This is a genomic window from Bacillus sp. 5mfcol3.1 (assembly GCF_900114335.1).
Lineage (GTDB): Bacteria > Bacillota > Bacilli > Bacillales > Bacillaceae_G > Bacillus_A > Bacillus_A thuringiensis_S.
Genome location: NZ_FOST01000002.1, coordinates 161,758 through 392,443, shown reverse-complemented (window position 1 = coordinate 392,443; position 230,686 = coordinate 161,758). Strand labels below are relative to the sequence as shown.

The following is a 230,686-nucleotide window of genomic DNA, read 5'->3' as shown; positions in this document are numbered from 1 at the left end:
GTAAGCAACCATTTTCCTTTAATTCATAATCAAATTCCTCAATTGATACATATAGCTCTTCAATTACTTTCACTCGATTTCTCGGAATTGATATTTCAAGCGGAAAGGAATGAACAAGTTCATTAACCCCATCTTCCCTTGTTTCTACATAATCAATTGACTTTGCTGGCGATAGTTCTCTTAATGAATACGCCGAATCATCTTTTCGTGCAACATACTCTCCCGTTAAATCTAATTGCCCTCTCACGATTACTTCATGATCAAGCTCTTCTATCTCAACGTCTGGATCTAACGAAATTGACAAAAGTTCATCGACTTCCTGTCCCTTTTGGAACCAAACAGATTCTTTTAATGAAAATCGTAACGAATGATCTGCAGCCACTTCTTTTCCCCCTCCCAAACTATATGTCATTACAGATTTATGTAGAGAAAGCTTACTTTATGAATAAAAAAAATCGCCCCCCTTATGGAGAGCGATTTTTCTCTAATACATTATTTTAATTTTGACATTGCAATTTCAGCTGCTGCAATCGTCGCCTCAATATCTGCGTCACTATGTGCTGTCGATAAGAATAAACCTTCGAATTGAGATGGCGGTAAGAATACACCTTGTTCTACCATTTCACGATAGTAAGCCGCAAAGAATTCTAAGTTTGAAGATTTTGCTGCATCGTAATTAATAACGGGCTCATCTGTAAAGAAAATACCAATCATAGAACCTGCACGGTTAATATGATGTGGAATGCCATGTTTTTCAGCTGCTTTACGTAATCCAGCTTCTAACATTTCAGCTTTACGCTCAAATTCTACATATGATTCTGGCGTTAACTGTACTAACGTTTCATAACCTGCTGCCATTGCAAGTGGATTACCTGATAAAGTACCAGCTTGGTAAATCGGTCCGCTTGGTGCAACTTGGCGCATAATTTCTGCTTTACCACCGTATGCTCCTACTGGTAAACCACCACCGATTACTTTACCTAAGCATGTTAAATCAGGTGTTACGCCATAATAACCTTGGCCACAATTATAAGCTACTCGGAACCCTGTCATTACTTCATCAAAAATAAGCAATGCACCGTTTTGTTCTGTTACTTCACGAAGACCTTCTAAAAATCCAGGCTGCGGAGGAACAACCCCCATATTTCCTGCTACTGGTTCTACAATTACACAAGCAATATCATCACCGAATTGTTCAAACGCGTATTTTACGCTTTCTAAATCGTTATAAGCTACTGTAATCGTATTTTTCGCTACACCTTCTGGTACACCAGGACTATCTGGTAAACCTAAAGTCGCCACACCAGAACCAGCTTTAATTAATAGCGAATCACCATGACCGTGGTAACAACCAATAAATTTCAAGATTTTATTACGACCTGTATAACCACGAGCTAAACGTAGTGCACTCATTGTTGCTTCCGTTCCAGAGTTAACCATACGCACAATCTCAATTGATGGCACGCGCTCAATAACAAGTTTTGCTAATTTATTTTCAATTTCTGTTGGTGCACCGAAGCTTGTACCTCTTTCAGCAACAGATTTTAACGCTTCTACAACACGATCATTTGCATGACCATGAATTAAAGGCCCCCATGATAATACGTAGTCGATGTATTCATTCCCATCAATATCATATACTTTAGAGCCTTTTCCACGCTCCATAAACAACGGATTCATCCCAACAGATTTAAAAGCACGAACCGGGCTATTTACGCCACCAGGCATTAAGTCTTGTGCCTCTTCAAACGCCGCAATCGATTTATCAAACTTTTTCATTATTTAGCGCCTCCTTCTTGTAACCATTTTGCTGCATCTTTCGCATGATACGTAATAATTAAGTCTGCTCCTGCACGTTTCATACTAATTAATTTTTCAAGAACAACTTCTTTTTCATTAATCCAGCCATTTTGCGCTGCCGCTTTAATCATCGAATATTCACCACTTACATTATAAGCGACAACTGGTAAATTAAAGTTATTTTTCACATCACGAACGATATCTAAGTAAGAAAGAGCTGGTTTTACGATTAAGAAATCTGCACCTTCCATTACATCTGATTCTGCTTCACGGAATGCTTCCATACGGTTTGCCGGATCCATTTGATATGTTTTACGGTCACCAAATTGCGGTGCACCGTGCGCAGCATCACGGAATGGTCCATAAAATGCTGATGAATATTTCACAGCGTACGACATAACTGGCACGTGTCCAAAACCATTTTCGTCTAATGCATGGCGAATTGCTGTTACGAAGCCGTCCATCATGTTTGATGGCGCAATAATGTCCGCTCCTGCTTTCGCTTGACTTACAGCCGTTTTCGCAAGAACTGCAAGAGACTCGTCATTTAAAATAATACCATCTTCAATTACACCGCAATGACCATGGCTTGTAAATTGACATAAACATGTGTCTGCGACTACTACTAGCTCAGGGAAATCACCTTTAATTTGCTGAATAGCACGTTGTACAATTCCATGATCACAATATGCTGATGATCCAACTTCATCCTTTTCAGCAGGTAAACCAAATACAATAACAGAACGAATACCTAAATCAACAACTTCTTGCATTTCAGCTTGCAATAAATCTAAAGAAATTTGATATACGCCTGGCATAGAAGGAACTTCATTACGAACATTTTCACCTTCTAATACAAAAATAGGGTAAATAAAATCTTCCGTATGTAAAAACGTTTCACGCACAAGCGCACGCATGCCCCCGCTTTGTCTTAAACGACGATGACGATTAAATTGTAAAGAGTTCATAGATTTCTATCCCCATTCTTTCATTTTATAGATTCACAAACACATTGTAGTAATGCTTCTACAGTGTACTCTTTCGGCACAATAACAGACGGAAAATAACGACTTGCCTCTTTTTCCGTAATAGGTCCTATACAAGCAATTGTACATTTTTTTGTCCATTCTCTCCAGTTTGCACCCTCAAGTAAACGAACAAAACTAGTAACAGTTGAAGGACTCGTAAATGTAATAATGTCTACTTCTCCTAACTTCAACGCTGCTATAAGCTCTTGCTTTTTTTCTACATTCACTTTCGTACCGTATACGATCAACTCATCTAGAGAAACACCAATTTCACGCAGTTTAACTGGTATTACATCTCTTGCTAAATTGCCTTTTGGAAATAAAATACGTTCGTTTCCATTTAATTCTTTTAGAAGCTCTTCGGCAAATGCTTCTGCAACAAATGAAGTCGGAACAAAATGAACTTGATAGCCCCTTTTTTCTAACTCTAATTTTGTTTTCACACCTACCGCAGCGATTTTAATGGTTAGTGGTAGTTTCTTTTTTAAACTATCTAGAAAAAAAGCTACACCATTTCTGCTCGTAAAAATAACCCAGTCGTATGAATGTAGCTGCTCTTCAATATGTTGAATTTGCCTATGAGACATACCTTCCATACGCAAAAGCGGAATTTCCAATGGAATTCCGCTCTTTTCTTTCACTGCTACACTCATTTGTTTCGCTTGATGCTGGGCACGTGTAATCAATACCGTTTTTCCAGCGAGAGCGTTCATATTTATTGTTGCTCCTTATTTGCAGCAAGAATGAGTTCTTTGGCGCCTTGTTTAATTAAACGGTCCGCGGCCTCTAATCCTACTTCTTCAGGATTAGTACCCACTACTGTCTCTTTTAATAAAACAGAGCCATCCATAGAGCCAACAAGAGCTGTTAATTCGATTGCATCGTTTTCTGTAAGGGTTGCATATCCAGCGATTGGAACTTGGCATCCACCTTCAAGTTTATGAAGAAATACTCGCTCCGCTGCCACTGTTCTTTCTGTTATCGCATCATTAATATGCGCTAACAATTGCAATAAATCCTTATCATCCTCACGACATTCAATCGCTAATGCACCTTGTCCTACAGCAGGTACACATAACGTTTCATCTAAATGTTCTGTAATAACTTCATCATCCCAGCCCATTCTTTGTAATCCAGCTGTCGCTAAAATAATCGCATCGTAATCTTCTTCTTTTAATTTACGTAAACGTGTATCGATATTCCCGCGAATCCACTTCACTTGTAAATCTGGTCTCGCAGCGAGTAGCTGTGCACTACGTCTCAAACTACTCGTACCTAAAATAGAACCTTCCGCTAACTCTTTAAACGATGCTCCATTTTTTGAGATAAAAGCATCCCGAGGGTCAACACGCTTTGGTGTACAGCCAATCATTAAACCTTCTGGAAGTACGGCCGGCATATCTTTCATACTATGTACAGCCATATCGATTTCTTTCGTAAGTAACGCATGCTCAATTTCTTTAACGAACAAGCCTTTTCCGCCTACTTTTGAAAGAGTAACATCTAAAATAACATCACCTTTTGTGACAATTTCTTTCACTTCAAATTCATATGGTAGACCTAGCGCTTTTAACTGATCAATAAACCAGTTTGTTTGCGTTAATGCTAGTTTACTCTTTCGTGACCCTACAATAATTTTGCGCATAATTCTCTCTCCTCATTATAAATACCAAAAGTGGAAATTGGATAAACTGCTTAATAGAAAAATGTTTACTAGCATTACGAGAAACGATCCGATATTCCACTGTACAATTTTCTTACCTTGCAACACATCTGCCGCTCGTAAATATAAACCTGTGCAATACACAAATAGAACGACAAAAGATCCGATTACTTTCGTATCATACCAATGGAAATTGTCCAATTTTGTATATCCCCATATACACCCCAATAAAATTGCTAGTAAGAAAAATGGAACAGAAAATAAATTTAATCCGTAAGACGTAGATTCAAGCTTCGGTAAATTCCCTAACCTTCTTAATCTCGCATTCCACTTTTTCTTTTTTAATAGGCGATATTGCAGTAAATACATAATAGAAAAAATAAACGATACCGTAAACGTTGCATAAGAAATAATCGCCATTCCAACATGCACGTATACAAGTTCTGAAACTAATTGCTCTGCAAGTACTGGCGACATCTTTCCGAGCGGTGTAAAAATAGAAAAAGCGCTTACGCCAAATGCAACAACATTTGTAAAGAAGACTAAAAAGTCAACGCGCATAAATCGATTTATGACTAACGACATCGTAATCAATAACCAAACATAAAAATAAATCCCTGATAATAAAGTTAAAATGGGATTCGTTTCTGAATCTGTCGCCCTAAGCAACATAAAAATAGACTGCAATACCCATACAATCGAAAGTAACCAAAAAGCAAATCGGTTCGCCTTTCGGTTACTTTGGAAATAATCTATAAAATATAAACTAATGCTACAAGCATATAAAATAATTGCAATATGATAAATAATACTGTTATTTAAAAAACTCATCCGATCATCCTTCCAAATTATAAAGATGGAACGGATGGTGTCCACACTCTTTTATGTTCTACTTCTTCCGCACAACTCTCTACTTCTTCCGTTTCTAAATCAAAAATCTTTGCAAATAACGCTAGTTTTTCGCTCGCTCCCTCTTCAGCAGCTATTTCTTTTGCTACTAAAATTGGGTCTTTTAATAATTGATTAATAATACTTTTCGTATGCTTACTAATAACTTTTTTCTCACGATCACTAAGGTTTGGTATTTTTCGCTCTAGGCTTACCATCGTTTCACTTTGGATTGCAAGTGCCTTATCACGAAGAGCTGATATTAATGGAACAACACCAAGTGTACTTAACCACGTTTTAAATAGAACAATTTCCTCTTCAATCATAAATTGAATTTTCTCTGCTTCTTTCAAACGCTCAGCACGGTTTGCCTCCACCACTCCTTGCAGATCATCAATGTCATACAAGAAAGAACCTTCTAGCTCATCAATCGCTGGATCAATATCACGTGGCACTGCAATGTCAACCATAAACAAAGGACGACCAGAGCGCATTTTCTCCACCTTTGTCATCATCTCTTTCGTAATGACATACTCAGATGCACCAGTTGAACTAATTAAAATATCTGCTTCTAATAATGCACATTGTAATTCGCTTAATGATTTTGCATGTCCCATATATTTCTCAGCCATTACTTCTGCTTTCGAAAGCGTCCTATTCATAACTGTTACTTTACGAGCACCACTTCCATATAAGTTTTGCAATGCAAGTTCGCCCATTTTACCAGCACCAAGAATAAGCACGTGACAATCCGTTAACTCGCCAAATATTTTCTTTCCAAGCTCAACAGCAGCATAACTAACAGACATCGCACTTTCACCAATTGTTGTTTCTGAGTGGGCACGTTTTGCTAATGTAATGACTTGCTTAAACAATTCATTAAAAATTGTGCCTGTTGCTTTAACTTGTTGTGCTTCTAAAAAGCTATCTTTTATTTGGCCTAAAATCTGTGTTTCTCCCACTACCATAGAATCTAAACCGCACGTTACGCGGAATAAATGGTCTATTGCACCATCTTGTTCAAAAATAGTTAAATATGGTGCGACTTCTTCTATTTCAAGCTGAAACCAATCAGCTAAAAATTTCTTAATATAATACCGTCCCGTGTGTAATTGATCGACAACAGCATAAATCTCAGTGCGATTACAAGTTGATACAATGACATTCTCTAACACGCTCTTTTGATTTTGTAATGTAGTCATCGCTCGCTCTAGCTCTGCTGCCTGAAATGTGAGTTTCTCACGAAATTCTACAGGGGCTGTTCGATAATTTACACTAACAACAAGAATATGCACGCAGCATGTCCCCCTTCACCCGTTTTATCACTTTATCTACTATCATAATACAACTTTCCTCTTATGAATCTGACAATCGTGTGAACAACCGATTATTTTTTAATTATTCTCCGTATGTAATAAAGGAGATTCAGCAAACTAATAAAAAAACTTCTACTTTATAATGATTATAAATTAATAACTCTATTTGTACGTTACCAAAAAAAGTCCTCATAATCAAGTGATGGAAACTATTCCATATAAATTATAACATCATCTTTCCTATCTTCTTTCATCATGAAGGAAAATATGTATGATTGTTCCAAAATGTAGCAAACACTTTCTCAATACAATGTATTTGACATTTTATTTCTTTTTCGTTATATTGATTTTACAAAATTAAATTGTGCACAACTTAATAAGAAGGGAGTTATGTATGACAGAGGACTCTTTGCATCTAGATAACCAACTTTGTTTTTCTATTTATGCCTGTTCTAGAGAGGTTACTCGTTTTTATCGACCTTATTTAGAAGAGATGGGTATTACGTATCCCCAGTACATTACTTTACTCGTACTATGGGAGCAAGATGGACTAACAGTAAAAGAAATTGGAGAACGTCTATTTTTAGATTCCGGTACGTTAACACCTATGTTAAAACGAATGGAATCATTAACACTTGTAAAACGTGTTCGTTCCAAAGAAGACGAGCGAAAAGTTTGTATTGAATTAACAGAACAAGGTAAAAATTTAAAGGAAAAGGCTTGTTCATTACCGACAACAATGGCTACAAACTTAGGAATTACAGAGCAAGAATATCGCTCTTTATTAATTCAACTAAATAAACTAATTGAAACAATGAAAACAATTAATGATGGAAAAGGGGAATAAATATGGATAAATTATATACTGCTTCAGTAACAGCAACAGGTGGAAGAAATGGGAAAGTAGTTTCAGATGATGGCATATTAAATCTTGATGTGAAAATGCCGAAAGCACTAGGTGGTGCAGGTGGAGAAGCAACAAATCCAGAACAACTATTTGCAGCTGGTTATGCAGCTTGTTTCGATAGTGCATTACAACTTGTCATTCGTACAAAACGTATGAAAGTAGAAAGTACAGAAGTAACCGCTCACGTTTCTATCGGAAAAGATACAGATGGTGGTTTTGGCCTATCTGCCGTGCTTGATGTACATGTCGCTGGCGTTTCACATAGCGAAGCACAAGAACTTGTAGAAGCGGCTCACGGTGTATGTCCTTACTCTAAAGCAACACGAGGTAATATTGAAGTTACATTAAACGTACGTTAACAGCTTATATAAAGAAAAAAACGCGCGACATTCGTCACGCGTTTTTTGTTTTTGTCATTTTATGAATTGCCTTCCACGCTTCTTCTTTTCCAAGTCCTGTTTCAGAAGAGAATAGAACGATTTCATCGCCAATTTCAACAGCAAGCGTTTCTTTTACAACTTTTAAATGCTTTTGCCATTTCCCTTTCGGGATTTTATCAGCTTTCGTCGCAATAATAATTGTTGGGATTTCATAATGCTTTAAGAAATCATACATCATCACGTCATCACTTGTCGGTTGGTGACGTAAATCAACTACTAATACAGCTGCGTCTAATTGCTTACGCGTTGTAAAGTACGTTTCAATCATTTTCCCCCATGCCGCGCGCTCCGATTTAGACACTTTCGCATATCCATAACCTGGAACGTCAACAAAATGCATCATCTCATTGATCAAGAAAAAGTTCAGCGTTTGCGTTTTTCCTGGTTTAGAAGAAATACGCACTAACTTTTTACGATTTAAAATTTTATTAATAAAGGAAGACTTCCCGACATTTGAACGACCTGCTAATGCAATTTCTGGTAAATCACTGTCTGGATATTGTTCTGGTTTAACAGCACTAATTACAATATCTGCTTTTGTTACTTTCATTGTTTCACTCCTACTAATGCGTGCTCCAATACTTCATCTAAATGAGATGCAAGCACAAACGTAAGGTTTTCTTTTACGCTCTCTGGAATATCATCTAAATCTTTCTCGTTTTCTGCTGGCAAAATAATTTTTGTTAAGCCTGCGCGGTGAGCACTTAATGTTTTTTCTTTTAAGCCACCAATTGGTAATACACGACCACGAAGTGTAATTTCACCTGTCATACCTACTTCTTTACTTACAGGAATACCTGTTAGTGCAGAAATAAGTGCCGTTGCCATCGTAATACCTGCTGACGGTCCATCTTTCGGAACTGCTCCTTCTGGAACATGAATATGAATATCATTTTTCTCATGGAAATTCGGATCAATCTGAAGCTCTTCTGCACGAGAACGTATATAACTAAACGCAGCTTGTGCGGATTCTTTCATAACATCCCCAAGTTTCCCTGTTAAAATTAGTTTCCCTTTTCCTGGCGCTACAGAAACTTCAATTGCAAGTGTATCGCCGCCTGCTGCTGTGTAAGCTAGACCTGTTGCCATACCAACTTGGTCTGTTTTTTCAGCTTGCCCATAACGGAATATGTGTTTACCAAGTAAATCAACAATCTTTTTCTCTGTCACAACGATACGTTTACGTTCTGCTGTAACGATAATTTTCGCTACTTTACGGCAAACTTTTGCAATTTGGCGTTCTAGCGTACGAACACCAGCCTCACGTGTATAATAACGAATAATTTCAAGAAGCGCTTCATCACGTACTTGTAAATTACCTTTTCGTAAGCCATGCTCTTTTAATTGTTTCGGCAATAAATGCTCACGAGCAATGTGTACTTTTTCAAGTTCTGTATAGCCAGCAATCGAAATGATTTCCATACGGTCAAGTAATGGACCTGGAATACTTGAAAGTGTATTAGCAGTTGCTACAAACATAACTTTCGATAGATCATATGGTTCTTCAATGTAATGATCACTGAAGTTATGGTTTTGTTCTGGATCTAATACTTCAAGTAATGCTGCTGATGGATCTCCACGGAAATCGTTAGACATTTTATCAATCTCATCTAATAAGAAGACTGGATTAACTGTTTTCGCCTTTTTCATACCTTGAATAATGCGTCCTGGCATTGCTCCAACATATGTACGGCGGTGACCACGAATTTCAGATTCATCACGCACACCACCAAGAGATACACGGACAAAGTTACGATTCAATGATGTTGCAATTGAACGCGCTAACGAAGTTTTTCCGACCCCAGGAGGGCCTACTAAACAAAGGATAGGTCCTTTTAATGAATTCGTTAACTTCTGTACAGCTAAATATTCAAGTACACGCTCTTTCACTTTTTCAAGACCGTAATGATCGTTATTTAAAATCTCTTCCGAATGAGCAAGATCAATTATATCTTCTGTTGCCTCTGTCCACGGAAGCGCTAATAACCAATCAATATAATTGCGAATAACACCACTCTCCGCAGAACTTGCTGGTAACTTTTCATAACGATCTAATTCTTTCAGCGCAGCCTTCATTGTTTCTTCAGGCATTCCTGACTGTTCAATTTTTTCACGAAGTTCTTCTACTTCTCCGCCCTTACCTTCTTTGTCGCCAAGTTCAGTTTGAATCGCCTTCATTTGCTCACGTAAGAAATATTCTTTTTGCGTGCGCTCCATTGAACGTTTCACTTGTTGCCCAATTTTCTTTTCTAGGCTAAGTAACTCTTGTTCATCTTGAATAATTGAAATAAGTGTATGTAATCGTTCTTTTACAGATACAATCTCTAGAATCTCTTGTTTCTGCTTCGTTTTAATCGGCAAGTGAGAAGCAATTAAATCAGCTAATCTCCCTGGTTCCTCTACATCAGCTACTGTTGCAAATGTTTCATTTGAAACTTTTTTCGAAACTTTAATATATTGTTCGAAATGCTCCAGTAACGTACGCATAAGAGCTTTCTCTTCTAAATCATCTTCTACTTCTTCAGTTACCGTTTTAATAGACACTTGTACTACATTTTCTTCTTCGATAAACTCTATTACTTCTGCTCTATGTAAACCTTCCACAAGGACACGAAGCGTACCGTTCGGCAATTTTAGCATTTGCTTTACTTTCGCCACTGTACCTACACTATATATGTCATCTTCTTTCGGATCATCGATATTCATTTCTTTTTGCATTGCTAAAAAGATGATATTTTCATCCATTGCCGCCTGCTCTAGTGCTTGTATCGATTTATCACGTCCTACATCAAGATGCAAAACCATCGTTGGATATACGAGAACGCCTCTTAATGGTAGGAGGGGCACGATTCTTTCGTTCGTATTCATACTAGACATAGCACCTCCATAATAAATTAAACTCCTGTTCAACTATTTTATATTACAATACACCTAGATGCAATTGCTGAGATTCCTCGCAATTGTAAATAGCTTGTTTTTCTACCTCACGAAAAGAAAAAAGACTCCGATTAAGCATACAAACTTAAACGAAGTCTGGCAAATTTTATTATTGTTTATTTTTACATAGATTGTGCATCTGTTTCGTCTACGTTAGTATGTACATCTAGCTCTCTATGCATATTTTCTTGCATAAACGTTAACTCAAATACTTCTTTTAATTTACGGACAGGAATAATTTCGATTCCCTTTATCGTATACAAAAATGGTTGCATATTTTCAGCAGGAATAATGACTTTCTTAGCTCCCGCTTTTTTCGCAGCTTTTATTTTTGCGTACACGCCACCAATAGGCTTTACTTCTCCGTGTATACTTATTTCACCTGTCATCGCTACTTCATTATTTACATATGTGCGATGCACCGCAGAATATACACCTGTTGCCATAGCGATTCCTGCAGAAGGTCCATCAATTGGGATACCACCTGGAAAATTAATATGTATATCGTATCCTTCTGGCAACACATCTAAAGAACGAAGTACTGTTAATACATTATCAACAGAGCCTTTTGCCATACTTTTACGGCGAATCGATTTCGTTTGACTACCAATACTTTCTTCTTCTACAATTCCGGTAACATTTACCGATCCTTTATCTTTCGCCGGAATTGCTGTTACTTCAATTTCTAATAACGCTCCTGTATTTGGTCCGTATACAGCAAGACCATTTACAAGACCAATCCTTGGAATCGGATAAATGTGCTTTTCGTATTTCGGCGTAAGCTGACTTGAGTGAACAACCCACTCTATATCTTCATCTTTAATGAAAGAACGTTCTTCATTTATCGCCATACCAGCAGAAATTTGTACGAGATTAATCGCCTCTCGTCCATTTCTTGCATACATCCCAATCATTTCAATACCATTTTCACCTATTTGCATTTCCACTTTTTCCGCGGCGTTTTTCGCTACTTTTTGAATCTCTTCCGTATCTAATTCACGGAAAAATACTTCTAAGCAACGTGACCGAATAGCAGGAGGAATTTCCTCTGGCGAACGTGTCGTTGCTCCAACTAAGCGAAAATCTGCCGGTAAGCCTTTTTGGAAAATATCATGTATATATGTTGGGATCATCGTATTTTCTTCACTATAGTACGCACTTTCTAAAAATACTTTTCGATCTTCTAACACCTTTAACATTTTGTTCATTTGAATCGGATGGAGTTCGCCAATCTCATCAATAAACAAAATACCACCATGCGCATCTGTTACAGCACCTTTTTTCGGTTGCGGAATACCTGCTTGCCCCATCGCCCCAGCACCTTGATAAATCGGATCATGCACCGAACCAATTAAAGGGTCTGCGATACCACGTTCATCAAACCGAGCTGTCGTCGCATCAAGTTCAATAAATGTTGCATTCGTACGAAATGGAGATTTAGGATTTCGTTTCGCTTCTTCTAATACAAGACGTGCTGCCGCTGTTTTCCCAACACCTGGCGGACCATATATGATTACATGTTGCGGATTCGGACCACAAAGAGCCGCTTTTAAGGACTTAATCCCGTCCTCTTGCCCTACAATATCTAAAAAGGTTGTAGGACGCACCTTTTCTGCTAGCGGCTCTGTTAAAGAAATCTCACGCATTTTACGAAGCTGTTCTAATTCTTTTTTCGATTCTCGATCAATTGAAACTTTTTGTGTTCGTTGATTTCGAAGTAAATGCCAGAAATATAATCCGACAATTACACCAAAAACAAGTTGAACAACTAAAAATATATTTGTCCAGCTCATTATTTATTTCCTCCCGCAATATTTTATCTCTTAGTATTTCCGCGGAGGAACGTAGCTAAACATAAAGAAAAACAGCAATTATAAAAATTGCTGTTTCCCTTTCGCATTATGCAGATGTTTTTGTATCAAGTACAGTACCGTCTTGTAACACCAATTTTGGCGGTTCATTATCAGCTACTGTTTCTTTTGTAAGAATACACTTCTCGATATCTTTACGAGATGGAAGTTCGAACATTACATCAAGCATTAAGCCTTCAATAATAGAACGAAGTCCACGAGCACCCGTTTTACGTTCAATTGCTTTTTTCGCAATTTCGATTAGTGCACCTTCTTCAAACTCTAACTCAACATCGTCAAGCTCCAATAGTTTTTGGAATTGCTTAACAAGTGCATTTTTCGGTTTCGTTAAAATATCAACAAGAGCATCTTCATCAAGTGGCTCTAGGTTCGCAATAACTGGAAGACGACCGATAAACTCTGGAATTAAACCAAATCTTAAAAGATCCTCTGGTAATACGTGAGATAAAACATGCTTCTCATTTACATCAGCATTTTTCTTCTCAGAACCAAATCCAATTACTTTCTCACCAAGGCGACGTTTAATAATCGGCTCAATGCCATCAAACGCTCCACCACAAATGAATAAGATGTTCGTTGTATCAATTTGAATAAACTCTTGGTGCGGATGCTTACGACCACCTTGAGGTGGAACGCTTGCTACAGTACCTTCTAAAATTTTCAGAAGTGCCTGCTGCACACCTTCACCAGATACATCACGTGTAATTGATGGATTTTCGGACTTACGTGCCACTTTATCAATCTCATCAATATAAATGATTCCTTTTTCCGCTTTCTCTACATCATAATCAGCTGCTTGAATTAATTTTAGTAAGATATTTTCTACATCTTCCCCAACATATCCAGCTTCTGTTAAAGATGTTGCGTCCGCGATTGCAAATGGAACATTTAGAATACGCGCTAACGTTTGTGCAAGTAATGTTTTACCACTACCTGTTGGCCCGATAAGTGCGATATTACTCTTCGCTAATTCTACATCATCAATTTTGCTGTTAGAATTAATGCGTTTGTAATGGTTATATACCGCTACCGCTAGTGCTTTTTTCGCGCTATCTTGCCCGATGACATACTCATCTAAGATTTCACGAATTTCTACCGGTTTCGGTACATCTTTGAATTCTACTTCTTCGTCCTTCGCAAGCTCCTCTTGTACAATTTCAGTACAAAGTTCGATACACTCGTCACAAATGTAAACACCTGGACCTGCTACTAACTTTCGAACTTGCGTTTGTGTTTTACCACAGAAAGAACATTTTAATTGCCCTTTTTCATCATTAAATTTAAACATATTTTCACACCCCTTACAAAGTGCTAACCTCTTGCCTTCGTATGTACACGATAAATGTATCGTATGTAAATACATATTATGTCACTACGTGGCGAGAAATACAAATAATATGACTAGTTATGTACAAATAAAAAAATTTTAAAACTTTTGAAATATGTATATTCGACTTGTAAAGGAACTTTTCCTTCTCCATCGAAAAGTTTTATAAATATATTTCTATATTTATAAAACAAGGCACGATTAAAATCGTGCCTTGTTATTTTATTATGCAGCGTTTTCTACTAAGAAGTCTACAGCTTTACGCACTTTAAGATCTTCAGCTAAAGCGTCTACGCTTCCAAGAGCTTGCTTGATAGCGTCTACTGGCATACCGTACATTTCAGCCATTTTTTCAACTTCTGCAGTTACTTCTTCTTCAGTAACTTCGATGTTTTCAGCTTCAATGATAGCTTCAAGAACAAGATTGATTCTTACACGTTTTTGTGCATCTTCTTTCATTTGCTCTTTTAATTTGTCAGCGTCAGTACCTGTGAATTGGTAGTAAAGCTCAAGGTTCATACCTTGTTGGCTTAAACGTTGCTCGAATTCACGAACCATACGATCTAACTCAGTGTTGATCATAGCTTCTGGAATTTCGATTTCAGCGTTAGCAGCAGCTAATTCTACTACTTCGTCACGTACTTTGTGCTCAGCTTCGTGCTTTTTGCCTTCTTCTAAGTTTGTGCGAAGTTTTGCTTTTAATTCATCAAGAGTTGCAACCGCTTCGTCTGCTTCTTTAGCGAACTCGTCGTTTAACTCAGGAAGTTCTTTTGTTTTGATTTCGTGAATTGTTACTTTGAATGTTGCTGGTTTGCCAGCTAATTCAGCAGCATGGTACTCTTCTGGGAATGATACTTCAACGTCTTTAGACTCACCAGATTTAAGACCGATTACTTGCTCTTCGAAACCTGGGATGAATGTACCAGAACCGATTGCTAGAGAGTAGTTTTCGCCTTTTCCGCCTTCAAATGCTTCGCCATCAACGAAACCTTCGAAGTCGATTACAGCTGTATCACCGTTTTCAACAGTTCCTTCTTCTTTAACAACTAGTTCAGCTTGACGCTCTTGTAAAGATTTTAATTCGTTCTCTACATCTTCGTCAGTTACAGTTGTTTCAACTTTTTCTACTGCTAAACCTTTGTACTCACCTAATTTAACTTCAGGTTTCACTGTAACTTTTGCAGTGAAGATAAGGTTAGCATTTTTTTCGAACTTCTCGATGTCGATTTCAGGATGATCAACTGGGAAGATACCAGCTTCTTCGATCGCTTCACCGTATGCTTTTGGTAAAATGATATCTAAAGCATCTTGGTATAAAGATTCAATACCAAAGCGTTGTTCGAATAATGGACGAGGCATTTTTCCTTTACGGAAACCTGGTACGTTAATTGTTTTTACTACTTTTTTGAACGCAGCGTCGATAGAGTTGTTTACTTCTTTAGCATCAACTTCGATTGTTAAAACGCCAACGTTACCTTCTAATTTTTCCCATTTTGTAGACATTTATTCTTTCCCTCCAACTATAATAATGTATGCACATACCTCTATAGATTAAGATCTTCATTATCTCTTTTTTGAAATAACAAATACACAAATAATCCTCTAGCAAAAGCTTTCAGATATAATGTTCCAATCTACTAATTGCCCAGAAGACAACTACGGTATATTTTGTTCGAGAATAATATGAAACATATTAAGTAAGAGAATTACACTTCTCTTCTCTTACAAACAGGCAGATTTCTGCCTTTTGCAACCCTTACATTATAACATAGAATATGCTCGTTTCAAGAACTGAACGATTCTTTTTCATAATTATACGGGCAAATATCCTTCTCTTTCAACACGTAATAACCATTGATAGGCAATATGAAACTCTTCCAATTCGATATTATATGCTGCCATAAGCTCTTCTTCATCTATAGCCAATCCGAAACGCTTTCTTCCAATTCTCTCTAAAACAGCTGACCAAATCTCTTCTTTATCCATTAATAGAGCGAATGGGAAAACGCTAATTTGCAACTCTTTCCAATATGTAACCATTGCTTCAAATATATCGGGATAATTTTGCTCTAATCGGCTTGATAATTTATGTATAATGTTATTGGATTGCTCCTCATTATGACCTGTAAATGCTGGAATCACCTTAATCGTATTTCCAAACTTTTCTACCTCTATTTCTTCTTCTACCTGACTTTCTATCATTTTATACAAAATAGAAGTTTTCAAATAGGGGTGCTGCTCTTCGTCTATTAAAAATTTCTTTAAAACAGGTAATGCAAGATCTAAGTCTTTTAACGAAAGTCGCTGAATCGCTCTTAGCTTCTGTCCAAAGTTTTCTCCAAAAATTTCATTAGTAAACTCATCCAATTCAAAATTTGAATCCACTAGCGATGCGTCTCCCTCATTTAGCATACCTTCTGCAAATAAAGCAAGCTGCGCTAATTTTTCCTTTTGATCAGGCATTATATCTTTCGTTTGTAAAACCTTTTCAACAGTTTCAATAACACCTTCATAATCATTTGTTTGAACTAAAATAGTTACGTACGTTTCAAGAATATCACCAAATAAGACAACTCCTGTTTTAAGCAACTGTTCACATTTGTCTTTCGCTTCTTCCATACGTTTTAATTCGAGTAAACAAATAACTGAAGCTAATTCCGTTTGTTCCGTTTCCGCATTATACTGACGTAATATTTCAAAGCAACGCAATGCATCTTCGAATTCCCGCTCTTTCAGCGCTAAAAAACCTTCATCAATATAGCGCTCTGATAGTTGTGGAAACAATACGACCGTATTTTCTTTTTTATCCATACGTCCGCCTCTTTTTCTTGATTTTAATTATGTTCAAAGTAAATATATCAAATGCGTAATGAGAACACAACATCCCTAAACTATTTGTTTGAAATATAAAAATATTTAATTTTTACATTCCAATACGAATAAATTTCTACTAAAAATTAAAATTGTACAAATAAAAATCCCCAGCAACAAGCGCAGAGGATTCATCATTAATGGAAAGCTTTTATAATTGTGGGGTATATTACAAGGGTAATAATTTGGAGAACAATAATTGCCATAACAATCATGCTAAAATAGAAGATTGGTTTACTTCGCTTCATTAAAAACATAATAATAAGCATCGTACAAGCAAACAAACTTAAGAAGAACAAACTTGTTGTCGAACTAAGTATACCACTTGGGACAAAGAACAATAACACTACACTACAAGTACCTATAATTCCAAATAACCATTCCATTCATTCACTCATTCCCTTTCCCTCTCATGGCTGTTTTCTCTAAGCGATCAAATGTTTCACAACATCAACTACATACGTTAATTTCTCATACGCTACAAATCCAAAAGCAACCGTTAAGCCCGTTACAACTAATCCTTTCATCATTTCTTCCTCCTTGTTTTATCGTTGTTATCTTCATTATAAAAGATTAGCAATTTCTTACCATCGAACTACCTTACAGTTACCTTACAGAATTGTAAGATTTCAAAAAGAGATTGAAAAACACCTCATATCGCTTGAGGTGCTTTCACGGAATTTCTCTATAATTACTTATAAAATCAACTTTTTTCTTTTAGTTATTTTTGAACGAATCGACTCTTAAATTAATAGATTTACTAAATAATTTAGAATCAAAATAATTATTCGTTACTTTTCTTAACTTACTTTCAGATATTTTCGTATTACAAGAAAACAACTGGTGAAAATCGTGTTAATATATTTTTGTACAATTAAGAATTTAATTTACAAGGGGGATTATATATGTTTAAAAAAATGGCGGCAGATGTATTAGGACTAAGCGATGTAGGTTCTGTCATTACACCTAAAGACTATGATAAGGTCGATGCTGATGATTATGTGATGCATGAAGATGGGGAGAAAATTTACTTTCTAATTAAATCCAAATCAGATGAATATTGCTTCACAAACAAAGGGTTAATTCACTTAGACGGTACAAGCGCAACAAGTAAAAAACGTACACTACGCCGCTTTAGTTATAGCAAATATCAAATTAAAAACGTAGCACTTGAAACTGCAGGAACGATTGATTTAGATGTAGAAATTAAGTTTCAAATGGGCGATGAACATTACTCAATTGATGTTCATAAAAAACATATTGAAGAATTAAAAGATTTATATAAGGCTTTACTTAAAATCGAAGAAATTTCATACGACAACGATATTACATTACAATATGCACATAAAAGTTTAGATATGGCATCTAATGCCTTTAGCCGTATTTCAAACGCACAAGTAAACTTAGCAGAGCAATTTAAAGAAATGAACGAGATTGCCTTTAACTGGCTTGTTGATACGAAGAAACAATATAATGTGAAAGATTATGGTTTTGTCTTTGACAAGTTTATTAACAACTAATTTTAAATACACAAAAAACCTTGTTATCAAAAGATAACAAGGTTTTCTTAGCGTCCCAGGAGAGATTCGAACTCCCGCTCCGCCCATTTCCGTACTATTTTATATATTTGGATCGCAGTCTTAATATATCTTCTCCTTCGCGAATGCCTGCCGATCCCTTCCTCACATTTTTTACAACAGTCCAATTCGGGTTAGTTTCATCACCGATGTTCTGTACTGTAAAATTGCCATCACCATATTTCCGGTGACCTTCTGCCAATTTCTCCGTTAAATCATTCTCATTTGATCTCGCCATCTTTGCGCCATCTCCCTTTTTTATACGACCTTCTTAAACCCTCTAACCAATCACAGGTCCAGTCAATTGGAGATTCTCGTTTTCCGCTTCTATTAATTGTAACACACTGCCGGGGATAAGTTCCGATAACTGCTGCTCAATCGTACTAGAATGGTAAAGAGTTTGATAATATTGTAAATAAACAATTAAGAGAATCTGGATATGGTTTTCAATACGTGCATAAACCATTTGATGAGCCTGAACAAACAAATAATATAACTGACTAGCAAAGAGCGTTTTTAAGCGCTCTTTTTAATGCACTTTAATCTGTTGCATATACTCATTATCATATATCCCGTTATAATATTTTTAAACCTCTTGCACATACATCAATTTATAGACAAACAAAAAACCTTGTTATCAAAAGATAACAAGGTTTTTTTAGCGTCCCAGGAGAGATTCGAACTCCCGACCGTACGCTTAGAAGGCGTATGCTCTATCCGGCTGAGCTACTGGGACATGGAGCGGGTGAAGAGAATCGAACTCTCGACCAGAGCTTGGAAGGCTCTTGTTTTACCACTAAACTACACCCGCATATGTTATTTTCTTTTCTTCGTTAGCGCCATTGCCCTATCGACAATATTTATTATATGTATAACCACACATAAAGTCAACACCTTTTTTAAAAGAGGATAAATTTTCTTATCCTCTTTTAAAAACTGCTTGTTCAACTAGTTGTCCGTCTAACGTTTCAAAACGAACTTCTATTTGATTTTCATCCATTTCTAATAAAGCAAATGTCTTTTCTACACGCTGACGTGGTAATAAAATACTGCCTGGATTAATAAATAAAACGCCCTCGATTAATTCCGCACCTAATACGTGAGAATGTCCGAAGCATGCAACTTGCGCTCCCACTTCTTCAGCATGGTACGCTAGTGTTTGTAATGTCATTTTCACATTATGGCGATGTCCATGCACTACTAAGAAGCGAATTCCATCTACATCAGTTACAATTTCATCTTGAAAGTTAGCATAATCACAGTTTCCTTTTACAACATGGAAACCTTGCAGTTCTTCATGAGCAGGCGTTAGCTCTGAATCACCGCAATGAATCATGATATCTACTTTCCCTTCATATTTCTCTTTCAACTGCTGTAATTCCTTCACAGAGCTATGACTATCGCTTACGATTAAAGCTTTCATCATTCTCTCTCCCTTATTCTCCTAAAAACCATTCCGGGATTTTTTCTTCTAACTTACGAAGAGCACGGCCACGATGGCTAATAGCATTTTTTTCATCTGAACTTAATTCCGCCATTGCTTTTTTGTATTCTTCCACATAAAAAATCGGATCGTATCCAAAGCCATTTTCTCCGCGGCGTTGTTCTAAGATAAATCCTTCACATGTCCCATTTACAATGACAGGCTTTTTATCACCTTCAGGGAAAGCAACTGCTAATGCACAATAGAAACGAGCTTTACGCTTTTCAAAGTCAACGCCATTTAATTCTTGTAACACTTTATCGATATTTGCTTGGTCATTTTTCGGTTCACCAGCAAAACGCGCTGAATACACTCCTGGTTTTCCATTTAAAGCATCTACAATAAGACCCGAATCATCCGCAATTACAATAGAATTCAACTGTCTACTCAAACTATCCGCTTTTAAGATCGCATTTTCTTCAAATGTTTCACCAGTTTCTTCGACTTCTTCAATATGAGGAAAATCGTGTAATGATTTCACTTCTAAATCAAATCGCTCAAATAACTCAGCAAACTCACGTACTTTTCCCATATTTTTTGTCGCTACAACAACTTGTTTCATACTTTCCACCTCTACTCTATATGAGATACGATGTCACCTAAAGCTTCTTTTTGTATATCAATCAGTTGGAAAATGCCTTTTTCCGCAGCATCAAGTAGTTCATTTAACTGCGCTCTACTAAACGTCGCTTCTTCTCCAGTTCCTTGCACTTCAACAAATTGGCCTTTTCCAGTCATAATTACGTTCATATCAACGTCTGCTTTAGAATCTTCTGCATAGTTTAAATCTAAAACAACACCTTGCTCTTCAACAATTCCTACTGACGTTGCTGCTAAATAATCTTTTACTGGAATTTTAGATACTTTTTCTGCTTGTAATAATTTCTCGAAAGCTAATACCATCGCTACATATGCACCTGTAATAGACGCTGTTCTCGTTCCACCATCTGCTTGGATAACATCACAGTCAATCCAAACTGTTCTCTCGCCAAGCGCTTCTAAATCAACTACCGCACGTAATGCTCGTCCAATTAGACGTTGAATTTCCATTGTACGTCCTGTTACTTTCCCTTTACTTGACTCCCTAATTGTACGTTGTTCTGTCGCACGTGGAATCATCGCATATTCAGCTGTTACCCAGCCCTTTCCTTCTCCACGCATAAATGGCGGGACACGCTCTTCAATTGTCGCTGAGCAAATCACCTTTGTATCCCCAACTTCAATTAATACAGATCCCTCTGGATGTTTTAAATAATTCGTATGAATATGTATATGGCGTAATTCTGTTTTCTCTCTACCATCTACTCGCATAAAAATAACCTCCTCTTAATTACTACTCGTTAGTATAGCCAAATTTAAATGTATGATATGTATACAATAAAAGAAGGAGAACCCAAAAAGCAATTCTCCTTTCTTACTTAAGTATATCAAATTATTCAAGATTAAAAACTACCTGTATTCACGTTTTCTGGACGATCTACAGGTTTTATTAACTTTCCGCCCTTTTCATCTATAAGATTTGCTTTTCCATTCACTTCAATAGAAATATTTTTCACACCTTTCTTTTCTGTTAAAGATAAAACTAACGACTTCAATACGTAATTTGAGATCATATTTTTATCTGGGTTTACAAATATATTTTCATTAAAGTTTAATGTAAGATTTCCGTCTTGTAATTTCGGATTCGTAATAAGCTTAACGCCTGGATTAAAATCATTCAGGAGCGATTGATGAATCGGACCTTTTACAAGTTCATCTATAATTGCTGCATAATCATTTTCTTTTCCTTCCGCAACGCGGCGTGTGACTGGTACGTAGTATTGCTGTTTATTATTATTTTGCGCCATAAAATACAGTGTGACTGGTTTTGTATTCGTTACATCTGCTACTTGTTCATCATCGAAGTTAATACCATTTGCACGGCTCACTCCTTCACCAAGCGGTGTACCAGCAACCGGCATCTTCGCCAATTTCTCACCATTTATTTGGAACTGCACTTGTTTTATCTCTGTAAATTGCGTCAACGTCCACGCTATAGATTCAATGATTTGACGCTCTTCTTCTTTCGCATAGTTTTTCATTTCTTTAGAGAAATCAATAACTGCCGTCCCGTCCTTTTTCAAATCTAAAGTCATCGTTGTATTCGCCGGAATGACTGCACGAAACCCATTCGGTAATAAATTCGTTACCGGTCCATCTTTCACAAGGTATTCTAACGTTTGCTTCACAGTCTCATTTGCTTTCGGAGTAGGTATAGCTAACGTTTGTGGTACAACATAACCATTTTTATCAACAAGGTATAGTTCTCTATTTACCATTTGCCCTTGCTTATCTTTTTTAGCTACTTCTTTCTTCCCACCCTCTGTATACGTAACTTGTTTTGGCGGATCAATTTGTTCAGTTGCTTTCTCCTGATTTATAAAGCCACACCCTGTTAGTAAAACAGCGCTCACAGTAGCACCAACAACCCATTTAAAAGTGGATTTAGGCATGCCATTCCCCCCTAAAATCTAAGTTTGTACTATTATGTATACGAGCCGTTTCACATTTTAGAACAAGCTGTGCCTCTTATAAAGTGAAACTTTAATCAGTGGAGAGTCTAACTGCCCAGCAAATAGCAAGATAAAACAAAAAGCTCCTGATTTCTCAGGAGCTCACCTATATGAATTCTACTATTATTCTTTTTCTAAATGAATATGCTTCACATTTTCAATCGGTTGACCGAACCATTTTGATGCAATTTCTTTAAACAAGCCTATTTTTCCCGTTGTTAAGAAGAGATGATCGCTTTGTTCTTCTCCTTCATTCAACATTTTACTATGATATAAGATTGTACTTACTTCACGTGCTGTTTCATCACCAGAACTAATTAGTTGTACTTTATTTCCCATTACTTTTTTAATAACAGGTCCTAAAATTGGATAGTGTGTACACCCTAATATAAGTGTATCAATATCGGTACTTTTCAGTGGTTGCAGCGTTTCTCTTACAACTTCATACGCCATTTCACTTTCGAAATTCCCACTCTCTACAAGTTCAACGAAAGGTGGACAAGCTAAACTTTCTACCATAACACGGTTATTAATAGACTTTAACGCCTCTTCGTATGCACCACTTTTCACCGTTCCAATCGTTCCAATAATCCCAACGTGATACGTGTTTGTCACTTTTAAAGCTGTACGTGATCCTGGGTGAATAACTCCTACTACTGGAATTGGTAATTGTTTTTGCATCTCTTCTAATACAACTGCAGTTGCTGTATTACACGCAATAACTAACATTTTAATATTTAAATCTAGTAAATGCTCCGTCATTTCCCACGTAAATTGACGTACTTCTTCTCGAGAACGTGGACCATAAGGACAACGTGCTGTATCTCCTAAATATATGATACGCTCTTTCGGCAACTGACGAATTAATTCCTTCGCTACTGTTAAACCGCCAACTCCTGAATCGATAACACCGATTGCTCTATTCAACTTCATCACCCGTTTTCTCATTCATCATCTTTTATGTTTATCATTATATTTTACACACTTTAAGTTCGCTCACTTCAAATGCTTCTGTATGAAAATTTTCATTTGCCCATGTATAGACTAGGACCTTTTTTATTTTGCTCCTTTTTTTCATAATTTGCAAGATAGAAAAATAACCGACCTTCTATAAGAAAGTCGGTTTCTTCTATATAAAGTGCATATTCATTGATCCATCTTTTTTTGAAAAGAAGACATTCCCATTAATAAGACGAAATGAACAGAAATTAAAATGACGATCAAAATAAAATTCAATCGATAACTATTTGTAGATTCCATAATTTTGCTTGCTACAGCTGGTCCGAATGCCATACCGAAAAAGTTAATTAAATTATATAAACCAAGGCCAACTCCAACTTTAGCTGGATTTAATGTTTTCGGAATAAATGTGTTTAATGATACTTGAATTGCCGAATAACTCATAAATGTTAAAATAACCGCAAATAAAATAAAGAGTAAGTTCCCGTCTGGAATAATCCCTAAAATTAAAAAGCCAATGATCATAACTACAGACGCTACATACATCATCCTCACATTCCCAAACGCAGGAATAATCTTTCCGGTAATAAAACTAGATACAATACCAAAGAGAGATGCAACAAACAATACAATTCCAATAACGAACGGAGACAATCCGTGCCCTCTTCCTAACAGTAATGGTAATAATAATAAACTAGCACATAACGCCACATTAATGATAAATCCGACCGCTATTAAACGCAGTAATGGTTTATTTGTAAACAACTCAATATCAATAAACGGCAACTCTGCTCTCTTCATATGAGCCTTGAATAAAAATAGGAAAGCAACAGATAACAAAAAAAGCCAACTATTAATATTCACTCCTAATAAAACGGTCGTAATCAATACAAATAATAAAACTGCTCCAATGAAATCAAAGTGAAACACTTCATCGGTATGTTGCACCTCTTCTGGCATAAATTTTACGAGCAAGAAAATACCAACCATTGAAATAACCATAAATAAAAATAAATACGGCCACCCTAACGTATTTGTAATTGCCCCACCAACTAAAGGTCCAATACCAACCGCTAATGCAATAGAAGAACTAATCATTGCTAACGCACCCGGTTTTTTAGTTGGAGCAACTAATTTCGCCACCGCAATCATACTAAGCGCAATAAACGCTGCTCCTCCGCTCGCCTGCACTAACCTTGCGAAAATGATAATCTCATAAGATTGATTCAAAAACCCAACAATAGAACCCGCTACAAATATGATAATAGAAATAATTAATAGCCTTTTTACACTGTAACGATCAGCCAGTTTTCCATATATCATCGAACCGATACCGACGACTAAAGAATACCCTACTACAACCCAACTTACTTTCAATTGACTAATTGATAAATCATTGGCAATATCCTCTAGCGCTACATTAAATAACACAGCGTTCATCGGTCCTAACAAAACAATAAAACATAATGTAAAAACAAACCATTTCGAATGGTTACTTATATCTTTCCCCATGTGTAACACTCTCCTGATTGCAATTTTAAAACTGTCAAACTATAGATAAAAAAATGAAGTTATTTAAATGTTGTATCACCACTAAACAACTTCATTAAATGTATAAATGGTGCTAATTTATCGCGCGATAAATTGAATTCGAAACGAAACACGTATATTGTTCGATATTCATGGAACTATCATAGTTTCAGCATTACAGTTTGTCAACGAAAAACATACAAAGTAAACTAATTTAGTCTTTTTAGTTTACTTTGTTCAAAAGTTATTATACACTAATTTCGAAGCTGATATAAGGAGGACTGGCATGATTATTCAAATTTGCATTTTTTAACTTAATAAAATGAAACGAACACAGAACTTTTATATAGAAGAGACATTATAGGAGGATTATGATGAAGAAAAAAATGTTAGTTGTATTAACAAGCGTAGAAAAATACCCAAATTTAAATAGGGCTACCGGACTTTGGCTCGGTGAAGCTGTACATTTCGTAAAAAAAGTAGAAGAAGCGGGTTACGAAGTTGATTACGTCAGTCCACAAGGCGGTTATACACCAATTGATCCACATAGTTTAGCAATGGCGGAGAGCATCGATTGGGAATGGTACCAAAAGAAAGAGTTTATGAATCGCCTCGGTTCTACAATGAAACCAAGTGAAGTGAATCCAGAAGACTACGCTGTTATTTATTACGCAGGTGGTCACGGGGTTATTTGGGACTTCCCAGAAAATAAAGAACTTCAAAATATTAGCCGCAATATTTATGAAAACGGCGGTATTGTTTCTTCCGTTTGTCATGGAGCAGCTGGTTTATTTCATATTACATTAAGTAATGGGGATCGTTTAATTAGCGGTAAGAAGGTAACAGGCTTTTCAAATGAAGAAGAAAAATTAGCTGAATTAGATCAATTCGTTCCATTTTTAACAGAAGATGAACTCATTAAAAATGGAGGACTTTACGAAAAAGCTGCACAGCCTTGGGAAGCTTTTGCTCTAGAAGATAATCGTGTTATCACTGGTCAAAACCCAGCTTCAGGTGGTTCAGTAGCCGAATTAGTATTAAAACAGTTGCAAAAATAATATGTACTAAAAAAGCAGATTCCCCTCTACTAAGGGAGATCTGCTTTTTTACGAAATCATTTGCAAAATAGCAATAACTTCTTTTTCAATTTCAGAATCATCAATTGCTTCTATATACTCTGGTTTAAAAAGTTGATACTTCTTTAATTGATAAAAATCAAATATCGCTTTCTTTAAAGTAATATCGTACTGAATACAAAAAGAATGATCTATAATACGTCGTAACATCACATCATCTTGTACCATAAATAATTGTGCATTCATTTTATTAAAATAACCTTGTTCCATACCCGCTTCAAAAAACATTTGCAAATTATGATTACGATTTTGTTGTGCAGCGACTAATTGATCTGACAAATGCGGATATGCTTCTTTCAAATCTTGCAAAAAAACATCCGAAATATATGTCACACATTTTAAAGAGTGGATAAACGTCTTTTGGAAACGTTCTGCAAAAGACATGCTTTCATCTTGATTGTCCGCATCACCTTCGAGTAGATAATTCATAAAATCCTCTACTACCGCCTCAATAATTTCATCTTTCGAAGAAAAACGTTTATATAAAGTAGCTTTACTAATATCCATATATTTCGCAATTTCATCTATTTTCAATTGGCTAAAACTCGTCTTTCTAATAACGGGCTTTATTTTATTAATATAAGTATTTGCACATGCGACTTTTCTCATTTAAAAGAGCCTCCCCTTTTGTCCATACAAAATAGTATAGCAAATTCACGAATGATTATAAATGAAGTTATTATACTCATTATGCTTTTTTAGTTTATTACATTTTCATATACTATACATAGAGAACTAGAATCCATTATCACCAACTGGACGGTTACAAACCAATTTTGAGGGGGAATTTTAGGATAAAAATACCCACTACCTTTGTTAGTAGCGGGTACTTTTTCTATAATTTATTTACAGCCCTTTTTATAGCCTTACCTATTTCCACGCTAGACTGTGGATTTTGCCCTGTAATTAAATGCCCATCTACTACCACATGCGGCGTAAAATTAGGCGCTACATAAAACAAAGCTCCTTCTTCTTTCAACTTACTTTCTAACAAAAACGGAACGCGCTTTTCTAAATGTACAGCTTTTTCTTCATCGTTTGTATAACCTGTTATACGCTTACCGGCAACAAAAAACGAGCCATCCTTATTTTTCACACCGACTAAGGAGCTTACTCCGTGACAAACAGCCGCTACAATCCGGTTATTCTTATACATATTCTCAATCAAATTTGCTACATATGGATTACCTGGAAAATCTACAATCGCCCCGTGCCCACCACCAAATAAAACCGCATCATAATCCGAAAAATGAACATTTGAAATCGGCCTTGTATTTTGCAATAAAGAAGCTACGTGCTTGAATTCACGAGGTATACCATTCGGAATAGACACTCTATCTATAGGTACTCTCCCGCCTTTTATTGACACAATATCAACATCAAACTTAGCCTTTTTAAATAAATGATAAGGAGCTGCGAGCTCTTCAAGCCACAAACCAGTCGGGTGTCCATTCATATCATGAGCACTTGTTGAAACTAACAGTATCCTTTTCAACATATCCCCTCCTTATTACCTATTTATGTATGGAGTGTTCTTATCATTCATATAGCAAGTGAAGCAAACAAAAAAATAGCCGACTCTTTGTATAAAAGTCGGCTGCTTTCTTATAGTTCGAGCTCTCCCATACGAAGAAGCTCCACAACTGCTTGTGAACGTCCTTTAACCCCTAGCTTTTGCATTGCGTTTGAGATGTGGTTGCGAACTGTCTTTTCACTTATAAAAAGTTCACCTGCAATTTCCTTCGTTGTTTTATCTTGAACCAGTAATTCAAATACTTCTCTTTCTCTCTTTGTGAGTAAAGGTTTAGATTGATACGCTTTTTCCTTCAACTGGTATAACCCTCCTTGCTTAAGCCAGAGCTGTGTATGTGTAAGTTGGGTGTTTATTTAGTCAAGATATTGTATGAACGAAATGTGCAGGTGGTGAATGAAAATGGGCTTTATTTCCTATGTTATTTTAGACTTTTATACAGTGCGTACACTCTTTTTATCCACTTACTTTCCAACGCGCCATATTTGTTCTAGCAATATACTTACAACCGTACCTACAAATAAACCATTACCGAATATATATTGCATAACAGACGGCAAGGATTGGAGTGCTCCAGACGGTAAAAACATAACGCCGCTGCCAAATAATACTGCAACGCCTAAAATCGTTACATTCCTTTCACTCATCGGCACTTGTTTTATATTATTAAATCCAATTCCAATTAACTGTACGAACGAAGCCATTAAAACAGCCGATGCGATAGCAGATGGTAAAGATGCTAAGTAACGAATAATACTTGGAAAAAGAGACATTACGACTAGTAACGCACATGCCATTAAGAACGATCGTATATACTTTTGTTTTGTTAAACGTATAAATCCTGCCGTTGCTGGTAACGGAACGACACCTACAGTTGAAAATACAGAAGAGATGATATGTGAAATCCCCCCAACCCATGTTCCATCTTTCAACTGTTTTTGTTCAATAGTCGCTTTATGAATAGTTGCTTGATTAATTGCTATAATAGCTGCCACCGTATTCGAAACTAAAATACATACCATAACGAAACTTGACACAGCCATACCTGTATTCCATTTCGGAAGTCCCCAAGCAAATATATGTGGAAGTTGCACAAAATGAGTTACTTGAGATGGGATTGTCACTTTTCCTGCAATGAGAAAAATAATCCACCCACTAATTAATCCTATTAAAACTGCATAACTTTTGACAAAGCCTTTTCCGAAATTAGATAGTATAATAACGAACAAAAATATACTAAACGCGATCATTGCTGTAAATCCGTCGATTTGAGAAATAGTAGCTGTAATTCCTAACATTCCTTTTAAAAATACACCACTTAATTGTAAACATAATAAAAGTAAAAACGTCCCTGTCACAAGCGGCGTAAATAAAAATAAAATACGTCCTATAAAACCAGTTACTCCTAATCCTATTAAAAGAACACCGGAGATTATCATTCCTAATTCTAAAATTTGCAGTGTACTATGTAATTGATCCTGTCCGGCCGTTGCATAAGCAAGTACGGTAAATACACCAACCCAAGATCCAGCCGGCCCATCCGCAATTGGCAGTCTATGCCCAAGCCAGCCTTGTAAAAAAGAAGATATACCAACTACAAAAAACGTACGCTGCATTAAATAAAATATTTCTTCCGTCGTAAGATGAAATAATCCGCCAACGACAATTGGTAGTGCGATTGAATTTGCTAATAAAAATATAAACCATTGCAAAGTTCCCATAATATGATTTTGGTTATGTTGATTGTCCAAAATTTTCATCCCTTCTAGCTTTCCTATAAAAAATATATTGTAAGAATAAAAAAGAAGAGTTCTAGACTTACCATTAGAACCCCCCTCAAAATATTTAAACGATTCTTCTACACAAGATTATTTAATTCCACCTCATTTAAACTTCCAACAACAATATTTCCTTTATACACGACTAAACGTTTTTCTGTTTGACGCGCTACTGCTTCAGCAGCGCATGTCGCATTTGTCAAAACAAAACTCGCTTCATCCCCTACATTCGGCCATACTCGCTTCCCTTCATTATTTAACGTTTCTTTTCCTCCTGTAATAAAGCGAAGTGCTTTTCCTAAAGACCTTTCGTCACTCCACCCAAAACGCTCTGCTAATCGATTCGCCTTTTGAAGCATATCACCTGTTCCAAACGGTGACCAATGATCTGTAATACTATCATTTCCTAATGAAACCTTAACACCTTTTTTATCTAATAACGGAATTGGGATTACTTGTTTACCAATTGGTACCGTTGAAGTAATATCAATATTTACATTTGCGAGTCTTTCTGCCACTTCTTCAGCCTCTTTATCAGTAACACCACCAAGTCCAAGTGCATGACTAATTGTTACACGACCTTGCCATCCTGCTTCTTCTGTTAAACTTGCCAATCTCTTCATCGTAAATGTTCCAAGATTATTCGCATCATGCAAATGAATATCAACATCCGCATTAAATTCTACTGCGATATCCATAATTGTATGTAATGATTTTTCAATGTCATTATCCACTGTAGCTGGATCTACGCCTCCGACTAGATGAGCACCCATACGCATCGCATCTTTCACGAGTTGCACAGAATTACTGCGCAATAATCCATGTTGCGGAAACGCAACAATTCTACTAGACACTCGATTTTTATATGTTTCTAATGCCGCTAACGTCGCCTCCAAATTACCAAGCCCAATAATTGGATCAACATTACAATGCGTTCTAATATTCGTTGCACCATTTTGCAGTAGTAACTCTAGCATATTTTCCGCTCTATTTTGGGCAGTCGCTAATTGCTTTGGTAAAATTTTTTCTTCTTCATTAAAACGTGTAAAAATACTTTCTGCTGGCATACAAGCTTTCCAAGGACCACTATAATATGTCTTATCAATGTGAATATGCATCTCTTCGAAAGCGGGCAAAATTAATAAACGATTAGCATCAAGAATGAGTACCCCTTCCTCTTGAACAGTCCCTGCTATAATTTTTTTAATTCGTCCCTCTTCAATAAGTAAACTACATAACTCTGTTTCTGTTTTTGAAATTCTCCCCTCTTCATATGTATACCCCGATTCAAGCGTTACATTAGTCAACCAATATACCGTCATCTCTATTTCCCCACCCTTTATTAAAAGTTACCTCTTACTATAATTTTAATGTCAACTGAAAATTAAGACAATTAATATGACTGTTCCCTAAAAAAATGTCATACAACCTCATAGTCTCCTCATAGATTTCCATATAGAATAGAAGTATAGAGTTTGCTATAAAAAGGAGTGTATTGGAAGATGTCAAAAAGATTATGTAAATCCGAAACTGATAAAATGCTATTTGGTATATGCGGTGGTTTAGGAGAATATTTTGATATTAGCTCTACTCTCATTCGCATACTTTGGGTCATTGCAGTTTTATGTTTTGGGACGGGGTTTTTAGTTTATTTTATTTGTTTATTACTTATGCCACGCTCTTACTAATAACATTCTTTCATATATTTGAGCATAGTGTATACAAAATCCCCTATAGATTTTTCTATAGGGGATTTTTTCATGAAGAATATTTCATCGTTAAATGTAATACCGCCACTTCTTCTTCGTCATTTTTATAAATATGCTTCTTATTCGCTTCAAATTGAATGGAATCAAACTCATTTAATTCATATACATCATTCTCCACTTGAATAGACACTTTCCCTTTCATTACCGTTACAAGCTCAATCGCACCTTCATGATGAGCTTCTGGTTCATATATACTATTTGATCGTAAACAAGCACGGTGCATTTCCATCCCTGTTCCTTTCGTATAACGGAACATCGTTTCTAAATGCCATGCTTGTCCTACATCTACTGCAAATCCTTCTCCACAGCGCGCAACGGCTACTGGTTCTCCAAAAACCATTAATCTAGATAAAGGAATTGATAACCCTTTCGTTATTTTCCAAATGACAGCTAGCGTCGGATTTGTTTCCCCTCTTTCGATCTTTCCTAATGTTAATTTACTAACTCCTGTTTTATGAGCTAATTCTTCTAAACTTAATTTCTGTTCATTTCGAATTTGTCTCAATAACTGTCCAACTTGTTGAATGACTTCTTTCGTTTGCATATCTTCATTTTCTTTCATATATAAAACCACCTCAAAGTATAAAATAGTTTACTTTTATTCAATTAAAGTATATCATAATATACATAATTATTTATTTTCGAAAGGAGTGCTATACTTCATGCGCGCAATTTTATTAGGTCTTTTATCATCGGCCTTTTTTTCTGCAACCTTTATTATTAATAGAGCAATGAATGTATCTGGAACGAGCTGGGCTTGGACAGCTTCCTTCCGTTTTTTATTTGCTCTCCCTATTTTATTCCTTATCGTTTTATTTCGCAAAAACTTTAGGGGATTATGGGAAGAGTTAAAAAAACATCCATTGGCGTGGATCGGATGGGGTTCTGTTGCCGGTATTGGTTTTTATTCTTTATTAAGTTTCGCAGCTGTCTTTTCTCCAGCTTGGCTCGTTGCTGGAACTTGGCAAGTTACGATTTTAGCTGGTTTACTACTATCACCACTATTTTTTGTGAAAATAGAAACAAAATCAGGTACGAAACTTGTACGTGGAAAAATTCCACTTCGTAGCTTATATGTTGCTTTATTTATTTTACTTGGTGTAATTTGTATGCAAGCAACTGCCGCAGGCCATATTACAATGACTCAGTTCATTTCAGGTTTTTTACCTGTCGTATTAGCCGCTTTCTTATATCCGTTCGGTAACCGAAAAATGATGGAGCTTGTTGGCGGACGCCTTGATACGTTCCAACGTGTATTAGGAATGGCAATTGGAAGTCTTCCTATAACAATTTTGCTTGGTGTATACGGATTTTCTACTACGGGTATTCCAACATCTAGCCAAATGCTTCAAGGATTTTTGTTAGCATTATGTTCCGGCGTTATTGCAACGATGACATTTTTCTTTGCTACTGACTTAGCAAAAGATAACCTGGCTTTACTTGGAGCTGTTGAAGCAACACAAGCTGGAACGATGGTCTTTACCGTACTTGGAGAAATTGTTTTCTTGAATGGTTCGTTTCCTGGCGGGCTTTCCCTACTTGGAATGATTATTATTATGTTAGGAATGGTTGCAAATAGTATTTTAAACCGATCTATTCCAGCCGTTAAACAGAAAAAACCAGCATAAAAAAAGAGTATGGTTCTATAGAGATGAACCATACTCTTTTTTATTGTCCCCCTATTTTGCCTTATCAGAATAGTATTTCATTGGCTGTTTATACTAAAACGTATGTTATAATACGTTTCATGCGCATTAATAGGAGGTAAATTATGTTAAAAAAAGCAATCGCTGAATTTATTGGTACCTTTGTACTTGTATTATTCGGAACTGGAGTAGCTGTCACTGGCGGCGGAATCGAAGGAATTGGAACATTAGGAATCGCTATGGCTTTCGGCTTATCTATTGTAGCTATGGCATATAGCATCGGAACAATTTCTGGATGTCACATTAACCCAGCAGTATCAGTAGCTATGTTCATCAACAAACGCATGAACGCTATGGAACTTTGTTATTATGTATTAGCTCAAATTTTAGGTGGTTTATTAGGAACTGCAACGTTAGTAACAATTTTAAAATCTGCTAAAACACCTTTAGATAATTTAGGACAAAATGGTTTCGGAACTCTTGGTTTATCTGGAGCATTTTTAGTTGAGTTCATTTTAACTTTCGTATTTATTTTAGTTATCGTCGCTGTAACAGGTAAAAAAGGAAGTTCTTCTTTAGCTGGACTAGTAATTGGTTTCACATTAGTTTTAATCCACTTATTAGGAATTCCGTTAACTGGAACATCTGTTAACCCAGCTCGTAGTATCGCACCAGCTTTATTTGTTGGTGGAGAAGCACTTTCTCAACTATGGGTATTCATCGTAGCACCAATTCTTGGTGGTATCTTCGCAGCTATCGTAGGTAAATTCATTTTAAATACTGAAAAATAGAATTTTCAATATTTCTGAATAAAAAAAAGCGAGCCCTCATTATGAGGAAGCTCGCTTTTTTATTCTTTCATTTTAGACTTTAAATTTGTAACTAATTGATCTACCGTTACATTTGCAAGCACGTTTTCCATCGCTTCTTGCGCTTGCATTAAAATAATTTCTAATACTGATTGAATATTAGCTCCTACTGGACATTCAATGTTGGGATTTTCATGGAAGGAAAATAGCTGTCCTTCTTCTACAACTTCCACTGCTTTATATACATCAAGTAATGTAATTTCTTCTAAATCTCGAGCAAGTGTCGTACCACCTTTACCAGCTTGTACATCAACAAGTCCTGCTCTCTTCAACATTCCTGTAATGCGACGAATCACAACTGGATTTGTATTCACACTACCGGCAATCCATTCAGAGGTACAGCGAGAGTTTCGATCTATCGCAAGTAATGTCAGCATATGAACACCTACTGTAAAACGACTACTAATCCCCATCTGCACACCCTCCTTTTTATTCATTCTATTAAAAGACGACTCTTATTATTATATACTATTTTTAATTTATACATAAAGAAAAAGCATGATTTCAATAGGAAATCATGCTTTTCTCTCATTATTGACGCTTTATAAATTTTGCTAAATCTTTAAATTTCACTTTATCTGAGTAATTCATTACGCCATTTACGTAAATGCGGCTTGTAACAGCATTTAATATCGCAATTGTCGCCAATAAGACTGCTAATGTTATCGTAATTTCTAGCATACCTGCTTCACCAGCTACAATACGTGAGAAGGTAACCATCGGTGTAAAAAATGGAACGTAAGAACTTACAACAACGATAGTACTATTCGGATCACTTAATGATTTAATACTAATGAAGAATGCAGCCATTATTAAAATCATTACCGGGAAAGATACAGCTTGTAAATCCTCCGTCTTAGACACGACAGCTCCAGCAGCAGCATACATCATTGCATAAAGTAAATATCCCGTAATGAAATAAACAAGAAACATGCTTACAACCTTTGCATCTAATTTCGTAAAGTCAATTGGAATACCAAATAGTGAGGCACTTTCTAAATCGACCCAACCTAACAAATATGGAATAAGATAACCACACGCCAATATGACAAGTTGCAATAAAGCCGTTGAAACAACCGCTAAAATTTTCGCATACATCATCGTAAGAGGTTTCACTTTCGGAAGCATTACTTCCATTACACGTGACGCCTTCTCAGATGCAATATTCATTGCGATTGTATTTCCAAACGCTACAATAAACATATATAAAGCAAATGTAAAGAAATAGGCAATTCCGAAAGAAGATGTACGATCTTTTATCGCTTCTTGCTTTACTTGAATTTCTGTTTGTAATTGCTGTGCAATTTCTGGTGAAACATTATTTTTGGCAATTGTCACCATCGTATATTGTTGCTTTAAATATCCTGCCATAATTGCAGAAGTTGCTTGGCTTGGAAATCCATTATACATATATGTAATCGATGGAGCCCCACCCTTTTCCGTCACATGGAATAGACCATCTAAATCGCCTTCTTCTACTTGCTTATGCAGTTTATCAAAATCATCCTTTGAACCAAGTGTTATTTTTGCTGATGGCAATAGCTTATTTAGCTCATCTTTTTGTACTTTATATGTGTAACTCTCTACTACAACTGCAATTTTATCTTTATCCTTATTTTTATCATCGCCTGAAGTAAAATGATTAAATGCAAAAATCCCAAACACAACTAAAAATAAAATGGCACTCGTAATTAATGATTTTTTAGATAAAAATGCTTCCCTAAAATAAAATGAAAATACGTGAGAAAATTTACGCATCGTTATTTCGCCCTCTCTACAAAGATTTCATTTAACGTCGGCTCTAACATTTTGAATTGTCGTAAGCTAACACCTTGCTCTTGCAACTGTTGCAAAATCTTGAGAGCTTCCGCATCGTCTTGTACTTTCACATAAAGAAGGCCTTGTTGTTTTTCATACGATACATGTATAGCCTCTAATCCCTTTTCATTCTCTACTGTATCTTCAATCGTTAAATTACGGAAACCGTATTCTTTCTTAATATCACTTAGCTGTCCTTTTACGACTGCTTCACCTTTTTTCAAAATACATACATGTTGGCAAAAAGCCTCTACTTGTTCCATACGATGACTTGATAAAATAATCGTCTTTCCGCTCTGTACTTGTTCTTCAATAATACTAGCTAACATCCCGGCGTTAACTGGATCAAGGCCGCTGAATGGTTCATCTAAAATGAGAAGTTCCGGATTATGAAGAAGAGCAGCAATTAATTGGATTTTTTGCTGATTCCCTTTTGAAAGCTCTCCAGCCGTTTTAAATTTATATTCTGGTATCGCTAAACGCTCTAACCAATGATCAATAGCTTGATCTACTTCTTTCTTCGACATTCCTTCTAATCTACCAAAATATCGCAACTGATCTATTACTCTACTTTTTGTATATAAACCTCTTTCTTCTGGTAAATACCCAATTGTTACGCCACTATCCCCAAATGCTTTTCCATCCCACGTAATCGTACCTTCATTAGGCGTTAATAATCCGAGAAGCATTTTGATTGTTGTTGTTTTCCCTGCACCATTTCGTCCAAGTAATCCTAGTACTTCACCTTTTGGTAACGAAATTTGCAAACCGTTAACTGCTTTTGATTCCCCAAATTGTTTCGTTAAGTTTTGAATTTGTAAACTCAAAGTATAAAGCCTCCCCTTTAGTATCATTCGTACTCTCTTTCAAAGACTATGTTTATTCAAGAAAAAATATAGCACTACACTTCATCCTCTTATATGTAAACACCGTCATTAATCCATCATTTGTTCTATTTAGTTAAAATTGTAAATAACAAAACCCTTTTTGTCAATTATAATTGTCATTACGACAATAAAACTTGTCAAAATAACTATTATTATTTTGCTCATCTTTCTAATATAGGACATACTACTATATATACAAAAGACAATATGCAAATGTTCATATAAAAATATTATATTTTAATATATAATATAAAATGATTTTCTAACATCAAGGAGGATACATATGAAGATGAAGAGGGGCATTACCACTCTATTATCTGTAGCGGTTCTATCTACATCACTTGTAGCATGTTCAGGAACACCAGAGAAAACAGTGGCGAAAGAAGAGAAAGTAAAATTAACAGAACAGCAATTAATGGCTGATTTATGGTATCAAACAGCTGGCGAAACGAAAGCACTTTACTACCAAGGGTACAATATCGGTCAATTAAAGCTTGATGCAGTTCTTGCAAAAGGGACAGAGAAAAAACCTGCTATCGTACTTGATTTAGACGAAACTGTTTTAGATAACAGTCCTCATCAAGCAATGAGCGTAAAAACAGGCAAAGGCTATCCTTACAAATGGGATGATTGGATTAATAAAGCTGAGGCTGAAGCCCTTCCAGGCGCAATTGATTTCTTAAAATATACAGAGTCTAAAGGTGTAGATATTTACTACATCTCAAATCGTAAAACGAACCAACTAGATGCAACAATTAAAAATCTTGAGCGTGTAGGTGCTCCTCAAGCAACGAAAGAACATATATTACTACAAGATCCGAAAGAAAAAGGAAAAGAAAAACGCCGTGAACTCGTTTCTCAAACCCATGATATTGTCTTATTCTTCGGTGATAACTTATCTGATTTCACAGGTTTTGATGGAAAATCTGTAAAAGATCGTAACCAAACAGTAGAAGATTCAAAAGCACAATTTGGTGAGAAATTCATTATTTTCCCGAATCCAATGTATGGCGATTGGGAAGGCGCTTTATATGATTATGATTTCAAAAAATCAGATGCAGAAAAAGATAAAATCCGTCGCGACAACTTAAAATCATTTGAAGTAAAATAAAAGAGGATGGCATTCGCCATCCTCTTTATTTTACTTTCTCTGTTAAAGGCAAGATAAACACTTCCACACGTCTATTCTTTGCCTTTCCTTCTTGTGTATCGTTTGGAGCAATTGAACGGTATTCTCCGTATCCAATCGCACTAAATTTTTCTGGTTGTAATTCTTTATTTTGCAGTAATACTTGCATAAAATTAACTGCCCGCTGCGTACTTAATTCCCAATTCGACGCAAACTGCGCATTGGCAATAGGGACATTATCCGTATGACCCGATACTGTAATTTCACGAGGTGACGCTGAAACAAGTAAGCTAGACATCTCTTTCGCAATCCCTAAAGATTCTAATTTCACATCTGCTTTCCCCGAATCAAACAGTATATTTTCTAATATTGTCACCATTAATCCCTTTTCAGTTAATTTAGTTTGAAAAGAAGAGGATAATTGTTTTTCATTAATATATTGATCAATCTTTTTTTGTAATGCTTTCAATTCATCCATCTCTTTTTTTTCTTTAGCTCTAGCTTCTTCTTGTTTTTTTGCTTGTTCTGCCTCAAGGCTACTTGCTGATAATTCTTTTTCCTCATTTGGCTTTTGATCACTTAAAAATTCTTTGTTACCTGTTCCCCCAGCTAATTCACTTCGAAAAGCAACTGCCATCTGTTTAAACTTCGCAGCATCTATACTACTCATTGCGAATAAAACGATAAACAATGCAAATAACAACGTTAACATATCAGAATATGGAATTAACCACGTTTCATCGATATGCTCATCATGTTTTTTCTTTTTGCCTCTTCTATTTTTCTTACTCCGCATTTTTTTCTGCTCCTTTTTCTAGCTTTTTACGCTCAGTTGCAGAAAGTGCACCTAAAATGCGGTTCTTCATAATAAACGGATATGTACCTTCTTGTAGCATTAATAAACAATCAATGATTAAACGTTTTTTCTCAATTTCAGCTGAAGATTTTTGCTTTAACTTATTTGCAAATGGATGCCATAATACATAACCTGAAAAAATACCAAAAATCGTTGCAATAAACGCACCCGAAATAGCATGACCTAACTTTTCAATATCAGTTAAGTTACCAAGCGCAGCTACAAGACCGATAACAGCACCTAAAACTCCTAATGTCGGTGCATACGTACCAGCTTGTGAAAAAATAGCAGCTCCCTTTGCATGTCTTTCTTCAATTGCCTCTAATTCAGATTCCAAAATCTGCTCTAAATCTTCTGCGGATACGCCATCAATCACAAATTTCATACCGCGCAAAAGAAATTCATCTTGAATTTTGTCTAATTGTTGCTCTAAAGACAAAATACCGTATTTTCTACTTTCAGATGTCCAATGAACAAATAATTCTAGCAACTGTTCATAACTTAAATCCTTTTTATTTGAACCAAAAAGAACTTTAAATAGTTTTGGAACCCTTTTTAGTTGATTCATCGGAAATGCAATACATACTGCAGCAAATGTACCGATAAAAATAATTAATGCTGCGGCAGGATTTAATAAGGCTGTTACGTCAGCGCCCTTGACGACCATCCCTACTACCACTGCTAAAAATCCTAAAACAAGTCCAATAATTGTTGCAAAATCCATTCCCATTCACTCCTAGTCTATACAAGAAGTTCTTTATTCTCGATAATCGCTACATCTTCTTATGTATATATATTACATAAAAAATGCAATTCATGAAAGATAAGAAATGAATTATATAAAAAAATACTACAAATTCACACATTTTCTGACATTTTCTTTGCATTTCTATTACGTTATGACTCTTATATTCCTTTTCCAACAAACTAGACTTATAATAAAAAAACGATACACATTTTATTAAGAAGGGACTGTGATTACAAGGCATTATGAAAAAGATAATAATTATTTCTGCCACTACTATTGTAATCGGTATCACATCTTTCACTTACTTTGGTTCTAAATCACCACTACATAATGAAGCGAAAGCTGTCGAAAGTCAAAAACATACTAACCACCCAAAAGAAGAGATTCCTGCTTTTCCAAAAGCTGATCATAATGCAAAGAAAATAGACAATAACTTTTCAGTTGTAACAAATCCAAAATCTAATCTTGTCTTAATTAATAAACATCGAAAACTACCAGATGGATACATTCCTGAAGACTTAACGAGACCAAACGTACCATTTGCTAGTCCAAAAGATAAAGAAAAAACATTGCTACGCAAAGATGCTGCAGAGGCACTTGAAAACATGTTCAAAGCTGCGAAAAAAGAAGGGCTTGATCTTACAGCTGTATCTGGTTATCGTTCATACAAACGCCAAAAATCGTTGCATGATACATACGTTAGGCGTCAAGGAAAAGCTGAGGCTAATTCAGTAAGCGCAATTCCTGGTACGAGTGAACACCAAACGGGTTTAGCAATGGATATTAGTTCAAAAACAGCTAAATTTCAATTAGAGCCTATTTTCGGGGAGACAGCAGAAGGAAAATGGGTCGCGGAACACGCTCATGAATTCGGCTTTGTCATTCGTTACTTAGAAGATAAAACAGATACAACAGAATATGCATATGAACCATGGCACTTACGCTACGTTGGTAATCCATACGCTACATACCTATATAAACATCACTTAACATTAGAAGAAGCGATGGAAGACAAAAAATAAGAGAGCAAATTGCTCTCTTATTTTTCTTTCACTCTATCATTGTAGTAATTTCTTCTTCCATTCTTCAGGCCATGGTTCGCCTCTTCCTGTTTTTTTCGACGCTTGAACCATCATTCCACGACCTACTAAACAAACCTCTCCTTCTGCATTCTTCACCATATAATGTAGATCTAAAGAAGAGTTCCCAACCGATCCTGCCTTTACATACACCTTCAACTGTTCATCAAAATATATTTGCTTAATAAAATTACATTGTAAATCCGCAACAACGATCATCGTTTCTGATGATGCATGTGTCCACTCTTGCATAAATCCAAGTTCTTTAAACAACGCGATACGAGCTTCTTCAAAATAAGTAAAAGCAACGACATTATTTACATGTCCAAACATATCTACTTCACCAAAACGAACCTTTACAGGATTGTAAAATGAAAAACCACTTTCCCATTTCTCGAAGTCTTCAATATAAGAAATTCTCTTCAACGCTATCTCCCCTTCCTGCCAAAAAAACAGAATAAACTGAAAAATGAAGTTATAAATATTGCCCCTTCAAGATGAAGAGGCAATATTTATTAATAGTTATTATCGCTACCAAAGAAATCTTTGAACGATTGAATTGTTGTATCACGGTTTAATGCCGCAATTGAAGTTGTTAAAGGAATACCCTTCGGACATGATTGCACACAGTTTTGAGAGTTACCACAGTTTGCTAGTCCTCCATCTCCCATAATTGCACGTAAGCGATCTGCTTTATGCATTTCACCCGTTGGATGTGAGTTGAATAAACGAGCTTGTGATAACGGCGCTGGTCCAATAAAGTCAGACTTACTGTTTACGTTTGGACATGATTCTAAGCAAACACCACATGTCATACATTTTGAAAGCTCATAAGCCCATTGACGCTTTTTCTCAGGCATTCTTGGTCCTGGACCTAAGTCATACGTACCATCAATTGGAATCCAAGCTTTAACGCGTTTTAGAGCATTAAACATGCGACTGCGATCAACTTGTAAATCACGTACAACTGGGAATGTCTTCATCGGCTTTAAGCGAATTGGCTGTTCTAATTGGTCAATAAGAGCCGTACATGATTGACGTGGCTTTCCGTTAATAACCATCGAACATGCACCGCATACTTCCTCTAAGCAGTTCATATCCCATGCGATCGGAGTTGTTTGGTTTCCTTTTGAATCAACAGGATTACGACGAATTTCCATAAGCGCCGAAATAATATTCATATTAGGACGATATGGAATTTCAAACTCTTGGTCAAACTCTTGTGCATCTGGTCCATCTTGTCTCGTAATGATGAGGCGGATTGTTTTCTCAGACATGTTGTTTATCCCCCTTCTCTTCACCCTTAGCAGCTACATCATGTTTTGAAGAATAATCACGTTTACGTGGTTTAATTAATGAAACATCAACGTCTTCGTAATGGAATGCTGGTGCATTTCCTTCTCCTTCAAATTTTGCCATAGTAGTTTTTAAGAAGTTTGCATCATCACGATTTGGGAATTCAGGTTTGTAATGCGCCCCGCGGCTCTCATTACGGTTATATGCGCCAATTGTAATAACACGTGCTAACTCAAACATATTTGCAAGTTGACGTGTAAATGAAGCACCTTGGTTACTCCATCTCGCTGTATCGTTAATGTTAATACGTTTGTAACGATCCATTAACTCTTCAATTTTCGCATCTGTTTCTAATAACTTTTTATTTTCACGAACTACTGTAACGTTATCTGTCATCCATTCTCCAAGCTCTTTATGAAGAACATATGCATTTTCATTACCATCCATCGTTAAAATATTGTTAAATTTCTCTGTTTCGATTAATTCATTTTGCTCATATACAGTAGATGAAACAGCATCTGATGATTTAGAAAGACCTTTCATATATTCAATTGCGTTTGGTCCTGCTACCATACCACCGTAAATTGCTGATAATAGTGAGTTTGCACCAAGGCGGTTACCACCGTGCATAGAATAATCACACTCACCTGCTGCAAATAAACCTGGAATACTAGTCATTTGCTTATAGTCAACCCATAGTCCACCCATTGAATAGTGAACAGCTGGGAAGATTTTCATTGGTAGTTTACGAGGATCATCCCCTGTAAATTTCTCATAGATTTCAATAATTCCACCAAGTTTAATATCTAGTTCTTTCGGATCTTTATGAGAAAGATCTAAGTACACCATGTTTTCACCGTTAATACCTAGTTTTTGCTCTACGCAAACATCAAAGATTTCACGCGTTGCGATATCACGAGGTACAAGGTTTCCGTAAGCCGGATATTTTTCTTCTAAGAAGTACCATGGTTTACCATCTTTATATGTCCAAACACGTCCACCTTCACCACGTGCAGATTCACTCATAAGACGTAATTTATCGTCTCCAGGAATTGCCGTTGGGTGAATTTGAATGAACTCACCATTTGCATAATATGCACCTTGTTGATATACAGCAGAAGCTGCTGTACCTGTATTAATAATGGAGTTTGTTGATTTTCCGAAAATGATACCAGGGCCCCCTGTTGCCATAATCACGGCATCAGCTCCGAAACTTTTAATCTCCATAGTTTGTAAGTCTTGTGCAACGATTCCTCGGCACACACCTTCATCATCAACAACAGCTCGTAAGAAATCCCAGCCTTCATATTTCGTTACAAGTCCTGCTACTTCGTGACGACGTACTTGCTCATCTAATGCGTAAAGTAATTGCTGTCCAGTTGTTGCACCAGCAAATGCTGTACGGTGATGTTGCGTTCCACCAAATCGACGGAAATCAAGAAGTCCTTCTTCCGTACGGTTGAACATAACACCCATACGGTCCATTAAATGAATGATACCAGGTGCTGCTTCACACATTGCTTTAACTGGTGGTTGGTTCGCTAAGAAGTCCCCACCATAAATTGTATCGTCAAAGTGGATCCATGGAGAATCCCCTTCACCTTTCGTATTTACGGCACCGTTAATTCCGCCCTGAGCACATACAGAATGTGAACGTTTTACTGGTACTAAAGAAAACAGTTCAACATTTACTCCTGCTTCTGCCGCTTTAATCGTTGCCATTAAGCCAGCCAAGCCACCGCCGACTACTATAAGTTTTCCTTTCATGCTCTCCCACTCCTTACTGATTTGCTAGCTGTGGATCGATGAACGCTAATAATGCACTCACACCTACATAAGATAGACCTAAGAAAATAGCTAATGTTACATAAGTAGAGATTCTTTGTGAACGTGGAGATACTGTAATTCCCCAGCTGATGCAGAATGTCCATAGTCCATTTGCAAAGTGGAAAATTGTTGAAACAACACCAACTAAGTAGAATGCAAACATAGCTGGATTGTTTAAAATATCTGCCATCATATCATAGTTTACCTCTTTACCTAACATTGCTTGAATACGAGTTTCCCAGACGTGCCAAGAAATGAAAATCAGCGTAACGATACCTGAAATTCTTTGGAAAACGAACATCCAGTTACGGAAATAACCGTAAGAAACCGCATTGTTCTTAGCTGTAAATGCAATATATAAGCCATATATAGCATGGTACAGTATCGGTAAAAAGATGATGAAAATTTCTAGCGCATACCGGAATGGAAGGAGCTCCATAAAGCCTGCAGCCTTGTTAAAAGCCTCTGCTCCTCTTGTTGCAAAGTTGTTTACAATTAGATGTTGCGTCAAAAAGACACCAACCGGGATGACCCCCATTAATGAGTGCCACTTACGAAACGTATACTCGCGGCCTTTCATGTCCCCATTACCCCCTTGAATGTTTGACTGCTGTTTTCAGATTAATTTATAACAATAATGTTTTTTCACTATTGGCATAAGAAAAACTGAAAAAATTATTCGAAATATTTCAGCATAATTTGATAACAAGTTCATTTTACCCCTATTTTTGTCGAAGCGTCAAGAAAACGTATACATAATTTGCATATAATTTGGCAATTCTTTTTTTCTTCTTAGATATTCAGATTTCCCTAAAGAAAAATCTGTTTTTATAAATGAAAAATGTTATATAATAATCCCTATAGAAAGAGGGGAATATTGTGAGTAAAAATACAATCGATATAACATCTTTAGAAGATGTTTCATTGAACGCCTTCGCTTATGAATTGCTACGTGAAGAATTACTACCTGATTTAATCGGCAACGATTTAGATGGTATTTTATACTGGTCTGGTAGAAACCTTGCAAGAAAATATCCGCTAGAAACAATTGAAGAAGTCATTCAGTTCTTTGAAAAAGCTGGCTGGGGCACTTTAAGCATTATTGAACATAAGCGTCGTGAAATGCAGTTCCAACTTAAAGGCACACTCATTGCAGAACGTCAAAAACAAAAACGACATTCTTCTTATCAACTAGAAGCTGGATTCATCGCTGAACAAATTCAAAAGCAACGGAACGTCGTTGCAGAGTCATACGAAGAAAAGAAAAAACGTTCTGACTCTATTACATTTCTTGTAAAATGGGATATAAAAGATCTCATTGAAGTGTAAGCATTACCTACAGTCAACTAGACATATCAGTTTAGTTGACTTTTTTGTATTTTCATTCAGATGCATTTATTTTAAATCTTCAGAAATTATACCAAAAAACAGAAGACGTTGTAAACTACAACGTCTTCTTATCTGTTAAATACGTATAAATCGTCTCCGCGACATTTTTCGGCATACCCGCTTCGACAAATTCCTCTATAGAAGCTTCTTTCATCTTCTTTAATGAACCAAAATGTTTTAACAATACCTTTTTCCGTTTATCACCTATTCCTGGAATGTCATCCAATGCTGATTGAATGACAGATTTCCCATGTAATTGACGATGGAATGTAATCGCAAATCGATGCACCTCATCTTGAATACGCTGCAATAAATAAAATTCTTGGCTATTTCTCTCAAGCATCACAGGTTCCGGTGGGTCCCCAATAATTAAATGGGAGGTTTTATGTTTATCATCTTTCACAAGACCTGCCATCGGAATATATAATCCGAGCTCATTCTCTAGAATATCACTTGCAGCCGCTAGATGGCCTTTTCCTCCATCAATAATAATCAAATCAGGTAAAGGTGAATTTTCTTTAAGGGCCCTTGTATAACGGCGCCTCACAACTTCTCTCATAGACTCATAATCGTCTGGTCCTTGAACCGTTTTAATTTTATATTTTCGATACTCTTTCTTCGCCGGTTTCCCATCGATAAAAGCAATCATTGCAGAAACAGGATTTGTTCCTTGAATATTTGAGTTATCAAACGCTTCAATACGATACGGCGTTTCAATCCCAAGCTGCTTCCCTAAATGATCTACTGCTTTAATCGTTCGTTCTTCATCACGTTCAATTAAGTAAAACTTCTCTTCAAGAGCAATTTTCGCGTTTTTATTTGCTAATTCTACAAGGTCTTTTTTCTTACCACGTTTCGGCTGTGTCGCTTCTACTTCTAAAAAGCGCTCTACTAATTCCGAGTCTATACTTCCTGGAACGACAATTTCCTTCGGCTTAAAATGACTACTGTTTTCATAAAATTGGCCGATAAACGTTAAAAAGCCCTCTTCTGGTTCATCGTAAATTGGAAACATAGAAACATCACGTTCAATTAGCTTTCCTTTTCGAACGAAGAAAACTTGAACACACATCCATCCTTTATCCACTGCATATCCAAACACATCACGATCCACTAAGTCACTCATAATCATCTTTTGTTTTTCCATAATCGCATCAATATGAGCAATTTGATCACGCAACTCTTTTGCACGTTCAAACTCTAGTTTCTCTGAGGCCTCATACATTTTTACTTCTAATTCTGAACGAACTTCTTTATGTCCACCATTTAAAAACTTAATAATTTCATCTACAATTTCTTTATTTTGTTCTTCCGTCACTTCTTTCACACACGGCGCTAAGCATTGACCCATATGATAATACAAACAAACTTTATCTGGCATATTCGTACATTTCCGAAGTGGATACATACGATCTAGTAGTTTTTTCGTTTCATGAGCAGATTGTGCATTTGGATAAGGACCAAAATACTTTCCTTTATCCTTTTTTACATTTCGAGTAATGAGTAAGCGCGGTTGCTTCTCCGCCGTAATTTTAATAAAAGGATATGTTTTATCATCTTTTAATTGAATATTATATTTCGGATCATATTTTTTAATTAGATTTAACTCTAAAATAAGTGCTTCTAAATTCGAAGAGGTTACGATATATTCAAAATCAACAATTTCTCCTACAAGCCGCAGTGTTTTCCCATCATGTGAACCAGTAAAGTACGAGCGCACACGATTTTTAAGCACTTTTGCCTTTCCAACATATATAACCGTTCCTTGCTTATCTTTCATCAAATAACAACCAGGTTGATCTGGTAAAATAGCCAACTTCTCTTTCAAATGTTCGTGCACTCGTCTCCCTCCATTTCTACATACTTAGCATTTTTATTTTCCCTTGAAAACATACTATGCTCAAACACCCAACATACGTTCTTTTATTGTAACGGAAAGACTGTAAAAAAGAAAATAAAAAAAGCTACCAACTGGTAGCTTTTTTATTTTAGAAATGTTTAGAAACTAATTCTACTAACGCTTCTTTCGGTTTGTAACCTAACGTTTGATCAACTACTTTACCGTCTTTTAATACGAAAAGAGCTGGAATGCTCATTACTTCGAATTGACGAGCAGTTTCTTGGTTCTCATCAACATCTACTTTTACTACTTTTACTTTTTCGCCTAGTTCTGCATCGATTTCCTCTAATACAGGAGCGATCATTTTACAAGGTCCACACCAAGGTGCCCAGAAATCTAATAATACAACACCTTCGCTAGTTTCAGCTGCGAAGCTTTGGTCATTTGCGTTTACAATTGCCATTTTATTTCCTCCTTCAAGTATATTCTACCAAGAGTATATCATTAACTTATATACGTGGCGAATAATATGTATCGTTATGTATTGTAACAAAAAAATGTTCCTTTATACTATATAAAAATATGGATTAAATACTAAAAAGATGAGAGACAGGGGATCTCTCACCTTTTTCTATATATAGGGGTACTTCACTTGGAACTCAAGGGTACTTAAATCATGAATGTACTTTTAACTTTTTAAACTCTTCTGTTAAAAGAGGTACAACTTCGAACAAGTCACCAACAATACCGTAGTCAGCTACTTTGAAGATACTTGCTTCTGGATCTTTATTAATCGCAACGATTATTTTTGAGTTAGACATACCTGCTAAATGCTGAATCGCACCAGAAATACCACATGCAATGTATAAGTCTGGCGTAACAACTTTACCAGTTTGACCAATTTGTAATGAGTACTCACAGTATTCAGCGTCACAAGCACCACGAGATGCCCCAACAGCGCCGCCTAGTACGTCAGCTAACTCTTTTAATGGTTTAAATCCTTCTTCACTCTTCACACCGCGTCCGCCAGCGATAATAACTTTCGCTTCAGAAAGATCCACACCTTCTGCTGTTTTACGGACAACATCTTGAATAATTGTACGTAAATCTTTCACATCAACTGTAATAGAAGATACGTCACCGCTGCGAGACTCATCTTTTTCCAGAGTTGCAATGTTATTTGGACGCACTGTTGCAAATAAGATGCCGTCTGTTACAATCTTCTTCTCGAATGCTTTACCAGAGTAAATTGGACGAGTGAAGATAACATTTCCACCTTCAACCTCTAAAGCAGTTACGTCAGAAACTAAACCAGCTTCAAGCTTCGCTGCTAATTTTGGTGATAAATCTTTACCAAGTGCCGTATGTCCAAAGACAATACCTTCTGGATTTTCTTCAGCATGTACAGCTAAAAACGCTTGTGCATAACCATCAGATGTATATGATTTTAATTTATCATTTTCAACTGTCACAACGCGATCTGCACCGTAATGAATCAATTCATTTGCAAAAGAGGCAACGCTGTCTCCAATTAGAAGACCTACTACTTCACCGCCTTCTGCAATTGTTTTTGCTGCTGCTACCGCTTCAAACGAAACGTTACGTAGCGATCCATCACGAACTTCACCCATTACTAATACTTTACGAGCCATAGATTTTCCCTCCTGCATATATAATTTCGTATTTTATTAGATTACTTTCGCTTCTGTATGGAGCAACGATACAAGTTCTTTTACTTGATCTTGCAGCTCGCCTTGTAACACTTTTCCTGCATCTTTCTTAGGAGGCAAATAGATTTCAATTGTTTTTGTCTTTGCTTCCACATCATCTTCTTCTAAATCTAAATCATCTAATTCTAATTCTTCTAGTGGCTTTTTCTTCGCTTTCATAATACCTGGAAGCGATGGGTAACGAGGTTCATTTAAACCTTGCTGTGCTGTTACTAAAACTGGTAATGAAGTTGCAATCACTTCTGTATCACCTTCAACATCACGCTCAATCTTCACATTTGTACCGTCAATTTCAAGTTTTGTAATTGTCGTTACATATGGAATATTTAACGCTTCAGCTACGCGTGGCCCTACTTGTCCAGATGCACCATCAATTGCAACGTTTCCGCCTAAAATTAAATCTGCATCTTTATCTTTTAAATACTCAGCAAGTACTTTTGCTGTCGTGAACTGGTCACCATTTTCTACATCATCTTCAATATTAATTAATACCGCTTTATCACAGCCCATTGCTAATGCAGTACGAAGTTCTTTCTCACTATCTTCGCCACCGACTGTTACAACTGTAACTTCTCCACCTTGTGCGTCTCTTACTTGAATTGCTTCTTCAATTGCATATTCATCGTAAGGGTTGATGATGAATTCCGCTTCGCCATCGTAAATTGCACCGTTTTTAATTACGATTTTTTCTTCTGTATCAAATGTTCGTTTCATGAGTACGTAGATGTTCATTCCATTTACCCCCTTGTTTTTCAGAAAGATTCTATCAATTTTAATTTTCCGTTAATTTATATTAAAAAAATAATTGAACTACCTGCCACTAAATGAAGGTTTACGCTTTTCTAAAAATGCGGCTACACCTTCTCTTCCATCTTCACTCGTAAATACTTCACCAAAAATTTGTGATTCACGTTGTACACCTTCATAGTAATGAGACGATTTTGTCGTTTGCAATAACTCTAGTACAGCACGAGTTGTTGCTGGACTTTTTCCAGCAATTTGTTTTGCAACTTTAAGCGTATCATCTAAAAATGATTCTTCAGAGAACAATCCGTTAACAAGTCCCCACTTTAATGCTTCTGCACCAGTAATTGGTGTACTTGTTAACATCATTTCACAAGCTTTCGCTTTCCCAACATAACGTGGTAAGCGCTGTGTACCTGCAAAGCCAGGAATTAATCCAAGTGTTAATTCAGGTAAACCAAGTTTTGCACTTTCAGTTGCAAAGCGCATGTGGCAAGACATAGCAAACTCAAGGCCGCCGCCCAGTGCCGCTCCATGAATTGCCGCAATAACTGGTTTTGAACATTTTTCAACACGCTCAAACGTAACTTGTCCAAGCTGTGCTAATTCTGTTGCTTGCTTCGCTTCAGTAACAGATGTAAATTCTTTAATATCTGCTCCTGCTGAGAAAAAACGTCCTTCACCGTGAATAACAACAACACGAATGTTATCATCCTTTTCCACTTGATCAATTAATTCAGTAACGTCATGCATAACTTGTGAAGACATCGCATTCGCTGGTGCGTGATTTAACGTCGCCACCGCGATATGATCTTCAACTCTTACAGATAGGAATTTCAACATGATCCCTCCCATTATTGACGATAACCACAAGCTGCAATAAGTAGCCCGTGTACCGTTTTTGAAAGTGCGACCAGATCATACTTATGATCGCTCATTACCCAATTGGTCACAACTTCATCTACTGTTCCAAAGATCATTTGTCTTGCCACGCGAACATTTAAATCTGCTTGAAATTCACCTTGTTTTATACCAGTCTCTAAAATCTCATCCATAACTTGTAAGTAGCCTTTTAATACTTCATTTATTTTAAGGCGCAAGTCTTGATTGGACTGCCTTAGCTCTAATTGCGTAACGATAGCAAGCGGATCATTTTGCGACAACAGCAAGAAGTGCGTTTCTACCAACATGAATAACTTCGATACAGCGCTTTCAATTCCTGCTGTTTTTTGACGAATTGTTTCGACAAATTCTCCCATCTTCTCTTGGAATAAGGATATTAATATATCTTCTTTATTTTTAAAATATAAATAAATCGTGCCATCAGCTACCCCAGCTTGCTTTGCGATTTTAGAAACTTGCGCTTGGTGGTACCCATTCTCCGCAATCACAATGACTGCCGCATCAATAATTTGATTGTATTTCGGTCTATTTTTCTTCACTTTACTGTCCCCTTCAAGAAGATGACTGAATGAATAGTCATTCATATTCTTATAATACTGACTATTTAGAAAAGTGTCAATCCTATTTTTTCAAAAAGAAAGGGCCTTAGCCCGTTTGCTCATCCTCATTCTTTCTCTTCTCTTCATCTATTAGAACACGGCGCAAAATTTTCCCTACTGTCGTTTTCGGCAATTCATCTCTAAACTCATATACTTTCGGAACTTTATAAGCCGCTAAATATTTACGTGCAAACTGATTTAATTCTTCCTCAGAGCATTCCGTACCTTCTTTTAACACAACAAATGCTTTAACTGTCTCTCCTCGGTACGGATCTGGAACTCCAATTGTCACTACTTCTTGCACTTTTTCATGCTCATATAATACTTCTTCAACTTCACGAGGATACACATTAAATCCACTCGCGACAATCATATCTTTCTTGCGATCTTTTACATAGAAGAACCCATCTTCATCCATGTAGCCAACATCACCTGTATGGAGCCAGCCATCTTGCAATACAGCCGCTGTTTCCTCTGGCTTATTCCAATATCCTTTCATAATTTGAGGGCCTTTCACTACAATTTCACCTATTTCTCCTGGCGGTAATGCCTCACCAGTTTCAAGCGACATAATAATTGCTTCTGTATCTGGCCACGGAACTCCGATGCTACCTGGCACTCGCTTTTCCCATAAAAAATTACTATGTGTAACCGGAGAGGATTCTGTTAAACCATATCCCTCTACTAGTTTACCACCTGTAACTTTTTCGAACTTTTCCTGTACTTCTACTGGCAGTGGTGCTGATCCACTAATACAAGCACGAATAGAAGAAATATCGTATTCTTTTAAAAGCGGACTATTTAAAAGAGCGATATAAATAGTTGGTGCCCCTGGAAACAATGTCACTTTATGCTTCTTAATCGCTTCAAAAACCATTTTCATATCAAACTTTGGAATAAGGACCATTTTGTATCCTTGCATAATACTTAAATTCATAACAGCTGTCATACCATAAACATGGAAAAATGGAAGAACCCCAAGAACGACTTCTTCTCCTTCTTTGCAATTATATAACCATTGAACTCCCATTAACGTGTTAGAGACGAGGTTTTTATGCGTTAACATAACTCCTTTCGGAAATCCGGTTGTTCCTCCTGTGTACTGTAAAAGAGCTAGATCATTTTCAGGATCACAAGGCACCTCAACATTCGTATTCACTTCTTTTTCTACTGAATTCCAAAGATGAATTGTTTCACTCTCTGATACTTTCACAACTAAATTCGACTGTTTTTTCTGCACAAATGGATACAATAGATTTTTAGGGAATGGTAAAAAGTCTGCAATACGAGTTACGATAATATGCTCAATTTTTGTAGCAGATTGAACATTCGTTACTCTTGGAAACACTAAATCGAGACAAAGAATTACTTTTGCTCCCGAGTCATGAAGCTGATATTCTAATTCCCTTTCTGTATACAGTGGATTGGTTTGTACTACGATACCTCCCGCAAGTAATGTACCGTAATAACCAATTACAGCTTGCGGACAATTCGGCAACATAATAGCAACTCGATCACCCTTTTCCACACCGAGTTTTTGAAGATAATTTGCAAACCGCTTCACCTTATCATGGAAGTCCGAAAACGTAATATCCTTCCCCAAAAAGTGAAGCGCTTTCTTTTCTGGGTAGCGAGAAGCCATCTGTTCTACATATCTATGAAGCGGCTGAATATCATAAGAAATCGTACTCGGAATTTCCTCTGGATAACTTTTCAACCATGATTTTTCCACCTTCATTCCCCCTTCAAATACATAAAAAATAAATGAATGTTCATTCATGATGGTTATTTTCATTATATTATAGTCACCATAGCGTTACAATCATAATATTCTGACTTTTGTATAACTATGCTTTACTTCATTAACTTCTTATTATATGTAGAAACTCTCTTAATCTTAAAAGAGTAAGAGAGTTTGTCATTAACTTAATCTTATAATTGTTAATACCGCTCCTGGGGTAGTTGTTGATAATGTTGCGACAGCTAACAAACCAAATAATTGCAAGCTAATAGCATCTCCTGCTGCAAGAGTTGTAATGATTGTTGCGCTAAATGATGTGGTCGCTACAGCAGGAGAATTGATTGTTCCGGCAAGTGGTGCTCCATTGATTGTAATCCGTGAACTAACTAATAATGAAGCCGTTATATTAATCGAATATGAAATATAGTAATTTCCAGCATTTGCAACCGTAAATACTGTATTTCCCCCGGAAACCGTAATACCTGGACCGATATTTTGATTATTCGGAAGCGGGACATTCGTTCCACCTAGAAGTACTGATATCGCTGTTCCTGACGTATTATTTGCAAATGCATATGTCGCCGTGATACTTGTACCTGTTGCTCCTGTTGGGCCTGTCACTCCCGTTGCTCCTGTTATTCCTGTCGCTCCCGTTGGACCTGTTGAACCCGTTGCTCCTGTTATTCCTGTCGCTCCCGTTGGACCTGTTGAACCCGTTGCTCCTGTTATTCCCGTCGCTCCCGTTGGACCTGTTGAACCTGTTGAACCCGTTGTTCCTGTTATTCCTGTCGCTCCTGTTGGACCCGTTGGACCCGTTGCTCCTGTCGCTCCCGTTGGACCCGTTGCTCCTGTTATTCCTGTCGCTCCTGTTGGACCCGTTGCTCCTGTTACTCCTGTTACTCCTGTCGCTCCCGTTGGACCCGTTGCCCCTGTATCGCCTGTTACTCCCGTCGCTCCCGTTGGGCCTATTGCTCCCGTTGCTCCCGTCGCTCCCGTTGGACCTGTGTCGCCTGTTACTCCTGTCGCCCCCGTTGGGCCTGTGCCACCTGTTGCCCCCGTCGGACCGGTTGGACCAAACTTAGGAACTGTCCCATCGCAACTAAAACAGCATGAATCAACATGTACACCATTTTGATTATTACACCCACAATATCCATTTACGTTATTGCTCCATGAAGACATGTTGATCACTTCCTTTACATTCGATCTTTTTAGCGCAATCACCGACTTAAAAAACACCTATCTAAATAACAAAGAAATACTTTGCCTAGTCGGGGATAAAACACAGATTTCCTCCATACATTCTAGTAATTATTACATGCGATTCACTCTCCTTTTGCTTGTACTTTCGCCTTATCTCCACAGACTATTCACAATACACATTACCCTATCGTACACAGCCACTTTCCCATTTAAACTTTCCACATTCGCCAATATTTTTAGTAAAGAGGCTTATTCTTCATAAATAGCGACTATAATATATAAAAATCCGTATAATTCGTTATTTTTCGTCAAAATTTTAAAAATATATTGACACTTAAAATACCCTCATAGTATGATTTGGGTGTTGTAATTGATAACCATTTTCACTTATGGTACTAGTTACAAAAAACACTTAATTTGGGGGCAGAAGATGAAGAAAATTCTCAGTATTTTCATAGTAGTTCTTCTATTCGCTGTTGGATGCGGACAGCAAAAAGAGGAAAAAAAAGAAACAAAAGCGGACAATAAAAATCAAGCTATAACAATTAAACACGCTGAAGGGGAAACGAAGTTAGATAAACCAGCGAAAAAAGTAGTTGTACTTGAGTGGGTATATTCAGAAGACTTATTAGCACTTGGTGTTCAGCCAGTAGGGATGGCAGACATTAAGAATTATAATAAATGGGTAAATACAAAAACAAAACCGAGTAAAGATGTTGTAGATGTAGGGACACGTCAACAACCAAACTTAGAAGAAATTAGCCGTTTAAAACCAGACTTAATTATTACAGCTTCATTCCGTGGTAAAGCAATTAAAAATGAATTAGAGCAAATTGCACCAACAGTTATGTTTGATCCATCAACAAGCAATAACGATCACTTTGCTGAAATGACAGAAACATTTAAACAAATTGCAAAAGCAGTTGGAAAAGAAGAAGAAGGTAAAAAAGTATTAGCTGATATGGATAAAGCATTCGCTGATGCAAAAGCAAAAATTGAGAAAGCAGACTTAAAAGATAAAAACATCGCAATGGCACAAGCATTTACTGCTAAAAACGTACCAACGTTCCGTATCTTAACTGACAATTCTTTAGCTTTACAAGTTACAAAAAAATTAGGTTTAACAAATACTTTTGAAGCAGGACAATCTGAGCCAGATGGTTTCAAACAAACAACTGTAGAATCATTACAAAGTGTACAAGATTCAAACTTCATTTACATTGTAGCGGATGAAGATAACATTTTTGACACGCAACTAAAAGGCAACCCTGCTTGGGAAGAATTAAAGTTCAAAAAAGAAAACAAAATGTATAAATTAAAAGGCGACACTTGGATTTTCGGTGGTCCTGAGTCTGCAACATCTTTAGCAACACAAGTAGCAGATGTAATGACAGCGAAGAAGTGATTACACGATGAATAGCTTACAACATACACTTCGAGCAAGTCTTGTATTCGGAGGAGGAGCAGCTCTCTTGCTCCTCCTTTTCTTTATTCATATCGGACAAGGTCAAGCAAACATTTCCTATAGTATGATTATTGATGCTCTTATCTCACCGAACCAATCGCTAGAACATCAAACTTTAATCATGCTTCGATTACCTAGAGCCGTAATTGCCATTTTAGCTGGAGGCGCTCTTGCTGCATCAGGGGTTATTTTACAAACGTTAACGAAAAATCCACTTGCTGAATCCAGTACAATGGGTATTCACTCTGGCGCATATTTCTTTCTAGTAGCGGCTACAATTTTCTTACCGAAAGGTTTACAAATTAATTCTCTTCTGTTCACATTTATCGGCGGTGCTATTACTGCTTTATTTGTATACCGTATTTCTGGTGGAAAAAAGGGAACCCCACTCAGAATGGCATTAGCTGGTATGGTCGTTACATTAATGCTCTCTGCCTTTACCGGAACGATGCAGCTTTTCTATGAAAATGAAACAGCTGGTTTATTTTTATGGGGAGCTGGATCTCTTATTCAAAATAACTGGGATGGCGTTCAATTTGCTTTTCCATTTATCATTATTTCTTTCCTAGTTTTACTATTTATATCTCGTAAACTCAACATTCTCTTACTTGGTGATGATGTTGCTGTTTCTCTTGGTGAAAAAACAGCAATAACACGTCTTATCGCCTTCATTGCTGCAATCTTTTTAACAGCAGTAATTGTTACTGTTGTTGGACCAATTGGATTTGTCGGCTTAGTTGCACCTCATTTAATGCGCCTTATCGGATACCGTCAACACTTTACTCTTCTTCTCTCTTCTTTCTTATGGGGGGCAGTATTATTGCTTGGAGCAGATGTTGTCGGTAGATTAATAGATCCAACCGGTGCAGAACTTCCTGTTGGGGCAGTCACAGCAATGATTGGATCTCCTTGGCTTATTTACTTAGTTTATCGAATGATGAAGTCGAAACAATATATGAATGATAACGGTGCGAATGCAGCTGGAGCTAGTTCCCGCTATTACTCTTATAAAAAGGTCATCATTATATCTATCACACTTTGTATTGTGACGATTGCTCTTGGTGTTACAATCGGTAGTAACGCTTATATCGAAAGCATTACTAATGTTATATCAGGTCAATTAACACAATTTGATAAAAATATGATGATGAATCTTCGTTTACCAAGAATGCTCGTTGCCGCTATTGCTGGTGCATGCCTTGCAATAAGTGGGCTTGTTTTCCAAGGTATATTACGAAACCCACTTGCCGATCCTTCTATTATTGGTATTTCATCGGGAGCTGGTGTCGGTGCTTTAACTGTTATGTATGTCTTTCCTGCACTTCCTGGTTTCTTCCTACCAATTGGTGCATTTATTGGTGGACTACTTGCAGTAGGAATTGTCCTCTTCTTCTCATGGAAATCAGGGTTTAGCCCCACAGCTCTTGCTTTAATAGGGATTGGTATTTCTGCACTTGGCTCAGCAATTATTCAAATCTTTATCGTTAGAGCCAATTTGAATGTTGCCGCTGCTTTAACATGGTTATCTGGCAGTACGTATGCAAGAGGGTGGAATCACTTAGAAAATATCATTCTATATCCATCTCTAATTCTTGTATTAATTATCTTTTTCTTAATAAAACAACTTGACGTTCTCGTACTGGGAGACGATTTAGCAACTGGACTTGGGCAACCAGTAAATAAAACACGTCTTGCTCTAATTGTGCTAGCGACACTACTTGCATCAGTAAATATCGCTGCTGTCGGTACAATTGCCTTTTTAGGCCTTGTCGCACCTCACTTAGCAAGAATTGTTGTTGGTATGAACCATCAAAGACTATTCGTTTGTTCAGCACTATTTGGAGCAATCCTTCTTTCTGTTGCTGACTTACTTGGACGTACAATCGCATATCCGAAAGAAATCCCTTCTGGCCTTGTCGTCGCTGTACTTGGAGCGCCTTATTTCTTATGGTTGATGAGGAAGAGTGGGAAGAAGGTTAATTAAAAGACGGCTTCATATATGTGAAGCCGTCTTTTCCTATTATGGCATAAAATTAGCATAGGCTTTGTACATAATATATATAACAAGTGAATACATGATTATATTGAACACACTTCGTTTTAAAGTTAACTTTCTCTTTAATTTCTTATCTTGTAATCTCAATTCTATTCCATTCGCTATTTTCAACCTACCTACTATTTGAAATAACTCTCTGTAATCATCAGCATTTCCCAATAATACGTATTCGTTATCATTTTTATACTTTATATGCAGAAACTCACTTCCACCTTTACGGTCTAATATTGTTTTCATATAAGCTACTTCATTCAATACACATACTTTTAAATCAACTTCATTATAATAACGATCCATAAAAAACACATACAACCGTTTATTTGTAACGATTAACACATTATTAATACCAAAGTTCATTGCAAGAACGCCTATCCCTAATGTCATGGCTGTGCCTGTCTGCCAATTTTTCACACGATGATTTTCGGCAAGCATACTATATAAAATCTCTTCGCTTCCCTGTAACTCTTCTTGTACAACCTCATAACAACGTTTCATTAAAATTGTTTTTGTTACAACTTCTTTTGTACGATCTATTTTCTTTTTATCTATTTTCTCATCATTTCTATAATCATCTACAAAATTATCGCTATACTGTAAGTTATTTAATTCCTGAAGTAACTTTTCTTTATTCATTCCTTTCCCCCCCCAGTAGCTTCTTCAATTTCTTTCTCCCTCTTGAAAGCCTACTATATACCGTATCTCGTGTCATACCGAATTCAAGCGCTATTTCTTGTACGCTATATTCATCTAAATACCTTTTTATAAAAATTTTCTTATCTTCTTCATTCAATTCTTTAATTAAAACGTAAAAATTATAATCTCGCTCTTCTTTTGTTAAATTGATATTTTTTCTATCTTCATATATTTCTTGCTGAAACTCTTGTAATTGATAAACCTTATTACTTTTTCGTTTATAATCAATGGCTTTAAACTTAGCGACAGATATAAGTCAGTTTCTAAACTTCCCACGATTTTCATCATAGCTACTAATGTTGTACCAAACGATTAATAAAATATCGTCAACACATTCATCCACTAACACCTTACTCTGTGCCGTATCTAAAACACTATGAACTACCTTATAAATTAAATCTCCATATCGATCAATTGCTGTATGTAATGCTAACATATCTTGTTTTCGAAGACCTTCTACTATTTCTATATCCTTCACCCTTATCACCACTCTTTATCCAATTCTTTATTCATTATATATACGAATGAGCACATTCGTTTCCTGACACTTTTACAAATATTTTCTAATTGTTTTCATATTGTAGCAATGCTTAAGTAATTATTTCTTATGGAACAGGGATTATACTATCTCTCACGAATTTAATCTATGAACAAAAATAGGAGGGATAACTATGTACCAAACAATTGAAGGCTTCTTGCAATCATGGACATACGAAGCAGAGTCTACTCAGAAAATGCTTGATTCATTAACCGATGCATCTTTATCACAAGAAATTGCACCTGGGCACTGGACGTTAGGTAGAGTTGCTTGGCACATCGTGACGGCAATTCCTGTTATACTATCTGGCACAGGGCTAAAGTTTGAAGGAGAATTGAAAGATTATCCTGTTCCAACTTCTGCAAAAACAATTGCAGATGAATACCGTAAAGTAAACGCGGCTTTTGTTGAAACACTTCAAAGTAAATGGACTGATAAAGACTTAGCTACTATTAATGACTTCTTTGGTCGCCCTATGCCGAATTCTATATTTCTAATGACACTCATTAATCATCAAAATCACCACCGCGGACAAATGACGGTTTTAATGCGACAAGCTGTCTTAACAGTTCCTGGCGTATATGGTCCCGCAAAAGAAGAATGGGCTGCGGCTGGAATGGAAGCTCCTAAAATGTAACGACAAAAAAGACAAGGTGTTTACATATCTTGTCTTTTTCTGTAACTTGTTTCATGTGAAACTATTTTTTAAAATGGTTGTTTTATGGAATATATAGGTTAAAATGAATACATATTACGAAGAGGAGTAACCAAATTGAATACAAAAAATAAAAAAATAGCTATGGGAACTATTTTACTAACTTCTCTTATTGGAGTTATTAGTGTATCTCTTTATTTCACCTATTATGGTACCCCTTGGGGAAAACAAGCAGCAATTACGGACTCAAAAGAGTATATTACAAAATATTTTAATCTAGATGCAGAAGTCAAAAATACTTCTTACGATGCTAAAATGAATAGCTATGCAATCTCCTTTGAAACAAGTACCGACGGCGAGTTTACTATCGAATATAAAAGTCCTAATAACTTTAACATTTCTCCAGACGTGCAAAAGTATTTAAGCACACACTCTAAATTTACAGAGTAGTAACGAAGCGTACATATACAAAAAAGAGTTGGTGTAACGCCAACTCTTTTTCACATATTCTTATCATACAGTTATATCTTCCTTCTCTATATTTTTAATGCCGTAATACGCAATCACAACTCCAATTGCCGCCAATACTAGTTGAAGGGGAAGTAAAGTTGCTGTAGGAAACTCTGGGTTGGTATTCATTGCAATTGAGACAACGATAAGAGATGAAACAATTGTAGTTGGTACTGAACGTTTACGCATTCCGAAATATAATGGGATTAAACTCATCCCCGCAGTTGCAATGGCTAAAGGAACTAGTTTTATTCCTTCTTGCACCAATTGATCTACTGTGAATGAATTAGGAAGAATTGAAAAACAACTATCTATCCCAAAGAAGATTCCTACTACTAAAATGTTAGATACAATAACTGTTATAAATGTTACTATCGCTGTAATAGCCAACTTACTAGCCATCATTTTCTTTCGGTTAATGGGATAAGAAAACATGAGTAGTATTGTTTTATTTTTATATTCGCCAATTATTAACCTTGCTATTAATACACTACCAAAAATAATAAATGTTGCTCTTACTACTGTACTAGCCATTAACAAAATCATCTGCGGATCTCTTATTTCTGGATCTCCTTCTATTTGTGCAATGAAACTAACAAAGATTAATAATGCCAGTATAATAATATTTGCAATAACTGCTCCCCTCACATACCATCCAAACTTAAATTTCTTCAATTCTAACTTCATAAGACGTAGCATGATATTCCTCCTTCCTCCTTGGACTTAATCAATATAAATGACTCCTGTTTCACTTAAAATCTTCGCTTCATTTTTTGCATCACCAATCGTTCCTACTTTTATTTTGTCTGTATTTTTATCTTTCTTAAGTCCTTTTAAATCCACTATTACGTCAGCCGAATTACTTTTAGCCATAAGCTTCAATGATGTAGGGACACCTTTATACCGTACGCCAATATCCCCTGATTCTGTTTCTACAAATAATGATTTTCCTTCTGTCATATCTTTCAGTAATACTTCCCCAGATGTTGAATTGATGTTCATATTTTTATTTTTTACATTTTTTACATAATTATCTCCAGTAGTGGAAGTTATATTTACTTCTTGTAATGAACTATCTTTTAACATTAAATCTCCGCTTTCGGATGTAAATTCACCCTTCTCTGCCGATAACCCTGTAATCATTCCATCTCCAGATTTTCCTTTTGTCACGATGCTTTTTACTACTATATCTCTTATTTTCACATCACCCGATTTATTATTTACTACAATTTTATCTATTTCTTTCTTCGGAATAGCTATAGATATACTATTTTTCTTCCTAAACGTGAAACCATTAAAAAATCTGTTCATCTTTTGTTTTTGTTTAATCATAATTTTATTTTCATCATTTTCTATTTTGACAGGATCTATCTCTTTATCTACTTGTTCACCTTGAGCGGAAATTACTATTTTATTAGCGTCTTTACTTTTAAATTCAAGATTCCAATTTTCATTGTCTACTTCTATTTCTTTTATATTATTGATTTCAAAAGACTTTTTTTTCTTAAAATCTTTCCCCTGAAACACCTTAAAACCAAAAACCGCACTAGCAATTGTAATGAATAATATTGCAATTACTATTATTTTTTTCACCATTCATACCCCAGTTCGTTTTTTGTTTTAAGCTTGCTTCACGCCACATCGATCTTGTCGATTTTACGAAACGATAGATAACTAATGAAAATTCCTAATAAACAGAGCACGATTGGGATAGCTATAAAATCAAACATACTTACTTGACCGTTTCCAGGTCCAAAGTTACCACTAATCAGCATACCAATTATTACTGCCGAAGTAATCGTTGTCGGTGTCGATTTCTTTCTCATTCCAAAAAACAAAGGAATTAAACTTATACCAGATATCATAAATGCACTTATAATAGTACCTGGAACGATAGCTATTATTTCACCTATCGTAGCTGGTCTTTCAATCAGTCCCATCATTGGACTCACAAAATAAACAAGCAAACTAATAATGAAAGTCGCGATAATGGTACTCACAAAACAAAAACAAAAAACAATTGTTAATTTCGCACTCATTAGCATTTTCCTTTGAAGCGGATACATAAATGATAGTTGTATCGTTTTATTCTTATACTCATCAATTACTAAACGTGATAAAATGACCGAACTAAAAATAATGAATGTTATCCTAATAAAAATATTTACTAAAGCCATATTCTGTGTGAAGTCAGAGAAGAGCATGTCTTCCTCGGCTTTCATTCCCAATGCCATAAGGCTTACTGCAGCGAAAATTGCTATAATACAAATTGCTACCCCTTTAAAGTAACTAGATAATTTATGTTTCTTCCATTCGAGCTTCATTAATCTAAGCATACAAACCACTCCTCCATTCTTTATATAACTGTCTTTATGCAGCTAACATTCTAATTCCAGCAGTAACGAAGCTTAACATTCCTATCACTAGTAGAATTAACAACCATTTCCGCTCTGGTTTTCTATAATATAAAATTCCACTTATTAGCATTACGATAAATCCACTTACCAGGTTCAGCCACAGTCCATTAAGCATGAATACCTTCTCCATCCATTACATTTAAGAAATATTCTTCTAAGGAACTATGTTTCTTATTAATACTTTCAATTTCCACATCGTTCATAATAAGTGCTTTTGAAATGGCCTGCTGAGACGCTGACGTATCATACACACGAATCATGGTTCCACTCATTATTTTGTAGTTTTTTATACCAAGTTTATCTTCTAAAATATAAGCTGCACGTTTCACATCAGGAACAGTGATTTCAATGTACTCTGTTTGCTTTCCGTTAATACTCTTCATTGAAACTTCTTTTATTAGTTTTCCATTTTGAATCACACCAATTGTATCGGCCATTAGTTCCATCTCACCTAAAATATGACTAGAAACTAATAATGTAATACCGTATTCTTTGCAGAGCATTTTAAATAATTCTCGTAACTCTTTAATACCAATTGGATCTAAACCGTTAATTGGTTCATCTAAAATGAGCAATTCTGGCTTTGTCACGATTGCCCTTGCAATACCGAGTCGTTGTTTCATTCCTAATGAAAAATCTTTTACTTTTTTATTATCTATCCCTTGTAGTTTCACTAAATGTAAAGCATGGTCAATTGCATTTTTATCGTAGTAGCCCATATATTCACAATGCAGGTCTAAGTTTTCTTTCGCCGTTAATTTATCATAAAAGATTGGGTATTCAATAATTGTCCCCATTCTTTTTAATACTTCATAAGATGTATCTGTTAATTTCTCACCGAAGATTTCAATATCACCACTCGTCGGTTTTATTAAATTTGTAATCATTTTCATAATCGTTGTTTTACCAGCACCGTTTGGTCCTAAAAAACCGTAAATTTCTCCTTTTTTCACATGCATGTTAACACCGGAAATAACTTCTTTCCCTTTAAACACTTTCGTTAACTGGTTTGTTTTTAATATATATGTCATGTTACTTTCCCCTTTCGCAATACTCTATATTTCTATAATAGACAACGGAAATCTCTTTTTTCTTACCCGTTTCTTACAAATTCCTTACGCTGAAAAAAAGCTTGTAGAATCTACTGCTCTACAAGCTAAAACTGCATCTTTGTTAATACAATTGTAAAAATTGTTTTTTCATACGGTTTACTAGAAAGGTGAATTTTTCCGTCCATCGCTTCCACAAGCCGTTTCGTAATCGTTAATCCTAGACCGCTTCCTTGGTACAATCTATTTCTTGAATCTTCAAGTGTGTACATACGCTCAAATACTTTATCAATATGAGATTCATCAATCCCTTTTCCTTTATCCCATACGTCTATATACACACTCGTTTCATCATCTCTTAACGTCATACCAAGTGCCTTTCCATCGTCTCCATATGTAATCGCATTTGATATTAAATTATTCAATACCCTACCTAATACTTCTACATTTCCAAGTGCGTATATATTTCTTTCTGGTACATCAATATGAACCTGAAAACCTTTCGTCGTCACTAAATCATAAAAAGATAAAATCTTCTCGCGGCAAACTTCATTCATATTTACTTTTGTCATTTCAATTGCTTTGTCACCAGATTCTAATTTTGCCAAGTCAAAAAACTTATGAATTAACTCCATCACTTCTAGTGTTTTCGTATGCACTTTTTCAAGTAATATTTGTTGTTCTTCTTTATTTATCGTTTTATCCTTATTTAACATTTCTGTATATCCAAGAATAACTGTTAGTGGTGTTTTCAAGTCATGCGAAATATTTGAAAGCATTTTTCTCATCGAAATTTCTACTTTTGCATGATCTGCATTCGTTTTCTGTTTTGCATCTAATAATTGATTAATTGCCACTAATAATTTTTGCAATTCTAGATCATCTGTCATAACGAGTAACGTCTCGCCTGTTTTGTCATTTACAATACTTTCTAACTTTTCATATGTGTATCGTAAATTTTTACTACTATTTTTTCTCATTCTATATTGCATATAAATAACACATAACAATATAAAAATAATACCTATTAACAAATTGACCATATTACATCACTTCCAACTTATAGCCGATGCCCCATAACGTTTTAATATATTCTGGATTAGATGGATCACTTTCGATTTTCTCACGCAATCTTCTCATATGAACATTAATAACGTTATCATCACCGTAATACTCTTCATTCCAAACTAACGTATATATTTGCGCTTTTGTAAATACACGATTTTGGTTCTTTACGAATAGCTTTAAAATCTCAAATTCTTTTAAAGTAAGTTTGAGAGGCTTCCCGTTTTTTTCAACTGTAAAATTAATTGGATCAATTGTTAAATCACCAATTTGAATCATTTTTTCTATTGTTTCTGTAGCCGAGTATTTCGTAGACCTCCGAATACCTGCTTTTACACGTGCAGCCAATTCAATCATAGAAAACGGCTTACAAATGTAATCATCTGCTCCAAGTCCTAATCCAACAGCTTTATCAACATCTGTATCTTTTGCCGACATCATTAAAATCGGAACTGCACTTTTTTCACGAATGATTCGTACAACCTCTAAGCCATCTAGCTTTGGCATCATAATGTCAAGGATAATCAAATCAAATGAACCTTTTAAATATGTGTTCACACCTTCTTCTCCATCAGACGCAATTGTTACTTGAAAGCCCTCTTTTATTAAATACTTTTCCACCATCTCTTGAATTGAGATATCATCTTCAACTAATAAAATATGATGTGACATATGTCTATCCCCTTTTTACAAACGTTAACAATCCAATTGTATCGTAACTACTACAGACTGGAAACAATTATATGAATTTTCAAACCAACTTCCCTTCCTTCCTTAACAATGATATGATGAAATTCACTACGATTGTTCATAATTAACTTTATATAAAGGAGACTTATCATGTCAGAGAATAAAAAAGTAAGCTTAGCTGATTTAATGCGCGAACAACTTGCTAAGAAAAAGCAAGGAAATGGAAATGGTCAAAATGCAAAAAATCAAAGCCAAGAAACGAAAAAATTACAAAACCAACAAACGAAGAAAACAAACAACCAACGTAGACGTACAGGTGTGTAAATGAACGGACAAAAACGTTCTAATATCGCGCCCGGTCTTGAAGTTGATATTGTATTAAAACAAGATCAACGAACAGGCAAATTAACACGTGGAATTGTAAAAGATATTTTAACAAAATCCCCTTCTCATCCGCATGGCATTAAAGTACGATTGCAGGACGGGCAAGTCGGTAGAGTACAAAATATCGTTCAATAAGAAAAGGAGCTCAAGTAAACTCGAGCTCCTTTTCTTTATTAACCTTTAATTTTCTCGATGAAAACTACTTTTAAGTAGTCTCCTTCTTTAAATTGATCAATGGTACGGAAATCTTCTGGTAAAGAATGTTCTTCTAATATTTTATATTTGCCATTCATTTCTTTAAAGGCTGTATCGATAAAGCCTTTAAACTTTTTCATATCGAATGCGCTACAATTTGTAGAAGCAACGATAATACCGTTATTTTCTGTAATAGCAATTGTTTCTTTTAATAAATTTTTATAATCTTTTGCTGCACTAAATGTATATTTTTTTGATCGGGCGAAGCTTGGAGGATCAAGTACGACCATATCAAATTTCATCTTTTTCTTCGCTGCATATTTGAAGTAAAGAAATACATCTTCTACAATAATATCTTGTGCTTCATAATCAACTTCATTGACACTAAACTGCTCAATTGTTTTACTTAAACTACGATTTGCAAGGTCAACACTCGTCGTTTTACTCGCTCCGCCCAGCGCTGCAAATACAGAGAAAGCACCTGTATAAGAGAACATATTTAACACTGTTCTTCCCTTTGCATATTTATCACGAATTTGTTTTCGCACGTTACGCTGATCTAAAAATACACCAACCATCGCTCCGTCATTTAAATATACAGCGAAGTTCACACCATTCTCTTTTACGATAAGCGGGAACTCACCGCGCTCTCCTGCTACGAAATCATCACCTTCAATGTATTTCCCTTTCGTATCAAAACGCTTTTTCTCATAAATGCCTTTAAAGTTTGCTACTTTTTGAAGAGCTGCTATAATCTCATCTCTGAAAGTGTAAATCCCTTCACTATACCAACTTACTACGTAGTAGCCGTCATAGTAATCAATAATTAATCCGCCAAGACCATCACCTTCACCATTCACCACACGGAATGCTGTCGTATCACTTGATTTATAAAATTGTTTTCGTTTATGTAAGGCAGATTTGATTTTACTTTCAAAGAAAGATTGATTAATTTGTTCACTCTCTTTTCTCGTTAAAATCCAGCCGTACCCTTTATTTTGTTTTCCATAATAACCTTTTCCGACAAAGTTGTTCTTCTCATCTACTACTTTGATGATTGTCCCTTCTTCACGAACATCGTTTAAATTTTGAATTGCATCTTTTAAAATAAGTGGGTATCCACTTTTAATTTCTTTTATAAATTTCGGTTTTATTTTTATAGTTACTTCTGATCGCATATAATAACTTCCTTTCCATTTGCATGCTTTCTCTATAGGAAGCATTTAAAAAACGAGCCTGAAAAAACAGCCTCGTTTCACTATACCATATTATTGCTTTGCTAGTACAACTCGCTCATTCTCGCACTTAACCGCCACATATTTACTACGTTTTGAAATGGAACTCTCACTGTCCAAAATAATAGAAAAAAATTATATATTTCACATTTACCATTGACATTGATAATGATTTTCATTATCATTTAATGTATATGAGTTCTTGAAAATATAGCTACATTTATAGGAGGAATAAACATGATTATTGTTACAAATACAGCTAAAATTACAAAGGGAAATGGACATAAATTAATTGAGCGTTTTAATAAAGTAGGTAAAGTTGAAACGATGCCAGGCTTTTTAGGTCTAGAAGTTCTTTTAACGCAAAATACCGTTGATTATGATGAAGTAACAATTAGCACTCGCTGGAATGCAAAAGAAGATTTCCAAGGTTGGACAAAGAGCGCCGCATTTAAAGATGCTCACTCACATCAAGGCGGGATGCCAGAATATATTCTTGATAATAAAATTGCTTACTATGATGTAAAAGTTGTACGTATGCCAATGGCTGCAGCACAGTAAATACAGTTCTTTTTTAAAGTATAGAATATGAGAAGCGTTATCTATCACTTCTCATATTCTATACTTTTTTCTTTAATTTCTTTTTACTAATTTTGCGTGTACAACTAGCCTTCCAGCCTCTGGATCAAGCGCATAGTCACAAGTAGAAAGTGTTACAATTTCATCATTAGCCGTCAATTCCGTATCCGTTTTGTACAGTGATTTTTCTTGAATTTCCTTTAAGAACGATGTATATGCTGCATCATTTTCAAAATCCGTTTCAATGTAATAAAAGTCCGTTGTTGTCGTGTATACTGAAAAAACTTCAACGTCGTATCCTTCAAATAATGTATCGTAATATAATTTACGATGGGACATGAAAAAGTCTTCGTCCAACATCTTTTTTAAACTACCAAACATAGAACCGTCTTTCATACGATGACCATATAAAATCGTATTGCGATTTCGAGATTTCACATCATTACGATGGTCCATAAAAATGCTGCCCGCTCTCATATCTTCACCTTTATAATTACGAAATAAATAGTACTCATTATCTTTTGCTTGAACGATTGGATAATTAATTTGTGTATCATCCATCGTAATCCATCCGACTATCTCTGGATTAATTTTCTGGAGATCCTGAAACTGTTTACGTACCTCTCCGTCTTCCGATTTTTCTTCCATTGGACTTCTTTTATAAATATGTTGTGCCTCAGCCATTACTTTACGATTTTCATAATAATCCATGAAAATCCCGCCCAACTCATACATTGAATAGAAAAAGATTCCTAAAAACGCAATTGTAAGTATGCGTTGAAAAAAAGAATTCTTTTTCCGTCCTTTCTTGCTATTCAAATTATCACCTCAAAACGGATTATGCTCAGCCTTTAGATTCCCATAGGTACCATGTACAATCCGGTATCTTCATCCTGCTTTACAATGACATCTACACCATATATTGCTTTAACCATTTCTTCTGTTATTACATCATTAGGATTACCTTTCGTAATGATCTCTCCATCTTTCATAACGATAATATGGTCGCTATAACGAATGGCTTGATTAATATCATGTAATACCATTACAATCGTTAGCCCATACACTTCATTTAACTCTTTCACTAACTCTAATATTTCTAGCTGATAGTAAATATCTAAATATGTTGTCGGTTCATCTAAGAAAAGCATTGGTGTATTTTGAGCTAATGTCATTGCGATCCAAACTCGCTGCCTCTCTCCACCAGATAAAGCATAGATTGGCTTATCACGCTTACTTTGTAAATTCGTACATACTAGTGCGCGCTCTATCGCTGCTCTATCTTCATCTGTTTGCGGAGAGAAAATATTTTTATATGGCATACGCCCAAAGCTTATTAGCTTTTCCACTGTAATATCTGCTGGAGCCTCATTTTGTTGATGGACAACTGCTAGCTTTCTAGCAAACTCTTTCGGTTTATATTCACTAATCGCTTTCCCATCAAGTATTACTTCTCCACTGCTAGGAACGTGATTTCTAGACATGACACTAAGTAATGTTGATTTCCCGCATCCATTCGGGCCAATAATTGTTGTAATTTTCCCAATTTCTATTTCACTACTAACAGACTTTAAACGATTTGTTACGTTATCGTATGAAAAGGTTACATTTTTAATTTCCATGAACTTTATCACTCTTTCTAAGCAAGAATATTAAGAATGGACCACCAATAACCGCCATAATTGTTGCTGCTGGAATTTCGTTAGGTGGCACAATTAACCTTCCAATCGTATCCGCTGTCAAAATTAATAACGCGCCTGCAAGAGCAGAAAATGGAATTAATACTTTATGGTCTGAACCGACTAATTGTCTTGAAATATGCGGAACTAGTAATCCTACAAAAGCAATAACACCTGCAATCGCTGTTGATACTGCCGCTAAGAGTACTGCAATGGCAGAAATAATAAGACGAACTCTCGTCACGTGCAAGCCTAAGTTTTTCGCAGTCTTATCTTGTAGCGATAATAAGTTACACCAAGCTCCTACGAACAGAGCAAGAATAAGACCAATCGTTCCATAAGTCACCATTATTTCTACATCGCCCCACGTCTTCATTGTTATGTTAGAAGTCGTCGTTTGCTTAATACTCTTAATAAAATACCCACAAATCGTAACGAATGATTCATTTAATCCAGTAAACATCGCATTAATGGCAATACCAATTAAAATAATGCGAAGCGGGCTTAACCCTGACTTCCATGAAAACGAATAAACGAGATAACACGCAAACGCACCACCTAAAAAGGCGAATACGGGTGTCCAGAAAAAGAATTGCGGGAACAATGTAATAATAACGAGTGTCATAAAACTAGCTCCTGAAGATATACCGATTACCCCAGCATCAGCGAGTGGATTCTTCATAACAGCTTGAAAAAGCACCCCTGAAACAGCAAGAGCCGCTCCAGTGAACAGCGCAATAATAATACGCGGGAAACGTAAATCTTTAATGACTTCAACATCTTCATTCCCACCTGTAAATATCCCTTGCACAAGTTCAACAATACCTACTTCTAAACTCCCTTTCATCGCTGACAATGATGTCATAACAATGAGCAATGCAGTAACAATGAGGAAACTCCAAGTTTTTTTATTCATTCTGCTCTTCCTTTATATTAAAATGCATCACGGATACATCATATTTTTCAATTCATCTAACGCTTCAATTGCTGCTAAATTGCCTGTCGTTCCAAATAAACGCTCTTCTAAATCGTAAACACGGTTATTTTTAACCGCAGCAAAGTGTTTCCAAATGTCATTTGTTTTAAATTCTTTATCAAACATTTTTACAACTTCATCAGGCATACCATGAGCTGCTCGTAAAATAATATCTGGATCAGCTTTCTTTAAATACTCTGTATTAGAAGCTAAATATTCTACTTGTTCACCTTGCACAATATTTTTACCACCTAGTTGTTTCACTAAATCTCCAATATAAGAATGCTCTGTTGCTACTAAATAACTGCCCGGCACACCTAATAAAATAAGCACTGTCGGTTCTTTCTTTCCTTTTACTTCCTTTTGAATGCTAGCAACCTTTTTATCTAACTTAGTTACTACTGCTTCAGCCTGCTTTTCACGTCCATATTTCTTACCTAAATCGCTAATAGAACTTTGCATATTTTTTAAACTCGTTAAATCTAAAAAGTTTGCTTTCATACCCACATCATCAAAAACTGGCTTTAATTCATATTCAAGTGTTGTCACAGATAACACTTCTGAAGGCTTTAATGACTTTACCTTTTCCATATCTGGACTCATTGGATTCCCAACTTCAGGTAAACCTTTATATCGCTTCGGTAAAGTTTTAGAACTTGTTGGAACGCCGACTAAATCTACTTCTAACGCATCCATAATTTCAGTAACAGCCACTGTTGTTGCAACAACGCGCTCCTTACTCTCACTCTTTACCTGCTTTGCTGTTTCTTTTTTTGGTGATGAGCACCCGGCTATACTCATTAACAAAATGATAGCCATTAGTACACTTACGATTTTCTTCACTCTCAATCACCACTCCCTTCCATACAATATGAAACAAGTCTTGATGCACGCGAACATGCATCAAGACTCCAAAAATTACAATCTACCTGCTCTATATTTACGAACTAGTAAAGCAAGTGAACCTAGCAGTAACACCATGTATAAACCAAGTTGTGCTGTATCTGCAGTTTTTGAGTTTTTCTCTTTTTTTGAATCATTTTTTGTATCTTCTTTTTTCTTCTGATCATCTGCATTTCGGTTAAAATCAGGAGTACCTACTGTTTTTACATTATCTACTTTCGGTGTAGTCACTGGATTTTTCGGTTCATTTTTCGGTTCCTCTTTAATAGTTCCTAACGCGCCGATATTATTTGTATCAAATTGAATTTGTACATCGTAGAAATGATGGTAGTTCATCTCATCGATATCTACCTTTACTTTTGCGTTTAATTTTTTAAATAGATCTTCTACTTCAAACTGTACTACTCGCGTATTTGCATTTTTATCTTCGCTTACTACTTTCGCATCAGCGAATAGTTCCTTGTTTTCCGTTTGGAATTTCGTAATCCACGCACTATTTTTCAGCGTCATCTCAATGTATTTTTTACCATCTTTTACGATTAATTTCGCTGGATTTACAACATAGTCATTCATCTTTGAAATCTCATCTGTTTTATCTTTTAATACTTTAAATGTAATATCATATTGGCCATCTACTAAATTTTTCGGATCAACTATTACTTTCGGGTTATTATTTCCACCTTGGTTGTCATTTCCACCTTGGTTTCCATTCCCGCCTTGGTTGTCGTTTCCTCCTTGGTTGTCGTTTCCACCTTGGTTCCCTAAAGCTTTAATACTGTCTTGATCAAATACAAATTGAACATCGTAGAAATGGTGATAATTCATTGAATCAATATCTACTTTTACTTTTGCATTTAATTTTTTAGACAAATCGTTTACTTCTACTTCTACTACTCTTGTATTTTGTTCTTTATTTTCACTTAACACTTTTGCATTAACGAAAGAACCATTCTTCTCAAATTCAAATTTCGTAATCCATGTACTATTTGTTAATGTAAACGATACGTATTTCTTACCATCTTTTACTTTTAATACACCTGGGCTTTTTGTGTATGTGTTCATCATTGAGATTTCATCTGTTTGATCTTTTAACACTTTAAAGCCAATGCTGTATTCACCATCTTTAAGAGCTTTTGGATCAATTGTTGTGTTATTATCTTGGTTGTCGTTTCCTCCTTGGTTGTTATTTCCGCCTTGGTTGTCGTTTCCTCCTTGGTTATCTAACGGCTTAATGCTACCTTTATCAAATGCAAATTGAATATCGTAAAAATGGTGATAATTCATTGAATCGATATCTACTTTTACTTTTGCATTTAACTTTTTCGATAAATCTGGTACTTCTACTTCCACTACGCGTGTATCAGCTTTTTTATCTTCACTTATTACTTTCGCATCAACAAACGAACCATTTTTCTCAAATTCAAATTTTGTAATCCAAGAACTGTTCGTTAACGTAAATGATACATACTTCTTACCATCTTTTACTTTTAGCACACCTGGACTTTTTGTATATGTGTTCATCATTGAAATTTCGTCTGTTTGATCTTTTAATGCTTTAAAATTGATGCTGTATTCACCATCTTTAATTGTTTCAGCATCTGGTTTTTTATTTTCATCTGGTTTTTCTGCTTCCGGTTTTTCTACTTCCGGTTTTTCTACTTCTGGTTTTTCTGCTTCTGGTTTTTCTACTTCCGGTTTTTCTACTTCTGGTTTTTCTACTTCCGGTTTTTCTACTTCTGGTTTTTCTACTTCCGGTTTTTCTACTTCTGGTTTTTCTACTTCCGGTTTTTCTACTTCTGGTTTTTCTACTTCTGGTTTTTCTACTTCCGGTTTTTCTACTTCTGGTTTTTCTACTTCCGGTTTTTCTACTTCTGGTTTTTCTACTTCCGGTTTTTCTACTTCTGGTTGTTTCTCTTCATTTTTAATTTGTTCAAGTTTATCTTGTTCAAATAAAAGTTGTACATCATGCGTTTGCTTATAATTTCTTGATGCCATTTCGATAAATACTTTTGTATTTAGTTTTTTAGATAAATCGTTTACTTCAAACTCTACTACTCTTGTATCTTTTTCCTTATCCTCACTCACTACTTTTGCATCAACAAATGCGCCATCTTTTTCCGTTTGGAAATTTTTAATTAATGAGCTACTTTTTAGTGTTACAATTGCTTTTTTCTTACCGTTTTCTACTTTTAATACTCCTGGATTTACCATGTAAGTATTCATCTTAGATTCTTCATCTGTTTGATCTTTTAATACTTTAAATGGAATGCTGTACGCACCATCTGTAATTGTGTTAGAATTTGGTTGTTGATCTGGGTCAAGCTTTTGGTCGGGCTTCTGACCTGGATCGGTAGTTTCATTTGGATCTGGCTTATTAGCTGGGTCCTCTTTTTCATTTGGTTTTTCTACATGAATTGGTGTAATGCTATTTTGATCAAATGCAATACGAACGTCGTACTCATGATGATAATTTAAAAAATCAATATCTACTTTTACTTTTGCATTTAATACCTTCTCTACATCTTCTACATCAAATTCTACTACTCTTGTGTCTTTTTCTTTATCTTCACTAATTACATTTGTCGCAACTAGCTTACCTGCTTTTTCTGTTTCAAACTTCGTAATCCATGAACTATTCGTTAATGTAAAGGATACTTTCTTTTTCCCATCCTTCACTTTTAAAGTTCCCGGGCTTACTGAATATTGATTCATCATCGATTCTTCATCTGATGTATCTTTTAAAACTTTGAAGCCAATTGAATATTCACCGTCAGCCAACTTGGTAGCTGCTTGAACTGCAAGTGGTTGTAATGTTGATACGAATGTAAATATCATTAAAAACATAGCAACAATAATTTTTGTATACCTGTTCAATGGAACGACTCTCCCTTTTGAAAATTATTTAATACTGTTCCCATCAAATACAAAGCGAATATCATACGAAGCATTATAATTAATAATTGGAATATTAATTTTCACCTTGCCATTTAGTTTTTTTGACAAGTCAGCAACTTCAAATTCTACAACTCTAGTATTATCTTTTTTGTTTTCACTTAACACGGTTGTTTCTACAAATTGACCATCTTTTTCTACTTGGAAACTTTTAATAGAAGCACTATCTTTCACTTTAAATGAAACATATTGTTTTCCATTTTTAACTGTTAATGTTGCTGGGCTTTCAAAATAACTATTCATTCTAGACGATTCATCTTTATCGCCTTTCCATACAGTAAAAGCAATATTATATTTTCCATCAGCTAGTTTTGTAGCAGCCTTTGCATCTTGTAAACCTAGTGTTGCGATAAACGTAAATAAAACAGCAAATACGGCAATAATCATTTTAAATTGTTTAAACATATATTCATCACCCTTCAAAAGATTTATTTACTCAATTTCACTTTACGAATTAAGAAAGCACCTGAAATAAGAATTAACGCTGTAAACAATCCAATACGTGCTTCATCGCCTGTTTTTGGGTTATCTGTTTTTTCAGCTTTTCCATTTTCATTTTTTGTTTCTTTGTTCGCTTCTTTAGCTGTTTCCTTACTCTCTACTTTTATTTTCTCTTCTTTTACTTGTGTATCTGTTTTCGCTTGATCATTATTTTTTGTTGTAGCAGCTACGCCGTTATCGCCACCTACAGCTTTTACATTTGCATCAAAAGCAAAACGAATTGTGTAGTGGTGGTCATAGTTTGCATTTGGTACAACAACATGAATTTTTACAGCTGCTGGTTTGGATAAATCATCTACTTTAAACTCTACTGTTCTTTTATCTGCCGATTCATCTTTACTAACAACTTTCGCATCAACAAAATTCCCGTTCTCTGGTGCTTTAAATTCTGTAATCCAAGCACTATGATTCATCGGAACTTGTACTCTCATCTCACCGTTTTTCACTATTAATTTTGCTGGCTTTTCAAAATAGTCATTTGCCATTGAAGCTGAATCATTTTCCGCTTTTTGAATTACGTAATTAATATCGTAAGTACCATCAGCTAGTTTTGCTGAAGCATTCCCGTATGGCATTACAAGAAAAGCTAGCATACATACGAACGTTATAATAAAAGCGGGTAATACAGAAACCTTTTTCATTTTTCTTGTTTCCTCCTTTGTTATCTTTCACTTCACTTTTTGAAAATGATAATTATTCTCAATTTATAAGAAAAAAAATAATCTCTTCTACCTATTATTTAATTAGCATTCTTTTATGTAATATAAGTATTATTGATTATCATTCTCATTGAATGTTAAAAATAATATCTCACCCTATTCCTTATATGAAGGCATAGAAACTGAGAAAAAATTTCAAAACTTATTTATTGATTATCATTCTCAATATAAATCAAAAAAAATAAACTATCTCTTCTCCTCTTCTTTCACCTCTTCCCCCTAACAACACTTTAGTTATAGAAAACCCTTTCCCTCACTTCCCTTCCAATATTTCCACAACTAAGTCAATCTTAGCCTACTCATAAATTTTTTGTCAACTATATTACGTATAAAATTTTTAATATCTGAATTTCTCTATATGTGGCTTTTTCTACAAAAAAAGAGACTTTCTATTATAGAAAGCCTCTTTTCTCTATTTTTCTACAGCAATTTCCTGTTTTTGAAACTTAGAAACTATATAACCAAATCCTATACCGATTATGCCTGGAACTAACCAACCAATTCCTACACTATATAATGGAATCTTATCTAAAATAGGTGCTAGCGCTGCAATTTGAAGGTTTGCATTGTGTAACCCATCAAAGAAACTTATTGCAAATGCTCCTACAATCCCGCCCACATACATCGCTAACGGAAGACGAACGTAGTTTTCAACAAGTGATAATACGATAAGTACGATTCCAATTGGATAAATGGCGATTAAGATTGGTAATGCTAATGCATTTAACTGAGTTAACCCAAGGTTTGCTACCATAAATGCTAATACACAGAAAATAAAAACGACTTTTTGATAAGAAAGCTTTGGTAATAAGGAAGAGAAGTAATCACCACAAGCTGCAACAATACCTACAGAAGTTGTTAAACATGCTGCTGTAATTGCGATCCCTAGTAATAAAGTTCCGTAGCTACCAAATAAATGATTCACGACATTTGTTAAAATAATTCCTCCGTTTGCGCCCATTCCAAGCGATACACTAGAAGCTCCAAGATACGCAAGCGCTAAATATACAAGTAGTAAACCAAGTGCTGCAATAAATCCTGCAAAGATTGTTACTTTTGCAATACTATTTTTATTTGTAATGCCTTTTTCTTTTAACGCATGAATTACAACATTTCCGAAAACAAGTGCTGCAAGTCCATCTAAAGTTAAATATCCATCAATAAATCCTTTGAAGAGAGGAGCACTATACGCTTCTGTCGGTGCACCAAATTCTCCAATTGGTGTAATAAGTGCTTTACCTACGATAATTGCAATAACTGCTAATAATATTGGAGTTAGTACTTTACCAATACGCCCCACTAATTTCGAAGGATTTAAAGCTAAATAGAAAGTGACTGCAAAGAAAATAAGTGTAAAGATAACAAGTGGATATGACTGACCAGCTATCTCACTTGGTAAAAACGGTGCAACACTCATCTCATAAGCTACTGTTCCTGTACGCGGCACACTTACGAATACGCCTAAACATAAATAAATTGCAGTGATAAAAACAAGTGCGAATATAGGATGTACACGTCCTGCTAGCTCATTAATATCTCCCTTTAAAGCTATAACAATTACTCCTAATAAAGGTAGTCCAACCCCTGTTACGATAAAACCAAACAGCGCGATCCATACGTCCGTTCCAGCACCTTGCCCTAACGCTGGTGGAAAAATCATATTGCCTGCACCAAAAAACAGTGCAAATAACATTAAACTTATTGCAAACATCTCTGAAAACTTTAAAGATGATTTCATTTCTACTAACCTCCTAAAATAATTAATTGACAAAATATTCTGATTTTTAATCCGTCACATATCCTCTTTCAAGCATACTTCCCCGTAAAAGAACGCAAAAAACACCCGTCCCTAACAAAGGGACGAGTGTTGAAATCGTGGTTCCACCCTTATTCTAATAAAATGAATTTATAGCAAAATAAGCTCATTTTATAGCTCGTGTAAATTGATAACGGTTTTATCCGTCAAGAATTACAATGCATCATGTATGCAGTTCACTCTTGAAGTTTAGAGGTGGTAAGCTTGTCTTTTCGTATTAGGAAGCTCACAGCCTAAGGCTCCCCTCTCTGAGAATCGTAAAATACAACTCATGTCCTCATCATTACTTTTATAAAATATCTTGTCGAAACTTGTTGTTTTTTATTATATGGGCTATTTTTTAAAAAATCAATAGTTTTATTTTTTCTGACAAAAAAATATAGGGAGAAAATTTTTCCTCCCTATAACTGCCCTCTTAATATCTCTAATTCCTCAGTTGCAATGTTCCGCCATTTTCCTACTCCAAGCTCATTTAGCTCTATATTCATAATGCGCACTCGCTTTAGCTTTATTACAGTAAATCCGAAAGCACGACTCATTCTACGAATTTGCCTGTTCATTCCTTGCGTTAAAACGATACGAAATGTTGATTGATCGACTCTCGTCACTTTGCACGGCTTCGTCATACCATCTTTAATCTTTACACCGCTGGACATCTCATCAATAAACCAGTCCGTAAAAGGTTTATCGACTGTGACAACATATTCTTTCTCGTGTTCGTGATCACCGTGTAAAATTTGATTGGCAATCGCGCCATCATTCGTTAATAAAATAAGTCCTTCTGATGCTTTATCTAATCGCCCAACTGGAAAGATTCGCTCTGGGTAATTGATATAATCAATAATATTATCTTCAATATGATCAGCTGCTGTACAAGTAATTCCGACTGGTTTATGGAATGCGATATACACCTTTTCTTTCTCTTCTTTCGCAATAACCTGTCCATCAATCGTTACAACATCACCATCGCTCACAAGTGCACCGTGCGTACATATTTCGCCATTAATAGCCACGCGTCCAGCTTTAATAAGGCGGTCTGTTTCACGTCTTGAGCATGATTTTGCTTCGCTTATGTATTGGTTGATTTTCATGTTTTATTCCTTTTCATATATAATAAAAACGTCAATCTATGGCAATATCATTATGCCACGATTGACGCTTTTTCACTTCGCAAAAACAACTAAATAAATAACCCCAATCACCAAAAATATTCCACAACAAGCTAACAATACTTTTGCAAGTTTGTCCATAAACATATAATGGTTTCCCCTTTGTTTCGTTGTTTGCTATTTTAATTCGACAACTGTTACGCCTAGGCCTCCCTCGCCCATGTCACCGTAACGGTAATTCTTCACGCCGCGATGCTTCTTCAAGTAATCTTGTACACCTTGGCGAAGCGCTCCTGTTCCTTTACCGTGAATGATTGATACACGAGGATAACTTGCAAGCTGGGCATCGTCTAAATATTTTTCAACGCGCATCATTGCATCTTCATAACGTTCACCGCGAAGATCAAGTTCCAATGAAACGTGGTAATCTCTACCCTTCACACTTGCGACTGCTTTTTTCTCTGTTTGCTTCGGTGTGTTAATGTATTCCATGTTAGATTCTTTTACTTTCATCTTCAGAATACCGATTTGTACGCTCCACTCTGTATCACTTACTTTTTCAAGTAATTGACCCTTTTGACCGAACGTTAATACTTTTACTTCATCACCTGCGCGTAACTGTTGTTTCGGCGCAGTGTTTTTCACGTTTACTTTTTGTTTCTTCACAAGCTCTGGCGCTGTTCCTTCTAGACGGCTCTTCGCTTCAATAAGCTCATGGTCTTTCACATTTACAAGCTGTGCTTTACGCAATTGACGAAGTTCTTGAATAATACCTTCTGCTTCTTTCTTCGCAGCTTCGACTTTTTCTTCCCCTTCTTTTTGCGCTTTTAATAATTTTTCATCACGCTCATCGTTAAACTCAATAATTTGACGTTGCAACTCACGATGAAGTTTCTCAGATTGTTTGCGAAGTGCCTCTGCTTCGTTCCAGTCACGCTCTGCGTTCTTCTGGCTTTCTTCTAACTTCGCAATCATATTTTCAATTTTATTTGTATCTGTACTAATGTGGTTACGTGCTTGGTCAATAACGCGATCAGATAATCCAAGGCGCTTCGAAATTTCAAAGGCGTTACTGCGACCTGGTACACCGATTAATAACTTATAAGTTGGACTTAATGTATTTACATCAAACTCAACACTCGCATTAATAACTTGCTCACGGTTATATCCGTACGCTTTTAATTCTGGGTAATGCGTCGTAGCAACAACGCGAGCACCGCGGTTACATACCTCATCTAAAATCGAAATTGCTAGTGCAGCACCTTCTTGCGGGTCTGTTCCAGCACCTAATTCATCAAATAAAACTAAGCTTTCAAAATCAGCTTTTTCTAAAATATCTACAATGTTCACCATATGTGAGGAGAACGTACTTAAGCTTTGTTCAATCGACTGCTCATCACCGATATCAGCAAAGATATTTTTAAATACACAAATCTCTGACTCATCCATTACTGGAATGTGAAGACCAGATTGCGCCATTAATACACAAATACCAACTGTTTTCAGCGTAACTGTTTTACCACCTGTATTCGGTCCTGTAATAACAATTGTTGTGAAATCTTTACCTAGCATAATGTTATTTGGCACAATAATTTCTGGATCGATTAGCGGATGACGAGCTTGTCTTAAATCCATATAACGCTCGTTATTTACAATTGGTTTCGTTGCTTTAATTCGTTTCGCATAAAAAGCTTTCGCAAAGATGAAATCAAGATTTGCAACTACTTCTACGTTTGATAAAACGATATCGGCTTCTACTGCCACTTCTTCTGTTAACATTAATAAGATGCGTTCAATTTCTTGTTTTTCTTTCACTCGTGCTTCTTGTAGTGCATTATTTAATTCTACAATTACTTGTGGTTCAATAAATAACGTTTGTCCAGAAGCAGATTGATCGTGAACAATACCGCCATATACGCCGCGGTATTCTTGCTTTACTGGGATTACGTAACGTTCGTTACGAATCGTTACAATCGAGTCAGACAGCATCTTTTGTGCGTTTGAAGAACGCGTCATATTTTCTAACTTTTCACGAATACGGCTTTCCGCAGTACGAATTTGAGTACGAATACCACGCAGTTTATCACTCGCGCTATCGACTACTTCACCGCCATCACCGATGCAATTTGTAATTTTCTTTTCTAAATCATATAAAGATACAATTTGAGCGACGTGAGTTTCTAAAATCGGAAGCTCGACACCGTTATCAGCCATATCTTCAATGAAACGTTTCATATTACGACTACCATACATCGTATTCGCAATATCAAGTAGTTCATTAGGGCTTAACATACTTCCAATCTTTGCACGCTTCACATTTGAGCGAATATCCGTAATGCCACCTAATGGTGCACTACCTTTTAAACGAATGACTTTCGCTGCTTCATCCGTTGTATCTTGCATTTCTACAATTTCTTCAAAATCAGTGCTCGGCACTAAATTCTTCACTTTATCACGGCCAAGTGAAGAGGCTGTATGTTCAAGTAATTGTTCTTTTACTTTATTGTATTCTAATACACGCAACGTTCTTTCTAACATGTTGCAGGTCCCCCTTGTGTTACTTATTACGTTTAATATAGTCTAATAAACGTTCAATATCCCATGTGTTAATCACGTTATCTTTTTGAATCCAACCTTTACGTGCTGCAGCTACACCTGTTTCCATATCTTCTAACATTTCAAGTGTATGAGCATCCGTATTAATCGCTACTTTTACACCAGCATCTTGTGCTTGTTTTAATAATTTCGCGCTTAAATCTAGACGGTTCGGATTCGCATTTAATTCTAAAACTGTATTTGTCTCTTTTGCGAGTTCAATTAATAAATCTGTATCTACATCATAACCCTCACGGCGCCCGAGAAGACGTCCTGTCGGATGGGCAATCATTGTGACATGTTTATTCTCAAGTGCAGTACGCAGACGTTTCATAATCGTTTCACGGTCTTGTGAGAAGCTAGAGTGAATCGCTCCAATGACATAGTCTAATTCTTCTAATACTTCATCATCAAAATCAAGCGAGGCATCTGGTAAAATGTCCATTTCAATTCCGCGTAAAATTGTAATGTCTGGATACTTTTCATTCATACGTTCAATTTCTTTCGCTTGCTCACGAAGACGCTCTTTCGTTAAACCATTCGCTACTTTCAAGTATTGCGAGTGATCAGTAATCGCCATAAACTTGTATCCACGAGCACGGCACGCTTGTACCATTTCTTCAATAGAAAAAGCACCGTCACTCCAAGTTGTATGCATATGTAAATCACCTTGTATATCGGAAAACTGAATTAAGTTTGGATACTCTTTAATTAATTCAATTTCTTTTCCATCTTCACGCACTTCTGGCGGAATAAATGGCAGACCGAAATGAGCGAAGAAGTCTTCTTCAGTCTCAAATGTTTTCACTTCACCTGTTTCCAAGTTCTCTACACCGTACTCACTAATTTTCTCGCCTTTATCTTTTGCGATTTGACGCATTTTTACGTTATGGTCCTTTGATCCTGTGAAATGGTGAAGAGTTGTAATAAACTCTTCTGGTTTTACTAAACGAAAATCAATTGAAATATCATATTCATATTGAAGACGGACAGAAACTTTCGTATCTCCACTCGCGATTACTTCAATCATGTTATCGAATTGTAGTAAATGCTCACGTACCGCTGCTGGTTCTGTCGTTGCAATGATAAAATCTAAATCTTTCACTGTCTCACGAACACGGCGTAAGCTACCAGCGCGAGAGAAACGAATTACTTCAGCAATATTCGACAATTTCTCCTCTATTTCCCCGGCAATAGGCAATACCATCGCAATTGGTAAACGCTCTGGACGAGAGCCTACTTGATCGATTGCTTCTAATATTTTCTCTTCTGTCTTCTTACCGAAACCTGCTAAAGCCTGTACTTTATTTTCCTCACAAACAGCTTTTAGCGATTCCATATCAACAACACCAAGTTCTTTATATAACTTAGCCACCTTTTTACCACCAAGTCCTGGTAGTTTTAATAACGGCAATAAGCTACTTGGTACTTCTTTCTCAAGTTCTTGCAATACTTCAGATGTTCCCGATTCTATATATTCTTGAATAACGGCTGCTGTTCCTTTTCCGATTCCTGGAATCTTTGTGAAATCTTCAATTTCAGAAAGACTACGATCGTCACTTTCTAATGCTGCTGCCGCTTTACGAAATGCAGATATTTTAAATGGATTCGCACCCTTTAGTTCCATAAAAAGCCCGATTGTCTCTAATAATTTGATAACTTGTTTTTTATTTACTTTCATCATTGCCCGCCTTTCTTTCATAGAAAAAAACTTCTCTTTCCGAAAAAAGAGAAGTTATACTCTGCTACCTGTCTGCCATAGTTCCTTCACCTTTTCAGATAGAATCGGTGTATCGTCTACAATTATTTTGCTAATTGATGATTTTTGTAATGGTGTTTGTACTTGTTCAATCGGAAGAATATTTCCAATGATAATTAAGACAAACAAAATAATATATACTTCTAAAAATCCGAGGATTGCCCCCGCAAACGCATTTACTTGCTTTAAAACCGGTATTTCTGCAAACATATTTAACAAATTACCAAGTAATGAAAGTGCAATTTTAGTGATAATAAACAATATGATAAACGCAAGCGCTTGATAAAATACTGTCTCAATATTATTTGCATCAATCCATTCTGGAACAGATACGTTTTTATCAAATGGATACGGAATAAATTTCGCAAGTGCTGGCGCTAAATCTTTACAGTACCAGTATGCAACAAGGTATGCGATAATAAAGCTTGTTAACTTTACAAGTTGCAGAATAAACCCTCTGCGTAAGCCGAGGAAAAATCCCATAACAAGCAGTAAAATGATAATAATATCAATCATGTTATTCCATTCCTTTTTTTGTCATACTTTCTTTCAATTTCTCATGTTCTTCTTTTAATTTTATGTAATCGTGTATGACGTTTACCGCCGTCAATACCGCTAGTCTACTCGTGTCAAGCGAAGGATTCTTGGCATTGAGTTCGCGCATTTTATCATCCACAATCGCTGCTACCATGCGGATATGACTTGTACTTTCATCGCCAACAACTGAATATTGCTGACCATAGATTTCTACATTAATTCGACTTTTCTTTCCCTTTTGTTGTGACAACTCACCGGCCTCCAATCACGTACAGAATCCTAAAGTTTATCATACCATGAACCTTCATAATATGGAAACAGAAAGAACAATCCGATATGATAAAAATAACAATATAAAAAAAGGGGCGACCATTATGTCAAATTCTATCGTAATTCAAACAAATTCTACAGTAATTGAAGACATGAAACAACAATATAAACATTCGCTTAGCCCAAAAATTCCACAAGGCGGAATCTTCATGGCAAAGGTACCATCTTGCACAATTACAGCGTATAAATCTGGAAAAGTAATGTTCCAAGGAGGCCGCGCTGAAGCAGAAGCTTCTCGTTGGCAAACTGTCTCTCAAACACCGAAAACAGCTGTAAAAAAATCTGTCGATTCCCATCTTTATGCGCCGCCCGCTTCCATCGGTACAATGTCTATTGTAGGGTCTGATGAAGTTGGTACGGGAGATTTCTTTGGACCGATGACAGTCGTTGCTGTATATGTGGATGCAAAGCAAATCCCACTGCTAAAAGAACTTGGTGTAAAAGACTCTAAAAACTTAAATGACGATCAAATTACTGCCATTGCGAAACAACTTCTACACGTTGTTCCTTACAGCTCTCTTGTCCTTCATAATGAAAAATATAACGAGCTATTTGATAAAGGAAACAATCAAGGTAAGTTAAAAGCTTTACTACACAATAAAGCTATTACAAACTTATTAGCTAAAATGGCACCTACAAAACCTGAAGGCGTCTTAATCGATCAATTCACACAACCTGATACATACTATAAATATTTAGCAAAACAAAAACAGGTACAGCGTGAAAATGTTTATTTCGCTACGAAAGGTGAAAGCGTCCATTTAGCAGTAGCCGCTGCTTCTATTTTAGCTCGCTACTCATTCGTAAAACAGTTTGACGAACTAAGTAAAAAAGCTGGTATGCCACTTCCAAAAGGTGCTGGTAAACAAGTTGATATCGCCGCTGCTAAATTAATTCAAAAGCTTGGTAAAGAACGATTACCTGAGTTTGTGAAACTGCATTTTGCTAATACAGAGAAGGCGTTTCGCTTATTAAAATAGTATCGACAAAAACAGGAGCCTACAAACTCCTGTTTTTTGTTTCACCCTACTATTGTCCTTGTAATTATGTCACAACATAATTATACATATTATTAAAATTAAAGAAGATAATTCCTATTACTATTTCTATAAATGATTCTAAACATCTTACTAGGTAATCCCATGAAAGACAATTCAAAATTAGGGAGAATATCCAACTATTAAGTGAGCAACAGGAGTTCCAAAATTTAATCGAAAGATATGGTAGATCATTCCTATTAAATTTTCGGATTCGAAAATTTATCGTGAAACACGATGCACAACAAGCTACAACACTTCTGTGAGGAATTTGAATTCATGATTAGAAGAAAAGGATTGTTTACATAAGGAGGGAATTCATATGGACGCTGTGAAAGTTAAAAAATTATTATATGTTTTCATACACCTCGTAGGTCCACTTTCTTACTTCATTATTTCTACTGTTTGGGGCACTTTCTTCACTACTAAATCCACATTCGAAAACATATCTGATAGCCTTAGCGTTATGGCCATCTATTACGTGTTCATGAGTTTACTGTGGTTTTTCTATTTCGATCGATTAGACAAAGATGTCGATAACATTACAAAAGAAATTAACGATAAGAAGATGTAATACATGAAAAAAGGAGAGTCGCCAAGACTCTCCTTTTTTATGTTAGCTTCGTTTCTGCTTCTTATTAGATGAAGGTACTTTATGAGAACCTGTTTCATATGTCGTCGTTCCTTGTCCTTCTACTTCTGGAGAACCTAGGCCCGATCTTGAATGATCTTTTTTTACTTTTTTACTCATTTATATTCACCCCTTCGCGTTACTTTTTGCTACAGGGTAATAAACTATGCAAAATAAAAAGCGAGAGGAAATCCTCTCGCTTTTTTCACATTTTAGAACTCAGAAGAACCTGGAGTTCTTGGGAATGGAATTACGTCACGGATGTTAGCCATACCAGTGATGTACATTAGGAAGCGCTCGAAACCTAGACCGAATCCAGCGTGTTTTGTACCGCCGTATTTTCTAAGTTCTAAGTACCACCAGTAGTCCTCTTCGTTCATACCTAATTCTTTAATTCTGTCTACTAAAACGTCCATTCTTTCTTCACGTTGACTTCCGCCGATTAATTCGCCGATGCCAGGAACTAGAAGGTCAGTAGCAGCTACTGTTTTTCCATCTTCATTCATACGCATGTAGAACGCTTTAATGTCTTTCGGGTAGTCAGTTACGAATACAGGGCGTTTGAAGATCTCTTCTGATAAGTATCTTTCATGCTCTGTTTGTAAGTCAATACCCCATTCTACTGGGTATTTGAAGTCAGCACCTGATTCTTGAAGTACTTTAATTGCTTCTGTATATGTGATGCGACCGAAGTCAGAGTTAATCACGTTGTTCATACGCTCTAGAACTGTTTTATCAACGAAACTGTTGAAGAAGTCCATTTCTTCTGGTGCATGCTCTAATACATATTTCATTGCATATTTCAGCATATCTTCTGTAAGATCCATTACATCGCCTAACTCAGCGAATGCAATCTCAGGCTCAACCATCCAGAACTCAGCAGCGTGGCGAGTTGTGTTTGAGTTTTCCGCACGGAATGTAGGTCCGAATGTATATACATCACGGAATGCTAATGCATACGCTTCAGCGTTCAGCTGTCCACTTACTGTTAAGTTTGTTTCTTTACCGAAGAAGTCTTTTGATTCATCAACTTGTCCGTCTTCACCTTTTGGTACGTTGTTTAAATCTTGTGTTGTTACGCGGAACATTTCGCCAGCACCTTCTGTATCACTACCAGTGATGATTGGTGTGTGAACATGTACAAATCCACGCTCTTGGAAGAACTGGTGAATCGCAAATGCTGCGATAGAACGTACGCGGAACGTTGCAGAGAATGCATTTGTTCTTGGACGTAAGTGAGCGATTGTACGTAAGTATTCAAACGTATGACGCTTCTTTTGAAGTGGGTAATCAGAATCTGATAAGCCCTCGATATCAATTTTTTCTGCTTTAATTTCAAATGGTTGCTTCGCCCCAGGCGTTGCAATTACTTTACCTTCTACTTTCACTGAAGAGCTAAGTGGAAGCTTTGCAATTTCTTTAAAGTTCTCTAATTCTGTATCGAAAACGATTTGAACGCTTTTGAAGAAGCTACCGTCGTTTAATTCGATGAAACCAAATGCTTTTGAATCACGTAAGTTACGAATCCACCCTGATACTTGTACTGTTTGACCTGCATACTTTTCTGTATCTCTATACAGACTTTTTACTAATGTGTTTTCCATAGTAAAATTCTCCTTTGCTGATATATTTAAATACAAAAAAACCTTTCATCCATAAAGGGACGAAAGGTTAAACTTCGCGGTACCACCCAATTTGTCATAAAGACCAACTTTAACTCGTATGTAATACATACTTCCCGGTTTGTAACAGGCCGGATTCCCGTCTAAGTCTACTCTTGAATACAAAATTCAATTTCGGTTAGCAACTCCAAGGTGTTCTTCACATATACCGCCTCATCAGGCTCTCACCGCCCCTGACTCGCTTTGGATTATAGTATATACTACTTTTCCTTATCATCGTCTTTCATTTTGTTAAACTAAAATTAATGTACTACATTCGAGAGAAAGATGCAAGATGCCAGAAAATATATAAGCGATTTTTGTAATATATCGACTTACCGACATCTTTCGACGATTGTGCAATAAAAAAAATTGCCGGAATGAATCCGGCAATTTTCTAATTACTTACGTAACTCCGCACCAAATTTCTCTTCTACCGTTGTTAATACACGGTTATGCGCTTCTGTTACTTCTTCATCTGTTAACGTACGTTCTGCATCGAAGTAAGTCATAGAGAATGCAAGTGATTTCTTGCCTTCTTCCATTTTTTCACCTTCGTATAAGTCGAATAGTGTTACGTCTTTCAGAAGTTCTCCGCCAGCTTCAGCAATGACTTGCTTCATTTCACCAGCTTTTGTTTCTTTTGTTACCACAACAGCCATGTCACGTGTCATAGATGGGAAACGTGGAATTGATGAGTAGTAAGTTTCTTCAGCGTCTGCACCGAATACTTTTACAAGAGATAGTTCAAATACGAATGTATTTTTCACATCTAATTGTTTTTCTGCTTCTGGGTGCAATTGACCGATGAAACCAATTACTTCGCCATCTAATACGATATCAGCTGTACGGCCTGGATGCATACCTTCACGTTTTGCTGGTGCATATGTGATTTGGTTTGAAACGCCAAGTACGTCGAATAGTCCTTCTAGTACACCTTTCATAACGAAGAAGTCTACTACTTTCTTCTCACCTTGCCATGCATGGTGAAGAGCAAGACCTGTCATAACACCTGCAAGGTGTTGTTCTTCTTTCGGAAGTTCCCCTGCTTCTGTTGGTAAGAAGATAGAACCTACTTCGTATAAAGCAACGCTGTCGTTTTTACGAGCAACATTGTATGAAACTGCTTCTAGCAATTGCGGCACTAAGCTTAAACGAAGTTGGCTACGCTCTTCGCTCATTGGAAGCGCAAGGTTTACAGGTGCTTTTTCGTTTGGCTCAACCATGTATTGTTTCGCTTTGTCAGCGCTTGTTAATGAATACGTAATTGCTTCATATAAACCAGCACCCTCTAAGAAGCGACGTACTTTACGACGTTTCGTTTGTGCTGATGTTAATTTACCACGAGTCATCGTTCCAGAAGGTAATGTAACTGGAATGTGGTCATAACCGTATAGACGGCCCACTTCTTCTACTAAGTCTTCGGAAATTGTAATATCAGGACGACGTGCTGGTACATTTACATGGAATGTTCCTTCTACTTCTGTGAATGGGAATTTCAAGTTTGTGAACATTGTACCCATCTCACTCGCAGAAATATTTGTACCTAATACACGGTTTACTTTTTCAGCAGTAACAGATACTGTACGCTCTTGTACTTGTAAGTTGTCAGCTTCTACTACACCTTCAAGCGCTTCACCGCCAGCATATTTCGCCATTAAAGCAGCTGCGTGTTGAATTGCTTCAAATGTACGTGTTGGGTCGATTCCTTTTTCGAAACGTGCACTTGATTCACTACGAAGACCTAAGTCTTTTGATGTACGACGCACTGTTTGACCTGCAAAGTATGCAGACTCAATTAGAACGTTTACTGTCTCATTTGTAACTTCAGAATCCGCTCCGCCCATTACACCAGCAACAGCTAAAGCTTTTGTTCCGTTTGTAATTACAAGGTGGTGGCTTTGTAATGTACGCTCTTGATCATCTAACGTTTCAATTTTTTCGCCTTCTTTTGCAAGACGAACAACGATTTCTTTTGAACCTAATTTATCGTAATCGAATGCATGTAACGGTTGACCGTATTCCATTAAAATGTAGTTTGTAATATCAACTACGTTGCTAATTGGACGAATGCCAGCTGCCATAAGGCGAGTTTGCATCCACATTGGTGATGGACCAATCTTTACGTTTTTAACCATTTTTGCAATGTATAATGGGTTTTCTTCTTTCGCTTCTACATTTACAGAAATATAATTAGAAGTTTTTTCTGCTGTTTCTTGTAATTCGATAGCTGGAAGTTTTACTTCTCGCCCGTAAATAGCAGCCACTTCATATGCAACACCTAACATGTTTAAGCAATCTGCACGGTTTGGTGTTAAACCAAGCTCAAGTACTTCATCGTGTAAGTTTAAAATTTCAAGTGCATCTGCACCAACTTCAGCGTCACTTGGGAAGATGAAGATACCATCTGCATATTCTTTTGAAACTAACTTTCCATCAATGCCAAGCTCTTGAAGAGCACAAACCATACCGTGAGAAGCTTCACCACGTAGTTTTGCTTTTTTAATTTTGAAGTTACCAGGAAGTACAGCACCAACTTTTGCAACTGGTACTTTTAAACCTTTTGCAATATTAGCAGCTCCACAAATAATTTGAACTGGCTCTTCTTCACCGATATCGATTAAGCATTTGCTTAATTTATCAGCTTCTGGGTGTTTTTCACATTCTAATACGTGACCAACTACAACACCTTTTACACCTTTATTTAATACTTCAACGCCTTCTACTTCAATACCACTTTTCGTGATTTTGTCTGCTAGTTCTTGTGCTGTTACAGCTTTAATATCTACATACTCTTGTAACCAACGATATGATACGAACATATTTATCCTCTCCTTCCCTTACGCTCGTTTGAATTGTTGTAAGAAACGTACATCATTTGTATAGAAATGACGAATGTCATCTACGCCGTATTTCAACATTGCGATACGCTCTGCGCCCATACCGAATGCGAAACCTTGATATTCTTTTGAATCATAACCAGCCATTTCAAGTACGTTCGGGTGAACCATACCTGCGCCTAAAATTTCAATCCAGCCAGTTCCTTTACAAGTGCCGCAACCTTTGCCATGACACATCATACAAGAAATATCCATCTCTACAGATGGCTCTGTGAATGGGAAGAAACTTGGACGAAGACGGATTTCACGATCTTCACCGAACATCTTTTTCACGAATACTTGCAGTGTACCTTTTAAGTCACTCATACGAATGTTTTTATCAATTACAAGACCTTCAATTTGCATGAACTGATGTGAATGCGTCGCATCATCATCATCGCGGCGATACACTTTACCAGGACAGATAATTTTGATTGGGCCTTTTTCTTTATTATTTTCCATCGTACGTGCTTGCACAGAAGATGTATGTGTACGTAGTAACGTTTCTTCTGTAATGTAGAATGTATCTTGCATGTCACGTGCTGGGTGATCTTTCGGTAAGTTTAGTGCTTCGAAGTTGTAGTAGTCTTTTTCTACTTCTGTTCCTTCAGCTACTTCATAACCCATACCGATGAATACATCTTCAATTTGTTCAACAACAGCTGTTAACGGATGGTGACAACCTGTTTCAACAGGACGACCTGGTAATGTAACATCAATTGTTTCCGTAGCCAATTTCGCTTCAATTACTGCTTTTTCTAAGTTACCAATTTTGTCTTCTAGACGCGTTTGAATCGCTTCACGTACTTCATTTACTAATGCTCCCATACGTGGACGCTCTTCTGCTGATAATTTTCCCATGCCGCGTAATACTTCTGTAATTGGACCTTTTTTTCCTAAATACGCTACGCGTACGTCGTTTAAGCCCTTTAGCTCTTTCGCTTCTTCAATAAGCTCTAACGCTTTTTGCTTTAGCTCTTTTAAACGTGCTTCCATTTTGGAACCCTCCTAATTTTAAAAATAAAAAAACCTCGCTCCCAAAAAGGGACGAGGTAAATTCGCGGTACCACCCTAAATTGACAGAACAAGTCTGCCCACTCATTAGTTATAACGATCAATTCTGACCGGAACGCCTTTACATATACATGGTCCTGGCGTCAACTCCAGAGGTGAATTCACTTCCGTCTACCATAAGAATGCTTTCAGTCTACGGCATTCTCTCCCTATATGGCGATTTTGTAAGCTACTCTTCTCTATCAACGTTTTTCGTTATTTAACTTTTAATATAATGTACTTCAACTTATTATAAGAAGTTTTTTATTTGTTCGCAACCGGGCTTTGCAAATAATACGTTAAAATCCCTGCTGCAACCGCAACATTTAATGATTCTGCCCTACCGTAAATCGGAATATACAAGTTTTGATCCGTTTTTGCAAGAATTTCTTGGCGTACGCCATTTCCTTCATTTCCAACAATTAATGCAAAACTTCCGGCTGGAGTTACTTCACCATACGGAACTCCATTTTCAAGAGCTGTTCCATATACAGGAACGTTATTTTCTTTTAACTTGTCTACCCATTCTTCTAAGTTCCCTTTTACAATTGGCAAGTGGAAAATAGAACCTTGTGTAGAGCGGAGTACTTTACTATTGTAAACATCAACACAACCTTCTCCAAGCACAACGGCGTGAATACCAGCTGCATCAGCTGTACGAATAATTGTTCCTAAATTACCTGGGTCTTGCAGGCCATCTAATAAAAGGAATTTCCCATCAGTAAGAGCTACTTCTTTCTCATGCTTCTCACAAACAGCAAATACACCTTGCGTCGTTTCTGTTTCACGAAGTATTTTTACAATCGCCTCAGGCACGATATACATTTCCACATCATTAACTGTCCAATCTTTCGGAAGGTCTGTCTGATCTGAAACGATAAGTTCTGTTACAATTCCTGCCTTCAGAGCTTCCTCGACTAAGTGAAATCCTTCTACAAAAAATAAACCTTTTTTATCGCGTTCTTTTTTCGTTTGCAGTTTTTTCCACTGCTTTACACGCGGATTTTGTACTGAATCAATGTTTTTCATAATATGTATTTCCCTCTCTTCTTGTCTTATCATTATAGCCTATTTTTCATACATATTTACATAAAAAAGAACAAAAACTAACGTCAGTTTCAATTCTGAAGAAGAGGTGAAAGCAATGAGTTTTAATTTACGCGGTGCCGTATTAGCGAATGTATCTGGTAATTCACAAGATCAATTACAAGAAACAATTGTCGATGCAATTCAAAGCGGTGAAGAAAAAATGCTTCCAGGTCTTGGCGTTTTATTTGAAGTCATTTGGAAAAACGCTGATGAAAATGAAAAGCACGAAATGTTAGAAACACTAGAGCAAGGATTAAAAAAATAAGCAATTTGAAAATCACCTTCGCATAAGCTAAGGTGATTTTTTTACGAAAAAAATTTTTCTTCTCCTAAACATTTCTACTTTACTAACGAACTATGATGGAGTACAATGTTCAAAATACATTTAAACCGATCGATTTTTCTTCGTATACATCATTAGATAAAAGGAGTGAATGTTTTATGCACCGTATTACGCTTGAACAAGTTTTTAAACATCACATTACACAAAAATACGTAAACCGTTCTGGAATGGTCCACGCGATCGCTGTCGCTTACCATGCGTTTCACCTAGCCAAAAAGCATCACGCCTCAGTCGATGCTGCGACAAAAGCCGGTTTCCTTCATGATATCGGACATCATACGTGGTATACAGGCGGCGAATGGGACTATGACTTATATAAAAAGAATGATATCCATGCAATTAAAGGTGCTGAAAGAGCACATAAATTGCTTATTAGATTAGGAGAACATCCAAAACTAGCAAAAGAAATTTCTATCGCAATTCTTCTTCATACAGATTCTTTCTTAGTAGAACAAGAAATTGAAAGAACATCTCTTCAAAACATTATTAAATGGGCAGACGAAGCAGATGAAGAACCAGGCGGAGCTCATCATTATAGAACGATTTCTTATGAAAAAGCACTTAAAGCTATTCAGCAATTAGATCGATTGGTAGAGCGTGAATTGCAAATAGAGCAAGCAAAATTGAATAACAAGACAAAACATAGTTATCAATGAGAAAGAGGCATCACTACAGGGTGATACCTCTTTTATTATTTTATGGAAAATAAACCTTTATCCCGCATTAACGGGCAGTAAGACCCCCACCTCGAAATTCAGCAAAGACGAGGAAGTTAGGTGGAGAATCAACTGCCCGTAAAAGCCCGATTGGTGAGGGCTGATAATCAGTGGGGGATGAACCTCCCCAATGATTAAAGTTTCACTTTATATGTAATATTTAAATGTTACATTCAAAAACATTTTACTTTATAATTAAATATACAAATATAAAAGAGGTGATTTTACAAATGCAACCCGCTACACAGCTTTCTAATGAACAAAAACACTCGATGTCATGGGGACAATTTATTAGCTCTGTTTTATTCGCCTTTTTTGGAACTGGACTTATTACTGTGTTCCTCGCAATGCCATTAACAATTTATACAGCAGGTCTTACAGATAAAAAACAAGTTGCCCTGTATGAATCTATTGCAAATACTGCAAGTACCGTATTACAACTAGCTGTATTGTTATTCTTCATTTTTAAATTCGAACCCGCAAAAAAATTACTACTAAAATCTTTTAACTTTAAAACACTGAAAGAATGGCGCACATACGTATACTTACTTCTTTTCTTCGTTATCAACATCATACTCAATTACATCTTGTTAAATTATGTGTTCCAAGACGCAACAAAGCAGCAATCTTCCGCACTAAACTTAGATGTCTTTAAGCAGTATCAAATATTATTACTTCTGGGCTTTGCAATACTCACACCAATTTTTGAAGAGCTTATTTTCCGTGGCTTTATACTTCGCTTTTTCTCAGAACGCTTTCCATTTTGGATTGCAGCGATTATAACAAGCTTCTTCTTCGGTATCGCTCATACATACTCACTTGGCGTAATGGTCATTACTTTCTTCATGGGATTATTAATGGCTATTTTATGTAAAAAAACAAAATCCATTATTCCAGCTATGTTATTTCATATTATGAATAACATGTTGGCATTCTTGAGTTAAAAAGAGGTATCATCGCGATACCTCTCTTTACTCTTTTATCATAACTTCAAACTCTTCTGCGGTTAGCGTTTTTGATAATCCGTATCGTTATTACCCATTTCCTTCAATTTATATATACTCATTAATAATATCCAAAATAAACCTCATGTAGTAAAATATAACTTAATTCACATAAAGGAGTTTACATATGTTCAGTATTATTTGGATGCTTTTCACGCCACTTCTCTTACTATGCGGGATTGCTGGTGGTATTTTTTTAATAGTAACAGGGATTAAATATCGGAAATTACTCGTTGGTTTAATGGGGCTACTTAGCCTATCCTTTGTCACACTACCTTTTGTTCTTTTAAGTGTAGGGATTCATATCGATACAATTTTCCCGATTCCAACTGCTCTTTACTGGACCCTATTTTCTTTAACTGGATTATTAGCAGGGGTAAGTGGAGTACAAGCCAAAATTAAAAGTATACGTAATATGGGATTCATTATTTTTACCATTGGAATATTAGGTGTTATCTTCTGGGAGCTCATGTCTGTAGGTGATTCATTCTATATATAATATTTTTTAGCAACCTACAAATCGGAGGTAATACAGAAGTGTTTGGAATATTAACTTGGATGATTTTAGCTCTTACTTTAATGTTATGCGTATTTATCGTTGGTATTTTTTTAATTATTGCTGGCATGAAACATCGTAAATTACTTACCATTATAGCTGGTTTCACTAGCATATTACTCATCGTTGTTCCTATTGTTTGTATAGGTTCTGGAATAGATTTAGAGGGGATGGTTCCAATTTCGGGAACTTTATATTGGTGCTTCTTCTCTTTAGCTGGACTATTAGCTATTATAAGCGGCAGGCAAATATCGAGTATTTGTTCTATGGGGACAATTTTGTTTATAACAGGGCTGTGCTCCGTAACTGGTTATCATTTTTTATATCTCACTCTTTAAAAAGGCAAAAAAGCAGGGAAATTAATTCCCTGCTTTTCTATTTGGTTTATTGCCTGATGGTAAGAAGAACGATAACACCCAAGCAATCCCTGCAAGTATCGTTGCAATTAAGAAGGCATCGTTAATACCGTTAATTGCAGATAGCTTTGAAATTTGTCCATATAATAGTTGTGTGCTCATCGCGTCTCCTGCTTGAGCTGATCCAGCTAAGGCCGCTAAGCTTTGACCCATGCCGTGTACTTTATCAACTAAAATTGGGTTTGATGTTGTTAACATGTTGCCGTAATCTGCTACGTGAGCAGTCGTTTGTTGCGTCATAAGTGTGATTAAAATCGCTGTTCCGATTGAACCAGCTACTTGTCTTGACGTATTTTGCGTTGCTGTACCGTGAGAAATTAATTTCATCGGTAGCGCGTTCATACCAGCTGTCATAATTGGCATCATAATGAATGACATACCAATTGAACGTATAATATAATCCGTCATAATAACGCTATACGGTGTATCCATCGATAATTTTGTAAATTCATATGTCGCATACGTCGTAATTGCCAATCCAATTATCGCTAATGGACGAATGCCATATTTATCGAATAATTTACCCGCTACTGGTCCCATGATCCCCATAATTAATGATCCTGGAAGAAGTAGTAAACCAGATTCAATTGGCGTAAAGCCACGAATGTTTTGCAGATATACTGGAAGCAATAACATACCTCCGAATAATGCCATCGTAACGATTGCGTTAATTACTAAAGTAAAAGTAAATACTGGATATTTAAATACTTGTAAATCAAGCATTTTATTGTCCGTTGTTAACTCTCTCCAAATAAATAACGCTAAACCAATTACACCGATAACAAGTGAAATAATGACTTCTGCACTAGTCCAACTATTATTTCCAGCTTCACTAAATCCGTACAATAAGCTTCCTAGTCCAATACTTGAACTAACCACACCGAATATATCTAATTTCGTTTTAGACACTGGCTGAGCTAGTGTAAAGAATTTTAAAGATAGGAACGTAATAATTAAACCAATAATAAACATCGCATAGAACATTAAGTTCCAGCTATAGTTTTCAATCACCCAACCTGTTACAGTTGGTCCGATAGCTGGCGCTAAAATCATCGCTACACCTAGTAATCCCATCGCCGCTCCGCGTTTATGAGGCGGGAATAACGTCATAAAGATATTCATACCAACCGGCATTAAAATACCCGCACCAACTGCTTGAATTACGCGACCTGTCATCATCATTGTAAAGTTTCCTGAAGTAGCACAAATGATAGATCCTACCGTGAAGAATAACATTGCTGCTACGAATAATTTACGATACGTAAATCGTGAAACTAAAAAGGCACTAATCGGTACTAAAATACCATTTACAAGCATGAAGCCTGTAATTAACCATTGTGCTGTTGAAGTTGATACATTAAATTCATTCATTAACGGAGGTAATGCAACGTTAATGATTGTTTGGTTTAAAATAGAAACGAACATACCGAGAATTAATACAGCTACAACTGCTTTTACGTTCACATTCTCTACAGGCATAGACATTTGTTTTTTCGGCACTTCTTTTTCTTGTTTTACTTCTTCTTGCTTTCCTGTTTCTAACTCAACTACATTAGAAATTTCCGATTCTTGCTTTCGTTCAATTTCTTTCTCTTCTGTTTCAACTTTACTTACTTCTATTTTACTTACGGCTGGGACTTGTTCTTCTCCCATTTTCGTTTTTTTCTTTCGTAAAAGACGATTTACAAGGAAGAAGACGATTATACAAAATAGTGCATATCCTGCAATTACAATTGAGGACATCTCATCTCCCCCTTACTTATGAATACGAACTGTCACATTCATGCCAGGAACAATATTTACTGATTTGCTATGATCTAAAGAAATTTTAACTGGTACTACTTGTGTTACTTTCGTATAGTTCGCTGTTGCGTTGCTTGATGGCAACATAGAGAATGTATTCGCTGTTGTTAAGCCAACTTGTTCTACTTTTCCTGTTAACGTTGTATCTGGGTATGCATCTACATACACATCTACATCTTGACCTTTTTGAACATCATCAACATCTGTTTCTTCAATGTTTGCTGTTACCCATAAATTGTTCATATCGAATGCGTAAGCAATCGGGCTACCAGCTCCAACGAAAGCATTTGTTGTTGCGTTTGATTGTACAACCGTTGCATTTTGTGGAATTGTTACATCTACTGTTTGTTCTCCATTAGCTGCCGCTACAGTAACAGTACCTAGTTTATCGTTCTCATTATAATTTTTTCCTACTTCAGCTTTCCAGTCAGTTAGTTTACCTGCTACTGGTGAAGCAACCGGAATTACCTTTCCATCAATCTTTGCATTGTCTGTTTTTAAGTAATTTTCCGTTTGGTTGTAATAGTAATAACCGCCAATACCGCCGCCAACTAGTACAATTAATGTGATAATGTTGATAATTACCATTCTTCGAAACTGATTCATTGCATTCCTCTCCTTATATCGCATATAATTTTTTTCTAAACTATTTATGTCCTTATTGTTTAGATTGTTTAATTGTTAATTATATTAACCTTTTAACAAAAAAATCACACCATCTGCAGCGTAAATCGAAATTTATCTACCTGCGAGCGGTGCTGATTTCTGAAGGACTATCGTTTATAATTATAAATAATTATTTTGAATCTACAACCGACAATTTACGTATGAAATGTCGCTTAAACAACAATATAATACCAATATGTTGTTTAAGTATAGAAAATTAAACGAGGAGAAGAAAAATGTCTATTAAAAATACAAATGATCCACGTGTAAAGCGAACGAGACAACTCATTCAGGATGCTTTTGTCGCTTTAGTAGGCGAAAAAGGCTTTGAAAATGTAACTGTGCAACATATCGCAGAACGCGCTCCTGTAAATCGCGCTACATTTTATAGCCATTACCATGATAAATATGACCTATTAGACAAAAGTATTGAAGAAATGTTAGAGAAGCTAGCAGAAGTAATTAAACCGAAAAATAGAAATAAAGAAGATTTTCAACTTACATTTGATTCACCTCACCCTACTTTTTTGGCTTTATTCGAACATATCGCAGAAAATGTAAACTTTTATAACGTTATGCTTGGGGATAAAGCTGCCGGAAACTACTCTTATAAAATGATGAAAACAATACAAGTGCATTTAACATTAAGCTTGTCTATTTCACAACCAGATGATGAAGATCTTATGGTTCCTCGTGATATTTTGATTAGTTATGTGACAGGGGCTCACATCGGAATGATTATGTCATGGTTAAAAAGAGGAATGATATATACTCCGCATTTTATGGCGATGCAATTAACTCGTTTAATTATTTTAGGCGCTCATACTGCAGCAGGATTAGAACGGCCTTTTTAAAACATAAAAAAGCGAAGGAGAATCTCCTTCGCTTTTTCTATTAATTAAATGTAATGTTATGTACAGCCTCTTTATCAAGACGTTTAATAACTTCTACAATTAACTTCACTGCATTTTCATAATCATCACGGTGTAACATTGCCGCATGAGAATGGATATAGCGCGTTGCAATTGTAATTGCCATAGAAGGAATACCATTTACAGCAATGTGAATCGCACCCGCATCCGTTCCTCCGCCCGCTACTGAATCATATTGATAAGGGATTTGTAATTCATCAGCAACATCAACTACGAAATCACGTAAACCTGTATGTCCAATAACAGAAGCATCATATAAAATGATTTGTGGTCCATCGCCCATTTTACTTTGTGCTTCTTTTGACGTTACACCCGGTGTATCTCCAGCGATACCAACATCTACTGCGAACGCGATATCTGGTTTAATATAATTCGCAGATGTTTTTGCGCCACGAAGACCAACTTCTTCTTGTACAGTTCCAACGCCGTATACAACGTTTGGATGCTTTTCATCTTTTAGTTGTTTTAATACGTCAATTGCAATTGCACAACCGATTCGGTTATCCCACGCTTTTGCAAGTAACATTTTTTCATTCTTCATCACTTGGAATTCAAAGTACGGTACAACTTGATCTCCTGGTCGTACGCCCCACTCCATCGCTTCTTCTTGGCTAGAAGCACCGATATCGATGAACATGTCTTTAATTTCAACTGGCTTTTTACGAGCTTCTGGAGGTAAAATGTGCGGTGGTTTTGAACCAATTACACCTGTTACATCTCCTTTACGCGTTACAATCGTCACGCGCTGTGCAAGCATAACTTGTGACCACCAGCCACCAACCGTTTGGAAGCGAAGGAAACCTTTGTCATCGATTTGTGTAATCATAAATCCAACTTCATCTAAATGACCTGCAACCATAATTTTCGGACCGTTTTCTTCCCCTACTTTTTTCGCAACTAAACTCCCTAAATTATCAGTAGAAAGTTCGTCCGCAAACGGCTCGATATATTTCTTCATTACTTCACGTGGTTCACGTTCGTTACCAGCAATACCACGTGCATCCGTTAATTCTTTTAGCATTGTCAATGTCGCGTCTAATTTTGTCATTGCCAACACCCTCCTTTTTCTTCAGTCAATTCATTATACAATAATTAAATTGAAATATTCAAAAATTAAATTAGTATCCTTGTGTTTGACGCTGATGATTTACCTCATTTTTATCTAAATATGCTTTTTCAATCTCTTCTTGCTCAAATTCAAGTGCTTGTCCAAGTCGAAGATAGCTCGTAAATAATTCAATATAGTTTGTAATAGATGGTTGATCTGTAAAACGAATTACTTTCGCATATGTGTCTAAGAAAATTTCCACTTGTGTTTTATTCGTTTGTGCACATTTATAGAATAAGAAGTTTTTATCAATACCTAAATCAATTCCGATTGATAAAATAAAATGCAAACCATCTACGTATTCTTCTAATATTACTTCACGTTCCGAAGCTGGTTTGTTGCTCCAATATTTAAAACAACGTGTTTCATTTGCAAGTTCACCAATTTCTACAAGAAGAGCTAACATTTTTTCTTTTAACAATTTTTTCGGTTGTAAGTCATGTTCTTTTGCAATACGGTCATCTAATTCTTTTTGTAATTTAAATAGTTGTAGTAAGTCCATTCTATTGTCCTCCTCCAACATCGCATTTTACGCAACAATGTTGTTTCATCTCAAAGTTCATTATTATGTTTCAGTTCTTATGAATAAGTCAGCTATCTACCTCTTTATAAAATAGCTTGTCCTTAATTTGCAAATACGTTTCAGTCATCACTCTTAAATTGTTCATCTGATGAAAGTTCCATATCATCTTTCCATTATAGCAGTGTCGTTTCGGCTAGGAAAGATACTCTTCTTTCCAAACGTGCATAATTAAAAAAAGCCAGGAGGATTCTCCTGACTTCATATGTATATTCTTCTATATCACTATAGTTTTTATGTTGATTTTGTCATATCGATAACAACACATCCGTTAATCTTTAGAACTTCAAACTTCTCTCTGAACACAAACAAAAAACCTTAGAAGAAAATTCTTCTAAGGTTTCAACTAATTAATTAGTTAATGTTGTTTTTTGCAACTGTTGCTAATTCAGCGAAAGCTTTTTCGTCATGAACAGCTAAGTCAGCAAGCATCTTGCGGTTAACTTCGATGCCAGCATTTTTAAGACCGTGCATTAAGCGGCTGTAAGAAAGACCATTCATACGAGCTGCTGCGTTGATACGTGTAATCCATAATTTACGGAAGTCACGTTTCTTTTGACGGCGGTCACGGAATGCATACATTAGAGATTTCATAACCTGTTGGTTAGCAACCTTGAATAATGTATTTTTTGAACCGTAGTAACCTTTTGCTAATTTAATTACTTTTTTACGACGTTGACGAGTAACTGTACCACCTTTTACTCTTGGCATAATATTACCTCCTAATTGTTCTATATATCAGCCGAACTTATTTTAAGTTGTCAAGCATTTGACGAATGCGTTTGAAGTCACCAGCGCTTACTACACCAGCTTTACGTAGTTTACGTTTAGCTTTTGTAGATTTGTTAGCGAATAAATGGCTTGTGTAAGCGTGAGAACGTTTCAGTTTACCTGATCCAGTCTTTTTGAAACGCTTTGCAGCGCCGCGATGAGTTTTTTGTTTAGGCATAGGTATTTCCTCCTCTATCTATTACTTATCGTTTTTCGGTGCTAAAACTAAGAACATACTGCGTCCTTCCATTTTAGGCTTAGATTCAACTGTACTAACTTCAGCACAAGCTTCTGAGAAGCGATCTAAAACACGTTGACCGATTTCTTTATGAGTAATGGCACGTCCTTTAAAGCGAATTGACGCTTTAACCTTGTCGCCTTTCTCTAAAAACTTGATAGCATTACGAAGTTTTGTGTTAAAGTCGTGTTCATCAATTGTTGGACTTAAACGAACTTCTTTCATGCTAATTACTTTTTGATTTTTGCGCTGCTCTTTTTCTTTCTTCTGTTGCTCAAAGCGGAATTTACCGTAGTCCATAATGCGGCATACTGGCGGTTTCGCATTTGGAGCAACTAATACTAAATCAAGATTAAGATTTGCAGCTAAGTCTAAAGCGTCATTACGAGACTTGATTCCAAGTTGATCGCCATTTGCGCCAACTAAACGTACTTCACGTGCACGAATTTGCTCGTTAATCATCATATCCTTGCTAATAGTAAGCCACCTCCAAGGTTTTCTCAGAACATATTTTGTAGTCATAGAACCCGACAAAAAAAGTGCGGGCATACGACACCCACACTTGTAAAATCTTAAGTAAGAAATACATTTACCTGCTAACTGCGAATGCGTCCATCAGGTGAGAAGCGGGTGCTTCTACTTGTTCCACAAAACAATATTCTATTATCCTTGATGAGTTTATCATAGGACATGACGTCTGTCAAGAAGACGCGATGTGTTTTACTAACAACAAGAAATATTGTAACAAACAACTAACATACTTGCAATACTTTTTTATGATAAGTGTTACATGGTTATTTTTTCTAGTTTTTCTCTTTTATATTACAAAGAAAAGCCGCGGTATACCGCGGCTTTTTCTTATCGTTTTCCTTCTACTTTAATCATATCAACAAAAGCATCTAATGCGATTGTTTCTGATTTTTGTTCACCATATTTACGTACGTTTACGCCGTTTTCAGTTACTTCATTATCACCTACTACAAGCATGTACGGAATTTTTTGCATTTGTGCTTCACGGATTTTGTAACCGATCTTCTCTTCACGAGTGTCTAATTCAACACGGATACCAGCACGACGCAATTCGTCTTGTACTTTCTTCGCATAGTCTAAATGTACTTGCGGAGAAACTGGAATTACTTGTACTTGAACTGGAGCTAACCAAGTTGGGAATGCACCTTTGTATTCTTCAATTAAGAAGGCTACGAAGCGTTCCATAGTTGATACAACACCACGGTGAATTACAACTGGACGATGTTGCTTACCGTCTTCGCCAACATAAGTTAATTCAAAGCGTTCTGGAAGTAAGAAGTCTAATTGTACAGTTGAAAGTGTTTCGTCTTTTCCAAGAGCAGTACGAACTTGAACATCAAGTTTTGGACCGTAGAATGCTGCTTCACCTTCAGCTTCATAGTAATCAAGACCCATTTCATCCATAGCTTCTTTTAACATACCTTGTGCTTTTTCCCACATCTCATCATCCGCATAATACTTTTTAGTATCTGCTGGATCACGATAAGATAGACGGAATGAGTAGTTCTCTAAACCGAAATCTTTGTACACTTCTAGAGTTAAGTTTACAACACGTTTTAACTCTTCTTTAATTTGATCTGGACGAACGAAAATGTGCGCATCGTTTAAAGTCATTCCGCGTACACGTTGTAACCCAGATAACGCACCTGACATTTCATAACGGTGCATTGTTCCAAGTTCCGCAATACGGATTGGTAATTCACGGTAGCTGTGAATATCATTTTTATAAACCATCATATGGTGAGGACAGTTCATTGGACGAAGAACTAATTCTTCATTATCCATTTCCATTGATGGGAACATGCCATCACGGTAGTGATTCCAGTGACCAGAAGTTTCATATAACTCTCTACTTCCTAATACTGGAGTGTATACGTGATCATAGCCTAAGCTTGCTTCTTTATCAACGATGTAACGCTCGATAATACGACGAATTGTTGCACCCTTTGGTAACCAAAGTGGTAAACCTTGTCCTACTTTTTGGCTATTAGTAAATAGTTTTAATTCTTTACCTAATTTACGGTGATCGCGCTCTTTCGCTTCTTCAAGCATACGTAAATACTCATCTAATTCTGCTTTCTTAACGAATGCAGTACCGTAAATACGTTGTAACATTTTATTATTGCTATCGCCGCGCCAGTAAGCACCTGCAACGCTTAATAATTTAAACACTTTAATTTTCCCTGTAGATGGAAGGTGAACACCACGGCAAAGGTCGAAGAATTCGCCTTGCTCATAGATTGAAATAACTGCATCCTCTGGAAGATCGTTAATTAAATCTAATTTTAACTCATCACCAATTTCTTCAAAGCGACGAAGTGCTTCTGCACGTGGTACTTCATGACGAACGATTTCTAAGTTTTCGTTCACGATTTTTTGCATTTCTTTTTCGATTTTCTTGAAGTCTTCAACTGTAATTGCTTCTTCCATATCGATATCGTAATAGAAGCCATTTTCAATTACTGGACCAATGCCAAGCTCAAGCTTAACATCTTTATATAAACGTTTTAACGCTTGTGCTAAAAGGTGGGCTGTTGAATGGCGTAAAATATATAAGCCATCTTCAGAATCTAATGTAATAATAGAAACTGCACCATCTTCTTCGATTGGTGTAACAAGATCGATCATCTCATCGTTTAATTTTCCAGCTACAGCTTTTTTCTTTAAGCCTGGGCTAATAGAAGCTGCGATTTCTTCAGTTGTTACGCCTTTTGGAAACTCCTTCACAGCTCCATCAGGGAAAGTAATTTTAACTACATCTGCCATCACTGGTCACTCCTCTTTTTCTCAAAATAAAAAACACTCATCCCGTAAAAAGGGACGAGTGTTGAATTCGTGGTTCCACCCTTGTTCCAATTAACATAATTGTTAATTGCTCAAGTTCAACATAACGGTGTTGTCCGTTAGCAATTACTAGAAAAACCGTTCACTGCTAAAGTTTAGAGGTGGTAAGTAATAATCCCGTACTAGGAAGCTCACACCCTAAGGCTTCCCTCTCTGAAAATCGTAGAAAACTACTCATGTCCTCATCATAACATTTCGATATATTTCATTTATGTAGGTAATTATATGCTCAAAAACTTAGAAAATCAAGGGCGTTACCTTTATTTTTTAAATTTTTCACATTGCGCTCAAAATCATGTAATCCATGTAATTGGACCCGTTCTTGAAACACATTTCGCAAAGTAATAATCATATTATGGTCTTGTTCTTTCGTATATAAATAAATCTTTTTGGGCGAAATAGAAAGAAGCGGCGCAATTACTTTCGTATCAATATATACATCATTTTGCTTTAACAATTCCTCATCTATATATTGGACCAACTTCTCCTGTTTTAAACGTCTACCTTTATCATCATAAAAGATAAAGCTTTCATCAAAAATAAGATGCACGCAGGACAAGCGTGATTTACGGCTACTTACTTGTTGCCGAAGCGTCTCAATGAACATTTGGTATTCTTGCTCCATCTTATATTCATCAATTGCCACTTCCGCAAGTTTAGCCACCATTTCCCTATATGTACGAAGACGAAAACGGATATATGATGAAAACGAGAATGAGAGCGGATCACAAAGCCAATTATTTAAAGAAGACTTAATATATGACTCAAATGCGTTACGCGTTAAATCCTGAGCTACCCCTTTTCTTCTTCCCTTTAAAATCTCATGTGCCATGTGCAATATTTGATGACACTCTTCTTGTTCTTCATAAAAAAACTTTTCTTTTAAGATCGTATAAATCCACTCATTTTGTTTCACATTCACAATAAAATACACCATTACCGGCAATAAGATCTTTTCAATATAATTTGATTCACGTACTGGTATGTGAATCACCACTTTTTGTTCCTGTAAATACACACTCGTTTCCTTATATAATACTTCCGCTCTTTTCAGCAATTGTCTATATACGTGCATAGCATCATTTTTTTCTTCGAAGCAAATTTCAATCACTTTTGTCCCCCCTTTTATCCCTGCTCTAAAGGACTGTATCTATACGTTACAAATCCTATAAGAGTCCGTCCCGCGTGAAGTTCACTCTTAGTAGAATTACATTTCCTATCGTTAGAAAATCCACTCAATATGGCTTGCTAATTTTATATATATTAAGGGAGGGAGAAAAAAATGATACAAGCTACTATGAATTTTTTTATTGTATACTTTACTTATTACTAAAGGGAGGTATCTGAATGTTTGAATATAAATTCGTAAAAGTCGAATTTCATTGGGGGCTCACTCGCTCAAAACTAGCTGAAGACTACCAAGAAATTATTCAAGAACATACTAGAGATGACTGGAGGTTCGTACAGATTGTTGCCCCTACGATTGGCAGTTCTGGACAACCTGAATATTTCGATCTCATATTTGAAAAGAAAATATCACTATAATACAAAAGAGCAAGCTTCTCAGCTTGCTCTTTTACTTATGACGACGGTTTTTCCCACCAATTGGAATTGGTTTCGCTAAATATTTAATTCGTTCCATAATACGTGCTGCCTTCATTTCTTCAGCCTCACCACGTTGTGTATACGTTAAATGATGTTCCAATTGTTTAAAATCAAAATTAGACGTAAAGAACGTCGGTAAGTTTTCTAACATACGGAATTGCAAGATTGCACCAAGCACATCATCACGCACAAAGCTCGACATCGCTTCTGCCCCGATATCATCTAACATTAAAACTTGCACGCGTTTAACCGCATCAATCTTTTCGCCAATCGAATTATCTTGAATCGAACTTTTAATTTCACGTAAAAATTCCGGGAAGTATACGAGCATCGAACTTATTTTCTTTCGAGCAAGCTCGTTCGCAATTGCTCCTAAAAGGTACGTTTTTCCTACACCAAATTTACCGTACAAATATAAACCTTGTGCTTTTTTACCTGGTTCATATGTACTTAAAAATTCATTCGCTGCGCCAATTGCATCGATACGTGCATTTAAGTCAGAAGGGTCTAAGTTTTCCATAGTTGCCTGTAAAATATCCGTTGGCATATATACACTTTGAACGAGTTTTTCATATTTCTTTCTCTCGTCATATGCTACTTTTCTAACGCAACGATCGTATTGAATATCAATCATCTTCCCTTGAATAACAAGCTTTGGCTCGTATCCTTGCAGCATATTTTTACATGCACCTAAATCCGGACAATCCACGCAACCTACACTTTGTCCAATATATTCATATAACTTCACAAGACTGCGCTCAATCATAGAAGTCGTTACTTCACCTTTATGTTCGTCTATAAATTCTTTCACACGCGGGTGCGCCATTACTTCTGCCTTTAATACTTCATATCTATTTTTAAAGTTTTCATTTTCCATTAATTTTGTAAATGAATTTTGAATATGCTCCATTTTCTCACCTCAAAGAGCGTTCATTCTCTTCTATTAATCACGCTTATATTTTTTTAACACTTCTTCTAATCGTTTTCGTTCATCTTCTAGCGTACTTGCATCTTTTTCTACACTTACATCTTTCTTCGCCGTTTCTTTCTCTTGTTCTTTCAGCTCTTCTTCCTTAAGCCAATCTGGCACCATTTCTTTTCGTACCGTTTTCTTCGCCGTACGGCCTTTTTTCTTCGTCTCAGCCCACTCTTGATATTGACGGTTCTCTTCTTTCGCTAACGCCATCGCGTCCGCTACTGTACCGACCTTTTTACGTGCCCAATGCCCAGCAATCTTCTCGACATACGTTTTCGCAAGTTTCATATCTGAGCGTAGCATAACGTAATAAATAAGTACATTCACAACTCCTGGTGTCAATTTTTGATTAATCATGACATCTTCAACGATTTGCAAGTCCGCTTTCGTTGCCTCTGCACCACCAGAAATCTCTTTCAATAGTTGTTTTGGCGAGATTTCCTCTAGCTGCTTTATTAACATCTCCTCTTGTGATGAAGGCTCTTTCTCTTTCATCGTACGTGCAGCATGAGGCTGTACTCTTTCACTTAGTACCGGTAATGCTTGACCATTTTCAAATTGATACCAATCGCGCGCTCCTTTTCTAAGCCTTTCCATATCAATTGTTTGCATCTCCGTCACCGCACCAAGAACGATATTTTGCATCGATAACACATCTACACCATACACGTAAGCAAGTGTTATAACGCAGTCTCTTACTTGATCTGTAATCGCCTTTTTAGGAACAAGAGCGGACAATCCATCTACAAATAAAGAGAAATCAAAGAAATCATTCCAAACTTTCGGAGCGTCTCCCTTCTCGTTACTTGGCATAGTTGTCGTTTTTGGAATACGAAGGTCTTCTTGCGCATGCTCAAGCTGTCCTGGATTAAACGAACCAAACACATCATTGAAAGAGCGCGTAACATTTTCATAAGAAGCAAAATCAAATTCTTCTTCTAAGAAATATTGCTTTACTTGATTATATTTTGTCCGACTCAATCGATTGTATAAAAAGATACTTAAAACAATATCATCAAAAAACTGCTTCGGAGATAAAGGTGGTTGCAACTCATATATGAACATTCGAATATCTTTTTCTTTCTTAATATATACCTTCAAAAGCCCAATTGCCTCTAACTTTACTCGTTCCTCATATATTTCAGGAAGTTGCATTTGCATAGTCACCATAAGGGAATGATGTGTATTCTCTTTTCCAAATACACGATCTTGCTCTAGCTCCCCCCATAGTGTCATGTATAAGCTAAAAGCTCTACTACCTATTAACGGCTGATACAACATCGTCAATACTTTTCGGTCGTAATTATGCAGTAGCCCTTTCGCACTTACTTTATAACGATCAATCGGCAATAGCTCCATCCATGACTGTTTTTCCATTCTTGCTTTTCCTTTCTCTCATCCAATCTATCCTCTACTTCATTCCTTCTATCTTCATTATATAAATTCTTAGTGAAAAAGAGCTATTAGCTTTCGCTTCTAGCTCTCTTATCCTATTACTTACGGTATGTAAAGAGAATAAAATACAACTTCTACTCTCTTTCTTTTTGCAGTATATCTTTTAATTCTTCAATAAATACATTTAAATCTTTAAATTGACGATATACAGAAGCAAAACGTACATAAGCAACATCATCAATATCGCGAAGTTCTTCCATAACAATTTCACCAATCATATCACTTTTCACTTCTGATATACCTAAATTACGCAGTTCACGTTCCACGCTTTGTGTTACTTCTTCTAATTGTCTTAAAGATACTGGTCTTTTTTCACACGCTTTAATTAAACCGCGTAAAATCTTTTCTTTATTAAACTCTTCTCGTGTGCCTTCTTTTTTAACAACGATAAGAGGTGACTCTTCTACCCTTTCAAAGGTCGTAAAGCGACTTAAACAACTTTCACACTCTCTTCTTCTTCGAATAGAGCGCCCCTCGTCTACCGGACGCGAATCTAACACTCTTGTACCATTATGAGAACAGGATGGACAACGCAATTCATTCACTCCTTTACACTATACTCTTTATTTTTCTCTACTCAATTCACCTAAAATATATATACAATATTATATAACTCATTCTAACTCTCTTACCACTTTAAGTTTCAGCGCATCACTTTATCATCTCATACTTAAAAATAAGATGGTATATAGGGCACTACCTCATTTGCAAGAGTCCAATGTATTCAACTAACGAGTACGTTATATTTTTCCTTTTTTATAAACTAAAAAAGAGGTGCATTATACACCTCTTTACATTTTAAATCAATTATGTTCTTTTTTAAAGAGCTTTTGTTTCTCTCTGCTTAATTTCGAAGCTACCAGTGCCTCGAGGAAGCTCGATGCTCTCACGCGTTTTCGCGTTTAAACCTTCTGCAATATATTCTGCAGCAACATTTGGATCAATACGATCCCCACAAGTATAAACATCAATACTTGCGTAACCGTGCTCCGGAAAGCTATGAATTGTTAAATGTGATTCTGAGATAATTACTACTCCACTTACACCTTGTGGTGCAAATTTATGGAAAGCAACCTCACGCACTTCAGCACCAGCTCTTAGTGCTGCATCCACAAATAATTGTTCAATATACGGCATGTCATTAAGCTTGTCGAAATCGCAATCCCAAAGTTCAGCGATCACGTGACGACCCATCGTATCCATAGTATCCATTCTACAGTTCCCCCTTGTAAATTTATTCTAACTGTTCGAATTGAAAACTAATTTGCAATTTGGCTTGCTCCACTACCACGGGGGAAAGTTAGTCCAGAGAGGTCCTAACCCTTTAAGTAGTGACTACGTACCTCAGCTCTTAAGTTTACGAGTGTTAGTATACTTTGTTTATTTTCATTTTGCAACAACAGTTTTTTCGATTTTCTGTCATATTTTCCTCTTTACTTTTCCCTAAAAAAAATAAACGATTCACAAATGCAGTAATCACAACGTTTCGTGGTATGTCCACTTTTTAAAATATACTTATATAATTTTTTTCCTTTTCAGAAAAAAATAAAAAAAGAGGGCAAATATTGCCTTGCCCTCTCCTCCCTTATTCACTTAAATGTGTTGCACATTTTCTTGTTTCGCTAACTCTTCAACAACTAACGTTACAAGATCTACAACACGACGAGAGTAGCCCCACTCGTTATCATACCAAGCAAGTACTTTCACTTTACGATCACCCATTACCATTGTAGATAAACCATCGATAATAGCTGAATGTGTATTTGTATTAAAGTCGATAGATACTAAAGGCTCTTCGCTGAATTCTACAATACCTTTTAACGCACCGTTTGCAACAGTTTTGAATGCATCATTAATAGCTTCAACTGTCACATCGCGTTTTACATCTACTACTAAGTCAACAAGAGACACGTTTGGTGTTGGTACACGAAGTGCCATACCATGAAGTTTTCCGTTTAAGTGCGGAAGAACTTTTGCTAGCGCTTTCGCAGCACCTGTCGTTGTCGGAATGATTGATTGTCCGCAAGCACGTGCTCTTCTTAAATCTTTATGTGGGTTATCAATATTTTTTTGGTCATTTGTATAAGCGTGAACTGTCGTCATTAAACCGTTTTCAATTCCAAACTGCTCATCTAACACCTTCACAACAGGCGCTAAACAGTTTGTTGTACAAGATGCATTTGAAATAACAGTATGTTTTGTAATATCTAATTGGTCTTCATTCACACCAACTACAATTGTTACATCTTCATTTTTACCAGGCGCTGTTAAAATAACTTTTTTCGCTCCAGCTTCAACGTGAAGAATTGCTTTTTCTTTCGAATTAAATTTACCAGTTGCTTCAATTACAACTTCAACACCTAAATCTGTCCAAGGCAATTCCTTTGGATCGCGGTTGTTTAAAAGGCGAATCATTTTTCCATCAACTAATAAGTGATCTTCAAATGCTTCTACTGTTCCGTCAAACTTGCCATGAACTGTATCATATTTAATTAAGTGTGCTAACGTTTCAGATGGATAGCTTGCATTGATTGCTACAATTTCGAATGCACTTTCTTTTATTGCTTGACGAAATACCATTCTCCCAATACGTCCAAATCCATTAATTGCCACACGAGTCATAATATGTTATCCCCCTTGAATGCGTTATACTATTTATCTCCAATCCCAATAATAGTATAACACAAAAAGAAGATATGTCACTAAGCATTTTCATTAATTTCACAATTTTTTAGTCAATAATGTTCCACTTCTTTAAAATTACCTGCAATTGTGTTTTCGTTCCCATAATTGTGCCATCATTATTTATCACTTCATCTGCATTTTTCACTTTTTCTTCTAACGGCATTTGAGATTGAATACGAGCTGTTGCTTCTTCTTCTGAAAATTTATTTCGTTTCATTAAACGCTCTAATTGCGTATGCGGCTTAACTGCTACAACTAAAACGCGGTCAACAAGACTTGTTAATTTGCTTTCAAATAAGAGAGGAATATCTAACACAACCGCTTGCATATCTTCTTTTATGTACATCTCCTTTTGCCTATTCATTTCCTCACGCACTGCAGGATGAACAATTTTATTTAACTGCAATCGTTTTTCTTCATTATAGAAAACGACACTTCCCAGTTTTGGACGATCTAGTTCTCCATCTTCTTGTAACACTTCCGTTCCAAATACTTCTACTATTTTGTTATATGCTGGTTTTCCTTGCTCTACAACTTCTCGTGCAATAATATCTGCATCAATAACCGGTATGCTTAGTTCACGAAACATTTGAGATACTGTACTTTTTCCACTTGCAATGCCTCCTGTTAATCCAATTACTACTGTCATAATAAGCCTCCTCATAATAAAAGGCGCGAAACTAATGTTCCACGCCCATACTTACATTTTCCAAATTCCAATTATAATGAGTAATACCCCAGGCAGGAATGTAAATTTTTGTAACCACTTCATATTCGATAAAACCGTTCCAAGTTTCATTCCAATAAATAAAAACAAAGAACTCATAATCGCAACTAATATCGCCATCATAGCGGGTGCATACCCTAATAAAGATGCACCAATTCCGGCACCAAATGAGTCTACAGAAAGAGCGGTACCAAGAAGCAATGCCTCTCCTGCAGAAATGGTGCCTGATTTATCAAAATCTGCTACAGTCGGTTTCCGTAAAATTTGAATCACTAGCCCTAGCGAGGCAATCTCTAATTTCCAGACCTTCTCCTCTTGCTTCGGTTCTTCTTTTTTTTCACTTCGAAAAAATTGATACAATACCCAAATCCCTATTCCAATAAGAACAAGCCCACCGATACGCGTTGCGATAACAGGTGAAAATACTTTCGCGATCATATGTCCAATTCCCATTGAAACAAGCATAACAGCCGCTGAACACATTCCGATAATTATAATTGATCTTAGTGGAATTCTTACGCTTCTTAAACCATATGTTAGCCCTACACTACAGCTATCTAAGCTTAATGTAAAAGCTAATAAAATAAGAGATAAATAAAGGTACATCGGTAAGCTCCTCCCTTATACATAGCTCTGCTGTATGTATATGACAAATGCCTATCCGATGTTATCTCTTTTCTATATTCTTGGCTGACAAATTGGGCAGTAATGCGTTCCTCTTCCGCCAACAACTGTTTTTTCTAATATCGTACCGCAAGTTACACACGGTTCTCCTTTTTTTCCGTATACATTTAGGAGTTCTTGGAACGAACCAATTTGCCCTTGTGAGTTGATATACGTTCGAATTGTACTTCCGCCACGCTTCACTGCTTCGCCTAGCGTTGTAACGGTAGCCTCATAAATTCGCTCAATTTCTTCTATTGTCAAAGACGAAGCTTCTCGTTCCGGATGAATTTGAGAACGGAATAAAACTTCATCTACATATATATTTCCAAGCCCTACTAAAAGACGCTGGTCCAATAGCACAACTTTTATTTTACGATTTGTCTTTTGCAATCTTTCTTGTAAATACTGTGGTGTCATTTCAGCATCAAACGGCTCCGGACCTAAGTCAGCAAGAGGCATTTGGTTCATCTCTTCACCTTTCTTAAAGAGATGCATCGTACCAAACTTTCTCACATCTTTATAATGTAATTCAGTTCCATCTGTAAATAAGAAACGGACGTGCGTATGTTTATCAATCGGCTCGTCCTCTTGATGTAGTAAAAACTTACCTTCCATACGCAAATGTGAAACAATAACATAATTTGTTACATATAGAAGCAAAAACTTTCCTCTTCGCTTTATATTTTCAATCTTCTCGCCTTTTAGCATTTCTTTAAAGATTTCTGCATCATCCGGTCGTTTCACTATTTTTGGATAAGTAACAATAACATCTTCAATCGTTTTTCCTGTTACAAGATTTTCAAGTGTCCGTCTGACGTTTTCAACCTCTGGTAATTCAGGCATTTCATCACTTCCTTATTTTGCGTCGTACCAAGTTGGACCGTAAGAATAATCAACTTTCAGCGGAACTGCGAGTTCAATTGCATGCTCCATTACTTCAGGTACAAGCTGCTCTAATTTTTCAATTTCTTCTTTTGGTGCTTCAAATATTAATTCATCGTGTACTTGCAGAAGAAGACGCGCTTGTAATCCTTCTTCTTCTAAACGATCTGCCATAATAATCATCGCTTTTTTAATTATATCTGCTGCAGTACCTTGAATTGGTGTATTCATCGCTGTACGCTCAGCGAAGCTACGTAAATTGAAATTACGACTCGTAATTTCTGGAATATAACGGCGACGATTTAATAATGTAGCCACATATCCTTTTTGTTTCGCATCTTTTACGATGTCCTCCATATATTCTTGTACACCAGGGAAACTTTCTAAATACTTTTCAATAAATTCCGCTGCTGCTTTTCTTGTAATTCCTAAGTTTTGTGAAAGACCATAATCACTAATACCATACACAATTCCGAAGTTAACAGCTTTCGCTTGTCGTCTCATATTTGAAGTGACTTCATCTTTTTCAACGCCAAATACATCCATAGCTGTTTTCGTATGAATATCCATGTCATGCTGGAATGCTTCAACTAGCCCTTTATCATTTGCAATATGAGCTAATACACGCAGTTCGATTTGTGAATAGTCAGCCGCATACATAATCCAACCTTCTTCTGATGGAACAAATGCCTGACGAATCTTTCTTCCTTCTTCTAATCGAATCGGGATATTTTGCAAGTTCGGATCCGTTGAACTTAATCGACCTGTTTGCGTTAACACTTGATTAAAGCGAGTATGAATTTTAGATGAATCTTCATGTACAACTTTCAGTAAACCTTCAATATAAGTTGAATTTAGCTTCCCTAATTGACGATAATGTAAAATGTTTGGAATAATTTCATGGCGATCCATAAGCTTGTCTAATACATCAGCTGACGTAGAATAACCTGTTTTCGTCTTTTTAATAACCGGTAAGTTTAAGTTCTCAAACAGAATTACACCAAGCTGCTTCGGTGAATTAATATTAAATTCTGTTCCCGCAAGCTTATAAATTTCCTGTTCCATTTCCTTTAATCTACCTGCGAGTTCTTCTCCCATATTACGAAGACGCTCCGTATCAACTTTTACACCTTTTACTTCCATATCAGCTAATACACGCGCAAGTGGCAGTTCTAACTCTGTAAACAGTTCATATTGCTCATTCTTCTTTAACTCTTCAACGAATGTTTGCTTTACATCATATAATACATGCACTTTACGAGCCACATGCTCCGCTACTACTTCTAACTCTGGAACAGCACGCTTCGCACCTTTTCCGTAAACTTCTTCATCTGATTTCACAGCATGCGTTTCTTTCATTTTCGCTACAGTACGGAAATCTTTATCTGTATCAGCCGGGTCAAGTAAATAAGCAGCGATTAATAGATCAAAGTCAATCCCTTGCATATCTATCCCATTCCATTTCAGTGCAACGATTGCTCGCTTCGCATCAAATGTATGCTTTCTCATTTCTCCATTTGCAAGCCATGCTTTAAATGCATCCGATGCAAGAGCAATATCCTTCTGAATAAAGTAGCAACCATTTTCATTTTGAATACCAAAGCCTTGAATGTCCGCCTTATGATAATTATCTTCTTGCACTTCTACGATAAGCGCACTATCTTGCTGAAGCATTTCTTCTGTAACTTCTTCCACAATATCAAATGTAATATCATCTAATTCAGCTGGAGCTGTTTCTTCTGGCGTAACGCCTAATTTATTTAAAAGAGATGTAAATCCTAAACTCTCGAACATTGGAATCACATCACTTGCTTCATATCCTTTATACGCCATATCATCCACATGAACTGTAATCGGCGCATCTGTAATAATAGTCGCAAGATCTTTACTCATAAGAGCTTGTTCTTTATTTTCTTCTAGTTTTTCTTTTAATTTCTTCCCGCTTACTTGATCTAGATTTTCATACACTTCTTCAACCGTTCCAAACTGTGTTAACAATTTAATCGCCGTTTTTTCACCAACTCCTGGTACACCCGGAATATTATCTGATTGGTCTCCCATTAAACCTTTCATATCGATAATTTGCTTTGGTGATAAGCTATATTTTTCAAATAAAGCTTCTTTCGTATATTCATCTACTTCCGTAATCCCTTTTCGCGGAATACATACAAGCGTGTTATCAGAAACAAGTTGAAGTAAATCTTTATCTCCTGAAATAACTTTTACACTTGCTCCTTGTTCACTCGCTTCTTTTGCTAGCGTTCCCATAATATCATCCGCTTCATAATTTTCTAATTCATAACGCGGTACGTTGAATGCATCCAGCATCTCACGAATAAACGGGAACTGCTCTGATAATTCAGGTGGAGTCTTTTGACGTCCTCCTTTATACTCACTATACGTTTTATGACGGAAGGTTGTTTTGCCTGCATCAAACGCCACTAACATATGAGTTGGCTTTTCTTCCTCTAATATTCTCATTAACATCATTGTAAAACCGTAAATTGCGTTCGTATGTATACCTTTGTCGTTATTTAAAAGCGGTAGTGCAAAGAAAGCACGATACGCGATATTATTACCATCTACTAATACGACCTTTTTTTCCAAAATTGAAACCTCCCCATACAAATTTGAAATGATTTTTTTCACAGAAAAAAACCGTTCCTTTCCTCTCTCTATATTAACATGACTAATAGAGAGAAGAAAAATAACGGTTATTTTCTTTCATATATAAAACAGACTTATATTGGCATAAAGGGAAGTGACGAGAACAGCTTAACTATTCTCGTCCAAAATTACTCCTTGGATGAAGGGGTTTTCATGTATTATATTAACAGAGCTTTATTAATATTTAATTAAGCCATTGTTAATATATTGTAAACATCCTTCATCCTATTTTTCAGTTGCTGATTTTGGTAAAACAACTGTAAATGTTGTCCCTTCCCCAACTTCACTATCCACTGTAATTGTACCGTGATGCGCCTCTACTAAATGCTTTACAATTGATAATCCGAGGCCTGTACCACCAGTATTTCTACTTCTCGCTTTATCCACTCGGTAAAAGCGTTCAAAAATACGCGGAATTTCCTCTTTACTAATACCAATTCCAGTATCCGATACTTTTATATAAGCATTATACTTATCTTCCGCTAACTCTACTGAAACAACGCCTCCAGCCGGTGTATATACGATCGCGTTATTTATTAAATTAATAAAGATTTGTTTCAAACGACTTGGATCTCCAATAACAGAAGCACGTTTTAATACATTCACTTGTAAAGAGATTTCTTTTTCTCCTGCTTTATTATCAAGCACCATATGAATATCTTCAAGCAGCCCCTTCATGTCAACGGTTCCCATATTTAATTTAAATCCTTGTTGTTCGATCTTTGACAAATCTAATAAATCTTCAATTAATCCTTGCATGCGCTCACTTTCTTTTAAAATAATGTGCAAGAAATGTTCGCAGAATTTTTTATTATCCATCGCTCCGTCTAAGAGTGTTTCTGAAAAACCTTTAATAGAAGTAATCGGTGTCTTTAATTCATGAGAAACATTCGCTAAAAAGTCTTTTCTCATTTGTTCTAATTTCTTTAACTCTGTTATGTCATGGAATACGAGAACAATCCCTTTCCATTCATGGTTTGTCCCGATAATCGGCGCTCCATATACTTCGAAATGCTTCCGCTCAATTCCAAGTGGCAATAACATTTGTTTACGCACTTTCACTTCTGTCATAAAGATTTCTTCTACAAGCTCAATAATTTCTGTATGATGAAACGATTCATAATATAAGCGATCTAAATATTCTTCATCTGTTACGTGGAAAGTTTCCTTATAAGAGCGGTTTACAAGGTTTATATACCCGCGGCTATCAATTAAAATCATTCCGCTTCCCATATTTTCAATTAACGTATGCAGACGATCTTGCTGCATTTCTTGTTCAAGTGTCATCTCTTGTAAGTTACGAGCTAAAATATTAATCGCTTTACTCAGCATTCCTGTTTCATCCGAATGACTTTCGTATGCACGTGCTTTATAATTACCCTTTGCCAATTCAATTGCAACTTTTGTAACCGATTCAATCGGCCTAATATATTGCCCTGTAATTTTCATACCTAAAAATACAACTACGAGACAAGCAATAACAAATCCGATAATTAATAATCCCCACGTTTTTTGATGTACGTCTTTTAAAGGATCGATTGTACTTTTCACCAAAACGTATCCTTGTTTTCCTTCTACATCTTGAACGAACACCGCATGATAAAATTCATTCTTTCGATCTGTCTCTTTCGTAATCACTTTACTTCGTTGTTTTGCCAATTCCGAAGTAAGTTCTTTAATCGTCTCTGGACTAAATGCCAATTCTTGTCCTTTTCTATATTGAACTTTCTTTTTTTCATCCACAAATACGATAGAAGCTGGTATTTTTTCTTCTAACTTTTCAAATACGTATGGATTTTTTAAGACATTATCAAAACCTTGCTCTTCTGCTAACGCCGCAACATACTCCGTCTCTTTTACCATTCTCTCTTTAGCATGATCTATATAGTAGTTTTCAAACACAGTTTCTAGCAATAAACCTAGTCCAACTAAAATAAATACAATAAGAGAAACAAATGTAAAAAGAAGCCTGGAACGAAATTTATTCATTCCCTTTTGGCTCCTCTAATTTATATCCTAAACCACGTATCGTTTTAATGTACGTCGGTTTTTTCGTATTTTGTTCAATTTTATCGCGCAAATGGCTAATATGAACATCAACAATTCGTGTATCACCAGCAAAATCGTAATTCCATACAGCACTTAATAATTGATCACGCGTCAACACGCGACTTTTATTTTTCGCAAGATACACAAGTAGTTCAAATTCTTTTGGTGTTAATTCAAGCTTTCTTCCTTGGAAATAAGCCTCATAAAACTCCGGTAAAATTTTAAGTTCTGCAATTGTGATGCTATCTTCATCTGGCGCTTCTGCAACTTGTTCTTCTTGTTGTAATTTCGTGCGGCGCAAAATCGCCTTCACACGAGCAACAACTTCCCTTGGACTAAATGGCTTCGTCATATAATCATCTGCCCCAAGTTCAAGGCCTAGCACCTTATCAAACTCATCATCTTTTGCCGTTAACATTAAAATCGGCGTCATAACGCGCTGCAATCGTAATTCTTTACACACTTCCATACCATCCATTTTCGGAAGCATTAAATCTAATATAATTAAATCTGGGCGTTCTGTTGTCGCTTTTTGAAGCGCCATTTCTCCATCCATCGCTGTTATAACTTCAAACCCAGCTTGTTGTAAATTAAATTCGATTAAAGTTAAGATAAATTCCTCATCATCAACTACTAAAATACGATTGTTCATTCTTTTCCTCCAAGTTATAGACTTGAAACCTTCTTCATCCTAGTATTTTCCCCGTTATTCTCATCATACTAGAAAACAAGGTCCCTCTCAATATAATTGTCTATTCATGGAGATCGTTTGTGTAGAATTGAGAAAATAGAAGTAATTACGATTCACCTGCAACTATACAGGATTTTGCCAAACTTTATAGATTACTCTCTCTTCTTTAAAGCTCACTTCCGTATGAACTATAAAATCTTGATTTTGTGCTAGGAAAAACGAAAGAGCATACGCTATTTTATAATCCGGTGTTTCATATCCATCAAATACTCTCCCGTACATTTCATTCGCAACCCCGTCTGCCCACACTTCAGCTTCTCTTACCGTTTCAAAGATAACGTTTTCTCCTTTCCACCTCATCTTAAAGAATCACTCCTTCCATTGACTTAAATTATTAAATTACAATATAGTAAATATTGTTAATCCAATAATCCGAATATAAAAAGGGGTCTATTATGCGACTATTACTACCTATTTTAACTTTAGTAGTAACATGTTTCCTTACTTTTAACGTACCGAGCTGGGATACGATTAAAACGGGGTGCTCAGAATTTGCTGAAGGGTTCAAAGAAGGATTTTTCAACTAAAAATAGCGCTAGCATCCTTATTCAAGGTATGCTAGCGCTATTCATATTTTCATCTTTTAAAAATTATCTAATGCTTTTTCCATAATGGAAACAGATTTAAAAGGCGGCGTGACTGTTAATGAACCTTTTACAACAGTTTCTCCTTTTTCATCATGAGCAGATACAAGCATATCAATTGTATGTTCCTCCTCAGAAACAGCCACAACTTCAAAGTGGATTTGTAACGTTTCATAATGGTGAACATGCTTCACGAACGTAAGGTCCTTTCTCGTAATATGACTTCCTGGACCCGGTAAATATTTCGTAACCGCCGTTGTAATCATTCCCGTTAGCATAATGCTTGGTACAATCGGCTTTTCATACGGAGTTTGGGATGCGTAATCATGCTGAATATATAATGGATTGGCATCATTCGTTAACCCTAAGTACAATAACAAATCTTTATCCTCAATTTTTTCAGTGATAGATAATTTCTCTCCTACTGTAATTTCATCCATTTTACGACCAATTTGAACTTTTTTCTTTAACATGTTACAACCCCCTCCGATTTTTTCACCTTATTATCCTACTAAAAGCGATACCTTATCCGAAATTTACTATGATGAGGGCAATGTATAGTATAAATCTATAGTTTCATTATAGGATACTACAAATGATAGCGTTTTCATATTATTTCAAAAAAACAATTCGGTAAATAGTAGAAAAAGATTCGGAATCCCGAATCTTTTTCACTACTATTCAATTATTAAACAAGAACTTTCATTACGTTACGTACAGATTCTACAGAGCGATCTAACGCTTCTTTTTCATCTGCAAGAAGTTCTAATTCAATAATTTTTTCAATTCCGTTACCACCTAGAATTACTGGTACCCCTAAGTAAAGGTCACTATAACCATACTCACCTTCAAGGTACGCAATAGCTGGTAATACACGGCGTTGATCTTTTAAGATTGCTTCTGTCATTTCAACTAAAGAAGCTGCTGGTGCGTAATATGCACTACCGTTTCCTAATAAGCCTACAATCTCACCGCCACCTTTACGTGTACGTTCTACGATTGCTTCTAAACGCTCTTTCGGAATTAACGTTTCTAACGGAATACCGCCTGCATAAGAATAACGCACAAGAGGTACCATGTCGTCACCGTGTCCACCAAGAACAAATCCTGTAATGTCTTTCACAGAAAGATTTAATTCTTGTGCGATGAATGTACGGAAACGAGCTGTATCTAATACGCCCGATTGGCCAATTACACGCTCTTTCGGGAATCCTGCTTCTTTAAATACAGAATATGTCATTGCATCAACTGGATTTGTTAACACAACAATAATTGCATTTGGTGAATGTTTTGCAATGTCGCGCGTAATACTTTTCATAATTTTAGAGTTCGTTGCTACTAAGTCATCACGGCTCATACCAGGCTTACGTGCAATACCTGCTGTAATAACGACAACGTCAGAATCAGCAGTATCTGCGTAATCAGATGTTCCAATAATGTTAGCATCAAAACCTTGTACTGGGCTCGCTTCTAACATATCTAACGCTTTCCCTTTTGTTGGATTTTCCAGTTGTGGAATGTCCACTAATACAACATCTGCAAGTTCTTTTTGTGCTAATAAGAATGCCGTTGTTGCTCCTGTAAATCCTGCACCGATGACTGAAACTTTCTTGCGTTTGATTGTCATAATTTACCCCCCGCTTTAATTATGCGTTTTTGATTATCGCTACATCCATGTTTTTAATAAGCTCATTAGCAAACTCAGAACACTTCACTTCTGTTGCGCCTTCCATTAGGCGAGCGAAGTCATATGTTACTACTTTTGATGCAATTGTTTTCTCAACTGAATCTGTTACTAATTTCGCTGCTTCATTCCATCCTAAGTGTTCTAATAATAATACACCTGAAAGAAGAACTGAAGATGGGTTTACTTTATCTAAACCTGCATATTTTGGAGCTGTACCGTGTGTAGCTTCAAAGATAGCATGTCCAGTCACATAGTTAATGTTTGCACCAGGTGCAATACCAATTCCACCTACTTGTGCAGCAAGTGCATCAGAAATATAGTCACCATTTAAGTTCATTGTTGCAACAACATCGAACTCACGTGGACGAGTTAAAATTTGTTGTAAGAAGATGTCTGCAATAGAATCTTTTACGATGATTTTTCCAGCCACTTCAGCGTCTGCCATCGCTTTATTCGCTGCATCTTTACCATCTTTTTCAACGATACGATCGTATTCAGCCCAAGTAAATACTTTGTCGCCGAATTCTTGTTCCGCTACTTCGTAACCCCAGTTTTTGAAAGCACCTTCTGTAAATTTCATAATGTTTCCTTTATGAACTAATGTAACAGAAGAGCGTTTTTCGTTAATTGCATATTGAATTGCAGCACGAACAAGACGCTTTGTCCCTTCTTCTGAAATCGGCTTAATACCAATACCAGATGTTTCTGGGAAGCGGATTTTATTAACACCCATTGCTTCTTTTAAGAAAGCAAGAACTTTTTCTGCTTCTGGAGATCCTTGTGCATATTCAATTCCAGCATAAATGTCTTCTGTATTTTCACGGAAAATAACCATATCAGTATCTTCCGGACGTTTTACAGGTGAAGGAACACCTTCAAAATAACGAACTGGACGTAGACATACATATAAATCTAATTCTTGACGAAGTGCTACGTTTAGAGAACGAATACCACCGCCAACTGGAGTTGTAAGTGGACCTTTAATCGCGATTAAATATTCACGAATTAAGTTTAAAGTTTCTTCTGGTAACCACTCGCCTGTTTGGTTGAATGCTTTTTCCCCTGCAAGCACTTCTTTCCAAACGATTTTCTTCTCACCATCATAAGCTTTTTCAACTGCTGCTTCTAGTACGCGAGATGCAGCTGCCCAAATATCAGGACCAATTCCATCTCCCTCGATAAATGGAATAATCGGATTGTTTGGTACATTCATAACACCATTAGTTACAGTAATTTTTTCACCTGTCGTCAATGTGATAACCCCCATGTTTGAAATTTCATATGTATGAAACCGAGGGAATAACCCCTCAGTTCAAACCGTTAGTCAAATTAAAATATTCTAATCATTACATCTTTCCGAAAAAATCAGACTTTTGAAAGCGTATTTTCACTATCAAAATAGTGTTATTCGCTTATCGTTGTGCAATTGGAACATACACTTGATGCGTTGGTCCATTATAATCAGCACGCGGACGAATTAAACGGTTGTTTTCATATTGTTCTAGAATATGAGCTAACCAGCCTGACATACGGCTAATTGCAAAAATAGGTGTAAATAAGTCATGGTCAATTCCTAAACAATGGTATACAGAAGCTGAATAGAAATCAACATTTGGTGGAAGACCTTTTTCTTTTGTTACAATGTCTTCAATTTTGATAGACATATTATACCATTTCTCTTCTCCTAAAAGCACGCATAATCTCTTAGACATTTCACGTAAGTGTTTTGCACGTGGATCACCTTGCTCATACACACGGTGGCCAAAGCCCATGATTTTCACTTTATTTTGAAGAGCATTATGAATATATGACTCTACATTTTCTTCTTCGCCAATTTCAGTTAACATCTTCATTACATTTTCATTTGCCCCACCGTGAAGAGGACCTTTTAATGCACCGATTGCTGCTGTAATACCAGAATATACATCTGACAGTGTAGCTACGCAAACACGTGCAGTAAATGTAGAAGCGTTTAACTCATGATCTGCATGAAGTACAAGTGCCTTATCAAAAGCTTCAATTTCAACTTCATTTGGCTCGCGATCATTTAACATGTACAAGAAGTTTGCAGCTAATGATAAATCTTTTCTTGGCTCAACAATATCTAAACCTTTACGGATTCTCGCGTAAGCAGCAACTAAAGTTCCCACTTGAGCCTGTAATTTAACCGCTTTCAAATAATTGGACTTTTCATCCATAATTTCAGCGCTCTCATCGTATAATGATAGCATGGAAATTGCAGTTCGTAAAACAGACATCGGATGTGCAATTTTTAAATCTACTTGTTTCAAATATGTTAAAATCTCACCTGGAACTTTATAGTATTCAGATACAATTTCATTAAATTCCGCTAGTTCTTTTTCATTAGGAAGCTTGCGGTGCCATAATAAGTACACTACTTCTTCAAACGTAGCATTCTCAGCTAAATCATCAATATTATACCCAACATAAGTTAATGTATCATCAATAATAGAGCTCACAGATGATGTTGTTGCTACTACCCCTTCTAAACCTCGAATAACAGTCATGACATTCTCTCCTTTTCCTGAAAATTCTCCCAACCTTGCTCCTTATATCTATTTGCTCCCCTTATGAATTATGAACGCCCGTTCACTCTTTAGGCAAGCAAAATGCACGATCATGCAAATTTGTTGCGATGTTCCCCTCTTATTGTCCATTGTTTACATGGAAAGCATGAGCGTGAATGTCTCCCCGAATCCTCACGCTCAAAACAACAAGTTAGTGAGGAAAATACATTCCGAAGAGTTTTATGATAAAAACAACATAAAACAATATCATTATAAAATTGTTTTATGTTGTTTTTATTTTATCTGGTGTAAAGTCTCTGCTGTTATGTAACTTTTCAAAGTTTCTAATCCTATTATAAACAATTATCTGACTTTTGTGAACAGAAAGAATTCAAAAATTTTATATTACTATAAAATTCCTTATTTAAACATTTGTATAATACTCATAACCGCATAGGCAATTCCAGCCCCAATTAACGGACCAACAGCAACCCCATTAAATAGCGCAACCGCTATAATTGTCCCAAAAACAAGCGCAGTTGTAATGTGAGGATCCGTTGTCAACAATTGTACGCCGCCTTTCGCTAACAAAGCGACCGCTACACCTGAAGCTAAAGCAATCCACGCATAATAAGATTTTGCCGCTTCTCCAAGTTGTTTAAAACCTATTTCCCCCGTCGCAATCGGTACGAGCACCGCTATTGTAATGACCGTTACACCTAGGTTAATTCCTTTCGTTTGTAGATAAGGAAAGACCTTATCTCCTAAAAACGTAAACTTCAATAAAAATAATACACCAATAGCCACAGTAAGCGATTGGTTTTTCGCAATAAGTCCTATAATAAGTAGTATGAATAAAAATAACGTTGACTGACTAATCATGTTTGCACTTCCTTTCTGAAAATAATGAACTCATTTCCAAACAAAAATACCTTTAAACCTATCGTTATACATGATATATCGATGCCTATTCAACATGAATCACTTCATTTTTTATGTATTTTAAAATGATAAATTGAGACTTTCACCATAAAAATTTAAGCATGTATACATTTTAAAAAACAGGCGTCTCTTCTTTCTTTTCTAATTAGAAACAGGTAAAATAAAAAGAAGAGAAAATGAAGTTTTTACCATATAGTAGAAGCATCAACACCAAGCTTTCACAGTCACTCACATACTGAAAAAGCAAGAAAAATCCATCATTCCACTATAACATAAAGTGAAACTTTAATCAGTGGGGCACACTCGTTATAAGTTGAACGAATTAGGATAATCCAAATTGGAATGGGAGGTATACATCTTTGAACCGAAACTTACTATATATGATATTGCGACTCATATTTGTCATTGTAGCAACGGTAGCTGGGTTCTATGTATTACTATACATGTCAGGGCTTATCTATCCTTTTATTATCGCTTTTGCATTTGCTTATTTGATTAATCCTGTCGTCAATTTCCTTAATCAAAAACTACAATTTCCTCGCGCACTAGCAGTACTCGTTAGCTTAATTCTCGTATTTGGAGCTATCGTTGGACTTGTTACATATCTTGTGACTGAAGCAATATCTGCCACAACATACTTACTACAACTTGTTACAGTAAAGTTTCCAGATATCGTTACATTCGCCCAGCAATTTGCACTTAATCATATTATGCCTCTCTACGATGATTTAATCTCTAAATTTAATCATCTTGGAGAACCACAGCGCTATACAATTACACAAAACATTCAAAACTTAGGAACAGAGGCAACAACACAAATGAAAGAACTTTTAACCGCCATTATAAGCGGGTTAACGAATTTCATTAGTGCACTGCCAACGACTTTAACTGTCCTTGTATTCATTTTATTAGCCACTTTCTTCATTAGTTACGATTGGCACCGTCTTGCTCAAAAAGCAAGAAAATTACTACCAAATCGTGTACATGGCTACGGAAAAACTATTTTTGTCGACTTAAAAAAAGCTTTATTCGGTTTTGTGAAAGCACAACTTACACTCGTATCTATGACAACCGTTATTGTACTGATCGGACTTTTAATATTACGCGTACCATACGCCATTACTATTGCGATTATTACAGGAGTTGTAGATTTACTACCATATTTAGGAACAGGCGCAGTCTTCGTTCCATGGGTTATATACGTATTTTTCACTGGCGATACCGCATTCGCCATTGGTCTTCTCATTTTATACATCGTCGTGATTGTCCAAAGACAAATTATGGAACCGAAAGTACTTTCATCTAACATCGGTCTCGATCCATTAGCAACACTCGTCGCTCTATTTGTCGGCTTTAAACTTTTTGGCTTTTTAGGATTAATCATCGGTCCAGTCACCTTAGTACTACTTAATACATTACACAAAGCTAATGTCTTCCATGACTTGTGGAAATATATTAAAGGTTCACCTTCAAAATAACAGTTTCTAATTCATACAAAAAATCAAGCTATAATCAGTGGGAAATTCCCACTGATTATTCCTTTTACCTATTTTTCACACTACTCACACGCAACAAGAGCATTACCCAGAAACAGGATAATCCTCTTGTTTTTTTGCATAAAAAAAACACATATTCTAGCTAAAAATACATTTTTATTCTATTTTATCTATAATTATTACTTACATTTATTACTTTTTATGTAAATGAATAAATATACAAAATGGCATAAAATAAGGCTTCAACTAACAATCACCACCTTTTATATGAATTCTTTACACCAATCGCTCCTTTATATACAAAAGCAAAACTTTAATTTGGCTGCATTTCGCACCATCTTATTCATCCAAATTAATAGCACTAAAAAATCACACGTTTAATCGAAGCACAACAAGAGTTCAAACGAAAATTATATAGCAAATATAATAAGCGGACATTTTGTTCATCCCCACTCATCATCCCCCCACAAATAGTGCGGTAAAGCAAAGCCTCAATCAGAAAGCTCCCCTCCTCTTACAAGACAAAAAAATAGCACTTAGATCGTTATAATCTAAGCGCTACTTCTGAATGATAATAGTAGAGTTCTTTCTAAACTTCCATTCCATCCACTTCATAACAAGCGGCTTCAATAAAGCTCTCGTAATAGGGATCACGCAGATAAACCCTAGCACATCTGTCACATAACCAGGAAGCACTAAGAGAATACCTCCTACAAATACAAAAATACCATCTAGTACTGCCTCACCTGGCATTTCCCCTCTATTCAACTTAGATTGAATCTCTCCAAGCACTTTAAATCCTTGTCTTTTCGCCAAATACACACCTACTACACCTGTAAATACAATCATAGCGAACGTAGACCATAAACCTATTACATGACTTGATCCGATTAAGACCGTAATCTCAATCGCCGGTATTAAAATAAACAAGAATAGTAACCACTTCATAGTTCTACACCTCTCTCACAACTCACTTTTAACGCCCTCACAACGCCTATATACATCATATGAAATATAATACCCTTTCATATTAAAACCCATAACAAACAGCTTTTAAAAGCAATTCTAGGCGTTTTAAGCTAACTCTATCTCGTTTTTGTGTAAAAAAAAGAGAAGGACTCCGATCCTTCTCTCCGTATTACTTATAGCACTTCCGCATGTCCATTATAAACAATTCCGCGTGCTGCATCAACTGTTACTTCTTGGCCATTTTTTAAAGTTGCTGTTACGCCGTTTACACCAACGATAACAGGAATACCGATTGATACGCCTACAACAGCAGCATGGCTTGTTAAGCCACCTTCTTCTACAACTAAAGCAGCAGCTTTTTCGATTGCAGGAATCATATCTTTATCAGTGCTTGTTGTAACAAGGATATCACCTTCGTTTACGTTCGCTACAGCTTCAGCAGCTGTTTTTGCTACAACTACTTTACCTTTTGCAGCTTTACGACCGATTCCTTGTCCTTTAGCAACTTCTTCACCAACAACGTGGATTTTCATTAAGTTTGTTGTACCAGTTTCAGCAACTGGAACACCAGCAGTAATTACTACAGTATCTCCAAGGCCGATTAGACCTGCATCCATACCTGTTTGAATTGCTGTATCTAACATTTCGTCAGTTGAAGCTGCGCGCTTCTCAGCCATAAATGCTTGTACACCCCAAACAAGTGCAAGACGACGTCCTACTTGCTCGTCAGATGTTACAGCTACGATTGGAGATTTTGGACGGTATTTAGAGATCATTTTCGCAGTATGTCCACTTTCTGTTGGAGCTACGATTGCAGCTACATCAAGAGCAAGTGCTGTATGCGCAACAGATTGGCTAATTGCATCTGTAATTGTTGGAGTGAACTCTTTAATACGTTTTTTGAACATATCTTCGTATTGTAATGATTTTTCAACACGTACTGCAATGTTAGCCATCATTGTTACTGCTTCTACCGGATATTGACCAGCAGCTGTTTCACCTGAAAGCATGATTGCATCTGTACCATCGAAGATTGCGTTAGCTACGTCACTTGCTTCAGCACGAGTTGGACGTGGGTTACGTTGCATAGAGTCTAACATTTGTGTCGCAGTAATAACTGGTTTACCTAACACGTTACATTTTTTGATTAGACGTTTTTGTACTAATGGTACTTCTTCTGGTGGAATTTCTACACCCATATCACCACGAGCTACCATTAAACCGTCAGAAACTTCTAAGATTGAATCGATGTTGTCGATACCTTCTTGGTTTTCGATTTTCGGTACGATTTGGATGTATTGAGCGCCATGCTCTTCTAATAATTCACGGATTTCTAATACGTCAGACGCTTTACGTACGAATGAAGCTGCGATGAAATCAACTTTTTGCTCGATACCGAAGATGATATCTTTTACGTCTTTTTCAGTGATACCAGGAAGCTTAATGCTTACGTTTGGTACGTTAACACCTTTTTTATTTTTTACAGTTCCGCTGTTAAGAACTTTTGTACGGATGTTTCCATCAGCTTTTTCGATTACTTCTAGTTCGATAAGACCGTCATCGATTAGAATGCGAGAACCTGGGTCTACATCGTCATAAAGACCAGCATAAGATACAGAGAACTTCTCTGCAGTACCTAATACTTGCTCAGTAGAAAGAACTACTTCTGCACCTGTTACAAGCTCAGCTTGTCCGTCTACGAAGTCGTGAGTACGGATTTCTGGACCTTTTGTATCAAGTAAGATACCAACTGTTTTACCAGTTTTCTTTGAAGCTTCACGAATGTTTTTAATACGAGCTCCGTGCTCTTCATGGCTACCATGAGAGAAGTTTAAACGAGCAACGTTCATACCTGCTTCGATTAATTGCTCTAATTTTTCAATACTTTCACTAGCAGGACCTATAGTACATACAATTTTAGTTTTACGCATATTGCACCTCCGAAAATTATGAAACCGTTCCCAAATATCTGACATTACGCCGATTAGATGGATAATTCTTTAGATAATTGATACATATCTTTATCGATTGTATGCTTTTGAGCTAACGCTTCGATAATATCATGATCAACAAGTTTGTTATCTTGAATACCTACACAACGTCCACCTCTACCAGCAATTAATAATTCAACTGCTCTTGCGCCAAGACGACTTGCTAATACACGGTCTTGTGCACTTGGTGATCCGCCACGTTGTACGTGACCTAATACAGTTACACGAGTATCAAAGTTTGTTGCTTCTTCAATGTGCTTACCGATGTCAATTGCACTTCCAACACCTTCAGCTACAACGATAATACTGTGTTTTTTACCACGTTCACTACCGCGCTTCAGACGAGCGATAACATCATCCATGTCATACTCTTCTTCTGGAATTAAGATTGTTTCTGCACCATCAGCTAAACCAGCCCATAATGCAATATCACCAGCGTGACGTCCCATTACTTCGATAACATATGTACGTTCATGAGATGTAGCTGTGTCACGGATTTTATCAATTGCATCAATAACAGTGTTTAAAGCTGTATCGAAACCAATTGTGAAGTCTGTTCCAGGGATATCATTGTCGATTGTACCTGGTACACCAACACATGGGAATCCTTGTTCAGTTAATTTTTTAGCGCCTTGGTAAGAACCATCTCCACCAATAACAACAAGTCCTTCGATACCATGTTTCTTTAATTGCTCGATACCTTTTAGTCGTACTTCTGGGTCTTTAAACTCAGGACATCTTGCTGTATATAATTTCGTACCACCGCGGTGGATAATATCGCCAACAGAACCAAGTTCTAATTTTTCAATGTGACCAGAAATTAATCCAGCGTATCCATGGTAAATACCATATACTTCAATATCATGGAAAATCGCTTTACGAACAACTGCACGAATGGCAGCATTCATACCAGGTGAATCTCCACCACTTGTTAATACACCAATACGTTTCATTTGTACTCACCTCATAAAGATTATTTGCCTTATAATAAAATAACACGAAAAAATATAAAAACACAATGGAGAAGATGTGTCTTTTCATAATAAAAACGTGCATTCGCGAAGAGGAACGCACGCTTTTCTTATTTTATCCCAATGGAAGCGTTTGAAAACGAAACTTGCCCAATTTTCATATATTTTTCATAACGTTTTTCGATTAATTCATCTTTCGAAATTCCGTTTAATTGTTCAAAAGTTTTTCTAATCATTAAGTCTATATTTTCTGACTGTTTTAAAAGATTACGGTGAGCTCCACCTTTTGCCTCTGGAATAATTTCATCAATTACACCTAATTCTTTCAAATCTGCTGCTGTAATTTTCATTGCTTCTGCAGCTTCCTTTGCTTTTCCTGCATCTTTCCAAAGAATTGCCGCTGCACCCTCTGGTGTAATAACAGAATAAGTGGAATTTTCTAGCATATGAATGTAATCTCCTACTCCAAGACCTAGCGCACCACCACTACCACCTTCACCGATAACGATACAAATAACTGGTACCGTTAAACCTGCCATCTCAAATAGGTTGCGGGCAATAGCTTCACTTTGTCCACGTTCTTCAGCTGCTTTACCAGGATAAGCTCCCTTCGTATCGATGAAACAAATAATAGGACGATTAAACTTTTCCGCTTGTTTCATGAGACGCAGTGCTTTTCGATATCCTTCTGGATGAGGCATTCCAAAGTTACGGCGAATATTTTCTTTCGTATCTTTTCCGCGCTGATGCCCAATTACAGTTACAGGCATCCCTTTATATTTCGCAATGCCGCCGACAATCGCTGCATCATCGCCAAATAGACGATCTCCATGACATTCGAAAAAATCAGTAAATAAGTGCTCAATATAATCGAGCGTTGTCGGTCGTTCTGCATGACGAGCAATTTGAACACGGTCCCATACTTTTAGATTGCCGTATATATCTTCCTCTAAATTTTCTAGCTTTTCTTCCAAAATACGAATCTCCTCACTGAAGTCCATCTGGCTGTTTTTCGTATAGTCTTTCAGTTCACGAATCTTATTTCTTAGCTCAACAACTGGTTTTTCAAATTCTAGCTCTGCCATACAGCCATTTCCCCTCCTTGATGAACTTCTAAAATCTTGCGAAGCGATTCTCTCATATCATCACGATGCACCACCGCATCTAATTGACCATGATCTAGTAAGAATTCTGCCGTTTGGAAATCTTCCGGTAGTTTCTCACGCACCGTTTGTTCAATTACACGTCTACCAGCAAATCCGATAAGTGCACCTGGTTCTGCAAGATTATAATCACCAAGTGAAGCGAAACTCGCTGAAACCCCGCCCGTCGTTGGGTGAGTCATAACAGAAATAAATAACCCTCCTGCATTACTATGCTTTTTCAAAGCTACGCTTGTTTTTGCCATTTGCATTAAACTTAATATCCCTTCTTGCATACGGGCACCACCCGAAGCAGTAAAGATAATAAATGGAACTTGTAAGTCGTACGCCTTTTCAACCGCACGGGCGATTTTTTCTCCTACTACAGAGCCCATGCTCCCCATTCGAAAACGAGAATCCATTACTGCAACAACAACAAGCATGTCATCAATTGTTCCTTCACCAGTTACAACCGCTTCGTTCAATTCAGTCTTCTTACGATCGCTCTCTAGTTTCTCTTCATAACCTGGAAACTCGAGTGGATTTAATGAAACCATTTCTTTGTCATACTCACGGAATGACCCTTCGTCCAATATACTATCAAGACGTTCCCATGCATTCATAGGATGATGATATCCACAATTCACACATACTTTTAAATTTTTTAGAAGTTCTTTCGTATACATGATTTTTTTACATTCCGGACATTTTGTCATAACGCCATCTGGCACATCTTTTCGTACTTGTTCTGAAGGTATTGCAGCGTACTTTTTCTTTTTCACGAATAAATCTCTTAGCACAATTTGACCCCCTTCGTTGAGAGCTAAGGTTAGCGTAAGAAGAAAATGGGGCTAACACCAAAGTTTGATGTTAGCCTTATCTTCTCAATCTGTCTAATAACCTCACTCTTTACGTTTAACTTTAACCGCTACGCGGTAGAATGTTTGTCATAACGTGTCATGGTCATTTCGACAAATTTTATACATTACGAGTGAAACTGTATATTCTCTACTAATTCATCGTAAATTTTTAGTGCATCATTTTCTTGTTTTTCTTCCAAAGTAGCATAAAGCTTTCTATACATATCGATAGAATCTCTTGAAACTTTACAAGAAAGAGTTGCTACGTAATCATTTACGATCATCCAAATGCGATATAGTAAATAATTATCGACTTGTTCAATAAGTGTTTTAAAGAACGTTTGATGAAGCGTTGGGATTGAGCTTTCATTTTCTTCAAGTACTTGGTGTAATCTACTTAGTACTTTAGAAAACGTTTCTTTCGGTAAATTACATACAATTCGAATCATATCTTTCTCAAGCAATCGTTTTGTTTGTAATAAATCACGAATTGTTTTCTCATCTTGCAGTAAGAACGGAGCAATTAATTGTACAAGACCGTTATCATAAAAGTTTCGAATAAACGTCCCTTCACCACGTCTCGTTTCAATCAATCCTACCAGTTCTAAAGCACGCAATGCTTCTCTTACAGAGGAACGTCCTACGTTTAAACGTGAACTTAACTCGCGCTCAGACGGCAAACGATCCCCCGCTACCAATCCATCCTCTTCCATAATGGAACGAATTTTTTTTACAATTTCGAGATATACTTTTGTATTTGATGATGTCAATGGAAATTCCTCGCTTATTCTTTACCAATCAGCGCTAATTGTTTTGTTTTTTCAGCGATCTCATTTGGATCTACTTGACGGCGAGCTACTCCTGTCTCCATTGCTGCTTTTGCAACGTAAGCCGCTACTTGAGGCGCTACACGCGCGTCAAATGGTGCCGGAATAATATAGTCTGCATTTAACTCGTCTTCTGCTACAAGCTCAGCAATAGCCTGTACAGCTGCCATCTTCATTTCTTCGTTAATTTGTGTCGCATGTACGTCAAGTGCACCGCGGAAAATACCAGGGAACGCCAGTACATTATTTACTTGGTTCGGGAAGTCAGAACGACCTGTTCCAACAACAGCTGCGCCCGCTGCTTTTGCCAATTCTGGCATAATTTCTGGAACTGGATTTGCCATTGCAAAAATAATCGCATTGTCATTCATTGTACGAACCATCTCTTCTGTTAATGCACCTTCTGCAGATACACCAATGAATACGTCCGCACCTTGTACAACATCAGCTAAAGAACCTTCTATACGATTCTTATTTGTATATTTTGCAACTTCATCCTTCACCGGATTCATACCTGTAGGACGACCATCATAGATTGCCCCTTTACGGTCACACATAATAATGTCGCGTACACCATAGCGATATAAAAGTTTAATAATTGCAATACCTGCTGCACCTGCGCCATTTGCGACAACTTTAATGTCAGACATTTTCTTTCCAACTAATTTCAGTGCATTTACAAGACCTGCTACTGTTACGATAGCTGTTCCGTGTTGATCATCATGGAAGATAGGAATATTTGTTTCTTTTTTCAAACGCTCTTCAATAATGAAGCAGTTTGGTGCTGCGATATCTTCTAAGTTAACGCCGCCAAAAGTTGGCTCCATTAATTTTACAGTTTCAACAATTTTATCTACATCGTTTGTATTTAAGGCAATCGGGAATGCATCTACACCAGCAAAGCTCTTGAATAATACAGCTTTACCTTCCATTACTGGAAGAGATGCTTCAGGTCCAATGTTACCAAGACCAAGTACAGCTGTTCCATCTGTCACAACTGCTACCATATTTCCCTTCATCGTATATTCATATACCTTACTTTTATCGTCATAAATTTCTTTACAAGGTTCTGCAACCCCTGGAGAATATGCAAGACTTAAATCTTTTGCATTTTCTACTTTTACTTTTGATACAGTTTCTAATTTTCCTTGATGCACTTTATGCATGTGAAGTGCTTCTTCACGAAGTGTTGACAAACTATCCACTCTCCTCAAATTATTCTTGCTGATATCAATTTCTCCAAGTGGTCTGACCACGAACACTACTACTATAATAATCGAAGTGTAGGGAAATTGTCCATTATATTTTCACAACTACATTTTCTTCCCCGACAATTTTACGAAGTGCTCCTAAACATTCTTCACTTGGATGAATCGATAAACTTCGAGATAATTGTACCATTTTATGTTCCTTTTCATAATAAATTAGTACTTTCGCAAAACCTGAATAGTCGAACAATATTTTCGTAACCTGATTTAAAAGCTTTTTCTCATACTGAGACGGCAATTTCACGTAAACAGATGCATCTTTCTTTTCTTCATAAACATCCATTTCCTCTAGCGGATATAGTCCATTTACAATCCATTGCAGCTTATGATTTCTTAGCTCAATCATGCCGTCAACTAAAACAATTGCTCCTTCTTGTAACTTATCCGAGAAATGTATATACGTTTCCGGGAAGAGGACCGCTTCCATTTCATCATTTTGATCACAGAATGTAATAAATGCCATCTTTTGAAACTTTTTCGTACGAATCACTCTCACACTTGTTATATACACAATAGCTCTTTGTACTTTTTTCTTGTGTCGCATCGCCTGAGCGAGAGATGGAATTTCTAATTCTTTTGCTAACTTTACATACTGCGCAGTCGGATAACTTGATAAATAAAAGCCAAGTGCTTCTTTCTCTTTATTTAGTTGTTCAATAAAAGATAGCTCTTCTCCTTGTACGTATTTTGATTTTGGAACAGCATCCCCTAAATCACGCGCGAGATTTGCGTACTCCAACGCCCCTTTAAGACTTTTCCATAAATTCGTTCTCGAAACACCAAAATCATCAAAACATCCCGACCAGACGAAAGCTTCTAAATTGCGCTCTGTTACAAACTTTGACGGCATACGGAGACAAAATTCAAATAAATCTTCGAACATTTTTTTCTCTCGTTCTTCTAATAATGCCGTCACTGTAGCCATTCCAATATTTCGAATCGAAAGTAAACTGTAACGTATCGCATTCCCCTCTATTTGGAAGTTGTAACCACTTTTTTGAAGAGACGGCGGCAAAACATGAAAACCCTTTCGCTTCGTTTCTCGTATATACTGTACAATTTTATCTTCATTTCCAATTGCACTTGATAATAGTGCCGTCATAAATTCCAGCGTATAGTTCGCTTTTAAGTAGGCAAGCTGATATCCGATCATACTGTAAGCTACAGCGTGACTTCGGTTAAAACCGTAATTCGCAAATCTTACAATTAAATCATAAATTTTCTCAGCAGACGTCTCATCGTAACCATTTTGCAAACAACCTTGGACAAAATGCTTACGTTCCTGATCTAAAATATCACGATTCTTTTTACTCACTGCACGGCGCAGTAAATCTGCTTCACCAAGCGAAAACCCTGCTAACTTCGATGCAATTTGCATAATTTGTTCTTGGTATACAATGACGCCGTATGTTCTTTCTAAAATTGGCTTTAAATCCGGATGTAAATATTCAATTTTTCTTTTTCCATGTTTCGATTCAATAAAGGTCGGTATCTGTTCCATCGGTCCCGGTCTGTATAATGAGTTAACAGCTACGATATCTTCAAACTCATTCGGTTTTAACCCGCGAAGTACATTTCGCATACCACCTGACTCAAGCTGGAATACACCTGTTGTATCCCCTCTTCCTAATAATTGGAACGTCTTTTCATCTTGAAGAGGTAAGTTTCTTATATCGATTTCTTTCCCTGTTTTGTTCGCGATAAATTTTATAATATTTTCAAGTAACGTTAAATTACGTAATCCTAAAAAGTCCATCTTAAGCAACCCAAGTTCTTCTAGCGCATCGGCTGGATATTGCGTAACATAAACATCGTTATGTCCTTCTTGAATTGCTACACTGCCTGTTAGCGGTTCTTGACTCATAATAACGCCAGCCGCATGAATAGACGTATGACGTGGTAAACCTTCTACACGTTTTGCGATTTCAAACACACGCTCATGCAGAAGATTTCCTTGTATAAACTCACGAAGTGATTGTGATTCTTCATATGCATCTTTTAACGTTATACCAAGCTTTGATGGGATAAGTTTTGAAAATATATCAATATCTCGCGGCGGAAGCCCCATTACGCGGGCAATGTCTCTAATTGCCGCTTTTGCTGCAAGCGTACCAAACGTTACAATTTGCGCAACACGGAGCTGACCGTATTTATCTTTCACATAGCGAATCATCTCATCACGTCTTACGTCTGGAAAATCAATATCAATATCGGGAAGCGTCACACGTTCAGGATTTAAAAACCTTTCAAATAATAGATCGTATTCAATCGGATCAATATCTGTAATTTCTAATACGTATGAGACGAGTGAACCAGCTGCCGATCCACGACCTGGTCCTGTTAAAATATGATTTTCATGTGCATACTTCATAAAATCCCATACGATGAGGAAATAATCACTAAATCCCATACGAGAAATAACATTTAATTCATGATTTAAACGCTTTATATGCACTTCTTTCGGCGCACCATATCGTTTCCGTAAACCTTCTTCACAAACACGACGCAAGTATATATCACTCGTTTCATTAGACGAAACAGGAAACTTCGGAAGTTGATTTACATGGAACGGTATTTCTACTTGGCAACGCTCTGCAATTTTCATTGTATTTTGGATTGCTTCCGGCGCATGGGAAAATAGTGCTTCCATTTCATCCGATGACTTTAAATAATATTGATCTGTTTTCAGCCTCGGCCTATCTGGATCAGTCATTTTCGTTCCACTTTCAACAGATAGTAAACATTCGTGAACAAGTGCGTCACTTTGATTGATATAGCGCACATCGTTTGTTGCAACGACTGGAATATTAACCCTACTAATAAATTCAGGTAGTTTCTCTTGTAAAAGCAACTCATCTTGAATCGCATGATGCTGCAAACTCATATAAAAATGGCCGAACATATTTTGATATGTGCGAGCTACTTCTTCAGCCTGACTCTCATTGTCTTCTAGTAATAATTGCTCAATTTCGCCATCTTTACCTGGTGAAATAGCAATTAATCCTTTCGCATAATGCGCAAGCCACTTCTTAGGAATACCTTCTTTGGATTTTGTCATAATACTGCTAGAAATCTTTAATAAATTTTGGTAGCCTATTTCATTCTCAGCAAGTAATACAAGTGGATAAGACCTTTCTTCTTCTTCACTAAAAATAGAAGCGGTTAATCCAATAACAGGCTGTATACCATGTTTCTTACATGCTTTATAAAACGGAATAACGCCATACATAACATTTTCATCCGTAATAGCCAGCGATGAAAAACCAAGTTCTTTCGCCCTGACTACAAGCTCATCAATTTTACAAGCACTTTTTAATAAACTAAAAACGGTTTGACATTGTAAATGCACAAACTTCACTGTTGTACCCTCTCTTTACCTATTTGACTACTTTTATTATAGGTGATGAGGAAAGCGGAAATCAAAACATACTTCTTATACTTTGTCCATATATATGAAGAAGAAAGGGGAATGACGATGGATGTAAGAGAACATACTTTTTTCTCTCTGCTTATTATTAGTTATTTTATTGCCTTTGGGGTTATACTTGGCGGTTCATTAATTGGTGGATTTGGTGCGTTTCTTATCGGAAAACCAGCTCTAACTTACATTAATCAATTCGCCCAAAATTTAAGAATTTGGGCACTCGTTGCAGCAATTGGTGGAACATTCGATACCTTTTATAGCTTTGAAAGAAGTTTCTTTGGCGGAGATATGAAAGATATCGTAAAACAAATTCTCCTTATTTTTTTCGCAACTGGTGGTATGCAAACAGGTCTCATTATTATTAAATGGCTAACGCAGGAACATGTATGAGAGTACCAAGTGCCAATACAGCAAAAAGATGGTACTTAGTATTAGCTGGTGCTGCTGTTGGAGGCGTGTTGAGCTGGTTTATTTTTTTGTACATATACGGTGTTTTTCAAGAAGAACAAGCTAGTAAAATAGCAGAACAAAGAGAAATTATAGAAAAACAAGAAGCAAAGCTCCACGTCCTTCTCGAAGATCAAGAAAAATTGAACACTGAAAACAAACGGCTCTTAACCATTCAAGAGATTAAAATAAAACTTATCAATCGAGAAAAATACGATTTAGACAATCTTACACTCGAAAATATGACTACATCTATCCATAATGATCTCCAGCATCTTTTAACGAAAAACATTCAAAGTATCGCAAAAAATAAAGACCTACTCAAAAAGGTAATCGAAAACAAAACGTACAAACATTACGATCGACTATACCGTTTTAAAGTCGATACAATATCTTTTGATACAGTGCTTGAAATTAGCATTACTATAGAAAAGGAAAAATAAAGAAGGAGGGCTTTAGCGCCGCTCCTTCTTTTCGTTCTAACATATAGTCCCTTATTTACAAATCTCACGTAAATCAGCAAAAAGACGATCCGCTTCTTCCCAAGAAGATGCCTTGGCACCAGAAGCCATCGGATGTCCTCCGCCGTTATATTGCATTGCCAATTTGTTTATAACTGGTCCTTTTGAACGAAGACGAACACGAATTACGTCGTCTTCCTCTAAAAATAGAACCCACGCCTTTAATCCATCAATATTGCCAAGCGCTCCAACAACACCAGATGCTTCAGAAGGAAGTACATCAAATTCTTCTAATACTTCTTTCGTTAATTTAATGTAAGCTGCTCCTTCTTCTACCATCGTAAAGTTTTGTAAAATATAACCGTTTAAACGAGCAATTTTTTCTTTTGTCTTATACATTTCATTGTATAAATCTGTGAATTTCACACCCATGTCAACAAGCTCACTTACGTAACGAAGTGTTTTTGCTGTCGTATTTGGGAATAAGAAACGACCTGTATCTCCAACAATTCCTGCTAAAATAAGGCGGGCTGCTTCTTTTGTTATTTTTAATCCTTTATCTTTTCCATAGTTATAAAACTCATAAATCATTTCACTTGTCGAACTCGCTGTCGTATCTACCCACGTAATATCTCCATATGGATCTTCATTTGGATGATGATCAATTTTAATTAACATCTTCCCTTTTGTATAGCGTTGATCGTCAACACGTTCTTGATTCGCAGTATCACAAACAATAACAAGCGCATTTTCGTATACACTATCTTCAATATCATTCATTACTCGTAAGTATGCTAACGACGGTTCATTGTACCCAACCGTATAAATATTTTTCTCTGGAAACGATTCTTTTAGAATTGTACCAAGGCCACCCTGTGAACCTAATGCATCTGGATCCGGACGCACGTGGCGATGAATAATAATTGTATCAAACTCTTTAATTGCTCCTAAAATTTGCTCATGCATATGTATAATCTCCTTTTTAATCAACTTCTTCACTTTATCTCTCATTATAACGGAAAGTATTTCATACATGCGAACAATTGCTTTATAATAAAAGTTAGAAAGTTTAGATATTTCTTTTTTCTCCACTATTTTTTTCATAAAACGATGGGAGTGTTCATTATGCCAGTATTAGTCTTCTGTATTATCATCTCATTTATGTTGTATCTCTTCTACAAAACAAAATACTTTCGTACAAACCGCCCAATGGAGAAAGGTTGGCTCTCTGGAAAATCCGCAATGGCACTCGGTTCATTCGTCTTATTCTTCGGGATAAACCAATTCTTTTTAGAACTTTCAACCGCTCGTATTATCGTTGGTATCTTATTCGTTCTATTTGGTAGTGCAAGTGTATTTAATGGATTTCGCCAATACACACATTTCTTACCATTAGCAGTTAAAGAAGCAGAAGTCTATGAAACAACGTAAAAAAGCATCAAAATTGTGATGCTTTTTTACGTCCTCTAACTTTTAAAATCATATATGCGACAAACGCAGATGGTATATTAAATGGGTTACCTTGTACGTGAAAATGTAATTGTTCTTCTCCAAAAGACATTTTTTCATATAGCTCTCGCTGAGATAATCCTGTCTTTTCCTTTTTTTCATGTAAACCTTGTAAATATAAATATTGGATCGGTATCATTACAAGAAAGTAAAATAGTGCGATACTACCAAAAAAGAGTACGGCTGACGACATAATGTATACCACCTTTCATAAATCCATTTTCTTACAATATAATCATAACACAATATACAACCAAATTAAATTACTATTCTGTCTTTTATTGCGTTACTTTTCCACTCCACCCCATACATATTTCACTAAAACTCTCATCTAAAACCATGCCTTTCAAATTTAAAACAACAAAAAAGATGGAACAAATCAAAACGATTTGTTCCATCTTTTTATTTATCAATTAACTGAACCATAAGTAATGCTTTTCCAACGACATTGCCCTCATGATGCACCTCTACATCAACCTTACCAAATTTACGCCCAATTTCTAATACTTTCGGATGAACGGACACAACATTATCAATTTGAACCGGCTTTACGAAATAAATCGTTAAGTTTTCAACAATTAAATCGCTTTTCTTTTGCGCACGAATGACGCGATTTGTCGCTTCTGTCACAATTGTTGCAAATACACCGTACGATAACGTTCCGATTGAGTTTGTCATTTGCGGCGTCACTGAAAATTGATATAGATGCTCATTTTTCGCTTCTTTTGGCGTCATAAATTGATTCGTTACAATATCATCAATTGTTTCTCCAACTTGTGGCTGACGTTGAATCATTTGCAGTGCCTGAAGTACATCTTGACGGCTAATGATACCTTGCAGTTTATTTCCTTCCTCAACGACAGGAAGTAATTCAATTCCTTCCCACACCATCATACGTGCCGCAGCTGCGACAGACATTTTACCATTCACTGTAATTGGGTGTTTTGTCATTACTTTATCAATTGGTGTTTCTTTCGCTACACCGATCATGTCTTTTGAAGTTACGATTCCTAGCACTTTTTTATTTTCATCGACAATTGGATATCTTCCGTGCATTGTCTCTTCATTATATGCATGCCATTGCTGTACTGTATCATGTGGCTTTAAATATAACGTTTCTTCAATTGGTGTTAAAATATCCTCAACAAGTACAATTTCTTTCTTAATCAGTTGATCATAAATTGCACGGTTAATTAACGTTGCGACCGTAAATGTATCGTAGCTACTTGAAATAATCGGCAGCTTTAATTCGTCTGCTAATTTCTTCACATGATCTTCCGTATCAAATCCACCCGTAATTAATACAGCGGCTCCAGTTTCTAGCGCTAATTGATGTGCATTCGTACGGTTACCAATAATGAGTAAATTCCCAGCTTCTGTATAGCGCATCATCGCTTCTAATTTCATAGCTCCGATTACGAATTTATTTAATGTTTTATGTAGTCCTTCTCTGCCCCCAAGTACTTGACCGTCGACAATGTTAACGACTTCTGCATATGTCAGTTTTTCGATATTTTCTTTCTTCTTTTGTTCAATTCGAATTGTTCCGACACGTTCAATTGTACTAACATACCCTTTATTTTCTGCATCTTTAATTGCACGGTAAGCTGTCCCTTCACTTACACTCAAATCTTTCGCAATTTGTCTTACAGAAATTTTATGGCCTACTGGCAGGCTATTAATATGTTCTAAAATTTGGTTATGCTTGGTAGCCAAATGGTTTCACCATACTTTCTTTTCCCTAAATTCTTCATGTGTTGTACTTTCAGTATACTATATTTTCAAAACTGTTACACTCTCTCTTTGCATACCTGTACTATTTTTTTTATAACAAAATGACTCTTACATTCCACCAGTCATTCTATTACAACAATGTAATGCTATTGTCATCTCATTCGATAGTTCGCCCACTTGATTCCCTATACAATGAAGACAAGAAATAAAACAAAGGAGCGGACACATGATGAAAAAATTTTTAGAGGTTGTAGGTGCTGTATTTTTAGCTTTCGTAGATGGGAAAAAAGTTGCAATGGAATTGAATGAAACACCTGAACAACCACGTACCAAAAGAAAAGAATCACCAAAACAAATACAAGCATTAAAAGCTGTTCTACACACGTAAAAACCCTTCACTTTTCTTTTCAAATGAAGGGTTTCTTTTCTATAGTGTAATACTTTCTCCAGCTTCTAATACTTTCCCTGTACAATTTTGTAGCTTTTCTACAAATTGATATGGATCTTGTTCAATAACTGGGAACGTATTGTAATGCATCGGTACAACAGTTTTCGCATTAATCCATTTTGCCGCTAGTACAGCATCTTCTGGTCCCATTGTGAAATTATCACCAATTGGTAAAAATGCTAGATCAACTTTATTTAATTCCCCAATTAACTTCATATCAGAGAATAGTGCAGTATCTCCTGCGTGGTACACTGTTTTCTCTTCTGCTGTAAATAAAATACCTGCTGGCATACCTGTATATGTAATCGTCTTATTTGCTTCATCAATATAACTAGAGCCGTGGAATGCTTGTGTAAACTTCACTTTCCCGAAGTCAAATTCATGTGAACCACCAATATGCATCGGATGTGTATTTACACCTTGCCAACTTAAAAATGTTGCTAGTTCAAATGGCGCTACAACAACTGCATTATTTTTCTTCGCAAGTTCTACTGTATCTCCAACATGATCACCGTGTCCATGCGATAAAAGGATTGCATCCACTTTTACATCTTCAGCTTTTAAATCTGTTTTCGGATTACCTGTTAAAAACGGGTCAATTAAAATAACTTTTCCATTCGCCTCAATTTTCACAACTGAATGCCCATGATAAGATACTTTCATTATTACATTCCTCCCCTATTCACATTCTCACTTTTTATTCTACATGATTTTTCAATTCCCTGTCTTTTCTAACATCTATTTACTTGTCATAACGCTTTCTTCCGAGTTAAAGTTATATTTGTAATTAAATATCTCGGGGGTGCCAATCGATGAATGCTAGATTAGAAAATTTAATGCAATGGCTAAAAGAAAAAAACGTAGAAGCTGCGTTCTTAACTTCTACACCGAACGTCTTCTACATGACGAACTTCCACTGTGAACCGCATGAAAGATTACTTGGTATGTTTGTATTCCAAGAAAAAGAACCTATTTTAATTTGTCCTAAAATGGAAGAAGGTCAAGCACGTAACGCTGGCTGGGCACATGAAATTATCGGATTTACTGATACTGACAGACCATGGGATATGATTGCAAAAGCAATTAAAGACCGCGGCATCAATGCAAATGCAGTTGCAATTGAAAAAGAACATTTAAACGTAGAGCGCTACGAAGAATTAACGAAATTATTCCCAAATGCAGCTTTCAAATCAGCTGAGGAGAAAGTTCGCGAACTTCGTTTAATTAAAGATGAAAAAGAACTTTCTATTTTACGCGAAGCAGCTAAAATGGCGGACTACGCTGTTGAAGTTGGTGTAAATGCAATTAAAGAAAACCGTAGCGAGCTAGAAGTATTAGCAATTATTGAACACGAATTAAAAACAAAAGGCATACATAAGATGTCATTTGATACGATGGTATTAGCGGGTGCAAACTCCGCTCTTCCACACGGTATTCCTGGCGCAAACAAAATGAAGCGCGGTGATTTCGTACTATTTGATTTAGGTGTAATCATTGAAGGTTATTGCTCTGATATTACACGTACAGTAGCATTCGGTGAGATTTCTGAAGAGCAAACTCGCATTTACAACACTGTACTTGCTGGACAACTACAAGCAGTTGAAGCATGTAAACCAGGTGTTACACTTGGCGCAATCGATAACGCTGCTCGTTCTGTTATCGCAGATGCAGGTTACGGAGACTTCTTCCCGCACCGACTTGGTCATGGACTTGGAATTAGCGTACACGAATATCCAGATGTAAAAGCTGGTAACGAGTCTCCATTAAAAGAAGGTATGGTCTTCACAATCGAACCTGGTATTTACGTACCAAACGTAGGTGGCGTTCGTATTGAAGATGATATTTACATTACAAAAGACGGATCAGAAATTTTAACGAAATTCCCGAAAGAATTACAATTTGTAAAATAATAAAAAGGCAGCGTGAATGCTGCCTTTTTTTATTCCTCTACTATTTCAAATTTCTCTACAATCATTCTTGCTGGATAGCTTTCAAGTATTTGAGAAAACCATACTTTTATTTTATCCCCTGTTTTTAACTGTTTATATGCGTCTTTGTCCTTAAAGCTCAAGACTATATGTGATGGATGCTCTTTATTCATTTGTTGTTCTATATAATTTTGTAACTCTACTTTTGTGTTAAACGTTTTATCATCGACAAAAAATACCGTGTCATTTCTTAATATGATATACCCTTCTTTAGGGACTTCTTTTACCGTTACCTGCTCTACTTGTTTTGTAGTACAAGCTGATAATATGACTAGAAATACATTTAAAAACATAACAATTTTCACATGCCTATTCATTTTTAACTCCTTACTTTAGGCTATTTCAAATTTAACACCATCTTCTCCTCATACTTATCATCCCATTTAATTACAACTTCTATCGGTTCATCTTTAGATAGAGGTGCACAACTTACACAAGAAGATTTTATTTCAACCCTTGCTCCTTTATGAACTTCTGACGTTTGTGTCATTGTACTAAAGGCTCCATTAATAGCAATCTCTAAGTTTTTAAATTCTGTCTTTCCATCCCCACCCTTATATTGAAACGTAAACATTCCATCTTCACTGTCATCCTTAATATGCCCTTTATATTGTCCAGTCCAACTTTTGCTCTCGCTAGAAAAATTAACATACGAAATGGAACAGCTTCCTAAAAAGAAAATACTAATAAAAAAGAATAATGCTCTCTTCATAATGCCCTCTCCATTCAAATGCACTTATTTATCCCGCATTTACGGACAGTAAGATCCCCACATCAAAATTCGGTGAAAGCAAAGAAGTTAGGTGGGGAATCCCCCCCACTAATTAAAGTTTCACTTCATTGCCTATTCCTTCCTTTTATTATACTATTAAAATACAGAATTTTCTAAAACAGGAGGTTTATATGTTACAACAACAGTTAGAAAAAATTCGTAATAATAATTACATCATAGATAACACACTTCATATTGATTCTTTAAGTTCCAGTATGCTTGAACATATCGGTGTTACTGATAGCTACTTAAGGGACAAACTCATCTACTCTACTTTTTATCATCTCATCAAAAATCGCTATCTTTCACACACACAATTACAGAAACTATTATTAGAAAGCATCGGTGAAAAATATTTATTGTATAAGATTCATTCAGATGATGAAGATGCTGTATTTACTCGTGCATTTACAACCTTATTAATTGCGCTCATTATAGATGCAGATACAACTCATAATTTCTTATCACAGAATGATATTTTAACTGTAAAAGATCAATTAATTCTATATATGAACAATGAACATGATTTCCGCGGATATGTGCAAGACCACGGATGGGCACATAGTATCGCACATGCTTCCGATACATTTGAGGCGCTTGTTCATAGTCCTAAACTAGAAACTTTACATTACGAAGAGATATTAAAAACTTTGTTAAACAAAGTTTTTGTCCATTCTATTTACTATAAATACGAAGAAGACGAGCGTCTCGTTTATCCGATTGTCGCAATGCTGCAAAATGGCCTAAAAGAAGAAATACTCATATTAGCCCTTCGTGACTTAGTAGCTCAATTACCGGTCCAAAAACAAGCACTACCTATTGAATCGTACGAGTTTTTATATGGAAATACAAAATCTTTCTTACGTAGCTTATTTTTCAGACTACGCACACTTTCTATATGTGAAGAAACCGAATTCGAAATTGAAAAATTGCTACAAGAGCTTCCAAAATATTATTAAAAAAGAAGGCCACTCAAAAAGTGCCTTCTTCTATTTCACTAATATTTAATTGAAATTTCACGATCCAAACTGAGAAAAGGTGGACAAGAAGCGCAAACGCCATACATGCTCCACTTAAAAAAGTTAGTATAGGATGCGAATACACGTGCCCCAATCCATAGGATATCGCCACGAAAAACATTGTTATGTAAATATAAATTGCTCCATGTATTTGCCTCATATAAACCTCCTTTTCCCATATTATAACATAAATTTTCTGATTATTCACATTAATTGCTTGTAATCAATATTTCTCAACTGTTACACCTCTTACAGCAGCCTTAATATACGGTGACCCTTGTAAACTTTGTAAATCCTCTGTTTTTCCTGTTACGACTATACCGTATATTGGTAGGTCTTTTGGTTTGGTGTTTTTTATTTCTTTATAATATTGTTCAAAATAATCACTTGGTATACCTTCACTATTTTTTGTTAAATACTTCATTTGGTACAGAAACTCTTTTGAGTTTATTGTTAAATCGTTTTTCACATCTTCTTTTACTTTTGCATAACTTCCTTCAAATCCAAAAACATTTCTAGCCATTTCCGCATTTAATACTGCGCCATTTTTAGGATCTTTTAACCCTACATAAGAATCACTTTTCTTTTCATTATATGTATCTACCCAAAACCAAACTGGCTGTACACTTTTCGGAAGCATCTCAATAATTTGTTCAGCTGTATACGATTTATCAAAAGATAAGGCTACTTCTGCAACTTTATTTTGCAAATCTCCAATATTTTTCAGGTCATCCACATAATTTTTATAAGTAACGAAAGGTAAATAAAACCTCATTTCCCTCTGCATTGTTTGCACATTATAATCTGGTATCGTAACAGCCTCTTCACCCCTTTTTTCCTCATCTAGACTAACAAGTTCACCATTGTAATGCTTCATACTATAACTCCATATACCAGATTCGTATATATCATTTACCCATTTCACTGGTTGACCAGCTATATTTTTATAAGAGTTATATATTACTGTACTTCCTGTCATACCAAGACTTAAATACATGCTTCCGCTGAAACGGATATTAGGCCCTTGAACCATATGTAGTGCATTCATTTCTCTTTCCATTTTTCTAAATGTTTGCTGAGAAAAGTAAGTTGCACCCAAAAACAAAGTTACTATAACCATAATGGACGCACAAATAGAAATAAGCCAGTTTCTCCAAAACTGCTTCCTCTTCGCTCTCTTCATCAAAGTCTTCATCTGCTTATCATTCATATTCAAATCAAAGTCCTTCCGACTCATCATTTCTCCTCCTATACAGTTTTTTAAATTGATTTCTTGCACGGTACAAGCTTGTTTTTACTGTATCTTCTTTCATACTTAATAAAATGGCAATTTCCTTATAAGATAGTTCATACTCATATTTCAACAGTAAAATATGACGATATTCCTCCGTCATCGTCTCCAATATTTCTTGTACTTCTCCTTGTAACTCACTTGTTAAAAGCACTTCATCTAATGACTTTTGCCCAATAAGAACGACTGATTCAATTGCGATTGGATTTAGTCTTTTTTCTTTCCGGTGCAAATCTCGGTGCTGGTTGATTGCAACTCTAAATAGCCACGGTGCTAAATGTCCTAACGGTATTTCCTCCATAAGCAATAAAGCTTTATACAACGTATCTTGCACAATATCTTCTGCTTCTTTTCTATCAGCTCCAATCTTAATTAAATATCCAAACACAGCTTTTGATTTCTCTATTAATAACGATTCAAACGTATCATGACTCATTCGGCTCTCCTCTCTATATACTCAACGTTTGAGAGCGTAAAATGTATACAGCTTTTCAAAAAAAAATCCCATAATAAAAAGCACATCCATTTTGATGCGCTTCTCTGAAATACTATTCTATTATTTCATCGCTTCCTTCACAACATCTTGAATCATAACAACTTCTGTTTTCATATCAATAGACGGTGCTTCTTCATCGATACATTCATACCAAAATGCTAAGTGCTTTTTATCAATTTCATGATGCGAATTTTCGACAAAAATACCACCTTCTCCTTGCACAGAATACCAATATAAGTACTCTTCTCCATCTCTTATTTCCCGGAAAATTGTCTCAACGTACATTTTTTCGTCGTTTAATGTCAAAAGCACTTCTTTCAAATTGTCATTAAGAAGCTGCATCCATTCATCTACTCGATGACTCTTACCAGGCTTAACTTTAAATCTTGTTAATTCTACATTCATTTTTATTCCCCCGTTTTCTTACGTACAAACAAACTATATTCTATTGGATGATAAAAACTTAATTTACTAGCTAATTTTCGCGAAGGAATATTGTCTACATAACAATCCCAGCTCGGTATAATGTCATTTTGCATGCAATGTTCAATGAACCTTGTTGCAACAGCTTGAGCTAATCCTTTCCCTTGATGTGCTTCATGTGTTGCAATATCTATTTCAGCAAAACCATTCCCGCTAAATATTGAGACACATTCAGCTACAATTATCCCATCTTGTTCTATACAAAATCCAAAACCACTGTTCAAAAACGTTTCTTTTGATCCCCAATACTCTTTGTAGTACTCCTCTTTAAATTCACTGCTGCGCTCTATATCTCTTCTATCAATACGCTTCACTTCATATGTATTTTTGTTAAAATCTCGTTGACTCTCTTCAAAGGTTACGCTTTGAAATTTCATTCGCGGGATGTCCCGAAGTACATTACTAAAACGCTCTTCTATCATCATTTCCCACTCTTCACTCGAAGTGAACAGTGTAAATCTCTTCTCTGTTTTTTCAATAGCCGTTTTTAAATATGAAAATAACTCTTCGTTATAATTTTGATCATCCGTATCACCAAATAAATAATAGATACCATTAGCTGTAATAATTAATCCTGCTGTTAATTGCCCGTTTATAAAAACCTCGCCATCTATCATTTGATCACATACCGCATAAGCAAACGTCGTCGTTCTTGTATTACCTTCTAAAACCGGAAGAACTTTTCTATAATCGGCTACAGATAATTTTTTCATAATTGCTCCACTTTAATCGTATCAGCCTCTATATGTTCAAAACAAAGATTTACCGTTCTCTTTAATGCTCTCGTTCTATGAATCGTACATGCTGGAATTAAAATAGAATCATTTGGCTTTAAAACCGCTGTTTCTCCATCTTCAAAATCAATAAGTAATTCTCCCTCTAGCACAATAAATAATTCATCCGAATTAGAATGATAGTGCCAATCATATTCACCAGTAAATACAGCGATTCGTAAACAATGACTGTTTATATTTGAAACGACGAAGTTTTTATGTTGATCTTGAATGTCTTTTGTTAATTCTATTAAGTTCACAGTTTCCATATTTCATCCTATCCTTTCGTTAGTCGTTCTTCTGAAAAATTAACTTAACCTCCACCATCACTTGAGCTACTACAATCACTACTACTGTAGTGACCGAATCCACTTGATGAGCTTGAAGTGTATGAAGATCTTTTGCTTCTTTTTCTATCTTTTTTACTTTCATGACTAGGCCATACTGTAGCAAAGAGTATAACGAATAAGGCTAATTCTATTACAACAAGTATAAATTCTAGAATGCTCTCAATAATATTGGGAGTTATCCCAAAACTGTAAAACACTCCAAATGAATACATACACAAAATTACATACAGAGCCATACAAATATACCGGAATGTTTTTTCTATCATAATGACTACTTTTTGTGAAAAAGGTATGTTCTGTTTCTGTTTTTTCTTTATGTACTTTTGTCTTTTAGCTTGCTTTTGCTTCCTTTTTTTACTCCCCATTGAATCCCCTCTTTTATTATATAATTCTAAATTATCATAATATAAATCGATTTACACCAATAAATAACAATTATTCACATGTTATTTCCCCATATAAAAAAGACCCTCCTTATGAAAAGGAAGGTCTCAAATGTATTTCTATTATGATAAAGCAGGAGCTTTTTCAAGTAGCTCTTTCGCATCAGCGTATTGTAAGCCGTGAGCTTCTGCAACTGCTTCGAATGTTACATATCCATCTAATGTGTTAATACCTTTTAATAATGCAGAGTTGCCTAGGCAAGCATCTTTATAGCCTTTGTTCGCAATTTGTACTGCATATGGTACTGTTACGTTTGTTAATGCAAGAGTTGACGTACGTGGAACCGCACCTGGCATATTAGCAACTGCATAATGAACAACGCCATGTTTTTCGTAAGTTGGGTTGTCATGAGTTGTAATACGATCAGTTGTTTCGAAAATACCACCTTGGTCAATCGCAATATCTACAACGACAGAACCCGGTTCCATTGATTGAATCATTTCTTCAGTTACAAGTTTTGGCGCTTTTGCACCTGGAATTAATACTGCTCCAATAACAAGGTCAGATTCTTTAACAGCTTCTGCAATGTTGTATGGATTAGACATTAATGTTTTTACTTGGTTACCGAAAATATCATCTAATTGACGAAGACGTTCTGCACTTAAGTCAATGATTGTTACATCTGCACCTAAACCTACTGCAATCTTAGCTGCGTTTGTACCAGCTTGACCACCGCCGATGATTGTTACTTTGCCGCGTTTTACCCCTGGAACGCCTGCAAGTAAAATACCTTTACCGCCTTTGTTTTTCTCAAGGAATTGTGCACCGATTTGTGCAGACATACGACCAGCTACTTCACTCATAGGTGCAAGTAATGGTAAAGAACGATTGTCTAATTGTACTGTTTCGTATGCGATTGATGCAACTTTGTTATCGATTAATGCTTTCGTTAATTCTGGTTCTGGAGCTAAGTGTAAGTATGTGAATAAAATTAAACCTTCACGGAAATAGCCGTATTCACTTGCTACTGGCTCTTTTACCTTCATAACCATATCTTGATTCCATGCTTCTTCAGCAGTTTCTACAAGTTTCGCACCAGCTTGTACGTATTCTTCATCTGTAAATCCAGATCCTAAACCTGCTCCTTTTTGAACAAAAACTTCGTGACCATTTTGTACTAAATGTACTGCTCCCGCTGGCGTCATTGCCACACGGTTTTCATTGTTTTTAATTTCTGTTGGAATACCGATACGCATGATTAGTTCCCCCTTGAGTTATGAAATGACCCCTGAATCATTTTTTAAAGCGCTTTCTACGCTCTTATATTTTAACATAATATCTCAATATTTGACAAAAAATAATACAAGTTTTCCGATAGATTTAATTTTATATTAAAGGACAGTATTATCCGCACCTCTCAGCACAATGGATAAACTGTCCAATTATTCGAAACTTCATCTTATTTTATTCTATCGATGTCTATGAATAACATCCACTGCACCAGTCACTTCAATAATTGTACCGGTAATCATATCGGAATCGTCCTCACATAAAAACGAAATGGTTCTTGCAATATCTTCACCTGTTCCAGATCTACCAATCGGTGTGTTATGCTCTTTCATCTGACGTGCTTCTTGAATAGTTGCCTCTTTCATATCGCCAATAATATCACCAGGACATACCATGTTCGCAGTAATACCATACTCCGCTTCTTCATAAGCAACTGTTTTCGTTAATGAAACAAGTCCTACTTTCGCTGCGGCAAAAGCTGAACGATAAATCCATCCCGGTGCACTATCCGCCCCTTGAAATCCGTAATTAATAATACGGCCAAAGTTCTGTTTTCTCATGACCGGAACAACAAGTTTTAATAAATGAAATACCGCTGTTAAATTTCCCTGAATCATTTCATTCCATTCATCTTCTTCATAATCAACTAACTTTTTTCGTTCAAATACATATGGACCAGCATTATTAATTAAAAAGTCAATTTTGCCAAAACGGCTCATCGCTTCTTCTACTATTTTATGTAAATCTTCCTTTTTCGTGACATCTGCTTGCACGAATTGTAGACGCTCTTCCACATCTTTATATGTTTCTTTCATCGTTTCCATAGCCGTGATATCGCTATGATACGTTACTGTTACTGAATAGCCTTTAGCCAATAACTTTTCTGTTACTTGCTTTCCTAAACCTTTCGTACCGGCTGTAATGAGCGCATGTCTCACAAAACTGCCCCCTTTTAAATTGCTATACTTCATATGTAACAAGTTCTCGCTCCAATTACAACTAAAATGAATTGAAACAGAGTTTTCAAAATTCTGTAACGTTTCTGGCAAGCACGTTACCAAAATTTGTTTTATAATTAAGTTGTAAACAGTTATAAAACAGATTGGGAGGAATTTACTATGAATAATACATATACAAATATTTTAATCGCGGTGGATGGTTCTAAAGAAGCAGAAAAAGCCTTTAAAAAAGCAATCCAAGTCGCAAAGCGCAACAATGCAACATTAACAATTGCTCATATCGTTGATGTAAAAGCGTACTCAGCTGTAGAGGCTTATAGCCGTGCAATTGCTGAACGTGCAAATCTATTTGCAGAAGACTTATTAGAAGACTACAAAAAAACTGCGCTTGAAGCTGGTCTTGAAAAAATTGAAACTGTATTAGAATTTGGTAATCCTAAATCTAAAATTTCAAAAGAAATCGCTCCAAACCATAAAGTAGATTTAATTATGTGTGGCGCGACTGGTTTAAATGCTGTTGAACGCTTCCTAATCGGTAGCGTCTCTGAACATATTATTCGCTATGCGAAATGCGATGTCCTTGTTGTTCGTGGTGATGAGGAGCAAGGTGAGCTTTAATTTATAGATAAAACACCAAGTCCACATAGGCTTGGTGTTTTTCATTTTATCAACTTCACTATAAACACAAGACATGCTACGACAACAACGGTAATTGCCAATACATAAGGCGGCAGAAACTTCAAAGACCATAATGCCATCATGATTGTCGCAACTGTTAAATACGTTTGCTTTGCATCTTCTGTCATTTTTTTACGAAGTAAGAAGACGTACAAATAGCCAATTGGCGGCGTAATGAAGCAAAGAACATATATGATTTTTGATTTTAAATACCATTTTTGTTCTCCAAGTTTCTTTATATCCCCTTCTATTCTCTTATGCTCTTGTTCTTTCGCTTCTTCTACAAGTGGGTCTTCCTCTTCTCCTCGCTTTTCTTTTATATAAGGAAGAAAGTGCATAAAAAAATAGTATGCGAATACGAACGCTCCAAATCCAATATTTAATCTTTCTAATGGAATATGCTCACTAAAAAAAGCAGCAGTAAGCACTACAGACAAACAGTATGTCATCATCCAAAATGAACGTTTTCTCTTTTTCCGTTCCATTTCTTTTTTGCCTTGTATATCTTTTCTTTTCGAAATCCATATAGAAATAAAGCAATCTACTACAGATAGAGCAAAAATAAATATCGCAACGTGTACTGTTTCTAAATCCTCAAATGAAAAGATATTTGGGAATGCAACATGCAATACAATTAGCGTGTACAAGATTAGCCCTATAAAATAAATACGTCTCATTTTTCATCCCTTTCTTATTTCCTAACATTACGTTAACATACATTTTTTAGAAATAGACGGACAAAATATATATGTGTAAAAAAGGAGGATGCTATATGGATGATTCTGAACGCATTATTTTAGACGTGAACGGAAAAGAAATTGAAATGCTAGATACAATTCGCACTCATTTTAAAGAGAAACATGGCGTTGAACTAAGTAATGGTGCATTGCTTCGTGATTTGATGGATATTGAGTATATTCGAATTACAGAAGATCGACATAAGTATGATTAATTTTGGGCTATAAAAAAAAGAAGGTAAGCTTCTCTCCATCAAGATTAGCGTACCTTCTTCCCTATAAAATCAATCAACTTCTAACAAACTCTCCAACTAACCCCTTCGCCTTCTCCAAAGCGTTTTTGATTTGTTCAAACCCTGTCCCACCAGCACTGTTACGACGCTTTACAGCCGCATATGGTGAAAGAACTTCATACAAATCTTCTTCAAATAAAGAGCTCATTTCTTGATATGTTTCAAGCGGGACATCTAATAAATAAATTCCTTTTTGTGTGCAATGTAGCACTAACTTCCCAACAATTTCATGAGCTTGACGGAATGGTAGTCCTTTGTTTGCTAAGTAGTCGGCAATTTCTGTTGCGTTGGAGAAATCTTGCGTCACAGCTTGCCCCATTTTTTCTTTGTTTACAGTCATCGTTTCAAGCATGCCCGCCATAATATGAAGGCATCCTTCTACTGTTTTGACTGTATCAAACATTCCTTCTTTATCTTCTTGTAAGTCTTTATTGTAAGCGAGTGGTAATCCTTTCATTACTGTAAGTAAACTGAATAAATTACCGTATACTCTGCCTGTTTTACCACGGATTAGTTCCGCCATATCCGGATTTTTCTTTTGCGGCATAATGCTGCTTCCTGTCGCGTATTGATCGCTCATTTCAATAAATTGAAACTCTTGGCTACTCCATAAAATAAGTTCTTCACAAAAGCGTGATAAGTGCATCATAAGCATAGATGAGTTACTTAAAAACTCCAGTATGAAATCACGATCACTTACTGCATCTAAACTATTTTCATAGATTCCATTAAACCCAAGAAGTTCCGCACTATATTCTCGGTCGATCGGGAATGTCGTCCCAGCTAGCGCTCCTGCTCCTAATGGGGAGATATTAATACGCTTTAATGAATCTTCATAACGATTCACATCACGCTCTAACATCCAAAAGTAAGCAAGAATATGATGAGCAAATGAAATCGGCTGGGCACGCTGCAAGTGCGTATAGCCCGGCATAATGGTTTCAATATTATTTTCTGCTTGTTGAACAAGAACAGTTTGCAATTGTTTTGTAGCTTTTATAATATGTTCTACCTTTTCTTTTAAATACAAATGCATATCTGTCGCCACTTGATCATTACGACTTCGGCCTGTATGAAGTTTCCCTCCTACTTCACCGATTTTTTCAATTAACATCTTTTCAATATTTAAATGAATATCTTCAGCTTCAACCGAAAAATGTAATTTATTTTGTTTCACTTCTTCTAATAAATATTGAAGACCTATCTTTATTTTCTCTGCTTCTTCTTTCGTCACGATGCCCTGCTTTGCTAGCATCGTGACGTGCGCAATACTTCCTTTTATATCTTGATTTACTAATTGTTGATCGAAGGAGATGGATGCTCCGAACTCTTCAACCCATGCTTCCGCTTCTTTTGTAAAACGTCCGCCCCAAAGTTTGCTCACGCTTCCACCTTCTTTTGATTCACTTGGCTGTATACTTTCGTCGGTAAACCGAATAATGAAATGAATCCAACTGCTGCATCATGATTAAATTCATCTTGAGCAGTATATGTTGCTAATTTTTCATCGTATAAAGAGTATTCAGATTTACGTCCTTCTACAATCGCATGACCTTTAAATAATTTCACACGCACTGTACCTGTTACATTCTTTTGCGTTTCTTGTAAAAATGCATGAAGCGCTTGTTTTAAAGGTGAGAACCATAAACCGTTATAAATAAGTTCTGTTATTTTCTGTTCAATCACTGGTTTAAAATGCGCTACTTCTTTTACGTGTGTTAAATCTTCCAACTCTTTATGCGCAGTGATTAACGTCATTGCTGCTGGGCATTCGTATACTTCACGAGATTTAATACCGACAAGACGATTTTCTACGTGATCAATACGTCCAACGCCGTGTTTTCCAGCAAGCGCATTTAACGTTTTAATTAATTCTGCAAGTGAATATGCAGTGCCATTTAAAGTAGTCGGTACTCCTGCTTCAAATCCGATTTCTACAAACTCTGGTTTATTCGGTGTATCTTCTAATGCCAATGTCATCTCATATGCATCTTCTGGCGGCGCTGCCCATGGATCTTCTAAAATTCCACATTCGTTGCTGCGTCCCCATAAGTTTTGATCGATTGAAAACGGGCTATCTAAATTAATCGGAATTGGTACATCGTTTTCTTTTGCATATGCAATTTCTTCTTCACGTGACCATTTCCATTCACGTACAGGCGCAATCACTTCTAAGTAAGGATTTAATGCTTGGATAGAAACTTCAAAACGAACTTGGTCATTTCCTTTCCCTGTACATCCGTGTGCAACTGCAGTTGCGCCTTCTTGTTCTGCGATTTCCACTAATTTCTTCGCAATAAGCGGACGAGATAATGCAGAGACAAGAGGGTATTTCCCTTCGTATAATGTGTGTGCTTGCATCGCCATCAATGCATATTCGTTTGCAAATTCTTCTTGAACATCAATCATATATGATTTAATTGCACCTACTGAAAGTGCCTTTTCTTTTACAAATGCTAAGTCTTTACCTTCCCCTAAGTCTAAACAAAGCGCGATAATATCATAATTCTTCTCTTGTAACCATTTAATTGCAACGGAAGTATCAAGACCTCCGGAATATGCTAATACAACTTTTTTCTTCTCCATTTTGCATCCCCCTAAAGAATAAATATTCATTTTCTTTTATAATAATTCACACTTTACCACCTTTCACAAAATGTATCAAGAGTCATTTTCAAATTTTTTCAAACAATTTCGTCGAACTTCTTTCTGTTTTTTTGTACAATATAAGCAGGAAAACGGGGGTGAACTTATGGAAAAGTATTTCTTATACGACGAACATCTAGGAATTGAAATTCCGCATTTACAAGAAGACTGGGAAGAAATCCCCGAAAAAATGCAACATGCTATTTTACTAAAATGGGAACAAGTTCGCGGGAAAATTCCTGATCGTATAAAAGAACTTGAGCACTATATTAATACAAAACAACATTATTTAAATAACGAAGAAGATTTCGAAGTTTCTTGTAAACTAAATTCAGAAATTGCCAATCTTGCTTCCATCATTAATGACCTTTGGCTTTGGTATCGACTCACTCAAAATGTATCTGAGGGGAAAGCACACCAATGAAAAAAGCATGCCCCTCAATTACTTTGGGTCATGCTTTTTTGTCGTAACATGATTTACAATATATTTCTTGTGCTGTTTTTGCCAAACATACATCGAATGGACCAACTAATATACTTCTTTCTTTCGGCAACTTTACAAAAGCAACAAGCTCTTCTTCATATTGAATTTTTTTCTGACATGAAATGCATATTAATTCTTTTCTTTTGAACATGTCTTTTAGCATATCTTCACTCTCCCCTTCATCTATCTATATTAATATACTCTCATAATAGTTAAGACTTGTAAAAAAATGACACATTCCGAATCGAATGATTCATATACTATGTACAAAGGGGGGTCTAAAGCTTATGCGTGCTTTCGTTATTATCGCTTTAACTTTTTTAAGTGTGATTAGTTGGGATGCGTTTTTTAAAGATAAAAGTGATGAAAAGAATACAACTGAATAAAACCCTTTTTTTCTTACTTATTGGACAAACCGTTACAAACTGTCCAATCCTCCGAAATAACTTAGGCTTTTCTACAAAAATATTTAAACATAACATTTTTTGTAGATTCCCTCCGTTTATTGTCGGTTTCCATCCGCATACATTTTTTAAAAGTATGATATAATAGTATAAATCTTGAAGGAAGGGATTTTGATATCATGATCGCTCGAAGGAGCATGTGGCATCGTATTGACGAATCATACACGTAGCGTATTTTTCAGCTCAGATACTTTAGTCTAGCGAAAAAAATACGAGAGTGGGGAAATTATGATTGCCCGAAGGATAATTTGGCAAAAAAAAGACTCTTCTTACACATAGCGTTTTGTTTAGGACTTAATTGTTACTAACTAAACAAAACAAAGAAGAGCAGGATTGCTAAATGACGAATCCTACTCCACGTTTTGTTTAGTCGTTTTAAGACTTAAACTAAAACGAAGGTAGGGAGAATTGATGGACGAGAGGATTATTCGTTATTTCTTCAGCGACATATAGCGTAGTTAGTTTTTTCGTAAACTAACTGAAAGCTACATGTGAGCTCGTAGTTAGTTTACAACACAAAAAGGACTACTAACTACGGAAAGAAGGAATAACGATGAGGAACATCCAAAGTCGGCAAATTATTAAAGAAATTTTTATGGTTTTAATCGGTTCATTTATTTTAGCAGCAGCGCTATATCATATTCACTTTCAAAACCACTTAACAGAAGGTGGATTTGTAGGAATTGCACTATTCATTCAAAACTTTTATGATATTTCACCATCTATTTCAACTGTATTAATGGATATCCCAATTATTTTACTGTGTGCTTCATTTTTAGGTAAAAAAATGGTTGGCTATTCATTCTTAGGTTCAATTTCATTCGGAGTATTTTATTCCTTTATGGAAAATTATTCTCCATTTACGGTAGATTTATCAAATAACTTATTTATAGCTGCAGTAGTTGGCGGTGCGTTAGCTGGTATTGGACTCGGTTTTATATTGCGATTTGGCGGTGCAACCGGTGGAGACGATATTTTAACAATTGTATTAAGTAAACGAACTCGTTTTACAATTGGGCAAATTTTCTTCGTCTTTGACGCGATTGTTCTTGCGCTTTCATTATATTATTTAAATTGGACAGAAATTGCTTTTACTATTCTTTCGATTGCCGTACAGGCAAAAACATTGGATTTAATTTATTATCCAAAAACAGAAAAAACAGCAGAAAAACAGCCAGTATCTGTTCCAATGTCCAAAAAACATGCAACAAATTAAAAAAGCGAAAGGCTTCGGCCTCTCGCTTTTTTTTATGCTCTTTTTTCTTTCTCGACTATATGGCGCACTTGATAAAATCTATTTGCAAATTCAGTAACGTTTCTTGTTAAACGATAATTCACTGTAGATCCAATTGCCATTCCAATTACCGGAATACCTTGGAATAATTTACGACGAAGAGCATAAATCGAAAATGTCTTCAAAATTTGTTTTAACACAACTTCAGTAGAAGCTGTTTGTAACACTGCTTCGTCTCCTTCATAAAAGAACGAATCTTCTTGTTCCAGCTCTTGCAATAAATTGTACCATGCGTATTGCTGAAGTCTTCCTGGTAGTAATGACGCGTGAAACACCTTTAACGCAAGCATCATTTCATATGGCTTGTTCACATCATGTCCAAATGATGTTGCAATAAGTTGGACCGCCTTCACATTTAACGCGATCATAACCGGAAAATCCGCCGTTAATAATAATAAACCTCCAGCACCTGTCGCCCCGCCTTGCACAAATGAATATAGACGATGACGTGCTGTTTGCTGCTCTGCTATGTATGTTAACTGATCAATAGATAATGCTTTCAAATCTTCAAGCTGTTCAATCGATTCATCAAATAATCTCGATGTTCCTAAAATCCGATTACGTGCGTCTAACTGTGCTTGTGAACTTTGAATAAATGCATGCAAATGAAAGAGCCATCCATCTGCTTTCGTGAAGAATTCTTTTCGCTTTTTCTCAGGTAATTTCGCAACTGTAGTATGTAACCATTTATCAAACACTTTTTGAAAATCGGTCGCTTCTTGCTCAACTAATTGCGCTTCCCATTCTTTTATATTGTCTAAAATGGCTTGTTCTCGCTTCGATCGCATCGTAACAACCACCTCGTTCGATTTTTTTCTATTGTAACATATTTCTGCTTATTCTTTACAAATATGCTTGTATATCTCTTTTCACATACCCTTTATGAGTGACATAAAATAATAGCAAAAAGGATGAGATACTTCACATGAATCTATCCAATCTAAAACAAAACTATAACGCAGTATTCAGCTTAGGACAAAACTGTTGGCCTGCTTGGGCATTATATCAATTAGAATTATCACCATTTTTTGGCGTTATTGATTTTATGCTAAGTCCTTCATTAACGAAAGTAAATTTATTATTACAAAATCGATTTGACCGTTTTTTAAATTTCGAAAATCTATCCTTCATCTCATTTTGGGATGATGATGCCAAATTAAGATTAAGGGACAACCTTTATGAAATTGACTCCTGTCATGACTTTAAAACAGATGTAAACACACCAAATTATTGGCCTTCTTATACAGAAATTAAGTTAAACTATGAACATCGAATTAATCGTTTTCTAACTACAATTGAAACGGCAGAATCCATATTGTTTATTCGAACTGGAGGAACATATGAAGAAGCATGTTCCCTAGAACAAATTTTATCTCAAATCGTTACACATACATTCTCTGTCCTATTACTAATTCCTGCCGATATACCAACTATCACCCAAGAAGATTGGGGATTACAACGTACTTGCATTATGAAATGTCCTATTATGGATGTATACCAATACAATGAAGCATTTTGGAAAGACTTATTTGATGGAATTACAGTTAGACCACACACTTAAATACACGATACTTTTATCACACCATACATTATAATCGTCCTTATACAAAACAAATAAGGAGTGATTCTATATGTATCCACGTGCAAAAGCTTTCGGTCTTGCTGTACACCAAGATCGCCTTCTCGTACAAGAATATCATACAGAAGGCGAAACATATTATCGTCCTCTTGGCGGTTCCATTGAACTTGGTGAAAAATCAGCACATACTGTTATTCGGGAGTTTACAGAATAGCTTCATACGGAGATAGAAATCATCAATTATTTAGGTTGTTTAGAAAATGTCTTTCATCTAGATGGGGGCATTGGTCATGAAATCATTCAACTATATTCTTTGCGTTTATTAGACACATCACTATATGAAATGAAAATATTAAATATACAAGATGAGCAAACAGTAGCGTATGCGAAATGGATTCCTATTACGGCATTCATTCAGAAAGAAAAAATATTATATCCGGATGGTGTTTTAAAATACATCCAAAAGAAAAAAGACGAAATCCTGTAGGATCTCGTCTTTCTTTTCATATATTAACCAATATCTCCAAGACGTAGTACGTCACGAGCAATCATAACTTCTTCGTCAGTTGGAATTACGATAATTTTTACTGGAGAGTGTGGGAAGCTGATGAATGCTTCTTCACCGAATACGTTATTACGTTTTACATCGAAGTATACGCCCATGTACTCAAGGCCTTCTAATACGCGCTCACGAATAATCGCACTGTTCTCACCTACACCAGCTGTAAAGATGATTGCGTCTACACCTTTCATACGAGCTGTGTAAGAACCGATGTATTTGTGGATACGGCTTACGAATACATCAAGTGCTACTTTCGCACGGTGGTCGCCTTCTTCTTCTTTCGCAATGATGTCACGTAGGTCACTAGAGTAACCAGTAAGACCTAACATACCACTCTTCTTGTTTAATACGTTAACTACTTCTTCTACTGTTTGGCCTGTTTTTTCCATGATGTATGGAATTAACGCAGGGTCAAGGTTACCAGAACGTGTACCCATTGTTACACCAGCAAGTGGAGTGAAGCCCATAGAAGTATCGATAGATTTACCGCCTTCTACTGCTGCGATACTTGCACCGTTACCTAAGTGACAAGAAAGTAAGCTTAAGCTTTCAATTGGACGACCTAATAATTCAGCCGCACGCTCAGTTACATATTTATGAGAAGTTCCATGGAAACCGTATTTACGGATGCCGAATTTTTCATAGTACTCATATGGTAAGCTGTATAGGAATGCAGATTCCGGCATTGTTTGGTGGAATGCTGTATCGAATACTGCTACTGCTGGTACGTTTGGTAATACTTCTTGGAATGCTTTAATACCAACAACGTTTGCTGGGTTATGAAGTGGTGCTAAATCGCTTAATTCTTCGATATCAGCTAATACTTCATCAGTAATTAAAACAGAGTCAGCAAATTTTTCGCCGCCGTGAACGACACGGTGACCGATACCGCCAATCTCATCTAGAGATTTAACGATTCCGTTTTCAGTTAATTTTTTAAGAAGCATATTAACTGCTACTGCGTGATCTGGAATGTTTGTAATTTCTTTTTGTTTTTCGCCATCTACAGTAATAGTGAAGATACTATCTTCTAAACCGATACGTTCTACTAAACCTTTTGTTAATACTGTTTCACTTGGCATTTCAAATAATTGGAATTTTAAGGAAGAGCTTCCTGCGTTAATCGCGATGATTTTTGACATCTAGTCTTTCGCCCCTTTTTCTCTTGGTAGTTGTGTGGATGTTTCCACAAACCGCTCGATTTTATCTAATCAAATTTACTAAATATGAAAACGTTTCATCATTAGCAAATTTTATACTCACGATTTTAATTTAAACATCGTCCGACATATATTTCAAGTGAAAAAATTGTAACACCAAGAAAAAATATATATTACAGATTTCAAAAAAATTCAGTTAAATCTAGTATATATTTAAAAATATGACATATTATATAAAACTGTACTACATGAATCACTAACTCTGTTACATATACCCAGCTTTATTTATGTGTTGCAAACCAAGTATTTAATTGATCCATAATGTTCTCCATCGCCTTCATGTTAGAGAATTTAGGCAACTCCACTAATAACGCCTGTTTTGGCATTGTTACATTAGAGCCTTTCTTTTGGAGAACAAATATACTTTTTGCATTTTTCTCGTTTTTAAACATGGAAACAGGTAGCTGTAATAACCCTTGAATAAAGCATGTTTCTTTAATAAATGCATGTAATTTTGGTGCCTGGTCACTTTCAAAAATGAAGTTTGGTACTAAGAAGAATAAGTACCCGCCCTCTTTCGTATGTTTCACACTTTGTTCAATAAATAAGTGATGAGCATACGACATTCCTTCATCTGCTTTTAATTTATATTCACTGGCACCGATTTCGTTTGGATAGTAACCAATCGGTAAGTCTGAAACGACTGCATCAACTGGATCGATATAAAGTGGTGCTAGTCCATCTTGATGGAAGAATTCGATTGCATGCTTTTGTAAATTTGCATTTACTAAAGCAAGTTTAATTAGCACTTCATCCACTTCTACACCAAATCCACTCATTGTTAGTCCTTCTTTGGCGCTATTAAACACTGTAGTCATTAAATTTCCTGTTCCAATTGCAGGATCTAAAACTGTAATTTCGTTTTGACCTTGCATAAATTTATGGAATAAGTAACTCATGAACATCCCAACTGCATCAGGCGTCATTTCATGATTCGCTTGTACGCCTTCTTTCATTCCTTTTAAGATGGCTAACTGAAATGCTTTACGAATTTCTTCACCTTTATATGTTTCTTCATTAAACGTACTATATTCACGATTCAGCCTTTCAATTGCTGATTCGGATAATTCCTCTTGTAAAATCGCTCCTTCAAACAAGTTATCACCTGTTTCTACAAGCGCCTCTAAATATGTCACATCTAATTCTTTACGTAAAACTACCGCAGAAGAATCAAAAATAGAAAATAATGTTTCCACTGTCTGACTCACGTACATTCCTCCTTCTCTCTTTTACACATAACTTATATCATACCACAAAGTGATTTTTTCCAAAAAGAAAAAGCGACCTCCTGTAAAGAGCTCCCTCTCAAGTTATATATGATATAACGTTTTTTCTCATATATCGGCACCGTTACGCAGCGATATATGAGAAAAAACGACCTCTTTATAAGAGGTCATTTCCTTCACATTACTTTGCAGATTTAGCTGCTTCTAATGCTGCTTCATAGTTTGGATGGCTTGTACCTTCGCCTACGTATTCTACGTAAACTACTTTGTCGTTGCTATCTACTACGAATACTGCACGAGCAAGTAAACGAAGTTCTTTCATTACTAAGCCGTAAGCTTCACCGAATGAAAGGTCACGGTGGTCAGAAAGTGTTACAACATTTTCTAAACCGTTTGCTGCACACCAGCGTTTTTGAGCGAATGGTAAATCAGCGCTAATTGTTAATACTTTTGCGTTTTCAATACCTGCTGCATCTTGGTTAAAACGACGTGTTTGTGCATCACACACACCTGTGTCGATTGAAGGTACAACACTAATTAATTTTACTTCGCCTTTGTATGTTTCTAAACTTACTGGAGATAAGTCGTTTGCTAATACTTGGAAGTTTGGCGCTTGATCGCCAACTTTAACTTCTGTTCCAACTAAAGTCATTGGATTACCTTTAAAAGTTACGTTTGCCACTTGAAAATCCTCCCTTATTTAAACAAAATATGTACAATGTAAATGATAGTTTGTCCCTATCGATAATGCAAATAAAATCGCTTTATTTACAAAAAAATAAAAGAAGCTAACCTATTGATTAGCTTCTTTATTCGTTAAATTTGAAATTCAGGATCATCTTCTTTTCGTTTATCCATCATTTCTTTCACTTTATCAACAGCTTGTGGCGCTAATTCAATTATTTTATCGATGACATGCGTTTGCTTATCTAAATGTAATACTTTTACACCATCTCCATTTATAACAAGAAAGGCAACAGGATTAATAGAAACTCCTCCTCCACTTCCTCCGCCAAATGGATGACGGCCTGAATGTTCTACCCTACCAAATTCACTTCCACCAGCAGCAAATCCGAAACTTACTTTCGAAACAGTAAGAATTACACTTCCATCTGCCGCTTTAATTGGGTCACCAACAATTGTATTTACATCAGTCATTTGTTTTAAATGCTGCATTGCGGTTGTCATTAAACCTTGAATTGGATGGTCCATTCTATATCCCCCCTATGCTTGAACAGATTTTTCTGTCATACCAGATTTTTGCTGCCTCATAAATATGAGCAATTTCACCGCTGTTTTTATAGTACGAAATATACGAAAAGATGCTGTTAACTCGCATCTCGATGCAAATCCTTTCCCTTGAAAAACAGGAGTAATTTCAAATTCTGGTACATCGACAATATGCATATATTGTCCGACAACTCCAGCAGCCATTCCTTTTGTCCCCCATGCATATCCAGTGACAATTCCAGTACTAGCTGCGTCGCCTGCTCCAATTTGCGTATGCCATTTCCAACCATTGATTTTCACTCGTTTGAGAAAATCTTTAACGATAGTATGAACTTTTTGAAGCCTTTTTATCAGTTCCCCAATACTGTCAAGTTGCGCCATAATTTTATTATCTAGTCCGCCGTCCTCTTCAGCTTTTTCGATTTTCTGTCCTGTTTTTTTCTGCTGTTTTTCAATTCTTTCCAATACATCAAATGTATATCGAATCATCCATATTTTCACTTGAAATAAACATTGCTTTTCCATTTCTGAATATAAAAATGTCACCTTAAGCGATATTTTCGACAATAGTATAAGCAAAATAAAAAGGAGAAGAATTATTATTCCAATTACGAGCCACTTCATACGTATCATCCTTTCACTCCGTACCCATTATCGACAACTTTATTCATCATTAAACAGAGTTCCATAAGATTGAATATAAAAATTTTTCTAAAAATAAAAAGGTGTTTTGACAATTTGTATCGAAATATATTATTTGAACATATCATCAGGGAACGGACTCTAATGATATGTAGCACGAAAAACAGAAAATTTAACTGCAGTGGAGGGATACATAATGGCAGATCGTCGCAATTTATTTTTCTTTTATGGTGATGACAAAGCAACGCTCGTTGAAAAAATGAAACCAATCTATCGTATTTTAGAAGAGAATGGATTTACCATATTAGATCATCCAAAAAATGCAAACGCTATCGTCAGTGTTGGAGATGATGCAACCTTCTTACAAGCCGTTCGTAAAACTGGTTTTAGAGAAGATTGCTTATACGCAGGGATTTCTACGAAAGATGAAACTTCGTTCTACTGCGATTTCCACATTGATCACATTGATACAACCCTTCAAGAAATTACAAAAAATGAAATTGAAGTGCGAAAATATCCAACAATTCAGGTAGATGTAGATCATGGTACATCTTTCTATTGTTTAAATGAGTTCTCATTACGTTCTAGCATTATTAAAACATTCGTTGTAGATGTTCACGTTGATGATTTATATTTCGAAACATTTAGAGGGGACGGTTTAGTAGTTTCTACCCCAACAGGAAGTACAGCTTACAATAAATCATTGCATGGTGCAGTTGTTGACCCACTTATTCCATGTTTCCAAGTAAGCGAACTAGCATCTTTAAACAACAACACTTACCGTACGCTCGGTTCACCGTTCATTTTAAATCACGAACGTACATTAACTTTAAAACTAAGACCAGACGGTAACGATTATCCTGTTATCGGCATGGATAACGAAGCGCTTAGCATTAAACAAGTGGAAAAAGCTGTTGTACGCTTAAGCGATAAACAAATTAAAACAGTTAAATTAAAAAATAATTCGTTCTGGGAAAAAGTACAGAGAACGTTTTTATAGGATTAAAATAACCGCAGAATTATGGAATTCCATAATTCTGCGGTTATTTATTTACCCCGATTGACGCGAACAATAATCTCTTACTATCCGGCCGTTATTCTTGTCAGTTTTTGTCGGTAAGTCGATATATTTTAATAATCGCTCATATATTTCGAGTTACGGTCGATATATTCCGAAAATCGCTGATATATTTTTACACATCTTTTCTATAGACAACTCGGCCATCTATTACAGTCATTTCTGCTTGTACTTCTTTTATTTCTTCTGCCTCAATTTCAAAAATATTGTGGTCTAATATTGTAAAGTCTGCTTCATATCCTTTTGTAATTTGCCCTCGTTTCGCTTCTTTTCCGATTGCATAGGCACTTCCTGTTGTAAATAAAGAAACAGCCTCATATACCGTTAATCTTTCCTCAGGCATATAGCATACACCGTCAATAAAACTTCTACGTGTAACAGCGCTATATATGCCTAGAAACGGATTTACTTGTTCAATAGGAGCATCTGAACCACCATTACAATGTAGTCCTGCTTCCAGTAATGTCTTCCAAGCATACGCATAACGAAGACGGTGTTCTCCCAGTTTTTCAATGACTGACGGAAAATCTGATGAAAGAAAGACTGGCTGTATATCGATAATGGCTTGCAAGTTTTTCATTCTTTCTATCAACTCTTCACGAGCAAGCTGACAATGAATAATGCGGTCACGTAACCCTTTTGCTGGCGGATATAATTCGAGTGCATCAATGACATATTCAAGCGATAAATCACCGATAGTATGAATCGCAACTGGCATATGTAAATCTCGTGCTTTCTTCACTAATTCCGCAAGTTCTTCACGTGAGAAAATTGCAACCCCATTCGTTTCCTTCGCATCTTCATACGGTTCACTTAATAATGCTGTTCTTCCGCCAAAAGAACCGTCAGAAAAAATTTTCATTGCCCCAAATTCAATATAATGTTCATTTTCATATTCTTTTCGTTCATGTGCTACTTCATGATGAACGAGCAAATGGGCTTTAAATGGCATTTCTTTTATAACGTGAGAAAACGCATTATATGTTTTTCTAAAACCACCGTAGTAATTTAAATCTTCCGTATGCCCGCCAACAAGTCCGTATTTCCAGCAATCTTTAATCGCTGTTTGCAAAGCTCTTTGTAAATACGCTTCATCAATTTCAGGCTGAACATGTTTAATTAATTCTTGTCCTTGTTCATATAAAAGTCCTGTTAACTTATTTGATGAATCCCTACCGATTTTCCCGCCTTTTGGATTTTGCGTCGCTTCTGTTATGTTCACTTCTTGCAATATGTATGAATTCACCCATGTAACGTGACGACAAACTCGCTTTAATAAAATGGGGTGTTCTTTCGAAATTTCATCTAAATCACGCGCGTGAACATCTTTCGTATCTGTAAAGTTATTTTCATTCCATCCTTCTCCAATAATCCAAGAGCCCTTTGGAGCTTCTTTCACTCGCTTCTGAACAAGAGTAAGCACTTCACCATAAGATGTACAATTTGATAAATCTAGACGGAGTAATCTCTCTCCATGCCCAATAAGATGCATATGGCTATCAACGAGACCTGGGATCATTGTTTTGCCTTTTAAATCGTGCAATGTAACCGCGGCATATTGGTTTTCTAACTCTTCTTTACTTCCAAAATCAACGATCGTACCGTTTTCAACGTAAACAGCGTCCACTTTTTCATTTTCTTCTCTCATTGTGTAAATGGTACCGCCATACCAAATTTCTCCCATATATCCCATCTCCTTTATTTTTTATTGTATAAAAAAAAGCACCATTTCAAAACATGGTGCTTTTCTAAAAATTACTTTTGTTCAGTAGTAGACGTTGTAACTTGCCATTCAATATTAAATTTATCTTTTACTTGTCCGTATGCTGGGCTCCAGAATGTTTCTTGAAGTGGCATGATAACTTCTCCACCTTCTTGTAACTTATCGAATACTTCTTTTGCTTTTTCTGCATTACTAATTTGAATTGCGATTGTTACTTGAGATCCGATTGCATGCCCTTGACCTGGGAATGTATCAGAAATCATAAGATCCGTATTACCAACTTTTAAAGTAGCGTGTAAAACGCGCTCTTTCGCTTCAGCTGGAATCGGGTATTCTGGATTTTCAGGCATGTCACCAAAAGTTTGCATGACTTCTACTTTTGCATCTAAAGCCTCTTTATAAAACTGTACAGCTTCTTGCCCACTACCATCTAAAACTAAGTACGGATTAATACCTAAAATCATACGGACACCTCTTTTTTAAGTTTATAAAATCGAACTTGTGTTCGTTTTTATATTATCATTGTTTTGCATTTCATTCAACTATTTACTTCACTGTTTTCAAAATTATTTTGACGGAATCTCCATCTCTTGTTTTCTAAGTTCAATACGGCGAATTTTTCCAGAAATCGTTTTTGGTAGTTCATCTACAAATTCAATTTTGCGAGGGTATTTATATGGTGCAGTGAGTTCTTTGACGTGTTGTTGGAGTGTTGGAATTAATGTTTCTTCGTTCTTTTCTATATTCTCTCTTAATACGATAAATGCCTTCACGACACTTCCGCGAATTTCATCAGGACTTGCGACAACCGCACATTCTCTTACGTAAGGATGTTTTACAAGCGCATCCTCTACTTCAAACGGCCCGATTGTATAACCAGAGCTAATAATGATATCATCACCACGCCCTTCAAACCAGAAGTAGCCGTCTTCATCTTTCTTCGCTTTATCACCTGTAATATAATAATCACCGCGGAATTGCATCGCTGTACGTTCATCGTCTTTATAATATTGTTTAAAGAGTGCCGGCGTTTCAATGTGAACTGCAATATCACCAACTTCGCCTACTTTAACTGGAATACCTGCCTCATTTACAATATCGACGTGGTTACCTGGCGTTGGTTTCCCCATTGATCCTGGTCTAATATCCATCCCTTTCATTACACCAACAAGTAGTGTATTTTCCGTTTGCCCATAGCCGTCTCTTACTGTAATATCAAAGTGCTTTTGGAATGTTCCAATGACTTCTCTATTTAACGGCTCACCTGCGGATACAGCGCTATGTAACGCCTCTAAATTGTACTCGCTTAAATCTTCTACCTTTGCCATTAATCTATACTCAGTCGGTGTACAACAAAGCACATTCACCTTATTATCGTCTAATAAATTTAAATACGTTTTCGGTTCAAACTTACCGTTGTACACAAATCCTGTTGCCCCTGAACCGAGAGTTGCTAAAAACGGGCTCCAAATCCATTTTTGCCACCCTGGACTAGCCGTTGCCCATACAACATCATTCTCTTCAATTCCGAGCCAATTCGGGGCGCTTGTACGTAAATGAGCGTATGCCCACGCGTGCGTATGAACAACACCTTTCGGGTTTCCTGTCGTCCCAGACGTGTAAGATAAAAAGACCATATCTTCTTTATCTGTTTTCGCCATTTCTAACATGTCACTTTCTGTTTCTAATGCTGTTTTTAAATTGATCCACCCGTCTACTGACTGCTCGCTCAGGACGAATTTTTGAAGGGATTCCATTGCTTCTATATCATCAAACTGTCCAATGTACGGCTCATAGCTTACTATCGCTTTTACTTCACCATGTCCAATTCGATATTCAATATCTTTTTTACGCAACATTTCCGAACTTGGAATTACGACAAATCCCGCTTTAATCGCAGCGATATACGTCATGTACGCTTCAATTAAACGCGGCATCATAATAAGGAGCTTGTCCCCTTTTTGTAAGCCACTTTTTATAAAAGCGTTTCCAATTTTATTTGCCCCTTGCATTAATTCAAAATATGTAACTTCTCGTCTATTCCCTTTATCATCTTGCCAAATTAAAGCAAGCTTCTCTTTATCGTCTGTATATTTCTCTATTTCTGAAACTAAATTATAAGATGGTGGTGCCAACAATTCCTCTCTCTTCATAAACATCCTCCTTTTTATTTATGCCTCCCTTATATAATAAAGAATTTTCAGTAAATTTTGAACCCTCTTCTTTTGACAATTTTTTTATGCTTTTGTCGAAATGAATTTATACTAATATGAACAACAAAAAGAAAGAGCGGGAGAACCCGCTCTTTCTAAGCCATCATATGGGATTATTTTTGGTAACCGCCTAATTGTTGCTCAGCTAGTGAAACTAGACGTTTAGTGATTTCACCACCAACAGAACCGTTAGCGCGAGCTGTTGCATCAGCTCCAAGTTGAACACCAAACTCTTGAGCGATTTCGTATTTCATTTGGTCTAATGCTGATTCAGCACCAGGAACCGCTAATTTATTTGTGCTACGTGACATGTTATATCACCTCCTTGTGAGTATAGAGTGTGATAAATAACATGACTTCATACACGTTTTAAATATGGTAATTTATGGTTTTAGAAAAGTTCTTCAAATTTTTCTTCTTCCGCCACTACTTCAACCGTTTGTAATACCATTGTTTCTTTGTTCGCTACAGCTTCTTCGATTAACGGTGTGAAATCGTATTTCGCTTCAAATCGATTTGCTTTTTCACGCTTCGGCTTCGTCGCCGGGCTAGCTGGTGTGAATACTGTACAGCAATCTTCGTATGGACGAATTGAAATATCATACGTGCCGATTTCTTCAGCAATTTTAATAATTTCTAATTTATCCATCGTAATAAGCGGACGAATAACTGGGTAGTTTGTTACTTCGTTAATCGTATGCATGCTATCTAATGTTTGGCTTGCTACTTGTCCAAGACTTTCACCAGTTGTGATTGCAAGTGCGTTACGCTCCTCAGCAATCTGCTCTGTAATACGCATCATCATACGGCGCATAACCGTCATTGAATAGCTAGATGGGATTTCTTTATTAATCGTTTTTTGCACTTCTGTAAACGGAATAAGGTGAAGCGTTACACGTTTACAGTATTTCGTTAACTCTTGTGCTAAATCGATTACTTTTTGTTTTGCACGCTCACTTGTGAAAGGTGGGCTATGGAAGTGAACTGCTTCCACAGATACGCCGCGTTTCATCGTTAAGTACGCTGCTACTGGGCTATCAATACCACCAGAAAGAAGTACCATTACTTTTCCGCCAACGCCAACTGGTAAACCGCCAGCTCCCATGTGCTCACCACACATAATATAGCTGTAACCACTGCGAATTTCTACACGTACATTCACATCTGGATTATGGACGTCTACTGTGATATCCTCTGTATTTTCTAAAATGTGCCCACCGATTTCTGGAAGTAACTCCATCGTCTTCATTGGGAAGCGCTTATCAGAACGGTGCACTGTAATTTTAAATGTTTTCACATCATCTTTTACTTGTAAGAACGCTGCTAATGCACCTTTTTTAATGTCTTCTAATTCTGATGGTACTTTCATCGCTAAGTTAAACTTATGAATACCAAATACGTCTTTCAATCTTTCAGAGATTGCTTCATGATCTTCACCGTTTAACTGGATGTACATACGGTCATGCGTTGCATCAATTTTAATATTTGGGAACTTTTTCAGTTTGAACTTCACGTTATCTTTTAATGTGCTTACAAATTTAGAACGGTTTTTACCTTTTGTCGTCATTTCTCCGTAACGCACTAAAATATATTCATATGTCATCATATTTCTTTACCTCATCACTTCATATAATTTTGGCATCGTCTCTTTCACAATACCTTCAAATTGTTTTACTTCTTCCATCGTGTTGTCTGGTGCCAAACTAATACGAATAGCACTTGCAGCTGCTGCATGCGGCACTCCCATTGACACTAACACTCTGCTCACTTCATTTGCTTTTGAAGAACAAGCAGACTTCGTCGATACATATACACCGTTCTCTTCTAAAGCATGAACGACTACTTCTGGTTTTAAACCAACAAATGATACATTTAAAATGTGCGGTGCTGCATATGCAAGCGATGTATTAATCGTCACATCTTCCATCTCTTTAAAGAAGCTGACAAGCTCTGCTTGTAAACTTTGCAAATGAGCTACCTTTTCTTTCACTTGTTCCATTGTCATGCGAAGTGCTTTCACCATTGCTACAATGCCAGGTAAATTCTCTGTACCAGAGCGATACTTAAGCTCTTGTTGACCACCTGATAAAATCGGATCTAATCTTACGCCATCACGTATATAAAGAAGACCCGTTCCTTTTACACTGTGGAATTTATGTCCAGATATTGAGCAAAGATCAATATGAGAAGCATATAAATCAAGCGGTACTTTTCCTATCCCTTGTACATGATCTACATGGAATCTTATTTTCGGATGATTCGATAATAACGTTCCAATTTCAGCAACGGGCTGAATTGCTCCAGTTTCGTTGTTCACATGAATAATTGACACAAGAATCGTATCTTCACGAAGTGCTCGTTTTACATCCTCTACCGATACGACACCGTGCTCGTTAACCGGTAAATATGTTACATCAAATCCGAGTTCTTCTAATTGCTTATATGCCTCAAACACAGACGCGTGTTCAATATTTGTTGTAATGATATGTTTGCCGCGCGAACGATTCCTCATCGCTATCCCTTTAATCGCAAGGTTGTTCCCTTCCGTTCCACCTGATGTGAAAATAATTTCAGAAGGTTTAACGTGAAGAAGCTGCGCTGCAATCGTTCTTGATTGTGTTAATAGACGCTCTGCCTCTCCTCCAAGCGAATGAATAGAAGAAGGATTACCAAAATATTTCCCAGCAACCGTCACGTACGATTGAAGAGCTTCTGGATATGGCTTCGTCGTCGCACTATTATCAAAATAGATCATCGTTCTTCCCCTTTCAGCGCTATCACATCATATAATCATATCATAAATACGTGTCATTACGCTAAGACTACGCAAAGGTTCCGTTTTATCCCGATTAGTGAATAATAATAATTAGTGAGATACCCCCACTGATTACAGTTTCACTTTATTTTGAAACGAATAACCTTACTGTATTCCGCTATTCATTATAGCAACATCGCCTGCAAAATTACACAAAAAAACAAACCCTTTTATGAAAGGGTTTGTTCATTGTCTACATATTCAGCTATTTTTTGAACAACACCAGGTTCAAGTTGCTCTAGTACAGAAGCTGCTTGTTCTAAAGCTGCATCGTATTGATATTCACGGAATAATTTCTCCGCATAATTTAAGCTTTCTGCAAGGCTTTCATCATGACTGCGGTAACGGTTACCGTATTGAATTAATTTTTCAACTAAATACGCTTGTCCAATTAACTCTTCTGTCATTTCAGCTACACCGTTCACAGTTGTGTATGCTTCTTCTAAACTGCTATTTACAGCGTTCATATTTAACGGCTTCACTTCTAATTGTTCATATACAGCTTGCATTGCCATTTGCCCTCTTTTTAAATCTTCCATAATACTCTCTGGAAGACCTGGCAAATTCGACTTTTGCATAAAGCGTTTCGTTTCGAAAATAGTATTTCGCATTTCTTGTAACTTCTCACGCGCTTCAAATTCTTCTTTACGCATCGTTTGCAGCATTTCTTTATATTCTGCATGAAGTACTTTTAATGTTTCACATTGCTCATAAACCTCTTCTAGTTCCTCACGAATAATAGAGAAGGCAATATCTTGTTCAGCAACGCGTAATTGTAGCATTTCAAAACGTTTCGTTAAAATGTGCATTTGCTTTTCAATTACTTTTTGAGATTCAATATCCTTATCTTGCAATTGATAGCTTTGTTTCACAAGTTGTGTTTCTGTTTTCGTTTCAATCGTTTCGATACGTATTTCTTCTAAGTCTTCATAAACAGAAAGTGTTTTTTGCTCCACATAATGTCTCGCATGCACCTCTTGCTCAAGTTGATCATAGAAACCATCTAAACGAGTTTTTAAGTCTTCCACTTTTTCAGCCGCTTCTGTTATATGAAGCTCCTGTATATCCATTAAACATGTGTTTAGTTGTGTCGTCATATCACGAACTTCTTTAGGGACTTCCAAATACTCTAATACATAACCTTGTCTTACCATATCATTATGACCCTGTAATAAATCTTCCAGTTGAACTGGTAGCGTCGCTTGACACTCTACTAATAAATCTGGAATTTGGTGAATAATGATTTCTAAACCAGCTAAACCTTCTTCTAAACTAATAACAATTTCTCTCGCTTTTAAGTAGTCACCATTATCTGTTGCTTCTTCAAAACTTTTAAATTTATTAGATTCAGCGTCTAGCATCTCTTCGATTTTCTGCTCTGCTGCACCATACATATGTCTATGAGCAAGAACACTCTTTTTCATACTACGATATGTATCACGTAACCCTTCAATTTCCGAGCTATTTTTCTCATGGCTTTCTAACAATTGCTGTAATTCATTTAAAACACCTGTAATACGATTATCAGCGTCATCTAAACCACTTATGGATTCGTTCATCGCATGCTTTGCTTTTCGGAAGGAGAATTGCGAGGCGAATTTTCGCGCTTGCGCTAAATCTTTGTCAGCTTTCGGAAGGGTTGTTGATACAATTTCATCCCATTCTTCACGCCATTTACCAAACAGTTCTTCTGTTTGACCCGTCATGTTTAAATCTTTTACCCGTTTTAGTTCATCTGCCACAGGTTTATCTTTTATCTCTTGTTTCCACTGCTCCAGTGCTTCAATATCTTTATATGAACGATTTCTTATCACAAGCTCTATCATGAGCAGCACTAGAATAGAGCTTACTACAATGATAACGATCGTCAGGATAGAATCCATGCAAAAAAGCCTCCTAGTTATATCTCTTTTTTTGTCCGTTCCGTTTATGAAATGGAAGGCATTATGTATAAAAAGGGAATTCCCCTATATTTAACAACTAACAATGTACTAATCATACCATGTAATGGCTTGTTTTTGACCTAGTTTTTTTTAAAATTTCATGTTTCTTTCAATGCGATTGTAATCTTTCTCAATATTCCGCCTACCTCACTACCTATCCTCAAATGATTGTAATAACAAACAATCTTTCGTATGAGATACGAAATAAATTTTCCGCATGAGTGGTGGTTCAACAGAAATTCCATGTACATTCCCCTGCCTTACAGACTGCTCTACTGCCCTTTCTGGAAGTAAAGTGATGCCAAGGCCAGCTTTTACCATTGCAAGCATCGGTTCTGCGTAAGATGTTTCCACAGCTATAGTTGGTTTTACACCTTTCTCATGAAACATGTTCATAATCATTTTCCTTACATCGCATATTTCTGGATATACAATTAATTTTTCATTTTGCAGCTCTTCTATTTGAATGACTTTCTTCTCTTTATACGGATGATTATTTGAAATGACACAAACAATTTTCTCTTGTTGCACTTCTTTTATATACGTAGCACCTTCTACTACTGAATCGATGAACATCGCGTCGATCTCCCGCGCTTTAAATAAATCTCTTAATACTTCCGTATGTCCGATTTGCCACTCTACTTCGAACTCATCACCTAATACATCTTTACACTCTAATATGTAATGCTCTGCTAAACTCGGTAGTATACCAATTGAAAACTTTCGGTTCTCTTGATACCCCCTCATTTCTGTTTTCACTTCATTTATTTGTTCCAAAATCGGTAGCATTCTTTTTATAAATAACTCTCCTGCCTCCGTTAACTCCACTCCTTGCGCAGAACGCTTAAGTAAAGTAACCTCTAAATCCGCTTCTAACTTTTGAATTTGCTTACTAAGCGCTGGTTGAGATATATGTAAAATCTTACTTGCCTTTGATAAACTTCGCGTATGCTTCACTTCGATAAAAGATCGTACTGCCTCCAAATCCATCGTACACACCTCTAACAAAAAGTTATAACCGTTATAAGAAATCGATATTTCCTCCTATAAACAATTACTCTTTATACTTATTTCATCAACTTACTATAACGAAATGTAAAGGGGAAAGATACTCTTGAACAAAAAACAAATGCTACTCGGATCCTTTCTATGCTTACTCGCCGTCACTGCCTGGGGATTTATGTTTCCTGTAATGGCAAATGCCCTGCAATTTATCGATCCGTTCTTCTTCACAACGATTCGCTATGGATCAGCAGCTATTATTTTTCTTATTTTGCTATTAATTACTGAAGGGAAGACTTCACTCCGCTTAGAAAAAAGAACACTTTCTCTGTTCTTTTACGGGACAGTCGGTTTCGCAGGATATGGTTTTCTCGTTTTCTACGGACAACAACTTGCCGGGCCTTCTGGAGCAATCCATGCAGCGATGATTCAGTCTCTCATGCCACTAATTGCCTTATCATTACAATGGATAACAAAAAACAAGCGCCCACAAAACTACACATTCCTTTGTATGTTCGTTGCATTACTCGGTGTTATGCTCGTCATTTCAAAAGGAAATATTCACTTATTATTTGGAGCTGCAAGCCACTTATCGACAAATATATTGATGCTATGCGGCGTTACTTGCTGGGTCATTTATACAAACGGGGGTGCTCGTTTTCAATCTTGGTCACCACTTCGATATACGACATTAACTTGTTTATTTGGCTCCATTTCACTCATCGTTATTGTTACTTTCTTAACGTATACAAATATAGTTACTATGCCGTCACTGCGTACAGTTGTGAGTGTTCGTTTTGAGCTCTTTTATATGGCGATTATCGCAGGGGTTATCGCTGTATTTTGCTGGAATATGGGAAATCGCTATATTTCATCTATTAACGGCATATTATTTATGAATTTAGTTCCTATCCTTGCACTGATTGGTTCTATGTTTCGAGGTTATACAGTCGATAAAATTGAAATTGCTGGAGCTGCATTAACAATTATCGCGCTATTATGTAACAATTTATGGCAAAGAAAAGTAAACATAAGAATCCCCACCTCAGTTCGTTAGGTGGGGATTCTTCACATATGAACAGCTCTTGGCCATTCATGGTACATATTCACTTTACATAATGCTTGTTCCATCCATTGCTCAATCTCTTTCGTGTACATTTCTATGAAAAATGTCTCGGACGGGAAAGAATGCAGTACTTCTGATATATATTGTGGATATAAAAACGGCATATTTATCATGCCTTTTAATTGCGTCATAAACATTGTAAATGATACTTTCTGAAATTCTTGTTTCATTTGTCCTTGTCTAATAATTTGCTCTATATAATATCTTTCTTTAGAAAAATAAACGGTCATCACTTCACGAATTAATGTCGTATCAAGCGAAAGCTCTCGGTAGAAGAAACGTGTTAGTTCTCTATTTTCAAATTGATATCGTAACATCCCACGCACCATTTGCACCATCACATCTTTAGCCGACAAATACTCTCTCTGTTCAAACGAAATTTCAATCACATGAATATACCCTTCTAAAAAATCAGTAATAAGCTGTTCTAATAAACCTTGCTTCCCAGCAAAATAATATGAAATATTCGCTACATTCACATCCGCTCGCTTTGCAATGTCTCGCACCGACGTTCCATCATAACCTTTCGTATTAAACAACGATATTGCCGCATCAATTACTTTTTGTTTCGTCTGCTTCATGCGCTCACTTCCTCTCAATGAACAGCTATAGTTTAAATTTCTTGACTTTTAAGACAAATTCCTTTAATTTTCTATCGACAAAGTCATGTGAAATACATCGTATTTTGCTAATATTTTACACATCTCGATAAAAAAGGAGCTGTTTCCATGTTTACTAAAGAAAGTTATGCAGGATCTCGTGTGCAGCAATATGAGACAGTAATTAAACAACTGGATGCGTTATTAACTGGCGAATCAAACGTAGTCGCAAACTTATCAAATGCGTCCGCATTATTAAACCAATTTTTAGATCGCGTTAATTGGGTTGGCTTTTACGTAACAGAAGGAAATCAGCTTGTCCTTGGACCGTTCCAAGGAATGCCTGCTTGCGTACGCATTCCATTTGGACGAGGCGTTTGCGGCGTAGCAGCTGAAACGAAAACAACTCAGCTTGTAGCGGACGTTCACCAATTCCCAGGTCACATCGCTTGCGATAGTGCTTCTAATTCAGAAATCGTTGTACCGATTGTGAAAGAAGGAGCTGTCATTGGTGTACTTGACATTGATAGTCCTGAAAAGAATCGTTTTGATGAAGTAGATCAGCGCTATTTAGAAAAGTTTGTGGAAACACTCCTAAAACATATGTAAAAAGAAAAGAGCGAGTTATCGATTTAGTACGTCCTGTACAAAACCGATAGCTCACTCTTTTTTTATTGATTAACAGTAGATATTTTCTTTAATGCTTGCTCTAAATCAGAAACGATATCCTCCCAAGATTCTAAACCGACCGATAAGCGTATTAAATTATCGAAAATGCCCATTTCTTTTCTTAGTTCAGCTGGAATCGCAGCGTGCGTCATCGTTGCTGGATGCTGAATTAACGTTTCTGTATCTCCTAAACTCACCGCAATTGTAATAAAGTGGAGGTCATTAATAAATGCTTGCGTCTCTTCTTTTCCGCCTTTTACTGAAAAAGAAATAACACCGCCCCCGCGCTTCATTTGACGAGATGCTAACTCCCCTTCTGGATACCAAACACCTTCTACCGCATCATGTTTTCTTAAGAACGATACAATTTTTTCTGCATTATCACAATGACGATCCATTCTTACCGCTAACGTCTTTAACCCGCGTAATAATAACCATGCATCAAACGGCGCCATAATGCCGCCGATATCTTTTCGCATCGGGCGAATCTTTTCAGCTAACGCTTTCTTTTTACAAATTGTTACACCCGCTACAACGTCACCATGGCCACCAATATATTTTGTCGCACTATGCACAACAGCGTCACAGCCAAGCTCAAGCGGTCTTTGTAAATAAGGTGAACAAAACGTATTATCAACAATGACAAGTAAACCATTTTGCTTCGCAACCTGAATAACTTGTTTTAAATCGATTAATTTCATTGTTGGATTAATCGGTGTTTCAACGAAAATAAGCTTTGTATTTGGACGAATTTTATTTTCAATATCAACCTCTGTCTCCATCTCACAAAACGAATGCGTAATCATAAATTTTTCTTCTAACACTTCTAAAAAACCGTACGTACACCCATATAATCCATTTGAACAAATAATATGATCTCCAGCCTTTAAAAAACCGATTAAAGTTGCTGAAATAGCTGACATACCAGATCCGAAGGCAAGTGCTTCTTCTCCTCCTTCTAACACCGCCATACGTTCTTCAAATAATTTCACAGTCGGATTTCCAAGCCTTGAGTAAATATAAGATGGATCCACTCCCGCAAAACTCGCCTCTCCTTGCTGCGCAGTCTCAAATGTAAACGTAGAGGTTTGAAATAAAGGTGGTGTTAAACTTCCTTTATGTTCCTCAGGTGTATAACCGTGATGAATTAACGCTGTCTCCATATGCTTCTTTTTCATAAAAACATCCCCTTTATGTTTTTATTACCGCATATTCACCAGTAAAAAACTGATGAACGTTTTTACTACATTTTATGTAAGCGTTTTATTTGTGTTTCTATCTCTTCTTTTATATTGTTTTAAATTCCTTCTTATATTAATTTCCAAAATTTATATGCATAAAACAAAAACGTACTCGCTTGACGAAACTCTGGGTAAAAGATATAATAGCGTTTGTGTAAAATAAAAAGGCAGCCTTGTAATGTGAGTTTATCGTTTGTATTTTGTTCCTCTACGGAGGTGTATCTCGTAACTCCCTGCTGCTGGAGCGAAGGTACATGAAAACAAAATGCCCGTAAATATCGATTACGTCTGTTTTTATTTTACGTAAATAAAAACATTTTTAAAGGAGGAGTCAACTATGGCTCGTTATACAGGTCCAGCTTGGAAACTGTCTCGTCGTCTTGGAATCTCTCTAAGCGGCACAGGAAAAGAATTAGAAAAACGCCCTTACGCACCAGGTCCTCACGGTCCTAACCAACGTAAGAAACTTTCAGAATACGGTTTACAATTACAAGAGAAACAAAAACTTCGTCACATGTACGGCATGACTGAGCGTCAATTCCGTCGCACATTTGACCAAGCAGGTAAAATGCCTGGTAAGCACGGCGAAAACTTCATGATCCTTCTTGAAGCTCGTCTTGACAACTTAGTTTACCGTATGGGCTTAGCTCGCACTCGTCGTGCAGCTCGCCAATTAGTAAACCACGGTCACATCATGGTTGATGGCGCTCGCGTAGATATCCCATCTTACCGTGTAAAACCTGGTCAAACTATCAGCGTTCGCGAAAAATCTAACAGCCTTGTTGTTGTTAAAGAAGCGATCGAAGTTAACAACTTCGTACCAGAATACTTAACTTTCGATGCTGACAAATTAGAAGCTACTTACACTCGTCACGCTGAGCGTGCTGAGTTACCAGCTGAAATCAACGAAGCATTAATCGTAGAGTTCTACTCTCGTTAATCTCGGTACTCTGCAAAGAGTATTATTAAAAGCCTTAGGAACCTTGTTTATCAAGGAGCCTGGGCTTTTTTTATTTTATTTAATAATGCAAGATAAGGCATAAAAAAGAATGTAATTGGGGCTAGTTTGGGGTCACAATAAAAAAGGCTGGCGTGTGTATAGAAATGGATAAGTACACAAAATAGATGGTAAAAGGAGTTACTTGTTTTGAAAGAAAAATCCAACAAGATCCCTCTCCATGTACAAGACTTTCAAAAATTTAAATTGTTATTAGAAGAATTAGTGCAAGATGAAATAATGTTCATAGAAGGCCTTTCTAAGTATTCTTTAGATATTTCTTCTAAAAAATCTAAAGTCACCATTAACCTTAGAAGCGAATTTTTCCCCGATCCATACTTGGCGATTACTGCTATAAACATTATACCAAGTAATCAAGGTAAGGGAAGTATTGTTCTTGAATGGTTTAAAACATTCGCTAAAGAAAAAGGATTCGAACGATTAGTATTACAAGAAGTTATAACTGAAGAAGGTTACCACTTTGCATTAAAAAATGGTTTCTCAAAAAAGATTGATCCATTCGAGGAAATTTTTAGAAAGCCCGATAGTACGGACGGAAATTATGAATTGCATTTATAAAGGGTAAAATAAAAGTGAACGAATATTTTTCACACTCGTTCACTTTTTTATTAGGTGAATTATCTAATATCGCCGGCTCCTTCTACATCCAATACATAATAAAGAGCCATACTAGATTTCACCCAAAATCCCTGTAACAGAAAAATGCCTATATGGTATAATTTCATTGGTAAATTTTAGGGAGAGGAGGGGCTATATGGTTCAAATCAAAGTAACACCCGAAATGCTAGAAGAAGTTGCAAACCGTGCAAATAACACTAGAAACGCGTTAGAATCCATACATAACGACTTATGTAATCAAATTGATTATTTATGTTATCAATGGATAGGTGCTTCTAATCAAAATTTCATCCAAATGTTCAATGATGCAAGACCAAAAGCATTTACCTCTATCAATGCAATCACAAATGTGGAAGAAGAATTGAAAAGGATTGCTGAAAAATTCCGCAATGCGGATAATCAAGATGTTACACTAGAAGAAGGTGCAATGTGTAGCAAAATTCCGCCAAAATCAGAAGAGACCTTTTGGGATAGAAATAAAAAGGACTTGAATGATGCGTGGACTGGGATTTCTACTGGGGTTGTAGATGGGGTTGTAGACGCATGGGACGGATTTGTCGCTTTAGGAGATAAAGAGACCTGGTTAAACATGAAAGATGCAATCGTAAATTATAAAGAAACCCTACCTGTGGCATGGAATGCCCTATCCGATTCATTCATGAATGAATTATGGAATGGGGATATGAAAAGTAGAGAACATTATGCAGCTTATGCGGTCACCTCGCTACTCACAGGTTTTATTGGTAGCAAAGGTCTGGATAAAGTTGGACAAGTAGGAAAAATAGCAGCTGTTACAAGTCTTACAAAAGGAAAATCGCTTCTAACTACTGCCCCTGCATACAGAGATGCATTGTATACATTAAATAATTTTAAATTGAACACCGGAAACCGTTTTGCTTATGCTGGTGTTGGGGGGAATTCTTTAAAAACTAGCCTTGTTGATACTTATCAAACAGCTAAGGATAAACTATCGCCTTATCAATATACTAAAAGCAACACAGATGGAGACACTTTTGTTGGTAAATTATATGGAAAAGATGTACATCTCGACGATGTCCAAGTTGCAGATATTACTTATTCTAAGAGAACTAGAGAAGAAGCTGAACAACTTCGGAAGGAATTTGATAGAAGTGTGAGAAAAGATTTTCTTAATGCATTGGTAAATGACCCTGTTAAATTGGAAGAACTCAAAAAAGCGGGGATAACAGATGCTGATATAGAAAGGATGAAAAGAGGAAACAACCCAAAAGGGTGGCAGGTACATCATAACCTCCCCTTAGACGATGGAGGAACAAATACATTTGAAAATTTAACTTTAATACAAAATCATCCATATCATAAAGTTATAACTAATACACAACGTACATTAACTAAAGGCTTGCAACCAGGAGATAGTGTAGACATAAGCTGGCCTATCCCAAAATACAACATCTATCCTAAAGGGGAATAAATAAATTTAGAAAGAGGTTTTTGTATGTGGAAAAATCTAGTTTTAGAAATTGAAAAAATAGAGAAAAGTTTTAATGATAAATTGAATACACCCGCAACGGATACTGAAATTCAGAGATTAAGAGAACATGCAAAAGAGAAAATTAGTATTGATTTACCGCGTGAATACGTAGAGTTTCTTAAAACTGTAAATGGTTTAGATTTTAATGGGCTGGTACTTTATGGAGTCGATTCTTCTTTACTAGAAACAGAAAAAGATGAACAAATTTGCGGCTTTATAGAAACGAATGAGATTTGGTATGAAAATGAATTTCAAAAAGAGTATCTTTTCTTTGGAGATTCAAATATTGCGTGGTTTTGTAAAAACTTATCTGACAGTACTTATTTAGAACTTGATAAACCATCTGGAACAGTGATGAACACATATAATGATTTCAATACAATGCTTGAAGAAGCATTGAAAACAGCCCTCCTTTAATATGGAGTATTAAAATGAAGAATATTACATGGTCCTTTATGAGTAAAACACCAATTACAGATGAAGAAATCCAAAAAGCAGAAAAATATTTTGGTATTAAATTTCCTGAAGATTTCATTGCATGTGTAAAGAAATACGATGGAGGTTATCCGAGACCTAAAATATTTGATGTGCCTGGACGGGATGAAAATGTATTTAGTAAGCTTTTAACTTTTGATTTAGAAAGTAGAAATTCAATTATTCAAGTTTATGAAGATATAAAAGATCGATTAGCAAATAAAACATATCCTTTTGGTAAAGATTCATTTGGAAATCACTTATGTTTTGACTATCGAAACAATCCTGAATCACCAACTGTTGTATTTTGGGAACACGAAGAAGAAGATATCGAAAAAGCAATTTATCCTGTTTGTTCGTCTTTTACCGAATTACTTAATAGCTTACGCGATTTAGAAGACGAGGAATAAAAAATAAAAGAAGAACGCCTTATTATAAGGATTAACGTTCTTCTTTTTCATTTTGAATATGGATAAGTTTTCTTTGAGTTATATTAATACCCCTAAAAAAAGCGCAAAAAGAATCTACTTATAATTAAATAACCCCCCTCTTTTCAAAATAACGTAATAAAAATCAGATTATCTTCAGATACCAAATTTCTTTCATACGTCAAATATTAAATTCCAAACTTAGCCACTTCGAATGCTGATAATGGTAAAATATCCTATATAAATACAATTTATGATGGTGTTAAATTTTCTTTATTAGGAGGAGAGGAAAATGGCAGTAACAATGAAAGAAGCTTACTCGACAATTTTGAATGAAAAGGTTTCAGCGCAAGAAATAGATGAACCTGTAAATAAGCATTTAAAACAAGAATTAGAATGTGGAGTTTGTAGAATACCTGTGGCGCATCGCACAAGACATATGAGAAATGAAGTAGATATTCCAGCGCTTTTTTACCGAAAAGGCGGCATAAACCACGAGGAATTCTGTTCATACAATACACTCGGTCAGATTAAAGTTATCGCACGTGATTCCGATGATGACATTTTAAAAAGTGTAGAGGATAAAACTTTTTTATTTCGCTTAAATATGATCCATGAGCCTTTAGAAGAATTGAAAAATCAAACTACAAAGCCAAAGAATGATCAAAACAAGGCACTGAATAAAAAAGATAGAACTTATCATTCTAGCGGGAGCTTAAACTCATACTTATCAACCATGAAAAAGATAATTGAGTTACGGAATATTCTAGAAAAACAAACCGAACTACACTCTATTATTGAAATTGAAATGCATGGAAAAAGAATAAAGTGGAGTGATTTTTATTACGAACCAAATCGTTATATACAAGCATTCAATTACATAAAACAACTAGAATGGAAAAACAGACACCCTATTTGCATAGAGGGTATTGTAGACAGTGTGCGGTATATAGAAATATCAGATAAATATGCTATAAACCTTCGCTGGGAAAAAAAGGGAATTAACAGCAAAGGAATAGAACAAATTCCTTCACCATCTATTTTTTTCGATGCTGGAACACTTTCACCAGACGATATAAAAGCCGGACAACATATTGCGGTATGCTCACTATGTTCACCTCGTATGAATGGCGGGAAAGTTAGAGAATTTTTAAATACTAATGCCCATTTGTATCATAAAAATCAACTTGTTATTTTATCAGATTAATAAAAGTTCAAATGCTCCCCCTCTTGAAGATTTCATGAGCCTGTTTTTTTATTTATAACCTTCGAATTCACATCCCATAACCTTGGATATGAGTTTTAAATTTATCATCACCTGCACATTTCATTTTTAATATGGATGAGTTCGCTTCGATAACACCTTTCATGATTAATACAGTTAATGTCATACCAACGCTACATCCTATAAAGAATGTTCACCATGTCATTTATCTCAATCCTTCCAAAATAAAAGCACCCGTTATGGATGCTTTTTATTTTACTTACAAACCCTTTTCCTCTTCTTCCTCTTTTACCGTTGATACTTTATCGTACATGTCCATCATTTTCTTAAACGAATTAAAAGCCCCTACATATAATCCGATTAAACCAACATAAATCAATAAAGCACCTTTATTTTGTACTACTGAAATAATTACAGTAATTGTACCTCCACCGCTAGTCAACAAACTTCCCATTACATCCATGTATTCTCGAAACTTGATACCTGCCTTTTGTTTAGTTCCGTAGCAATAAAGTGTCAAAACCAAAAATGAGACAAAAGCTATTGTCCATAAAGACATGTAAAACCCTTCTAATAAACTTTCCATGTAATTACCCCTTTTCTATAAATAAAATTACTTGCCCCTTTCTATTTACAGAAAAAAAGTAGACTCCTTCTTTTTTTTCAAAAAAAGATTTTTTGTTTAATTCTACTTTCCAGCTTCTATCTTCCATACATAATAAAAAGAGCAACCAAATAGATGCTCTCGTATTGCTTCAATATTATTTTATTTTACTAATATTTACGTTTAATAGGCATCTCGGGAGTGCTTAAGTTGTCGTAAAATTTTTCTGATTTCCTTAGACTTAATGCGTTAGCCATGTTATTTTCAAATATATCAACTTTAACGTTTGGGTCTACATGAATGCAATTCATTTCCTTATCAAGCGCATTCTTCTGAAGTTTTTTAACATAAAAAGTGGATATTCTTTTGTCTCTCAACGAATCATCAATAACATATAATAAATTTAATTTTATTGCCCTTTCATCCTCTTTACTTTTCATAATTGGAGGCCTCTTTTTAAAGAAGTCCATAGAAAACAACGCTTTTTGATTTATTTTATCATAAAGACAAAACTTCACACCTCCATCTTTGCAATGGTATTCTTGTTCATGCCCATTAACATCTCTATGACCATTAAACTGATACTCAATATTGCCTTCTTGTTCTTTTTAAGGGCATCCGGCAAGCCCCAAAATCACAGGGAGTGAGTAGAATTTTTATTGATAACGTTAATGACTTAAAAGATCTGGAAGCACTTATTACTTCGTGCTATGATCAAATTTTAGCTAATGTTTAAAAGAGAAAAATGTACGCTCTTTTTCCAACAACCTGACAAAAAGCCAATCCAATGGATTGGCTTTTGAAGTTTATATATAAAATAAAGTTATTTATTTTCCTCTTTTTGAACATATACATAAGCATCTTTCTGCTCTTTATGTATATCAACCTTCGAATTCTCTGCAAGCTGACCCGCATTTAGCAAAGAAAAAATAATGAGCGCTTCTAGTGACATTTTGTTTTACCACTCCTTTCTAGTTGTTATACATTTATCATACCGCTTACATGTGATTTCCGTATGAACTCGAAAAGGAGATTAAAACAAAAAGCTTTGAGGAATTTCCCCAAAGCTTTTTATTTATTAGTAACGAATTAAGAAATATTTCTTCTTACCGCGGCGAATGATTGTAAATTTACCTTCGATGCGGTCGTTTTCTGTTACAACGTAGTCTAACGCTTGTGTACGCTCACCGTTTACGTAGATTGCGCCGTTCGTTACATCTTCACGTGCTTGACGTTTTGATGGAGAGATTTTGCTTTCTACAAGTAAGTCGATTAATACTGTATCTTCTACAGTACGTTCTACAGATGGTACGTCTTTGAATCCTTGTTCAATTTCGCTTGCAGTTAGTTCTGCTACAGAACCGCTGAATAGTGCAGCTGAAATTTTGATTGCTTGCTCTAATGCTTCTTCGCCGTGAACAAGTTTTGTCATTTCAGAACCTAATGCTTTTTGTGCTGCACGTTTTTCTGGCGCTTCAGCTACTTGCTTTTCAAGCTCAAGAATTTCTTCATGAGATAAGAATGTGAAGTATTTTAAGTATTTAACAACATCGCGGTCATCTGTGTTAATCCAGAATTGGTAGAACTCGTAAGGAGTTGTTTTCTCTGGGTCTAACCAAATTGCGCCACCTTCTGTTTTACCAAACTTCGTACCGTCAGATTTAGTAACAAGTGGAATTGTTAAACCGAATGCTTTCGCATCTTCCTCTGATTTACGGATTAATTCAAGACCAGCTGTAATGTTACCCCATTGGTCACTACCACCGATTTGCAGACGGCAATTATGGTGTTGGTATAAGTTTAAGAAGTCGTATGATTGTAAAATCATGTAACTGAACTCAGTGAATGAAATACCAGTTTCTAAACGAGATGCTACTGTATCTTTTGCTAACATATAGTTTAAACCGAAGTTTTTACCGATATCGCGTAAGAATGAAATTACATCTAAGTTACCAAGCCAGTCATAGTTGTTAGCCATTGTTGCTGGGTTGTCCACGTTTTCGAACTCTAAGAAGTTTGAAAGTTGGTTTTTAATGCTTTCTGTGTAGTAAGCAACTGTATCTTTCGTATTTAATGTACGCTCTGCTTTTTTACCACTTGGGTCACCAATCATACCAGTACCACCACCAACAAGTGCGATTGGTTGGTGACCAGCTAATTGGAAACGACGTAACATTAATACTGGTAACATATGACCGATGTGTAAGCTATCTGCTGTCGGATCGAAACCACAGTATAATTTAACGCTTTCTTTTTCTAATAATTGCTCAAGGCCCTCAGCATCTGTTTGCTGATTAATTAGACCGCGAAATTCAAGATCTTGTAAAATACCCATATCCTACATACTCTCCTTTAAGTTCATTACTGGCGTGAAGGTTGAAAACATAAAAAAATCGCCCCTTCAAATAAGGGACGATTTTGATTATCGCGTTACCACCCTAGTTGCAGGCAAAAAAGCCTACCACCTTATTTACATAACGGCTTAGCACCGTCTTTTCCCTTTTGAATACAATTCAATCGAAAAAAGATGCTCTAGGGGCGTAATTCGCGATCATCTATGTGCTGATTTTCACCGACCATCAGCTCTCTAAAACAGGGAAATGATCACTACTTCTCCCTTTCCACGCTCAATTATTCATATACTTTTCTTTATACCATCATTTATATAGGCGTGTCAAATAGAGGTCCGGTTTCTCTTCTTGTCAATCCTTTACAACGTCGCAAGAAGTAATTTATTAGACATAAAAAAGCCTCCCTCATCTATTCTTTCACAAATGTATACAGACGAGGAAGGCACTTCGTTCACATATTATTTTATTTTTTTAATAATCTTTGCGGGATTCCCGCCAACTACTACATTATTAGGTACATCTCTCGTTACGACAGCACCAGATGCGATCACCGCATTGTCTCCAATTGTTACACCTGGATTAATAATTGCTCTTCCGCCAATCCATACGTTATCGCCAATTGTAACTGGTTTTCCGTATTCTGATCCGCTTATGCGCTCTACTGGATCAAGCGGGTGTGTTGCTGTATAAATGTGAACACCTGGAGCTAACATACAGTTCACTCCGATTGTTACCGGGCATACGTCTAAAATTGTACAGTCAAAGTTCGCGTAAAAATTTTCGCCAACGTGAATGTTATAACCGTAATCACATCTAAAAGAAGATTCAAGATGAATATTATCTCCTGTCGTTCCAAATAATTCTTTTACGATTTCGCTACGCTCTTTTAATTGCTCTTCTGGCGTATCATTTAATTTTCTCGTTAATATACGTGCTTGCTCTCTTTCTTGTACTAAAACTGGATCAGCCGGTATGTACATTTCTCCTAGTATCATCTTTTCTTTTTCTGTTTTCATCATACTCCCCCCTTCAACTTATATATATAAGTTAATAATAACATAAAAAAAGGTCTGAACGTTGTTTCGTTCAGACCTTCCTCTCTTAATCTTCCATCGTTGATAAGTCACCTGTTGGTAAGTTTAACTCCCACGCTTTTAATACGCGGCGCATAATTTTACCACTTCTCGTTTTCGGTAATTTATCTCTAAATTCAATTTGCCTTGGCGCTGCATGAGCTGCTAGGCCTTTCTTTACAAATTGACGAATTTCTTCTTTTAATTCATCAGATGGTTCGTATCCTGCTCGAAGTGCGATAAATGCTTTAATAATTTCGCCGCGCACTGGATCAGGAATACCAATTACACCTGCTTCTGCAACAGCAGCATGCTCGATTAATTTACTTTCTACTTCAAACGGACCAACGCGCTCACCTGAAGTCATAATTACATCGTCAATACGTCCTTGGAACCAGAAGTATCCATCTTCATCCATATAGGCAGAGTCACCTGATACGTACCAATCTCCCGGCATGAAATAAGATTCATACTTTTGCTGGTTATTCCAGATCCCGCGCATCATAGATGGCCAACCTTTCGCAATTGCTAAGTTACCCATTGTGTATGGAGGAACTTCATTTCCTTCATTATCAACAATCGCTGCTTTCACACCTGGAATTGGTTTACCCATTGAGCCTGGGCGAATTTCCATACAAGGGTAGTTACAAATAACTTGTCCACCTGTTTCTGTCATCCACCACGTATCATGAATACGAAGTCCAAATGCATTCATACCCCAGCGAATTACTTCTGGATTTAACGGCTCACCAACGCTTAATACGTGACGAACTTGTGATAAGTCGTATTTTTTAATTGCGTCTTGTCCAGCTCCCATTAACATACGGAACGCTGTTGGTGCGCTGTACCAAACCGTCACACCGTAATCTTGCAGTGCTTCATACCAAGCTTCTGGACTAAAGCGTCCACCTAAAATAACATTTGACGCTCCAACTAACCACGGTGCGAAAATACCGTAAGCAGTTCCCGTTACCCAGCCCGGGTCAGCTGTGCACCAATATACGTCATCTTCTTTTAAATCTAATACCCATTTCGCCGTTTGATAATGCTGAACCATTGCATTTTGCGCATGAAGCACACCCTTTGGCTTACCAGTAGAACCAGACGTATAGTGAAGAATTAAACCATCTTCACGGCCTAACCATTCAATATGTAATTCTTTTGAAGCTTGTTCAAATAAAGGATTGAACGCTACCGTTTTACCGCCTTCTTCTACATTATCTCCAACAAGGAAAACTGTTTTTAAAGCAGGTAAATCATTTAATGGTACACGCTCTAATAACTCAGGCGTTGTAATTAACACCTTCGCTTCACTATCTTCTAAACGATCGCGAACCGCACCTTCCATAAATGCTTCAAATAACGGTCCAACAATTGCTCCTAATTTCACTGCACCTAAAAGTGCGAAATATAACTCTGGAGAACGTGGCATAAAAATAAAAACGCGATCGCCTTTTTCTACATCGCCATAATTTTTCAGGACATTCCCTGCTTTATTAGAAAAATCCTTCATTTCCTTAAATGTATATTTCTCTTTTCGCGATCCATCTTGATAATAAAGAGCTACTTTATTCTTTCGATCGGATTTCGCATGCTTATCAATTGCCTCATACGCCATATTTACTCGGCCTGTTTCATTCCAAGTAAAGTTTTTATTAACCTCTTCCCAGTTAAAATTCGCGTATGCCTCATCATAATTCGGCAAATTATTTTCTCCTTTAATGACAGGAAGCGTTTCTACTTTCATACTTTACATCCCCCTCCTATGTATTCTATTATCTATTATAATGATATTATTTAAAATTTTCAGTATATTTGTTGATTTTTAGACAAATTTTTAATGACAAAATTCGATTCACATCGCATATATTATAAAGTACGATATTAATAGATTCACAAACCCTCAAGGTGGTGAGCAATACATTGATTCATAAAAAAATATACAATGCTAGAAACTTAAAAACAGCGAAAGGCACTTTAATTATTGAAGGTCCTGTCTCTACACATAATCTTGAAATGTATGAATTTCATCCAGATTTAGTTGCATTTCGTCCTGCTGAACAGCAATATAAAGCAATTGTCGAAATTTCTAAATTACCAGAAGCTCGACTCATTATTGCTAGACATGACCAAATGATTGTTGGATATGTTACATATTTATATCCTGATCCACTTGAACGATGGTCAGAAGGAAAAATGGAAAACTTAATTGAGCTCGGGGCAATTGAAGTAGTCCCAGCCTTCCGCGGGAGTTCTGTCGGAAAGAACTTACTAGAGGTTTCTATGATGGACGATTATATGGAAGATTACATTATATTGACGACTGAATATTATTGGCACTGGGATTTGAAACAAACAGGATTGAATGTGTGGGAATACCGAAAAGTAATGGAAAAGATGATGAATGCCGGCGGGCTACAATGGATGGCTACAGACGATCCTGAAATTTGTTCACATCCCGCCAACTGTTTAATGGTCCGCATCGGTAAACGCGTTGATACGGATTCTATTCAAGCTTTTGATCGTCTACGTTTTCACAATCGTTTTATGTATTAATAAAGGGGGCAACTGGAATGATTGTAGAAGAAATTATGAATCAAAATGTAGTTACACTACATCCAAACGATACAATCGAAACAGCAATCCGAACGATTCGCACGAAAGGCATTCGGCACATTCCAATTGTCGATCAAAATAATCACGTCGTAGGCATTATTTCTGATCGGGATGTAAGAGATGCAAGTCCGTCTATTCTAGATGAACAAGTTTCACTCGATATGCTACAGCAACCGCTTGAACTTATTATGAAACATCCTGTAATGACTTGCCACCCTCTCGATTTCGTTGAGGAAATTGCTACTTTATTTTTTGAAAATAAAATTGGCTGCCTTCCTGTTACAAAGGCTGGTAAGTTAGTTGGTATCATCTCAGAATCTACAGTACTGCACACGTTAGTGAAATTAACAGGGGCACATCAACCGAGTTCACAAATTGAAATTCAAGTAAAAAACGAACCTGGTATTCTTGGAAAAGTCGTTGCTATTTTTAGTGATTTACAAATAAATATCGTGAGCGTTCTCGTCTATCCAGCAAAAGATGAGAATGATAAAGTACTTGTTTTCCGCATTCAAACGATGAATCCTCTAAAAGTGATTGATGCACTTGAAGCAGAAGGCTATCGCGTATTATGGCCGAACATCATGGGGATGCAAGCATGAGTAGCGCGTTTATTTATTCGGATGACTTTCGGGGCTATTCATTTAGCCCTGATCATCCTTTTAACCAACTGCGCGTCACACTTACGTATGATTTATTACAAAAGGGCGGTTTCATCTCTTCTTCCCAAATCATCTCACCACGGATGGCTACAGATGAAGAGATTGCCTACGTTCATACAGAGGAGTACATAAATGCGGTAAAACGTGCTGGAGAAGGAAAGTTAGAAAAATCAATTGCGATGACATATGGACTTGGAACAGAAGATACACCGATGTTTCCAAATATGCACGAAGCAAGCGCATTGCTCGTTGGTGGTACATTAACAGCTGTCGATGCTGTTCTTTCCGGAAAAGTAAAACACGCGCTTAACTTAGGAGGCGGCTTACATCATGGCTTCCGTGGTAAAGCATCTGGCTTTTGTATTTATAACGACAGTTCTATCGCAATGAAGTATATTCAGAAGAAATACGGTTTACGCGTCCTATATATTGATACAGACGCTCATCACGGTGATGGTGTACAGTGGTCATTTTATGATGACCCTAACGTATGCACCATTTCATTACATGAAACTGGTCGCTATTTATTCCCTGGAACTGGCGCTGTAAACGAACGTGGACAAGGTAATGGTTATAGTTATTCTTTTAACGTTCCACTCGATGCTTTTACAGAAGATGAATCGTTCTTAGAATCATATCGAACTGTTGTAAAAGAAGTTGCAGCGTACTTTAAACCGGATATTATTTTAACGCAAAATGGTGCTGACGCACATTATTATGACCCACTTACACACCTTTGTGCGACCATGAATATTTACCGCGAAATACCGAAACTCGCTCGTGAAATTGCTAATGAATATTGCGACGGTCGCTGGATCGCTGTCGGCGGTGGTGGCTATGACCATTGGCGCGTCGTTCCAAGAGCTTGGGCACTCATTTGGCTCGAAATGAACAACATCCAAAACATCTCAGGTTATCTCCCTCCAGAATGGATTGAAGCTTGGAAAGGACAAGCAGAAACAGAACTTCCCCTCACATGGGAAGATCCAGACAACATGTATAAACCTATCCCCCGTAAACCAGAAATTGAAGAAAAAAACGCATTAACTGTAGCGAAATCCCTTGAAATTATTCGGAATAATATGACAAAATCTTTGTACTAAACGAAAAGGAGGCTCGTTTTTGAATAGCCTCCTTTTATTTATTGTCGGTTTCTGTCGGTAAGTCGATATATTTTAATAATCGCTGATATATTTCGAGATGCGCCGATATATTTTCATTTCATAACAGCCTGGCCCAACTTTTATGAGAAAAGGTCGTGATATTATGTGGAAACGACAAATGATCCACACGAAACGTGGCACATTTGAACTCTTTACAAAAGGAGATGGCGAATCGCTTTGTATTACACATCACTATTCACAATTTAATGAAACTGGTGATTACTTTGCGGATGTTTTTACTGCTACGCATCGTGTATTTCTCATTAATTTACGAGATACTGGTAGCTCTGTAACCGCCCAGTCAGAAAACGAATTAAGCATGATTGAAACAATCCACGACTTGGAAGCCATACGAGAAGCATTACAACTTCCAACATGGCATTTCGCTGGCCATTCAACAGGTGGTATGCTTGGACTTTTATATGCGATTACATATACAAATTCCTTACAATCATTAGTCGTAGCAGGAGCTGCAGCAAGTAACTATACCGAAACACCATTTTGCATTTATCATCCCGAACATTCACAATTTCATTATATGCAAGAGCTCATCGAAAACTTAAAAAGCCCTCACCTTACAAGTGAAGAACGGAAAGAACTATCTACTAAGAGAACAAAATTATCATTGTATAAACCAGAAAACTACAACTCTTATTTTTGTAAACCAATCAAAAAAACAATGTCCGTTAGCCGGATGAATGCTTTCGTCAATGAATATCCTTCATTTGATTTAAGAGAGTATTTACCTTCCATCCAAACAAAGACACTTATTATATGCGGAAGATATGATGTACAGTGCCCAATTCAGTATTCTATCAAGATGCATGATGGGATACGTAATTCTATCTTCATTCCATTTGAAAACAGCAACCATTATCCTTTTTTAGAAGAGGCTACTCAGTTTACTTCTACTACTCAAACATTTTATAAATCGTTAGTACCGTTATTATTAAGAAAACCTAAACACTGACAAAAAGCTCACAGCCTCTATAAGACTATGAGCTTTTTTCAAAAGAAATATTTCACACTAAAAACAACTAAAAAAATACAAGAAATAACAACTAAACCCACATCAAGTAATACCGACTTTTTATCTCTATCTTTTAAACTTACCTTAGAGCTAGAAATGCTTTTAATTACCCAAAAGATCACAAAAAAGAACCAACCAAAATGATCATTCGTAGAATCTTCATCATAAAACATTTGTATTGCACCAATAATCAATAAGATAAGTACGATATTAGTTCCAATCTTTAAAGCCTTGTTTGATTTATTATCTTTTAATATATCCCCCAACATATAGCACGCCCCTCATGCTCTCCTCTGTTTTGTTTCTCTTTACATTTTAACATAAATTACCTATTCCTTCCTTTTCATTCGAATAACATACAAAAAAACCTGCCAATTACTCGGCAGGTTCCCTACACATTAAAACGATAACCAGCTCCCCATACTGTTTCAATATATTGCGGGTGGGCAGGATCTCTTTCAATTTTTTCACGTAGCTTTCTAATGTGGACGACAACAGTGGCTAAATCACCAGCGGAATCTAATCCCCAAATGCGTTCAAATAACTGTTCTTTATTTAATACTTGGTTTGGATGTGTTACAAAGAATGTTAATAAATCAAATTCCTTCGTTGTAAATGCCACTTCTTCATTGTTTATAAAAACTTTCCTCGATCGTTGATCGATAGAAATTCCGTGAATATATAACGTATCACGTTGCTTACTTACATTTCCTGATAATCTTTCATAACGGGCAATATGTGCTTTTACTCTTGCAACTAATTCGCTTGGACTAAACGGTTTCGTTATATAATCATCCGCTCCTAATCCGAGTCCGCGAATTTTATCTATATCTTCTTTTTTTGCTGAAACAAGTAGAATCGGAATATCTTTTACAGCACGTATTTGTTTACAAATTTCGAATCCGTTCATTTTCGGGAGCATAATATCTAAAATAATTAAATCATATTCTTCTTGCAGGGCTATTTGTAAACCTGTTTCTCCTGAATGCTCTACATCAACTTGGAAATCATTAATTTCTAAATAATCTCGCTGTAATTCTGCAATACTTACTTCATCTTCTATTAGTAAAATTCTTTTCAATTTACTCACCACATTCCTCTACTTTTTCCAATGAGAAGAAAATGCTTGTGCCTTTACCAAGCTCGCTTTCCGCCCAAATTTCCCCGCCATGTTCTTCAACAATTTGCTTCGCTATTGCTAAACCAAGTCCACTTCCACCTGTGCTAGAATTTCGCGATTGTTCTGCACGATAAAAACGTTCAAAGATATACGGTAGCGTATCAGATTCTATACCTGATCCATTGTCCATCACTTTCACAATAACTTTATTGTTATCACTCGATACTGTTACAGTAATTTTCTTCTCTTCTTTATCCATGTACTTCACACTATTATGAATTAAATTTGATATAACTCTATTTATCTTTTCGCAATCAGCCGTTACATATAATGGCGATGAATGTAATTGTAAGTTAACTTCTATACCTTCTTCACTTAAATCCATCTGCATCTCTTCTATTAATTCTTGCATAAACGTATTTAATTCAACTGTCTCAAATTGGAATGGAACTCGATTCAAATCGAGCTTTGAAAACAAAAAGAGTTCATCAATGAGTGTGTCCATATGTTTTGCCTTCGTGTGAATTGTCGTTAAATACTTATCCATTTTTTCTGGCGTATTTGCTACCCCGTCCTTTATTCCCTCTACATATCCGATAATAGATGTAATCGGTGTTTTTAAATCATGCGATATGTTTGAAATAAGTTCTTTTCGATTTTCTTCATACTGCGTTTGTACTTCAATCGATTCTTTTAACTTCTTCCTCATTTCCTCAAATCCTTGATTTAATTGACCTATTTCATCGTGCGATGTAACTGGCATTTGAAAATCTAAATTTCCTTCTTTAATTTTCTCTGTTGCGCCTTTCAATACAAAAATTGGTTTTATTACACTTCTTGAAACGAGATAACTTAATAATCCAATAAGTAAAATAGCTAATAGTAAAAGCGATACGAATAAGATTGGAAATAATTTTTGTGTAAGGTCTACAAATGAACTTTGCTTTTTTAGTACAAATATACTCCCTTCTTCTTTCTCTGCAAAATAAAAATCAAATTTTACATATCGATAAAATGTATCACCTAGTTCCGTTGTACCACGACTATTAATATTTGCTGCTTCAAATTTCGGAAGGGCTTCTGTTAAAGTCGAACTTTCAAAACCCTTTGTAGCATAAGAAATGTTTTCTCCCTTTCTTACAATTATTTTCACGCCTTCTTTTTCAATTGATGAAACGAACGATTCATCTAATAATTGAGATTGATGTTGCTTTGCCGCTAATTTTAATTCAAGATAGGCATTCTCTTCTTCTGGTGTAAGCGGCTTTTGAATGTAAGAACTTTTATAGAAATTTTTCACTGCTTCCAAGTCACCTGTTATCGAAAAAACAATTAAAAATCCCGCGACTAATATGAGCGTAATAGAAACGAGAATTACAGCAATATAAGAAAATAAAAACCTTGTTTTAATAGACATCATTTACATCCTCACTTTACCCATCCTTCATATTCATAAGCATAAAAATATATGTTCAAATACTCAAGCGATTTTATAGTAATTTTAGCGTCAGTTTATAAAAATTTAATGTTCCTATTTTACAGTTGAAATTAGGAGGTTGAAATTCCATGTTCAAAAAAACATTCAGTATGATATGTTGCGTAATTTTTTTACAAGGATGCTCGCAAGAACAAGAAGTAAAAAAGGAGATGATAAACATGGAGACTGCACTACTAGCAGCTACTGAAAAAAACGAAACGAATACTGTTATATCTTTACTAAAACAAGGCGCAAATATAAATGCGACGGATAGTCAAGGACGCACTCCGCTTATGATTGCTACATACAAAAATGATGTAAAAACCACAAAGGCACTTATCGAAGCTGGTGCTGACGTAAATATCCAAGATGACATGAAAAATAATCCCTTTCTATACGCCGGTGCGGAAGGTTACTTAGACATTTTAAAATTAACAATTGATGCTGGTGCAGATCCTACGATTACAAATCGTTACGGCGGAACAGCTCTTATCCCAGCCTCAGAACAGGGCTATATTGACGTTATAAAAGAACTCCTCACTCGAACAAATATTGATGTAAATCATGTAAATAACCTGGGATGGACAGCTTTAATGGAAGCCATCGTACTAAGTAACGGAAACGAAACACAGCAACAAGTCATTCGCCTTCTTATTGAGCACGGTGCAGATGTAAATATTCCAGACAATGATGGTGTTACCCCGCTAGAGCATGCTCGCACTTATCACTTTGAAGAGATAGAGAAGATTTTGTTAGAAGGCCGTAAGTAAAAAGCTAATTTTTGCCTTCCTCCCCCACCCTATGCTACATTTAAGCCGTTACATTAATATTAATAGGGTGGGATTAAAAATGAACAAACCTAAAATTGGGATGATTGGACTTGGAAGTATTGCGCAAAAGGCCTATCTTCCAACACTTACAAAAGAAACAGATTGGAACTTTGTAGGGGCGTTTACACCTAACGAGGAGAAAAGAAAACAAGTTTGCCAGCAATACCGGATTCAAGACTTTCATTCTATTGAAATGTTAGCTTCGGAATGCGATGCAATCTTCGTGCATAGTTCAACTGCATCACATTATGAAATCGTTTCTGAACTTCTGAAAAAAGGGATCGACGTTTATGTTGATAAGCCGCTAGCAGCTACAGTGGAACAAGCTGAGCAACTAGTCGAGTTGAGCGAGAAATATAACCGAAAATTAATGGTCGGATTTAATCGCAGATTCGTTCCTATGTATGTCGCTGCCAAAGAACAGGCTAATGATATTTCATGGATTCGAATTGAAAAGCATCGCACAAATAAAGTCGGGCCATATACGTACGATTTCACTATGTTAGATGATTATTTACACATTGTAGATACAGCTCGCTGGTTAGCTAATAATGACCTTAACGTCGTTCACAATATGATGCAAATCAATGAAAAGAATGAACTTCTTTACGGACATCATACATATACAACTCCAAGTGGACTGTTACTTTCTACTGCAATGCATCGCCATGCCGGTACAAATTTAGAACAAATTGAACTTGTAACGCCAGGGAAAATCATTCGCGTAAAAAATATGAACACATTTGAAATTGAACAGGAAAACTCAGTTTCACAAAGCGGTTCCCCATCATGGGATACAACGTTAAAACAACGTGGTTTTGAAGATGCTGTTCATCATTTTATTGAATGTGTACACGGAGATACAAAGCCTGTTGTAGATGGATTAGAAGGATTAAAAACGCAGCAAATGCTACAATCTTTACTAGATGATGTAAACAAAAATTAAAACGGATACATTTTTCAGAATTTACTTTCATTCCCATTTCCTCTTTATTTCTCTCGTAAATTTCTATAGAATATGTTGATAGGAATTATAAATTTCATAATGAATCGTGGAAAGGATGGGATTAACACATGTGGAACGAGTTTAAAAAATTCGCATTCAAAGGTAATGTAATCGATTTAGCTGTCGGGGTTGTAATCGGTGCTGCATTCGGTAAAATCGTTAGTTCTTTAGTAAAAGATATCATCACACCATTACTTGGTATGGTATTAGGTGGCGTTGACTTTACAGATTTAAAAATTACATTCGGTAAATCATCTATTATGTATGGTAACTTCATCCAAACTATTTTTGATTTCTTAATTATTGCAGCTGCTATCTTTATGTTTGTTAAAGTTTTCAACAAACTAACATCTAAAAGAGAAGAAGAAAAAGAGGAAGAACTTCCAGAACCAACAAAAGAAGAAGAACTTCTTGGCGAAATTCGCGACTTACTAAAACAGCAAAACTCTTCTAAAGATAGAGCATAATTGAACGGATAAAAAGGCATGTCCCTCGGGACATGCCTTTTCTATATGCTATAACGTTTCCGAATTCATATGAATAAATAAAATAATACCAGCAACCATAAGTACCATAATGCTACCTGCAAATAGTGTAATACCAATAAACATTAAACTTGTGCTCATATCTACTGATACACTTTCAATAAAAATAGAAATTACATACGTGATAAGGGCAATTCCTGCAAGAATACTTCCTGGAACAAATCGCTTTAAGCCATTTTGTTTTAACGTCATATATGCAAAAATAGCAGTCATACAAAGCGTAATTATCCAAAGAACGATCATCTCTTCTCCCCCCTCACAAGCCTTTTCTTTCTATTATACATGACATTGCCCTATAATAGGTAAATTTGCACTTATGTGACATATAACAAGGAATCATACAATTTATAGAGAAATCTTCTAAATAAGCTATAAACTAGGGAGAATTTCAATTGGAAGATGATATTGTAGGATATTTTAAACAAGTAGAGTGATTCGATTAAATTACAATTGACTTAGGCAAAGATGAAACCATTATTACTGGCCATGTGAAACAATATGACCCTTCTAAATTTGAACAGTTAATACAAAGTTTTAAAACGCACTGCCCAAACATGCCTTGAACATAATTTACGAAGCGCTGAAAACTTTTTGCATTTTGGAAAAGAAATTGACCACTAGGAAAATATGGATATTTTTCATATAAATTGATATAATTACCATATACAAATATTCTTTGTAAGGGAGTGTTCATAATGATTTGGATTTCACTAATCGTATTAGCTTATTTCATCATTCTCGTCCCAATACAGTACAACTACATTAAAATGCTCAAAGAAAAACAGAAAAAAATGAATGTCTCACAAAACGAACTATATGACAACATGTCTTATGAAGAATCCCAAGTACATTACCATTATCAAAGTAACGTATTTACAATACCTGCTTCGCTTGTCGCAAGTATTATTTATAAAGTGAAACATGCAGCATAATGTGTACGCTGTAAAATTATTGTTTGAGTCTGTTCATACTGGTGAGCCTGATCCTACGAAAATTGATGAGGATTATGAAGAGAATCACGATACACTTTTTGAAGAAAGTATTATTCTTGTTAAGGCAAACAGTTTAGAAGAAGCTCATGAACTAGGTGAAAAGATAGCTATACAATCGGAGCACACATACGATAATATGTATGATGAGCAAATCACATGGACGTTCCGAAAAGTGTTACATGTGTTTGAATTAGACGATACGCCATTTGAAACTGGAAAAGAATTGTACGCAAGATTTTTACACGTTAAGAAAAATGAAAATGTAGATACAGTAATTGAAAAATATTATCCTGAATATGAATAAAAGCTCACAGCAATCGCTGTGAGCTTTTTTATACTTACTTCGTTGAATCTCTAAATTGGATACGGTGAGGTAAGATAACAGTGTGATCTTCCACTTTTTCTTTGTTCATATACTTTGTTAATAGACGCATTGCTACTGCACCGATATCATACATCGGTTGTACAACTGTTGAAAGTTGCGGACGAACCATTAATGCAAGGCGTGTATTATCGAAACCAAGTACTTCTACATCAGTTGGTACGTTTAATCCAGCGTCTTGTGCTGCATGGATTACACCTAGTGCCATTTCATCAGAAGATACGAAGATTGCTGTTGGCTTTTCATCATTGCTCCAAAGCTTTTCGAATGCTTCGATACCTGAGTCATATGTGTAATCTCCATCGATTACAAGATTTTCATCATATGAAATACCTTCTTCTTCTAAAGCTTTTTTATAACCTTGTAACTTCTTCGCGCTTCCCGCTTTATCAATGAATGGACCAGAGACGAAACCGATACGCTTATGTCCTTGCTCAATAAAGTGCTTCATTGCATCGTAAGCTGCTTGTGTATAATCAATATTTACTGATGGCGTTTCATTTTGCTCATCGAATGACGCTGCTAATACAATTGGTACTGGAGATTTTTTAAATTCTTCAATGTGAATGTCTGTAATATCTTCACCCATGAAAACAATTCCGTCCACTTGCTTTCCAAGCATCGTATTTAATAAATGGAACTCTTTCTCTTTGTTTTGGTCAGAGTTACTTAAAATGATGTTATATTTGTACATTGTTGCGATATCTTCAATTCCACGTGCAAGTTCTGCATAAAACGTATTTGAGATATCAGGAATAATAACACCTACTGTAGTTGTCTTCTTACTTGCTAGTCCACGTGCTACCGCATTTGGTCGGTACCCTAAACGATCAATTGCTTCTAATACTTTCTTTCTTGTTGTAGGCTTTACATTTGGGTTACCGTTCACAACGCGTGATACGGTAGCCATTGAAACGTTCGCTTCGCGCGCTACATCATAGATTGTTACGTTCATCTCATCGCACACTCCTTCTATTTTTGTTATCTATTTTTATGTATCGGTTACTTGAATGAAAAAAAGACATCAACTCTATTTGCAGATGCCACCAATCGTCCCGAGTTCTTCCTTTTACTAATGATACGATAAAAACGCAGGCTCATACAATATTTTCCCGCAAAAGTTTCGAAAAAATTCGCTTCTTTTCTCGTATTTTCGTATTTTTTATGAAAAAAGAGCATTTTTTGTAAAAAAATAGATGTTTCCTAAGTAGAAATCTTATTTTAAGCGGTACGATAGTAAATAAAATTTATATCGACGATTTTTCGAATATATGAACCGTAACTCGAAATATATCAGCGATTTTCCAAATATATCTACCACAACTCTAATTATATCAGCGATTTTTTAAATATATCAACTTACCAACAAAAATCGACAATGACAGTCTCTATACAGATGCCCCAAAACACCTTATTGGAACAGCTCATTAAAAGTTTTTATAATTTACTTCCAAATGATTTTAATTCATTCATAAAATCATTGAACTGCGGAATATTCATTTGCTGCGCCTCATCTGATAAAGCTACAGCGGGATTTGGATGTACTTCAGCCATAATTGCGTCTGCACCAATTGCCATCGCTGCTTTTGCAGTTGATAAGAGAAGGTCACGTCGCCCTGTAGAATGCGTTACATCGACAACAACAGGTAATGTGTTTCTTTCTTTAAAATCGGTACAGCGGAAATATCAAGCGTCTTACGCGTCACTCTTTCATACGTGCGAATACCTCGTTCACATAAAATAATGTTCCCATTTCCCTTTGCCATAATATATTCTGCCGCATTAATGAATTCTTCAATCGTTGCTGATAGACCACGTTTTAATAATACTGGTTTATTTACAGCACCAGCTGCCCTTAGCAAATCAAAGTTTTGCATATTGTGAGTGCCAATTTGAATAACATCAACGTAATCTAATGACATCTCAATATCATTTGGATTTAAAATTTCACTAATAACAGCCAAATCATATTTATCTGCTACTTGGCGTAAAATTTGTAATCCTGCTAATCCAAGACCTTGAAAATCATACGGTGAAGTATGTGGCTTGAAAGCACCACCACGCATTAATTTCAACAATCGTATCTTCTATTTTTTCTTACAAGACACAAGTAGTGCTTTACGATGATCCTCTTCTTGTAACTCTAAGCCAACTTGAAAAATTTGTTTGAAAATATGTTGTAAAGTCGAAGTTTCAAATGGACCATTATTATTCTCTACAATTAAATCCAGCATATTTCTTTCACGTACAGGATCAAAACGTTTCACACCTTATACTTCTTTTAAAGTACCAACTTCTTGTACGAGACGACCTCTTTCGTTTAATAACTCTAATATTTGTAAATTAAGTTGATCAATTTCAGAACGTAAACGACCTAATTGTTGTGATGCCATAAAAAAGCCACATCTTTCAAATTCCTATATATTACTTTTTAAGATAACTTATTATAGTTGATACATATACGATTGTCACACGATATACAGCAATGAATTATCATCAAAAAACATTGTATATTTTCATTTAAAATAAAAAAAAGACAGTTTACATACTGTCTTTTTTACAAGAAGGAAACAAACGGTTTATCACTGTTTTTCTCTTTTATAATAACGGCCTCAATTTTACTCTCGGACTTGATCTGTAATTGTACTTTCGCATCTTTAGGCAATTTGTCCAACATACCTTGCGCAGCCAATTGGGTAAGAGCCATTAATTCTGTTTTACCGTTATATTTAATAACAATATTCATATTTAATGTATCCATTTGATCTTTCTTATAAGAAACTTTTGCGTTGACTGGAATAAAATCTCCAGTAGAAAAACCTTTTATTTCCTTAGCAAAGTTAGTTATTTTTGTATTATCTTCTCCATGTGCTTGTGTAAATTCATCAGAAGGATATGAATACGACTTTTCATCAATTGTACTCCAATTTCCAAGGTTCGTATCATTTTTTTGAACAGTAGCACTAGCAATATACGTACCATTTTTTAAAGAACTTGTACTTTCTTGCTTAAAGATAGCAAACGTAATTGGAGATTTGTTATATTTATCATTTTTGTTAATAGCTTCAATAAGTTGTTTAGCAACTTCAGACCCTTTAGACATAGCTTCTTCATTCGATACACTTGAAGACATAGCTAAGCCAATCATAACACCAGATAAACTTAATTCATTTGAATTCTGTTTTCCGAAATAGTCTTGTTCTATAATATTCGTCAAAACTGGCGCTTCTACTTTCGCAACTAGTTCATCAACTAGTTTCTCTGGAATATACTGATTTAATTGCAGTACGTGGCTCTCTGTATCAAATTGCTGCGTTGCAATATTTATTAAACCATTTTCATACTCTGCTAAATCTAATTTAGAATTTGTTTTTATATTAGCTGTATTAATAACCTTTTGTTCTTTTAAAGGAATAACAGTTCTATAATAATCTTTAGAAACAGCAGTTCTCGGAATCATACTTTTTTCTTTTGTATCTTTTTGTATAACTTCATCCTTCTTACTAATCGTATTACTATTGTTACTACAAGCTCCCAGTAATAAACTTACGACTGCGAAGGATAATGCCATTTTCTTCATTACTTAAAACCTACTTTCAACAATCTAGTTATTTAGTTTGAACTATTAATAGTGTACCATTAAATATATTTCAACAAAAACAAAAAAAAGAAGCAAGCACCTTTAGCTTGCTTCTTTTTACTTTATATTCTCTTCTAAAGCATCTTTTTTAATATTCCAATGAGATGTATTCCATACTACCATACCATCTTTTATGTATAATACTTGCGGGGATTCATGTCTAATACTGTATTGTTCTGCAACACGATTTGACACATCTCTTGCATCTTGTACGTATAAGTAATACGCTGGCACTTCTCTTTCTTCACTGCAATACGCTTGAAATTCTGTGTATGCACCGTGACTAATCGGGCATGTCGTACTATGTTTAAAAAGAACATACGGCTCATTCTTTTCTACTAAGACTTCAAGCTCTTCAATTGTTTCAAGCTTTGTCATATTCATCACGATTCACCTCTCATACGAAATCTAGAGCGCTTCTCTTTCTTTTCAGCGTTTTTCTCAATTCTTTCTAATTTACGCTCTTCTTTTTCAACCTTCTTCTCTTGTCTCGACGCACGGTAATGATTGTATACTTCAATCGCCGCACTGCTCCACTGTACAACTTGCGCTACTTTATCAGCGTTATTTTCAATTTCGTCCGTTACAGAGTCTGATACATTACGAAGCTTCGTATTTAAGGATTGGATTGTCGTTCCAATCCCATCTACACCCGCTACCACTTTATTTAATGACTGTGACTTCTGTTGAATATCATCAGCTAACGCATTCGTTTTATGTAATAATTGCTCTGTCTCTACGCTAATTCCTTGCATTTGTTTTTCTAAACCTTCTAACGTGCTTGCAACGTTTTCTAACGTCTTCTGAACCGATAACAACGTTCTGCATACATACACTACTAATACTGCGAAAGCAACCGCGATAATAGCCGCACTTACATATAAAAGAACTTGCATTTCATCACTTCCTTTATCTTTTTCATACTTTCCCCTATTATACAATCATTTTCCGTTTCATTCTAATCCCTATCTCATCATTAGAATTTTCATACTTATTCGTTAACTGTAACATAAATCATTCAACAAATTCCACTAAGTAGGTTACAATAGGAGAGGATACATAATTAGTAGGGAGGCTTTACATATGAAAGATCCACGTATTGAAAAGTTAGCATACAATTTAATTAACTACTCTATCCGCTTACAAAAAGGTGAAAAAGTATTAATTGAAAACTTTGGCTTACAAAAAGAACTTGTAACTGCACTTGTAAAAGAAGCATATGCAGCTGGTGGTTTCCCATTCGTCTCTTTAAAAGATCATCAAGTAGATCGCTCTTTATTAATGGGTGCTACTGAAGAACATTTCGAACAAATCGCTGCATATGAAGCAAGCGTAATGAAAGACATGGACGCTTATATCGGTCTTCGCTCTGGCGATAATATTAATGAACAAGCTGACGTTCCAAGTGAGCGTATGAAAGTTCATGGCCAAACAGTTGGCAAAAAAGTTCATAGAGACATTCGCGTTCCAAAAACACGCTGGGTTGTTCTTCGCTACCCAAATGCTTCTATGGCACAGCTTGCTAAAATGAGTACAGAAGCTTTCGAAGACTTCTACTTTGAAGTATGTAACTTAGACTACGGTAAAATGGATAAGGCGATGGATAGCCTTGTTACATTAATGAATAAAACAGATAAAGTTCGTTTAACTGGTCCTGGAACTGACTTAACATTCTCTATTAAAGACATTCCAGCAATTAAATGCTCAGGTCATTTAAACATTCCAGATGGTGAAGTATACTCTGCACCAGTTCGTGACTCTGTTAACGGTACAGTTTCTTACAACACACCATCTCCTTACAACGGTTATACATTTGAAAATGTACAACTTAAGTTCGAGAACGGCCAAATCGTTGAAGCAACTGCAAACGATTCAGAACGCATTAATAAAATCTTCGATACAGACGAAGGCGCACGCTACGTTGGTGAATTCGCAATCGGCGTAAACCCATACATCTTACATCCAATGGGAGACATCCTATTCGATGAAAAAATCGATGGCAGCTTCCACTTCACTCCTGGACAAGCTTACGACGATGCATGGAATGGTAACAACTCAAACATCCATTGGGACTTAGTATGCATCCAACGCCCTGAATACGGCGGCGGTGAAATTTACTTCGACGACGTACTAATCCGTAAAGACGGACGCTTCGTTGTACCTGAATTAGAAGCTTTAAACCCAGAAAACTTAAAATAATAAAAAACGCTCGGAATTATATCCGAGCGTTTTTTATTATCCTCACCCTATATCGATCTACTGTTCTTACTTTTTGTTTGCTGAAAATGAAAATAATATAAAAGTGCCACTGCGATAGTACCTATTAATATTGGTACATATAAAGGCAGGTTCCATTTCATATTTACCCTAGTGCAGATAGCAAACACAAGCAAAATTTCCAAACAAAACAAAGGTTTTACATATTTCATTTCTTACCTACCATTTCTATTTTCACATGTGGATTTTCTTTCTCAATAAGCGCCAAAAATTCATTCATATTTTGCGGCATCGCAATTATATGTACTTTATATGCATTCGTCGTAATTTCAAGCGATTTCCCAACTTGACGAATTATTCTTATCTCTTTCAATACAATATCGTCATTTAAAACACCGTACTTTAATACGCCATTTTCTACTTTATGTTTTTTAATAAATACTTCCCAAACAAGTGGTACATTTACAATGAAGCATAAACCCATCCCAATCAACGCCGATATCCAATGCGCTTTATTAGTGAAAAGCATGAAAATTGGATATATACACATAAAAGCTAACGTAAGACAAACAAAAATGACTACTGACTTACTTCTTTGAATTGGAAAGTTCATACCTACACCCCCTAATCCAAATTATACCACTATTTCCATTTTGGTTCATAGAAAAAGGCCATTTCTAAATGACCTTTTACACAATGTACCTATAAAATTTCTTATCTACCTGTAACACTGGAAAATTTTTCGGCAACTGATCTATACTCACACTTTGAAAACCATTCTTTTCATAAAAACGATGTGCCGCTAAAAATTTTACTGTTGTTCCTAAGTAAATATCTTTCAATTTTTTATCCTCAGCCCATGAAATTGCTGTTTGAAGCAACATATGTGACGCGCCCCATTCTTTTCCGCGAAACTCTTTCTTCACGAACATTTTTCTTAGCGCTACTTGAAGATTCTCAATATCTAATAAAGCTACTGTTCCAACTACTTTACCATCATAAATTGCTACCCAAAAGTTTCCGTGATCCTTTTGATAGAATATTTCTATTTCAAGTAAATCAGGTTGCTCTTCTTTCGTAATGGGAACATTATACTCTTTTTGCTGAATATGAACGATAAGATCTACTACTTCCTCTTGAAACGTACTTTCATACGGAACAATACGAATTTTCTCGTTCATCGAATTTCTTTCCACTCTGAAGCTAATAAACTATATACAGCGACATCATGGAAATGATCATATAACCATTCTTCATCTCGTAAAATACCATCTAACTTAAACCCTAAACGCTCTGGAATAGCGCGACTTTTCACATTTTCAACACCGCATCGGATTTCCATTTTATTTAATTTTAAATTCTCAAATGCATATTGAAGCACAGCCTTCACGCTACGCGTCATAACGCCTTTTCCTCCAGTATCTTCTGCAAGGTAATACCCAAGACTCGCGGCTTTCTTCCCCCAGCTCACTGGATGAATACCTACCATCCCAACGAGCTTTCCTTTGTAACGTATACCACTTTCAAAACCGTCTCCCTCTGCAAACTTCTTTAACCACATCGGAAAAATTTCATCATAAGCATCAGCAGATTTTGTCCCATCTACCCAAGGGAGCCATTTCCGTAAATGATTACGGTTTTGATCTAATAATTGATATAATTCCTCTTTATGATGTTTTTCTAGTAATTGTAGTTCGATTTCGTCATCTACTCGGAGTGTGAACATGCTTTTTAGTCCCCTTTTTAGTTTTCTTATTATTCTAACATTTTTAGGTGTAAAAAGTTAAATATTAACACTTTCTTTTGATTTTCTTTGTATAAAACCAGAAGAATACGATACTCCCGTAATAACTAATATCATTCCTACAGATTGTGCAGATGTTATATTGACTCCTTCAATAAAAGAAATAAGTATTGTAACAACAGGCACTAGATTAAAAAATAATGATGTCCTTGCTGCACCAATTTGAGCAATTCCATTATTCCACCATAAGTAACCAAGCACACTCATTCCAATTGCCATAAAGAGAATTGCTCCCCATGCCAACAAAGGAATTTCTAAAACTGGTACTATACTTTTTTGTGTAGAAGATATGATAATAAAGGCGAGTGCACCAATAGTCATCGTATATGTCGTCGTTTGTATTGGATTACCAGTTTTAATAAACCGTCTGCCTAGCACGCCGTATAACGCCCAGCAAATATTCCCCAATAAAATATAAAAATCCCCTTTTGAAAATGATAAATGTTGTAGTATTGTAAACGAACCTTGTGTAAGTACAAAAACAACGCCAATTAGTGCAAGTAACATTCCAATAGCTTGGCGCTTCACAATTTTCTCTCGTAAAATGACACTTGCTAACAGCGTCGTAACGAGAGGATTTGTCGCCATAATAAGTGCACCATTAACAGCTTCTGTATATTTCATTCCTAAAAAGAAAAAGAAGTTAAAGCCGAATACACCAACAATACCTAGCAAAAGATAATAGGTCCTATTCTGCATCCATACTTTCAAATCAAAATCTTTTCGTATTTTTAACAAACATAACATCACAAATGCAGCAATCCCAAAACGCCATGCTGCTATATGAATTACGTCGAAATACTGCACCGCATATTTCGACGCATTAAATGTCCCACCAGTAAATATCGCAAAACCTAATAACTGCGTATATACTTTATTTTTCATTGCCGGCCTCCAAGTCCTTATCTTCTAGAAAACCGTAATAAATTTCTAACTTCTCCTCCGTTAGCTGAACAACTTTTTGCAATTGTTCCTGCTGTTCTTTTAATCGCTCCAAGTGCGTTGTTAAAATGGAAATTCTCTTTTTTACTTTCGCTGGTACTTCCTCTTTCTTCTGCCTAATTTCCTCTATAATGCACCCATCACTTGCAAACTCAGCCATCTCTTCTAATGACATCCCAGTTTGTTTTAATGAATATAAAAATTTTAATAAACGTACATCGCCTTCTGTATATTGACGAATACCGCTATATCGCGTTGGTGGTGGTAATAAACCTAATTTCTCATAGTAGCGCAAAGTGTGAATGCCCATCCCTGTTAATTCTGCTACTTCACCGATTTTATACATGTTCTCTCCCCCTTGTTTTTACATTTTCATCTTACAACCTAGAGTTAGCTCTAGGTCAATACATAAATAAAAGTTGAACACAACAAAAAAGACGCACAGCCACCGCTATGCGTCTTTTCTATTATTTCTCTGCAACTTGAACTTCTTTTACGTAAGCTGCTTCGAATTTTTGGATGTCACCTGCGCCCATGAAAATTAGAACGCCGTTTTTATGTTTCTTTAATACATCCGTTGTTGTATCTGTAATTAATTCTGCACCGTCAATACGCTTTTGCAGATCTTCGATTGTTAATTCACCTTTGTTTTCACGTGCTGATCCGAAAATATCACATAAGTATACTTGGTCAGCTTTGCTTAGGCTTTCTGCGAACTCATCTAAGAACTTTTCTGTACGTGAGAATGTATGTGGCTGGAATACAGCGACAATTTCACGCTCTGGATGTTTTTGACGAGCAGCTTCAATCGTTGCATTAATTTCTGTCGGATGGTGTGCGTAGTCATCGATGATTACTTGCTCTCCCATCGGCTTTTCATTAAAGCGACGTTTTACGCCTTCAAAAGTTGTTAATTGATGTTTTACTGCTTCTACATCAACGTTTTCATAATGACAAAGCGCGATTACTGCTAATGCATTTAATACGCTATGGTTGCCGTATCCTGTAATTTTGAACGTGTCATAGTACGTATTACGAACGAATACATCGAATATCGTGCCATCTGTTCTCTTTTGAATGTTACGTGCTTGGAAATCATTATCTTCTCCAAATCCATAGAAAATAACAGGTACTTTCGCTTGAATTTTTTGAAGTTCTTCATCATCTCCACATGCAATAATGCCTTTTTTCACTTGCAATGCCATCTCTTGGAATGCACTGAATACATCATTGATGTCTGCAAAATAATCTGGATGATCAAAATCAATATTCGTCATAATTGCATAGTCTGGATTGTAAGACAAGAAATGACGACGATACTCACAAGCTTCAAATACAAAATACTTACTATTTTCTACCCCATGCCCTGTTCCATCTCCAATAAGGTAAGATGTCGGGTGTGCACCTTGCATTACATGGGCTAACAAACCTGTTGTTGATGTTTTTCCGTGTGCACCAGTTACAGCAACACTTGTGTATTGGCTCATCAGGTCACCTAAGAAGTGATGGTAACGATGGACTGGGATGTTTAATTCTTTTGCTGCTACGATTTCTTCATGCGTATCAGGAAATGCATTTCCTGCAATAATCACTTGTCCTTCTTCTACATTATTCTTATCAAAAGGAAGGATCGAGATACTACGCTTTTCCAACGCTGTTTGTGTAAAGAAACGCTTTTCATAATCAGACCCTTGAACAGTATGCTTCATATCATGAAGAATTTGCGCTAATGAACTCATTCCTGTTCCTTTAATTCCTACAAAATGGTAAACTGTCATCTTAAAGAACCTCCAACATTTCGAACTAATACAACGGCCTATCTATAAGACAGTATATGAATCTTTTCTTATTTTGGTAATCATCATACATTTTTGATGTAGTGAAGTTATTCTTTCCCTTCACTTATCAGGATAAACTCGTACGTACTTCTTTATATGTCCATAACAAGTCCATTATAGCAAAAAAGAAGCCGCTATACTATGATAACAGAAAAACTGATAGGGTCAATCACCTATCAGTTTTTCTCTCTTTTACATATCTTCTCTTTTTTCTAATTGAACACGCTCTAAGCGTGGATTTGGACGATATTTACGACCAGCTTTTGCTTCTGGTTTCCCATTTAATTCTACATTATCACCAGTAAAGCCAATATTCATTTTTAACAAGCTACTTCCTACCCCGTATATGTCAACAGGTACCTTTTGAGCTTCAAATTCACGAATACGTTTTTCATCAAATCCACCAGTTACAACGATGTCTACATGCTGGAATCCTTCTTCATCAAGCGCCTTGCGAAGTGCAAATACGAGCGATGGGTTTACACCACGTGGATCGAATGTTCCAAGTACTTCTGGGTGGCGAATAAAGTATTGATCAATCATTGTTCGAGACGTATCTACACGCACACCTTTTAATGTTGATCCAAACTCACGCGCTACACGAAGTGCATCTGTAATAACATCATTATTGTAATCAATTAGTACAACTAATTCATCTTCTGGGAATTTCTTATGATATGCTTTTGCCGCTTCTACAACATCACCATTAAACATTTGAATTAATGCGTGAGGCATTGTTCCCATACCACTTCTGCCCCACCATTCATTCATCGCATGCGTCGCTTGTGCGCTCATACCTCCGATGTATGCTGCATAACCGTCACCAGCTTGTTGTGTATAATGATCGTCACGATCTCCCATGAAAATAACTGGTTTTTCTTTATCTACACTACGTGCAGCTTGGACAACATTATATACGTTTGTTGCAACCGATGTACGACGAGCTAAAATCCCATCAATAACACCTTCTAAAAATCCGAAATTCTCATAAGGACCATGAATTGTTAACACTGTTTCAAATGGACTAATTTTATCGCCATCTTTTAAAGAGTTAATTTCAAGTTCCTCAGGATTTTCAGCGAATGTTTGCAGCAATGCAATCACTTCATCTGTTCCGCAAAGAACTGCATTTTCTTTTTGGAAAAATTGCATCGTTACAACACTTTTTGGGCGAAATTCTTCAATAATTTCTCTAGTTTTTAAAAAGTAAACGGCGGAGAACCAACCTTCCCCAACGCGTTCGTCAAATTTAAATGTTTTATTTGTTAGTCGATTTATTTCACCTTTTAATTTTAATTCAATTTCTTTCATGTCGCTTTACTCCCTACTTTACTATCCAACATTTTCTATTAGTATACAGCAAAACCGTGGACTATACATTCGTTTCCTGCATAGCAGCAAATTCATCCTCAGAAATAAGGACATCTCTCGGCTTAGTTCCTCTCGCTTCAGAAATAATCCCTTGCGATTCCATCTCTTCAATGAGACGTGCTGCACGATTATAACCAATACGGAATTTTCGCTGTACAGAAGATGTGGACGCTCCCCCTTGTTCTACAACAAATTGACATGCATCAAAGAACAGCTCATCTTCCGACTCAGCCTGTTCTGTTTTCGCTAATAAATCCTCTTGCTTAAATAAGTAATTCGGCTTCATTTGCTTTCTCACATGATCAACTGTTTTTTCAATCTCATCATCCGATACATATACACCTTGTACACGAACTGGCTTAGATGTACCGTTCCCTAAAAATAACATATCACCACGGCCAAGTAATTTTTCCGCGCCCCCAATATCGATAATCGTACGTGAATCAACTTGAGATGATACAGTAAACGCAATACGCGTTGGAATATTTGATTTAATTAACCCTGTAATAACATCTACAGATGGACGCTGCGTCGCAACTAATAAATGAATACCACAAGCACGTGCTTTTTGCGCAATACGACAAATTGCTTCCTCAACATCACCTGGTGCTACCATCATTAAATCGGCTAACTCATCAATAACGATAACGATATAAGGTAATGTCTCACCTGGAATATCTCGCTCACTTACAATTGTATTATAGCGAGTTAAATCACGAGCACCAGCATGCGCAAACAATTCATAACGACGCTCCATTTCATCAACTGCCCACTTTAACGCAGCTGTCGCTGCTTTTACATCCGTAATAACAGGTGCTACAAGATGCGGAACAGAATTGTATGGCGCAAGCTCAACCATCTTCGGATCAATTAACATTAACTTTACTTCATGTGGTTTCGCTTTATATAAAATACTCGTTAAAATCGCGTTAATACACACACTTTTACCTGAACCCGTTGCACCCGCAATAAGTCCGTGCGGCATTTTCCGAATATCCGTTACAATTGGATCACCTGAAATATCAAGTCCAAGCGCAACAGTAAGTGGCGATTCACTCTTTGTGAATACAGGACTTCTTAAAATCTCACGAAGAAATACCGGCTTACTTTCTTGATTTGGAACTTCAATTCCAATCGCACTCTTTCCTGGAATCGGCGCTTCAATACGAATATCTTTCGCAGCTAAACTTAACTTAATATCATCACTTAAATTTGTAATTTTATTTACTTTCACGCCTGGGTCTGGTTGTACTTCAAAACGAGTTACTGCTGGCCCTTGCGATACATTAATAACATGTGCTCCAACATGAAAATTATTAAACGTTGTATCTAATAATTCTTTTTGCTCATCTAACCACTCTGTATTATCTAGTGTTGATTGCTGTGGAATTGACAACAACGCTAATGGTGGAACAGTATATGTCGGTGGTGTGTGCAATACATTTCGCATATCGTTCTCTCTTTGATTTACAACATATGCCTTCTCTTTTACTTCCGTACTTGAAATTGGCTTTTGTACTTGCTCTACCACTACTTGCTGCATTGGTTGTTCTTCCACTTGTGGTTCTGCTACTACTTGCTGCACTGGGCTTTCTTCCACTTGTGATTCTACTACCACCTGCTGCATTGGCTGTTCTTCCACTTGTGGTTCTGCTACCTCTTGTTGTACTGGCTTATTCTCTACTCGTACATTAGCAGAAGGCTGCATTGCATTTGCTCTAGCTGCATGTCTTTCCATTAATCGTGTTCTATCTTGTTTCAACATAACAACATTAAATGGTACATGACGCTTTTTCTCACGTTTTGGTTCTTCTTTTTTTACAACGGGTTGTTCTTCTACGACCGGCACTTCTTCTTCAACTGATTGCTCTTCTACGACCGGTGCTTCTTCTTCAACTCGTTTATTTTCTTCTGTTTCTGCAATTAAAACATTCGCAAAGCTTTGAACATCGTTCTTTGTCTGTTCATCAGCCTCAGCTACATGTATGAATTCATTGTTTTGTTCAATTACTTCATCTTCTTGCTGAATTTCCTCAAGTGCTACAAATGTCTCTACTACAGGCGCTTTTGTTTCTGCGATCACTTCTACTTCTTCTAGCTCTTCTGTTTCCGCAATTACTTCCACTTCTTCTGACTCTTCTGCTTCTGCAATTACTTCTACTTCTTCTAGCTCTTCCGTTTCCGCAATTACTTCCACTTCTTCTAGCTCTTCCGTTTCCGCAATTACTTCTACTTCTTCTAGCTCTTCTGTTTCCGCAATTACTTCTACTTCTTCTGACTCTTCCGTTTCTGCAATTACTTCCACTTCTTCTGATTCTTCTGTTTCTGCAATCACTTCTACTTCTTCTGATTCTTCTGTTTCTGCGATTACTTCCACTTCTTCTGATTCTTCTGTTTCTGCAATTACTTCTACTTCTTCTAGCTCTTCTGTTTCTGCAATCACTTCTACTTCTTCTGACTCTTCCGTTTCTGCAATCACTTCTACTTCTTCTAGCTCTTCTGTTTCTGCAATCACTTCTACTTCTTCTGACTCTTCCGTTTCTGCAATTACTTCTTCTGGCTCTTCTGTTTCTGCAATTACTTCTACTTCTTCTAGCTCTTCTGTTTCTGTAATTACTTCCACTTCTTCTAGCTCTTCTGTTTCTGTAATTACTTCCACTTCTTCTAGCTCTTCTGGTATTTCCACAATGATTGTTTCTTCAAGTTTTTCTTCTGCTTTGACAATCACTGATTCTTCTGGAGCTTGCTTTTCTACTTCAATAGTAGGTTGTTTTATTTCTGTATTACGTTTAATTTCTTCTGATAATATTGTATCCTCGTGCTCTACTTTAGAAGCTACTAATTCTTCTTGTAGATTGTTTTCGTTTAACACCACTACATCTTTTTCTAGCTTAGCACTTTCCATCTGCTCAGCTACTGTTTTATGAAGTAATTCATCCGCTGAAACTTCCTGCGGTGTACTCATTTCTTTAATCACTTCTTTTTCTTCTACTAAAGGCACTTGGCGTTCAATTTCATAACCGTTTTTCTCTAGCCATTGATCAACAACTGATTTTTCTTCTTTTTTGCCCTGTTGGCCTTTCTGTTCAACTACTTCACCTGGAGCAGAAGACGTTGCTTGCCCTTCTGAGAAATCAGATAATTTATATCCTTTTTTCTCTAACCATGCATCAACAACTGCTTTTCCCTCTACAGATATTTCAAGATCTTCTCTTTCTTTTACTTCCTCCTGCTTTTCAACCTTTTTCTCTACTGAAGGACGATTATATCCATAAATTGGCGAAATCATTTCTGTTGGACGAAATGGTCTACGGTTACTCTCTTGCGAAGGTGCAGATACCTTTTTAACGACAGACTCCCGCACCGGTTCATATTGCACTTCCGGCTCTTCATATGTAGAAACTACCTTTTCCACATACGGTCGTCTGCTTCTTTCCACCTTTATTCCTCTTTGGGCAGTCGGTTCTTCATATGCTACTCCTTGAACAGGTTGTTCTTCAAAGCGATTTACTTCGCTTTCATCCTCTTCATCGAACCCATTATCCGGTACTAAAGGAAAACGGCATTTACCTGCATTCCTACTTGCCATTTGTGCTTCTCTTGCTTCAGTGTAGTGGTTTACACGAGGAATTTTCGGCTGACTTTCAATTTGCTTTGGTACTTCTTTATTCATCGCTGTTTGTTCTTCCTCTTTGTTAAACAGCTTTTTCATCCAATCTAACATGCTTACCACTCTTTCTACTAAATAGTAACATCCTTTATTGTATCAGCATTCGGCAAAAAGTGCAGGTAAAATTAAGCATGTCATATTTATCCACAATATTCTAATTTACGAGTGTTTTCATATGGAAAAACGCAGCCTTTCATGTAAGACTGCGTTTAAGCTTTACTCTTCCGATATGCATCTACACTATCCGTTACACTTTGCAATAAAGAATTTACATACTGCGGGTCAGATAATTTTTTATCTTCTTCATGGTTTGACATAAACCCAAGTTCTAATAGTACGCCAGGTACTTTGGACCAATTGAATCCAGAAAGGTCATCCCTAAATTTAATTCCATTTACTTTTACTTGCTGGTTCTCCCTCATTTTATTTACAATCATTTGAGAGATTTGAAGACTTTCCGCATAAATCTCTTTCGTATACGGACTTCCTTCTGCCGGCGTCAATACAGCAAATCCACTTTCGTTTGGATTTTCAGAACCATCTGCATGAAGACGTAAAAATAAATTAGCCTTATGATTATTTGCGAATGTCGCCCGTTCTTTATTACTTATATCAACGTCTTGTGATGTTCTCGTCATTAATACTTGTATCCCTTTTGCTTCAAGCTTTTCTTTTAATAAAAAAGCCATTTCTAATACAAGTACAGCCTCTCTCTTTTTCGTCACAACACCTGTTGTACCGTCTGTCACTTTATATTTTTGCGTTGTTGCCCCTGGTCCAATTGGCTCTAAATTTAAATTCGCTTTTTGTTGATGCCCTGGATCAATAACGACGAGAAACTTTCCTTGCTTTTCATTACTCTCTACTTTTTGTTCATTATTTTGCACTGGTTGCTCAATTGGCTGCACTGGCGTAGTTTCTTCTTTCTTTCCCTCGGCTGATACTTCCTCTTGCCTATGTTCTACTTGCGATTCTTCGTTCTTTTCTTGTTCTTGCTGCTTTTCTACCGGTGCGTCTTCTTTGGTATCTTTGTTTTTCTCTTGTATAGAAGATGTAGTTTCTTTTTTCGGCTGCTCTTGTGAACAACCGGCCATATATATTCCAATGAATGCAATCATGCTCATTATTTTTATATACTTCATACTTCTCTCCCATCACTTTGCACCGGATTCAAAGTTTTTCTTATAATTGCCCTATAATCTCATCCATATTTCCAATATAAACTGGCTGCCATGTTTCTGTACCACGTTCTGCAGTATAAACTGGATAAGCGTCATCATCTATATTTACGAAAACTGGATCGCCCATATCCGTTTCATATCCAATTGCAATCCATCCTTCTTGCCACTTTCCGTTTTCTTCACTTATTAATGACTTTTTATGTTTATCATATCGGTAACCGATTTGTCCTTTTTCTAATTCACTTTCACTAAACACATATATTTCATAAGTACCTAGCTCAACATCTTGCTGTTTTGAAGTTTCAATTCGTTTTAGAAGTTCTGCGATTTTTGGTTGTTGTTTCATACGTCTATCCCCTTCTATTTTTCTAAATTTTAACTAGTTTGTTTATAAAATACAATATAGATTTTAAGACAAAAGGTGACACCTTTATCATATTTACGATTTTTTGAGTATATCTATCACAACTCTCAATATATTAACGATTCAACACGAAATTTCGACTTACCAACAAAAATGACAAAAAAGAGAGGCTGCCCAAAAGGACAACCTCTCTTTTCTTATATCAATTAAAATTTAAATTCTTGTCCAACTTCAAAACTATCTTCTAATACAAGAATACCTTTTTCTTGTGGAGCGTCTGGAAGCTCTAATTCACGTGCAGAGCAGATCATTCCAGAAGAAGGAACACCGCGAAGCTCAGCTGGCTTGATTAACATACCGCTTGGCATTACAGCACCGATTTTTGCAACGACAACTTTTTGTCCTGCATCAACGTTTGGTGCGCCACATACGATTTGTAATGTTTCTGTACCGATTTCTACTTTACAGATGTTTAACTTATCAGCATTTGGATGCTTTTCTTTTTCAGCTACATAACCTACAACAAATTTCGGAGAAAGATCTGCTTCTACTGTTTCTTCAAAGCCGTTCTTCGCTAAAATTTCGTTGATTTTCTCAACAAGCTCTTTCGTTAATGTAAGGTTACCTGTTTCTGTTACTTCTAAATAAGAAGATGCATTAAAGATGTTGAATCCTCCCGTTACGTTGCTTTCACGATCATAAACGCGAGCAACATCTCCTTTGCGATCAAAAGTACGGTTCTCTAAAGTAATATCTTGTAAGGCAACAATTAAAGTGTCACCAATTCCTTCAAGGTTGTAAAAAACGTTCACTTCGTTCATCCTTTCTCTTTTCCATCTGTCTTCTTCCGATTCTTCGCTAAAATAAAGATTGGTTCAAAGTCTCCATCTTCATATACGAATGAAAGTGATGTAATCGGAACATGCCCTTCGGCAAAAAATTTCATTGTCATTTGTGCAATAATATCATAACCGATTTCGTTAACGATATCAGCAATAATTAATACATCTTGGTGAGGAACAGCAACAACCATGTCACCAGAAATCTTTTCACGCATCGATTGTAGTAACGATTCGTTTAAAATACGCGTCGCGTCATATCCATCATTTGTGTTTAAAAAGTAGAATGTATTACCCGCTACTGTGTCTTGTTTAAATTCATAACCTAATGAACGAGCATTGAATAATGCCATTTCACGTACTTGCTGTTCTGTAAGTTCTAATTTTTGTAACAGACGCTCATCGATTAGTCGATACGTTTTATTCGAATCTAACGCATAGTAAATACGTGTTTCCGCCGTATGATCCGTCATAATAAACGGATTTCCTTCTTCTGCTTGTTTCGGGAAAGAAGTAGAGCGAATAACAGGTAAAATTTTCGCTCCGCTATTTTCTTCTTTATGCATCGCAATTAGCGCTTCTTGTACATAATAAGCAACCTCTTCAATTGCTTTTTCTTTATTCACTTCCCATTTTGCCACAACTCCTGGAAGCGATACGTTAATACCTTTTTTAGAGTCTTTCTGTTCAATACGTAGAACTTCTTTCTCGCTATCATACTGAAAGTCCCATTCTGGGCGAGATAATTTCTTCATTAACTCGTCTTTCATCTTTTTACTTGTCATCTTCATCTCTTTTTCCTCCCTTCCAAAAAAATAACCTCCCCCGCGAAGGTAGAGGTTGTTTTACAATTCAATTGGCAAATTGCCTTATTTTAAACCTTCAATAAACTCTTCGATTTGTTCTTGTGTTTTACGATCTTTGTTTACATAGCGACCAGTTTCTTCACCCTTATTGTACGCTACAAAGCTCGGAATGCCAAATACGTCTAATTTTACACATAGATCAATAAACTCATCACGATCTACATAGTAAAATGAGAAATCACTATATTTCTCTTCTACTTCTGGCATAAATGGGTCTACAAAACGGCAGTCTGGGCACCATTCTGCTGAGAACATAAAGACTACATTCTCTTCATTTTTTAATTGTTGGAATTGCTCCATGCTTTCTAATGACTTCATCTATATTTCCTCCTCTAACGAGTGCATGTTTTCATGTTATAATCTTTCTTTTATACTACCATACATCACGCATGGTGCAAGGTTTATGCTTGCTTTTCGTCATACTTATATTGCCCAACAAGTAACTTAACAACGTGTACAAATAATTCCGTGCGATCAACATAATCATCTGTAAAAATACCGATTGCACCTTCGTGACTACGAATATCTTTTCTATGTACAAACTCTTCCATCACTTCACTTAACTCCTTGCCCTCTTCAAGAGGTGCTAAAAAATCATCCGGTAACGTAATACGTGCCCCGCCGGCAACAAATATTTTACCATCACTTGTTGCTAGCGCGCCCCAATTACACATAAATAAACCGTACTCCGTTTTCATTACGCCGCCTTCTAGCCCAATACCAATTTGAGCTCCTCCTTCCTCTAGCGCTCGCTTCGCTCTATTAATCGCTCCTTGCATCGTCTCTTCATCTGAAAACGGCTGATTTGCTACTCCTGAAGGAACAGAAAGAGATGTAATTTCAGCATCTTTCCAAACCTTCTCCACAGCGCCAACCTTCGTTTTATTCTTCGATCCAACTACTACCTTCATTTCGTTCACCTCTATAAAAATTCATCATTCTATTCTAATATCCGCATCAGATACGAATTAAGTATCAACCACTACCACATATCACCAAGTCATCTATTCAGCCTAAAAAAGAAGGTTTTTTCTAGCAACATTACCGTCTTCGAAAACAAAAACAGCCTTCCTCTCACTTCCTACTTGGAGTCTTCATACATCATTCGAACACCAATTAAGCACTGACCGCTCCCAATCATCGCTGGGTCATCTCTTCAACCTAAAAAAAGAAGGGTTTTTCTAACAACATTATCGTCTGCGAAAACAAAAACAGCCTTCCTCTCACTTCCTACTTGGGGTCTTCATACATCATTCGAACACCAATTAAGCACTGACCGCTCCCAATCATCGCTGGGTCATCTCTTCAACCTAAAAAAAGAAGGGTTTTTCGCCCTTCTTCTCTACGCGTTATTCTTAATTGTCTCTAACGTCGTTTTATCTGTTGTTCTTACAAGCTTCGTAATTAATTCTTTCGCCGCTGCATAATCATCAACATGTAAAATTGAAGCATGTGTATGAATGTAGCGTGCACAAACACCAATTACTGCTGATGGGATACCAGAGTTACTTGTATGTACACGGCCAGCATCTGTACCACCTTGTGAAATAAAGTATTGGTACGGAATGTTGTTTGTTTCTGCTGTATCTAAAATGAATTCGCGCATTCCTCTATGTGTTACCATCGTGCGATCGTAAATACGAAGAAGGGCACCTTTTCCTAATTGACCGAACTGCGTTTTGTCACCAGATGCATCGTTTGCTGGACTTGCATCAAGCGCATAGAAAATGTCTGGTTGAATCATATTTGCAGCGGTTTGCGCTCCGCGAAGACCTACTTCTTCTTGTACAGTAGCACCAGAATATAATGTATTTGGTAATGTTTCATCTTTTAATTCTTTTAACAATTCGATTGCAAGACCACATCCGTAACGGTTGTCCCAAGCTTTCGCCATAATTTTCTTCTCATTTGCCATCGGTGTGAATGGGCAAATCGGCACGATTTGTTGTCCTGGTTTTACACCAATTTCAATCGCATCTTCATAACTATCTGCACCTATATCAATTAACATATTTTTTATATCCATCGGTTTTGCACGTTGCGCGTCACTTAATAAATGAGGAGGAATAGAACCAACAACCCCAATAACAGGACCATTCTTCGTCATAACTTGTACACGCTGCGCTAATAAAACTTGACTCCACCAGCCGCCTAACGTTTGAAAACGAAGCATTCCGTTTTTCGTAATTTGCGTAACCATGAAACCTACTTCATCCATATGACCTGCTACAAGAACACGCGGGCCAGTTTCGTCCCCTTTTTTCAGACCAAATACGCTACCTAAACCGTCTTGTACAATTTCATCCGCATATTTGCTTAATTCTTGTTTCATAAAACGGCGTACATCATGTTCAAAACCTGATGCACCTTGTAATTCTGTTAACGTACGAAATAATTGCAATGTCTCTTTATTCACGAAGTCCCCTTCTTTCAAACCTTAGTAGAATACCTCTTTTATTGTAACGAAATTTTCGAAATGTTTCTAGTTTCTTCTTTTTTAGCTGTATTTGCTTTATAATTATTATTGGTACACTATTTTTATTTTATAGAATTGAGGTGAATATATGAGCTGGAAAGGTTTAGTAGCAGGTCTTGGCGTTGGGTTCGCAGCTGGTTATCTCGTTGCAAACAAAGTACAAGAACAATCCCATATTTCTTCAGAAAAAGCATTGAAAATGGTGAAACAAGCATTAAGTCATAAAGGTGAAATTACTGGCTCTTGGGTACATATGGTTCCAGAGACATTTGAAAAATATGATGTCGCATATGAAGTTTATCGCGGCGGTCTTACAACAATGTTAGATGATATACAAGAACGATTTGAATTTTTAGTTGATGCTAAAACAGGTACTGTTTTAGAGGTTATAGCAGCATAAAACGGAGGGTTCCCATTAGGTGAACCTCTTATTTTTTTGAAATTGCGGGTATTGATTAAAATTATATCAGCGTAACTCAAATTATATCGGCGATTTTTTAAATATATCGACTTACCAACAAAACCCGACAATAAAAAAGAAGCTGCTCCAATAAATATGATGGAACAACCTCCTATTTTTATGCTTCTATACTCGTTTTCCGTTCTATTTTTTCTACGATATGACCTTCCTCATTCCACTTCACAGCGCGATAATATGCGTCATGGTAAAACGTAAACCATGCCTCTTTTTCAGCACCATACTTCATCCATTTTTGTTTATTTTCAATCGAGGTCATCGGATAATCATCGTATGCCATTACCCATAATACATTTTGATGCGCGTGCGTCGGCAAGAGATCTGCTAAATGTAGCATCGTTTCCCCTTGACTCTCCAAAATGATGACTGCATGTCCATCACTATGCCCACCCGTATGTGCCATCTTGATTTCATCTGTAATTTCTATTTCTTGCTGAAATGTAACAACTTGATCTACAATCGGTTCCCAATTTTCCTTCCAATATGTATTACGGGATCTAATATTTGGGTTCCTCATTTCATTCCACTCTGTTTCACTTACGTAAACTTTCGCATTTGGAAACGCTGGTACAAGTTGATCCCCATCCCATTTTGTTAGGCCAGATGCATGATCAAAATGAAGGTGTGTCATTAAAACATATTGAATATCTTCAGGCTTTAATCCCTGTTTTTCTAACGATTCATAAACCGATGATTCTTCTGTTACACCTTGATTTCGTTTCATCTTCTCATCCAACTTACCGTTTCCTATTCCTGAATCAATGAGCATATTTCCATCTTTCGTTTGTAAAAGTAACGGATCTGTTCGTAAGTAAATATGATTTGTGTCATTATGTTTATATTTACGTGACCAAAGTACTTTCGGCACAACACCAAACATTGCCCCTCCATCTAAATGTGTATTTCCGCCTTTTAACCACGTTACTTTTATATCTCCAATTTGTAACTGTTCCATTACACATCCCCCTTTCAATTAATCTTAACATAAAATTCTGATTATTTTAGATGTAAAAAAACCTATGCATTACTGCATAGGCTCTGTACGATATTTTGCTTCAACTCGGTAAATACGATGACCTTTACTAGAGAATTTCTCTTCGTATTCAGTCATGATGTTACCTTCAAAGTCGCTGTTATGAAGATCTAAGCTTAAGTAAGTTAGTAACATACCATACTCAGCCATACTCATAAGAGAATATTCAAATAAACCTTGGTTATCTGTTTTGAAATGAATTTCTCCGCCTTCTACTAACACTTCTTCATAATTGCGTAAAAACGTTTTATACGTTAAACGACGCTTCGTATGACGCTTCTTTGGCCATGGATCTGAGAAGTTTAAATAAACGCGATCAATCTCACCTTTTGCAAAGAAAACTGTTAAATCTTCAGCATCTTTATTAATTAACTTTAAGTTCGGCACTTCTTCTTCAATTAATTTATCAAGTGCATCTACAACAACACTTGTGAATTTTTCAATTCCAATATAATTAATATGTGGATTCGCTTTTGCCATATCATACATAAAGCGGCCACGACCTGTACCTACTTCAATATGAATTGGTTGTTCATTTCCAAATACTTCTTTCCAGTTACCAGCGCGCTCCTCTGGGTTTCCGATTACGATATGTGAATACTCGTTAATTCGATCCATTGCATATGGTTTATGTCTTAAACGCATAGATGTCTCCCTCTCTTTACAAAACTATTTTAAAGGAATAATTCCTTCTTTCTTTTTTTAATCAATCTACCAAACAAAAAACCAAGTACGTACGAGCACTCGGTCCGTTTCTTTCAAGTATAAGATGTACCATTTTGATAAAAACTACATACAGCATTAAACATTCCATGACGAAACAGCTTTTTCTCTTACATTTGAAGAGAAAAACAATCGAAAGGATGATCCGTTCATGCCAATTAATCAACAACATCAATTAGAAGTGCTGAAAGATATTTTAGTCAACCACCAAAGTGATTGCTGCGGGACAGTTTCAGAATGCGAGCAATTAGAGCGCCTCATTCAATCGTTACTCGCAAACGATAATATAAGTAGTGACGCTAAAACAATGCTAAACGATGTATATTCTTATAGTCAATCGGGTAAATCTTCCTCTAATTTGGACAACCATATTTCCAATAATCAAGAACAACTTACTCAGTGGATTGCTGGAATGGACAATTTTTCTTAAGTATTATTCTGAAGCAAGTAGTTGCTGTAAATATTGATGCCAATATTCAGCTTCTGCTTGCTGTTTTTTTGTTGTATGCCATTGAATAGACAAAATCGTTTGTGCTATCACATACCATCTCATGCGCCTAAGCAGCGATTCATCCATTTCAATATCATAAAAACCGAGCCACTCACTCCACTCCTGGCGCGGGATGTACCAATATAATAACATACCAAGGTCTAGAGCTGGGTCAGCAATTACAGCTCCATCCCAATCAATTAAAAACAACTCATCTTCATCCGACAATATCCAGTTGTTATGGTTTACATCACAATGGCATACAACGAATTCATTGTATTCAATAGCTTTTAATGAATCCATTAAATATTGAAGGCCTTGCTGAATTGTTTCATCATCCCTTATATCTCCTCTTAAAACGAGTTGCAGTTGTTGTAATAACTCTTGTGCGTGAAGCGGTTGCTTCCCAAGTCTTTGAATCATCTGTACAAGCGCTTTAGAGGAGTGAATTTTCTTCAAAAGTTTCGCAACACGTTCTAGTTTCATATCCTCTGGCTCTAACTTCTGTCCCGGAAGCCATTTTTGAGCAGAAATTACATCACCGTTCGTTACCCTTCTTGTCCAAAGTAATTTTGGAACAATTCCTTCTGCTGACAATACCGCTAAAAAGGGCGATGTATTCCGCTTTAAAAATAACTTCTGTTGTCCGTTTTGCGCAATATATGCATCGCCCGTTACTCCACCAGCCGGTACAAGACTCCACTCTTTTCCTAATAATTGTTCCAACCATTCCATATTCATTACCCGTTAACAAATCCTTATCTTTTATAGTTATGAAAAGAAAAACCGCAACATTTCTACACATGTTGTGGATTCATATATTTTACTGTAAATGAAAAGAAAAATTAGCCTCAGCCAAAAATTCTCTATTTTATTTTACAAAACCTGTCATAGAATGACAACTTATCAAAATCGTCACCTTTGTCAATTCTACATTTATTACATTCTCATCGTCAAGTAGCGATTTGTCACATTATCGTCAATATATACGTGCTAATTGGAGCGAGCCTAAGTTCCTTTCCTCTAAATAAAGAAATTGGCTCTATTTTCGCTTGCTTTTCGTCTACTATCACATGCCACGTTTCTTCTTTCGGAAGTTGCACAGTTTTAGCTTCTAAACCGCTATTAAATAAAACGACAATCTCTTTCCACGGCCCAAACGATTCTGCATGCTCTAGGTGATATGCAAGTACTTCTGTAGATGTTTGTAAAAAAGTCATATGTTTTTTTATAAGGTCTGCGTTTTGTAATCGGAATGCCCCATGCTCTTTACGAATCGCAATTAAACCTTTTATATAGTTAACGGTCTCTATTTCTTTCTCTTTTTGATCCCAATCTAATTGATTGATTTCATCATTTGCATTATAGCTATTTTCATTTCCTTTCTTCGTACGATAAAACTCTTGTCCTGCATGTAAGAAAGGAATACCTTGTGAAAGAATAACCATTGCGCTCGCTAGCAGGTGACGTTTTTTCAAAATCGCTTCTGATTCTTCATTACTGCGCACTAGTTTATCCCACATCGTCATATTATCATGACATTCTACATAGTTAATGCTTTGCGCCGGCTCTAGAAACAGCCCTGTTTCTTTCATACTTAAAAGACTTCCTGCTGCAATATACTGCAAATGATTACAGTCTACATGCCCACCAAATGCAAAACCACGCTTATTTATATGAAATGTACTCCCTTTTATCCCATCACGAAATTGATCATTAAACTGCGCCATATGTGGCATTTTCTTCGCATTATTTAACGTTGCTTTTTCCTCACGAGGAAGCGGTGTTTGTAAATCCCATCCTTCTCCTAATAACAAAGCATCTCGTTTTATGTTTCGCACTTCTTTTTCTATCATATTCATTGTATCAACATCTAAAATTCCCATTAAGTCGAATCGGAATCCATCGACATTATATTCAGTAAGCCAATATAAAATAGACTCTACAATGAATTTCCTCATCATTTTCCGTTCAGATGCTATATCATTTCCGACTCCCGTCCCATTAGAAGGCATACCATCTTCACCATGACGAAAATAGTATCCTGGAACAAGCTTTTCAAATGATGATAGCTCTCTTTCATAAACATGATTATATACAACATCTATAATTACCCTAATGCCATGCTCATGAAATGTCTCGATCAACTGTTTACACTCTACTATCCTGTTATACGGATCAGAGGGATTTGTAGCATAAAATCCTGTTGGTGCATTGTAATATAATGGATTATACCCCCAATTATAGGCAGATGAAGGATTCGCCTCATCTACACCACCGAAACAATATAACGGTAATAGTTCAACATGTGTAACACCTAAATCTTTTATATGAGACAACCCTGTTAAAGTCCCGTTCCGTCCTGTTGTTCCCTCTTCCATCAATCCTTTATATGTTCCCTTTTGAATCACTCCACTATTTTGATGTATAGTCGCATCACGAATATGCAGTTCATACAATATGGCATCTGTCATTGATTGTAATGGTGGTAATCCTTCTCTTCTTGTTACATTCGTTTTTTCTAAATCGATAACAACACCGTGTTTTCCGTTTACCGTCACCGACTTTGCATAAGGATCTACAGCTTCGTTCCATATTAAATTAATACAAACAAGAAATGTATAGCGTGCTCCGTCTAAATCACCTTGTAATGTTTGAATCCAAACTCCGTTTTCTCCCCTGTACATTTCATGATCGGCATATTCTTTATCGCTCTTATAAATTCTTACTTTCGCAAGCCTTGCAGTTGGGGCCCATACTTTAAATGTCGTTTCTTCTTTTTGATACACAGCACCTAAATCTGTACCTTCGTAATAATACTTTTCATCGAAAATTATTGTTCGAATAACAGCACCTATTTGTAAATCCGTTTCTTCATTCCGTTCATCTCGTACTGTATAATACTTTCCCACATCTAGCGGCTCTTCTATAAAGCACTCATACTTCGTTGCATCTGGAAGCGCAATCGTATGAGCAATCGGTAAATCTTTCACATTACTTCCTTCTTGCAAACGAAATGTCCGACTTGTTCCATACGCATGTGGGAGCAAAATTGTAATTTTATTCATTTCATCTAAATAGGCATCAAATGGACGTTTTACTTTCAACATAAAAAAATCACCATCATTCTCAAAGTTAAAATAAAGTGAAACTTTAATGAGCGAGATAAAATGAGCTGCAAATGATAAGGCTTTTCTTATCAACAAGACTCTATACAGTAACTCCATTCTTCTCTATAGTATATTCACCTGCATAAAAAACGTTTTCACCATTCTATTTTTGTAATTTTATTTCAGCAATCGATTTATACTTCGGGGTTTCTTTCACGTGGGATTCGTATAAAGTAATTGTATCTGCTTGAAATGATATTTCAGGGACTTCTTTTATACTTTCTAAATGAAACTTTTCTTCTCCTATCCATTTACGAGCAACAGTAATATGCGGATGATATGGGCGTGTTTCTAGAGAAAATCCATTTTCTTCACAAATGGCATGTACTTGCTTTTGCAACTGAAACAAATCGTGATTCTCACTTACCTTCGCCCAAAAAATACGGGGCTGATCTTCTCTACCAAACGTTGAAAAACCTTGTAACGTGAACGATAGTTCTTTTGTTTTTGTAAGTGTTTGTAATCCATTCTTTATCCCTTTTAACTGTTCTTCTGTCGCACCTCCTAAAAAGGAAAGGGTAATATGATAATCTTCCTTATGTACCCACGAGCGAAATGGTAATTCCTCATTCGTATCCTCTTTATAGTTAGACAGCACTTCTTTTATATGATTTGGTAAAGTAATTGCGACAAAATAATGCCTATCCATGTACACCGTCTCCTTCTTTCTATTGTTTCTTTTCTTTCTTATCTCATTCAATTAAAAAGAAGCCGCCCTCTAAAGTAGAGAGCGGTCATTATTCATATATCGGCGATTAAAGTTTCACTTTACTTCGCTAGTTCATGAATTGCTTGCGCATAAATTGCTGTTGCTTTTAATAAGTCTTCAATTTCAATGTACTCATCTTTTTGATGCGCAAGTTCCTCTTTTCCAGGGAATAGCGGTCCAAATGCCACACCAGCTTTTAATGAGCGAGCATAAGTACCTCCGCCGATTGCTAATAATTCAGCTTTTTCACCTGTTTGTTCCTCATATACACGTTGCAACGTACGAATTAACTCGTGATCTTTATCAACGTGATGCGGACGAGAGTTAGAATAGTCTACTACTGCAAATCCATACGTACCTACATATTCTTTTAACTTTGCAATCATTTCTTCAAAGTTAGTCGTAACTGGGTAACGTACGTTTAATCCTAAATTACCACCATTCTCTTTCGTATAAGAAAGGCGACCAACATTCACTGTTAATGGACCGCTAATTTCATCTTTATAAGCAATAGTAGCTTTTTCACCAAAAATATCACCAGTAAATGTTTCTGTTGCAAATGTCGCAAATGCATTTGCTTTTCCATCAAGTGAAACTGTAGTTAAGAAGTTTGCTAATAATAAACCTGCATTTTCTCCTTTTTCAGGAGTAGATCCGTGCGCTGAAATTCCTTCTATTTGCAACGTCACTGTATTGCCTTCTATAGTCGATTTCCCTATTTTTTTAGCAGTGTGTAAATACTCTTCATATGCTACTGTAAGTGCATTTACATCTTCTCCTGTAATAACCGCTTCTGCAAAATCAGGAACCATATTTAAACGACGCCCTGAATCAAATGAAACAAGTTCATATGTACCTTTTTTCTCTTCACTACCATTTTGCACAACTTGTATATCAGAAATTCCTTTTTCTGCATTAATAATTGGAAAGTCTGCATCTGGTGCAAAACCGATTGTTGGCATTTCTTCGTTTTTAAAGTAGTGATCTACACATTTCCAATTGCTTTCCTCATCTGTTCCTATAATCATACGAACACGTTTTGAAAGAGGTAAGCCTAATTCTTTCACAATTTTCATTGCATAATATGCTGCCATCGTTGGGCCTTTATCGTCAATTGCACCACGTGCAAAAATCTTTCCGTCGCGAATATCCGCACTATACGCAGGAGTCGTCCAGCCATCTCCTTCTGGTACAACATCAACGTGACAAAGAATACCTACTAACTCTTCTCCTTGTCCCATTTCAAGATGACCTGCATATCCTTCTAAATTTTTAGAAGCAAAACCTTCAGCTTCTCCTTTATGTAACATGAAAGATAGCGCTTTTTCTACACCTTCACCAAATGGTGCGCCTTCTTTCGCCGATTCTTCTTCCCATACACTTTTAATTTGTAAAAATTGTTGTGTATCACGAATTAAATCATCTTTTCGTTTTGCAACTTCTTCAGTCCAATTAATCGCTGACATCACGCATCCATCCTTCACTATATTATCTCTTTCATCATAGCAAACCAAAATCCCTCATGCCATACACGAAAACTAAATACCGAACAATTGTAATATTTCAGACATTTCTTATTAGTTTTTCTTTTATTTTTTCAAAAAAATTTGCAGGAATTTGGCGTTTTACGTAGAATTTTATGTGTTAGTTGACTGACCATATATACAATGTCAACTACCAATATTTTTCTATATAAATATTTGTTAAACTTTTGTAAAATTTAAGTAGATTAAAGCATGAATTTTATCATGTAGAGTACAATGGTAGTAACGACCTTCTTTCCTGAATGGGGTCAAAAAAACTAGTAGAGGAGTGGTTTTCTCTTGAAACCTACAACTACTCGTATGCTAACACGCATTAAATCAATTTATATGTACATCAATGAAAACGGAACGGTAACGACGAAAGACCTTGTAGATGAGTTCGGGATCACACCGCGAACGATACAACGTGATCTAAATGTGTTGCAGTTTAATGAACTCGTGTATAGCCCTTGCCGCGGTAAGTGGACAACAACAGGAAAGAAAGTGAGAATGACCTCATAACGAAAAATAATTGTATGTAAATAAATACATACCCCTTTCTAACTATTAGAAAGGGGTTTTTTCTGCACCTATAAAGGTACTACTTTTCAGTATCTACTTGATATGTTCTTAACATTTCTACTTCTTCATCTGTTAGCTCTCGGTATTGTCCAAGTTCTAGTTCTTCATCTAATACTAACGGACCCATCTCCGTTCTTTTTAGGTAGACTACTTTTTTCCCTACCGCTTCAAACATACGCTTCACTTGATGGAATTTCCCTTCCGTAATCACAAGCTCAATTTCAGAAATATCATCGCTTTTCAATATTGTAAGCGTACCTGGCTTTGTTTCATAGCCATCGTCTAAAATAACACCTTTAGCAAACTCTTTTACATCCTCTTCTGTTACTACTCCTGCAACGTGTGCATAATATTTTTTCGGCACATGCTTTTTCGGAGATAATAATTGATGTGATAACTTCCCATCATTTGTTATCAATAAGAAACCTTCCGTATCGATATCAAGTCGTCCAACTGGGAACGGATCAAAGATTGCATCTTCTAATTCTAATAAATCTATTACTGTTTCATGATTATCATCTTCCGTCGCTGAAATAACACCTTGTGGTTTATGCATCATTAAGTAAACAAACTCTTTGTATTCCACAACTTCACCGTGAATCATAACTTCTTGCTCTTCTACATTTACATGAACTTTCGCATCTTTTACTGGCGTTCCATCAATTTTCACAACGCCATCTTTCAATAATTTCTTTACTTCTTTTCTACTTCCATATCCCATATTCGCTAATAATTTATCTAATCTCACGTTTTTCACCTTCTTTATTTATCATAGAAAAGGGGACGTAATTACGCCCCTCTTGATTTCAACTTTATTTTAAATCTACTACCAAGCTTACGTTGAATTTTATCTAATGCTTCTCCGCCAAATACTCTTTCAAGTACTCCTGTGCGAATTGCTAACAATCCGTAAACAAGACCGCCAATACCTGCACAAATCGCAACTGTTATAAGAGCACCAATACGGCCATCAGGCGAAATCATGAAGGATAGAAGCCATTGTGATAGTTTTACAGCAACGACCATTATAAGTGTCAGTACTGCAATTTGGAATGTTCTTTTATATACAACACCGAATGAATAGTGTGCGTATTTTTTAATTTGTCGATTTGTATACCAAACAGAAGCTAAGAAACCAACTGCGGTCGCTAGAATTGCTCCTACTGTACCGAAATAACGAATAAAGATTACGTT

At 36.2% G+C, this 230,686-nt stretch carries 241 protein-coding genes, 2 tRNA genes, 4 pseudogenes and 6 other annotated features (2 of these 253 running past the window's edge); of the genes and pseudogenes, 63 read left to right on the top strand and 184 right to left on the bottom strand.

The genetic code is table 11. The annotated features are described in order from the left end of the window. From spoVID to hemA, 7 genes are all read right to left on the bottom strand, one after another. Nucleotides 1-412: the start of a stage VI sporulation protein D gene (gene spoVID, locus BM089_RS11310; protein WP_139213254.1), read on the bottom strand. It extends 596 nt beyond the left edge of the window; 412 of the gene's 1,008 nt are visible here — the first part of the coding sequence; its start codon is at nucleotides 410-412; its stop codon lies beyond the left edge, outside the window. 80 nt (nucleotides 413-492) lie between these two features. Beyond that, nucleotides 493-1,779 (bottom strand): glutamate-1-semialdehyde 2,1-aminomutase, encoded by a 1,287-nt coding sequence (gene hemL / locus BM089_RS11305; protein ID WP_000712942.1) that lies wholly within the window; start codon nucleotides 1,777-1,779, stop codon nucleotides 493-495. Then, the gene (gene hemB / locus BM089_RS11300) at nucleotides 1,779-2,768 is read right to left on the bottom strand and encodes a porphobilinogen synthase (RefSeq protein ID WP_001087056.1); all 990 of its coding nucleotides are present in this window, start codon (nucleotides 2,766-2,768) and stop codon (nucleotides 1,779-1,781) included. The genes hemL and hemB overlap by 1 nt, the downstream gene beginning before the upstream one ends. A gap of 20 nt (nucleotides 2,769-2,788) precedes the next feature. Then, nucleotides 2,789-3,541 carry a uroporphyrinogen-III synthase gene (gene hemD / locus BM089_RS11295; RefSeq protein ID WP_023523117.1) on the bottom strand — a complete coding sequence of 251 codons (753 nt, stop codon included), beginning with the start codon at nucleotides 3,539-3,541 and terminating at the stop codon, nucleotides 2,789-2,791. Nucleotides 3,542-3,543: 2 nt separating this feature from the next. Next, entirely contained in the window at nucleotides 3,544-4,473 is a 930-nt protein-coding gene (gene hemC / locus BM089_RS11290) for a hydroxymethylbilane synthase (protein ID WP_090976990.1), read from the bottom strand. A gap of 15 nt (nucleotides 4,474-4,488) precedes the next feature. Beyond that, nucleotides 4,489-5,322, bottom strand: a complete 834-nt coding sequence (gene ccsA, locus BM089_RS11285) for a cytochrome c biogenesis protein (RefSeq protein WP_000009005.1) — start codon at nucleotides 5,320-5,322, stop codon at nucleotides 4,489-4,491. A 17-nt stretch (nucleotides 5,323-5,339) separates the two neighbouring features. Further along, nucleotides 5,340-6,674 carry a glutamyl-tRNA reductase gene (gene hemA, locus BM089_RS11280; protein WP_025710193.1) on the bottom strand — a complete coding sequence of 445 codons (1,335 nt, stop codon included), beginning with the start codon at nucleotides 6,672-6,674 and terminating at the stop codon, nucleotides 5,340-5,342. Nucleotides 6,675-7,089: 415 nt separating this feature from the next. On the opposite strand from hemA, the gene BM089_RS11275 reads away from it, so the two are divergent. Together BM089_RS11275 and BM089_RS11270 are read left to right on the top strand one after the other, a co-directional pair. Continuing rightward, nucleotides 7,090-7,542: a MarR family winged helix-turn-helix transcriptional regulator gene (locus tag BM089_RS11275; RefSeq protein WP_016080166.1), complete on the top strand. Its 453-nt coding sequence runs from the start codon at nucleotides 7,090-7,092 to the stop codon at nucleotides 7,540-7,542. A gap of 2 nt (nucleotides 7,543-7,544) precedes the next feature. After that, nucleotides 7,545-7,961 (top strand): organic hydroperoxide resistance protein, encoded by a 417-nt coding sequence (locus BM089_RS11270; protein WP_000359774.1) that lies wholly within the window; start codon nucleotides 7,545-7,547, stop codon nucleotides 7,959-7,961. Between the two features lie 34 nt (nucleotides 7,962-7,995). Here the strand turns inward: BM089_RS11270 and ysxC are convergent, their stop codons facing one another. From ysxC to BM089_RS11235, 7 genes are all read right to left on the bottom strand, one after another. Continuing rightward, a complete protein-coding gene (ysxC, locus tag BM089_RS11265) occupies nucleotides 7,996-8,592 on the bottom strand; it encodes a ribosome biogenesis GTP-binding protein YsxC (protein ID WP_000869118.1) in 597 nt (198 codons plus the stop codon). After that, nucleotides 8,589-10,919, bottom strand: coding sequence for an endopeptidase La (gene lon / locus BM089_RS11260; protein WP_000097288.1), 2,331 nt, complete (start codon nucleotides 10,917-10,919; stop codon nucleotides 8,589-8,591). The genes ysxC and lon overlap by 4 nt, the downstream gene beginning before the upstream one ends. Nucleotides 10,920-11,101: 182 nt before the next feature. Then, nucleotides 11,102-12,772, bottom strand: coding sequence for an ATP-dependent protease LonB (gene lonB, locus BM089_RS11255; RefSeq protein WP_000119173.1), 1,671 nt, complete (start codon nucleotides 12,770-12,772; stop codon nucleotides 11,102-11,104). A gap of 106 nt (nucleotides 12,773-12,878) precedes the next feature. Then, entirely contained in the window at nucleotides 12,879-14,138 is a 1,260-nt protein-coding gene (gene clpX / locus BM089_RS11250) for an ATP-dependent protease ATP-binding subunit ClpX (protein WP_000472289.1), read from the bottom strand. 264 nt (nucleotides 14,139-14,402) lie between these two features. Next, on the bottom strand, nucleotides 14,403-15,680 hold the full coding sequence (gene tig, locus BM089_RS11245) for a trigger factor (RefSeq protein WP_000105215.1): 1,278 nt from the start codon (nucleotides 15,678-15,680) through the stop codon (nucleotides 14,403-14,405). 309 nt (nucleotides 15,681-15,989) lie between these two features. After that, nucleotides 15,990-16,988 (bottom strand): hypothetical protein, encoded by a 999-nt coding sequence (locus BM089_RS11240; protein WP_000358255.1) that lies wholly within the window; start codon nucleotides 16,986-16,988, stop codon nucleotides 15,990-15,992. A gap of 197 nt (nucleotides 16,989-17,185) precedes the next feature. After that, nucleotides 17,186-17,434: a hypothetical protein gene (locus BM089_RS11235; protein WP_001983650.1), complete on the bottom strand. Its 249-nt coding sequence runs from the start codon at nucleotides 17,432-17,434 to the stop codon at nucleotides 17,186-17,188. 519 nt (nucleotides 17,435-17,953) lie between these two features. Here BM089_RS11235 and BM089_RS11225 point away from each other — a divergent pair. Further along, entirely contained in the window at nucleotides 17,954-18,568 is a 615-nt protein-coding gene (locus BM089_RS11225; RefSeq protein WP_000473868.1) for a PH domain-containing protein, read from the top strand. A 94-nt stretch (nucleotides 18,569-18,662) separates the two neighbouring features. Here BM089_RS11225 and BM089_RS11220 read toward each other — a convergent pair whose 3' ends face one another. The 9 genes from BM089_RS11220 to BM089_RS11170 all read right to left on the bottom strand — a co-directional run bounded on the left by BM089_RS11220 (nucleotide 18,663) and on the right by BM089_RS11170 (nucleotide 25,132). Beyond that, nucleotides 18,663-18,863: a hypothetical protein gene (locus BM089_RS11220; protein ID WP_000124460.1), complete on the bottom strand. Its 201-nt coding sequence runs from the start codon at nucleotides 18,861-18,863 to the stop codon at nucleotides 18,663-18,665. A 424-nt stretch (nucleotides 18,864-19,287) separates the two neighbouring features. After that, a tRNA-Arg gene (locus BM089_RS11210) sits at nucleotides 19,288-19,361 on the bottom strand. Between the two features lies 1 nt (nucleotide 19,362). Next, nucleotides 19,363-19,436 (bottom strand) — tRNA-Gly (locus BM089_RS11205). Between the two features lie 108 nt (nucleotides 19,437-19,544). Further along, nucleotides 19,545-20,048: a metallophosphoesterase gene (locus tag BM089_RS11195; protein WP_090976986.1), complete on the bottom strand. Its 504-nt coding sequence runs from the start codon at nucleotides 20,046-20,048 to the stop codon at nucleotides 19,545-19,547. Nucleotides 20,049-20,061: 13 nt separating this feature from the next. Then, nucleotides 20,062-20,670, bottom strand: coding sequence for an XTP/dITP diphosphatase (locus tag BM089_RS11190; protein ID WP_000815949.1), 609 nt, complete (start codon nucleotides 20,668-20,670; stop codon nucleotides 20,062-20,064). An 11-nt stretch (nucleotides 20,671-20,681) separates the two neighbouring features. Beyond that, nucleotides 20,682-21,419 (bottom strand): ribonuclease PH, encoded by a 738-nt coding sequence (rph, locus tag BM089_RS11185; protein WP_001261762.1) that lies wholly within the window; start codon nucleotides 21,417-21,419, stop codon nucleotides 20,682-20,684. 131 nt (nucleotides 21,420-21,550) lie between these two features. Further along, nucleotides 21,551-22,600, bottom strand: a complete 1,050-nt coding sequence (gerM, locus tag BM089_RS11180; RefSeq protein ID WP_001126743.1) for a spore germination protein GerM — start codon at nucleotides 22,598-22,600, stop codon at nucleotides 21,551-21,553. 183 nt (nucleotides 22,601-22,783) lie between these two features. After that, the gene (gene racE / locus BM089_RS11175; protein WP_016512279.1) at nucleotides 22,784-23,593 is read right to left on the bottom strand and encodes a glutamate racemase; all 810 of its coding nucleotides are present in this window, start codon (nucleotides 23,591-23,593) and stop codon (nucleotides 22,784-22,786) included. A 213-nt stretch (nucleotides 23,594-23,806) separates the two neighbouring features. Further along, the gene (locus BM089_RS11170; RefSeq protein ID WP_090976984.1) at nucleotides 23,807-25,132 is read right to left on the bottom strand and encodes an MFS transporter; all 1,326 of its coding nucleotides are present in this window, start codon (nucleotides 25,130-25,132) and stop codon (nucleotides 23,807-23,809) included. A 392-nt stretch (nucleotides 25,133-25,524) separates the two neighbouring features. On the opposite strand from BM089_RS11170, the gene BM089_RS11165 reads away from it, so the two are divergent. Beyond that, nucleotides 25,525-26,208: a type 1 glutamine amidotransferase domain-containing protein gene (locus BM089_RS11165; protein WP_071729569.1), complete on the top strand. Its 684-nt coding sequence runs from the start codon at nucleotides 25,525-25,527 to the stop codon at nucleotides 26,206-26,208. A 48-nt stretch (nucleotides 26,209-26,256) separates the two neighbouring features. On the opposite strand, the gene BM089_RS11160 is transcribed toward BM089_RS11165, so the two are convergent. From BM089_RS11160 to BM089_RS11140, 5 genes are all read right to left on the bottom strand, one after another. Beyond that, nucleotides 26,257-26,895, bottom strand: a complete 639-nt coding sequence (locus BM089_RS11160) for a TetR/AcrR family transcriptional regulator (RefSeq protein ID WP_016512276.1) — start codon at nucleotides 26,893-26,895, stop codon at nucleotides 26,257-26,259. Between the two features lie 226 nt (nucleotides 26,896-27,121). After that, the gene (locus tag BM089_RS11155) at nucleotides 27,122-27,784 is read right to left on the bottom strand and encodes a type 1 glutamine amidotransferase domain-containing protein (protein ID WP_090976983.1); all 663 of its coding nucleotides are present in this window, start codon (nucleotides 27,782-27,784) and stop codon (nucleotides 27,122-27,124) included. A gap of 107 nt (nucleotides 27,785-27,891) precedes the next feature. Further along, a complete protein-coding gene (gene gerE / locus BM089_RS11150; RefSeq protein ID WP_000659484.1) occupies nucleotides 27,892-28,116 on the bottom strand; it encodes a spore germination transcription factor GerE in 225 nt (74 codons plus the stop codon). 165 nt (nucleotides 28,117-28,281) lie between these two features. Continuing rightward, a complete protein-coding gene (locus BM089_RS11145; protein WP_016512274.1) occupies nucleotides 28,282-29,577 on the bottom strand; it encodes a purine/pyrimidine permease in 1,296 nt (431 codons plus the stop codon). 98 nt (nucleotides 29,578-29,675) lie between these two features. After that, complete coding sequence (locus BM089_RS11140; protein WP_000219588.1) at nucleotides 29,676-30,917, bottom strand: amidohydrolase family protein; 1,242 nt, start codon at nucleotides 30,915-30,917, stop codon at nucleotides 29,676-29,678. A 180-nt stretch (nucleotides 30,918-31,097) separates the two neighbouring features. On the opposite strand from BM089_RS11140, the gene BM089_RS11135 reads away from it, so the two are divergent. Further along, nucleotides 31,098-31,283: a PspC domain-containing protein gene (locus tag BM089_RS11135; protein ID WP_000044337.1), complete on the top strand. Its 186-nt coding sequence runs from the start codon at nucleotides 31,098-31,100 to the stop codon at nucleotides 31,281-31,283. Nucleotides 31,284-31,353: 70 nt separating this feature from the next. On the opposite strand, the gene BM089_RS11130 is transcribed toward BM089_RS11135, so the two are convergent. Beyond that, entirely contained in the window at nucleotides 31,354-31,926 is a 573-nt protein-coding gene (locus BM089_RS11130; protein ID WP_090976981.1) for a helix-turn-helix domain-containing protein, read from the bottom strand. Nucleotides 31,927-32,026: 100 nt separating this feature from the next. Between BM089_RS11130 and BM089_RS11125 the strand changes: the two genes are divergently transcribed. Together BM089_RS11125 and BM089_RS11120 are read left to right on the top strand one after the other, a co-directional pair. Beyond that, nucleotides 32,027-32,992, top strand: coding sequence for a DMT family transporter (locus tag BM089_RS11125; RefSeq protein WP_090976979.1), 966 nt, complete (start codon nucleotides 32,027-32,029; stop codon nucleotides 32,990-32,992). A gap of 143 nt (nucleotides 32,993-33,135) precedes the next feature. Further along, the gene (locus BM089_RS11120; protein WP_000913213.1) at nucleotides 33,136-33,801 is read left to right on the top strand and encodes an aquaporin; all 666 of its coding nucleotides are present in this window, start codon (nucleotides 33,136-33,138) and stop codon (nucleotides 33,799-33,801) included. Nucleotides 33,802-33,860: 59 nt separating this feature from the next. Here the strand turns inward: BM089_RS11120 and BM089_RS11115 are convergent, their stop codons facing one another. The 3 genes from BM089_RS11115 to BM089_RS11105 all read right to left on the bottom strand — a co-directional run bounded on the left by BM089_RS11115 (nucleotide 33,861) and on the right by BM089_RS11105 (nucleotide 36,524). Further along, nucleotides 33,861-34,292: an Rrf2 family transcriptional regulator gene (locus BM089_RS11115; RefSeq protein WP_000512998.1), complete on the bottom strand. Its 432-nt coding sequence runs from the start codon at nucleotides 34,290-34,292 to the stop codon at nucleotides 33,861-33,863. A gap of 118 nt (nucleotides 34,293-34,410) precedes the next feature. Further along, entirely contained in the window at nucleotides 34,411-35,637 is a 1,227-nt protein-coding gene (locus BM089_RS11110; protein ID WP_090976977.1) for an ABC transporter permease, read from the bottom strand. Between the two features lie 2 nt (nucleotides 35,638-35,639). Further along, entirely contained in the window at nucleotides 35,640-36,524 is an 885-nt protein-coding gene (locus tag BM089_RS11105; protein WP_000058130.1) for an ABC transporter ATP-binding protein, read from the bottom strand. Nucleotides 36,525-36,867: 343 nt separating this feature from the next. Between BM089_RS11105 and BM089_RS11100 the strand changes: the two genes are divergently transcribed. Then, complete coding sequence (locus tag BM089_RS11100) at nucleotides 36,868-37,695, top strand: 5'-nucleotidase, lipoprotein e(P4) family (RefSeq protein WP_000782771.1); 828 nt, start codon at nucleotides 36,868-36,870, stop codon at nucleotides 37,693-37,695. A gap of 25 nt (nucleotides 37,696-37,720) precedes the next feature. On the opposite strand, the gene motB is transcribed toward BM089_RS11100, so the two are convergent. Both motB and motA read right to left on the bottom strand, forming a co-directional pair. Then, complete coding sequence (gene motB / locus BM089_RS11095; protein ID WP_001256741.1) at nucleotides 37,721-38,509, bottom strand: flagellar motor protein MotB; 789 nt, start codon at nucleotides 38,507-38,509, stop codon at nucleotides 37,721-37,723. Next, a complete protein-coding gene (gene motA / locus BM089_RS11090; RefSeq protein WP_000344862.1) occupies nucleotides 38,499-39,293 on the bottom strand; it encodes a flagellar motor stator protein MotA in 795 nt (264 codons plus the stop codon). Before motA ends, motB begins: the two co-directional genes overlap by 11 nt. A gap of 266 nt (nucleotides 39,294-39,559) precedes the next feature. Between motA and BM089_RS11080 the strand changes: the two genes are divergently transcribed. Beyond that, the gene (locus BM089_RS11080) at nucleotides 39,560-40,339 is read left to right on the top strand and encodes a M15 family metallopeptidase (RefSeq protein ID WP_000720211.1); all 780 of its coding nucleotides are present in this window, start codon (nucleotides 39,560-39,562) and stop codon (nucleotides 40,337-40,339) included. Nucleotides 40,340-40,375: 36 nt separating this feature from the next. Here BM089_RS11080 and BM089_RS11075 read toward each other — a convergent pair whose 3' ends face one another. The 4 genes from BM089_RS11075 to sdhC all read right to left on the bottom strand — a co-directional run bounded on the left by BM089_RS11075 (nucleotide 40,376) and on the right by sdhC (nucleotide 44,099). Further along, entirely contained in the window at nucleotides 40,376-40,822 is a 447-nt protein-coding gene (locus tag BM089_RS11075; protein ID WP_000822727.1) for an acyl-CoA thioesterase, read from the bottom strand. Nucleotides 40,823-40,911: 89 nt separating this feature from the next. Further along, entirely contained in the window at nucleotides 40,912-41,673 is a 762-nt protein-coding gene (sdhB, locus tag BM089_RS11070; RefSeq protein ID WP_001291830.1) for a succinate dehydrogenase iron-sulfur subunit, read from the bottom strand. Then, the gene (gene sdhA / locus BM089_RS11065; protein ID WP_000676743.1) at nucleotides 41,666-43,459 is read right to left on the bottom strand and encodes a succinate dehydrogenase flavoprotein subunit; all 1,794 of its coding nucleotides are present in this window, start codon (nucleotides 43,457-43,459) and stop codon (nucleotides 41,666-41,668) included. The genes sdhB and sdhA overlap by 8 nt, the downstream gene beginning before the upstream one ends. Before the next feature lie 13 nt (nucleotides 43,460-43,472). Continuing rightward, the gene (sdhC, locus tag BM089_RS11060) at nucleotides 43,473-44,099 is read right to left on the bottom strand and encodes a succinate dehydrogenase cytochrome B558 (RefSeq protein ID WP_000678354.1); all 627 of its coding nucleotides are present in this window, start codon (nucleotides 44,097-44,099) and stop codon (nucleotides 43,473-43,475) included. Nucleotides 44,100-44,398: 299 nt separating this feature from the next. Between sdhC and BM089_RS11055 the strand changes: the two genes are divergently transcribed. Then, nucleotides 44,399-44,848, top strand: coding sequence for a YslB family protein (locus BM089_RS11055; RefSeq protein ID WP_000042214.1), 450 nt, complete (start codon nucleotides 44,399-44,401; stop codon nucleotides 44,846-44,848). Nucleotides 44,849-44,963: 115 nt separating this feature from the next. On the opposite strand, the gene uvrC is transcribed toward BM089_RS11055, so the two are convergent. From uvrC to BM089_RS11015, 8 genes are all read right to left on the bottom strand, one after another. Next, entirely contained in the window at nucleotides 44,964-46,748 is a 1,785-nt protein-coding gene (gene uvrC / locus BM089_RS11050) for an excinuclease ABC subunit C (protein WP_000544300.1), read from the bottom strand. A 148-nt stretch (nucleotides 46,749-46,896) separates the two neighbouring features. Further along, entirely contained in the window at nucleotides 46,897-47,211 is a 315-nt protein-coding gene (gene trxA / locus BM089_RS11045; protein ID WP_001018944.1) for a thioredoxin, read from the bottom strand. A gap of 211 nt (nucleotides 47,212-47,422) precedes the next feature. Beyond that, nucleotides 47,423-48,400 carry an electron transfer flavoprotein subunit alpha gene (gene etfA / locus BM089_RS11040; protein ID WP_000101946.1) on the bottom strand — a complete coding sequence of 326 codons (978 nt, stop codon included), beginning with the start codon at nucleotides 48,398-48,400 and terminating at the stop codon, nucleotides 47,423-47,425. A 36-nt stretch (nucleotides 48,401-48,436) separates the two neighbouring features. Beyond that, nucleotides 48,437-49,210 carry an electron transfer flavoprotein subunit beta gene (gene etfB, locus BM089_RS11035; protein WP_001029028.1) on the bottom strand — a complete coding sequence of 258 codons (774 nt, stop codon included), beginning with the start codon at nucleotides 49,208-49,210 and terminating at the stop codon, nucleotides 48,437-48,439. Nucleotides 49,211-49,288: 78 nt separating this feature from the next. Further along, nucleotides 49,289-50,065: an enoyl-CoA hydratase gene (locus BM089_RS11030; RefSeq protein ID WP_000911291.1), complete on the bottom strand. Its 777-nt coding sequence runs from the start codon at nucleotides 50,063-50,065 to the stop codon at nucleotides 49,289-49,291. Between the two features lie 11 nt (nucleotides 50,066-50,076). Next, nucleotides 50,077-50,709 carry a TetR/AcrR family transcriptional regulator gene (locus BM089_RS11025; RefSeq protein WP_002001012.1) on the bottom strand — a complete coding sequence of 211 codons (633 nt, stop codon included), beginning with the start codon at nucleotides 50,707-50,709 and terminating at the stop codon, nucleotides 50,077-50,079. A 61-nt stretch (nucleotides 50,710-50,770) separates the two neighbouring features. Beyond that, the gene (locus BM089_RS11020; protein WP_063548716.1) at nucleotides 50,771-52,456 is read right to left on the bottom strand and encodes a long-chain-fatty-acid--CoA ligase; all 1,686 of its coding nucleotides are present in this window, start codon (nucleotides 52,454-52,456) and stop codon (nucleotides 50,771-50,773) included. A 189-nt stretch (nucleotides 52,457-52,645) separates the two neighbouring features. Continuing rightward, nucleotides 52,646-53,647: a BclA C-terminal domain-containing protein gene (locus BM089_RS11015; RefSeq protein ID WP_090976976.1), complete on the bottom strand. Its 1,002-nt coding sequence runs from the start codon at nucleotides 53,645-53,647 to the stop codon at nucleotides 52,646-52,648. A gap of 451 nt (nucleotides 53,648-54,098) precedes the next feature. On the opposite strand from BM089_RS11015, the gene BM089_RS11010 reads away from it, so the two are divergent. Both BM089_RS11010 and fhuB read left to right on the top strand, forming a co-directional pair. Further along, on the top strand, nucleotides 54,099-55,073 hold the full coding sequence (locus BM089_RS11010) for an ABC transporter substrate-binding protein (RefSeq protein WP_090976974.1): 975 nt from the start codon (nucleotides 54,099-54,101) through the stop codon (nucleotides 55,071-55,073). Nucleotides 55,074-55,080: 7 nt separating this feature from the next. Then, complete coding sequence (fhuB, locus tag BM089_RS11005) at nucleotides 55,081-57,117, top strand: Fe(3+)-hydroxamate ABC transporter permease FhuB (protein WP_016512270.1); 2,037 nt, start codon at nucleotides 55,081-55,083, stop codon at nucleotides 57,115-57,117. Nucleotides 57,118-57,153: 36 nt separating this feature from the next. On the opposite strand, the gene BM089_RS11000 is transcribed toward fhuB, so the two are convergent. Continuing rightward, the gene (locus BM089_RS11000; RefSeq protein WP_090976972.1) at nucleotides 57,154-57,822 is read right to left on the bottom strand and encodes a septation ring formation regulator EzrA; all 669 of its coding nucleotides are present in this window, start codon (nucleotides 57,820-57,822) and stop codon (nucleotides 57,154-57,156) included. Beyond that, nucleotides 57,815-58,369: pseudogene (locus BM089_RS10995) on the bottom strand (sigma-70 family RNA polymerase sigma factor). The gene BM089_RS11000 and the pseudogene BM089_RS10995 overlap by 8 nt, the downstream one beginning before the upstream one ends. 184 nt (nucleotides 58,370-58,553) lie before the next feature. On the opposite strand from BM089_RS10995, the gene BM089_RS10990 reads away from it, so the two are divergent. Together BM089_RS10990 and BM089_RS10985 are read left to right on the top strand one after the other, a co-directional pair. Further along, nucleotides 58,554-59,057, top strand: coding sequence for a DinB family protein (locus tag BM089_RS10990; protein WP_090976970.1), 504 nt, complete (start codon nucleotides 58,554-58,556; stop codon nucleotides 59,055-59,057). Nucleotides 59,058-59,192: 135 nt separating this feature from the next. Further along, complete coding sequence (locus tag BM089_RS10985; protein ID WP_001093300.1) at nucleotides 59,193-59,525, top strand: YfjL-like protein; 333 nt, start codon at nucleotides 59,193-59,195, stop codon at nucleotides 59,523-59,525. A 63-nt stretch (nucleotides 59,526-59,588) separates the two neighbouring features. Here BM089_RS10985 and BM089_RS10980 read toward each other — a convergent pair whose 3' ends face one another. From BM089_RS10980 to BM089_RS10950, 7 genes are all read right to left on the bottom strand, one after another. Further along, a complete protein-coding gene (locus tag BM089_RS10980; RefSeq protein ID WP_086422831.1) occupies nucleotides 59,589-60,284 on the bottom strand; it encodes an ABC transporter permease in 696 nt (231 codons plus the stop codon). Between the two features lie 24 nt (nucleotides 60,285-60,308). Then, on the bottom strand, nucleotides 60,309-61,181 hold the full coding sequence (locus BM089_RS10975) for a DUF4097 family beta strand repeat-containing protein (protein WP_139213253.1): 873 nt from the start codon (nucleotides 61,179-61,181) through the stop codon (nucleotides 60,309-60,311). A 35-nt stretch (nucleotides 61,182-61,216) separates the two neighbouring features. After that, nucleotides 61,217-61,921 carry an ABC transporter permease gene (locus BM089_RS10970; RefSeq protein WP_000945209.1) on the bottom strand — a complete coding sequence of 235 codons (705 nt, stop codon included), beginning with the start codon at nucleotides 61,919-61,921 and terminating at the stop codon, nucleotides 61,217-61,219. Nucleotides 61,922-61,955: 34 nt separating this feature from the next. Beyond that, nucleotides 61,956-62,117 carry a hypothetical protein gene (locus BM089_RS31065; protein WP_000931814.1) on the bottom strand — a complete coding sequence of 54 codons (162 nt, stop codon included), beginning with the start codon at nucleotides 62,115-62,117 and terminating at the stop codon, nucleotides 61,956-61,958. After that, nucleotides 62,110-63,033 carry an ABC transporter ATP-binding protein gene (locus tag BM089_RS10960; RefSeq protein WP_000221065.1) on the bottom strand — a complete coding sequence of 308 codons (924 nt, stop codon included), beginning with the start codon at nucleotides 63,031-63,033 and terminating at the stop codon, nucleotides 62,110-62,112. The genes BM089_RS31065 and BM089_RS10960 overlap by 8 nt, the downstream gene beginning before the upstream one ends. Before the next feature lie 125 nt (nucleotides 63,034-63,158). Beyond that, nucleotides 63,159-64,094, bottom strand: coding sequence for a HAMP domain-containing histidine kinase (locus tag BM089_RS10955; RefSeq protein WP_000247678.1), 936 nt, complete (start codon nucleotides 64,092-64,094; stop codon nucleotides 63,159-63,161). Nucleotide 64,095: 1 nt separating this feature from the next. Then, a complete protein-coding gene (locus BM089_RS10950; RefSeq protein ID WP_000018029.1) occupies nucleotides 64,096-64,788 on the bottom strand; it encodes a response regulator transcription factor in 693 nt (230 codons plus the stop codon). A 168-nt stretch (nucleotides 64,789-64,956) separates the two neighbouring features. Between BM089_RS10950 and BM089_RS31060 the strand changes: the two genes are divergently transcribed. Both BM089_RS31060 and BM089_RS10940 read left to right on the top strand, forming a co-directional pair. Continuing rightward, nucleotides 64,957-65,130, top strand: coding sequence for a hypothetical protein (locus BM089_RS31060; RefSeq protein WP_001293578.1), 174 nt, complete (start codon nucleotides 64,957-64,959; stop codon nucleotides 65,128-65,130). Beyond that, on the top strand, nucleotides 65,131-65,325 hold the full coding sequence (locus tag BM089_RS10940) for a YwbE family protein (protein ID WP_001014307.1): 195 nt from the start codon (nucleotides 65,131-65,133) through the stop codon (nucleotides 65,323-65,325). 38 nt (nucleotides 65,326-65,363) lie between these two features. Here the strand turns inward: BM089_RS10940 and BM089_RS10935 are convergent, their stop codons facing one another. Beyond that, on the bottom strand, nucleotides 65,364-66,563 hold the full coding sequence (locus tag BM089_RS10935; RefSeq protein ID WP_053563583.1) for a class I SAM-dependent rRNA methyltransferase: 1,200 nt from the start codon (nucleotides 66,561-66,563) through the stop codon (nucleotides 65,364-65,366). Between the two features lie 294 nt (nucleotides 66,564-66,857). Here BM089_RS10935 and isdG point away from each other — a divergent pair, with 294 nt between their 5' ends. Then, a complete protein-coding gene (gene isdG / locus BM089_RS10930; protein WP_000587818.1) occupies nucleotides 66,858-67,181 on the top strand; it encodes a heme oxygenase in 324 nt (107 codons plus the stop codon). A 72-nt stretch (nucleotides 67,182-67,253) separates the two neighbouring features. Here isdG and srtB read toward each other — a convergent pair whose 3' ends face one another. The 13 genes from srtB to zapA form a co-directional block, all read right to left on the bottom strand. Next, nucleotides 67,254-68,018 carry a class B sortase gene (gene srtB, locus BM089_RS10925; protein WP_090976964.1) on the bottom strand — a complete coding sequence of 255 codons (765 nt, stop codon included), beginning with the start codon at nucleotides 68,016-68,018 and terminating at the stop codon, nucleotides 67,254-67,256. A 32-nt stretch (nucleotides 68,019-68,050) separates the two neighbouring features. Next, entirely contained in the window at nucleotides 68,051-68,821 is a 771-nt protein-coding gene (locus BM089_RS10920; RefSeq protein ID WP_090976962.1) for an ABC transporter ATP-binding protein, read from the bottom strand. Next, a complete protein-coding gene (locus BM089_RS10915; RefSeq protein ID WP_001036841.1) occupies nucleotides 68,811-69,794 on the bottom strand; it encodes a FecCD family ABC transporter permease in 984 nt (327 codons plus the stop codon). The genes BM089_RS10920 and BM089_RS10915 overlap by 11 nt, the downstream gene beginning before the upstream one ends. A gap of 27 nt (nucleotides 69,795-69,821) precedes the next feature. Continuing rightward, nucleotides 69,822-70,703 carry a heme ABC transporter substrate-binding protein IsdE gene (gene isdE / locus BM089_RS10910; RefSeq protein ID WP_002094153.1) on the bottom strand — a complete coding sequence of 294 codons (882 nt, stop codon included), beginning with the start codon at nucleotides 70,701-70,703 and terminating at the stop codon, nucleotides 69,822-69,824. Between the two features lie 69 nt (nucleotides 70,704-70,772). Further along, entirely contained in the window at nucleotides 70,773-73,631 is a 2,859-nt protein-coding gene (locus tag BM089_RS10905; protein WP_090976960.1) for an NEAT domain-containing protein, read from the bottom strand. A gap of 24 nt (nucleotides 73,632-73,655) precedes the next feature. Continuing rightward, nucleotides 73,656-74,114, bottom strand: coding sequence for an NEAT domain-containing protein (locus BM089_RS10900; RefSeq protein WP_000476164.1), 459 nt, complete (start codon nucleotides 74,112-74,114; stop codon nucleotides 73,656-73,658). Between the two features lie 23 nt (nucleotides 74,115-74,137). Beyond that, nucleotides 74,138-74,851: a heme uptake protein IsdC gene (gene isdC / locus BM089_RS10895; protein ID WP_090976958.1), complete on the bottom strand. Its 714-nt coding sequence runs from the start codon at nucleotides 74,849-74,851 to the stop codon at nucleotides 74,138-74,140. Between the two features lie 490 nt (nucleotides 74,852-75,341). After that, the gene (gene brnQ / locus BM089_RS10890) at nucleotides 75,342-76,667 is read right to left on the bottom strand and encodes a branched-chain amino acid transport system II carrier protein BrnQ6 (protein WP_000842650.1); all 1,326 of its coding nucleotides are present in this window, start codon (nucleotides 76,665-76,667) and stop codon (nucleotides 75,342-75,344) included. A gap of 115 nt (nucleotides 76,668-76,782) precedes the next feature. Then, nucleotides 76,783-77,038: a binding site (T-box leader), on the bottom strand. Between the two features lie 108 nt (nucleotides 77,039-77,146). Beyond that, the gene (locus BM089_RS10885; protein WP_090976956.1) at nucleotides 77,147-77,836 is read right to left on the bottom strand and encodes a 23S rRNA pseudouridine(2604) synthase RluF; all 690 of its coding nucleotides are present in this window, start codon (nucleotides 77,834-77,836) and stop codon (nucleotides 77,147-77,149) included. 195 nt (nucleotides 77,837-78,031) lie between these two features. After that, a complete protein-coding gene (locus tag BM089_RS10875; protein ID WP_016080118.1) occupies nucleotides 78,032-80,392 on the bottom strand; it encodes an endonuclease MutS2 in 2,361 nt (786 codons plus the stop codon). A 19-nt stretch (nucleotides 80,393-80,411) separates the two neighbouring features. After that, nucleotides 80,412-82,130 carry a DNA polymerase/3'-5' exonuclease PolX gene (polX, locus tag BM089_RS10870; RefSeq protein ID WP_000867533.1) on the bottom strand — a complete coding sequence of 573 codons (1,719 nt, stop codon included), beginning with the start codon at nucleotides 82,128-82,130 and terminating at the stop codon, nucleotides 80,412-80,414. Between the two features lie 54 nt (nucleotides 82,131-82,184). Further along, nucleotides 82,185-82,724: a CvpA family protein gene (locus BM089_RS10865; protein ID WP_000565409.1), complete on the bottom strand. Its 540-nt coding sequence runs from the start codon at nucleotides 82,722-82,724 to the stop codon at nucleotides 82,185-82,187. Nucleotide 82,725: 1 nt separating this feature from the next. After that, on the bottom strand, nucleotides 82,726-82,995 hold the full coding sequence (gene zapA / locus BM089_RS10860) for a cell division protein ZapA (protein WP_000082701.1): 270 nt from the start codon (nucleotides 82,993-82,995) through the stop codon (nucleotides 82,726-82,728). Nucleotides 82,996-83,119: 124 nt separating this feature from the next. Between zapA and rnhC the strand changes: the two genes are divergently transcribed. The 3 genes and pseudogenes from rnhC to BM089_RS10845 all read left to right on the top strand — a co-directional run bounded on the left by rnhC (nucleotide 83,120) and on the right by BM089_RS10845 (nucleotide 84,686). Next, on the top strand, nucleotides 83,120-84,055 hold the full coding sequence (gene rnhC / locus BM089_RS10855; RefSeq protein WP_090976954.1) for a ribonuclease HIII: 936 nt from the start codon (nucleotides 83,120-83,122) through the stop codon (nucleotides 84,053-84,055). A gap of 132 nt (nucleotides 84,056-84,187) precedes the next feature. After that, nucleotides 84,188-84,421 (top strand): annotated as a pseudogene (locus BM089_RS10850) (hypothetical protein). 13 nt (nucleotides 84,422-84,434) lie between these two features. Beyond that, on the top strand, nucleotides 84,435-84,686 hold the full coding sequence (locus tag BM089_RS10845) for a hypothetical protein (RefSeq protein ID WP_090976952.1): 252 nt from the start codon (nucleotides 84,435-84,437) through the stop codon (nucleotides 84,684-84,686). 42 nt (nucleotides 84,687-84,728) lie between these two features. On the opposite strand, the gene BM089_RS10840 is transcribed toward BM089_RS10845, so the two are convergent. The 5 genes from BM089_RS10840 to BM089_RS10820 form a co-directional block, all read right to left on the bottom strand. Beyond that, nucleotides 84,729-84,863 carry a YuzL family protein gene (locus tag BM089_RS10840; RefSeq protein WP_090976950.1) on the bottom strand — a complete coding sequence of 45 codons (135 nt, stop codon included), beginning with the start codon at nucleotides 84,861-84,863 and terminating at the stop codon, nucleotides 84,729-84,731. Between the two features lie 92 nt (nucleotides 84,864-84,955). Then, nucleotides 84,956-86,347: an asparagine--tRNA ligase gene (gene asnS / locus BM089_RS10835; RefSeq protein WP_000432189.1), complete on the bottom strand. Its 1,392-nt coding sequence runs from the start codon at nucleotides 86,345-86,347 to the stop codon at nucleotides 84,956-84,958. Nucleotides 86,348-86,399: 52 nt separating this feature from the next. Continuing rightward, nucleotides 86,400-86,651 (bottom strand) — a binding site (T-box leader). Between the two features lie 154 nt (nucleotides 86,652-86,805). Further along, the gene (gene pheT / locus BM089_RS10830) at nucleotides 86,806-89,226 is read right to left on the bottom strand and encodes a phenylalanine--tRNA ligase subunit beta (protein ID WP_090976948.1); all 2,421 of its coding nucleotides are present in this window, start codon (nucleotides 89,224-89,226) and stop codon (nucleotides 86,806-86,808) included. A gap of 18 nt (nucleotides 89,227-89,244) precedes the next feature. Then, entirely contained in the window at nucleotides 89,245-90,279 is a 1,035-nt protein-coding gene (pheS, locus tag BM089_RS10825; protein WP_000388220.1) for a phenylalanine--tRNA ligase subunit alpha, read from the bottom strand. A 44-nt stretch (nucleotides 90,280-90,323) separates the two neighbouring features. Next, nucleotides 90,324-90,552, bottom strand: a binding site (T-box leader). Nucleotides 90,553-90,600: 48 nt separating this feature from the next. Further along, a complete protein-coding gene (locus BM089_RS10820) occupies nucleotides 90,601-91,398 on the bottom strand; it encodes a TrmH family RNA methyltransferase (protein ID WP_139213252.1) in 798 nt (265 codons plus the stop codon). A gap of 82 nt (nucleotides 91,399-91,480) precedes the next feature. Here BM089_RS10820 and sspI point away from each other — a divergent pair, with 82 nt between their 5' ends. The 5 genes from sspI (at nucleotide 91,481) to BM089_RS10795 (ending at nucleotide 94,382) form a co-directional block, all read left to right on the top strand. Further along, nucleotides 91,481-91,690: a small acid-soluble spore protein SspI gene (gene sspI, locus BM089_RS10815; RefSeq protein WP_000009509.1), complete on the top strand. Its 210-nt coding sequence runs from the start codon at nucleotides 91,481-91,483 to the stop codon at nucleotides 91,688-91,690. 176 nt (nucleotides 91,691-91,866) lie between these two features. Next, nucleotides 91,867-92,424 (top strand): HD domain-containing protein, encoded by a 558-nt coding sequence (locus BM089_RS10810; protein WP_090976943.1) that lies wholly within the window; start codon nucleotides 91,867-91,869, stop codon nucleotides 92,422-92,424. Nucleotides 92,425-92,714: 290 nt separating this feature from the next. Next, nucleotides 92,715-93,428, top strand: coding sequence for a CPBP family intramembrane glutamic endopeptidase (locus tag BM089_RS10805; protein ID WP_090976941.1), 714 nt, complete (start codon nucleotides 92,715-92,717; stop codon nucleotides 93,426-93,428). A gap of 187 nt (nucleotides 93,429-93,615) precedes the next feature. Then, nucleotides 93,616-93,987: a hypothetical protein gene (locus BM089_RS10800; RefSeq protein ID WP_000491395.1), complete on the top strand. Its 372-nt coding sequence runs from the start codon at nucleotides 93,616-93,618 to the stop codon at nucleotides 93,985-93,987. Nucleotides 93,988-94,025: 38 nt separating this feature from the next. Beyond that, nucleotides 94,026-94,382, top strand: a complete 357-nt coding sequence (locus BM089_RS10795; RefSeq protein ID WP_090976939.1) for an ammonia permease — start codon at nucleotides 94,026-94,028, stop codon at nucleotides 94,380-94,382. 21 nt (nucleotides 94,383-94,403) lie between these two features. Here the strand turns inward: BM089_RS10795 and BM089_RS10790 are convergent, their stop codons facing one another. Continuing rightward, nucleotides 94,404-96,203, bottom strand: a complete 1,800-nt coding sequence (locus BM089_RS10790) for a DHA2 family efflux MFS transporter permease subunit (protein ID WP_000095293.1) — start codon at nucleotides 96,201-96,203, stop codon at nucleotides 94,404-94,406. Nucleotides 96,204-96,215: 12 nt separating this feature from the next. Continuing rightward, nucleotides 96,216-96,869 (bottom strand): HlyD family secretion protein, encoded by a 654-nt coding sequence (locus tag BM089_RS10785; RefSeq protein WP_001071419.1) that lies wholly within the window; start codon nucleotides 96,867-96,869, stop codon nucleotides 96,216-96,218. A gap of 296 nt (nucleotides 96,870-97,165) precedes the next feature. Between BM089_RS10785 and BM089_RS10780 the strand changes: the two genes are divergently transcribed. Next, nucleotides 97,166-97,783: a TetR/AcrR family transcriptional regulator gene (locus BM089_RS10780; RefSeq protein ID WP_000023661.1), complete on the top strand. Its 618-nt coding sequence runs from the start codon at nucleotides 97,166-97,168 to the stop codon at nucleotides 97,781-97,783. A gap of 40 nt (nucleotides 97,784-97,823) precedes the next feature. On the opposite strand, the gene BM089_RS10775 is transcribed toward BM089_RS10780, so the two are convergent. The 7 genes from BM089_RS10775 to ytxC form a co-directional block, all read right to left on the bottom strand. Further along, a complete protein-coding gene (locus tag BM089_RS10775; protein ID WP_000163555.1) occupies nucleotides 97,824-98,909 on the bottom strand; it encodes a M42 family metallopeptidase in 1,086 nt (361 codons plus the stop codon). A 70-nt stretch (nucleotides 98,910-98,979) separates the two neighbouring features. After that, complete coding sequence (locus BM089_RS10770) at nucleotides 98,980-99,471, bottom strand: dUTP diphosphatase (RefSeq protein ID WP_000365050.1); 492 nt, start codon at nucleotides 99,469-99,471, stop codon at nucleotides 98,980-98,982. Nucleotides 99,472-99,903: 432 nt separating this feature from the next. Further along, entirely contained in the window at nucleotides 99,904-100,260 is a 357-nt protein-coding gene (gene rplT, locus BM089_RS10765) for a 50S ribosomal protein L20 (protein ID WP_001138362.1), read from the bottom strand. Between the two features lie 37 nt (nucleotides 100,261-100,297). Next, a complete protein-coding gene (rpmI, locus tag BM089_RS10760; protein ID WP_001125945.1) occupies nucleotides 100,298-100,498 on the bottom strand; it encodes a 50S ribosomal protein L35 in 201 nt (66 codons plus the stop codon). A gap of 21 nt (nucleotides 100,499-100,519) precedes the next feature. Then, complete coding sequence (gene infC / locus BM089_RS10755) at nucleotides 100,520-101,023, bottom strand: translation initiation factor IF-3 (RefSeq protein WP_000973215.1); 504 nt, start codon at nucleotides 101,021-101,023, stop codon at nucleotides 100,520-100,522. Between the two features lie 62 nt (nucleotides 101,024-101,085). Continuing rightward, nucleotides 101,086-101,206: a sequence feature (ribosomal protein L20 leader region), on the bottom strand. 210 nt (nucleotides 101,207-101,416) lie between these two features. Further along, nucleotides 101,417-103,354, bottom strand: a complete 1,938-nt coding sequence (gene thrS, locus BM089_RS10750) for a threonine--tRNA ligase (protein ID WP_090976937.1) — start codon at nucleotides 103,352-103,354, stop codon at nucleotides 101,417-101,419. 47 nt (nucleotides 103,355-103,401) lie between these two features. Beyond that, nucleotides 103,402-103,630 (bottom strand) — a binding site (T-box leader). A gap of 31 nt (nucleotides 103,631-103,661) precedes the next feature. Then, a complete protein-coding gene (ytxC, locus tag BM089_RS10745) occupies nucleotides 103,662-104,543 on the bottom strand; it encodes a putative sporulation protein YtxC (protein ID WP_000569629.1) in 882 nt (293 codons plus the stop codon). A 236-nt stretch (nucleotides 104,544-104,779) separates the two neighbouring features. Between ytxC and BM089_RS10740 the strand changes: the two genes are divergently transcribed. Then, complete coding sequence (locus BM089_RS10740; protein ID WP_090976936.1) at nucleotides 104,780-104,977, top strand: DUF4177 domain-containing protein; 198 nt, start codon at nucleotides 104,780-104,782, stop codon at nucleotides 104,975-104,977. 31 nt (nucleotides 104,978-105,008) lie between these two features. On the opposite strand, the gene dnaI is transcribed toward BM089_RS10740, so the two are convergent. From dnaI to BM089_RS10675, 12 genes are all read right to left on the bottom strand, one after another. Further along, nucleotides 105,009-105,947, bottom strand: a complete 939-nt coding sequence (gene dnaI, locus BM089_RS10735; protein ID WP_000400120.1) for a primosomal protein DnaI — start codon at nucleotides 105,945-105,947, stop codon at nucleotides 105,009-105,011. Between the two features lie 33 nt (nucleotides 105,948-105,980). Then, nucleotides 105,981-107,390, bottom strand: a complete 1,410-nt coding sequence (locus tag BM089_RS10730) for a replication initiation and membrane attachment family protein (protein WP_090976935.1) — start codon at nucleotides 107,388-107,390, stop codon at nucleotides 105,981-105,983. A gap of 152 nt (nucleotides 107,391-107,542) precedes the next feature. Then, nucleotides 107,543-108,004: a transcriptional regulator NrdR gene (gene nrdR / locus BM089_RS10725; RefSeq protein ID WP_001203687.1), complete on the bottom strand. Its 462-nt coding sequence runs from the start codon at nucleotides 108,002-108,004 to the stop codon at nucleotides 107,543-107,545. A 283-nt stretch (nucleotides 108,005-108,287) separates the two neighbouring features. After that, nucleotides 108,288-108,671 carry an adenosylmethionine decarboxylase gene (gene speD, locus BM089_RS10720; protein ID WP_002003660.1) on the bottom strand — a complete coding sequence of 128 codons (384 nt, stop codon included), beginning with the start codon at nucleotides 108,669-108,671 and terminating at the stop codon, nucleotides 108,288-108,290. Nucleotides 108,672-109,061: 390 nt separating this feature from the next. Beyond that, on the bottom strand, nucleotides 109,062-110,090 hold the full coding sequence (locus BM089_RS10710) for a glyceraldehyde-3-phosphate dehydrogenase (RefSeq protein WP_000198974.1): 1,029 nt from the start codon (nucleotides 110,088-110,090) through the stop codon (nucleotides 109,062-109,064). 109 nt (nucleotides 110,091-110,199) lie between these two features. Then, nucleotides 110,200-110,802: a dephospho-CoA kinase gene (gene coaE, locus BM089_RS10705; RefSeq protein WP_090976933.1), complete on the bottom strand. Its 603-nt coding sequence runs from the start codon at nucleotides 110,800-110,802 to the stop codon at nucleotides 110,200-110,202. Nucleotides 110,803-110,853: 51 nt separating this feature from the next. After that, entirely contained in the window at nucleotides 110,854-111,486 is a 633-nt protein-coding gene (gene ytaF / locus BM089_RS10700) for a sporulation membrane protein YtaF (protein WP_090976931.1), read from the bottom strand. Between the two features lie 72 nt (nucleotides 111,487-111,558). Beyond that, nucleotides 111,559-112,389: a DNA-formamidopyrimidine glycosylase gene (gene mutM / locus BM089_RS10695; protein WP_090976929.1), complete on the bottom strand. Its 831-nt coding sequence runs from the start codon at nucleotides 112,387-112,389 to the stop codon at nucleotides 111,559-111,561. Nucleotides 112,390-112,401: 12 nt separating this feature from the next. After that, entirely contained in the window at nucleotides 112,402-115,035 is a 2,634-nt protein-coding gene (gene polA / locus BM089_RS10690; RefSeq protein WP_053563570.1) for a DNA polymerase I, read from the bottom strand. A 285-nt stretch (nucleotides 115,036-115,320) separates the two neighbouring features. After that, a complete protein-coding gene (gene phoR / locus BM089_RS10685; protein WP_001032099.1) occupies nucleotides 115,321-117,084 on the bottom strand; it encodes a sensory box histidine kinase PhoR in 1,764 nt (587 codons plus the stop codon). Then, nucleotides 117,077-117,796 (bottom strand): two-component system response regulator PhoP, encoded by a 720-nt coding sequence (phoP, locus tag BM089_RS10680; protein WP_001065220.1) that lies wholly within the window; start codon nucleotides 117,794-117,796, stop codon nucleotides 117,077-117,079. Before phoP ends, phoR begins: the two co-directional genes overlap by 8 nt. Before the next feature lie 162 nt (nucleotides 117,797-117,958). After that, on the bottom strand, nucleotides 117,959-118,195 hold the full coding sequence (locus tag BM089_RS10675; RefSeq protein ID WP_053563568.1) for a hypothetical protein: 237 nt from the start codon (nucleotides 118,193-118,195) through the stop codon (nucleotides 117,959-117,961). 95 nt (nucleotides 118,196-118,290) lie between these two features. Here BM089_RS10675 and BM089_RS31770 point away from each other — a divergent pair, with 95 nt between their 5' ends. Next, the gene (locus BM089_RS31770) at nucleotides 118,291-118,422 is read left to right on the top strand and encodes a hypothetical protein (RefSeq protein WP_001238014.1); all 132 of its coding nucleotides are present in this window, start codon (nucleotides 118,291-118,293) and stop codon (nucleotides 118,420-118,422) included. A 56-nt stretch (nucleotides 118,423-118,478) separates the two neighbouring features. On the opposite strand, the gene BM089_RS10665 is transcribed toward BM089_RS31770, so the two are convergent. The 5 genes from BM089_RS10665 to BM089_RS10640 all read right to left on the bottom strand — a co-directional run bounded on the left by BM089_RS10665 (nucleotide 118,479) and on the right by BM089_RS10640 (nucleotide 123,576). After that, a complete protein-coding gene (locus BM089_RS10665; protein ID WP_000914180.1) occupies nucleotides 118,479-118,952 on the bottom strand; it encodes a MaoC family dehydratase in 474 nt (157 codons plus the stop codon). 215 nt (nucleotides 118,953-119,167) lie between these two features. Continuing rightward, complete coding sequence (gene mdh, locus BM089_RS10660) at nucleotides 119,168-120,106, bottom strand: malate dehydrogenase (RefSeq protein WP_000153232.1); 939 nt, start codon at nucleotides 120,104-120,106, stop codon at nucleotides 119,168-119,170. 19 nt (nucleotides 120,107-120,125) lie between these two features. Further along, nucleotides 120,126-121,418, bottom strand: a complete 1,293-nt coding sequence (gene icd, locus BM089_RS10655; RefSeq protein ID WP_139213251.1) for an NADP-dependent isocitrate dehydrogenase — start codon at nucleotides 121,416-121,418, stop codon at nucleotides 120,126-120,128. Between the two features lie 160 nt (nucleotides 121,419-121,578). Next, the gene (gene citZ, locus BM089_RS10650; RefSeq protein WP_000503652.1) at nucleotides 121,579-122,727 is read right to left on the bottom strand and encodes a citrate synthase; all 1,149 of its coding nucleotides are present in this window, start codon (nucleotides 122,725-122,727) and stop codon (nucleotides 121,579-121,581) included. A 387-nt stretch (nucleotides 122,728-123,114) separates the two neighbouring features. Beyond that, nucleotides 123,115-123,576: a DUF441 domain-containing protein gene (locus BM089_RS10640; protein ID WP_000625507.1), complete on the bottom strand. Its 462-nt coding sequence runs from the start codon at nucleotides 123,574-123,576 to the stop codon at nucleotides 123,115-123,117. Nucleotides 123,577-123,995: 419 nt separating this feature from the next. Between BM089_RS10640 and ytvI the strand changes: the two genes are divergently transcribed. Then, on the top strand, nucleotides 123,996-125,114 hold the full coding sequence (ytvI, locus tag BM089_RS10635; protein WP_006926492.1) for a sporulation integral membrane protein YtvI: 1,119 nt from the start codon (nucleotides 123,996-123,998) through the stop codon (nucleotides 125,112-125,114). A gap of 576 nt (nucleotides 125,115-125,690) precedes the next feature. On the opposite strand, the gene BM089_RS10630 is transcribed toward ytvI, so the two are convergent. The 8 genes from BM089_RS10630 to dnaE all read right to left on the bottom strand — a co-directional run bounded on the left by BM089_RS10630 (nucleotide 125,691) and on the right by dnaE (nucleotide 136,518). Further along, a complete protein-coding gene (locus BM089_RS10630; protein ID WP_000871631.1) occupies nucleotides 125,691-126,080 on the bottom strand; it encodes an FxsA family protein in 390 nt (129 codons plus the stop codon). Between the two features lie 194 nt (nucleotides 126,081-126,274). Then, nucleotides 126,275-128,032, bottom strand: a complete 1,758-nt coding sequence (gene pyk / locus BM089_RS10625) for a pyruvate kinase (RefSeq protein WP_001232667.1) — start codon at nucleotides 128,030-128,032, stop codon at nucleotides 126,275-126,277. Between the two features lie 53 nt (nucleotides 128,033-128,085). Continuing rightward, nucleotides 128,086-129,045, bottom strand: coding sequence for a 6-phosphofructokinase (pfkA, locus tag BM089_RS10620; protein ID WP_000821158.1), 960 nt, complete (start codon nucleotides 129,043-129,045; stop codon nucleotides 128,086-128,088). Nucleotides 129,046-129,173: 128 nt separating this feature from the next. After that, nucleotides 129,174-130,148 carry an acetyl-CoA carboxylase carboxyl transferase subunit alpha gene (gene accA, locus BM089_RS10615; RefSeq protein ID WP_000818801.1) on the bottom strand — a complete coding sequence of 325 codons (975 nt, stop codon included), beginning with the start codon at nucleotides 130,146-130,148 and terminating at the stop codon, nucleotides 129,174-129,176. Continuing rightward, a complete protein-coding gene (gene accD, locus BM089_RS10610; protein ID WP_000942856.1) occupies nucleotides 130,136-131,005 on the bottom strand; it encodes an acetyl-CoA carboxylase, carboxyltransferase subunit beta in 870 nt (289 codons plus the stop codon). Before accD ends, accA begins: the two co-directional genes overlap by 13 nt. 185 nt (nucleotides 131,006-131,190) lie before the next feature. Further along, nucleotides 131,191-131,835 (bottom strand): FadR/GntR family transcriptional regulator, encoded by a 645-nt coding sequence (locus BM089_RS10605; protein WP_000204444.1) that lies wholly within the window; start codon nucleotides 131,833-131,835, stop codon nucleotides 131,191-131,193. A gap of 14 nt (nucleotides 131,836-131,849) precedes the next feature. After that, nucleotides 131,850-133,058: an NADP-dependent malic enzyme gene (locus BM089_RS10600; RefSeq protein ID WP_161114790.1), complete on the bottom strand. Its 1,209-nt coding sequence runs from the start codon at nucleotides 133,056-133,058 to the stop codon at nucleotides 131,850-131,852. A gap of 133 nt (nucleotides 133,059-133,191) precedes the next feature. Beyond that, complete coding sequence (gene dnaE, locus BM089_RS10595; RefSeq protein WP_090976926.1) at nucleotides 133,192-136,518, bottom strand: DNA polymerase III subunit alpha; 3,327 nt, start codon at nucleotides 136,516-136,518, stop codon at nucleotides 133,192-133,194. A gap of 42 nt (nucleotides 136,519-136,560) precedes the next feature. On the opposite strand from dnaE, the gene BM089_RS10590 reads away from it, so the two are divergent. Beyond that, nucleotides 136,561-136,974 (top strand): YtrH family sporulation protein, encoded by a 414-nt coding sequence (locus BM089_RS10590; RefSeq protein ID WP_002005839.1) that lies wholly within the window; start codon nucleotides 136,561-136,563, stop codon nucleotides 136,972-136,974. Further along, complete coding sequence (gene ytrI, locus BM089_RS10585) at nucleotides 136,971-137,474, top strand: sporulation membrane protein YtrI (protein ID WP_001265736.1); 504 nt, start codon at nucleotides 136,971-136,973, stop codon at nucleotides 137,472-137,474. The genes BM089_RS10590 and ytrI overlap by 4 nt, the downstream gene beginning before the upstream one ends. Nucleotides 137,475-137,525: 51 nt before the next feature. Here ytrI and BM089_RS10580 read toward each other — a convergent pair whose 3' ends face one another. Continuing rightward, complete coding sequence (locus tag BM089_RS10580; protein ID WP_090976924.1) at nucleotides 137,526-138,458, bottom strand: DHH family phosphoesterase; 933 nt, start codon at nucleotides 138,456-138,458, stop codon at nucleotides 137,526-137,528. A gap of 159 nt (nucleotides 138,459-138,617) precedes the next feature. Here BM089_RS10580 and BM089_RS10575 point away from each other — a divergent pair, with 159 nt between their 5' ends. Further along, entirely contained in the window at nucleotides 138,618-138,923 is a 306-nt protein-coding gene (locus BM089_RS10575) for a YtpI family protein (RefSeq protein WP_090976923.1), read from the top strand. Between the two features lie 7 nt (nucleotides 138,924-138,930). Here the strand turns inward: BM089_RS10575 and BM089_RS10570 are convergent, their stop codons facing one another. Together BM089_RS10570 and BM089_RS10565 are read right to left on the bottom strand one after the other, a co-directional pair. Further along, entirely contained in the window at nucleotides 138,931-139,194 is a 264-nt protein-coding gene (locus BM089_RS10570; protein WP_000093046.1) for a DUF3949 domain-containing protein, read from the bottom strand. Between the two features lie 209 nt (nucleotides 139,195-139,403). Further along, nucleotides 139,404-140,717, bottom strand: a complete 1,314-nt coding sequence (locus BM089_RS10565; RefSeq protein WP_000201579.1) for a CBS domain-containing protein — start codon at nucleotides 140,715-140,717, stop codon at nucleotides 139,404-139,406. A gap of 244 nt (nucleotides 140,718-140,961) precedes the next feature. Between BM089_RS10565 and BM089_RS31055 the strand changes: the two genes are divergently transcribed. Beyond that, nucleotides 140,962-141,123 (top strand): hypothetical protein, encoded by a 162-nt coding sequence (locus BM089_RS31055; protein ID WP_000976017.1) that lies wholly within the window; start codon nucleotides 140,962-140,964, stop codon nucleotides 141,121-141,123. A gap of 39 nt (nucleotides 141,124-141,162) precedes the next feature. On the opposite strand, the gene BM089_RS10555 is transcribed toward BM089_RS31055, so the two are convergent. Next, on the bottom strand, nucleotides 141,163-141,846 hold the full coding sequence (locus tag BM089_RS10555; protein WP_000868922.1) for a metal-dependent hydrolase: 684 nt from the start codon (nucleotides 141,844-141,846) through the stop codon (nucleotides 141,163-141,165). 149 nt (nucleotides 141,847-141,995) lie between these two features. Between BM089_RS10555 and pepQ the strand changes: the two genes are divergently transcribed. Next, the gene (gene pepQ / locus BM089_RS10550) at nucleotides 141,996-143,093 is read left to right on the top strand and encodes a Xaa-Pro dipeptidase (RefSeq protein ID WP_000994037.1); all 1,098 of its coding nucleotides are present in this window, start codon (nucleotides 141,996-141,998) and stop codon (nucleotides 143,091-143,093) included. Nucleotides 143,094-143,122: 29 nt separating this feature from the next. Here the strand turns inward: pepQ and BM089_RS10545 are convergent, their stop codons facing one another. Together BM089_RS10545 and BM089_RS10540 are read right to left on the bottom strand one after the other, a co-directional pair. Continuing rightward, on the bottom strand, nucleotides 143,123-143,488 hold the full coding sequence (locus BM089_RS10545; protein ID WP_090976921.1) for a DUF3221 domain-containing protein: 366 nt from the start codon (nucleotides 143,486-143,488) through the stop codon (nucleotides 143,123-143,125). 20 nt (nucleotides 143,489-143,508) lie between these two features. Further along, nucleotides 143,509-143,883, bottom strand: coding sequence for a hypothetical protein (locus BM089_RS10540; protein WP_000816700.1), 375 nt, complete (start codon nucleotides 143,881-143,883; stop codon nucleotides 143,509-143,511). Between the two features lie 191 nt (nucleotides 143,884-144,074). Between BM089_RS10540 and BM089_RS10535 the strand changes: the two genes are divergently transcribed. Continuing rightward, on the top strand, nucleotides 144,075-144,902 hold the full coding sequence (locus tag BM089_RS10535; protein WP_075718711.1) for a DUF2785 domain-containing protein: 828 nt from the start codon (nucleotides 144,075-144,077) through the stop codon (nucleotides 144,900-144,902). A 13-nt stretch (nucleotides 144,903-144,915) separates the two neighbouring features. On the opposite strand, the gene BM089_RS10530 is transcribed toward BM089_RS10535, so the two are convergent. The 9 genes from BM089_RS10530 to BM089_RS10490 all read right to left on the bottom strand — a co-directional run bounded on the left by BM089_RS10530 (nucleotide 144,916) and on the right by BM089_RS10490 (nucleotide 151,000). Next, on the bottom strand, nucleotides 144,916-145,122 hold the full coding sequence (locus BM089_RS10530; RefSeq protein ID WP_001248905.1) for a hypothetical protein: 207 nt from the start codon (nucleotides 145,120-145,122) through the stop codon (nucleotides 144,916-144,918). A gap of 63 nt (nucleotides 145,123-145,185) precedes the next feature. Then, nucleotides 145,186-146,199 carry an anti sigma factor C-terminal domain-containing protein gene (locus tag BM089_RS10525; protein WP_071731420.1) on the bottom strand — a complete coding sequence of 338 codons (1,014 nt, stop codon included), beginning with the start codon at nucleotides 146,197-146,199 and terminating at the stop codon, nucleotides 145,186-145,188. After that, complete coding sequence (locus BM089_RS10520; protein ID WP_089171831.1) at nucleotides 146,180-146,689, bottom strand: RNA polymerase sigma factor; 510 nt, start codon at nucleotides 146,687-146,689, stop codon at nucleotides 146,180-146,182. Before BM089_RS10520 ends, BM089_RS10525 begins: the two co-directional genes overlap by 20 nt. Before the next feature lie 120 nt (nucleotides 146,690-146,809). After that, entirely contained in the window at nucleotides 146,810-147,154 is a 345-nt protein-coding gene (locus BM089_RS10515) for a DUF6176 family protein (protein WP_001100204.1), read from the bottom strand. 2 nt (nucleotides 147,155-147,156) lie between these two features. Further along, a complete protein-coding gene (locus BM089_RS10510; protein WP_078400665.1) occupies nucleotides 147,157-147,945 on the bottom strand; it encodes a GNAT family N-acetyltransferase in 789 nt (262 codons plus the stop codon). Further along, nucleotides 147,942-148,274 (bottom strand): cupin domain-containing protein, encoded by a 333-nt coding sequence (locus tag BM089_RS10505; protein ID WP_000450933.1) that lies wholly within the window; start codon nucleotides 148,272-148,274, stop codon nucleotides 147,942-147,944. Before BM089_RS10505 ends, BM089_RS10510 begins: the two co-directional genes overlap by 4 nt. A 44-nt stretch (nucleotides 148,275-148,318) precedes the next feature. Continuing rightward, nucleotides 148,319-148,720: a hypothetical protein gene (locus BM089_RS10500; RefSeq protein ID WP_090976919.1), complete on the bottom strand. Its 402-nt coding sequence runs from the start codon at nucleotides 148,718-148,720 to the stop codon at nucleotides 148,319-148,321. A gap of 141 nt (nucleotides 148,721-148,861) precedes the next feature. Then, on the bottom strand, nucleotides 148,862-149,995 hold the full coding sequence (ald, locus tag BM089_RS10495) for an alanine dehydrogenase (protein WP_001219401.1): 1,134 nt from the start codon (nucleotides 149,993-149,995) through the stop codon (nucleotides 148,862-148,864). A 213-nt stretch (nucleotides 149,996-150,208) separates the two neighbouring features. After that, complete coding sequence (locus BM089_RS10490; RefSeq protein WP_090977626.1) at nucleotides 150,209-151,000, bottom strand: SDR family oxidoreductase; 792 nt, start codon at nucleotides 150,998-151,000, stop codon at nucleotides 150,209-150,211. 147 nt (nucleotides 151,001-151,147) lie between these two features. On the opposite strand from BM089_RS10490, the gene BM089_RS10485 reads away from it, so the two are divergent. Next, a complete protein-coding gene (locus BM089_RS10485; RefSeq protein WP_001066673.1) occupies nucleotides 151,148-151,606 on the top strand; it encodes a universal stress protein in 459 nt (152 codons plus the stop codon). 41 nt (nucleotides 151,607-151,647) lie between these two features. Here the strand turns inward: BM089_RS10485 and BM089_RS10480 are convergent, their stop codons facing one another. Further along, nucleotides 151,648-152,343 (bottom strand): hypothetical protein, encoded by a 696-nt coding sequence (locus BM089_RS10480; protein WP_090976918.1) that lies wholly within the window; start codon nucleotides 152,341-152,343, stop codon nucleotides 151,648-151,650. Between the two features lie 95 nt (nucleotides 152,344-152,438). Between BM089_RS10480 and BM089_RS10475 the strand changes: the two genes are divergently transcribed. Further along, a complete protein-coding gene (locus BM089_RS10475) occupies nucleotides 152,439-152,618 on the top strand; it encodes a hypothetical protein (protein WP_000342760.1) in 180 nt (59 codons plus the stop codon). Nucleotides 152,619-152,691: 73 nt separating this feature from the next. Here BM089_RS10475 and argH read toward each other — a convergent pair whose 3' ends face one another. Continuing rightward, complete coding sequence (gene argH / locus BM089_RS10470; RefSeq protein WP_090976916.1) at nucleotides 152,692-154,080, bottom strand: argininosuccinate lyase; 1,389 nt, start codon at nucleotides 154,078-154,080, stop codon at nucleotides 152,692-152,694. Beyond that, on the bottom strand, nucleotides 154,077-155,282 hold the full coding sequence (locus BM089_RS10465) for an argininosuccinate synthase (protein WP_000412315.1): 1,206 nt from the start codon (nucleotides 155,280-155,282) through the stop codon (nucleotides 154,077-154,079). The genes argH and BM089_RS10465 overlap by 4 nt, the downstream gene beginning before the upstream one ends. Before the next feature lie 166 nt (nucleotides 155,283-155,448). Here BM089_RS10465 and BM089_RS10460 point away from each other — a divergent pair, with 166 nt between their 5' ends. Next, nucleotides 155,449-155,766: a radical SAM protein gene (locus BM089_RS10460; protein WP_090977624.1), complete on the top strand. Its 318-nt coding sequence runs from the start codon at nucleotides 155,449-155,451 to the stop codon at nucleotides 155,764-155,766. A gap of 28 nt (nucleotides 155,767-155,794) precedes the next feature. On the opposite strand, the gene BM089_RS10455 is transcribed toward BM089_RS10460, so the two are convergent. Beyond that, complete coding sequence (locus tag BM089_RS10455) at nucleotides 155,795-155,989, bottom strand: hypothetical protein (RefSeq protein ID WP_000910273.1); 195 nt, start codon at nucleotides 155,987-155,989, stop codon at nucleotides 155,795-155,797. 854 nt (nucleotides 155,990-156,843) lie between these two features. Between BM089_RS10455 and BM089_RS10440 the strand changes: the two genes are divergently transcribed. Beyond that, nucleotides 156,844-157,506 carry a YitT family protein gene (locus BM089_RS10440; protein ID WP_043935401.1) on the top strand — a complete coding sequence of 221 codons (663 nt, stop codon included), beginning with the start codon at nucleotides 156,844-156,846 and terminating at the stop codon, nucleotides 157,504-157,506. A gap of 32 nt (nucleotides 157,507-157,538) precedes the next feature. On the opposite strand, the gene BM089_RS10435 is transcribed toward BM089_RS10440, so the two are convergent. Next, nucleotides 157,539-158,372 carry an EcsC family protein gene (locus BM089_RS10435; protein ID WP_001256853.1) on the bottom strand — a complete coding sequence of 278 codons (834 nt, stop codon included), beginning with the start codon at nucleotides 158,370-158,372 and terminating at the stop codon, nucleotides 157,539-157,541. Between the two features lie 137 nt (nucleotides 158,373-158,509). Between BM089_RS10435 and BM089_RS10430 the strand changes: the two genes are divergently transcribed. Further along, on the top strand, nucleotides 158,510-159,145 hold the full coding sequence (locus tag BM089_RS10430) for a DUF1796 family putative cysteine peptidase (RefSeq protein WP_090976914.1): 636 nt from the start codon (nucleotides 158,510-158,512) through the stop codon (nucleotides 159,143-159,145). 70 nt (nucleotides 159,146-159,215) lie between these two features. Beyond that, nucleotides 159,216-159,650, top strand: a pseudogene (locus BM089_RS10425) (NUDIX hydrolase). Nucleotides 159,651-159,673: 23 nt separating this feature from the next. On the opposite strand, the gene ackA reads toward BM089_RS10425, so the two are convergent. The 5 genes from ackA to BM089_RS10400 all read right to left on the bottom strand — a co-directional run bounded on the left by ackA (nucleotide 159,674) and on the right by BM089_RS10400 (nucleotide 164,034). Beyond that, entirely contained in the window at nucleotides 159,674-160,867 is a 1,194-nt protein-coding gene (ackA, locus tag BM089_RS10420) for an acetate kinase (RefSeq protein WP_053563553.1), read from the bottom strand. A gap of 299 nt (nucleotides 160,868-161,166) precedes the next feature. Continuing rightward, nucleotides 161,167-162,153 carry a class I SAM-dependent methyltransferase gene (locus BM089_RS10415; RefSeq protein ID WP_000084365.1) on the bottom strand — a complete coding sequence of 329 codons (987 nt, stop codon included), beginning with the start codon at nucleotides 162,151-162,153 and terminating at the stop codon, nucleotides 161,167-161,169. A gap of 199 nt (nucleotides 162,154-162,352) precedes the next feature. Further along, on the bottom strand, nucleotides 162,353-162,853 hold the full coding sequence (gene tpx, locus BM089_RS10410) for a thiol peroxidase (RefSeq protein WP_000024527.1): 501 nt from the start codon (nucleotides 162,851-162,853) through the stop codon (nucleotides 162,353-162,355). A gap of 134 nt (nucleotides 162,854-162,987) precedes the next feature. Next, nucleotides 162,988-163,383, bottom strand: coding sequence for a GerW family sporulation protein (gene ytfJ, locus BM089_RS10405; protein WP_000350007.1), 396 nt, complete (start codon nucleotides 163,381-163,383; stop codon nucleotides 162,988-162,990). 12 nt (nucleotides 163,384-163,395) lie between these two features. Continuing rightward, entirely contained in the window at nucleotides 163,396-164,034 is a 639-nt protein-coding gene (locus tag BM089_RS10400; RefSeq protein WP_002094156.1) for a DUF2953 domain-containing protein, read from the bottom strand. A gap of 205 nt (nucleotides 164,035-164,239) precedes the next feature. Here BM089_RS10400 and BM089_RS10395 point away from each other — a divergent pair, with 205 nt between their 5' ends. Further along, nucleotides 164,240-165,043, top strand: coding sequence for an NAD kinase (locus BM089_RS10395; RefSeq protein WP_090976912.1), 804 nt, complete (start codon nucleotides 164,240-164,242; stop codon nucleotides 165,041-165,043). Between the two features lie 193 nt (nucleotides 165,044-165,236). On the opposite strand, the gene BM089_RS10390 is transcribed toward BM089_RS10395, so the two are convergent. The 8 genes from BM089_RS10390 to BM089_RS10355 all read right to left on the bottom strand — a co-directional run bounded on the left by BM089_RS10390 (nucleotide 165,237) and on the right by BM089_RS10355 (nucleotide 174,805). Beyond that, nucleotides 165,237-166,805, bottom strand: coding sequence for an amidohydrolase (locus BM089_RS10390; protein WP_090976911.1), 1,569 nt, complete (start codon nucleotides 166,803-166,805; stop codon nucleotides 165,237-165,239). Nucleotides 166,806-166,876: 71 nt separating this feature from the next. Next, nucleotides 166,877-167,308 (bottom strand): VOC family protein, encoded by a 432-nt coding sequence (locus BM089_RS10385; protein ID WP_000600350.1) that lies wholly within the window; start codon nucleotides 167,306-167,308, stop codon nucleotides 166,877-166,879. Nucleotides 167,309-167,410: 102 nt separating this feature from the next. Further along, nucleotides 167,411-168,997, bottom strand: a complete 1,587-nt coding sequence (locus BM089_RS10380; protein ID WP_090976909.1) for an acyl-CoA synthetase MbcS — start codon at nucleotides 168,995-168,997, stop codon at nucleotides 167,411-167,413. Between the two features lie 173 nt (nucleotides 168,998-169,170). Beyond that, nucleotides 169,171-169,368: an alpha/beta-type small acid-soluble spore protein gene (locus tag BM089_RS10375; RefSeq protein WP_000091640.1), complete on the bottom strand. Its 198-nt coding sequence runs from the start codon at nucleotides 169,366-169,368 to the stop codon at nucleotides 169,171-169,173. Between the two features lie 80 nt (nucleotides 169,369-169,448). After that, nucleotides 169,449-170,663: a tRNA uracil 4-sulfurtransferase ThiI gene (gene thiI, locus BM089_RS10370; protein ID WP_000989274.1), complete on the bottom strand. Its 1,215-nt coding sequence runs from the start codon at nucleotides 170,661-170,663 to the stop codon at nucleotides 169,449-169,451. Between the two features lie 6 nt (nucleotides 170,664-170,669). Next, entirely contained in the window at nucleotides 170,670-171,812 is a 1,143-nt protein-coding gene (locus tag BM089_RS10365) for a cysteine desulfurase family protein (RefSeq protein ID WP_090976907.1), read from the bottom strand. Nucleotides 171,813-172,042: 230 nt separating this feature from the next. Continuing rightward, entirely contained in the window at nucleotides 172,043-173,755 is a 1,713-nt protein-coding gene (ezrA, locus tag BM089_RS10360; RefSeq protein WP_000377315.1) for a septation ring formation regulator EzrA, read from the bottom strand. A 210-nt stretch (nucleotides 173,756-173,965) separates the two neighbouring features. Further along, nucleotides 173,966-174,805: a LysR family transcriptional regulator gene (locus BM089_RS10355; RefSeq protein ID WP_090976905.1), complete on the bottom strand. Its 840-nt coding sequence runs from the start codon at nucleotides 174,803-174,805 to the stop codon at nucleotides 173,966-173,968. 124 nt (nucleotides 174,806-174,929) lie between these two features. On the opposite strand from BM089_RS10355, the gene BM089_RS10350 reads away from it, so the two are divergent. Further along, complete coding sequence (locus tag BM089_RS10350) at nucleotides 174,930-175,874, top strand: DMT family transporter (protein ID WP_090976903.1); 945 nt, start codon at nucleotides 174,930-174,932, stop codon at nucleotides 175,872-175,874. A gap of 11 nt (nucleotides 175,875-175,885) precedes the next feature. Here the strand turns inward: BM089_RS10350 and refZ are convergent, their stop codons facing one another. Next, entirely contained in the window at nucleotides 175,886-176,524 is a 639-nt protein-coding gene (gene refZ / locus BM089_RS10345) for a forespore capture DNA-binding protein RefZ (RefSeq protein ID WP_075718479.1), read from the bottom strand. A gap of 147 nt (nucleotides 176,525-176,671) precedes the next feature. Between refZ and BM089_RS10340 the strand changes: the two genes are divergently transcribed. After that, a complete protein-coding gene (locus tag BM089_RS10340; protein WP_000494340.1) occupies nucleotides 176,672-177,151 on the top strand; it encodes a GAF domain-containing protein in 480 nt (159 codons plus the stop codon). A gap of 62 nt (nucleotides 177,152-177,213) precedes the next feature. Here the strand turns inward: BM089_RS10340 and megL are convergent, their stop codons facing one another. Beyond that, a complete protein-coding gene (gene megL, locus BM089_RS10335) occupies nucleotides 177,214-178,389 on the bottom strand; it encodes a methionine gamma-lyase (RefSeq protein ID WP_090976902.1) in 1,176 nt (391 codons plus the stop codon). Between the two features lie 400 nt (nucleotides 178,390-178,789). On the opposite strand from megL, the gene rpsD reads away from it, so the two are divergent. The 6 genes from rpsD (at nucleotide 178,790) to BM089_RS10295 (ending at nucleotide 183,707) form a co-directional block, all read left to right on the top strand. Further along, entirely contained in the window at nucleotides 178,790-179,392 is a 603-nt protein-coding gene (gene rpsD, locus BM089_RS10325) for a 30S ribosomal protein S4 (protein WP_000135315.1), read from the top strand. Nucleotides 179,393-179,599: 207 nt separating this feature from the next. After that, the gene (locus BM089_RS10320; RefSeq protein ID WP_090976900.1) at nucleotides 179,600-180,028 is read left to right on the top strand and encodes a GNAT family protein; all 429 of its coding nucleotides are present in this window, start codon (nucleotides 179,600-179,602) and stop codon (nucleotides 180,026-180,028) included. 196 nt (nucleotides 180,029-180,224) lie between these two features. Continuing rightward, nucleotides 180,225-181,538 carry a WXG100 family type VII secretion target gene (locus BM089_RS31505; protein WP_254791359.1) on the top strand — a complete coding sequence of 438 codons (1,314 nt, stop codon included), beginning with the start codon at nucleotides 180,225-180,227 and terminating at the stop codon, nucleotides 181,536-181,538. A 24-nt stretch (nucleotides 181,539-181,562) separates the two neighbouring features. Beyond that, the gene (locus BM089_RS10305) at nucleotides 181,563-182,015 is read left to right on the top strand and encodes a YrhA family protein (RefSeq protein WP_090976898.1); all 453 of its coding nucleotides are present in this window, start codon (nucleotides 181,563-181,565) and stop codon (nucleotides 182,013-182,015) included. A 14-nt stretch (nucleotides 182,016-182,029) separates the two neighbouring features. After that, entirely contained in the window at nucleotides 182,030-182,482 is a 453-nt protein-coding gene (locus BM089_RS10300) for an SMI1/KNR4 family protein (protein ID WP_090976896.1), read from the top strand. 310 nt (nucleotides 182,483-182,792) lie between these two features. After that, nucleotides 182,793-183,707, top strand: coding sequence for a hypothetical protein (locus tag BM089_RS10295; RefSeq protein WP_090976894.1), 915 nt, complete (start codon nucleotides 182,793-182,795; stop codon nucleotides 183,705-183,707). Nucleotides 183,708-183,984: 277 nt separating this feature from the next. On the opposite strand, the gene BM089_RS10290 is transcribed toward BM089_RS10295, so the two are convergent. The 6 genes from BM089_RS10290 to acsA form a co-directional block, all read right to left on the bottom strand. Further along, complete coding sequence (locus BM089_RS10290; protein WP_090976892.1) at nucleotides 183,985-184,311, bottom strand: hypothetical protein; 327 nt, start codon at nucleotides 184,309-184,311, stop codon at nucleotides 183,985-183,987. A gap of 188 nt (nucleotides 184,312-184,499) precedes the next feature. Beyond that, nucleotides 184,500-184,769, bottom strand: coding sequence for a hypothetical protein (locus BM089_RS10285; protein ID WP_090976890.1), 270 nt, complete (start codon nucleotides 184,767-184,769; stop codon nucleotides 184,500-184,502). A gap of 383 nt (nucleotides 184,770-185,152) precedes the next feature. Beyond that, nucleotides 185,153-185,281 (bottom strand): hypothetical protein, encoded by a 129-nt coding sequence (locus BM089_RS10280; protein ID WP_000050940.1) that lies wholly within the window; start codon nucleotides 185,279-185,281, stop codon nucleotides 185,153-185,155. Between the two features lie 126 nt (nucleotides 185,282-185,407). After that, on the bottom strand, nucleotides 185,408-186,664 hold the full coding sequence (gene tyrS / locus BM089_RS10275) for a tyrosine--tRNA ligase (protein ID WP_090976888.1): 1,257 nt from the start codon (nucleotides 186,662-186,664) through the stop codon (nucleotides 185,408-185,410). A 70-nt stretch (nucleotides 186,665-186,734) separates the two neighbouring features. Next, nucleotides 186,735-186,962: a binding site (T-box leader), on the bottom strand. A 176-nt stretch (nucleotides 186,963-187,138) separates the two neighbouring features. After that, nucleotides 187,139-187,699: a maltose acetyltransferase domain-containing protein gene (locus tag BM089_RS10270; protein ID WP_075718471.1), complete on the bottom strand. Its 561-nt coding sequence runs from the start codon at nucleotides 187,697-187,699 to the stop codon at nucleotides 187,139-187,141. An 82-nt stretch (nucleotides 187,700-187,781) separates the two neighbouring features. Beyond that, nucleotides 187,782-189,500 (bottom strand): acetate--CoA ligase, encoded by a 1,719-nt coding sequence (gene acsA, locus BM089_RS10265; RefSeq protein ID WP_000862049.1) that lies wholly within the window; start codon nucleotides 189,498-189,500, stop codon nucleotides 187,782-187,784. 176 nt (nucleotides 189,501-189,676) lie between these two features. Between acsA and acuA the strand changes: the two genes are divergently transcribed. The 4 genes from acuA (at nucleotide 189,677) to BM089_RS10245 (ending at nucleotide 193,164) form a co-directional block, all read left to right on the top strand. Continuing rightward, nucleotides 189,677-190,309 carry an acetoin utilization protein acetyltransferase AcuA gene (acuA, locus tag BM089_RS10260; protein ID WP_000581393.1) on the top strand — a complete coding sequence of 211 codons (633 nt, stop codon included), beginning with the start codon at nucleotides 189,677-189,679 and terminating at the stop codon, nucleotides 190,307-190,309. 17 nt (nucleotides 190,310-190,326) lie between these two features. Continuing rightward, nucleotides 190,327-190,971, top strand: coding sequence for an acetoin utilization AcuB family protein (locus BM089_RS10255; RefSeq protein ID WP_000634583.1), 645 nt, complete (start codon nucleotides 190,327-190,329; stop codon nucleotides 190,969-190,971). Then, nucleotides 190,968-192,134, top strand: coding sequence for an acetoin utilization protein AcuC (gene acuC / locus BM089_RS10250; protein WP_082187973.1), 1,167 nt, complete (start codon nucleotides 190,968-190,970; stop codon nucleotides 192,132-192,134). The genes BM089_RS10255 and acuC overlap by 4 nt, the downstream gene beginning before the upstream one ends. 163 nt (nucleotides 192,135-192,297) lie before the next feature. Continuing rightward, nucleotides 192,298-193,164, top strand: coding sequence for an alpha/beta fold hydrolase (locus tag BM089_RS10245; RefSeq protein WP_090976886.1), 867 nt, complete (start codon nucleotides 192,298-192,300; stop codon nucleotides 193,162-193,164). 38 nt (nucleotides 193,165-193,202) lie between these two features. Here the strand turns inward: BM089_RS10245 and BM089_RS10240 are convergent, their stop codons facing one another. The 3 genes from BM089_RS10240 to BM089_RS10230 all read right to left on the bottom strand — a co-directional run bounded on the left by BM089_RS10240 (nucleotide 193,203) and on the right by BM089_RS10230 (nucleotide 195,761). Next, the gene (locus BM089_RS10240) at nucleotides 193,203-193,493 is read right to left on the bottom strand and encodes a hypothetical protein (protein WP_090976884.1); all 291 of its coding nucleotides are present in this window, start codon (nucleotides 193,491-193,493) and stop codon (nucleotides 193,203-193,205) included. Nucleotides 193,494-193,615: 122 nt separating this feature from the next. Further along, entirely contained in the window at nucleotides 193,616-194,305 is a 690-nt protein-coding gene (locus tag BM089_RS10235) for a response regulator transcription factor (protein WP_090977622.1), read from the bottom strand. A 1-nt stretch (nucleotide 194,306) separates the two neighbouring features. Next, nucleotides 194,307-195,761 (bottom strand): HAMP domain-containing sensor histidine kinase, encoded by a 1,455-nt coding sequence (locus tag BM089_RS10230; protein ID WP_000023857.1) that lies wholly within the window; start codon nucleotides 195,759-195,761, stop codon nucleotides 194,307-194,309. Nucleotides 195,762-195,910: 149 nt separating this feature from the next. On the opposite strand from BM089_RS10230, the gene BM089_RS10225 reads away from it, so the two are divergent. The 3 genes from BM089_RS10225 (at nucleotide 195,911) to mscL (ending at nucleotide 198,124) form a co-directional block, all read left to right on the top strand. Next, nucleotides 195,911-196,591 (top strand): ankyrin repeat domain-containing protein, encoded by a 681-nt coding sequence (locus BM089_RS10225; protein ID WP_016512237.1) that lies wholly within the window; start codon nucleotides 195,911-195,913, stop codon nucleotides 196,589-196,591. 79 nt (nucleotides 196,592-196,670) lie between these two features. Continuing rightward, complete coding sequence (locus BM089_RS10220; protein WP_090976882.1) at nucleotides 196,671-197,597, top strand: Gfo/Idh/MocA family protein; 927 nt, start codon at nucleotides 196,671-196,673, stop codon at nucleotides 197,595-197,597. A 128-nt stretch (nucleotides 197,598-197,725) separates the two neighbouring features. Further along, a complete protein-coding gene (mscL, locus tag BM089_RS10215) occupies nucleotides 197,726-198,124 on the top strand; it encodes a large-conductance mechanosensitive channel protein MscL (RefSeq protein ID WP_000267003.1) in 399 nt (132 codons plus the stop codon). Nucleotides 198,125-198,172: 48 nt separating this feature from the next. Here mscL and BM089_RS10210 read toward each other — a convergent pair whose 3' ends face one another. Further along, complete coding sequence (locus tag BM089_RS10210; protein WP_000636589.1) at nucleotides 198,173-198,445, bottom strand: DUF3917 domain-containing protein; 273 nt, start codon at nucleotides 198,443-198,445, stop codon at nucleotides 198,173-198,175. Nucleotides 198,446-198,897: 452 nt separating this feature from the next. Between BM089_RS10210 and BM089_RS10200 the strand changes: the two genes are divergently transcribed. Together BM089_RS10200 and BM089_RS10195 are read left to right on the top strand one after the other, a co-directional pair. Then, nucleotides 198,898-199,134, top strand: coding sequence for a DUF3949 domain-containing protein (locus BM089_RS10200; protein ID WP_000637899.1), 237 nt, complete (start codon nucleotides 198,898-198,900; stop codon nucleotides 199,132-199,134). 1 nt (nucleotide 199,135) lies between these two features. Beyond that, nucleotides 199,136-199,498: a DUF4288 domain-containing protein gene (locus tag BM089_RS10195; protein ID WP_139213282.1), complete on the top strand. Its 363-nt coding sequence runs from the start codon at nucleotides 199,136-199,138 to the stop codon at nucleotides 199,496-199,498. Nucleotides 199,499-199,532: 34 nt separating this feature from the next. Here the strand turns inward: BM089_RS10195 and ccpA are convergent, their stop codons facing one another. The 7 genes and pseudogenes from ccpA to BM089_RS10155 all read right to left on the bottom strand — a co-directional run bounded on the left by ccpA (nucleotide 199,533) and on the right by BM089_RS10155 (nucleotide 204,112). Beyond that, nucleotides 199,533-200,531 carry a catabolite control protein A gene (gene ccpA / locus BM089_RS10190; protein ID WP_001103303.1) on the bottom strand — a complete coding sequence of 333 codons (999 nt, stop codon included), beginning with the start codon at nucleotides 200,529-200,531 and terminating at the stop codon, nucleotides 199,533-199,535. Nucleotides 200,532-201,013: 482 nt separating this feature from the next. Beyond that, nucleotides 201,014-201,642 (bottom strand): annotated as a pseudogene (locus BM089_RS10180) (bifunctional 3-deoxy-7-phosphoheptulonate synthase/chorismate mutase). 21 nt (nucleotides 201,643-201,663) lie between these two features. Then, nucleotides 201,664-201,843, bottom strand: coding sequence for a chorismate mutase (locus tag BM089_RS31895; RefSeq protein ID WP_000819174.1), 180 nt, complete (start codon nucleotides 201,841-201,843; stop codon nucleotides 201,664-201,666). A 3-nt stretch (nucleotides 201,844-201,846) separates the two neighbouring features. Next, complete coding sequence (locus BM089_RS31890) at nucleotides 201,847-201,969, bottom strand: chorismate mutase (RefSeq protein ID WP_000168213.1); 123 nt, start codon at nucleotides 201,967-201,969, stop codon at nucleotides 201,847-201,849. 164 nt (nucleotides 201,970-202,133) lie between these two features. Continuing rightward, the gene (locus BM089_RS10165; protein ID WP_000738029.1) at nucleotides 202,134-203,156 is read right to left on the bottom strand and encodes a CamS family sex pheromone protein; all 1,023 of its coding nucleotides are present in this window, start codon (nucleotides 203,154-203,156) and stop codon (nucleotides 202,134-202,136) included. A gap of 117 nt (nucleotides 203,157-203,273) precedes the next feature. Continuing rightward, entirely contained in the window at nucleotides 203,274-203,600 is a 327-nt protein-coding gene (gene ytxJ / locus BM089_RS10160; RefSeq protein WP_001057469.1) for a bacillithiol system redox-active protein YtxJ, read from the bottom strand. Further along, on the bottom strand, nucleotides 203,600-204,112 hold the full coding sequence (locus BM089_RS10155; protein ID WP_001197721.1) for a DUF948 domain-containing protein: 513 nt from the start codon (nucleotides 204,110-204,112) through the stop codon (nucleotides 203,600-203,602). The genes ytxJ and BM089_RS10155 overlap by 1 nt, the downstream gene beginning before the upstream one ends. Before the next feature lie 187 nt (nucleotides 204,113-204,299). Between BM089_RS10155 and BM089_RS10150 the strand changes: the two genes are divergently transcribed. Beyond that, nucleotides 204,300-205,415: an aminopeptidase gene (locus tag BM089_RS10150; RefSeq protein WP_000654729.1), complete on the top strand. Its 1,116-nt coding sequence runs from the start codon at nucleotides 204,300-204,302 to the stop codon at nucleotides 205,413-205,415. A gap of 47 nt (nucleotides 205,416-205,462) precedes the next feature. Here BM089_RS10150 and BM089_RS31495 read toward each other — a convergent pair whose 3' ends face one another. The 16 genes from BM089_RS31495 to BM089_RS10070 form a co-directional block, all read right to left on the bottom strand. Next, on the bottom strand, nucleotides 205,463-205,645 hold the full coding sequence (locus tag BM089_RS31495; protein ID WP_090976877.1) for a hypothetical protein: 183 nt from the start codon (nucleotides 205,643-205,645) through the stop codon (nucleotides 205,463-205,465). Then, nucleotides 205,642-206,046, bottom strand: coding sequence for a PH domain-containing protein (locus BM089_RS10140; protein WP_090976875.1), 405 nt, complete (start codon nucleotides 206,044-206,046; stop codon nucleotides 205,642-205,644). Before BM089_RS10140 ends, BM089_RS31495 begins: the two co-directional genes overlap by 4 nt. Nucleotides 206,047-206,122: 76 nt before the next feature. Next, nucleotides 206,123-206,614 (bottom strand): GNAT family N-acetyltransferase, encoded by a 492-nt coding sequence (locus tag BM089_RS10135; RefSeq protein WP_090976873.1) that lies wholly within the window; start codon nucleotides 206,612-206,614, stop codon nucleotides 206,123-206,125. After that, the gene (locus tag BM089_RS10130; protein WP_075718453.1) at nucleotides 206,611-207,159 is read right to left on the bottom strand and encodes a GNAT family N-acetyltransferase; all 549 of its coding nucleotides are present in this window, start codon (nucleotides 207,157-207,159) and stop codon (nucleotides 206,611-206,613) included. Before BM089_RS10130 ends, BM089_RS10135 begins: the two co-directional genes overlap by 4 nt. 57 nt (nucleotides 207,160-207,216) lie before the next feature. Continuing rightward, nucleotides 207,217-208,122 carry a DMT family transporter gene (locus BM089_RS10125; protein ID WP_000792469.1) on the bottom strand — a complete coding sequence of 302 codons (906 nt, stop codon included), beginning with the start codon at nucleotides 208,120-208,122 and terminating at the stop codon, nucleotides 207,217-207,219. Next, nucleotides 208,112-208,525, bottom strand: a complete 414-nt coding sequence (locus BM089_RS10120) for a MerR family transcriptional regulator (protein WP_000276604.1) — start codon at nucleotides 208,523-208,525, stop codon at nucleotides 208,112-208,114. The genes BM089_RS10125 and BM089_RS10120 overlap by 11 nt, the downstream gene beginning before the upstream one ends. A 121-nt stretch (nucleotides 208,526-208,646) precedes the next feature. Next, a complete protein-coding gene (gene murC / locus BM089_RS10115) occupies nucleotides 208,647-209,957 on the bottom strand; it encodes a UDP-N-acetylmuramate--L-alanine ligase (RefSeq protein ID WP_000219468.1) in 1,311 nt (436 codons plus the stop codon). A 252-nt stretch (nucleotides 209,958-210,209) separates the two neighbouring features. Beyond that, nucleotides 210,210-211,328: a nicotinate phosphoribosyltransferase gene (locus BM089_RS10110; protein ID WP_090976871.1), complete on the bottom strand. Its 1,119-nt coding sequence runs from the start codon at nucleotides 211,326-211,328 to the stop codon at nucleotides 210,210-210,212. 61 nt (nucleotides 211,329-211,389) lie between these two features. Further along, nucleotides 211,390-215,112 (bottom strand): DNA translocase FtsK, encoded by a 3,723-nt coding sequence (locus BM089_RS10105; protein WP_090976870.1) that lies wholly within the window; start codon nucleotides 215,110-215,112, stop codon nucleotides 211,390-211,392. 155 nt (nucleotides 215,113-215,267) lie between these two features. Then, on the bottom strand, nucleotides 215,268-216,200 hold the full coding sequence (locus BM089_RS10100) for an N-acetylmuramoyl-L-alanine amidase (protein WP_139213250.1): 933 nt from the start codon (nucleotides 216,198-216,200) through the stop codon (nucleotides 215,268-215,270). 40 nt (nucleotides 216,201-216,240) lie between these two features. Beyond that, nucleotides 216,241-216,585 (bottom strand): hypothetical protein, encoded by a 345-nt coding sequence (locus tag BM089_RS10095; protein WP_000813348.1) that lies wholly within the window; start codon nucleotides 216,583-216,585, stop codon nucleotides 216,241-216,243. Between the two features lie 224 nt (nucleotides 216,586-216,809). After that, entirely contained in the window at nucleotides 216,810-217,424 is a 615-nt protein-coding gene (gene ytpR / locus BM089_RS10090; protein WP_001006777.1) for a YtpR family tRNA-binding protein, read from the bottom strand. Next, complete coding sequence (locus tag BM089_RS10085) at nucleotides 217,421-218,233, bottom strand: DUF1444 domain-containing protein (protein ID WP_000784605.1); 813 nt, start codon at nucleotides 218,231-218,233, stop codon at nucleotides 217,421-217,423. Before BM089_RS10085 ends, ytpR begins: the two co-directional genes overlap by 4 nt. A gap of 78 nt (nucleotides 218,234-218,311) precedes the next feature. Beyond that, on the bottom strand, nucleotides 218,312-218,626 hold the full coding sequence (locus tag BM089_RS10080) for a thioredoxin family protein (RefSeq protein WP_000838193.1): 315 nt from the start codon (nucleotides 218,624-218,626) through the stop codon (nucleotides 218,312-218,314). An 83-nt stretch (nucleotides 218,627-218,709) separates the two neighbouring features. Continuing rightward, the gene (locus tag BM089_RS10075; protein WP_000869932.1) at nucleotides 218,710-219,219 is read right to left on the bottom strand and encodes a DUF84 family protein; all 510 of its coding nucleotides are present in this window, start codon (nucleotides 219,217-219,219) and stop codon (nucleotides 218,710-218,712) included. Nucleotides 219,220-219,650: 431 nt separating this feature from the next. Next, nucleotides 219,651-220,724 (bottom strand): M42 family metallopeptidase, encoded by a 1,074-nt coding sequence (locus BM089_RS10070; RefSeq protein ID WP_001031517.1) that lies wholly within the window; start codon nucleotides 220,722-220,724, stop codon nucleotides 219,651-219,653. Nucleotides 220,725-220,872: 148 nt separating this feature from the next. On the opposite strand from BM089_RS10070, the gene BM089_RS10065 reads away from it, so the two are divergent. After that, nucleotides 220,873-221,184 carry a PepSY domain-containing protein gene (locus tag BM089_RS10065; RefSeq protein WP_000118541.1) on the top strand — a complete coding sequence of 104 codons (312 nt, stop codon included), beginning with the start codon at nucleotides 220,873-220,875 and terminating at the stop codon, nucleotides 221,182-221,184. A gap of 178 nt (nucleotides 221,185-221,362) precedes the next feature. On the opposite strand, the gene BM089_RS10060 is transcribed toward BM089_RS10065, so the two are convergent. Beyond that, nucleotides 221,363-222,217 carry a YtnP family quorum-quenching lactonase gene (locus BM089_RS10060; protein WP_065229454.1) on the bottom strand — a complete coding sequence of 285 codons (855 nt, stop codon included), beginning with the start codon at nucleotides 222,215-222,217 and terminating at the stop codon, nucleotides 221,363-221,365. A gap of 69 nt (nucleotides 222,218-222,286) precedes the next feature. Then, nucleotides 222,287-222,940: a tRNA (guanosine(46)-N7)-methyltransferase TrmB gene (gene trmB, locus BM089_RS10055; protein WP_001239383.1), complete on the bottom strand. Its 654-nt coding sequence runs from the start codon at nucleotides 222,938-222,940 to the stop codon at nucleotides 222,287-222,289. 229 nt (nucleotides 222,941-223,169) lie between these two features. Between trmB and BM089_RS10050 the strand changes: the two genes are divergently transcribed. Beyond that, nucleotides 223,170-223,448 (top strand): YtzH-like family protein, encoded by a 279-nt coding sequence (locus tag BM089_RS10050; RefSeq protein ID WP_001122235.1) that lies wholly within the window; start codon nucleotides 223,170-223,172, stop codon nucleotides 223,446-223,448. 3 nt (nucleotides 223,449-223,451) lie between these two features. Here the strand turns inward: BM089_RS10050 and BM089_RS10045 are convergent, their stop codons facing one another. The 4 genes from BM089_RS10045 to pepV form a co-directional block, all read right to left on the bottom strand. Beyond that, nucleotides 223,452-224,249, bottom strand: coding sequence for a phosphotransferase family protein (locus tag BM089_RS10045; RefSeq protein WP_002094168.1), 798 nt, complete (start codon nucleotides 224,247-224,249; stop codon nucleotides 223,452-223,454). A 227-nt stretch (nucleotides 224,250-224,476) separates the two neighbouring features. Continuing rightward, nucleotides 224,477-226,618 carry a type I pullulanase gene (gene pulA / locus BM089_RS10040; RefSeq protein WP_090976868.1) on the bottom strand — a complete coding sequence of 714 codons (2,142 nt, stop codon included), beginning with the start codon at nucleotides 226,616-226,618 and terminating at the stop codon, nucleotides 224,477-224,479. A 163-nt stretch (nucleotides 226,619-226,781) separates the two neighbouring features. Further along, nucleotides 226,782-227,327 (bottom strand): RNA 2',3'-cyclic phosphodiesterase, encoded by a 546-nt coding sequence (gene thpR, locus BM089_RS10035; protein ID WP_000373841.1) that lies wholly within the window; start codon nucleotides 227,325-227,327, stop codon nucleotides 226,782-226,784. Between the two features lie 119 nt (nucleotides 227,328-227,446). Further along, complete coding sequence (gene pepV, locus BM089_RS10030) at nucleotides 227,447-228,853, bottom strand: dipeptidase PepV (RefSeq protein WP_090976866.1); 1,407 nt, start codon at nucleotides 228,851-228,853, stop codon at nucleotides 227,447-227,449. Between the two features lie 357 nt (nucleotides 228,854-229,210). On the opposite strand from pepV, the gene BM089_RS10025 reads away from it, so the two are divergent. Beyond that, complete coding sequence (locus BM089_RS10025; protein ID WP_000805512.1) at nucleotides 229,211-229,432, top strand: DeoR family transcriptional regulator; 222 nt, start codon at nucleotides 229,211-229,213, stop codon at nucleotides 229,430-229,432. 79 nt (nucleotides 229,433-229,511) lie between these two features. Here the strand turns inward: BM089_RS10025 and BM089_RS10020 are convergent, their stop codons facing one another. Then, nucleotides 229,512-230,240, bottom strand: a complete 729-nt coding sequence (locus tag BM089_RS10020; protein WP_090976864.1) for a pseudouridine synthase — start codon at nucleotides 230,238-230,240, stop codon at nucleotides 229,512-229,514. 41 nt (nucleotides 230,241-230,281) lie between these two features. After that, on the bottom strand, nucleotides 230,282-230,686 hold the end of the coding sequence (locus tag BM089_RS10015; RefSeq protein ID WP_001284026.1) for a putative polysaccharide biosynthesis protein. It continues 1,248 nt past the right edge of the window; only the last 405 of its 1,653 coding nucleotides appear in the window; the start codon falls outside the window, past its right edge; its stop codon occupies nucleotides 230,282-230,284.

Excerpts from the sequence above, each read along its gene's own strand:
- hemL (WP_000712942.1), bottom strand. The coding sequence starts at position 1,779 with ATGAAAAAGTTTGATAAATCGATTGCGGCGTTTGAAGAGGCACAAGAC.
- hemB (WP_001087056.1), bottom strand. The coding sequence starts at position 2,768 with ATGAACTCTTTACAATTTAATCGTCATCGTCGTTTAAGACAAAGCGGG.
- hemD (WP_023523117.1), bottom strand. The coding sequence starts at position 3,541 with ATGAACGCTCTCGCTGGAAAAACGGTATTGATTACACGTGCCCAGCAT.
- hemC (WP_090976990.1), bottom strand. The coding sequence starts at position 4,473 with ATGCGCAAAATTATTGTAGGGTCACGAAAGAGTAAACTAGCATTAACG.
- ccsA (WP_000009005.1), bottom strand. The coding sequence starts at position 5,322 with ATGAGTTTTTTAAATAACAGTATTATTTATCATATTGCAATTATTTTA.
- BM089_RS11275 (WP_016080166.1), top strand. The coding sequence starts at position 7,090 with ATGACAGAGGACTCTTTGCATCTAGATAACCAACTTTGTTTTTCTATT.
- BM089_RS11270 (WP_000359774.1), top strand. The coding sequence starts at position 7,545 with ATGGATAAATTATATACTGCTTCAGTAACAGCAACAGGTGGAAGAAAT.
- ysxC (WP_000869118.1), bottom strand. The coding sequence starts at position 8,592 with ATGAAAGTAACAAAAGCAGATATTGTAATTAGTGCTGTTAAACCAGAA.
- lon (WP_000097288.1), bottom strand. The coding sequence starts at position 10,919 with ATGTCTAGTATGAATACGAACGAAAGAATCGTGCCCCTCCTACCATTA.
- lonB (WP_000119173.1), bottom strand. The coding sequence starts at position 12,772 with ATGAGCTGGACAAATATATTTTTAGTTGTTCAACTTGTTTTTGGTGTA.
- clpX (WP_000472289.1), bottom strand. The coding sequence starts at position 14,138 with ATGTTTAAATTTAATGATGAAAAAGGGCAATTAAAATGTTCTTTCTGT.
- tig (WP_000105215.1), bottom strand. The coding sequence starts at position 15,680 with ATGTCTACAAAATGGGAAAAATTAGAAGGTAACGTTGGCGTTTTAACA.
- BM089_RS11240 (WP_000358255.1), bottom strand. The coding sequence starts at position 16,988 with ATGGATAAAAAAGAAAATACGGTCGTATTGTTTCCACAACTATCAGAG.
- BM089_RS11235 (WP_001983650.1), bottom strand. The coding sequence starts at position 17,434 with ATGGAATGGTTATTTGGAATTATAGGTACTTGTAGTGTAGTGTTATTG.
- BM089_RS11225 (WP_000473868.1), top strand. The coding sequence starts at position 17,954 with ATGTTTAAAAAAATGGCGGCAGATGTATTAGGACTAAGCGATGTAGGT.
- BM089_RS11220 (WP_000124460.1), bottom strand. The coding sequence starts at position 18,863 with ATGGCGAGATCAAATGAGAATGATTTAACGGAGAAATTGGCAGAAGGT.
- BM089_RS11195 (WP_090976986.1), bottom strand. The coding sequence starts at position 20,048 with ATGAAAGCTTTAATCGTAAGCGATAGTCATAGCTCTGTGAAGGAATTA.
- BM089_RS11190 (WP_000815949.1), bottom strand. The coding sequence starts at position 20,670 with ATGAAACAAGTTGTTGTAGCGACAAAAAATATGGGAAAAGTACGTGAG.
- rph (WP_001261762.1), bottom strand. The coding sequence starts at position 21,419 with ATGCGAGTAGATGGTAGAGAGAAAACAGAATTACGCCATATACATATT.
- gerM (WP_001126743.1), bottom strand. The coding sequence starts at position 22,600 with ATGCCTAAATCCACTTTTAAATGGGTTGTTGGTGCTACTGTGAGCGCT.
- racE (WP_016512279.1), bottom strand. The coding sequence starts at position 23,593 with ATGAAGTTGAATAGAGCAATCGGTGTTATCGATTCAGGAGTTGGCGGT.
- BM089_RS11170 (WP_090976984.1), bottom strand. The coding sequence starts at position 25,132 with ATGGGGAAAGATATAAGTAACCATTCGAAATGGTTTGTTTTTACATTA.
- BM089_RS11165 (WP_071729569.1), top strand. The coding sequence starts at position 25,525 with ATGAAGAAAAAAATGTTAGTTGTATTAACAAGCGTAGAAAAATACCCA.
- BM089_RS11160 (WP_016512276.1), bottom strand. The coding sequence starts at position 26,895 with ATGAGAAAAGTCGCATGTGCAAATACTTATATTAATAAAATAAAGCCC.
- BM089_RS11155 (WP_090976983.1), bottom strand. The coding sequence starts at position 27,784 with ATGTTGAAAAGGATACTGTTAGTTTCAACAAGTGCTCATGATATGAAT.
- BM089_RS11145 (WP_016512274.1), bottom strand. The coding sequence starts at position 29,577 with ATGAAAATTTTGGACAATCAACATAACCAAAATCATATTATGGGAACT.
- BM089_RS11140 (WP_000219588.1), bottom strand. The coding sequence starts at position 30,917 with ATGACGGTATATTGGTTGACTAATGTAACGCTTGAATCGGGGTATACA.
- BM089_RS11135 (WP_000044337.1), top strand. The coding sequence starts at position 31,098 with ATGTCAAAAAGATTATGTAAATCCGAAACTGATAAAATGCTATTTGGT.
- BM089_RS11130 (WP_090976981.1), bottom strand. The coding sequence starts at position 31,926 with ATGAAAGAAAATGAAGATATGCAAACGAAAGAAGTCATTCAACAAGTT.
- BM089_RS11125 (WP_090976979.1), top strand. The coding sequence starts at position 32,027 with ATGCGCGCAATTTTATTAGGTCTTTTATCATCGGCCTTTTTTTCTGCA.
- BM089_RS11120 (WP_000913213.1), top strand. The coding sequence starts at position 33,136 with ATGTTAAAAAAAGCAATCGCTGAATTTATTGGTACCTTTGTACTTGTA.
- BM089_RS11115 (WP_000512998.1), bottom strand. The coding sequence starts at position 34,292 with ATGGGGATTAGTAGTCGTTTTACAGTAGGTGTTCATATGCTGACATTA.
- BM089_RS11110 (WP_090976977.1), bottom strand. The coding sequence starts at position 35,637 with ATGCGTAAATTTTCTCACGTATTTTCATTTTATTTTAGGGAAGCATTT.
- BM089_RS11100 (WP_000782771.1), top strand. The coding sequence starts at position 36,868 with ATGAAGATGAAGAGGGGCATTACCACTCTATTATCTGTAGCGGTTCTA.
- motB (WP_001256741.1), bottom strand. The coding sequence starts at position 38,509 with ATGCGGAGTAAGAAAAATAGAAGAGGCAAAAAGAAAAAACATGATGAG.
- motA (WP_000344862.1), bottom strand. The coding sequence starts at position 39,293 with ATGGATTTTGCAACAATTATTGGACTTGTTTTAGGATTTTTAGCAGTG.
- BM089_RS11080 (WP_000720211.1), top strand. The coding sequence starts at position 39,560 with ATGAAAAAGATAATAATTATTTCTGCCACTACTATTGTAATCGGTATC.
- sdhB (WP_001291830.1), bottom strand. The coding sequence starts at position 41,673 with ATGTCTGAGAAAACAATCCGCCTCATCATTACGAGACAAGATGGACCA.
- sdhA (WP_000676743.1), bottom strand. The coding sequence starts at position 43,459 with ATGAAAGGAAAACTTATAGTAGTCGGCGGTGGCTTGGCTGGCTTAATG.
- sdhC (WP_000678354.1), bottom strand. The coding sequence starts at position 44,099 with ATGAAAGGCCGCGAGTATACGTTTCGTAAGTGGCACTCATTAATGGGG.
- trxA (WP_001018944.1), bottom strand. The coding sequence starts at position 47,211 with ATGGCAATTGTAAACGCAAATGACCAAAGCTTCGCAGCTGAAACTAGC.
- etfA (WP_000101946.1), bottom strand. The coding sequence starts at position 48,400 with ATGGCTCGTAAAGTATTAGTAATGGGTGAAGTTCGTGATGGATCGCTA.
- etfB (WP_001029028.1), bottom strand. The coding sequence starts at position 49,210 with ATGAACATCTACGTACTCATGAAACGAACATTTGATACAGAAGAAAAA.
- BM089_RS11030 (WP_000911291.1), bottom strand. The coding sequence starts at position 50,065 with ATGTTGAAATTCCTATCTGTAAGAGTTGAAGATCATATCGCGGTGGCG.
- BM089_RS11025 (WP_002001012.1), bottom strand. The coding sequence starts at position 50,709 with ATGAATGACTATTCATTCAGTCATCTTCTTGAAGGGGACAGTAAAGTG.
- BM089_RS11015 (WP_090976976.1), bottom strand. The coding sequence starts at position 53,647 with ATGTCTTCATGGAGCAATAACGTAAATGGATATTGTGGGTGTAATAAT.
- BM089_RS11010 (WP_090976974.1), top strand. The coding sequence starts at position 54,099 with ATGAAGAAAATTCTCAGTATTTTCATAGTAGTTCTTCTATTCGCTGTT.
- fhuB (WP_016512270.1), top strand. The coding sequence starts at position 55,081 with ATGAATAGCTTACAACATACACTTCGAGCAAGTCTTGTATTCGGAGGA.
- BM089_RS11000 (WP_090976972.1), bottom strand. The coding sequence starts at position 57,822 with ATGAATAAAGAAAAGTTACTTCAGGAATTAAATAACTTACAGTATAGC.
- BM089_RS10990 (WP_090976970.1), top strand. The coding sequence starts at position 58,554 with ATGTACCAAACAATTGAAGGCTTCTTGCAATCATGGACATACGAAGCA.
- BM089_RS10980 (WP_086422831.1), bottom strand. The coding sequence starts at position 60,284 with ATGCTACGTCTTATGAAGTTAGAATTGAAGAAATTTAAGTTTGGATGG.
- BM089_RS10975 (WP_139213253.1), bottom strand. The coding sequence starts at position 61,181 with ATGGTGAAAAAAATAATAGTAATTGCAATATTATTCATTACAATTGCT.
- BM089_RS10970 (WP_000945209.1), bottom strand. The coding sequence starts at position 61,921 with ATGCTTAGATTAATGAAGCTCGAATGGAAGAAACATAAATTATCTAGT.
- BM089_RS31065 (WP_000931814.1), bottom strand. The coding sequence starts at position 62,117 with ATGCTTAATGGACTGTGGCTGAACCTGGTAAGTGGATTTATCGTAATG.
- BM089_RS10960 (WP_000221065.1), bottom strand. The coding sequence starts at position 63,033 with ATGACATATATATTAAAAACAAACCAGTTAACGAAAGTGTTTAAAGGG.
- BM089_RS10955 (WP_000247678.1), bottom strand. The coding sequence starts at position 64,094 with ATGGTCAATTTGTTAATAGGTATTATTTTTATATTGTTATGTGTTATT.
- BM089_RS10950 (WP_000018029.1), bottom strand. The coding sequence starts at position 64,788 with ATGTCACATCATATTTTATTAGTTGAAGATGATATCTCAATTCAAGAG.
- BM089_RS31060 (WP_001293578.1), top strand. The coding sequence starts at position 64,957 with ATGTCAGAGAATAAAAAAGTAAGCTTAGCTGATTTAATGCGCGAACAA.
- BM089_RS10940 (WP_001014307.1), top strand. The coding sequence starts at position 65,131 with ATGAACGGACAAAAACGTTCTAATATCGCGCCCGGTCTTGAAGTTGAT.
- BM089_RS10935 (WP_053563583.1), bottom strand. The coding sequence starts at position 66,563 with ATGCGATCAGAAGTAACTATAAAAATAAAACCGAAATTTATAAAAGAA.
- isdG (WP_000587818.1), top strand. The coding sequence starts at position 66,858 with ATGATTATTGTTACAAATACAGCTAAAATTACAAAGGGAAATGGACAT.
- BM089_RS10920 (WP_090976962.1), bottom strand. The coding sequence starts at position 68,821 with ATGGAAATTAAAAATGTAACCTTTTCATACGATAACGTAACAAATCGT.
- BM089_RS10915 (WP_001036841.1), bottom strand. The coding sequence starts at position 69,794 with ATGAATAAAAAAACTTGGAGTTTCCTCATTGTTACTGCATTGCTCATT.
- BM089_RS10900 (WP_000476164.1), bottom strand. The coding sequence starts at position 74,114 with ATGTTTAAACAATTTAAAATGATTATTGCCGTATTTGCTGTTTTATTT.
- isdC (WP_090976958.1), bottom strand. The coding sequence starts at position 74,851 with ATGAAAAAGGTTTCTGTATTACCCGCTTTTATTATAACGTTCGTATGT.
- brnQ (WP_000842650.1), bottom strand. The coding sequence starts at position 76,667 with ATGAAATCATCTTTAAAGTTTTCAGAGATGTTTGCAATAAGTTTAATG.
- BM089_RS10885 (WP_090976956.1), bottom strand. The coding sequence starts at position 77,836 with ATGAAAATCAACCAATACATAAGCGAAGCAAAATCATGCTCAAGACGT.
- BM089_RS10875 (WP_016080118.1), bottom strand. The coding sequence starts at position 80,392 with ATGTTAGAAAGAACGTTGCGTGTATTAGAATACAATAAAGTAAAAGAA.
- polX (WP_000867533.1), bottom strand. The coding sequence starts at position 82,130 with ATGAAAGTAAATAAAAAACAAGTTATCAAATTATTAGAGACAATCGGG.
- BM089_RS10865 (WP_000565409.1), bottom strand. The coding sequence starts at position 82,724 with ATGATTGATATTATTATCATTTTACTGCTTGTTATGGGATTTTTCCTC.
- rnhC (WP_090976954.1), top strand. The coding sequence starts at position 83,120 with ATGTCAAATTCTATCGTAATTCAAACAAATTCTACAGTAATTGAAGAC.
- BM089_RS10845 (WP_090976952.1), top strand. The coding sequence starts at position 84,435 with ATGGACGCTGTGAAAGTTAAAAAATTATTATATGTTTTCATACACCTC.
- BM089_RS10840 (WP_090976950.1), bottom strand. The coding sequence starts at position 84,863 with ATGAGTAAAAAAGTAAAAAAAGATCATTCAAGATCGGGCCTAGGTTCT.
- asnS (WP_000432189.1), bottom strand. The coding sequence starts at position 86,347 with ATGGAAAACACATTAGTAAAAAGTCTGTATAGAGATACAGAAAAGTAT.
- pheT (WP_090976948.1), bottom strand. The coding sequence starts at position 89,226 with ATGTTCGTATCATATCGTTGGTTACAAGAGTATGTAGATATTAAAGCT.
- pheS (WP_000388220.1), bottom strand. The coding sequence starts at position 90,279 with ATGGAAGCACGTTTAAAAGAGCTAAAGCAAAAAGCGTTAGAGCTTATT.
- BM089_RS10820 (WP_139213252.1), bottom strand. The coding sequence starts at position 91,398 with ATGATAAGACAAGAAGAGAGGGAAATACATATTATGAAAAACATTGAT.
- sspI (WP_000009509.1), top strand. The coding sequence starts at position 91,481 with ATGAGTTTTAATTTACGCGGTGCCGTATTAGCGAATGTATCTGGTAAT.
- BM089_RS10810 (WP_090976943.1), top strand. The coding sequence starts at position 91,867 with ATGCACCGTATTACGCTTGAACAAGTTTTTAAACATCACATTACACAA.
- BM089_RS10805 (WP_090976941.1), top strand. The coding sequence starts at position 92,715 with ATGCAACCCGCTACACAGCTTTCTAATGAACAAAAACACTCGATGTCA.
- BM089_RS10800 (WP_000491395.1), top strand. The coding sequence starts at position 93,616 with ATGTTCAGTATTATTTGGATGCTTTTCACGCCACTTCTCTTACTATGC.
- BM089_RS10790 (WP_000095293.1), bottom strand. The coding sequence starts at position 96,203 with ATGTCCTCAATTGTAATTGCAGGATATGCACTATTTTGTATAATCGTC.
- BM089_RS10785 (WP_001071419.1), bottom strand. The coding sequence starts at position 96,869 with ATGAATCAGTTTCGAAGAATGGTAATTATCAACATTATCACATTAATT.
- BM089_RS10780 (WP_000023661.1), top strand. The coding sequence starts at position 97,166 with ATGTCTATTAAAAATACAAATGATCCACGTGTAAAGCGAACGAGACAA.
- BM089_RS10775 (WP_000163555.1), bottom strand. The coding sequence starts at position 98,909 with ATGACAAAATTAGACGCGACATTGACAATGCTAAAAGAATTAACGGAT.
- BM089_RS10770 (WP_000365050.1), bottom strand. The coding sequence starts at position 99,471 with ATGGACTTACTACAACTATTTAAATTACAAAAAGAATTAGATGACCGT.
- rplT (WP_001138362.1), bottom strand. The coding sequence starts at position 100,260 with ATGCCAAGAGTAAAAGGTGGTACAGTTACTCGTCAACGTCGTAAAAAA.
- rpmI (WP_001125945.1), bottom strand. The coding sequence starts at position 100,498 with ATGCCTAAACAAAAAACTCATCGCGGCGCTGCAAAGCGTTTCAAAAAG.
- infC (WP_000973215.1), bottom strand. The coding sequence starts at position 101,023 with ATGATGATTAACGAGCAAATTCGTGCACGTGAAGTACGTTTAGTTGGC.
- thrS (WP_090976937.1), bottom strand. The coding sequence starts at position 103,354 with ATGGCAGATGTAGTTAAAATTACTTTCCCTGATGGAGCTGTGAAGGAG.
- BM089_RS10740 (WP_090976936.1), top strand. The coding sequence starts at position 104,780 with ATGTTTGAATATAAATTCGTAAAAGTCGAATTTCATTGGGGGCTCACT.
- dnaI (WP_000400120.1), bottom strand. The coding sequence starts at position 105,947 with ATGGAGCATATTCAAAATTCATTTACAAAATTAATGGAAAATGAAAAC.
- BM089_RS10730 (WP_090976935.1), bottom strand. The coding sequence starts at position 107,390 with ATGGAAAAACAGTCATGGATGGAGCTATTGCCGATTGATCGTTATAAA.
- speD (WP_002003660.1), bottom strand. The coding sequence starts at position 108,671 with ATGGATACGATGGGTCGTCACGTGATCGCTGAACTTTGGGATTGCGAT.
- BM089_RS10710 (WP_000198974.1), bottom strand. The coding sequence starts at position 110,090 with ATGACTCGTGTGGCAATTAATGGATTTGGACGTATTGGGAGAATGGTA.
- coaE (WP_090976933.1), bottom strand. The coding sequence starts at position 110,802 with ATGACAGTAGTAATTGGATTAACAGGAGGCATTGCAAGTGGAAAAAGT.
- ytaF (WP_090976931.1), bottom strand. The coding sequence starts at position 111,486 with ATGTACCTTTATTTATCTCTTATTTTATTAGCTTTTACATTAAGCTTA.
- mutM (WP_090976929.1), bottom strand. The coding sequence starts at position 112,389 with ATGCCTGAATTACCAGAGGTTGAAAACGTCAGACGGACACTTGAAAAT.
- phoR (WP_001032099.1), bottom strand. The coding sequence starts at position 117,084 with ATGAATAAATTTCGTTCCAGGCTTCTTTTTACATTTGTTTCTCTTATT.
- phoP (WP_001065220.1), bottom strand. The coding sequence starts at position 117,796 with ATGAACAATCGTATTTTAGTAGTTGATGATGAGGAATTTATCTTAACT.
- BM089_RS10675 (WP_053563568.1), bottom strand. The coding sequence starts at position 118,195 with ATGAGGTGGAAAGGAGAAAACGTTATCTTTGAAACGGTAAGAGAAGCT.
- BM089_RS31770 (WP_001238014.1), top strand. The coding sequence starts at position 118,291 with ATGCGACTATTACTACCTATTTTAACTTTAGTAGTAACATGTTTCCTT.
- BM089_RS10665 (WP_000914180.1), bottom strand. The coding sequence starts at position 118,952 with ATGTTAAAGAAAAAAGTTCAAATTGGTCGTAAAATGGATGAAATTACA.
- mdh (WP_000153232.1), bottom strand. The coding sequence starts at position 120,106 with ATGACAATCAAACGCAAGAAAGTTTCAGTCATCGGTGCAGGATTTACA.
- BM089_RS10640 (WP_000625507.1), bottom strand. The coding sequence starts at position 123,576 with ATGATTAGTCAGTCAACGTTATTTTTATTCATACTACTTATTATAGGA.
- BM089_RS10630 (WP_000871631.1), bottom strand. The coding sequence starts at position 126,080 with ATGAAGTGGTTACTATTCTTGTTTATTTTAATACCGGCGATTGAGATT.
- pyk (WP_001232667.1), bottom strand. The coding sequence starts at position 128,032 with ATGCGTAAAACTAAAATTGTATGTACTATAGGTCCTGCTAGTGAAAGT.
- pfkA (WP_000821158.1), bottom strand. The coding sequence starts at position 129,045 with ATGAAACGTATTGGTGTATTAACAAGTGGTGGAGATTCACCTGGTATG.
- accA (WP_000818801.1), bottom strand. The coding sequence starts at position 130,148 with ATGGCAGAGCTAGAATTTGAAAAACCAGTTGTTGAGCTAAGAAATAAG.
- BM089_RS10600 (WP_161114790.1), bottom strand. The coding sequence starts at position 133,058 with ATGCATAAAGTGCATCAAGGAAAATTAGAAACTGTATCAAAAGTAAAA.
- ytrI (WP_001265736.1), top strand. The coding sequence starts at position 136,971 with ATGAGAGTACCAAGTGCCAATACAGCAAAAAGATGGTACTTAGTATTA.
- BM089_RS10580 (WP_090976924.1), bottom strand. The coding sequence starts at position 138,458 with ATGCATGAGCAAATTTTAGGAGCAATTAAAGAGTTTGATACAATTATT.
- BM089_RS10575 (WP_090976923.1), top strand. The coding sequence starts at position 138,618 with ATGCCAGTATTAGTCTTCTGTATTATCATCTCATTTATGTTGTATCTC.
- BM089_RS10570 (WP_000093046.1), bottom strand. The coding sequence starts at position 139,194 with ATGTCGTCAGCCGTACTCTTTTTTGGTAGTATCGCACTATTTTACTTT.
- BM089_RS31055 (WP_000976017.1), top strand. The coding sequence starts at position 140,962 with ATGATGAAAAAATTTTTAGAGGTTGTAGGTGCTGTATTTTTAGCTTTC.
- BM089_RS10555 (WP_000868922.1), bottom strand. The coding sequence starts at position 141,846 with ATGAAAGTATCTTATCATGGGCATTCAGTTGTGAAAATTGAGGCGAAT.
- pepQ (WP_000994037.1), top strand. The coding sequence starts at position 141,996 with ATGAATGCTAGATTAGAAAATTTAATGCAATGGCTAAAAGAAAAAAAC.
- BM089_RS10545 (WP_090976921.1), bottom strand. The coding sequence starts at position 143,488 with ATGAATAGGCATGTGAAAATTGTTATGTTTTTAAATGTATTTCTAGTC.
- BM089_RS10540 (WP_000816700.1), bottom strand. The coding sequence starts at position 143,883 with ATGAAGAGAGCATTATTCTTTTTTATTAGTATTTTCTTTTTAGGAAGC.
- BM089_RS10535 (WP_075718711.1), top strand. The coding sequence starts at position 144,075 with ATGTTACAACAACAGTTAGAAAAAATTCGTAATAATAATTACATCATA.
- BM089_RS10530 (WP_001248905.1), bottom strand. The coding sequence starts at position 145,122 with ATGAGGCAAATACATGGAGCAATTTATATTTACATAACAATGTTTTTC.
- BM089_RS10525 (WP_071731420.1), bottom strand. The coding sequence starts at position 146,199 with ATGAGTCGGAAGGACTTTGATTTGAATATGAATGATAAGCAGATGAAG.
- BM089_RS10520 (WP_089171831.1), bottom strand. The coding sequence starts at position 146,689 with ATGAGTCATGATACGTTTGAATCGTTATTAATAGAGAAATCAAAAGCT.
- BM089_RS10515 (WP_001100204.1), bottom strand. The coding sequence starts at position 147,154 with ATGAATGTAGAATTAACAAGATTTAAAGTTAAGCCTGGTAAGAGTCAT.
- BM089_RS10510 (WP_078400665.1), bottom strand. The coding sequence starts at position 147,945 with ATGAAAAAATTATCTGTAGCCGATTATAGAAAAGTTCTTCCGGTTTTA.
- BM089_RS10505 (WP_000450933.1), bottom strand. The coding sequence starts at position 148,274 with ATGGAAACTGTGAACTTAATAGAATTAACAAAAGACATTCAAGATCAA.
- BM089_RS10500 (WP_090976919.1), bottom strand. The coding sequence starts at position 148,720 with ATGGGGAGTAAAAAAAGGAAGCAAAAGCAAGCTAAAAGACAAAAGTAC.
- ald (WP_001219401.1), bottom strand. The coding sequence starts at position 149,995 with ATGCGTATCGGTATTCCAACAGAAATTAAAAACAATGAAAACCGTGTG.
- BM089_RS10490 (WP_090977626.1), bottom strand. The coding sequence starts at position 151,000 with ATGAAGTATAGCAATTTAAAAGGGGGCAGTTTTGTGAGACATGCGCTC.
- BM089_RS10485 (WP_001066673.1), top strand. The coding sequence starts at position 151,148 with ATGAATAATACATATACAAATATTTTAATCGCGGTGGATGGTTCTAAA.
- BM089_RS10480 (WP_090976918.1), bottom strand. The coding sequence starts at position 152,343 with ATGAGACGTATTTATTTTATAGGGCTAATCTTGTACACGCTAATTGTA.
- BM089_RS10475 (WP_000342760.1), top strand. The coding sequence starts at position 152,439 with ATGGATGATTCTGAACGCATTATTTTAGACGTGAACGGAAAAGAAATT.
- BM089_RS10465 (WP_000412315.1), bottom strand. The coding sequence starts at position 155,282 with ATGGAGAAGAAAAAAGTTGTATTAGCATATTCCGGAGGTCTTGATACT.
- BM089_RS10460 (WP_090977624.1), top strand. The coding sequence starts at position 155,449 with ATGGAAAAGTATTTCTTATACGACGAACATCTAGGAATTGAAATTCCG.
- BM089_RS10455 (WP_000910273.1), bottom strand. The coding sequence starts at position 155,989 with ATGCTAAAAGACATGTTCAAAAGAAAAGAATTAATATGCATTTCATGT.
- BM089_RS10440 (WP_043935401.1), top strand. The coding sequence starts at position 156,844 with ATGAGGAACATCCAAAGTCGGCAAATTATTAAAGAAATTTTTATGGTT.
- BM089_RS10435 (WP_001256853.1), bottom strand. The coding sequence starts at position 158,372 with ATGCGATCGAAGCGAGAACAAGCCATTTTAGACAATATAAAAGAATGG.
- BM089_RS10430 (WP_090976914.1), top strand. The coding sequence starts at position 158,510 with ATGAATCTATCCAATCTAAAACAAAACTATAACGCAGTATTCAGCTTA.
- ackA (WP_053563553.1), bottom strand. The coding sequence starts at position 160,867 with ATGTCAAAAATCATCGCGATTAACGCAGGAAGCTCTTCCTTAAAATTC.
- ytfJ (WP_000350007.1), bottom strand. The coding sequence starts at position 163,383 with ATGGACCATCCAATTCAAGGTTTAATGACAACCGCAATGCAGCATTTA.
- BM089_RS10400 (WP_002094156.1), bottom strand. The coding sequence starts at position 164,034 with ATGATACGTATGAAGTGGCTCGTAATTGGAATAATAATTCTTCTCCTT.
- BM089_RS10395 (WP_090976912.1), top strand. The coding sequence starts at position 164,240 with ATGGCAGATCGTCGCAATTTATTTTTCTTTTATGGTGATGACAAAGCA.
- BM089_RS10390 (WP_090976911.1), bottom strand. The coding sequence starts at position 166,805 with ATGGGAGAAATTTGGTATGGCGGTACCATTTACACAATGAGAGAAGAA.
- BM089_RS10385 (WP_000600350.1), bottom strand. The coding sequence starts at position 167,308 with ATGATTTTAGGTATTAATCCGTACTTAGTTTTAGATGGTAGTGGGCAA.
- BM089_RS10380 (WP_090976909.1), bottom strand. The coding sequence starts at position 168,997 with ATGAAGAGAGAGGAATTGTTGGCACCACCATCTTATAATTTAGTTTCA.
- BM089_RS10375 (WP_000091640.1), bottom strand. The coding sequence starts at position 169,368 with ATGTCACGTAGCACAAATAAATTAGCGGTTCCTGGTGCTGAATCAGCA.
- thiI (WP_000989274.1), bottom strand. The coding sequence starts at position 170,663 with ATGATGACATATGAATATATTTTAGTGCGTTACGGAGAAATGACGACA.
- BM089_RS10365 (WP_090976907.1), bottom strand. The coding sequence starts at position 171,812 with ATGATCTATTTTGATAATAGTGCGACGACGAAGCCATATCCAGAAGCT.
- ezrA (WP_000377315.1), bottom strand. The coding sequence starts at position 173,755 with ATGGATTCTATCCTGACGATCGTTATCATTGTAGTAAGCTCTATTCTA.
- BM089_RS10355 (WP_090976905.1), bottom strand. The coding sequence starts at position 174,805 with ATGGATTTGGAGGCAGTACGATCTTTTATCGAAGTGAAGCATACGCGA.
- refZ (WP_075718479.1), bottom strand. The coding sequence starts at position 176,524 with ATGAAGCAGACGAAACAAAAAGTAATTGATGCGGCAATATCGTTGTTT.
- BM089_RS10340 (WP_000494340.1), top strand. The coding sequence starts at position 176,672 with ATGTTTACTAAAGAAAGTTATGCAGGATCTCGTGTGCAGCAATATGAG.
- megL (WP_090976902.1), bottom strand. The coding sequence starts at position 178,389 with ATGAAAAAGAAGCATATGGAGACAGCGTTAATTCATCACGGTTATACA.
- rpsD (WP_000135315.1), top strand. The coding sequence starts at position 178,790 with ATGGCTCGTTATACAGGTCCAGCTTGGAAACTGTCTCGTCGTCTTGGA.
- BM089_RS31505 (WP_254791359.1), top strand. The coding sequence starts at position 180,225 with ATGGTTCAAATCAAAGTAACACCCGAAATGCTAGAAGAAGTTGCAAAC.
- BM089_RS10305 (WP_090976898.1), top strand. The coding sequence starts at position 181,563 with ATGTGGAAAAATCTAGTTTTAGAAATTGAAAAAATAGAGAAAAGTTTT.
- BM089_RS10300 (WP_090976896.1), top strand. The coding sequence starts at position 182,030 with ATGAAGAATATTACATGGTCCTTTATGAGTAAAACACCAATTACAGAT.
- BM089_RS10295 (WP_090976894.1), top strand. The coding sequence starts at position 182,793 with ATGGCAGTAACAATGAAAGAAGCTTACTCGACAATTTTGAATGAAAAG.
- BM089_RS10290 (WP_090976892.1), bottom strand. The coding sequence starts at position 184,311 with ATGGAAAGTTTATTAGAAGGGTTTTACATGTCTTTATGGACAATAGCT.
- BM089_RS10285 (WP_090976890.1), bottom strand. The coding sequence starts at position 184,769 with ATGAAAAGTAAAGAGGATGAAAGGGCAATAAAATTAAATTTATTATAT.
- BM089_RS10280 (WP_000050940.1), bottom strand. The coding sequence starts at position 185,281 with ATGTCACTAGAAGCGCTCATTATTTTTTCTTTGCTAAATGCGGGTCAG.
- tyrS (WP_090976888.1), bottom strand. The coding sequence starts at position 186,664 with ATGGGTATTTTACAAGATCTTGAATTTCGCGGTCTAATTAATCAGCAA.
- BM089_RS10270 (WP_075718471.1), bottom strand. The coding sequence starts at position 187,699 with ATGATGAAAACAGAAAAAGAAAAGATGATACTAGGAGAAATGTACATA.
- acsA (WP_000862049.1), bottom strand. The coding sequence starts at position 189,500 with ATGAAAGTAGAAACGCTTCCTGTCATTAAAGGAGAAAATAATTTGCCG.
- BM089_RS10255 (WP_000634583.1), top strand. The coding sequence starts at position 190,327 with ATGATTGTAGAAGAAATTATGAATCAAAATGTAGTTACACTACATCCA.
- acuC (WP_082187973.1), top strand. The coding sequence starts at position 190,968 with ATGAGTAGCGCGTTTATTTATTCGGATGACTTTCGGGGCTATTCATTT.
- BM089_RS10245 (WP_090976886.1), top strand. The coding sequence starts at position 192,298 with ATGTGGAAACGACAAATGATCCACACGAAACGTGGCACATTTGAACTC.
- BM089_RS10240 (WP_090976884.1), bottom strand. The coding sequence starts at position 193,493 with ATGTTGGGGGATATATTAAAAGATAATAAATCAAACAAGGCTTTAAAG.
- BM089_RS10230 (WP_000023857.1), bottom strand. The coding sequence starts at position 195,761 with ATGTCTATTAAAACAAGGTTTTTATTTTCTTATATTGCTGTAATTCTC.
- BM089_RS10225 (WP_016512237.1), top strand. The coding sequence starts at position 195,911 with ATGTTCAAAAAAACATTCAGTATGATATGTTGCGTAATTTTTTTACAA.
- BM089_RS10220 (WP_090976882.1), top strand. The coding sequence starts at position 196,671 with ATGAACAAACCTAAAATTGGGATGATTGGACTTGGAAGTATTGCGCAA.
- mscL (WP_000267003.1), top strand. The coding sequence starts at position 197,726 with ATGTGGAACGAGTTTAAAAAATTCGCATTCAAAGGTAATGTAATCGAT.
- BM089_RS10210 (WP_000636589.1), bottom strand. The coding sequence starts at position 198,445 with ATGATCGTTCTTTGGATAATTACGCTTTGTATGACTGCTATTTTTGCA.
- BM089_RS10200 (WP_000637899.1), top strand. The coding sequence starts at position 198,898 with ATGATTTGGATTTCACTAATCGTATTAGCTTATTTCATCATTCTCGTC.
- ccpA (WP_001103303.1), bottom strand. The coding sequence starts at position 200,531 with ATGAACGTAACAATCTATGATGTAGCGCGCGAAGCGAACGTTTCAATG.
- BM089_RS31890 (WP_000168213.1), bottom strand. The coding sequence starts at position 201,969 with ATGGCATCACAACAATTAGGTCGTTTACGTTCTGAAATTGATCAACTT.
- BM089_RS10165 (WP_000738029.1), bottom strand. The coding sequence starts at position 203,156 with ATGAAGAAAATGGCATTATCCTTCGCAGTCGTAAGTTTATTACTGGGA.
- ytxJ (WP_001057469.1), bottom strand. The coding sequence starts at position 203,600 with ATGAATATGACAAAGCTTGAAACAATTGAAGAGCTTGAAGTCTTAGTA.
- BM089_RS10155 (WP_001197721.1), bottom strand. The coding sequence starts at position 204,112 with ATGCAAGTTCTTTTATATGTAAGTGCGGCTATTATCGCGGTTGCTTTC.
- BM089_RS10150 (WP_000654729.1), top strand. The coding sequence starts at position 204,300 with ATGAAAGATCCACGTATTGAAAAGTTAGCATACAATTTAATTAACTAC.
- BM089_RS31495 (WP_090976877.1), bottom strand. The coding sequence starts at position 205,645 with ATGAAATATGTAAAACCTTTGTTTTGTTTGGAAATTTTGCTTGTGTTT.
- BM089_RS10140 (WP_090976875.1), bottom strand. The coding sequence starts at position 206,046 with ATGAACTTTCCAATTCAAAGAAGTAAGTCAGTAGTCATTTTTGTTTGT.
- BM089_RS10135 (WP_090976873.1), bottom strand. The coding sequence starts at position 206,614 with ATGAACGAGAAAATTCGTATTGTTCCGTATGAAAGTACGTTTCAAGAG.
- BM089_RS10130 (WP_075718453.1), bottom strand. The coding sequence starts at position 207,159 with ATGTTCACACTCCGAGTAGATGACGAAATCGAACTACAATTACTAGAA.
- BM089_RS10125 (WP_000792469.1), bottom strand. The coding sequence starts at position 208,122 with ATGAAAAATAAAGTATATACGCAGTTATTAGGTTTTGCGATATTTACT.
- BM089_RS10120 (WP_000276604.1), bottom strand. The coding sequence starts at position 208,525 with ATGTATAAAATCGGTGAAGTAGCAGAATTAACAGGGATGGGCATTCAC.
- murC (WP_000219468.1), bottom strand. The coding sequence starts at position 209,957 with ATGACAGTTTACCATTTTGTAGGAATTAAAGGAACAGGAATGAGTTCA.
- BM089_RS10110 (WP_090976871.1), bottom strand. The coding sequence starts at position 211,328 with ATGAAAGAAATTGAATTAAAATTAAAAGGTGAAATAAATCGACTAACA.
- BM089_RS10105 (WP_090976870.1), bottom strand. The coding sequence starts at position 215,112 with ATGTTAGATTGGATGAAAAAGCTGTTTAACAAAGAGGAAGAACAAACA.
- BM089_RS10100 (WP_139213250.1), bottom strand. The coding sequence starts at position 216,200 with ATGAAGTATATAAAAATAATGAGCATGATTGCATTCATTGGAATATAT.
- BM089_RS10095 (WP_000813348.1), bottom strand. The coding sequence starts at position 216,585 with ATGAAACAACAACCAAAAATCGCAGAACTTCTAAAACGAATTGAAACT.
- ytpR (WP_001006777.1), bottom strand. The coding sequence starts at position 217,424 with ATGAACGAAGTGAACGTTTTTTACAACCTTGAAGGAATTGGTGACACT.
- BM089_RS10085 (WP_000784605.1), bottom strand. The coding sequence starts at position 218,233 with ATGAAGATGACAAGTAAAAAGATGAAAGACGAGTTAATGAAGAAATTA.
- BM089_RS10080 (WP_000838193.1), bottom strand. The coding sequence starts at position 218,626 with ATGAAGTCATTAGAAAGCATGGAGCAATTCCAACAATTAAAAAATGAA.
- BM089_RS10075 (WP_000869932.1), bottom strand. The coding sequence starts at position 219,219 with ATGAAGGTAGTAGTTGGATCGAAGAATAAAACGAAGGTTGGCGCTGTG.
- BM089_RS10065 (WP_000118541.1), top strand. The coding sequence starts at position 220,873 with ATGAGCTGGAAAGGTTTAGTAGCAGGTCTTGGCGTTGGGTTCGCAGCT.
- BM089_RS10060 (WP_065229454.1), bottom strand. The coding sequence starts at position 222,217 with ATGGAACAGTTACAAATTGGAGATATAAAAGTAACGTGGTTAAAAGGC.
- trmB (WP_001239383.1), bottom strand. The coding sequence starts at position 222,940 with ATGCGTTTAAGACATAAACCATATGCAATGGATCGAATTAACGAGTAT.
- BM089_RS10050 (WP_001122235.1), top strand. The coding sequence starts at position 223,170 with ATGCCAATTAATCAACAACATCAATTAGAAGTGCTGAAAGATATTTTA.
- BM089_RS10045 (WP_002094168.1), bottom strand. The coding sequence starts at position 224,249 with ATGAATATGGAATGGTTGGAACAATTATTAGGAAAAGAGTGGAGTCTT.
- pulA (WP_090976868.1), bottom strand. The coding sequence starts at position 226,618 with ATGTTGAAAGTAAAACGTCCATTTGATGCCTATTTAGATGAAATGAAT.
- thpR (WP_000373841.1), bottom strand. The coding sequence starts at position 227,327 with ATGGATAGGCATTATTTTGTCGCAATTACTTTACCAAATCATATAAAA.
- pepV (WP_090976866.1), bottom strand. The coding sequence starts at position 228,853 with ATGTCAGCGATTAATTGGACTGAAGAAGTTGCAAAACGAAAAGATGAT.